Annotated in this window: 203 protein-coding genes, 1 other RNA gene and 2 pseudogenes (1 of these 206 only partly in view); 97 read left to right on the forward strand and 109 right to left on the reverse strand. The window is 64.1% G+C overall.

Annotated elements, in window-relative coordinates; translation table 11 throughout:
• The first annotated feature begins 4 nt into the window (after positions 1–4).
• From BCV67_RS01015 to BCV67_RS01040, 6 genes are all read left to right on the forward strand, one after another.
• Entirely contained in the window at positions 5–904 is a 900-nt protein-coding gene (locus BCV67_RS01015; protein ID WP_062166081.1) for an RNA polymerase sigma-70 factor, read from the forward strand.
• A gap of 33 nt (positions 905–937) precedes the next feature.
• Positions 938–1,387, forward strand: a complete 450-nt coding sequence (locus BCV67_RS01020; protein ID WP_062171305.1) for a carboxymuconolactone decarboxylase family protein — start codon at positions 938–940, stop codon at positions 1,385–1,387.
• 77 nt (positions 1,388–1,464) lie between these two features.
• Positions 1,465–2,109, forward strand: coding sequence for a trimeric intracellular cation channel family protein (locus BCV67_RS01025; protein WP_062166083.1), 645 nt, complete (start codon positions 1,465–1,467; stop codon positions 2,107–2,109).
• Between the two features lie 186 nt (positions 2,110–2,295).
• Positions 2,296–2,613 carry a BON domain-containing protein gene (locus BCV67_RS01030; RefSeq protein WP_062166085.1) on the forward strand — a complete coding sequence of 106 codons (318 nt, stop codon included), beginning with the start codon at positions 2,296–2,298 and terminating at the stop codon, positions 2,611–2,613.
• 69 nt (positions 2,614–2,682) lie between these two features.
• Positions 2,683–4,548: an ABC transporter ATP-binding protein gene (locus tag BCV67_RS01035; protein ID WP_062166087.1), complete on the forward strand. Its 1,866-nt coding sequence runs from the start codon at positions 2,683–2,685 to the stop codon at positions 4,546–4,548.
• A 146-nt stretch (positions 4,549–4,694) separates the two neighbouring features.
• Positions 4,695–5,477: a ferredoxin--NADP reductase gene (locus BCV67_RS01040; RefSeq protein WP_062166088.1), complete on the forward strand. Its 783-nt coding sequence runs from the start codon at positions 4,695–4,697 to the stop codon at positions 5,475–5,477.
• Between the two features lie 40 nt (positions 5,478–5,517).
• Here the strand turns inward: BCV67_RS01040 and BCV67_RS01045 are convergent, their stop codons facing one another.
• Positions 5,518–5,997: a glutathione peroxidase gene (locus BCV67_RS01045; protein ID WP_062171307.1), complete on the reverse strand. Its 480-nt coding sequence runs from the start codon at positions 5,995–5,997 to the stop codon at positions 5,518–5,520.
• Between the two features lie 153 nt (positions 5,998–6,150).
• On the opposite strand from BCV67_RS01045, the gene BCV67_RS01050 reads away from it, so the two are divergent.
• The gene (locus BCV67_RS01050) at positions 6,151–8,322 is read left to right on the forward strand and encodes a M3 family metallopeptidase (RefSeq protein WP_062166089.1); all 2,172 of its coding nucleotides are present in this window, start codon (positions 6,151–6,153) and stop codon (positions 8,320–8,322) included.
• 354 nt (positions 8,323–8,676) lie between these two features.
• Here BCV67_RS01050 and BCV67_RS01055 read toward each other — a convergent pair whose 3' ends face one another.
• The 7 genes from BCV67_RS01055 to BCV67_RS01085 all read right to left on the reverse strand — a co-directional run bounded on the left by BCV67_RS01055 (position 8,677) and on the right by BCV67_RS01085 (position 14,929).
• Positions 8,677–9,678, reverse strand: a complete 1,002-nt coding sequence (locus BCV67_RS01055) for a biotin/lipoyl-binding protein (protein WP_062166090.1) — start codon at positions 9,676–9,678, stop codon at positions 8,677–8,679.
• A 9-nt stretch (positions 9,679–9,687) separates the two neighbouring features.
• On the reverse strand, positions 9,688–9,885 hold the full coding sequence (locus BCV67_RS01060; protein ID WP_062166091.1) for a DUF1656 domain-containing protein: 198 nt from the start codon (positions 9,883–9,885) through the stop codon (positions 9,688–9,690).
• A complete protein-coding gene (locus BCV67_RS01065; protein WP_082746447.1) occupies positions 9,875–12,025 on the reverse strand; it encodes an FUSC family protein in 2,151 nt (716 codons plus the stop codon). Before BCV67_RS01065 ends, BCV67_RS01060 begins: the two co-directional genes overlap by 11 nt.
• 7 nt (positions 12,026–12,032) lie before the next feature.
• On the reverse strand, positions 12,033–12,527 hold the full coding sequence (locus BCV67_RS01070; RefSeq protein WP_062166093.1) for a MarR family winged helix-turn-helix transcriptional regulator: 495 nt from the start codon (positions 12,525–12,527) through the stop codon (positions 12,033–12,035).
• 88 nt (positions 12,528–12,615) lie between these two features.
• Positions 12,616–13,731, reverse strand: a complete 1,116-nt coding sequence (cfa, locus tag BCV67_RS01075; protein ID WP_062166094.1) for a cyclopropane fatty acyl phospholipid synthase — start codon at positions 13,729–13,731, stop codon at positions 12,616–12,618.
• Positions 13,732–13,748: 17 nt separating this feature from the next.
• The gene (locus BCV67_RS01080) at positions 13,749–14,576 is read right to left on the reverse strand and encodes a DUF3298 and DUF4163 domain-containing protein (RefSeq protein ID WP_062166095.1); all 828 of its coding nucleotides are present in this window, start codon (positions 14,574–14,576) and stop codon (positions 13,749–13,751) included.
• A 62-nt stretch (positions 14,577–14,638) separates the two neighbouring features.
• On the reverse strand, positions 14,639–14,929 hold the full coding sequence (locus BCV67_RS01085; protein ID WP_062166096.1) for a GNAT family N-acetyltransferase: 291 nt from the start codon (positions 14,927–14,929) through the stop codon (positions 14,639–14,641).
• Positions 14,930–15,125: 196 nt separating this feature from the next.
• Here BCV67_RS01085 and BCV67_RS20310 point away from each other — a divergent pair, with 196 nt between their 5' ends.
• Positions 15,126–15,290: a hypothetical protein gene (locus BCV67_RS20310; protein WP_172837709.1), complete on the forward strand. Its 165-nt coding sequence runs from the start codon at positions 15,126–15,128 to the stop codon at positions 15,288–15,290.
• A 118-nt stretch (positions 15,291–15,408) separates the two neighbouring features.
• On the opposite strand, the gene BCV67_RS01090 is transcribed toward BCV67_RS20310, so the two are convergent.
• Positions 15,409–16,020, reverse strand: a complete 612-nt coding sequence (locus tag BCV67_RS01090; RefSeq protein WP_156455940.1) for a rhomboid family intramembrane serine protease — start codon at positions 16,018–16,020, stop codon at positions 15,409–15,411.
• An 11-nt stretch (positions 16,021–16,031) separates the two neighbouring features.
• The gene (locus BCV67_RS01095) at positions 16,032–17,600 is read right to left on the reverse strand and encodes an oligopeptide:H+ symporter (protein WP_062166098.1); all 1,569 of its coding nucleotides are present in this window, start codon (positions 17,598–17,600) and stop codon (positions 16,032–16,034) included.
• 180 nt (positions 17,601–17,780) lie between these two features.
• Between BCV67_RS01095 and BCV67_RS01100 the strand changes: the two genes are divergently transcribed.
• Positions 17,781–18,593: an endonuclease/exonuclease/phosphatase family protein gene (locus BCV67_RS01100; protein ID WP_062166099.1), complete on the forward strand. Its 813-nt coding sequence runs from the start codon at positions 17,781–17,783 to the stop codon at positions 18,591–18,593.
• A gap of 578 nt (positions 18,594–19,171) precedes the next feature.
• On the opposite strand, the gene BCV67_RS01105 is transcribed toward BCV67_RS01100, so the two are convergent.
• On the reverse strand, positions 19,172–19,783 hold the full coding sequence (locus BCV67_RS01105) for a superoxide dismutase (protein ID WP_057628305.1): 612 nt from the start codon (positions 19,781–19,783) through the stop codon (positions 19,172–19,174).
• Positions 19,784–20,062: 279 nt separating this feature from the next.
• On the opposite strand from BCV67_RS01105, the gene BCV67_RS01110 reads away from it, so the two are divergent.
• Positions 20,063–20,536, forward strand: coding sequence for a ribonuclease domain-containing protein (locus tag BCV67_RS01110; RefSeq protein WP_062166100.1), 474 nt, complete (start codon positions 20,063–20,065; stop codon positions 20,534–20,536).
• The gene (locus BCV67_RS01115; protein WP_062166101.1) at positions 20,533–20,982 is read left to right on the forward strand and encodes a barstar family protein; all 450 of its coding nucleotides are present in this window, start codon (positions 20,533–20,535) and stop codon (positions 20,980–20,982) included. Before BCV67_RS01110 ends, BCV67_RS01115 begins: the two co-directional genes overlap by 4 nt.
• Positions 20,983–21,500: 518 nt before the next feature.
• Here BCV67_RS01115 and BCV67_RS01120 read toward each other — a convergent pair.
• The 3 genes from BCV67_RS01120 to BCV67_RS01130 all read right to left on the reverse strand — a co-directional run bounded on the left by BCV67_RS01120 (position 21,501) and on the right by BCV67_RS01130 (position 24,842).
• The gene (locus BCV67_RS01120; RefSeq protein ID WP_062166102.1) at positions 21,501–21,929 is read right to left on the reverse strand and encodes a VOC family protein; all 429 of its coding nucleotides are present in this window, start codon (positions 21,927–21,929) and stop codon (positions 21,501–21,503) included.
• Positions 21,930–22,012: 83 nt separating this feature from the next.
• Positions 22,013–23,902: an ATP-binding cassette domain-containing protein gene (locus BCV67_RS01125; RefSeq protein WP_062166103.1), complete on the reverse strand. Its 1,890-nt coding sequence runs from the start codon at positions 23,900–23,902 to the stop codon at positions 22,013–22,015.
• Positions 23,903–23,936: 34 nt separating this feature from the next.
• Positions 23,937–24,842 (reverse strand): LysR family transcriptional regulator, encoded by a 906-nt coding sequence (locus tag BCV67_RS01130; RefSeq protein WP_062166104.1) that lies wholly within the window; start codon positions 24,840–24,842, stop codon positions 23,937–23,939.
• Positions 24,843–24,939: 97 nt separating this feature from the next.
• Between BCV67_RS01130 and BCV67_RS01135 the strand changes: the two genes are divergently transcribed.
• Entirely contained in the window at positions 24,940–25,995 is a 1,056-nt protein-coding gene (locus BCV67_RS01135; protein WP_062166105.1) for a YeiH family protein, read from the forward strand.
• Between the two features lie 315 nt (positions 25,996–26,310).
• Here BCV67_RS01135 and lysS read toward each other — a convergent pair whose 3' ends face one another.
• Both lysS and prfB read right to left on the reverse strand, forming a co-directional pair.
• Positions 26,311–27,831, reverse strand: coding sequence for a lysine--tRNA ligase (lysS, locus tag BCV67_RS01140; RefSeq protein ID WP_062166106.1), 1,521 nt, complete (start codon positions 27,829–27,831; stop codon positions 26,311–26,313).
• A gap of 98 nt (positions 27,832–27,929) precedes the next feature.
• Positions 27,930–29,055, reverse strand: a protein-coding gene (prfB, locus tag BCV67_RS01145) for a peptide chain release factor 2 (protein WP_156455715.1) whose coding sequence is annotated in 2 segments (ribosomal slippage) — positions 27,930–28,979 and positions 28,981–29,055 — 1,125 coding nt in all. Because the reading frame shifts where the segments join, the coding sequence is not laid out codon by codon here.
• A 158-nt stretch (positions 29,056–29,213) separates the two neighbouring features.
• Here prfB and BCV67_RS01150 point away from each other — a divergent pair.
• Complete coding sequence (locus BCV67_RS01150; protein WP_062166107.1) at positions 29,214–30,386, forward strand: hypothetical protein; 1,173 nt, start codon at positions 29,214–29,216, stop codon at positions 30,384–30,386.
• A 109-nt stretch (positions 30,387–30,495) separates the two neighbouring features.
• Complete coding sequence (locus tag BCV67_RS01155) at positions 30,496–31,842, forward strand: hypothetical protein (RefSeq protein ID WP_062166108.1); 1,347 nt, start codon at positions 30,496–30,498, stop codon at positions 31,840–31,842.
• 188 nt (positions 31,843–32,030) lie between these two features.
• On the opposite strand, the gene BCV67_RS01160 is transcribed toward BCV67_RS01155, so the two are convergent.
• Positions 32,031–34,892 (reverse strand): VIT domain-containing protein, encoded by a 2,862-nt coding sequence (locus BCV67_RS01160; RefSeq protein WP_062166109.1) that lies wholly within the window; start codon positions 34,890–34,892, stop codon positions 32,031–32,033.
• 184 nt (positions 34,893–35,076) lie between these two features.
• Positions 35,077–35,979 carry a LytTR family DNA-binding domain-containing protein gene (locus BCV67_RS01165; protein WP_062166110.1) on the reverse strand — a complete coding sequence of 301 codons (903 nt, stop codon included), beginning with the start codon at positions 35,977–35,979 and terminating at the stop codon, positions 35,077–35,079.
• A gap of 157 nt (positions 35,980–36,136) precedes the next feature.
• Between BCV67_RS01165 and BCV67_RS01170 the strand changes: the two genes are divergently transcribed.
• Positions 36,137–37,354, forward strand: a complete 1,218-nt coding sequence (locus BCV67_RS01170) for an acyltransferase family protein (protein ID WP_062166111.1) — start codon at positions 36,137–36,139, stop codon at positions 37,352–37,354.
• 54 nt (positions 37,355–37,408) lie between these two features.
• Here BCV67_RS01170 and BCV67_RS01175 read toward each other — a convergent pair whose 3' ends face one another.
• Both BCV67_RS01175 and BCV67_RS01180 read right to left on the reverse strand, forming a co-directional pair.
• Positions 37,409–38,536: a fatty acid desaturase family protein gene (locus BCV67_RS01175; RefSeq protein WP_062166112.1), complete on the reverse strand. Its 1,128-nt coding sequence runs from the start codon at positions 38,534–38,536 to the stop codon at positions 37,409–37,411.
• 3 nt (positions 38,537–38,539) lie between these two features.
• Entirely contained in the window at positions 38,540–39,601 is a 1,062-nt protein-coding gene (locus tag BCV67_RS01180) for a ferredoxin reductase (protein WP_062166113.1), read from the reverse strand.
• A gap of 92 nt (positions 39,602–39,693) precedes the next feature.
• Here BCV67_RS01180 and fabR point away from each other — a divergent pair, with 92 nt between their 5' ends.
• Positions 39,694–40,356, forward strand: a complete 663-nt coding sequence (gene fabR, locus BCV67_RS01185) for an HTH-type transcriptional repressor FabR (RefSeq protein ID WP_062166114.1) — start codon at positions 39,694–39,696, stop codon at positions 40,354–40,356.
• A gap of 205 nt (positions 40,357–40,561) precedes the next feature.
• Here fabR and BCV67_RS01190 read toward each other — a convergent pair whose 3' ends face one another.
• Entirely contained in the window at positions 40,562–41,668 is a 1,107-nt protein-coding gene (locus BCV67_RS01190; RefSeq protein ID WP_428999494.1) for a DUF1615 domain-containing protein, read from the reverse strand.
• A 125-nt stretch (positions 41,669–41,793) separates the two neighbouring features.
• Between BCV67_RS01190 and BCV67_RS01195 the strand changes: the two genes are divergently transcribed.
• The 4 genes from BCV67_RS01195 to BCV67_RS01205 all read left to right on the forward strand — a co-directional run bounded on the left by BCV67_RS01195 (position 41,794) and on the right by BCV67_RS01205 (position 44,152).
• Entirely contained in the window at positions 41,794–42,759 is a 966-nt protein-coding gene (locus BCV67_RS01195) for a hypothetical protein (protein ID WP_156455716.1), read from the forward strand.
• Positions 42,756–42,896 (forward strand): hypothetical protein, encoded by a 141-nt coding sequence (locus BCV67_RS20400; RefSeq protein WP_156455717.1) that lies wholly within the window; start codon positions 42,756–42,758, stop codon positions 42,894–42,896. Before BCV67_RS01195 ends, BCV67_RS20400 begins: the two co-directional genes overlap by 4 nt.
• Before the next feature lie 109 nt (positions 42,897–43,005).
• The gene (locus BCV67_RS01200; RefSeq protein ID WP_062166117.1) at positions 43,006–43,782 is read left to right on the forward strand and encodes a HipA family kinase; all 777 of its coding nucleotides are present in this window, start codon (positions 43,006–43,008) and stop codon (positions 43,780–43,782) included.
• Positions 43,760–44,152 carry a DUF3037 domain-containing protein gene (locus BCV67_RS01205; RefSeq protein WP_062166118.1) on the forward strand — a complete coding sequence of 131 codons (393 nt, stop codon included), beginning with the start codon at positions 43,760–43,762 and terminating at the stop codon, positions 44,150–44,152. The genes BCV67_RS01200 and BCV67_RS01205 overlap by 23 nt, the downstream gene beginning before the upstream one ends.
• Before the next feature lie 191 nt (positions 44,153–44,343).
• Here the strand turns inward: BCV67_RS01205 and BCV67_RS01210 are convergent, their stop codons facing one another.
• From BCV67_RS01210 to rpsF, 13 genes are all read right to left on the reverse strand, one after another.
• Complete coding sequence (locus tag BCV67_RS01210; RefSeq protein WP_062166119.1) at positions 44,344–44,730, reverse strand: energy transducer TonB; 387 nt, start codon at positions 44,728–44,730, stop codon at positions 44,344–44,346.
• A gap of 119 nt (positions 44,731–44,849) precedes the next feature.
• The gene (locus BCV67_RS01215) at positions 44,850–46,469 is read right to left on the reverse strand and encodes an acyl-CoA synthetase (protein ID WP_062166120.1); all 1,620 of its coding nucleotides are present in this window, start codon (positions 46,467–46,469) and stop codon (positions 44,850–44,852) included.
• 337 nt (positions 46,470–46,806) lie between these two features.
• Positions 46,807–49,509 (reverse strand): DNA gyrase subunit A, encoded by a 2,703-nt coding sequence (gyrA, locus tag BCV67_RS01220; protein WP_062166121.1) that lies wholly within the window; start codon positions 49,507–49,509, stop codon positions 46,807–46,809.
• A gap of 657 nt (positions 49,510–50,166) precedes the next feature.
• Positions 50,167–51,228: an S-methyl-5-thioribose-1-phosphate isomerase gene (mtnA, locus tag BCV67_RS01225; protein ID WP_062166122.1), complete on the reverse strand. Its 1,062-nt coding sequence runs from the start codon at positions 51,226–51,228 to the stop codon at positions 50,167–50,169.
• A 46-nt stretch (positions 51,229–51,274) separates the two neighbouring features.
• The gene (locus BCV67_RS01230; RefSeq protein WP_062166123.1) at positions 51,275–51,958 is read right to left on the reverse strand and encodes a DUF3011 domain-containing protein; all 684 of its coding nucleotides are present in this window, start codon (positions 51,956–51,958) and stop codon (positions 51,275–51,277) included.
• Between the two features lie 133 nt (positions 51,959–52,091).
• The gene (epmA, locus tag BCV67_RS01235; protein ID WP_062166124.1) at positions 52,092–53,039 is read right to left on the reverse strand and encodes an EF-P lysine aminoacylase EpmA; all 948 of its coding nucleotides are present in this window, start codon (positions 53,037–53,039) and stop codon (positions 52,092–52,094) included.
• Positions 53,036–53,512 carry a GNAT family N-acetyltransferase gene (locus tag BCV67_RS01240; RefSeq protein ID WP_062166125.1) on the reverse strand — a complete coding sequence of 159 codons (477 nt, stop codon included), beginning with the start codon at positions 53,510–53,512 and terminating at the stop codon, positions 53,036–53,038. Before BCV67_RS01240 ends, epmA begins: the two co-directional genes overlap by 4 nt.
• Entirely contained in the window at positions 53,509–55,986 is a 2,478-nt protein-coding gene (gene ligA, locus BCV67_RS01245) for an NAD-dependent DNA ligase LigA (RefSeq protein WP_062166126.1), read from the reverse strand. The genes BCV67_RS01240 and ligA overlap by 4 nt, the downstream gene beginning before the upstream one ends.
• A 186-nt stretch (positions 55,987–56,172) precedes the next feature.
• Positions 56,173–56,907: a cell division protein ZipA gene (gene zipA / locus BCV67_RS01250; RefSeq protein ID WP_062166127.1), complete on the reverse strand. Its 735-nt coding sequence runs from the start codon at positions 56,905–56,907 to the stop codon at positions 56,173–56,175.
• Between the two features lie 48 nt (positions 56,908–56,955).
• A complete protein-coding gene (smc, locus tag BCV67_RS01255) occupies positions 56,956–60,465 on the reverse strand; it encodes a chromosome segregation protein SMC (RefSeq protein WP_062166128.1) in 3,510 nt (1,169 codons plus the stop codon).
• Between the two features lie 228 nt (positions 60,466–60,693).
• A complete protein-coding gene (gene rplI / locus BCV67_RS01260; RefSeq protein WP_057628742.1) occupies positions 60,694–61,143 on the reverse strand; it encodes a 50S ribosomal protein L9 in 450 nt (149 codons plus the stop codon).
• Between the two features lie 171 nt (positions 61,144–61,314).
• Positions 61,315–61,545 (reverse strand): 30S ribosomal protein S18, encoded by a 231-nt coding sequence (gene rpsR / locus BCV67_RS01265; protein ID WP_002804494.1) that lies wholly within the window; start codon positions 61,543–61,545, stop codon positions 61,315–61,317.
• Positions 61,546–61,556: 11 nt separating this feature from the next.
• Positions 61,557–61,988 (reverse strand): 30S ribosomal protein S6, encoded by a 432-nt coding sequence (rpsF, locus tag BCV67_RS01270; protein WP_057628743.1) that lies wholly within the window; start codon positions 61,986–61,988, stop codon positions 61,557–61,559.
• Positions 61,989–62,238: 250 nt separating this feature from the next.
• Here rpsF and BCV67_RS01275 point away from each other — a divergent pair, with 250 nt between their 5' ends.
• Positions 62,239–63,453, forward strand: a complete 1,215-nt coding sequence (locus BCV67_RS01275; RefSeq protein WP_062166129.1) for an MFS transporter — start codon at positions 62,239–62,241, stop codon at positions 63,451–63,453.
• Between the two features lie 404 nt (positions 63,454–63,857).
• Here BCV67_RS01275 and BCV67_RS01280 read toward each other — a convergent pair whose 3' ends face one another.
• Positions 63,858–64,196 (reverse strand): HesB/IscA family protein, encoded by a 339-nt coding sequence (locus BCV67_RS01280; RefSeq protein ID WP_062166130.1) that lies wholly within the window; start codon positions 64,194–64,196, stop codon positions 63,858–63,860.
• 150 nt (positions 64,197–64,346) lie between these two features.
• Between BCV67_RS01280 and asnS the strand changes: the two genes are divergently transcribed.
• The 5 genes from asnS (at position 64,347) to can (ending at position 67,789) form a co-directional block, all read left to right on the forward strand.
• Positions 64,347–65,741: an asparagine--tRNA ligase gene (gene asnS / locus BCV67_RS01285; RefSeq protein WP_062166131.1), complete on the forward strand. Its 1,395-nt coding sequence runs from the start codon at positions 64,347–64,349 to the stop codon at positions 65,739–65,741.
• 38 nt (positions 65,742–65,779) lie between these two features.
• Positions 65,780–66,085 (forward strand): hypothetical protein, encoded by a 306-nt coding sequence (locus BCV67_RS01290; RefSeq protein ID WP_057628761.1) that lies wholly within the window; start codon positions 65,780–65,782, stop codon positions 66,083–66,085.
• A complete protein-coding gene (locus BCV67_RS01295) occupies positions 66,082–66,393 on the forward strand; it encodes a hypothetical protein (protein WP_057628747.1) in 312 nt (103 codons plus the stop codon). The genes BCV67_RS01290 and BCV67_RS01295 overlap by 4 nt, the downstream gene beginning before the upstream one ends.
• A 7-nt stretch (positions 66,394–66,400) precedes the next feature.
• On the forward strand, positions 66,401–67,045 hold the full coding sequence (locus BCV67_RS01300; RefSeq protein WP_062166132.1) for an FMN-binding negative transcriptional regulator: 645 nt from the start codon (positions 66,401–66,403) through the stop codon (positions 67,043–67,045).
• 81 nt (positions 67,046–67,126) lie between these two features.
• Positions 67,127–67,789, forward strand: a complete 663-nt coding sequence (gene can, locus BCV67_RS01305; RefSeq protein ID WP_057628749.1) for a carbonate dehydratase — start codon at positions 67,127–67,129, stop codon at positions 67,787–67,789.
• 229 nt (positions 67,790–68,018) lie between these two features.
• On the opposite strand, the gene BCV67_RS01310 is transcribed toward can, so the two are convergent.
• The gene (locus tag BCV67_RS01310; RefSeq protein ID WP_156455718.1) at positions 68,019–68,213 is read right to left on the reverse strand and encodes a hypothetical protein; all 195 of its coding nucleotides are present in this window, start codon (positions 68,211–68,213) and stop codon (positions 68,019–68,021) included.
• Between BCV67_RS01310 and BCV67_RS01315 the strand changes: the two genes are divergently transcribed.
• The 7 genes from BCV67_RS01315 (at position 68,212) to BCV67_RS01345 (ending at position 74,694) form a co-directional block, all read left to right on the forward strand.
• Positions 68,212–68,739: a 3-hydroxyanthranilate 3,4-dioxygenase gene (locus BCV67_RS01315; protein WP_062166134.1), complete on the forward strand. Its 528-nt coding sequence runs from the start codon at positions 68,212–68,214 to the stop codon at positions 68,737–68,739. The genes BCV67_RS01310 and BCV67_RS01315 overlap by 2 nt on opposite strands.
• A gap of 50 nt (positions 68,740–68,789) precedes the next feature.
• Positions 68,790–70,064, forward strand: a complete 1,275-nt coding sequence (kynU, locus tag BCV67_RS01320; protein ID WP_062166135.1) for a kynureninase — start codon at positions 68,790–68,792, stop codon at positions 70,062–70,064.
• Positions 70,065–70,082: 18 nt separating this feature from the next.
• A complete protein-coding gene (locus tag BCV67_RS01325) occupies positions 70,083–71,453 on the forward strand; it encodes an FAD-dependent oxidoreductase (RefSeq protein WP_062166136.1) in 1,371 nt (456 codons plus the stop codon).
• Complete coding sequence (gene sbcB, locus BCV67_RS01330) at positions 71,453–72,892, forward strand: exodeoxyribonuclease I (protein WP_062166137.1); 1,440 nt, start codon at positions 71,453–71,455, stop codon at positions 72,890–72,892. The genes BCV67_RS01325 and sbcB overlap by 1 nt, the downstream gene beginning before the upstream one ends.
• Positions 72,889–73,575, forward strand: a complete 687-nt coding sequence (locus BCV67_RS01335) for a DUF2461 domain-containing protein (RefSeq protein ID WP_062166138.1) — start codon at positions 72,889–72,891, stop codon at positions 73,573–73,575. Before sbcB ends, BCV67_RS01335 begins: the two co-directional genes overlap by 4 nt.
• Positions 73,576–73,646: 71 nt before the next feature.
• A complete protein-coding gene (locus tag BCV67_RS01340) occupies positions 73,647–74,120 on the forward strand; it encodes a hypothetical protein (protein WP_062166139.1) in 474 nt (157 codons plus the stop codon).
• A gap of 19 nt (positions 74,121–74,139) precedes the next feature.
• Entirely contained in the window at positions 74,140–74,694 is a 555-nt protein-coding gene (locus BCV67_RS01345) for a DUF2939 domain-containing protein (protein ID WP_062166140.1), read from the forward strand.
• 15 nt (positions 74,695–74,709) lie between these two features.
• Here the strand turns inward: BCV67_RS01345 and BCV67_RS01350 are convergent, their stop codons facing one another.
• From BCV67_RS01350 to BCV67_RS01365, 4 genes are all read right to left on the reverse strand, one after another.
• The gene (locus BCV67_RS01350; RefSeq protein WP_062166141.1) at positions 74,710–76,083 is read right to left on the reverse strand and encodes an NAD(P)-binding domain-containing protein; all 1,374 of its coding nucleotides are present in this window, start codon (positions 76,081–76,083) and stop codon (positions 74,710–74,712) included.
• Between the two features lie 472 nt (positions 76,084–76,555).
• Positions 76,556–77,500: a 5'-nucleotidase gene (locus BCV67_RS01355; protein WP_062166142.1), complete on the reverse strand. Its 945-nt coding sequence runs from the start codon at positions 77,498–77,500 to the stop codon at positions 76,556–76,558.
• Positions 77,501–77,599: 99 nt separating this feature from the next.
• Positions 77,600–78,364 (reverse strand): NAD kinase, encoded by a 765-nt coding sequence (locus BCV67_RS01360; RefSeq protein WP_062166143.1) that lies wholly within the window; start codon positions 78,362–78,364, stop codon positions 77,600–77,602.
• 348 nt (positions 78,365–78,712) lie between these two features.
• On the reverse strand, positions 78,713–83,695 hold the full coding sequence (locus BCV67_RS01365) for an NAD-glutamate dehydrogenase (RefSeq protein WP_062166144.1): 4,983 nt from the start codon (positions 83,693–83,695) through the stop codon (positions 78,713–78,715).
• Positions 83,696–83,941: 246 nt separating this feature from the next.
• Between BCV67_RS01365 and BCV67_RS01370 the strand changes: the two genes are divergently transcribed.
• The 3 genes and pseudogenes from BCV67_RS01370 to BCV67_RS01380 all read left to right on the forward strand — a co-directional run bounded on the left by BCV67_RS01370 (position 83,942) and on the right by BCV67_RS01380 (position 88,962).
• Positions 83,942–84,604 (forward strand): TetR/AcrR family transcriptional regulator, encoded by a 663-nt coding sequence (locus BCV67_RS01370; protein ID WP_062166145.1) that lies wholly within the window; start codon positions 83,942–83,944, stop codon positions 84,602–84,604.
• Positions 84,604–85,773 (forward strand): annotated as a pseudogene (locus tag BCV67_RS01375) (efflux RND transporter periplasmic adaptor subunit); the annotation flags it as partial. The gene BCV67_RS01370 and the pseudogene BCV67_RS01375, both read left to right, overlap by 1 nt.
• Before the next feature lie 24 nt (positions 85,774–85,797).
• On the forward strand, positions 85,798–88,962 hold the full coding sequence (locus BCV67_RS01380) for an efflux RND transporter permease subunit (protein WP_062166147.1): 3,165 nt from the start codon (positions 85,798–85,800) through the stop codon (positions 88,960–88,962).
• A 199-nt stretch (positions 88,963–89,161) separates the two neighbouring features.
• On the opposite strand, the gene BCV67_RS01385 is transcribed toward BCV67_RS01380, so the two are convergent.
• Positions 89,162–90,334 carry an acyl-CoA dehydrogenase family protein gene (locus BCV67_RS01385; protein WP_428999495.1) on the reverse strand — a complete coding sequence of 391 codons (1,173 nt, stop codon included), beginning with the start codon at positions 90,332–90,334 and terminating at the stop codon, positions 89,162–89,164.
• Between the two features lie 103 nt (positions 90,335–90,437).
• Here BCV67_RS01385 and BCV67_RS01390 point away from each other — a divergent pair, with 103 nt between their 5' ends.
• From BCV67_RS01390 to BCV67_RS01410, 5 genes are all read left to right on the forward strand, one after another.
• Positions 90,438–91,367: an ArsR/SmtB family transcription factor gene (locus BCV67_RS01390; RefSeq protein ID WP_062166149.1), complete on the forward strand. Its 930-nt coding sequence runs from the start codon at positions 90,438–90,440 to the stop codon at positions 91,365–91,367.
• 21 nt (positions 91,368–91,388) lie between these two features.
• Positions 91,389–92,468 (forward strand): homocysteine S-methyltransferase family protein, encoded by a 1,080-nt coding sequence (locus BCV67_RS01395; protein ID WP_062166150.1) that lies wholly within the window; start codon positions 91,389–91,391, stop codon positions 92,466–92,468.
• 10 nt (positions 92,469–92,478) lie between these two features.
• Entirely contained in the window at positions 92,479–93,081 is a 603-nt protein-coding gene (locus BCV67_RS01400; protein ID WP_062166151.1) for a short chain dehydrogenase, read from the forward strand.
• Positions 93,081–95,915 (forward strand): methionine synthase, encoded by a 2,835-nt coding sequence (gene metH, locus BCV67_RS01405; protein ID WP_062166152.1) that lies wholly within the window; start codon positions 93,081–93,083, stop codon positions 95,913–95,915. The genes BCV67_RS01400 and metH overlap by 1 nt, the downstream gene beginning before the upstream one ends.
• Before the next feature lie 73 nt (positions 95,916–95,988).
• Entirely contained in the window at positions 95,989–96,672 is a 684-nt protein-coding gene (locus BCV67_RS01410; RefSeq protein WP_062166153.1) for a hypothetical protein, read from the forward strand.
• 12 nt (positions 96,673–96,684) lie between these two features.
• Here the strand turns inward: BCV67_RS01410 and BCV67_RS01415 are convergent, their stop codons facing one another.
• The gene (locus BCV67_RS01415; RefSeq protein ID WP_062166154.1) at positions 96,685–97,569 is read right to left on the reverse strand and encodes a LysR substrate-binding domain-containing protein; all 885 of its coding nucleotides are present in this window, start codon (positions 97,567–97,569) and stop codon (positions 96,685–96,687) included.
• Positions 97,570–97,739: 170 nt separating this feature from the next.
• On the opposite strand from BCV67_RS01415, the gene BCV67_RS01420 reads away from it, so the two are divergent.
• Both BCV67_RS01420 and BCV67_RS01425 read left to right on the forward strand, forming a co-directional pair.
• Positions 97,740–99,167 (forward strand): amidohydrolase family protein, encoded by a 1,428-nt coding sequence (locus tag BCV67_RS01420; RefSeq protein ID WP_428999533.1) that lies wholly within the window; start codon positions 97,740–97,742, stop codon positions 99,165–99,167.
• Between the two features lie 255 nt (positions 99,168–99,422).
• Entirely contained in the window at positions 99,423–100,598 is a 1,176-nt protein-coding gene (locus tag BCV67_RS01425; RefSeq protein WP_062166156.1) for an MFS transporter, read from the forward strand.
• Between the two features lie 214 nt (positions 100,599–100,812).
• Here the strand turns inward: BCV67_RS01425 and BCV67_RS01430 are convergent, their stop codons facing one another.
• The 6 genes from BCV67_RS01430 to BCV67_RS01455 all read right to left on the reverse strand — a co-directional run bounded on the left by BCV67_RS01430 (position 100,813) and on the right by BCV67_RS01455 (position 106,843).
• Complete coding sequence (locus BCV67_RS01430) at positions 100,813–102,876, reverse strand: acyltransferase family protein (protein ID WP_062166157.1); 2,064 nt, start codon at positions 102,874–102,876, stop codon at positions 100,813–100,815.
• A 62-nt stretch (positions 102,877–102,938) separates the two neighbouring features.
• Positions 102,939–103,613 carry a DUF2058 domain-containing protein gene (locus tag BCV67_RS01435; RefSeq protein WP_062166158.1) on the reverse strand — a complete coding sequence of 225 codons (675 nt, stop codon included), beginning with the start codon at positions 103,611–103,613 and terminating at the stop codon, positions 102,939–102,941.
• Between the two features lie 8 nt (positions 103,614–103,621).
• Positions 103,622–103,861, reverse strand: a complete 240-nt coding sequence (locus BCV67_RS01440) for a SlyX family protein (RefSeq protein WP_062166159.1) — start codon at positions 103,859–103,861, stop codon at positions 103,622–103,624.
• Positions 103,854–105,203 (reverse strand): UDP-glucose dehydrogenase family protein, encoded by a 1,350-nt coding sequence (locus tag BCV67_RS01445; protein WP_062166160.1) that lies wholly within the window; start codon positions 105,201–105,203, stop codon positions 103,854–103,856. Before BCV67_RS01445 ends, BCV67_RS01440 begins: the two co-directional genes overlap by 8 nt.
• A 25-nt stretch (positions 105,204–105,228) precedes the next feature.
• Entirely contained in the window at positions 105,229–106,209 is a 981-nt protein-coding gene (locus BCV67_RS01450) for an FKBP-type peptidyl-prolyl cis-trans isomerase N-terminal domain-containing protein (RefSeq protein WP_057628540.1), read from the reverse strand.
• Positions 106,210–106,294: 85 nt separating this feature from the next.
• Positions 106,295–106,843 (reverse strand): glutathione peroxidase, encoded by a 549-nt coding sequence (locus BCV67_RS01455; RefSeq protein ID WP_062166161.1) that lies wholly within the window; start codon positions 106,841–106,843, stop codon positions 106,295–106,297.
• Between the two features lie 146 nt (positions 106,844–106,989).
• On the opposite strand from BCV67_RS01455, the gene BCV67_RS19900 reads away from it, so the two are divergent.
• The 7 genes from BCV67_RS19900 to BCV67_RS01485 are packed head-to-tail and all read left to right on the forward strand — an operon-like array spanning position 106,990 to position 111,394.
• Positions 106,990–107,232, forward strand: a complete 243-nt coding sequence (locus BCV67_RS19900; protein ID WP_156455719.1) for a hypothetical protein — start codon at positions 106,990–106,992, stop codon at positions 107,230–107,232.
• Positions 107,233–107,235: 3 nt separating this feature from the next.
• Positions 107,236–107,598 carry a GntR family transcriptional regulator gene (locus BCV67_RS01460; protein ID WP_062166162.1) on the forward strand — a complete coding sequence of 121 codons (363 nt, stop codon included), beginning with the start codon at positions 107,236–107,238 and terminating at the stop codon, positions 107,596–107,598.
• Positions 107,595–108,467 (forward strand): ABC transporter ATP-binding protein, encoded by an 873-nt coding sequence (locus BCV67_RS01465; RefSeq protein ID WP_062166163.1) that lies wholly within the window; start codon positions 107,595–107,597, stop codon positions 108,465–108,467. Before BCV67_RS01460 ends, BCV67_RS01465 begins: the two co-directional genes overlap by 4 nt.
• Positions 108,464–109,447 (forward strand): ABC transporter permease, encoded by a 984-nt coding sequence (locus BCV67_RS01470; RefSeq protein ID WP_062166164.1) that lies wholly within the window; start codon positions 108,464–108,466, stop codon positions 109,445–109,447. Before BCV67_RS01465 ends, BCV67_RS01470 begins: the two co-directional genes overlap by 4 nt.
• A 21-nt stretch (positions 109,448–109,468) precedes the next feature.
• On the forward strand, positions 109,469–110,293 hold the full coding sequence (locus tag BCV67_RS01475) for a DUF4097 family beta strand repeat-containing protein (protein ID WP_062171311.1): 825 nt from the start codon (positions 109,469–109,471) through the stop codon (positions 110,291–110,293).
• Positions 110,294–110,323: 30 nt separating this feature from the next.
• The gene (locus BCV67_RS01480) at positions 110,324–110,908 is read left to right on the forward strand and encodes a DUF2884 family protein (RefSeq protein WP_062166165.1); all 585 of its coding nucleotides are present in this window, start codon (positions 110,324–110,326) and stop codon (positions 110,906–110,908) included.
• A gap of 57 nt (positions 110,909–110,965) precedes the next feature.
• On the forward strand, positions 110,966–111,394 hold the full coding sequence (locus BCV67_RS01485) for a hypothetical protein (protein ID WP_062166166.1): 429 nt from the start codon (positions 110,966–110,968) through the stop codon (positions 111,392–111,394).
• Positions 111,395–111,568: 174 nt separating this feature from the next.
• Here the strand turns inward: BCV67_RS01485 and BCV67_RS01490 are convergent, their stop codons facing one another.
• Entirely contained in the window at positions 111,569–112,978 is a 1,410-nt protein-coding gene (locus tag BCV67_RS01490) for a class II fumarate hydratase (protein WP_062171312.1), read from the reverse strand.
• Between the two features lie 203 nt (positions 112,979–113,181).
• Between BCV67_RS01490 and purB the strand changes: the two genes are divergently transcribed.
• From purB to BCV67_RS01525, 7 genes are all read left to right on the forward strand, one after another.
• Entirely contained in the window at positions 113,182–114,564 is a 1,383-nt protein-coding gene (gene purB / locus BCV67_RS01495) for an adenylosuccinate lyase (RefSeq protein WP_062166167.1), read from the forward strand.
• Positions 114,565–114,957: 393 nt separating this feature from the next.
• The gene (locus BCV67_RS01500) at positions 114,958–116,433 is read left to right on the forward strand and encodes a cupin domain-containing protein (RefSeq protein ID WP_062166168.1); all 1,476 of its coding nucleotides are present in this window, start codon (positions 114,958–114,960) and stop codon (positions 116,431–116,433) included.
• 11 nt (positions 116,434–116,444) lie between these two features.
• Positions 116,445–117,335 carry a GNAT family N-acetyltransferase gene (locus BCV67_RS01505; RefSeq protein WP_428999534.1) on the forward strand — a complete coding sequence of 297 codons (891 nt, stop codon included), beginning with the start codon at positions 116,445–116,447 and terminating at the stop codon, positions 117,333–117,335.
• A 175-nt stretch (positions 117,336–117,510) separates the two neighbouring features.
• Positions 117,511–120,342 (forward strand): 2-oxoglutarate dehydrogenase E1 component, encoded by a 2,832-nt coding sequence (locus BCV67_RS01510; RefSeq protein WP_062166170.1) that lies wholly within the window; start codon positions 117,511–117,513, stop codon positions 120,340–120,342.
• A 42-nt stretch (positions 120,343–120,384) separates the two neighbouring features.
• The gene (gene sucB / locus BCV67_RS01515) at positions 120,385–121,596 is read left to right on the forward strand and encodes a dihydrolipoyllysine-residue succinyltransferase (protein WP_062166171.1); all 1,212 of its coding nucleotides are present in this window, start codon (positions 120,385–120,387) and stop codon (positions 121,594–121,596) included.
• 126 nt (positions 121,597–121,722) lie between these two features.
• Positions 121,723–123,147 (forward strand): dihydrolipoyl dehydrogenase, encoded by a 1,425-nt coding sequence (gene lpdA, locus BCV67_RS01520; RefSeq protein ID WP_062166172.1) that lies wholly within the window; start codon positions 121,723–121,725, stop codon positions 123,145–123,147.
• 125 nt (positions 123,148–123,272) lie between these two features.
• Positions 123,273–123,866 (forward strand): TIGR00730 family Rossman fold protein, encoded by a 594-nt coding sequence (locus tag BCV67_RS01525; RefSeq protein ID WP_062166173.1) that lies wholly within the window; start codon positions 123,273–123,275, stop codon positions 123,864–123,866.
• A 312-nt stretch (positions 123,867–124,178) separates the two neighbouring features.
• On the opposite strand, the gene BCV67_RS01530 is transcribed toward BCV67_RS01525, so the two are convergent.
• A complete protein-coding gene (locus tag BCV67_RS01530) occupies positions 124,179–127,079 on the reverse strand; it encodes an EAL domain-containing protein (RefSeq protein ID WP_082746452.1) in 2,901 nt (966 codons plus the stop codon).
• 181 nt (positions 127,080–127,260) lie between these two features.
• Between BCV67_RS01530 and BCV67_RS01535 the strand changes: the two genes are divergently transcribed.
• From BCV67_RS01535 to BCV67_RS01555, 5 genes are all read left to right on the forward strand, one after another.
• Positions 127,261–127,818, forward strand: coding sequence for an RNA polymerase sigma factor (locus BCV67_RS01535; protein ID WP_062166174.1), 558 nt, complete (start codon positions 127,261–127,263; stop codon positions 127,816–127,818).
• Positions 127,815–128,897, forward strand: a complete 1,083-nt coding sequence (locus BCV67_RS01540) for a hypothetical protein (RefSeq protein ID WP_062166175.1) — start codon at positions 127,815–127,817, stop codon at positions 128,895–128,897. Before BCV67_RS01535 ends, BCV67_RS01540 begins: the two co-directional genes overlap by 4 nt.
• A 46-nt stretch (positions 128,898–128,943) precedes the next feature.
• On the forward strand, positions 128,944–129,540 hold the full coding sequence (locus tag BCV67_RS01545) for an IMPACT family protein (RefSeq protein ID WP_062166176.1): 597 nt from the start codon (positions 128,944–128,946) through the stop codon (positions 129,538–129,540).
• On the forward strand, positions 129,533–131,299 hold the full coding sequence (locus tag BCV67_RS01550) for an ABC transporter transmembrane domain-containing protein (RefSeq protein WP_062166177.1): 1,767 nt from the start codon (positions 129,533–129,535) through the stop codon (positions 131,297–131,299). The genes BCV67_RS01545 and BCV67_RS01550 overlap by 8 nt, the downstream gene beginning before the upstream one ends.
• 302 nt (positions 131,300–131,601) lie before the next feature.
• Positions 131,602–131,817: a hypothetical protein gene (locus tag BCV67_RS01555; RefSeq protein ID WP_062166178.1), complete on the forward strand. Its 216-nt coding sequence runs from the start codon at positions 131,602–131,604 to the stop codon at positions 131,815–131,817.
• Between the two features lie 553 nt (positions 131,818–132,370).
• On the opposite strand, the gene BCV67_RS01560 is transcribed toward BCV67_RS01555, so the two are convergent.
• From BCV67_RS01560 to grpE, 5 genes are all read right to left on the reverse strand, one after another.
• Positions 132,371–133,486, reverse strand: coding sequence for a prephenate dehydrogenase (locus BCV67_RS01560; protein ID WP_062166179.1), 1,116 nt, complete (start codon positions 133,484–133,486; stop codon positions 132,371–132,373).
• On the reverse strand, positions 133,483–134,391 hold the full coding sequence (gene pdxY / locus BCV67_RS01565) for a pyridoxal kinase (protein WP_062166180.1): 909 nt from the start codon (positions 134,389–134,391) through the stop codon (positions 133,483–133,485). The genes BCV67_RS01560 and pdxY overlap by 4 nt, the downstream gene beginning before the upstream one ends.
• Before the next feature lie 231 nt (positions 134,392–134,622).
• On the reverse strand, positions 134,623–135,747 hold the full coding sequence (gene dnaJ, locus BCV67_RS01570) for a molecular chaperone DnaJ (RefSeq protein WP_062166181.1): 1,125 nt from the start codon (positions 135,745–135,747) through the stop codon (positions 134,623–134,625).
• A gap of 132 nt (positions 135,748–135,879) precedes the next feature.
• Entirely contained in the window at positions 135,880–137,799 is a 1,920-nt protein-coding gene (gene dnaK / locus BCV67_RS01575; RefSeq protein WP_062166182.1) for a molecular chaperone DnaK, read from the reverse strand.
• A gap of 145 nt (positions 137,800–137,944) precedes the next feature.
• The gene (gene grpE, locus BCV67_RS01580) at positions 137,945–138,460 is read right to left on the reverse strand and encodes a nucleotide exchange factor GrpE (RefSeq protein WP_062166183.1); all 516 of its coding nucleotides are present in this window, start codon (positions 138,458–138,460) and stop codon (positions 137,945–137,947) included.
• 185 nt (positions 138,461–138,645) lie between these two features.
• Here grpE and recN point away from each other — a divergent pair, with 185 nt between their 5' ends.
• Positions 138,646–140,313, forward strand: coding sequence for a DNA repair protein RecN (gene recN, locus BCV67_RS01585; protein ID WP_062166184.1), 1,668 nt, complete (start codon positions 138,646–138,648; stop codon positions 140,311–140,313).
• Positions 140,314–140,720: 407 nt separating this feature from the next.
• Here recN and fur read toward each other — a convergent pair whose 3' ends face one another.
• On the reverse strand, positions 140,721–141,131 hold the full coding sequence (gene fur, locus BCV67_RS01590; protein WP_057629813.1) for a ferric iron uptake transcriptional regulator: 411 nt from the start codon (positions 141,129–141,131) through the stop codon (positions 140,721–140,723).
• A 104-nt stretch (positions 141,132–141,235) separates the two neighbouring features.
• Here fur and BCV67_RS01595 point away from each other — a divergent pair, with 104 nt between their 5' ends.
• Positions 141,236–141,625, forward strand: coding sequence for an outer membrane protein assembly factor BamE (locus tag BCV67_RS01595; RefSeq protein WP_057629809.1), 390 nt, complete (start codon positions 141,236–141,238; stop codon positions 141,623–141,625).
• Positions 141,626–141,646: 21 nt separating this feature from the next.
• Here BCV67_RS01595 and BCV67_RS01600 read toward each other — a convergent pair whose 3' ends face one another.
• Together BCV67_RS01600 and BCV67_RS01605 are read right to left on the reverse strand one after the other, a co-directional pair.
• A complete protein-coding gene (locus BCV67_RS01600) occupies positions 141,647–141,907 on the reverse strand; it encodes an RnfH family protein (protein ID WP_082746453.1) in 261 nt (86 codons plus the stop codon).
• Positions 141,908–142,336 carry a type II toxin-antitoxin system RatA family toxin gene (locus BCV67_RS01605; RefSeq protein ID WP_062166185.1) on the reverse strand — a complete coding sequence of 143 codons (429 nt, stop codon included), beginning with the start codon at positions 142,334–142,336 and terminating at the stop codon, positions 141,908–141,910.
• A 50-nt stretch (positions 142,337–142,386) separates the two neighbouring features.
• Here BCV67_RS01605 and smpB point away from each other — a divergent pair, with 50 nt between their 5' ends.
• Together smpB and BCV67_RS01615 are read left to right on the forward strand one after the other, a co-directional pair.
• Positions 142,387–142,890, forward strand: a complete 504-nt coding sequence (gene smpB / locus BCV67_RS01610; protein ID WP_062166186.1) for an SsrA-binding protein SmpB — start codon at positions 142,387–142,389, stop codon at positions 142,888–142,890.
• Positions 142,890–143,312, forward strand: a complete 423-nt coding sequence (locus tag BCV67_RS01615) for a GNAT family N-acetyltransferase (RefSeq protein ID WP_062166187.1) — start codon at positions 142,890–142,892, stop codon at positions 143,310–143,312. Before smpB ends, BCV67_RS01615 begins: the two co-directional genes overlap by 1 nt.
• Here the strand turns inward: BCV67_RS01615 and BCV67_RS01620 are convergent.
• The gene (locus BCV67_RS01620; RefSeq protein ID WP_062166188.1) at positions 143,309–143,905 is read right to left on the reverse strand and encodes a hypothetical protein; all 597 of its coding nucleotides are present in this window, start codon (positions 143,903–143,905) and stop codon (positions 143,309–143,311) included. The genes BCV67_RS01615 and BCV67_RS01620 overlap by 4 nt on opposite strands.
• Positions 143,906–144,441: 536 nt before the next feature.
• Here BCV67_RS01620 and BCV67_RS01625 point away from each other — a divergent pair.
• Complete coding sequence (locus BCV67_RS01625; protein WP_065868002.1) at positions 144,442–144,708, forward strand: hypothetical protein; 267 nt, start codon at positions 144,442–144,444, stop codon at positions 144,706–144,708.
• Between the two features lie 118 nt (positions 144,709–144,826).
• Entirely contained in the window at positions 144,827–145,087 is a 261-nt protein-coding gene (locus tag BCV67_RS01630) for a hypothetical protein (protein ID WP_062166190.1), read from the forward strand.
• 372 nt (positions 145,088–145,459) lie between these two features.
• Here BCV67_RS01630 and BCV67_RS19395 read toward each other — a convergent pair.
• A pseudogene (locus BCV67_RS19395) lies at positions 145,460–146,227 on the reverse strand (integrase core domain-containing protein).
• Positions 146,228–146,674: 447 nt separating this feature from the next.
• Here BCV67_RS19395 and BCV67_RS01645 point away from each other — a divergent pair.
• A complete protein-coding gene (locus tag BCV67_RS01645) occupies positions 146,675–147,445 on the forward strand; it encodes a hypothetical protein (RefSeq protein WP_062166192.1) in 771 nt (256 codons plus the stop codon).
• A gap of 505 nt (positions 147,446–147,950) precedes the next feature.
• On the opposite strand, the gene BCV67_RS01650 is transcribed toward BCV67_RS01645, so the two are convergent.
• A complete protein-coding gene (locus BCV67_RS01650; protein ID WP_062166193.1) occupies positions 147,951–148,340 on the reverse strand; it encodes a hypothetical protein in 390 nt (129 codons plus the stop codon).
• Between the two features lie 73 nt (positions 148,341–148,413).
• Positions 148,414–149,241 (reverse strand): PLxRFG domain-containing protein, encoded by an 828-nt coding sequence (locus tag BCV67_RS01655; protein ID WP_082746454.1) that lies wholly within the window; start codon positions 149,239–149,241, stop codon positions 148,414–148,416.
• Here BCV67_RS01655 and BCV67_RS19400 point away from each other — a divergent pair.
• Entirely contained in the window at positions 149,234–149,437 is a 204-nt protein-coding gene (locus tag BCV67_RS19400; protein WP_231732433.1) for an excisionase, read from the forward strand. The two genes, BCV67_RS01655 and BCV67_RS19400, sit on opposite strands and share 8 nt — an antisense overlap.
• Positions 149,377–150,537, forward strand: coding sequence for an Arm DNA-binding domain-containing protein (locus BCV67_RS01660; protein WP_231732434.1), 1,161 nt, complete (start codon positions 149,377–149,379; stop codon positions 150,535–150,537). The genes BCV67_RS19400 and BCV67_RS01660 overlap by 61 nt, the downstream gene beginning before the upstream one ends.
• Before the next feature lie 23 nt (positions 150,538–150,560).
• On the opposite strand, the gene BCV67_RS01665 is transcribed toward BCV67_RS01660, so the two are convergent.
• Positions 150,561–151,241, reverse strand: a complete 681-nt coding sequence (locus BCV67_RS01665; protein ID WP_156455720.1) for a HEPN domain-containing protein — start codon at positions 151,239–151,241, stop codon at positions 150,561–150,563.
• A 74-nt stretch (positions 151,242–151,315) separates the two neighbouring features.
• Entirely contained in the window at positions 151,316–151,825 is a 510-nt protein-coding gene (locus BCV67_RS01670) for a hypothetical protein (protein WP_156455721.1), read from the reverse strand.
• 193 nt (positions 151,826–152,018) lie between these two features.
• Here BCV67_RS01670 and ssrA point away from each other — a divergent pair.
• The 9 genes from ssrA (at position 152,019) to BCV67_RS01720 (ending at position 160,495) form a co-directional block, all read left to right on the forward strand.
• Positions 152,019–152,372: a transfer-messenger RNA gene (gene ssrA / locus BCV67_RS01675) on the forward strand.
• 605 nt (positions 152,373–152,977) lie between these two features.
• A complete protein-coding gene (locus BCV67_RS19905; RefSeq protein WP_156455722.1) occupies positions 152,978–153,415 on the forward strand; it encodes a hypothetical protein in 438 nt (145 codons plus the stop codon).
• Positions 153,416–153,707: 292 nt separating this feature from the next.
• Positions 153,708–154,130 carry a GNAT family N-acetyltransferase gene (locus BCV67_RS01690; protein ID WP_062166197.1) on the forward strand — a complete coding sequence of 141 codons (423 nt, stop codon included), beginning with the start codon at positions 153,708–153,710 and terminating at the stop codon, positions 154,128–154,130.
• A gap of 137 nt (positions 154,131–154,267) precedes the next feature.
• Positions 154,268–154,555, forward strand: coding sequence for a hypothetical protein (locus BCV67_RS01695; RefSeq protein ID WP_062166198.1), 288 nt, complete (start codon positions 154,268–154,270; stop codon positions 154,553–154,555).
• Positions 154,556–154,798: 243 nt separating this feature from the next.
• Complete coding sequence (locus BCV67_RS01700) at positions 154,799–155,743, forward strand: C13 family peptidase (RefSeq protein ID WP_062166199.1); 945 nt, start codon at positions 154,799–154,801, stop codon at positions 155,741–155,743.
• A gap of 88 nt (positions 155,744–155,831) precedes the next feature.
• Positions 155,832–157,208 (forward strand): ATP-dependent RNA helicase DbpA, encoded by a 1,377-nt coding sequence (gene dbpA, locus BCV67_RS01705; RefSeq protein ID WP_062166200.1) that lies wholly within the window; start codon positions 155,832–155,834, stop codon positions 157,206–157,208.
• 36 nt (positions 157,209–157,244) lie between these two features.
• On the forward strand, positions 157,245–158,336 hold the full coding sequence (locus BCV67_RS01710; protein WP_062166201.1) for a sensor histidine kinase: 1,092 nt from the start codon (positions 157,245–157,247) through the stop codon (positions 158,334–158,336).
• Entirely contained in the window at positions 158,333–159,043 is a 711-nt protein-coding gene (locus tag BCV67_RS01715) for a LytR/AlgR family response regulator transcription factor (RefSeq protein WP_062166202.1), read from the forward strand. The genes BCV67_RS01710 and BCV67_RS01715 overlap by 4 nt, the downstream gene beginning before the upstream one ends.
• A 114-nt stretch (positions 159,044–159,157) precedes the next feature.
• A complete protein-coding gene (locus tag BCV67_RS01720) occupies positions 159,158–160,495 on the forward strand; it encodes an acyl-CoA thioesterase/bile acid-CoA:amino acid N-acyltransferase family protein (RefSeq protein WP_062166203.1) in 1,338 nt (445 codons plus the stop codon).
• Between the two features lie 14 nt (positions 160,496–160,509).
• Here the strand turns inward: BCV67_RS01720 and BCV67_RS01725 are convergent, their stop codons facing one another.
• The 6 genes from BCV67_RS01725 to BCV67_RS01750 all read right to left on the reverse strand — a co-directional run bounded on the left by BCV67_RS01725 (position 160,510) and on the right by BCV67_RS01750 (position 164,905).
• Positions 160,510–160,836 (reverse strand): hypothetical protein, encoded by a 327-nt coding sequence (locus tag BCV67_RS01725; RefSeq protein ID WP_062166204.1) that lies wholly within the window; start codon positions 160,834–160,836, stop codon positions 160,510–160,512.
• Complete coding sequence (locus BCV67_RS01730; protein ID WP_062166205.1) at positions 160,836–161,618, reverse strand: thioesterase family protein; 783 nt, start codon at positions 161,616–161,618, stop codon at positions 160,836–160,838. Before BCV67_RS01730 ends, BCV67_RS01725 begins: the two co-directional genes overlap by 1 nt.
• Positions 161,619–161,651: 33 nt before the next feature.
• Positions 161,652–162,194 carry an adenine phosphoribosyltransferase gene (locus tag BCV67_RS01735; protein WP_156455724.1) on the reverse strand — a complete coding sequence of 181 codons (543 nt, stop codon included), beginning with the start codon at positions 162,192–162,194 and terminating at the stop codon, positions 161,652–161,654.
• Positions 162,195–162,209: 15 nt separating this feature from the next.
• Positions 162,210–163,772 (reverse strand): protein adenylyltransferase SelO, encoded by a 1,563-nt coding sequence (locus tag BCV67_RS01740; RefSeq protein ID WP_062166207.1) that lies wholly within the window; start codon positions 163,770–163,772, stop codon positions 162,210–162,212.
• Between the two features lie 50 nt (positions 163,773–163,822).
• On the reverse strand, positions 163,823–164,515 hold the full coding sequence (locus tag BCV67_RS01745) for a glutathione S-transferase family protein (protein WP_062171320.1): 693 nt from the start codon (positions 164,513–164,515) through the stop codon (positions 163,823–163,825).
• Positions 164,516–164,695: 180 nt separating this feature from the next.
• A complete protein-coding gene (locus BCV67_RS01750; RefSeq protein ID WP_054659637.1) occupies positions 164,696–164,905 on the reverse strand; it encodes a cold-shock protein in 210 nt (69 codons plus the stop codon).
• A gap of 309 nt (positions 164,906–165,214) precedes the next feature.
• On the opposite strand from BCV67_RS01750, the gene BCV67_RS01755 reads away from it, so the two are divergent.
• Positions 165,215–165,688: a YaiI/YqxD family protein gene (locus tag BCV67_RS01755; protein WP_062166208.1), complete on the forward strand. Its 474-nt coding sequence runs from the start codon at positions 165,215–165,217 to the stop codon at positions 165,686–165,688.
• Between the two features lie 3 nt (positions 165,689–165,691).
• On the opposite strand, the gene BCV67_RS01760 is transcribed toward BCV67_RS01755, so the two are convergent.
• Positions 165,692–166,561, reverse strand: a complete 870-nt coding sequence (locus BCV67_RS01760; RefSeq protein ID WP_062166209.1) for a pseudouridine synthase — start codon at positions 166,559–166,561, stop codon at positions 165,692–165,694.
• Positions 166,562–166,624: 63 nt separating this feature from the next.
• Here BCV67_RS01760 and BCV67_RS01765 point away from each other — a divergent pair, with 63 nt between their 5' ends.
• The 3 genes from BCV67_RS01765 to BCV67_RS01775 all read left to right on the forward strand — a co-directional run bounded on the left by BCV67_RS01765 (position 166,625) and on the right by BCV67_RS01775 (position 170,633).
• The gene (locus tag BCV67_RS01765) at positions 166,625–167,173 is read left to right on the forward strand and encodes a YaeQ family protein (protein WP_057629788.1); all 549 of its coding nucleotides are present in this window, start codon (positions 166,625–166,627) and stop codon (positions 167,171–167,173) included.
• A 6-nt stretch (positions 167,174–167,179) separates the two neighbouring features.
• A complete protein-coding gene (locus BCV67_RS01770; protein WP_062166210.1) occupies positions 167,180–168,370 on the forward strand; it encodes an NAD(P)/FAD-dependent oxidoreductase in 1,191 nt (396 codons plus the stop codon).
• A 193-nt stretch (positions 168,371–168,563) separates the two neighbouring features.
• Positions 168,564–170,633, forward strand: a complete 2,070-nt coding sequence (locus BCV67_RS01775; RefSeq protein ID WP_062166211.1) for an EAL domain-containing response regulator — start codon at positions 168,564–168,566, stop codon at positions 170,631–170,633.
• A 344-nt stretch (positions 170,634–170,977) separates the two neighbouring features.
• Here the strand turns inward: BCV67_RS01775 and fabV are convergent, their stop codons facing one another.
• The 10 genes from fabV to BCV67_RS01825 all read right to left on the reverse strand — a co-directional run bounded on the left by fabV (position 170,978) and on the right by BCV67_RS01825 (position 182,504).
• Positions 170,978–172,237 carry an enoyl-ACP reductase FabV gene (fabV, locus tag BCV67_RS01780; RefSeq protein WP_062166212.1) on the reverse strand — a complete coding sequence of 420 codons (1,260 nt, stop codon included), beginning with the start codon at positions 172,235–172,237 and terminating at the stop codon, positions 170,978–170,980.
• 189 nt (positions 172,238–172,426) lie between these two features.
• Entirely contained in the window at positions 172,427–173,395 is a 969-nt protein-coding gene (secF, locus tag BCV67_RS01785; RefSeq protein ID WP_062166213.1) for a protein translocase subunit SecF, read from the reverse strand.
• A gap of 61 nt (positions 173,396–173,456) precedes the next feature.
• Positions 173,457–175,301, reverse strand: a complete 1,845-nt coding sequence (secD, locus tag BCV67_RS01790) for a protein translocase subunit SecD (protein ID WP_062166214.1) — start codon at positions 175,299–175,301, stop codon at positions 173,457–173,459.
• Positions 175,302–175,358: 57 nt separating this feature from the next.
• Positions 175,359–175,688 carry a preprotein translocase subunit YajC gene (gene yajC / locus BCV67_RS01795; RefSeq protein ID WP_057629810.1) on the reverse strand — a complete coding sequence of 110 codons (330 nt, stop codon included), beginning with the start codon at positions 175,686–175,688 and terminating at the stop codon, positions 175,359–175,361.
• A 128-nt stretch (positions 175,689–175,816) separates the two neighbouring features.
• Positions 175,817–176,956, reverse strand: coding sequence for a tRNA guanosine(34) transglycosylase Tgt (tgt, locus tag BCV67_RS01800; RefSeq protein WP_062166215.1), 1,140 nt, complete (start codon positions 176,954–176,956; stop codon positions 175,817–175,819).
• Positions 176,957–177,030: 74 nt separating this feature from the next.
• Positions 177,031–178,032 carry an ABC transporter ATP-binding protein gene (locus BCV67_RS01805; protein ID WP_065868006.1) on the reverse strand — a complete coding sequence of 334 codons (1,002 nt, stop codon included), beginning with the start codon at positions 178,030–178,032 and terminating at the stop codon, positions 177,031–177,033.
• Entirely contained in the window at positions 178,022–179,674 is a 1,653-nt protein-coding gene (locus BCV67_RS01810; protein ID WP_062166216.1) for an ABC transporter permease, read from the reverse strand. The genes BCV67_RS01805 and BCV67_RS01810 overlap by 11 nt, the downstream gene beginning before the upstream one ends.
• A gap of 72 nt (positions 179,675–179,746) precedes the next feature.
• A complete protein-coding gene (locus BCV67_RS01815) occupies positions 179,747–180,820 on the reverse strand; it encodes a Fe(3+) ABC transporter substrate-binding protein (protein WP_062166217.1) in 1,074 nt (357 codons plus the stop codon).
• Positions 180,821–180,913: 93 nt separating this feature from the next.
• A complete protein-coding gene (queA, locus tag BCV67_RS01820; protein WP_062166218.1) occupies positions 180,914–181,957 on the reverse strand; it encodes a tRNA preQ1(34) S-adenosylmethionine ribosyltransferase-isomerase QueA in 1,044 nt (347 codons plus the stop codon).
• A gap of 115 nt (positions 181,958–182,072) precedes the next feature.
• On the reverse strand, positions 182,073–182,504 hold the full coding sequence (locus BCV67_RS01825) for an Lrp/AsnC family transcriptional regulator (RefSeq protein ID WP_057630013.1): 432 nt from the start codon (positions 182,502–182,504) through the stop codon (positions 182,073–182,075).
• Between the two features lie 118 nt (positions 182,505–182,622).
• Between BCV67_RS01825 and BCV67_RS01830 the strand changes: the two genes are divergently transcribed.
• Entirely contained in the window at positions 182,623–184,119 is a 1,497-nt protein-coding gene (locus BCV67_RS01830) for an aminotransferase class III-fold pyridoxal phosphate-dependent enzyme (protein ID WP_062171322.1), read from the forward strand.
• Between the two features lie 273 nt (positions 184,120–184,392).
• Here the strand turns inward: BCV67_RS01830 and BCV67_RS01835 are convergent, their stop codons facing one another.
• From BCV67_RS01835 to BCV67_RS01850, 4 genes are all read right to left on the reverse strand, one after another.
• Positions 184,393–185,826, reverse strand: coding sequence for an efflux transporter outer membrane subunit (locus BCV67_RS01835; protein WP_062166219.1), 1,434 nt, complete (start codon positions 185,824–185,826; stop codon positions 184,393–184,395).
• Positions 185,820–186,557, reverse strand: a complete 738-nt coding sequence (locus BCV67_RS01840; RefSeq protein WP_062166220.1) for an SDR family oxidoreductase — start codon at positions 186,555–186,557, stop codon at positions 185,820–185,822. The genes BCV67_RS01835 and BCV67_RS01840 overlap by 7 nt, the downstream gene beginning before the upstream one ends.
• Before the next feature lie 126 nt (positions 186,558–186,683).
• Entirely contained in the window at positions 186,684–189,854 is a 3,171-nt protein-coding gene (locus BCV67_RS01845; RefSeq protein WP_062166221.1) for an efflux RND transporter permease subunit, read from the reverse strand.
• 108 nt (positions 189,855–189,962) lie between these two features.
• Positions 189,963–191,117 (reverse strand): efflux RND transporter periplasmic adaptor subunit, encoded by a 1,155-nt coding sequence (locus tag BCV67_RS01850; protein WP_172837766.1) that lies wholly within the window; start codon positions 191,115–191,117, stop codon positions 189,963–189,965.
• A gap of 554 nt (positions 191,118–191,671) precedes the next feature.
• On the opposite strand from BCV67_RS01850, the gene BCV67_RS01855 reads away from it, so the two are divergent.
• The gene (locus tag BCV67_RS01855; protein ID WP_062166223.1) at positions 191,672–192,694 is read left to right on the forward strand and encodes a LysR family transcriptional regulator; all 1,023 of its coding nucleotides are present in this window, start codon (positions 191,672–191,674) and stop codon (positions 192,692–192,694) included.
• Positions 192,695–192,794: 100 nt separating this feature from the next.
• On the opposite strand, the gene BCV67_RS01860 is transcribed toward BCV67_RS01855, so the two are convergent.
• The 6 genes from BCV67_RS01860 to BCV67_RS01885 form a co-directional block, all read right to left on the reverse strand.
• Positions 192,795–193,283 (reverse strand): hypothetical protein, encoded by a 489-nt coding sequence (locus BCV67_RS01860; RefSeq protein ID WP_065868007.1) that lies wholly within the window; start codon positions 193,281–193,283, stop codon positions 192,795–192,797.
• 193 nt (positions 193,284–193,476) lie between these two features.
• Complete coding sequence (locus BCV67_RS01865; RefSeq protein WP_156455725.1) at positions 193,477–194,088, reverse strand: inorganic diphosphatase; 612 nt, start codon at positions 194,086–194,088, stop codon at positions 193,477–193,479.
• 4 nt (positions 194,089–194,092) lie between these two features.
• Positions 194,093–195,466, reverse strand: a complete 1,374-nt coding sequence (locus tag BCV67_RS01870) for an FN3 domain-containing metallophosphoesterase family protein (RefSeq protein ID WP_062166226.1) — start codon at positions 195,464–195,466, stop codon at positions 194,093–194,095.
• The gene (locus BCV67_RS01875; protein ID WP_062166227.1) at positions 195,463–196,545 is read right to left on the reverse strand and encodes a phytase; all 1,083 of its coding nucleotides are present in this window, start codon (positions 196,543–196,545) and stop codon (positions 195,463–195,465) included. Before BCV67_RS01875 ends, BCV67_RS01870 begins: the two co-directional genes overlap by 4 nt.
• 23 nt (positions 196,546–196,568) lie before the next feature.
• Positions 196,569–199,085, reverse strand: a complete 2,517-nt coding sequence (locus BCV67_RS01880; RefSeq protein WP_062171324.1) for a TonB-dependent receptor — start codon at positions 199,083–199,085, stop codon at positions 196,569–196,571.
• Between the two features lie 210 nt (positions 199,086–199,295).
• Complete coding sequence (locus BCV67_RS01885) at positions 199,296–199,775, reverse strand: hypothetical protein (protein ID WP_156455726.1); 480 nt, start codon at positions 199,773–199,775, stop codon at positions 199,296–199,298.
• Positions 199,776–200,095: 320 nt separating this feature from the next.
• On the opposite strand from BCV67_RS01885, the gene upp reads away from it, so the two are divergent.
• Complete coding sequence (gene upp / locus BCV67_RS01890; protein ID WP_062166229.1) at positions 200,096–200,728, forward strand: uracil phosphoribosyltransferase; 633 nt, start codon at positions 200,096–200,098, stop codon at positions 200,726–200,728.
• 332 nt (positions 200,729–201,060) lie between these two features.
• Here upp and BCV67_RS01895 read toward each other — a convergent pair whose 3' ends face one another.
• The 6 genes from BCV67_RS01895 to rsmD form a co-directional block, all read right to left on the reverse strand.
• Positions 201,061–201,951, reverse strand: a complete 891-nt coding sequence (locus tag BCV67_RS01895; protein WP_062166230.1) for an MBL fold metallo-hydrolase — start codon at positions 201,949–201,951, stop codon at positions 201,061–201,063.
• 284 nt (positions 201,952–202,235) lie between these two features.
• Positions 202,236–203,978 carry a gamma-glutamyltransferase gene (gene ggt, locus BCV67_RS01900; RefSeq protein ID WP_062166231.1) on the reverse strand — a complete coding sequence of 581 codons (1,743 nt, stop codon included), beginning with the start codon at positions 203,976–203,978 and terminating at the stop codon, positions 202,236–202,238.
• Positions 203,979–203,992: 14 nt separating this feature from the next.
• On the reverse strand, positions 203,993–204,259 hold the full coding sequence (locus BCV67_RS01905) for a YfhL family 4Fe-4S dicluster ferredoxin (protein WP_062166232.1): 267 nt from the start codon (positions 204,257–204,259) through the stop codon (positions 203,993–203,995).
• Positions 204,260–204,567: 308 nt separating this feature from the next.
• A complete protein-coding gene (locus BCV67_RS01910) occupies positions 204,568–205,056 on the reverse strand; it encodes a hypothetical protein (RefSeq protein ID WP_062166233.1) in 489 nt (162 codons plus the stop codon).
• A 39-nt stretch (positions 205,057–205,095) separates the two neighbouring features.
• Positions 205,096–205,599, reverse strand: a complete 504-nt coding sequence (gene coaD / locus BCV67_RS01915; protein ID WP_062166234.1) for a pantetheine-phosphate adenylyltransferase — start codon at positions 205,597–205,599, stop codon at positions 205,096–205,098.
• Positions 205,596–206,216: a 16S rRNA (guanine(966)-N(2))-methyltransferase RsmD gene (gene rsmD / locus BCV67_RS01920; RefSeq protein WP_062166235.1), complete on the reverse strand. Its 621-nt coding sequence runs from the start codon at positions 206,214–206,216 to the stop codon at positions 205,596–205,598. The genes coaD and rsmD overlap by 4 nt, the downstream gene beginning before the upstream one ends.
• Positions 206,217–206,416: 200 nt before the next feature.
• Here rsmD and htpG point away from each other — a divergent pair, with 200 nt between their 5' ends.
• The 4 genes from htpG (at position 206,417) to BCV67_RS01940 (ending at position 211,589) form a co-directional block, all read left to right on the forward strand.
• The gene (htpG, locus tag BCV67_RS01925) at positions 206,417–208,321 is read left to right on the forward strand and encodes a molecular chaperone HtpG (RefSeq protein WP_062166236.1); all 1,905 of its coding nucleotides are present in this window, start codon (positions 206,417–206,419) and stop codon (positions 208,319–208,321) included.
• 285 nt (positions 208,322–208,606) lie between these two features.
• The gene (gene ftsY, locus BCV67_RS01930) at positions 208,607–210,088 is read left to right on the forward strand and encodes a signal recognition particle-docking protein FtsY (protein WP_082746458.1); all 1,482 of its coding nucleotides are present in this window, start codon (positions 208,607–208,609) and stop codon (positions 210,086–210,088) included.
• Positions 210,089–210,240: 152 nt separating this feature from the next.
• Positions 210,241–211,296 (forward strand): A/G-specific adenine glycosylase, encoded by a 1,056-nt coding sequence (mutY, locus tag BCV67_RS01935; RefSeq protein ID WP_062166237.1) that lies wholly within the window; start codon positions 210,241–210,243, stop codon positions 211,294–211,296.
• A 17-nt stretch (positions 211,297–211,313) separates the two neighbouring features.
• On the forward strand, positions 211,314–211,589 hold the full coding sequence (locus tag BCV67_RS01940) for an oxidative damage protection protein (protein WP_062166238.1): 276 nt from the start codon (positions 211,314–211,316) through the stop codon (positions 211,587–211,589).
• Positions 211,590–211,674: 85 nt separating this feature from the next.
• Here BCV67_RS01940 and BCV67_RS01945 read toward each other — a convergent pair whose 3' ends face one another.
• The 10 genes from BCV67_RS01945 to BCV67_RS19405 all read right to left on the reverse strand — a co-directional run bounded on the left by BCV67_RS01945 (position 211,675) and on the right by BCV67_RS19405 (position 218,767).
• Complete coding sequence (locus BCV67_RS01945; RefSeq protein ID WP_062166239.1) at positions 211,675–212,136, reverse strand: DUF6491 family protein; 462 nt, start codon at positions 212,134–212,136, stop codon at positions 211,675–211,677.
• A 112-nt stretch (positions 212,137–212,248) separates the two neighbouring features.
• Positions 212,249–212,959: a lipoprotein-releasing ABC transporter ATP-binding protein LolD gene (lolD, locus tag BCV67_RS01950; protein WP_062166240.1), complete on the reverse strand. Its 711-nt coding sequence runs from the start codon at positions 212,957–212,959 to the stop codon at positions 212,249–212,251.
• Positions 212,952–214,193: a lipoprotein-releasing ABC transporter permease subunit gene (locus BCV67_RS01955; RefSeq protein WP_062166241.1), complete on the reverse strand. Its 1,242-nt coding sequence runs from the start codon at positions 214,191–214,193 to the stop codon at positions 212,952–212,954. The genes lolD and BCV67_RS01955 overlap by 8 nt, the downstream gene beginning before the upstream one ends.
• 24 nt (positions 214,194–214,217) lie before the next feature.
• Positions 214,218–214,577 (reverse strand): hypothetical protein, encoded by a 360-nt coding sequence (locus tag BCV67_RS01960; RefSeq protein ID WP_231732435.1) that lies wholly within the window; start codon positions 214,575–214,577, stop codon positions 214,218–214,220.
• Positions 214,578–214,617: 40 nt separating this feature from the next.
• Positions 214,618–214,872 (reverse strand): succinate dehydrogenase assembly factor 2, encoded by a 255-nt coding sequence (locus BCV67_RS01965; RefSeq protein ID WP_062166243.1) that lies wholly within the window; start codon positions 214,870–214,872, stop codon positions 214,618–214,620.
• 296 nt (positions 214,873–215,168) lie between these two features.
• On the reverse strand, positions 215,169–215,954 hold the full coding sequence (locus BCV67_RS01970; RefSeq protein ID WP_054657940.1) for a succinate dehydrogenase iron-sulfur subunit: 786 nt from the start codon (positions 215,952–215,954) through the stop codon (positions 215,169–215,171).
• An 18-nt stretch (positions 215,955–215,972) separates the two neighbouring features.
• Positions 215,973–217,763, reverse strand: coding sequence for a succinate dehydrogenase flavoprotein subunit (sdhA, locus tag BCV67_RS01975; protein ID WP_062166244.1), 1,791 nt, complete (start codon positions 217,761–217,763; stop codon positions 215,973–215,975).
• A 3-nt stretch (positions 217,764–217,766) separates the two neighbouring features.
• Positions 217,767–218,150, reverse strand: a complete 384-nt coding sequence (gene sdhD / locus BCV67_RS01980) for a succinate dehydrogenase, hydrophobic membrane anchor protein (RefSeq protein ID WP_062166245.1) — start codon at positions 218,148–218,150, stop codon at positions 217,767–217,769.
• Positions 218,147–218,539, reverse strand: a complete 393-nt coding sequence (gene sdhC, locus BCV67_RS01985) for a succinate dehydrogenase, cytochrome b556 subunit (protein ID WP_062166246.1) — start codon at positions 218,537–218,539, stop codon at positions 218,147–218,149. Before sdhC ends, sdhD begins: the two co-directional genes overlap by 4 nt.
• 54 nt (positions 218,540–218,593) lie before the next feature.
• Positions 218,594–218,767, reverse strand: a complete 174-nt coding sequence (locus tag BCV67_RS19405; protein ID WP_082746459.1) for a DUF1674 domain-containing protein — start codon at positions 218,765–218,767, stop codon at positions 218,594–218,596.
• A 39-nt stretch (positions 218,768–218,806) separates the two neighbouring features.
• Here BCV67_RS19405 and BCV67_RS01990 point away from each other — a divergent pair, with 39 nt between their 5' ends.
• Complete coding sequence (locus BCV67_RS01990) at positions 218,807–219,664, forward strand: YgfZ/GcvT domain-containing protein (RefSeq protein WP_062166247.1); 858 nt, start codon at positions 218,807–218,809, stop codon at positions 219,662–219,664.
• 285 nt (positions 219,665–219,949) lie between these two features.
• Here BCV67_RS01990 and BCV67_RS01995 read toward each other — a convergent pair whose 3' ends face one another.
• Complete coding sequence (locus BCV67_RS01995; protein ID WP_062166248.1) at positions 219,950–221,065, reverse strand: ABC transporter ATP-binding protein; 1,116 nt, start codon at positions 221,063–221,065, stop codon at positions 219,950–219,952.
• A gap of 185 nt (positions 221,066–221,250) precedes the next feature.
• On the opposite strand from BCV67_RS01995, the gene zwf reads away from it, so the two are divergent.
• The 5 genes from zwf (at position 221,251) to eda (ending at position 227,297) form a co-directional block, all read left to right on the forward strand.
• A complete protein-coding gene (gene zwf, locus BCV67_RS02000) occupies positions 221,251–222,822 on the forward strand; it encodes a glucose-6-phosphate dehydrogenase (protein WP_172837710.1) in 1,572 nt (523 codons plus the stop codon).
• Positions 222,819–223,826 (forward strand): glucokinase, encoded by a 1,008-nt coding sequence (gene glk, locus BCV67_RS02005; protein WP_062166250.1) that lies wholly within the window; start codon positions 222,819–222,821, stop codon positions 223,824–223,826. Before zwf ends, glk begins: the two co-directional genes overlap by 4 nt.
• Positions 223,823–224,542 carry a 6-phosphogluconolactonase gene (gene pgl / locus BCV67_RS02010; protein WP_062166251.1) on the forward strand — a complete coding sequence of 240 codons (720 nt, stop codon included), beginning with the start codon at positions 223,823–223,825 and terminating at the stop codon, positions 224,540–224,542. Before glk ends, pgl begins: the two co-directional genes overlap by 4 nt.
• A 146-nt stretch (positions 224,543–224,688) precedes the next feature.
• Complete coding sequence (gene edd, locus BCV67_RS02015) at positions 224,689–226,599, forward strand: phosphogluconate dehydratase (RefSeq protein WP_062166252.1); 1,911 nt, start codon at positions 224,689–224,691, stop codon at positions 226,597–226,599.
• A 38-nt stretch (positions 226,600–226,637) separates the two neighbouring features.
• A complete protein-coding gene (gene eda / locus BCV67_RS02020) occupies positions 226,638–227,297 on the forward strand; it encodes a bifunctional 4-hydroxy-2-oxoglutarate aldolase/2-dehydro-3-deoxy-phosphogluconate aldolase (protein WP_062166253.1) in 660 nt (219 codons plus the stop codon).
• A gap of 388 nt (positions 227,298–227,685) precedes the next feature.
• Here eda and BCV67_RS02025 read toward each other — a convergent pair whose 3' ends face one another.
• Positions 227,686–230,686, reverse strand: partial view of a discoidin domain-containing protein gene (locus BCV67_RS02025; protein WP_062171328.1) — the 3' portion only. The gene runs 107 nt beyond the window's last position; the window shows 3,001 of its 3,108 coding nt (coding positions 108–3,108); its start codon lies beyond the right edge, outside the window; its stop codon occupies positions 227,686–227,688.

Raw genomic sequence — 230,686 nt, forward strand, 5'->3', positions numbered from 1 at the left:
TCATATGAACGCCGAAACCATCTTCCAGAACCATCGCCCGCGCCTGCTCGCCCTGGCCTATCGCCTGCTGGGCAGCCGCGTGGATGCCGAGGACATCGTCCAGGACGCCTGGCTGCGCTGGGCCAACGCCGACATCAGCACCATCCGCGATGCCGAAGCCTGGCTGGTCACCGCCACCACCCGGCTGGGCCTGGACCGCCTGCGTGCGGCCAAGCGTGAGCGCCAGCACTATGTCGGGCCGTGGCTGCCCGAGCCCTGGCAGGTCAACCTGGAGGGCGACGCCTCCGCCGATCCCGCCCAGGCACATGCCGTCGCCGACGAAGTGTCGATGGCCTTCCTCACCCTGTTGGAGCAACTGGGGCCGGAGGAGCGCGCCGCCTTTGTGCTGAAGGAAGCGTTTGACCACGATTACCGGCAGATCGGCGACCTGCTTGGCCATAGCGAAGCCAACTGCCGGCAGCTGGTGCGTCGGGCAAAGCAGCGCCTGCAGACCGGCGCGCCACGCTTCAACGCTGCACCGGCGCAGCACCAGCAACTGCTGCAACGCTTCATGGAGGCTGCGCAGCGTGGCGACAGCCCCGCCATCCAGGCGCTGTTGCATGCCAACGCCGTCGCGCTCTCCGATGGCGGCGGTGTGGTCACTGCGGCAATCCGGCCGCTGCACGGCGCCGAACGCATTGGCCGGCTGTACTGGGCCATTGCCCGTCGCGGCGGCGCCCTGCCTGCGCGGCTGGGCTACGTCAACGGCGAGCCTGCCATCCTGCGTTTTGCCGACGGCAAGCTGGCTTCGTTCACCACCATCGAGGTGGTGGATGGGCGCATCGCGGCGATGTACAGCGTGCTCAATCCAGAAAAACTGCCAGCGCTTGTCACGCGCAGCGGCGCTGCCACGTCCTTGCTGTGAAAGATGGCCATTCCGGCCTTCTGGAGCCCACTGATGTCCAACACCACCTTCCCCCGCGTTCCCTATACCCGCCTGGCCGCCGATGCCTTCAAGGGCCTGCTGGCCACCAGCAAGGCCGTGCATGACAGCAGCATCGACCACGAACTGCAGGAGCTGGTGTTCCTGCGCGTCTCGCAGATCAATGGCTGCGGCTACTGCATGGACATGCACGGCACCGCGCTGCGCAAGGCCGGTATCGAGCCGCGCAAGCTGGACACGCTGCCGGCCTGGCATGAAAGCCGTTACTTCGATGCGCGCGAACGCGCCGCGCTGGGCTGGGCTGAAGCCATGACCCGGTTGCCGGATGGCGCACCTTCGCAGGACGCATTCGACGCATTGACGCCACATTTCGATGACAAGGGCATCAGCGACCTGAGCATGGCGGTAGCCGTGATCAACGCCTGGAACCGCCTCGGCGCCAGCCTGTTGCCGCCACTGCCCTGATCGCCCGTAACAGCGCCGGCCATCATTCCAGAACGGGCTGATGGCCGCCGCCGGCGCGACACCGCACAATACCGCGCATGGGAACCCTCGTACTGATCCTCGACCTCATCGGCACCTTCGTCTTCGCCCTGTCCGGGGCAACGATGGGTGTGCGCCGGCGTCTGGATATCTTCGGCGTGCTGGTGCTGTCGTTCGCGGCCGCATTGGCCGGCGGCATCACCCGCGACCTGCTGATCGGTGCCACCCCGGTGGCGGCGATCAGCGACTGGCGCTACCCGGCGATCACCCTGGCCGCGGGCATCGTCACCTTCTTCTGGGCACCACTGATCGAGCGCATGCAATACCCGGTGCGGATGTTCGACGCGATGGGCTTGGCACTGTTTGCGGTAGCCGGTACGCAGAAGGCCTTGGCCTACGGCATCGATCCACCGATGGCTGCGGCGCTGGGCATGCTGACCGGCATCGGCGGCGGCATCGCCCGTGACGTATTGCTGGCGCAGGTGCCGCTGGTGCTGCAGGCCGAGTTGTATGCCGTCGCAGCACTGGCCGGTGCGGCGGTTGTCGCCGTGGGTTACTGGCTGGGCCTGCCGCCCTTGCCCTGTGCGCTGGTCGGCGCCGGCTTGTGTTTTGGCCTGCGGATGATGGCGATGCATTTCGGCTGGCACCTGCCCGTGGCGCTGCAATCGTCGGAACCGCCACCGCCGGAAGGGCCGCGCAGCTGAGGCGCTTCCCGCCTGCGCCGGAATGACGGTGCAAGCAAAGAAGCAAAAGCAACAGCAAGAACAAGGGCACCCCTCCCCGGCCCTCCCCTTGCCTGCGGCAAAGGGAGGGAGCAAAGCCCCCCAAGTAACACCAAGCTCACACCGCATCGGCCATGGTGGATCCTCCCGTTACCAAAGGATCCCACCATGGCCGTAGAACGCCCCGACTCCCTGATAGGCGATGAAGTCGTCCGCACCCTCGGCAAGCAGGCGCAGTCATCGCAGGTGCTGGCACAGGTGAAGGATGGCCAGGTGACGCTGTCCGGCGATGTGCCCAGCAGCGAGGCCAAGCACCAGGTGGAAGCCGTCGTGGCCGCCATTGAAGGCGTGCGCAAGGTGGTCAGCCACCTTCATGTGGACAGCGGCAAGCGCTCTTTCGGCGCACCGGGTGAAGCGATACGCGACAACCCGGACGGCCGCGATGATGCGCAGATGGGCGATATCGATCTGGGCAAGGACGGTTGAACGCGGCAGCAGCTACGGGCCGCGCCTTTGCGGGTAACCTGAAGTGGCACCTCGCCGCCTGAGTCACCCATGCCCCACCCCGCCGCCGCGCCAGCATCCACCCAGAAACCCAGCTTCCGCGAGCGCGTGAATGCCATGCGCAACCTGCCGCCGTTCCTGCGGCAGGTATGGCAGACCAGCCGCTGGCTGACCATGACCAGCCTTGGCCTGCGCCTGATCCGCGCGCTGATGCCGGTGGCGATGCTGTATGTGGGCAAGTTGATCATCGACGAGGCGGTACGCCTGGCCGGTGCCGGTGCCATGCCCCCGCTGGCCGAGGCGTTCTCCAGCGGTTACCTCAACACCCTGCTTGAGCTGCTGTTGCTGGAACTGGCCATCGCGATCAGCTCGGACCTGCTCGGCCGGCTGATCAACTACGCCGATTCGCTGCTGTCCGAGCTGTTCACCAACGCCACCAGCGTGCGCCTGATGGAGCACGCCGCCGAGCTGGACCTGGAAGACTTCGAAGACCCGGACCTGCAGGACAAGCTGGACCGCGCCCGGCGCCAGACAATGGGCCGCATGAGCCTGATGAGCCAGCTGTTCGGCCAGGTGCAGGACAGCATCACCGTGATCAGTTTTGCCGCCGGCCTGATCGTCTATGCGCCGTGGTTGATCGTGCTGCTGGCGATCGCCCTGGTGCCGGCCTTCATCGGCGAATCGCACTTCAACACCTTGGGCTACTCGCTCAATTTCAGCTGGACGCCGGAGCGCCGCCAGCTCGATTACCTGCGCCAGGTAGGCGCCAGCGTGGAAACGGCCAAGGAGGTGAAGATCTTCAACCTCAACCGTTTCCTGATTGACCGCTACAAGCTGCTGGCCGAACGTTTCTACAAGGCCAACCGCGCGCTGGCGCGCAAGCGGGCGATCTGGGGCACCCTGCTGGCGGCCCTGGGCACGCTGGGGTATTACACCGCCTACGCCTATATCGCCTGGCGCACCATCCGCGGCGATTTCAGCATCGGCGACCTGACCTTCCTGTCCGGCAGCTTCCTGCGCCTGCGGCAATTGCTGGAAGGCCTGCTGACCGGCTTCTCGCAGGTGGCGGGGCAGGCGCTGTACCTGGACGACCTGTTCTCGTTCTTCGCCATCGAACCGGAAATCCGCTCGCGCCCGGACGCCGTGGCGATACCGCGCCCGATCCGCGAAGGCTTCGTGTTCGACAACGTCGGCTTCCGCTACCCCGATGCCGAGCGCTGGGCCGTGCGCAATCTGAGCTTCCAACTGCAGGCCGGTGAAGTCATCGCCCTGGTTGGCGAGAACGGCGCCGGCAAGACCACCCTGGTCAAGCTGCTGGCCCGCCTGTACGACCCGGATGAGGGCCGCATCCTGCTGGACGGCCGCGATCTGCGCGAGTACGACCTGGATGACCTGCGCGCCAACATGGGGGTGATCTTCCAGGACTTCGTGCGCTACCACCTGTCTGCCGGCGAGAACATCGGTGTCGGCCTGGTCGAAGCCATGGGCGACAGCACACGGATCCGCGACGCCGCCCACCGCGCGCTTGCCGATGAGGTGATCGACGCCCTGCCCGCCGGTTACGACCAGCTGATCGGCCGCCGCTTCAAGACCGGCGTGGACCTGTCCGGCGGCCAGTGGCAGAAGATCGCCATCGCCCGCGCCTATATGCGCGATGCGCAGGTGATGATCCTCGACGAGCCGACCGCCGCCTTGGATGCACGCGCCGAGTTCGAAGTGTTCCAGCGTTTCAAGGAACTGTCGGACAACCGTACCGCGGTATTGATCTCGCACCGCTTTTCGTCGGTACGCATGGCCGACCGCATCCTGGTGCTGGCCGACGGCCGCATCGAGGCCAGTGGCACCCATGAGGAGCTGATGATCGAAGGCGGCCGCTACGCCGAACTGTTCGAGCTGCAAGCCGCCGGCTACAGATAAGGCATAACTTGTAGTGCCGAGCCATGCTCGGCACTACAGGGTTCTGGAATGCCGGCCCCACCCTGACAATGCCGTTCAAATGAGATTTATTCTTATTTGAACGAAGTCGGCTAGAATACGCAGGTCTCCCATCTACGAATCACGGCATGTCTTCCGCTTTTGGCGCCGAAACGGTGCTTGAAGTCCGTCATTGGACGGACGCCTACTTCAGCTTCTCCACCACCCGCGACAGCGGCTTCCGCTTCGAGAATGGCCAGTTCGTGATGATCGGGCTGGAAAACGAAGGCGCCCGCCCGCTGATGCGTGCCTATTCCATCGCCAGCGCCAACTGGGAAGAGCAGCTTCACTTCTTCAGCATCAAGGTGCAGGACGGCGCGTTGACCTCGCGCCTGCAGCACCTCAAGCCCGGCGACAAGGTGCTGGTCGGCAAGAAGCCCACCGGCACCTTGCTGATCAGCGATCTGCATCCGGGCAAGCATCTTTATCTGCTGGGTACCGGCACCGGCCTTGCGCCGTGGCTGAGCGTGGCCAAGGACCCGGAAACCTATGAGCGTTTCGAGAAGGTCATCGTCTGCCACGGCGTGCGCTTCGAGAGCGACCTGGCCTACCGCGAGTACTTCGAGGAAGAACTGCCGAACGATGAAATCCTCGGCGACATCGTCCGCGACAAGCTGCTGTACTACCCGGCCGTCACCCGCGAGCCCTTCCCCAACCAGGGCCGGCTGACCTCACTGATGGAAAGCGGGCAGATGCAGGAAAGCCTGGGGCTGCCCCCGTTGGACCCGGCCAACGACCGCTTCATGATCTGCGGCAGCCCGCACATGCTGGCCGACCTGCGCAGCGTGCTCGATGCCCGTGGCTTCCAGGCCTCAACCCGTATCGGCACTGCCGGCCATTACGTGTTCGAACGCGCCTTCGTCGAGAAGTAAGCAACACCGTGGGAGCGGCTTGCGCCGCTGCCACAACGCGTTACAACGCCGCCCGGATATCGGCTTCAAGCGCTTCCGGGCGCGCGGTGGGGGCGTAGCGGGCGGCCACCTGGCCGTTGCGGCCTATCAGGAACTTGGTGAAGTTCCATTTGATCGCGGCGATGCCCAGGGCACCGCGCTTCTGCCGCTGCAGCCACTGCCATAGCGGATCAGCGTCGGCTCCGTTGACCTTGAGCTTGGCCGACATCGGGAAGCTGACACCGTAATTGAGGCTGCAGAAGGCCTGGATGTCCTCGGCATCACCCGGCTCCTGATGGCCGAACTGGTCGCACGGGCAGCCCAGCACTACCAGACCCTGCGGCCCGAGCGTCTGCCACAGCTGCTCCAGCCCCTGGTATTGCGGGGTGAAACCGCATTTGGAAGCGGTGTTGACGATCAGCAGCACCTTGCCGTCAAACCTTGCCAGCGGCAGGGGACTGCCATCCAGCGCGGGCAGCTCGAAATCAAATGCATTGGGCATGGCGCAGCTCCAGTCAAGGCGGCCAGCGTACGCCATCACGGCGCCAACGGCATGCAAGATGTGGCCTTTCAGCGCAACCCTGCCATTCGACACACCCACGCGGCGGCGCCGGCAGGTACTCTGGAAGATCAGTCTTTTATCGGAGTTTCCGCCTTGAACACCCGTCTCGCCCTCGCCCTTGCCGCGACCCTGGGCCTTGCCCTGCCGGCCTACAGCCTGACCGCGAACGCGGCGACCACCCAGTCGGCGCAGCAGGCCAACCCGTTCTTCGCTGAAAGCCCGCTGCCACTGCACTACCCGCAGTTCGACAAGATCAAGGACGCCGATTTCGCGCCTGCCTTCGACGCCGGCATGGCGCAGCAGCTGCAGGAAGTGGAGGCGATTGCCAACAACCCGGCCGCGCCCACCTTTGAAAACACCCTGATCGCGCTGGAAAACAGCGGCGCCGTGCTTGACCGCGCCACCACCGTGTTCTTCTCGCTGATCGGCGCCGACACCAACGATGCGCGCAAGAAGCTGCAGGGCGACTACTCGGCCAAGTTCGCCGCACACAGCGACGCCATCAACCTCAACGGCAAGCTGTTCGCACGCATCGAAACCCTCTACAACAACCGCGCCAAGCTGGGCCTGGATGCCGAGAGCCTGCGCCTGGTTGAAAAGTACTACGACAACTTCGTGCGCGCCGGCGCCAAGCTGGGCGACGCCGACAAGGCCAAGCTCAAGGCGATGAACGCCGAGCTGGCCAACCTGGGCACCAAGTTCAGCCAGAACGTGCTGGCCGAGGTCAACGCCTCCTTCATCGTGGTTGACGACGTCAAGCAGCTGGACGGCCTGTCGGCCGAGCAGATCGCTGCCGCCGCTGAAGCCGCCAAGGCCCGCAAGCTGGACGGCAAGTACGTCATCGCTCTGCTCAACACCACCGGCCAGCCGCCGCTGACCAACCTGGCCAACCGCGAACTGCGCCAGAAGATCTACGAAGCCTCCATCTCGCGTGGCAGCAAGGGTGGCGAGTACGACAACACCGCCCTGGTCTCGCGCATCATGACCCTGCGCGCCGAGAAGGCCGCGCTGATGGGCTTCCCGAACTTCGCCAGCTACTCGCTGGGCAACCAGACCGCCAAGACCCCGGAAGCGGTCAACGCCATGCTGGGCCAGTTGGCCCCGGCCGCGGTGACCAACGCCAAGCGCGAAGCCGCCGACCTGCAGGCGATGATCGACAGCGAGCAGAAGGCTGCCGGCAAGCCGACGTTCGAGCTGCAGCCGTGGGACTGGGCGTTCTATAGCGAGAAGGTGCGCCAGGCCAAGTACAACTTCGACGAATCGCAGCTCAAGCCCTACTTCGAGCTGAAGAACGTGCTGGAGAACGGCGTGTTCTTCGCCGCCGGCAAGGAGTTCGGCCTGAGCTTCAAGCAGCGCACCGACCTGCCGGTCTACCACGATGACGTCACAGTCTATGACGTGTTCGACGCCGACGGCAGCCAGCTGGCGATCTTCATCTTCGACCCGTACGCACGCGAGTCCAAGCGTGGCGGTGCGTGGATGAACGCCTATGTCTCGCAGTCGGGCCTGACCGGTGACAAGCCGGTGGTGGCCAACCACCTCAACATCCCCAAGCCGCCGGCCGGCAAGCCGACCCTGCTGACCTGGGATGAAGTGACCACCACCTTCCACGAATTCGGCCATGCGCTGCACGGCATGTTCTCGGACGTGAAGTACCCGTACTTCGCCGGCACCGCCGTGCCGCGTGACTTCGTCGAGTTCCCCTCGCAGGTGAACGAGATGTGGTCCGACGAGCCGACCATCCTGGCCAACTACGCCAAGCATTACCAGAACGGTTCGGCGATGCCGCAGGCACTGCTGGACAAGGTGATTGCCGCTTCCAAGTTCAACCAGGGCTTTGCCACCACCGAATACCTGGGCGCGGCGATGCTGGACCAGAACTGGCACCAGATTGGCGTTGGCCAGATCCCGGCACCGAAGGACGTGATGAAGTTCGAGCACGAAGCACTGGTCAAGGACGGCATCTATTACGCGCCGGTCCCGCCGCGCTACAAGACCCCGTACTTCAGCCACATCATGGGCGGCTACTCGGCCGGCTACTACGCCTACATCTGGTCGGAAGTGCTGGACGCCAACACCCAGAAGTGGTTCCGCGAGAATGGCGGCCTGTCGCGCGCCAACGGCGACCATTTCCGCAAGACCCTGCTGTCCAAGGGCGGCAGCGTTGACGCGATGGAGCTGTTCCGCAACTTCGCCGGCCATGAGCCGCAGATCGAGCCGTTGCTGGAGAAGCGCGGCCTGACCACCGGTGCTGCTGCCAAGTAAGTCGCTACTGGTTTTGATGGAATGAAAACGCCCGGCTTTGCCGGGCGTTTTCTTTGCTGGGTGGGGTTAAGTCAAAAGCCCGCCCTCATCCGCCCTTCGGGCACCTTCTCCCGCAAGCGGGAGGAGGGAGCTGTCCAACATCATGAGGAGCTGACGCATTGCGTGCGCTCAAGCATTGCGCGGCAAACCAACAGCACACGGAGAGCCAGCCTCCCCTTCTCCCGCTCGCGGGAGAAGGTGCCCGAAGGGCGGATGAGGGGGCTCCGTGTCTTGGCTCTGTGCCTTGGCTTTGTGCCTCGGCTCTACGCTTCAGCCGCTCGACCGCCCCACATCAGCAACCGATTCAACCAACCCTTACCGCCCGGCCTCCACAATCACCGTCGCGGTCATGCCATTGGCCAGCACCACATTTTTTGCCAGCGATCCCGCATCCAGCTTGATCCGCACCGGAATACGCTGCGCCAGGCGCACCCAGTTGTAGGTCGGGTTGACGTTGGCCAGCAGATCACTGCCGGTCGGGCTGTCCGCATCGGTGATGCCGTGCGCGATGCTCTCGATATGACCGTGCAGCTCCTGCCCGCTCATCAGCTGCACGCGCGTGCCGTCACCGACATGCAGGTTTGCCAGCTTGGTCTCTTCAAAATAGCCATAGACCCAGAACGAATCGGTATCGATCACCGCCAGCTTGGCCGCACCGGCCGTCGCGTAGTCACCCTGGCGCACTTCCAGATTGGTGACGTAGCCATCCACCGGTGCGCGCACCTGGGTGCGCTCCAGATTCAACGCTGCCGTATCCAGCGCCGCCTGTGCCTGCTCCACCGCCGCCAACGCCTGCTGCTGCGAGGCGCTGGCCTGTTGGCGGCTGGCCTGCGCCTGCGCCACACCGGCGCGCGCTGCCTGCGCCGCACTGAGCGCATCGGTGCGCGATTCTTCGGAGATCAAGCTGCCGGTGATGCGCTGGCGGCGTTCGTACTGCTGCTCGTAACGGCTGGCGTTCGCGCTCTGCTGCGCTGCGCCGGCAGCCGCGACCTGGATGCTGGCGCCGGCCGCGCGCGCCGACGCCTGTGCGGCGGCCAGATTGCCGCGCGCCTGGTTCAAGGCATTCCGGTAGCGCGCCGGGTCGATCTGGTAGAGCACATCGCCGCGCTTGACCAACTGGTTGTCGCGCACCGCAACCGTAGTGACCGGGCCGGAGACGTCCGGCGCCACCCGCACCACCTCGGCACGCAGGCGTCCTTCGCGGGTCCACGGCGAATACATGTAATGGCGCCACATCGCCATTGCGATCAGAGCGGCGATGACCACCACCACGGCGGTGATGGAGAAACGAAGAAGGGATTGGACTTTGGGGGACATGGGAGATTCTCAGAAGAGCAGCAGGCCGAAGCCACCAAACAGGCAGATGAAGATCGCGGTGCGGAACAAGGCCGGGTGCCAGACACCGCGGTACCAGCCGCGACGGCCGGCAATCGTGTCCAGGGCCCACACCAGTACGCAGACAAGCAGGAACAACAGCAGCAGACCGGGAAACAGTGTTCCTGCGAATGCAATTTCAATGGGCATGGACAGGGCTCTCCTTGGTCGGTTCGGACGCAGTGATATAGGCCGCCATGACCGAGCGGTCATCCACCATCGCCAGGCGAACCAGGCGCAGATGCAGCAGCACGCGCGCCGCCACACCGCGCTCTCCGGCCTGTTCGCGGGCCAATGCCACCGCCGCTTCCAGCGCCCGGTCAGCCCGCTGCCACCCATCCACGCTTGGCAGGGTGAAGAATGCGGACAGGGCCTGCACCACCGCGTCCACCCGCTGGTGCAGCAGGGTGAATGCCGGCTCATGCGCCACGTCGTGACGCAGATGGATCAATGCCCGGCCGGTCTCGTTGACCGCCAAGGCCCAGGCCAGCTGCTCGCTGGATTCGCTGCTGCCCGGCGCGGTGTGCATGACGATCTGGTGCAGCAGGTCGCTGTTGCTGCTTTCAAAACGCTGCTGGAGGCCGCGCAACGGTGCCTGCGCGGCCAAGCGTACCTGCGCACGCAGGCCGGCCATCTGTCGCCGCCGCAGCCAGGCGGTTCCCACCAATGGCGGCATCAGCGCAAAACTCAGCACGGCTGCGCCCATCGCGAACATGTGCGAGGTGCCTTCGTTGAAAAAACGCAGCGGGTCGAAGCTATGCACGCCGCTGATGGCCAGCATGTTGACCAGCCCCAGCGTATAGCCCAGACCAAATACCGTCAGCTTGGGACGACTGACCAGGTACGGCCCGATCAGGAAGAACGGCAGCAGGCCGGCAACCAGCAGCGTATAGCCCTCCATCCTGGTCAATACCGCGTAATCGCACACATAGGCCGCAAGCACACCGACCAGATAGCCCCAGGCGACCTTGCCGGTCATCCGCGCCGCACTGGGAACCGTGGCGAACAGGCCGGAAAAGATGGTTGCCAGCAGCATCACGTTGACCGCCATCGCCCAGCCACTGGCAGCCCACAACGCGCCCAGCAGCAGCATGGTGATGGCGGTGCGGATGAAGGCCACCGCGGCGCCCAGATAGTCATTGCCGCGCACGAAATGCGCACGCGCATCTTCCTGGGTTGGCGCAACCTGCAACGTCAGCTGGCCGCGCGCAAGCACGTATTGCTCCAGTTCCTTGACGAAGCGGCGCAGCAACTCGGCACCCACGGCAAAATCCTCAATCCTTGCCGCATCGGCCAACACCGTACGCAGCTGTGCTGCGTGCGCCGGGAGCCCTCTGCGCACTGCATGGATCTGCGCGGCAAGCTGCTCGGGCTGCTGCGGATCGCCAGCCTGCAACGCTGCACCCAACGGCTGATACAGGGTCTGCAGTGCCCGCCCTACCGCCGGGTCCGGCTGGCGCAGCAGGCGGTTGATCAGGTGATGCAATGACTGAAAACTGGTGGACGCGGCCATGAAGCGTTGGTTGAAACGCTGCAGGTGGGCGCTGCGTGCCCGCGCCTCGGGGTCTTCGAAAATCACTGAACTGCGCAGGTCTTCCAATGTCACCGCATCACGCACCACGCGCAGGTGGGCCTGTTCCATCTGCCCGCGCGCCGTCTCGCCAAGCAGGGCGCCGCGCGTGAAATCAAGAAAGCTGCCGTACTGGCTGGACACCGCCGCGCGCAGGGTATCGCGCAGGCGCACCGGGAATATCGTGTCGCTGATCACCGCGGTTACCAGCAGGCCAAGCAGCACCTCGCTGATACGCGCCACCGCCGAATCAAAGATCTGGCCCGGATGGGTGGAGATGACGGGCAAGGCAATGATCGCAGCGGTATAACCGGCCAGCACGAAGGCATAGGACTTGAAGTTGCGGTGCAAGGTGGCGCCGGCGGTACAGCCGGCGATCCACAGTGCCATCAACACCAGGAAGGGCTCACGCTGCTGCGGGAACAGCCCCACGATCAGCAATGCGGCGGCCGCGCCGACCAAGGTGCCCAGCACCCGGTAGAACGCCTTTGCCAGGACCATGCCGCTCTGCCGGTGCATCACGATGACGGTGGTCATCATCGCCGTGCCCGGCTGTGGCAATTGCAGGCGCATTGCCAGCCAACCGGTGAGAAAGAACGCCACCGTGGTCCGCAATACGAACAGCCAGGTATCTCCCTCGCCTTTCAGGAACCCGGCCATTCCCGCATGCCAGGGCGTTGCCGTGGCCTGCGTGTTTACTGTCGTGGAAGTAGCGGCCATGGCGTGCTCAGTTGGCCTCGACGCCGGCCAGCATCTTCTTCAACAGCACCTCGAGCTGCTGTTGTTCGCCCGCGTCCAGGCCCTGTACCTGCATGACCAGCAGCTCGCCCATCTTCGGCAACAGGCTCTGGATGCAGGCCACGCCGTCACTGGTCAGGTGCAGGCCGAGCTTGCGCCTGTCGCTGCTGTCGGGAATACGCTCCAGCAGGCCCTTGTTGCACAGCTGATCGGTGAGCCGGGTGATGTTGGCTGACTTTTCGGTGGCCGCACCGGCCAGCTCCGACGGGGTCAGCGGGCGCCCCGGCGTGCCATACAGCATCATCAGGATGTTGTATTCGGCATGGCTCAGGTCGAACTCGCGCAGTACCCCGTTGGCACGGTCATGGACCGCCTTGTAGACCCCCTTTATCAGCCGCACCAGCACCGCCGGCTCGCGCGGGAAGCCGGGCCACCGCTTGCAGGTGGCATCAATCCGGCTTTCGGTCACGTTAAAACTGCTCATGGTCGTCGGCTCATCCAGGGTCGAGCCGAATAATACACAACTGAAATATAAACTTCTAAAACACTTTTGCGGTTACAGCGTTCCGGATTCAGCGCGGTGCCAGATACCCTGCCCGCACCCCGCGCGGGGACAGCACCAGTTGCCACAGCTGCGAATGCCGGGTGCGGAAGGTCGCCATCGAGGCGGCCAGGTAGAAGCGCCACATGCGCCGGAAGCGTTCGTCGTAGCGTGGGTCCAAACGATCCCAGGCGGCTTCGACGTTATCGCGCCAGGCCTGCAGGGTGCGGTCGTAGTCGGTGCCGAAGTTTTGCCAGTCCTCCAGCACGAACAGCCCTTCCATGGCGTGGGTGATCTGTGCTGCCGAAGGCAGCATCGAGTTGGGGAAGATGTATTTGGCGATCCAGGGGTCGGTGCGGTCGCGGCTGATGTTGGTGCCGATGCTGTGCAGCAGGAACAGGCCTTCCTCGCCGAGGCAGCGGCGCGCCACTTCAAAGTAGCTGCGGTAGTTCTTGACCCCGACGTGCTCGAACATGCCCACCGACAGGATGGCGTCGAAGGGTTCATCCAGCTCACGGTAATCCTGCAGGCGGATCTCCACCGGCAGGCCGGCGCACAGCTGCCGGGCAAACCCGGCCTGCTCCTGCGAAATGGTCACGCCCACGCCCTGTACGCCGTAGCGCTCGGCCGCGTACTTGAGCGCCTCGCCCCAGCCACAACCGATATCCAGCACGCGCATGCCCGGGCGCAGGTCAAGCTTGCGGCAGATCAACTCCAGCTTGGCTTCCTGTGCCTCGTCCAGGCTGCTGGCGTTGCGCCAGTAACCGCAGCTGTAGACCAGGCGTTTACCCAGCATGGCATGGTAGAGGTCATTGCCCAGGTCGTAATGGCGCTTGCCTACCTCGTAGCTGCCCTGCCCGCTCTGCAGATTGAACAGCTTGGCCTTGAGCGCATCCCAGACCTCGCCACCGCCGTGCACGCGCTCGTCCAGGCGAGCGTCCAGCAGATGAGTGAGCAGGCCATCGAGCGAATGGGCCTGCCACCAGCCTTCCATGTAACTCTCGCCCAACCCCAGTGAGCCATCGGCCAGCACCCGCGCGTAAAAGCGCGGGTCGAGGATGTCCAGGTCCTGCGGCCGATCCCCACCGGGGGTGATGTCGGCCTCCTGCAGCAATGCTTCCACACGACGTTGCAGCCCCGCATCCATCACTGACCTCCTGTGGTTCAGGGGTGTGCGAACAGCCCCCGGTAATCCGCCGCCACATGCGGCAACAACACCGCAGCCGGGACATCCACGGTCTGCGTGCCATCGGAATACGGCCCCACCTGGTACGGCGGGAACACGAAACGCAATGCGGAAATCTTGCCTGCCGCATCCATCACCGGCTGGAACTGGCTGAAGTTGGTGGCGTCGGCCGCAGTGCCTTCATCGATCATCTTGGACAGGTTGCGGACCTGGGCCTGCTGCTCCTCCGGCGACATGTCTTCGCCCTGCGCGCGCACCGTTGCCTGCTCCAGCAGTTTGTCTTCGGTGAAGTCGCTGATCGCCTGCCAGCCCTTGGCACTGGCCACAAGATCCTCCGCCTTGAGCAGGCGCTGCTGCTCGGGCAGCCACACGAAGCGGGCCACCAACGGTTGCCCATGCGCGCCGCCGGTATAGCTGCTGCCATCGGCGGATACCGCGACCACTGCGGGCGTCTCGACCAGCATGTCAAAGGCAAGCGACAACTCATACGGCGCGGTGGGCTTGTCGTTGCCCAGCTCGGACACCGACTTCAACAGGTCTGCCTTGGCGTGGCCGGCATACTCGCTCAATGCAGCCGCCAGCCCCGGATACTTCGCGGCGGCCGGCGGGTAGCTGATGCCGATGACGTAGCTGGGGGTGTTTTCAATCACATCGCTCAGCTCGGCGGCCGCTGGCGCAGCCGCTACCGGCGCCTGCACCGGTTCGGCGGCCGGCGTGGCCGGCACCGCCTGCTCATCCTGCTTGCACCCCGCCAACGCCAGCAGCAATACCGCTGCAGCAGACGATCCCCATACCAACCTGTTCATGCCCTGTCATCCCTTGAAGGTTTTGTGCGGCCGCCCGGTCGGGCTTGGCCATGCCAGCACGATTATCCCAGCAGGTCCGCATATTCGCCATGACGTTGCAGGAAGGTCGCCGCATAACTGCAGGCAGGCACCACCTTCCAGCCCGCAGCGCGTGCATGCTCCAGCGCGAACCGGGTCAACTGCGCGGCGATGCCACGGCCACCGATGGCTTCGGGCACCACGGTGTGGGTGATGACCATCACCCCGTCGCGCCGTTCGTAGTCCAGTACTGCAAGCGTGCCATCCACCACGGTCTGGAACCGCTGCGCGGCGGCGTCGTGTTCGATGTTTGCTGATGATGGGTTGTTGGTCATGGCTGCTCCTGCAGGCGAAGGATGGAGTGAAGACGGGGTGATGACGCGCAGGACCGGACAGGAACGCCGCTGTACGTCACTTTTCGACATCGTCTCCGACCACGCCCGCGCAATCAAACCCTGAACTGCGTCTCAAAAGCTGGCACGGCTTTTGCTGTGTACACCTGTAAACAACAGACAGCAGTCGAGGTGCCCCATGTTCGACAACGACAACACCGTCCAGATCCCGTCCAACGACCATGACGCCACCCTGCTGGAGGGCCTGTTCCAACTGACCGTCGCCGGCGATACGAACGGCTGGGAATTCAAGAAGATCGACAGCGAGGTCTATTCGCGCCTGCTCGACAGCTACGCGGCCTGAGCCAGCCCGAGGTTCCCGTGCAGCGTCGGCCCAGCTTGCCAGTGCGGTGAGCAATACAGCGCCGGCCAGGCTGGCCGGCGTTTCCGCATACGGAACGCCGCCCGTTCCATCCCACCGATCAGAAGCGGAAGGTGGGGTTCATCAGACTCTGCAGGAAATGCTGCAGCAGCTCCGGCTCCATGATCAGCATGAACATCACGCCGAAAGCGGCACCGGCCAGGTGCGCGCTGTGGTTGACGTTGTCGCCGCCCTTCTTGTCCATCCAGATGCTGTAGCCGACGTAGAAGGCGGCATAGATGATGGCCGGCGCCGGGATGAACATCACCAGGATCAACTTCCAGGGTGCGACCAGGATGTAGGCGAACAACACCGCCGAGACCGCACCTGACGCGCCCAGGCTCAGGTAGTTGGGGTTCTTCTGGTTCTTCAGGTAAGTGGGCAGGATCGAGACCACCAATGCCGCCAGGTAGAACAGCGGATATACCCACCATTGCCCGGTGATGCCGAGCATGATGACCTCGATCGAACGGCCGAAGAAGTACAGGGTGACCATGTTGAACAACAGGTGCCCGAAGTCGGCATGGATGAACCCGTAGGTCACCAGCCGGTCGTACTGCTTGTGCTTGTCGATGGCCGGCGGCCACAGGATCAGCCGGTCCGCCAGCTTGCGGTTGTTGAACGCCATCCACGACACCAGCGCGGTGATGGCGATCAGGATCAGAGTGATGATTCCTTGCATGTTCAAACAGCCCGGTAGTTGTCGACCATCTTGTAACGGCGCGCATAGATGCCAAATGCCAACGCCGCGATGAACGCAAAGCCGGCAAAGAAGAACATCAGGAAAGCCGTCTCGCTCAAGCCGGTGCTGGCGATGCGGTCGGTCACTGCATGGTTGCGCACCGCTGCGTTGGACAGCAGCACCCACAGGTTACCGATGGTGGTGGTCAGGTTCCAGAAGCTCATCACCACGCCCTTCATCGAGGGCGGCGCCTGGCTGTAGGCGAACTCAAGGCCGGTGGCCGACACCAGCACCTCACCGAAGGTGAGCAGCGCATACGGCAGGATCTGCCAGAAGATCGACATGGCGTCGCCGCCGTCCATCACCATCTGGATGCAACCCACCACGATCCAGGCAAGGCCGCTGAAGGCGATGCCGGCGGTCATCCGCCGCAGTGCGGTCGGCTCGAAGCCGAAGCGGCGCAGCGCCGGGTACAACACCAGGTTGTTGAACGGGATGAGGATCATCACCAGCAGCGGGTTGAGCGCCTGCATCTGCGAGGCGGTGAACCAGCTCGGCATGCTCATCTGCTGGCCCTGCAGCACCCAGGTCGACGCCTTCTGGTCGAACAAGGAGAAGAACGGCGTGGTCAGGGCGAAGATCACCAGCACCTTGAGCACCGAGCGTACGCCTTCCACGGCCGCCTCCGGGTGCACGACCCGGGCGCGGTCCAGCTGCAGCATGGTGCCGCCACCGATACCGGCCAGCACCGCCACCAGCGCCAGGCACAGGCTGATCACGATGCCTAGGCTCGGCACCAGCGCGAACGAAGCCAGTGCCAGCACCACGCCCAGCACCGCCACCACCAGACCCATGCGGCCCTGGCCCGGCGCCTGCGCCAGCAGCGCGGTGCGCACCACGTTGGCGAAGGAATGCGGATCCTTGGGCGGCAGCGGCACCAGTACATAGCGCTTGCGGCCCAGCCAGAATACGAAGGTGGCCACGAACATCAGGATGCCGGGAATGCCGAACGCCCACTGCGGGCCCAGGTTCTTCAGTGCCAGCGGGATCAGCAGCGAGGCGAACAGCGAACCGAAGTTGATGATCCAGTAGAAGGCGTCGAATACCACCTTGGCCAGGTGCTTGTTGCCCTGGTCGAACTGGTCGCCCATGAACGAGGCCACCAGCGGCTTGATGCCACCGGCACCCAGCGCGATCAGCCCCAGGCCGAGGAAGAAGCCCTGCCGGCTGTCCTCGAACAACGCCAAGCATAGATGGCCGACGCAGTAGATCAGGCTGAACCAGAGAATGGTGTGGTATTTGCCGAAAAAGCGGTCAGCCAGCCAGCCACCGAGCAGCGGGAAGAAATACACGCCGATCATGAAGCTGTGCATGATGTCCTTGGCCTCACCTGCACGGCCTTCGGAAGTGATCTCCTGCAACAGCAGCGAGGTGATCAGGAACTGCACCAGGATGTTGCGCATCCCGTAGAAGCTGAAGCGTTCGCACGCTTCGTTACCGATGATGTAGCCGATCTGGCGCGGCATCTTTGCCTTGGGGTCCGGGGCTGCTGCCACGTGATTGGTCGTCATCTCAGGGCGATCCGTGAATACAAAGGTTGCAAGCGTAACGCATCAGGCCCCGAAACCAGAGCAGCCGCCAGCCGGTAAAACGCCTACCGCCCGTACAGGTAAAGCCTTATTCCAAAGGCCTGCACAACCCCTCTACACACAAGGTATTAGCATGAAAATCCCTCATCTTGAGGCGTTGCAATGCTGCGCTGGGGCTGTTTTGGACTGCTTGTCCTGTCATTTGGCGTACTGGCCGAGCCGGTAATGCCGGTCATCAAGGTCGCCAATCTGCGTCTACCCGACAGCGGCGAGAGCTGGGCCGGCCAACGGGAGCGGATCGCCCAGCTGATGGAAGCGCTGCATCCGGACGTGATCGTCGTGCAGGACGTGCGCCAACGGGGGCCGGCCGCCAATAATCCGGCCTGCTGGCTCGGCAGCCGGCTCAAGTACAGCTGCGACTTCGTCAGCGCCGACCGCCCCAGCCAGCCCGAACGCCGCGGCAACGCGGTGTTGACCCGGCTCACCGCGCAGCAGGACGGTATCACCCTGCTGCATGGCGATGACATGCCGACCGCCGCCGGGATGCAGCGGCTGCAACTGCAGCAGGCGTTGCTGAACATTTACACGGCCAGCATGTGCCCGACCGACAACACCCCGGTGGCGCGCGGCCATCAGGCAGCCGACCTGCGCTCGTGGATGGATGCCACCCATGAGGGTCTGCCGTCACTGATCATCGGCGACTTCGCCGCTCCCACCGATGAGCTGGTGCGGCAGTTGCCCGGCTACCAACCGGCGCGGCGGAATCCCTCCAACCAGCGCGGCGATGCCAGCCCGACGGCCGGCGCCCGCCATGGCATGGACGTGCTCTACCAGGTGCGCAGCTTTGCCGACATCACCCAGCAGCCAATCCAACTACCTGCCAGCGACGCGCAGCCAACGCCCGAGCCGCTGGGCATGATGGCGACGCTGCGTATCACCCGGATTCCCGCGAGCGTTGAAGCCGAGCAGCCCTGAAGCGGCAACGGGCCCGCAGCTGTGTAGGAGCGGCGTAAGCCGCGAGACTGGCATTACAGAAACCTTTGGCATCTGCGCCATCTGATGATGTGTCTGCTTCGCGGCTTACGCCGCTCCTACAAATGGGCTGCTGGGCTGCCCCACAAACGGGCTTCCTGAAACGACAAAGGGCGGGCAATGCCCGGCCTTTGTCGTGCTCTGGCTGTGGGAGCGGCGTAAGCCGCGAAGCTGGCCTTGCACAAACCCTTGGCATCTGCGCCATCTGATGATGTGTCTGCTTCGCGGCTTACGCCGCTCCTACAAATGGGCTGCTGGGCTGCCCGACAAATGGGCTTCCTGAAACGACAACACTCGGGCTTTGTAGTGCTCTGGCTGTGGGAGCGGCGTCAGCCGCGAAGCTGGCTTTGCACAAACCCTCGGCACCTGTGCCATCTGATGATGGGTCTGCTTCGCGGCTTACGCCGCTCCCACAAACCCGGCTGGCCACAACCAGCTGTTTCTGAAACAACAAAGGCCGGGCAATGCCCGGCCTTTGTTGCGATGGCGATTACCTTTGCCACCCCTTCAGATCATTGCGATCAGGCAATTGCTTCCTGGTAACGACGCTCCACTTCCTTCCAGTTGATCAGGCTGTAGAAGGTTTCGATGAACTCGGCGCGGCGGTTCTGGAACTTCAGGTAGTAGGCGTGCTCCCACACGTCGATGGTCAGCACCGGGGTGCGGCCTTCCATCAGCGGGCTTTCCTGGTTAGAGCTCTTCTCCACCAGCAGCTTCTTGTCAGCGCCGACGCTCAGCCACGCCCAGCCAGAGCCGAACTGGGTCAACGCCGCCTTGGTGAAAGCTTCCTTAAACTTGTCGAAGCCACCAAGCTGCTCGTCGATGGCCTTGGCCAGCGCACCGCTCGGGGTGCCACCGGCGTTCGGGCCGATCACGTCCCAGAACAGCGAATGGTTGCCATGGCCGCCGCCCTGGTTGCGCACGCCCTGCTGCAGGTTTTCCGGCAGGGTCTTGACCTTCCGCAGCAGCTCATCGATCGGCAGATCGGCGTACTCGGTGCCTTCAACCAGCGCATTGAGGTTGTTGACGTAGGTCTGGTGGTGCTTGGAGTAATGGATCTCGACCGTGGCCGCATCCATGTACGGTTCCAGCGCGTCGTAAGCGTAAGGCAGCTTGGGCAGGGTATAGGCCATCACGGATCTCCTTGGGTATATGCCTGGGGTCTGTGCCCGGAAAGCCCGGGCAATGCAGATACAGCACTGAATGGTAGGCAGGAACGCGTAACTTACCAAGACCGATGTAAAGGAAACTTTGTCCCGCCATCGGGATCATGCTGTTTTGGGCACTGCGCCGGGGCATTGTTATCAGCCTGTGAACCGCTGCACAGGAAACAGTGCATGAACCAGCCGTTCAACAAAAACAGACATACAGCGTGATAATCATTGCCCTTTCCTGATTGATCGCCTGCCCTGATGCGCAAGCCCTATCTTCTGGTTGTTGCCGTGGTCCTGCTTGTCGCCGGCCTGTGGGGCATGCGTGTTGCGCAACAGCCACCGCCGCCGCAGTTCGCGCCTGCGCTGGGTACGGGCAGCGCCGGGGACGCGCTTCCCCAGGCAGCGGAACCGGCACCGTCCAGTACGGCCAAATACCGCGATCCATTGCCGGCTTTCCTGCCAGCCGAAGCACGCGCGACCATCGAGCTGATCCAGCGCGGCGGCCCCTACCCGCATCGCCAGGACGGCAGCACCTTCAGCAACCGTGAGCGCCAGCTGCCGCAACGGCCACGTGGCTATTACCGCGAATACACGGTGGATACGCCGGGGCTGAACCATCGTGGCGCCAAGCGCATCGTGACCGGAGGCGACCCGCCGGATGCCTGGTATTACACCGACGATCATTACGAGAGCTTCCGCAGCTTCGAAGTCCCCGCCAGGAGTACGCCATGAGTGACAGCGGTTTCGACATGGGTCTGGAAGACGTCAGCCAGGCCGGTGTCTACGGCGTGGGCGATGGCGATCTCGGCGGGCTGGCAGCGGTGGCGCGTGACGCCGGCCTGCGCGTCTGCCGCATCGACCTGGAAGGCTGTAGCGACAAGCGCACCTTGCTGATGCGGATTGGTACGCAGCTGGATTTCCCAGCTGGTTGGAGCCGCAACTGGGATGCGCTGTCCGACGGCCTGCGTGACCTGTCGTGGCTGCCGGCCAACGGCTATGCGTTGCTTTTCAGCGATGCCGATGACCTGCGCCAAGGCAGTTCGGCGGATTTCGACACCTTGCTGGATGTGCTTTCCGAAGCATCCGCGCGCTGGGCAGAAGACAATGTTGCGTTCTGGGCGTTTCTGGAACTGCCCGGTGGTGGCGAGGAAGCGGTGAGCGACGACGAGGAAGAATAACGCTTAGCGCTCCCCCTTCCCTTTGGCAACGCCAAGGGGAGGGTTGGGAGGGGTGCTGTTGATCTTCGCGCTGGATTCGCTACCTACGTAGCGGCTGATCTACAGCGAAAAGCACCCCTCCCCAGCCCTCCCCTGCACCTGCGGTGCAAGGGAGGGAGCAAAGCACTGCATGCCCTCGACGTTTTGAGCCCTCCCTTTGGCAACGCCAAGGGGAGGGTTGCGAGGGGTGCTGTTGATCTTCGCGCTGGATTCGCTACCTACGTAGCGGCTGATCTACGGCGAAAAGCACCCCTCCCCAGCCCTCCCCTGCACCTGCGGTGCAAGGGAGGGGGCAAAGCACTGCATGCCCTCGACGTTTTGAGCCCTCCCTTTGGCGAAGCCAAGGGGAGAGTTGGGAGGGGTGCTGTTGATCTTCGCGGTGGATTCGCTACCTACGTAACGGCAGATCTACAGCGAAAAGCACCCCTCCCCAGCCCTCCCCTGCACCTGCGGTGCAAGGGAGGGGGCAAAGCCGTTCGTCAGCTAGCCGCCGACGCCGGGCCTTTCAATTCAATGGTGTTTCCATCAGGGTCGCGGAAATACAGCGACAGCCCATCTCCCTCGGCACCGAAGTTGACCTCGGCGGCTGCCAGTGGCGTTGCGCCATGCGCCGACAGAAATGCAACCAAGGCCGCTTCATCGAAGGGCTCGATGCGCAGGCAGAGATGATCGAGGTTGCGCGCTTCCAGCCCCGGCCCTGGGCCACCGCGTGCGCCCAGGCTGCCATCAAGACTGATCAGGTCGATCATCGACGCACCCGCGCGCAGATGCACCAGGCCCAGGTGATCGCGACGGCGCACCACTTCGCAACCCAGCACGCTTGAATAAAACGCGATGCTGCGCTCCAGGTCGCGGACCCGGAACACCACATGATCGATACGCTCAACCTCGAACGGTCTTTTCATCATCGCCTCACAGCATCCATGGACACCATCCTGCCGTCCTCACTGAGGACGGCAGGTGAAGCAACACGCAGACCGTCAGAACCGGCTCAGGCGTCCAGTTCCTGCCAGCGTGCGTAGGCGGCATCCAGCTCGGCCTGCACCTTGGTCAGCTGCTGCGTGTGCGCGGTGACTTCGGCACTGGAACGGGTATAGAACGAGGGATCGTTCATCGCCGAAGTCAGGCCTTCCACGTCCAGCTCCAGCTTTTCGATCTTGGCCGGCAGCTGCTCCAGCTCGCGCGCGTCCTTGAAACTGAGCTTGCGCTTGGGCGCGGCCTCGGCAACCGGGGCCGCCGGCGCTGCAGCAGGAGCCGCCGTCGCCGAAGCCTTGGCCACCGCCATTGCGGTCTGGGTCGGGGCCGGGCGCTGGCGCAGCGAGTCGCTGTAGCCACCAATGTAGTCGCCTACCTTGCCCTCGCCTTCCAGCACCAGCGTGGAGGTCACCACGTTGTCGAGGAAGTCACGGTCATGGCTGACCAACAACAAGGTACCGGTGTAGTCACCCAGCAGCTCTTCCAGCAGCTCCAAGGTTTCCACGTCCAGATCGTTGGTCGGTTCATCCATCACCAGCAGGTTGGACGGCTGCGCGAACAGCTTGGCCAGCAGCAGGCGGTTGCGCTCACCACCGGACAGGCGGGTAATGGGCGCACGCGCACGTTCCGGGGTGAACAGGAAGTCCTGCAGGTAGGCATGCACATGCTTGCGCTTGCCATTGATATCGATGAAGTCCGCGCCTTCGGCGACGTTCTCGATCGCACTCCAATCCTCGCGCAGGGTGGCGCGGTACTGGTCGAAATAGGCGATCTGCAGATTGGTGCCCTGGCGCACTTCACCGCTGTCCGGCTGCAGTTCGCCCAACAGCAGCTTGAGCAAGGTGGTCTTGCCGCTGCCGTTGGGGCCGATCAGGCCAATGCGGTCACCGCGCAGGATGACGGTCTCGAAATCCTTGATCATCACCCGCTCGCCAAAGGCGAAGTTGATGTTCTTGATGTCGATGACCTTCTTGCCGGAGTTCTCCGCACCGGAGGCTTCCAGCTTGACGTTGCCACTGAGCTCACGGCGCTGCACGCGCTCGTTGCGCATCGCCTTGAGGCGGCGCACACGGCCTTCGTCGCGGGTACGGCGGGCCTTGATGCCCTGCCGGATCCACACTTCTTCCTGTGCCAGCAGCTTGTCGAAGCGAGCGTTTTCCTGCGCCTGCGCGTTGAGGCGCTCCTCGCGGCGACGCTCGTAGTTTTCCCAGTCGCCCGGCCAGCTGGTGACCTGGCCGCGATCAATTTCAACGATGCGGGTAGCCAGCGCACGCAGGAAGCGGCGGTCATGGGTGACGAACACCACGCAGCCGTTCCAGCCCTTGAGGAAGGTTTCCAGCCAATCGATGGCTTCGATATCCAGATGGTTGGTCGGCTCGTCGAGCAGCAGCACGTCCGGCCCGGCGACCAGCGCACGCGCCAGCAGCACGCGGCGCTTCATGCCGCCGGACAGGCGGCCGAACTCGGCATCGCCATCCAGGTCGAGCTTGGTCAGGGTTTCCTCGACGCGCTGGTCCAGGCCCCAACCATCGGCGGCATCGATCTTGGCCTGCACGTTGCCCATGGCCTCGCCATCGAACACCTCGGCGTGGCTCAGGCGATGGAATTCGGCCAGCCAATGGCCGAGTTCGCCAAGGCCATCGGCGACCACGTCGAACACACTGCCGGCAGCGCCATGCGGCACTTCCTGCTCGAGCCGGGTGACGCGCACGCCCTGCTGCACGCGCACCTCGCCGTCATCGGGCTTGAGCTCGCCAGCCATCAGCTTCATGAGAGTGGATTTGCCGGCGCCGTTGCGGCCGATCAGGGCGATACGCTCGCCAGTCTCGATCGACAGTTCGGCTTTTTCCAGCAACAACGGGCCGCCGACGCTGTAGTCGACGTTCTGCAAGGTAATCAAAGGCATGGGCGTATTGTACGGGCTATGGCAGCAGCCGCGCTCAATCGTCGCTAAACACATCCGCCGGCAGGCCCAGCAACTGCCGCAGACTGGCCGGAATCCGCTTGCCGGGGTGGCGCACCACCCACAGCTGGCGCTGCAGCGGCGGCAGTGGCGTTGCCAGTACGCGCAGCTTGCCCAGGGTCACCAGATCGGCCACCGCATGCCGCGACAGGCAGGCCAGGCCCAGTCCTGCCACCGCGCCTTGCTTTATCGCCTCGGTGCCGCCCAGCTGCAGCACCTCGGCAAAACCATGCAGATGCGGCAGCAAGGCCTGCTCGGCGGCTTCACGGGTGCCCGACCCGGGTTCGCGCAACAGCCAGCGGGCCTGCCGCAGCATCGCCAGGTCCGCTCCGTGGCTGAACTTTGATGCCAGCGGGTGGCGCTCGCCGAATACGATCACCAGCTCATCCTGCCGCCACTGCGCGACCTCCAGGCCCGGCTCATGGCTGGGGCCTTCGATCAGCCCCACATCCACTTCCAGCCTTTGCACGGCAGTGGTGACCTCGCGGGTGTTGCCGATGACCAGTTCGACCTGGGCGTGCGGATTCAGCTCCTGCAGGTCGGCAATCCGCGCCGGCATCAGGTAGTTGCCGATGGTGGTACTGGCGCCCACCTGCCAGCGCACCGCCGCGCCGGTGGGGCTGTCGGCCCGGAACCGGCGCTCGATGTCGGTCACTCCCGCCAGCAGGGCACGGGCCTGCGGCAACAGGGCGCGGCCATGGCCATTGATTACCAGCCGGCGGCCGATACGGTCGAACAGCGCCAGCCCCAGCAGGCTTTCCAGCTCGCCCAGCGCCGCACTCACGGCCGATTGCGACAAACCCAGCAGCTCGCCTGCCGCCGTGGTCGTGCCGGCCTCGGCGATCCCCGAGAAAATCTGTAGTTGGCGCAGCGATAGATGCATGACCTATCCAATAAATTGATTGAATCAACCAATATTATCCGTTTTACAGGTAATAACCTGAGGTGCAGCATGGGCTATCTTCTGATAACCGCACGTTATGAACACCTCTACCCAAGGGCTGACTCCACTGACCCTCACCCGCCTTCCCGGCCTGTTGCTGACTGCCGCCATCGCCGGCCTGGCCATCTGGCTCGGCACCTTGCCGTGGATGCAGAACCACGGCATCAGCGCGCTGACCCTGGCCATCGTCATCGGCATCGTGCTCGGCAATACCGTCTACCGCAGCATGGCTGCACACGCCGATGCCGGGGTCGGTTTCTCCAAGGCCACCCTGCTGCGCGTCGGCATCATTCTCTACGGCATGCGCCTGACCTTGCAGGATATCGGCCAGGTTGGCGTCGCCGGTGTGCTGATTGACGCGCTGGTGCTGTGTTCGACGTTTGCCCTGGCCTGGTGGCTGGGCACCCGATTGCTGGGCATGGACCGTAATGCGGCCCTGCTGATCGGTGCGGGCAGCTCGATCTGCGGCGCCGCGGCGGTGATGGCAGCCGAGCCCGTGGTCAAGGGCCGGGCCGAACAGGTGGCGGTCGCCGTGGCAACGGTCGTCGTGTTCGGCACCGTGGCAATGTTCCTGTATCCCCTGCTTTACCAGTGGGGCGTGTCCGCCGGCTGGATGCCACTGGATGAGACGGCGTTCGGCGTGTTCACCGGCTCCACCGTGCATGAAGTCGCCCAGGTGGTCGCCGCCGGCCGCGCGATCAGCGAGCCCGCTGCCGATGCCGCAGTCATCGCCAAGATGGTGCGGGTGATGATGCTGGCCCCGTTCCTGGTGGGCCTGTCCGCACTGCTGGCTCGCGGCGACAACCGCAGCGGCGGCGAGCGCGCCAAGATCAGCATTCCTTGGTTTGCCTTCGGCTTCATCGCCATGGTCGGCTTCAACTCGCTGCAGCTGCTGCCGGCCGAGGTGGTCAAGGTGCTGGTGGACCTGGATACCGTGCTGCTGGCGATGGCGATGGCGGCGCTGGGCCTGACCACCCATGCTTCGGCACTGCGTCAAGCCGGCGCCAAGCCGATGCTGCTGGCCCTGCTGCTGTTCGTCTGGCTGCTGGGCGGCGGCATGCTGATCAACCTGGGTGTGCGGGCAGTGTTGTAACGGCGCTATCGGGAAGGCTTCTGCCGAGCATGGCTCGGCACTACACGCCCCTCTCCCGCGTGCGGGGGGAGCGAGACCGCTTGCGAACCATTGGTTCGCGGTCGACCGAGCGCCTTTGCGCCAGCGCAAAGGCCGGGACGCGGAGCGGGGGTTGGGGTGAGGGCAGCTTTTCGCTAGTAAAGCCGCTGCCGAGCATGGCTCGGCACTACACGGCTTCTGCCGAGCGTGGCTCGGCACTACAGTTCGCAAAGCAAAAGGCCTTCCCGGTTACGGGAAGGCCTTTTTTCTTTCTGCCTGCAGTGCAATCTTGCTGGATCAGGCTTCCGGGCGCATGTACGGGAACAGCAGCACGTCGCGGATCGAGGCGCGGCCGGTCAGCATCATGACCAGACGGTCGATGCCGATGCCCAGGCCGCCGGTCGGTGCCATGCCGTATTCCAGCGCGCGGATGTAGTCGGCGTCGTAATGCATGGCTTCGTCATCACCACCGTCCTTGGCCTCCACCTGTGCCTGGAAACGTGCGGCCTGGTCTTCCGGGTCGTTCAACTCGGAGAAGCCGTTGGCCAGCTCCTTGCCGTTGACGAACAGCTCGAAGCGATCGGTGTAACCGGCGTCGTTATCGCTGGCGCGGGCCAGCGGCGAGACCTCGACCGGGTGATCGGTGATGAAGGTCGGCTGGATCAAGGTGTGCTCGACCGTGGCCTCGAAGATTTCCAGCAGCAGCTTGCCCCAGCCGTAGCTCGGCTTGACGCGGATCTTCAGGCGCTCGCAATGCCGCAGCAGCGCATCACGGTCGGTGCAGTCGGCGGCAGTGATTTCCGGGTTGTGGTGACGCACGGCTTCGTCCATGCGCCAGCGGCGGAAGGCCGGGGCCAGGTCGATCTGCACGCCGTCCCATTCCACCTGGGTGGTGCCCAGCACGCTCTGCGCCACATCGCGGATCACGCCTTCGGTCAGGTCCATCACTTCGTTGTACGTGGCGTAGGCCTCGTACAGCTCCATCATGGTGAATTCCGGATTGTGGCGGGTGCTGACGCCTTCGTTGCGGAAGTTGCGGTTGATTTCGTAGACGCGTTCCAGGCCGCCAACCACCAGGCGCTTGAGGTAAAGCTCCGGCGCCACGCGCAGGTACAGCTGCATGTCCAGCGCGTTGTGGTGGGTGGTGAACGGCTTGGCCGTGGCGCCGCCGGGGATGTAATGCATCATCGGCGTTTCGACTTCGAGGAAATCGCGGTTGTCCAGCCATGCGCGCATGGCGCGAATGATCTTGGAGCGCTTGATGAAGACCTCGCGCGATTCCGGGGTGACGATCAGGTCGACGTAGCGCTGGCGATAACGCTGCTCCACATCGGCCAGGCCGTGCCACTTGTCCGGCAGCGGGCGCAGCGACTTGGTCAGCAGGCGGATGCTGGTCGCCTTGACCGACAATTCACCGGTCTTGGTACGGGTCAGTCCGCCTTCGACGGCGATGATGTCGCCCACGTCCCAGCCCTTGAACGCGGCATAGATGTCGCCCAGCGCGGTGGCCTGCAGGAACAGCTGGATGCGGCCGCTCTCGTCCTGGATCTGGGCGAAGCTGGCCTTGCCCATGATGCGCTTGGCCATCAACCGGCCAGCCATCTTCACCGTGCGGCCGGTGGCTTCCAGCGCTTCGCTGGTCCACACCTCGGCGTCGGCGTATTCGTCCTGCAGCTTGCCGGCGAAGTCTTCGCGACGGAAGTCGTTCGGGTAGGCAACGCCCTGCCCGCGCAGCGCCGTGAGTTTCGCGCGGCGCTCGGCGATGAGGCTGTTCTCGTCGACGGGGGGCTGCTGCGTTTCAGGGGTCTGGTCGGTCATGGCTTTCATTCGATTTGGGGGAGATGACAAGGCGCGGCCACATTGGCTTGCAACCGCACCGTACAACAAGGGAATGGCCCGTGCAGGGCCATTCCGGATCAAGCGTCGATGCGCTTGGCGCCGGCCTGCAGGCCGGACTTGAGGCTGGCCTCGATGAACTCGTCGAGGTCGCCGTCCAGCACTTTCTGCGTGTCGGTACGTTCAACGCCGGTGCGCAGGTCTTTGATACGGCTCTGGTCGAGCACGTAGTTGCGGATCTGGCTGCCCCAGCCGATGTCGGACTTGGTCGCTTCCAGCGCGTCACGCTCGGTGTTGCGCTTCTGCACTTCCAGCTCATAGAGCTTGGCGGCCAGCATCTTCATCGCGGTGTCGCGGTTCTGGTGCTGGCTGCGGCCGATCTGGCAGGCAACCACGGTATTGGTCGGGATGTGGGTGATACGCACCGCCGACTCGGTCTTGTTGACGTGCTGACCACCGGCACCGGAGGAACGGTACACGTCGGTGCGCAGGTCGGCCGGGTTGATGTCGATTTCGATGTTGTCATCGACTTCCGGCGACACGAATACCGAGGTGAAGCTGGTGTGGCGGCGGTTGTCCGAGTCGAACGGCGACTTGCGCACCAGCCGGTGCACGCCGATCTCGGTCTTCAGCCAGCCATAGGCGAACTCGCCTTCGACACGGAAGGTGGCCGATTTGATGCCGGCAACGTCGCCGCCGGACACTTCCATCAGCTCGGTCTTCCAGCCACGCGCTTCACACCAGCGCAGGTACATGCGCAGCATCATTTCCGCCCAATCCTGGGCTTCGGTACCACCGGCACCGGCCTGGATGTCGACGAAGGCGTTGCAGCTGTCCATTTCACCGGAGAACATCCGCTGGAACTCGAGTTTCTCGATGTGCGACTGGAACTTGTCCAGGTCGGCTACCACCGCCAGCGCGGTGTCCTCGTCCTGCTCGCTTTCGGCAAGCTCAAGCAGTTCGGTGGCTTCGGACAGGCCGTCCAGTACATCGGCAATGCCGGTGACGGTCTTGTCCAGCAGCGAGCGTTCACGGCCCAGTGTTTGGGCGTACTCGGGGTTGTTCCAGATGTCCGGGTTTTCGAGTTCGCGGGTTACTTCTTCCAGACGTTCTTTCTTGACGTCGTAGTCAAAGATACCCCCTGAGCGATACCACACGATCAGTCAGATCGGCGATTCGCTGGCGGATGGGATTGAGTTCGATCATGGTCGGTCTAATAAGGCAGACAAGCCGCCAATTCTAGCATCCAGCCGGGGCCGGGGTCGGCAATCCGGGGCCTGAATCCGTTCTCGCTGAATAGACACAACTTAACGTTAGAATCGCACCCTGACCCGCCAAGACGGGAAAAGGAGACTTTCCAGACCATGAAGGACCTAAGCTTGAAACCTAGCCACGCCCGCCTTTTTGCCGCCATCGCGATGACCTTGGCACTCACCGCCTGCCAGAAGCTGGGGGGCATTGCTGCCACCGGCGGGGACAAGGCCCCCAACTTGACGGTGGGTGAAACGGTCTCCGGTGAAATCACCTCCACCAGCACCCTGAACTACAACGACGGCAGCCGTCACCAGGGTTACAAAGTGACCATGAAGAGCGGCGAAGCCATCTCGCTGGAACTGGGCGGCTCGCTCAGCGGCCAGCTGGCGGTATTCGACGGCCAGAACATGATTGCCAACGCCTCGTCCTCGGGCATGAGCGAAGGCGATTCCACCAGCAGCTCCTCGGTGAACCTGGCCTTCCGTGCTCCCAAGGACGGCAGCTACCTGGTGGCGGTCAACAGCGCCAGCGCCGACGCCTTCGGCCCGTTCAAGCTCAAGACCGCCAAGGTGGTGCCGTACGACGGCAAGCCGCTGGGCGCCGACAGCGAGGCCACCGACTGGCTGATGGGTGACAAGCAGGAATACAAGCTCAAGATCGACAAGGCTGGCCTGTACGCCATCACCCTGGAATCCAGCGCGTTCGACTCCTATCTGCGCCTGAACGGCCGTAACGTCGAGCTGGAAGACGACGACAACGGTGGCAACCTCAATGCCCGCATCCGTACCTACCTGGAGCCGGGCGAGTACACCATCGCCGCCTCCTCGGTGAACGGCAACACCGGCTCGTTCAAGCTCAGCGTCAAGCTGACCCCGACCGAGAATGGCCTGGTCACCCGTGATGGCACCGCCCTGACCATCGGCCAGACCGCACAGGCGATGATGGACTCGCGTGGCCGCCGCACCTTCGTGCTCAACCTCGACGCGCCCAAGCACATCCAGTTCGACGCCATCGCCGATGGCTTCGATTCGGTGCTGAAGATCACCGGCCCCGGCGTTGAAGAGGAAAACGACGATGGCGGCAACGGCACCAATGCACAGCTGACCCTGGACCTGCGCGCAGGCCGTTACATCGTGGCGGTCACCAGCCTGGGCAGCCAGCAGGGCGTGTTCGAGCTGGAGACCACCGATCTGGGTGGTGATGTCGCCGCGCCGGCCAACAGCAACCGCAAGGATGCTGCCGAAGAGGCCGCCGCCGACGCCGCCGCTGCGGTCATCAACTAAGCCACACCGCCCGTCCCGCCGGCTGGCGTGATGGGCCACGGCCACGGTGTCTGCCCCCGCAGTCACCGTGGCCGCTTTTTACCCCTGCTTCCAACATCAAGGAGTTCAAGTGAAGCGAATTGCAACCGGACTGCTGTCCCTTGCCATTGCCGCCGCCGTGCACGCCCCTGCGTATGCCGCCGGCCCCACCCGCGCGCTCGCCATCGATGGCGATGTTGCCGGTGAAATCACCTCTTCCAGCCCGGTCAATTACAGCGACGGCACCCGCAGCCAGCTGTTCTCGTTGCAGATGGGCGCCGGCCAGGCCGTGTCGCTGAAGCTCGATGGCGCGCTCAAGGGCGCATTGGCCGTGTTCAACCAGGACGTACTGGTATCCCGCACCGACGCCAACCGCGAAGGCAGCACCACGCTGAGCATGCGCGCCGACAAGCCCGGCCAGTACCTGGTCGCGGTCAGCGGCGCCGACGCTCGTGCCTTCGGTCCGTTCCAGCTCTCGGCCGAACCCATCGTCGCCTATGACGGCAAGCCACTGACTGCTGGCCGCCGGGTTACCGATTGGCTGCGCAACGGCGACAAGACCTTCGTCCTGCAGGTCGATAAGCCCGGCCTGTACACCATCAACCTGGAATCGAGCGAGTTCGATGCCCGCCTGGAGCTGAGCGGCAACGGCCTCAATCTGGAAGACGATGACGGCGGCAGCAACCTCAACTCGCGCCTGGTCGCGCCGCTGCAGCCGGGCCGTTACACGCTCACGGCCGGCGGCCTGGGTGAGGCCACCGGTGCGTTCTACCTGGGCGTGGAACAGTCCGACTTCCCCGAAGGCCTGGTCTTCAACGACGGCACCAACCTGCCGCTCGAAGGCACGGTCAGCGGCTTCATCGGCGCCGACGATACCCGCAGCTTCGTGCTGAACCTGCCAGAACGTCGCCGTGTGCAGATCGATGCCAGCGGCAAGGACCTGGACACCATGTTGACCGTGCAGGGCGGCGACATCACCCTGAGCGACGATGACGGCGGCGGCGGTGTCAATTCGCGTATCAGCCAGGTGCTGGATGCCGGCGAGTACAACGTGTCGGTGCGTTCGGTGAACAGCCGTGGCGGCGTGTTCCAGCTGGCTACCTCCACCGCAGCCGCGCCCGACGGCCCGACCCGTCCCGAGCTCAAGCTTGGCCGTGAAGTCAGCGGGCAGCTGCGCCCCGGCAACCGCGACCTGTACACCCTGGAGATTCCGCGCAAGGGCAAGTACGTGATCAGCATGACTGCCGGTTCCTCCAGCCTGGACGGTATGATCACCGTGATGCGCAACGGCGAGGAAGTCGCCCAGCAGGACGACAGCGACTCCAGCCTGGACCCGAACCTGGAAATCGAGTTGGACGCCGGCCGTTACATCGTGCTGGCTCACAGCTTCGACTCCAACGCCAGCGGCAGCTACCGCCTGCTCGCCCGCCGCAAGTAAGCGGGTACTACCCAAAGCCCGATGCCATAGATCTGGCATCGGGCTTTTTTTGTAGGAGCGGCGTCAGCCGCGAAACTAGCGCAGTTCCAAATCATGTTGTCAGTGCAATTGCAGGATCTGTCAGCTTCGCGGCTGACGCCGCTCCCACAAACAAAAACAACAAACAGCAGATTGCTACAGCAAAAACCTCAGCGCACTTCGAACTCACCTACCAGCACGGTGTCGGTGGCATCGTGCAGGCGCATGGTTACCGCCTTGTCCTTCTGCTGCGTGCCCCAATGCGTGCTCAGCCGCAGCATCAAGGTGGCCGGGCCGGTGACCAGCTGCTGGCGGCTGCCAAAGTAATTGGCTTCCACCTTGTAGATGCCGGGCTTGGCATCGCGCAGCGAGAACTGCTCAGGGCCATAGCCGCCGGTGAAGTCCTGCGACATCTGCCCACCTTGATGGGTCAGGCGATTGCCGTAGTAGGCGCGCTCACCATTCGGATCGGTCACCCATAGATCCATGTCGCTGTTGTCGACATCCCAGGCCAGCACCACCCGCAGATCCAGCGGCATCGCCTTGCGCAGGCGCGGATCGACCATGCCCGCGTCCAGCGCCGGGCCGCCGCGCGCAAGCAGATTGGTAAGCTCGTCCAGCGCGATCAAGGCAACGCCATCGAAGCGCCCGTCCCATTGCCGCTGCACGACCTGATAGAGCGGATCAACCGCCTGCTGCGGGCGCCCTGCCGCCTCCAGCGCCAGGCCCAGGTCGCGGAAGCTCTGCGGCTCGTCATCGGCCATCGTCAACACCTGCTCGAACACCGGCACCGCCAGCCCCGGCTCCCCGGCCTGCATCAGGCGATAGCCGAGCACCCGCAACAGATGCCGGTTGTCCAGTTCCATTTCTGCGAGGTTGGACAGCACCCGCAATGCCAGTCCGCGCTGGCCGGCAGCCAACAACATGTAGGCCACATCCAGGAAGAACGCACTGCTGTCGGCATTGGCGTCGCGCTCGTCCAGGTACCAGGCATACAACTCACCCGGCGGCGCCTTGCGCAGACGCTGCGCGATGGGCGAGTCCGGCTCCCAGGCGGCCAGTCTGATCTGCACCGCACCGGCGTTGACCGGCTCGTCGGCGGCAGCAGCCGCGACAGCACTGTCGGCGACCCTGAACTGTACTGCGGCCTCGGCCACCATCGCCGCCGCCGGGGCGGGGGCCGATCGTGGTGCCATCGCCATTACCGGCGGCGGGGGCAGCGCACTTGCAGGCGGGGCCGCTTGGTTCGCTGCTTTCTCATCCTTCAACGGCGAATCCTTCGGCCAACGCTTCGACCACCAGCTCTGCCGCTGCTGCCACTGTTCTGCCACCTGATCCAGATGGGTCCGGCGCGCCTGATCGCGGTCGGCGACCTGACGGGCGAAACGGCGGTCATATTCCGCGCGCAACCCGGACGGCGGCCGAATCGCGTAACGCAGGTAGTCCTCGATCGTATCCAGCACCAGCAGGGAACTGCCTTCACTGACCATGCCGAACTGCTGTGACAGCAACTGCATGGCCTCACGATTGCCGCGCGGGTCCGCCGCCAGCTGCTGCAAGCGCGCCTGCGCCCACAGGCCAGCGATCAATGCGCCAAACGCGCCATCGGTATTGGCGGGACCGGCACTCAGCGCCTGCCATTGCCCGCCATTGAGCCGCACCCGCAACGCCACCGGCGCGGCATCAGCCCGCGCATACAACCACAGCCATCCCTCTTCCAGGCTGCGACGATCAACCACCACATCGTGCAGACCGGGAGCGGGTGCAACTTCCACTGTCGGCGGCAGGGCCAACAAGCGACGTGCCGCCGCGTCCACCTGATCGGATTCCAGCTGCACCAGCGCGCCGCCGTTGGCCTCGCTCCAGCCGCGCAGGCGCGCGGTGTCGGCACCGGCAGCAGCACTGCTGATGGCAAACAGGCGTTGTTCTGCCGCCAATGCCGGCAGCGTTGATGGGCCCCAGTTGCCCAGGCCATCACTGAACAACAGGTACTCGCCCAGCTCCGCCTTGGGCGTCCACGCCGCCAGCGCGCTGGCGCCATCGTTGGGCGCCTGTTCCAGCACACGCCGCAACGCGCTCCAATCCCCCTTGCGAATGTTGAAACGACGCTCCGCTTCCGGTTTGTCGCGCAGCACCGTCAGTACGACGCTGCCCTCGCCCATCGCCGCGAAATAGCGGTCCAGCAATGCGAACTCACGCGCCCGGTTGCGCGTGGCCGCCGAGCCCGAGGCGTCCCACAGCAGGCCGATCCGTGACGGCAGGCGGCGCGCGACAGGCGGTGCTACCGGCAGCTGTGCCAGCAGATACTGTTGGCCGTCGTAACGGGCAGCCTGCAGCGACGGCTGCAATTGAGCGGGCAGTTGCCATTGCAGCTGTGCCGGCAATTGCCGTCCGCTGCCCTGCCAATCCAGGCCACCGGCCATCAGCCGGAAAGGCCCCTGCCCCAGCTTGTCGGCACCCGGCGCGCGCAGGCGCAGGCTTACCTCGCCTGCCGCCGACGCGAACTGCAAGGGAAGCCGCCACTGCCAACCCTGAGCGGTCAACGGCATCGCTTCACGAATGGTCAGCTGTACCCGCCGGCTGCCACCTGCCGGCAGCGGATATACGCGCAGCCGGAATTGATTGCCGGCGGTCTGTTCCAGCAGCGCCGGATCCTGACCCTGGCGGGTGATCGCCTCGAATACCTGCCGCCCGCGTTCCTTAGGCACCGGCACCGCGTCCCGCAGTTGCCCGTCGATGTCCAGGGCAAAGCCGCTGATCTGCTGGCCATCGGCCAAAGGAAACTGCAGCTCGCCCTCCATTACCCGCCGGTTGGGATTGTGGAAGACCAGCTCTATCCGGGTCTGGGCAATACCCGCCTGCACCTCGCCATCGATGTTCGCCCGTCGCAGCTCGATTGGCTGCTCGGCCTCGGAGACCGCAATAAGTACCGGTGGGCGGAGGATCTGCCTGCCCTGCTGCGCAAACGCTGGCGCCATCGCGCCCAGCACCATGCCCACCAACCAACACCGCCGCCAGATAACCAGGCTCATCGCAGCACTCCGTCCAAGGGTTGGGACATCAAACGCGCCAACAGCCAAAACGGGGTTGGTGGTACGGCTCCGCAGCCAACCCGCCCCTGTGGTGGCAGTCCGCCTGGCCTAAGCCCCCATCCCCCTGCCCGGCGCATTGTGCCGGGTTTCGATGACGGGCAACGCCAGCTGCGCCGGCGCCTGCTCAGGCCGGCAGCGAGAGCTCCCTGTCCTCGCTCAGGCGCGACTTGAGCACCGGCAGATAGCGTCGGCTGCAGGGCACCTCGCTGCCATCGCTCATATGCAGCAGGGCTTCGCCGCCCTCCAGCGGCTCGATAGAAACCAGATGCGCCAGATTGATCAGCCAACTGCGATGGACACGGACGAAACAGGCGACATCCAGCTTCAGCTCCAGCGCGGCCATGGTGATCCGCAACGGGTAGTCGTGGCCGCGCAGATGCAGATTGACGTAGTTGCCGGCAGCCTGCGCCCATTCGATGTCTGCGGTTGCGATCAGGAAGTCGTGGCCCAACTTGCGCACCAGCAAACGCTCTGGGTGCTCGATCGGCTCCACCGGCGGACCTTCATCGGGCGCAGCCAGCAATTGCGCCTCGCCCTGCAGACGGCGGCGCAGGAACCGATAGCCATCGATGCAGAACAGGATGGCCGCATAGGTGCGTACATCCTTGAGGTACTCGTACAGCAGCTCATCGACCCAGACGCCGACCTGGTAACGCTCGCCCATTGCGGCATAGGCAAGCATTCTCAGCGCGAACATCGCCAGCACATGCAGCAGTGAGATCGGCACACTGGCCAATAGATACCAGGGCAGACGCTGCCGCCAGTTGTCCAGGTGCAGGGGCCAGCGGCGGCTGAACCAGACGATGGCTGGCACCAGCAGCAACCATACCAAGCCGCTGGAGAACTCCCAGACCCAGGGCTCCCACCATTGCATGGACGCCGCGCCGGAGCGATTGGCATCCATCCAGGTGGTGATCGCGTTGCCACTGCAGTTGATCAACACCAGCAGCAACCAGAACAGCAACTCCATGACGCGCCGCCAGCGGGCGGAGCGCATCAACAACGCAGGCGGTGGGGCTTGGCTCATCCGCGCATTCTAGTCGGGCGAGCCCATCTGCCTGCTGCTGGTCATCACCAAATCACCGCCACTCGTCCCTTTACGCCGGCAGATCGACCCTTGCGGCCCCATCACCACGGCGCGGCGGGCTGATATTGCGATCTTCCTTCCCTCGACTGGACACGCAATGCACAGGCGCCACGATCTGGATTGGCTGCGGGTAATCGCTTTTGGCCTGCTGGTGATCTACCACGTCGGCATGTACTACGTGAGCTGGGACTGGCATGTCAAAAGCCCGGCAGCGAGCATCGCGGCGGAGCCATTAATGCTGTTGACCTCGCCGTGGCGGATGTCACTGCTGTTCCTGATTTCGGGCGTTGCTACCGCTTTCATGATTGAACGCCGGCCTGCCGGCCTGCTGCGTCATCGCTCGCGGCAGCTGCTGCTGCCGCTGCTGTTCGGGATGGCGGTGATCGTGCCGCCGCAGGCCTATTACCAGGTAGTCGAACAACTGCCCGGCGGCTACAACGAATCGTACTGGGCGTTCTACGGCAAGTATCTCAGCGGCTACCACGGCTTCTGTGACGGCGATGGTTGCCTGCGCCTGCCCACCTGGAACCACCTCTGGTTCCTGCCGTATCTCTGGACCTATACCGTGCTGGCGTGGCTGCTGTGGCGGCTGCTGCCGGCAACCGCCCTGCAGCGCCTGCGGCAATGGGCCGGCATGGCCCTGCACGGCTGGGGCGCACTGCTTGTGCCGGTGCTGGTTCTGGCGGCCGCGCGCCTGCTGCTGGTCAACCGCTTCGAGCAGACCCATGCCTTGGTTGATGACTGGTACAACCATGCCCAGTACGCCAGCGTCTTTCTGATCGGGTTCCTGGCTGCCTTCAGCACCGGCTTCTGGGAATCCCTGCAGCGCCTGCGCTGGCAGTCACTGGCCTTGGCCGCACTCGGTTACGCCGCACTGATCCATGTCTGGTATTTCGCCGGCTACAACGATGCGCAACCGCCGCCGCTGGAACTGCGGATGGCGCTGCGGGTTGTCTGGGCGGTGGATCAATGGTGCGCGATCGCCGCATTGCTGGGCTTTGCCTACCGGTTGCGCCATGCAGACAGCCCGCTGCTTCGCTATCTCACCCTGGCCGTGTTCCCGCTTTACATCCTGCACCAGAGCGTGATCGTGGTGCTGGCGCACAAACTCAAGCCGTTGCAGCTTGAACCCGGCATCGAGGCGGTGATCCTGATCGCGGCCACCTTCGTCCTGTGCCTGGTCGCGTTCGAACTGATCCGGCGCTGCGCGCCGCTGCGCCCGCTGTTCGGGCTACCGGCAGCCGCTGCAGTACCCTCGATCCGGCCAGTGTCACAACATGCAGGCGACCAGCCGACGACGTGCAACGATCGGTAGTTCCCGCTTGGCGCTATCGCCCCGGCCGCGTGATACGCGCCGGGGCTAGGCGCCTCAGCCCGCCTCGGCCTGCGGCGTGGCCACCAGCGGCCGTTCCGGCGCCGGCTTGCTGGGGAAGGCATGACGCAGGATGCGCCACATCACCTGGCCGAACTGGCGCGGCAACGAACCGGTGTTGTAGTGCTGGCCGTAGCGCGCGCAGATGGCCTTAACTTCCACTGCCATCGCCGCGTAGCGGTTGGCCGGGATATCCGGGTAGAAGTGGTGTTCGATCTGATGGCTGAGGTTGCCGGTCATCACGTCCATCCACTTGCCGCCGGTCAGGTTGGACGAGCCGCGCAGCTGACGCAGGTACCAATGGCCACGGCCTTCATTGCGGACACATTCCTTGGGGAAGGTCTCGGCATCGGCAGTGAAGTGGCCACAGAAGATCACCACGTAGGTCCACACATTGCGCATGACATTGGCCGCCACATTGCCCAGCAGCACCGGCAGGAAGAACGGGCCTGCCAGTGCCGGGAACAGCACGTAGTCCTTCAATATCTGCAGCGAGGCCTTGCGGCCCACCGGACGCGCCTGCTTCCACAGCTGGCGCAGGGTCATCTTGCCGACCAACACCCGGCCGATACGCAGATCCTGTATGGCGATACCCCACTCGAACAGCAGCGCGAACACCACCGCGACGAAGGGCTGGGCCAGGAAGAACGGGTGCCAGCGCTGCTCGGGGAAGATCCGCAACAGGCCGTAGCCAATGTCGTCATCCAGGCCCCGCACATTGGTATAGGTGTGGTGACGGAAGTTGTGGGTCTTGCGCCAGTTCTCCGAGGTACCGGCGATATCCCATTCGTAGGTCTTGCCCTGCAGCTGCGGGTCACCCATCCAGTCGTACTGGCCATGGATGATGTTGTGCGCCAGCTCCATGTTCTCCAGGATCTTGGACAAGCCCAGCAGCAGCACACCGGCGATCCACGCTGGCACCAGCACGCTGTGCACGAACGCACCCAGGAACAGTAGCGCCCGTCCGGCAACGCCGGTCCAGCGCACCGCCGCTACGATCCGCCGGATGTAGCGGGCATCACTGGCACCCAGCAAGGCCTGGTGTTTTGCGCGTACGCCATCGAGTTCATCGCCAAAGGCCTGCAGTTCGGCGGGTGACAGCACGCGGTTATGCACGGAAGACATGACTTACAGCTCCAGGGTCAGATCGGTACTGGCGCTGTTGACGCACAGTTTGAGCGGAACGGAAGGCTCGCTGGCGTAATCGCCGGTCAGCGTATGCCGGGTGATACCCGAGGTTTTGCCACAGACACAGGTATTGCAGATGCCCATGCGGCAACCGCTGGCCGGCTGGATGCCGGCCGCTTCCAGCGCCGGCAACAAGGCCACGCCGCGCGCTATGGTCAGGGTGCGTCCGCTCTTGAGCAGCTGCACCTGCACACTGCCCTGCTCCACCTCGGCCAGCTGCGGCGTGCTGAATGCCTCGCTGTCGAACTGCGCAACCTGCGACTGCAGGCGCGTACGCGCCGCATCGACAAAGCCGCCCGGGCCGCACGCCAGTACATGCGCGCCGGCCAGTTCGCCGATATCGGCAAGGTCGTAGCTGTCTATCCGCACGGCCGGCGCAACGGCATCACCGGTCACGGCCAGATGCAGTCGGAACCCAGGATGCTGCGCCGCAATGGTGTGGAACTCGTCGACAAAGCACAGCTGCTCGCGCTGGCGCGCCCAGTAGATCAGATCGACCTGGCCGGGCATGCCCTGATCAGCAAGCTGGCGCAACAAGGCGCGCATCGGGGTAATGCCACTGCCTGCGGCCAATAGCAGCAGTCTCGGCACGGGCTTGGGCGGCAACAGCATCTGCCCAAAGGCCTGCCCCAGCCCGAACACATCGCCCACCGCGGCATCGTCGGCCAGATGCTGACTGAGCTTGCCGCCGGCGATGCGCTTGATGGTGATTGCCAGGCGGCCGTCTTCAAGCACGGTCGGGCTGTAGCTGCGGGTGGTGGCGCGCCCATCCAGCTCGACCGACACATTCACGTGTTGCCCGGCCTGCAACCCCCGGAAATGTCGGTTGGGCTGCAGCTCAAGGGTTACCGCATCGGCGCTGGCGTTATATCGGGCCACCAATCGCGCCAGCGGCCGCCGCAGCGTCCACAGCGGGTGCACCCGGGTAGACCAGAAATCAAAGAAACCTTCGCTCAGCCACGGGATCGGCGGCGGCGTGATATTGCGGTAGACGGCACTCATGGCTGCACTATACGGCCGAGCATACAGCTGTGTATACAGTTGTATATTCGCAGTACAGGCTATGATTCACAGACCTGACCGGCCAGAGCCCCATGACAGCACGCGACCAGCCCCTGCCCGCACCTGACGACCTGCACCCTGCGCGCAAGGCCTCGATCTCGCGTGACGACCTGCTGGCCGCTGCGTTGTCGCTGATTGGCCCGCACCGCAGCGTGTCTACGCTCAGTCTGCGTGAGGTCGCGCGCGAGGCCGGCATCGCGCCCAATTCGTTCTATCGCCAGTTCCGTGACATGGACGAGCTGACGGTGGCACTGATCGATCTGGCCGGGCGGTCACTGCGCACCATCATCGGCCAGGCGCGGCTGCGCGCGGCCGACAGCAACCGCGGGGTGATTCGCCTGTCGGTGGAAACCTTCATGGAACAGTTGCGCGCAGACGACCGCCTGATGCACGTGCTGCTGCGCGAAGGCACCGCTGGCTCCGATGCGTTCAAGCAGGCGGTGGACCGCGAGCTGGAGTATTTCGAAGAAGAACTGAAGGCCGACCTGGTGCGCCTGGCCGCACTGGACGGCGCCACCCTGCACGAACCTGCGCTGGCCGCCAAGGCCATTACCCGCCTGGTGTTCGCCATGGGCGGCAGCGCCATCGACCTGCCCGAAGAACGCGACCCGGAGCTGATCGAGCAGATGTCGCAAATGATCCGCATGATCATCACCGGCGCGCGCGCGCTGGCACGGCATCCGGTCACCGACTGAAAGCGGCGCGAATGCTGCCGGCTGTAGGAGCGGCATCAACCGCGAAGCCGGTTGTCGACCAGGTCACCCACATTGGCGTAGTTTCGCCATGCTATGTGCACTGCTTTCTGTAGAGCGGAGCCATGCTCCGCTGGGGCTCTACCGATAAGACCTCTGCCGAGCATGGCTCGGCACTACAAAGGCCTCAGCCGGGCATGGAACGGCACTACCGTTGCAGGCATTGGCGGTAGCGTGTGTCCACGCGGTTGGCGAACCATTCGGTGGTCAGCTCGCGGGTGATCTTGGGGCTGTCCAGGTGGATGCCCGGTATCACTGCGCGCGGCAACGTGGTGCCAGTCCGCGCATCGGCCAGCGCGAACACCTGCGAATGCAGTGCGCTGTCACTGAATTCCAACCTGTCAGCCTGCGCAAGCGCGCGGCGGATCTGACGTTCATCCATACCCAACTGCGGAGCCAGGCTGCGCAACGCACGCTCGGTCTGCCCAGGCTTTTCCATTGGCGCATCCGGCAGCAGCAGATCGCCATCCAGCGCCAACGGCTGCCCGGTCAGCCGGCTCAGCGCACTCTGGAACGCGGCGTTGCGGCTGGCATAGCGGCCCGCGTTGTAATCGGCAAAACGATGCACCTTCTGCGTGTACGGCGTCTGGTAGCCAAGCAGATGGGCGGTCCCGAAATACACACCACCGCGGCGGGTAAATACTTCATCACGAATGCTGCCCGTCACCGGATATGGATAGCCCTGCGCATTGGCCTGCGCAAAAGCGATGCTGACCTGCATCGCACCACCGGTCTGCACGGGATTCTTGCCGGCAAACAGGCGCTGCCCCATCGGCACCCGCCCAATGATCTCCTCATAAAGCTCACTGAGATCCCGCTCGCTGCGTACCTGCGCCAACTGTTGCGCGTAACTGCGGCCGTCGCTGGCCTTGACCTTCAAACCCGCTTCCACAAGCAGCGAGGGAACATGCAGCGCGGCCGCGCGGCGATCTATTTCAGCCCTGGCGATGCGCGGCAGGCCCGGCACCTCGGGATTGGCGCGGTAGCCGGACTCCTGCTCGATCACCGCCAGCACCGCGCAGATGTTTTCCGCGTTTGCCGGCAGCTGCTGCGCAGCCAGCGCCGTCTGGATATCGGCCGCCCAGCCGGCGCGGTCCTCCACCCGGGCCGGAATGCGACGCGCGATATCCGTGCGAACCACATCCGCAGAAGGGCCGGCCGGTGCCGCGGGCATGCTGCTGCAGCCGACCAGCAGTGCCAAGCCCGCGGCTGTCATCAGCAGACGCGGCCACACCATCACTCCCGTACCACGCATGCCCGTACCCCGCGCTTCTCATCAATGCGCGACCCTAGCGCGTCCGCACCTGCCACGAAAGCACGGCGGTCGTTCAGCGTGGCACACTTGCGCGCAGGAACACCCGGAGCTGCAACGGAATGCCAATGCCCCGCCCTCGCCGTCATAGGCTGCTGAGCTGCCTCGTCGCCTTCCTGTTATTGACGGCCTGCGGCGAGAAGACCGAACAACAACAGCTGGACGCTCTGCGCGACAGCTTCACCTACAAGCGCTATCGGCAGGTCTCGCACAAGGGATTGCCCGCCGCCTATGCTACCTGGGCGCTGAGCAGCCAATTGACCAATGGGAAGCCGGTACCACCACTCACCGAGGGTAACGAGTGCCTGGTGCACGCCCTGCTCGGCTACAGCGCACTGACCGCGAACCGCGGCACCCTGGCCATTGCCGAGGCCGACATCGTCGATGCCCTGCCGGCCTGCAAAGACCTGGATCAGATCAGTGCGGCACTACGCTCGGTGGCCTTCCAGCGCCTTGAGTGGCCGCAGCTGGCGCGCGCGCAAAGTGAACTGGCAACCTACGGCGGCCCGCGCAGCAGTGTCGTCAATGCCGAGCAGGCGCTGGTGCAGGCCCTCGTCATCCATGCCGTGCTTGGCTATGCCGCGCTGGCAGACAAGGACGCTGCGCGCGCCCAGGTACACGTGGAAGCCATCGCGCTGATTCTGGAGCTGCCGTGGCTGATCGAGCTGGGCAACGCCGGGCTGGCAATCCAGCAGGGCGATCTGCGGCAGGGTCTGGTGGCACTGAAGCGGCTGTCCAATGATCCGCACGTCCCGGCCGAGGTGCGCGACTATCTGCAGCAGGTAATCGGCGAGATCGAAGCCGAGACCGGCAGCGTCGATTCTTCACTTTGGACTGCGCGCGTGTTCGCGATGATCGTGTGGCGCGAAGCACGCCTGCATGGCCCGCAGGGCATGCGCAGTCTTATCGGCTTCGTCGACCAGCAGAACGGCAAGCTGGGGCAGATGACCGAAGAGGGCAAGGGTATGCTCGCCGGTTGGTGGGACAGCGCACGCGAGCTGCTGCGCAGCGACAATCCAGGCAACAGCGATTGAACCTTGCCACCCGTGGCGGCAGTTTCGACTGCAGCTTCGGTGGTGGCTTGCATGCCAGCGCGGCCAAGGTGCGCACCGAAACCTCCGCTGCGGCAAGCGGCTTGAACAACGCTTGGCGCCTGTCATTCGGCCGATAGGCTACTGTGCCGCGCCAACGCAGCGCTCAACAGCCAATGACCAGCGCGCCGGCGCCAAGGTCTGGCTTTGGGTTAGGCTGGCGCTCCTGCCCACCCCGGTTCCATGCACTTGAGAACGGTACACGCCACCCGCTACATCACCCCGCTGCGCGAAGGCGGTTCACTGCCAGCGGTGATCGAGGCCGATGACGATGGCATGTATGTCATCAAGTTCCGCGGCGCAGGCCAAGGCCCCAAGCCCTTGATCGCCGAACTGGTGGCCGGCCGGCTTGCCCAGGTGCTTGGGCTGCCGATGCCGGACATCGCATTGGTGGAACTGGATCGGGAGTTTGCCCGCACCGAACCGGACCCTGAGATCCAGGATCTGATCCGCGCCAGCGAGGGCATCAACCTGGGCAGCGACTACCTGCCCGGTGCGCTCAATTACGACCCGGCCGCGATGCAGCCCGATGCCGAGCTGGCCTCGCGCATCGTCTGGTTTGATGCCTACACCAGCAATGTCGACCGCACCGCCCGCAACCCCAACCTGATGGTCTGGCACCGCAAGCTCTACCTGATCGATCATGGCGCCGCGCTGTACTTTCACCACGACTGGGAGAACGCCGGCGAAGCCTGCGGCAAACCTTTCGTCTTGATCCGTGACCATGTGCTGCTGCCATTTGCCAGCCGCATCGCCGAGGCCGACGCAACTCTGGCCCCCTTGCTGACCGACGCGGTCATTGACGGCATCGTCGCGCAGATTCCGGACAGCTGGCTGCAGAGCGAGCCCAGCTTTGCCGATGCCGATGCCTATCGTTCGGCGTATGCCAGCTATCTGAAGCGCCGCCTGCAATTGCGCGACGCCTTTGTACAGGAGGCCATCCGTGCCCACGCTGCATACCTATGACTACGCGGTCATCCGCGTGGTACCGCGGGTAGAGCGTGAGGAATTCATCAACGTTGGCGTCATCATCTCCTGCCCCAGCGCAGCCTATCTGCAGGCCGCCATCGAGGTTGATGTCGCGCGGCTGCGGGCGTTTGCCCCGCAGCTGGACCAGGCCGCCGTGCAACCCTGGCTGGATGCCATCGTCGCAATCTGCCAGGGAGCGCCCGGCGCGGGCCCCATCGCCCAGCTGCCGCCGCGCGCACGCTTCCACTTCCTCACCGCCAAGCGCAGCTCGGTGGTACAGACCTCGGTGACCCACGTCGGCCGCACCAGCAACCCGGCCGGGCTTGTCGAGCATCTGCTCGAGCGCATGGTGCGCACACCGCGCTGAGTCGTCGCCAGCCAGTCAACAGCCGTAGAGCGGAGCATGCTCCGCTGCGGCCTTACCAGTAGTGCCGAGCCATGCTCGGCAGAGGCGTTCCCGGTAGAGCCTCTGCCGAGCATGGCTCGGCACTACAGAGATGCGCACGACAGAACAAAGCCGGGCAACGCCCGGTTTTATTCATCCTTTCGGTGCGAGATCTAGCGCGCCGAACCGTCCCAATGCGTCAACAACTGACTACGAACCGGTTGCCGCGTCGAGTTGCTCTCGGTGGGATCAAAACGCATAGCCCTCACTGCATTGAGCGCCCATTCGGAGCTGGCACCAGCCGGTTTCACCTCTATCACCTCGACATCCTTGGTTCGACCACGCTTGGTTACCGTGTAGGCAACGGTAACTTCTTCCGCAAACGCTACCTTGCCAGGCTTTGGCGGCATTCGGGGATGGAACTCCCCTCCACTGGGAGTCCAGAACTTCAGGGCTTCGGCGGGAGCGAGCTGCAACGGCTCAGCATTCCCTGCAATGACCGACGGACTGACAGTAACCGCGGCAACAAGCAACATCAAACCCATCATCTTTGAGAGCATGATCTTCCCTGAATGAGCATAAGGTCATCGCACTCTAGGAGCGAGCGCAGGCTGCTGCAAGCTGCGCCGCCACATGCCAGCGCCAGCTGATTCATCAGCCTGCCAGAGCGGCGGCAGTATCAGTCCAGGTCGGCCAATTCCTTCGCCGCATCACGCAAGGTGAACTTCTGTACCTTGCCCGTTGCCGTGCGCGGCAAGGGGCCGAACACGAAGCGCCGCGGCACCTTGAAACCGGCCAGATGCTGACGGCAATGGGCGAGCGCATCTTCGCTGGCCAGTTCCAGGGTTTCCTTCAACTCGATGAAGGCGCATGGCGTTTCGCCCCACTTCGGATCCGGCTTGGCCACCACCGCCGCCGCCAGCACGGCGGGATGGCGGCACAGCACATCCTCCAGCTCCAGCGAGGAGATGTTTTCGCCGCCGGAAATGATCACGTCCTTGGAACGGTCACGGATCTTGACCGCGCCATTGGCATAGACCACGGCCAAGTCACCGGTATGAAACCAGCCGCCGGCAAACGCTTCGGCCGTTGCCCGCGGGTTTTTCAGGTAACCCTGCATGGTGATGTTGCCGCGGAACATGATCTCGCCAACGCTGAGGCCATCCCAAGGTACCGGCTGCAATGTCTCCGGATCCAACACCTGCATGTCTTCCTGCAGCAGACAGGCCACGCCTTGGCGGCTGTTGAGCTCCGCCCGCTCGGCGATGGGCAGCTGCGCCCATTCGGCCTGCGGCTGGCAGATCGAAGCCGGGCCATAGACTTCGGTCAGCCCATAAACATGGGTGATTTCCACGCCCATGCGCTCCATTTCCTCGAGCACGGCAGCCGGCGGCGCGGCGCCGGCAACCTGGCCCTTGACCCCGACCAGGCCCTGCTTGCTGTGCTCGGGTGCGGCGGCAAGTGCCGCATGAATGACCGGCGCGCCACAGTAGTGGCTGACCGCGTGCTCACGCATCAACTCCAGTACCTGCTTGCGATCAAAGCGGCGCAGGCAGACCTGGGTGCCGGCTACTGCCGCCATCGTCCACGGAAAACACCAGCCATTGCAGTGAAACATCGGCAGCGTCCACAGATACACAGGGTGCTGCGGCATGCCCCAGTCGATGATGTTGGCCACCGCATTCAAGTAGGCACCGCGGTGATGGTAGACCACGCCTTTCGGATCACCGGTGGTGCCGGAGGTGTAGTTCAGAGTGATCGCGTCCCATTCGTCAGCCGGCAACTCGAATGCGAATTCCGGGTCGCCAGATGCCAGCAAGGCTTCGTACTCGATCTGGCCGAGAAGCGCGCCCTCCTCGATCTCCGCATCATCGACATCGATGACCTGCGGCGGACGCTCGCACAGCGCCAGCGCCCGCTTCATCAAGGGCGCGAACTCGCGATCACTGAATACGATTCTGGCTTCGCCGTGATCGAGCATGAAGGCCAGGGTCTGCGCATCCAGCCGGGTGTTGAGCGCATTCAACACCGCACCTAGCATGGCCGGGCCGTAGTGCAGCTCGATCATGGCCGGCGTGTTGGGCAACAGTACGGCGACGGTATCGCCCTTGCCCACTCCCATGCGCTGCAATGCCGAGGCCAGCCTGCGGCACCGCTGGTAGACCTGCGCCCAATCCAGGCGGCGCTCACCGTGGATGACGGCCAACCGCTGCGGGTGCACGGTGGCTGCCTTGCGCAGAAAGCTCAATGGCGACAATGCGGTGTAATTGGCCTGGTTGCGGCCAAGATCCTGGTACATCGGGGGCCTCTCCCTCTCCAAGGATGTTACCGGTAGAGAGTCGGTCAGCCGGGGCGGAATGTCGCTGCGACATTAGTCGCAGGGGAGCGTTGGCGTGGGTTTGCTTGGCTTGGGTTTGCTCCCTTGGTTTTGCTCGCCAGGAGCTTCCCCTCACCCCAACCCCTCTCCCGCGAGCGGGAGAGGGGCTAATGCACTGCGAGCCCATGCGATCCGAGCCCCTCTCCCGCTTGCGGGAGAGGGGCTGGGGTGAGGGCAAGCTTTCAGCTTATGAACCCGAAAACCAGACAAAAAAAGCGCCGGCATGCCGGCGCTTTTCATGATTCAAACCCTGAAGAAATCAGGCCTCCGGTGCTGCCGGGGGCTGCACTTCCGCAGTACCGGTCACATCGCCTTCCAGTACCTCGTCTTCCGCCTCGAGCGATGCATCCAGGCGTTCAACTGCCTGCAGCTTCTCCCCCTTGGACAGACGGATCAGGGTAACGCCTTGGGTGTTGCGACCGACGCGGGAGATTTCCGAACCACGCGTACGCACCAGGGTGCCGCCGTCGGAGATCAACAGCACTTCATCGCCAGTACCCAACAGCACCGCGCTGACCAGCTTGCCATTGCGCTCACTGGTCTGGATGCCGATCACGCCCTGCGTGCCACGCCCCTTGCGCGGATAGTCCGCCAACGGGGTGCGCTTGCCATAGCCGTTCTCGGTCGCGGTGAGGATGTACTGCACGCCAGCATCGTCGGCAACATCGATGATCTCGCCGCTGTCCGCTGCCACTTCCTCGACGACCGTGTTTTCGTCTTCGTTCTCGTCTTCTACGCCACCGGCACTTTCGGCAACGATCAGGCTGACAACCTGCTCACCCTTGGGCATCTTGATGCCGCGCACGCCGGTAGCGGTACGGCCCATCGAGCGGACCTTGTCTTCGCCGAAGCGCACCGTCTTGCCGTTGGATGCGAACAGCACGATGTCGCGCTCACCATCGGTCAGGCCAACGCCAACCAGCGCGTCACCGTCATCCAGGTTGATGGCGATCTTGCCGCGTGCCAGACGGAACGCGAACTCGCTCAGCGGCGTCTTCTTGACCGTACCGTTGCGGGTGGCAAAGAACACGAAGTGGTTCTCGTCGTACTCGCGTACCGGCAGCACAGCCTGCACACGCTCACCGTTTTCCAGCGCGATCCAGTTGATGATCGGCCGGCCGCGTGCGTTGGAGCCTGCTTCCGGCAGCTGATGCACCGGCAACCAGAACACCTTGCCCGAGCTGGTGAAGGTCAACAAGGTGTCATGCGTGTTGACCAGCCACAGCTGCTCGATGAAATCCTCGTCCTTGGTCGCGGCGGCGCTGCGGCCACGGCCACCACGACGCTGCGCACGGTAGGCACTGACCGGCTGACGCTTGACGTAACCGGCGCGCGACAGCGTCACCACCACGTCTTCCGGGGCGATCAGGTCGAGGATGTCCAGATCTTCTTCGCTGTGACGGATTTCGGTACGACGGTTGTCGCCGAACTCGGCACGCACGCTTTCCAGTTCTTCGCGGATGACCTGCAGCAGCACATCCGGGTTTTCCAGGATACGGATCAGGCCGGCGATGACTTCCAGCAACTGACGGTATTCTTCGGTCAGCTTGTCCTGCTCCAACCCGGTCAGGCGGTGCAGGCGCATTTCCAGAATCTGCGTGGCCTGGACTTCGCTGAGCTGGTAGTTGCCGTTGACCAGGCCAATGCTCTTGGGCAGGTCTTCCGGACGCGAAGCCTCGGCGCCTGCGGCACCCAGCAGCGCACCCACCAGACCCGGTTCCCACACCTTGGAGAGCATGCGCTCCTTGGCTTCGGCCGGGTTGGACGAGGTCTTGATCAGCTCGATCATCTCGTCGATGTTGGCCAGCGCAACCGTCAGGCCTTCCAACACATGCGCACGCGCACGCGCCTTGCGCAGTTCAAAGATGGTGCGGCGGGTGACCACCTCACGCCGATGGCGGACAAACGCCTCCAGCATCTCCTTGAGGTTCATCAACTTCGGGCGGCCATCGACCAGCGCCACCATGTTGATGCCGAACACCGACTCCATCTGGGTCTGCTGGTACAGGTTGTTGAGCACAACCTCGGCCGACTCGCCACGCTTTATTTCGATGTAGATGCGCATGCCGTCCTTGTCGGACTCATCGCGCAGCTCGCTGATGCCTTCGAGCTTCTTTTCCTTGACCAGCTCGGCGATCTTTTCGATCAACCGCGCCTTGTTCACCTGGTACGGAATTTCGGTGACGATGATCGATTCACGACCATTGTCGGCCACTTCGATATCCGCCTTGGCACGGATGCGCACACGGCCACGGCCGGTGCGGTAGCCGGCGATGATGCCGGCGGTGCCATTGATGATGCCGGCGGTGGGGAAATCCGGGCCCGGAATGTATTCCATCAAGCCGTCGACATCGATCGACGGCTCGTCGATCAGCGCGATGCAGGCGTTGATGCATTCGGTGAGGTTGTGCGGCGGGATGTTCGTTGCCATGCCCACCGCGATACCGGCCGAACCATTGACCAGCAGGTTCGGGAACCGGGTCGGCATGACCGTCGGCTCCAGTTCCTTTTCGTCATAGTTGGGCTGGAAATCGACGGTTTCCTTGTCGATGTCGGCCATCAGCTCATGCGTCAGGCGCGACATGCGCGCCTCGGTGTAACGCATTGCCGCGGCCGAGTCGCCGTCGACCGAACCGAAGTTACCCTGCCCGTCCACCAGCATGTAACGCAGCGAGAACGGCTGTGCCATGCGCACCAGCGTGTCGTAGACCGACTGATCGCCGTGCGGGTGGTACTTACCGATCACGTCACCGACGATACGCGCCGACTTGTAGTACGGCTTGTTGCTGTGCGCGCCGAGCTCATTCATCGCGAACAGGACGCGGCGATGTACAGGCTTGAGGCCATCGCGGGCATCGGGGAGTGCGCGGCCGACGATCACGCTCATCGCGTAATCGAGGTAGCTCTTGCGCATCTCGTCTTCCAGGTTGACCTGGATGATTTCCTTGGCGGTTTCTGCCATTCGGGTTCCGTTTTCAGGTAGCGATCCTGTCCGGCGACGACTCCTTGACGGGGCGCCTTGCCGGGATCGGGGATCAACCTGCGGAGTTTATCACAAAGGGCGGTTTTTCGGCGCCATTTACGGGGCTTTTACCGGAAGAAATCAGGAACTTAGGGCGGGCCGCCGGGTAGCGCCGCGGCATGCCTGCCCGGGGTGTCATCCGGAACGCCCCTGCCGAGCCTGGCTCGGCACTACGCCCCATCTGTAGAGCGCAGCCATGCTGCGCTGGGGATTGCCGAAGGGCCTGTAGGAGCGGCGTCAGCCGCGAAGCCACCGCGCCATCAGATCCCGGCGAACCTGCTATCCAAGCACCACCAGCTTCGCGGCTGACGCCGCTCCTACAAACAGCCGCTGCGGTCGGATGCGTTACTGGGAAGGCCCCTGCCGAGCATGGCTCGGCACTACGCCACAGCTGTGGAGCCCAACCATGCTGTGTTCGGGACGGCCCAATGGGCCTTGTGGGAGTGGCGTCAGCCGCGAAGCCACCTAGCCCTCAGATCCAGGCAAACCGGCACTTCAAGCTCCATCAGTTTCGCGGCTTACGCCGCTCCTACAAACAGCCGCCGCGGTCCGGTGCGGTGCTGGGAAAGCCCCTGCCGAGCATGGCTCGGCACTACATCAGGTGAAGGCGTCTGCCATGTTGGCCAGGTCCGGTTTGAGGATCACGCCGCGCTCGGTGACGATGGCATCGATCAGCTCGCCCGGCGTTACGTCGAACACCGGGTTCCAGGCGGCAATGCCCTCGGCCACGGTGCGCACGCCGCCTACGCCGAACAGCTCGCCCGGGTCACGCTGTTCGATCTCGATCTCGTCGCCATGGGCCGTGCCCATGTCCACCGTCGAGGACGGCGCCACCACCATGAACTTGACCCCATGATGGCGGGCGGCAATAGCCAGCTGGTAAGTGCCGATCTTGTTGGCGGTATCACCATTGGCGCAAATGCGATCAGCACCGACGATCACCCATTGCACCGCACCGGTCTTCATCAGGTGCGAGGCGGCCGAGTCGGCGACCAGGGTCGCAGCGATGCCATCCTGCTGCAGCTCCCACACGGTCAGGCGCGCGCCCTGCAGCCAAGGCCGGGTTTCGCCGGCAAATACGCGGCCGATCCGCTCCTGCGCCACGCCGGCGCGTATCACGCCCAGTGCGGTGCCGAAGCCAGCGGTCGCCAGCGAACCAGTATTGCAATGGGTCAGCACACCGCTGCCCGTCGCGATCAAGCCAGCCCCCAGGGCGCCCATGTGGCGGTTGGCGGCCAGGTCCTCGTCGGCGATGGCCTGAGCTTCCAGCGCCGCCACCTGCTTCCAGTCCGCACCTGCCACGGCCAACGCGCGGCGCATCCGCGCCAGCGCCCACGCCAGGTTGACCGCGGTAGGACGCGAGGCATTGAGCCGCTCCAGCGCTGGCGCCAGCAGCTCAAGTGCCGCGGCACCGTCGGCAGCCTGCAGCTCGCGCGCGGCCAGCACCACGCCCCACGCCGCCGCGATACCGATGGCCGGCGCGCCGCGCACGGTCAAGGCATGGATGGCCTCGGCAACCGCATCGCTGTCGTGGCACAGCACGTGCTCTACGATAAACGGCAGCTTGCGCTGATCCAGCAGTTCCAGGGCGTCGCCGGTCCAGCGGATCGGGCGGATATGGTCGTAGCGGGCGTAATCAATGGCGGGAGTATCATTCATGGCCCCATTGTAATCGGCACCGCAAAGCCGGCACCAACCGCCTGCATCAATCGGCGGAAAATTCGCCGCGGCAGCCTTTGTCCACCCAGATGCCGTTGCGGTCCCAGCCCCAGCTGTCGCCTTCGCGGCAGGCAGCACTGGACAGCTGCTCGACCAGTGTGACCCGGCGGGTGACGCTGACTCCGCATTCGCGGCGCAGACCGCCCTTGGACTCGCAGGTCACCTTGCGCGGAATGTCGACGAAGCCCGAGCCATCCTCAGCGCCCACCTCGAACTGGCCCTGGCAACCGCGGCTGACCCAGATTTCCCTGTTGCTATAGCCCCAGCTGCGCCCTTCCCTGCACGGCAGCACCGACTGCTGCCGCAACAGGCGCACCGGCGCGCCACGCAGTACCACCGGGCATACCTCCATCCGTCCCTTGGACTCACAGCGCACAACCCGCCGGGTTGTACGGGAAGCACGCTGCGGACGGGCGAATTCGGCGCGACAGCCGTGGCTGACCCACACTGCCCCTTCCTCCGTGCCCCAGCTGGTCTCACGGATGCAGTCACGTTTGGAAAGTTGCCTGACCAGCTGAACCCCGCCACTGGTATCCATCGGACAAAACGCCCGCTGCTGATCTTCCGATTCGCAGCGCACCACCTGACTGCCCGCAGCGGTCCCGGCAGATTCCTGCGCCGACAGCAGCGCCGGCGCCAGCAACAACAGCAAGCCGCAAACCCCCTTCATCAGACACACCCCGCTTGAGTCATGATGGCTTCTGGTAGTCAACACACTGCCTGATCCGCTGTTAGCAACGCATCATCATCGTCAACCCGATCCTACAGGTCCATCATCAGATCGGGGGAAGCAGCGATGGGAATCAGGCGTTGGCGAAATCGAATGCCAGCACGTCGGCGATGCGCATGGTTCCCAGCAAGGCCATCAGCAGGCGGTCCACGCCTACCGCCACGCCGGCACAGGCCGGCAACGAGGGCAGCGCCGCCAGCAATGCCTCGTCCAGCGGCGGCTGTTCAGCACCGCGTGCCGCGCGCACGGCCAGATCACGCTCGAAGCGCTGGCGCTGCTCCTGCGCGTCGTTCAGCTCGTGATAACCGTTGGCCAGCTCAACCGGGCCAAGGTAAAGCTCGAAGCGTTCAGCCAGCGGCGGCGTGCCGGGGCGGATTTTTGCCAAGGCTGCCTGGCTGGCCGGCCAGTCGTGGATCACGGTGATGGTGCCGGTATCAAACTGGGCCTGGATGTGGTGGGTCATCAGCAGGTCCAGCCAGTCGTCGCGGGTCAAGCCATCCGGCGCGATGCCGACATCGCCCAAACCCGCACGCAACTGTGCTTCATCGGCCTGGAACGGGTCCAGCGCAACGGCCTGGATGAACAGGTCGCGGTAGCTGACGATGCGCACCGCGGCAGGCGGGCGCTGCACCAGCGCCAACGCGGCCTGCACCAGTGCGATGGTTTCATCGATCAGGCGATGATGATCCCAGCCTACCCGGTACCACTCCAGCATCGTGAACTCGGGATTGTGGCGGCCACCGGCCTCGCCGTTGCGGAATACCCGGCCGAGTTCGTAGCAGTCGCCCACGCCGGCGGCCAGCAGCCGCTTGAGCGGATATTCCGGCGAAGTACGCAGCCAGCGCAGCGCCGGGCCGGCATCGACATGACCGCTGAAGCGGGTATGGAAACCTTCGATGTTCGGCTCGGTGTTGCCCGCCGCCGACATGATCGGTGTCTCCACCTCCAGCACATCACGCTCGGCGAAAAACTGCCGGATCAGGGCATTCAGGCGTGCGCGCCGCCGCAGGGCTTCAATCACGAGTGCAGGCGCCCGGCAGGCACGTTCAACGACAGGGTCAGGATGTCGCGCTCATCGTCGCGATAACCCGCTGAAAGGTATAGGGCCTTGGCCTTGGCATTGTGGTGATTCACTTCCAGACGGATCACCGCCGCGCCCTGTCCCGCTGCCCAGTCGCGGGCCAGCGCCAAGGCCTGCCGGCCCCAGCCGCGGCCGCGTGCAGCCGGGCCAAGATACAGCTCGTCCAACAGCACGAAGCGACCACCCTGCTCGACGCTGAAGCACCAGCCCAGGGTGATGTAGCCCACCACCTGATCATCGGCCTGCAGCAACAACGCAGCGCCACAGCCTGGCTCTTCCAGCAAGGTATTGAGCCCCGGCTCAACCCGTTCGGCGATATAGGGAATCTGATCTTCCACGTAGAAATCGCGCACCATCGCGATCAACTGCGGGAAGTCCGCCGGCTGCGCAACGCGCACATTGATTTCACTCATACCTGTTCTCCATTGTCGGCGAGGAAGGCCAGCAGGCGCGCTTCGTCCCAGACCTCCACACCGAGCTCATTTGCCTTGTCCAACTTGGAACCGGCCTCGGTGCCGGCCACAACGAAACTGGTTTTCTTCGACACGCTACCTGAAACCTTGGCGCCCAACGCCTCCAGCCTGGCCTTGGCCTCGTCGCGGCTCATCTGCGCCAAAGTGCCGGTCAGCACCACGGTCTTGCCATCAAGCACACCAGCGGCCTGTTGCTGCTGCAATGGCGTGATCGCCAGCAGGCGCTCCAATGCCGCACCGGCTTCGCTGAACAACTGCGCGTTGGCATCGTCGTTCAGCCAAGCGACCAGGGCGTTGGCCGTTTCCGCCGGCAGGCCGGCGGTCATGAAGTTGTGCGCTTCCTCATCAAGAATTGCCGCAGTCGAGCGGAACGCTTCAGCCAGCTGACGCGCGCGCACCGGCGTGACCTTGGGGATTTCCAGGTCAGCCAACAGCGTTGCCAGATTCAGATCCGTGCGCAGCTTGGCGTTGGGCGCATGCGTATCGCTGATCTGCACGCCACGGGCCAGCAATGCGTCGATGGCCTGCTGGTTGCCCGGCTGGGCCATGAAGTGGCCAATCGAACGAGCCACTTCGCCGCCGATGTCCGGCACGCGCTTGAACAGCGGCCAGGGCAGATGGCGGATCAACTCGAGGTCACCAAACCATGCCGACAAGGCCTTGGCGGTGCTTTCACCCACATGCTCGATGCCCAGCGCGAACAGCAACCGCTCCAGGGTGGTGTTGCGGCTGGCAGCAATCGCGGCGATCAGGTTGTCGGCCCACTTGGTGGCAATCTTCTTGCTGTTCCACTGGAAGCTGGCCGGTACCGACAAGGCCTGTGCACGCCACGCGGCGTCATTCGCATCCAGCTTGAGGATACGATTCAGCGTGTCGCCACTGCCTTCCGGCTGCAGGTGCAGGCCGAGCTGCGAGGCCAAGCCTTCCGGTGAATCGGCGTCCAAGGCCAACTTCAACACCAGCAACTGATCGCGGTTGAGTGCGTACAGATCGGCGACGCCACGCACGATGCCCGCATCCACCAGCACTTCGATGTACTTGTCGCCCAGCCCGTCGATATCCATCGCCTTGCGCGAAGCGAAGTGGGCGATGGCTTCCTTGCGCTGCGCCGGGCAGCTCAGTTCGCCGGAGCAGCGCCAGGCCGCCTCGCCTTCCTCGCGCACGATCTCCGAACCACACACCGGGCAGGTGCGCGGCATCTGCCACGGCGTCGTCCCTTCAGGGCGGCGCTCGACAATGACGCTCACCACTTCCGGAATCACGTCACCGGCGCGGCGCACGATCACCTCATCGCCCACGCGCACGTCCAGCCGCGCGATCTGATCGGCATTGTGCAGGGTGGCGTTGGTGACCACCACGCCGGCCACATGCACCGGCTTCAGCCGTGCAACCGGGGTGGCCGCACCGGTGCGGCCGATCTGGATCTCGATCGCCTCGACCGTGGTGGTCTGCTCCTGCGCCGGGAATTTATGTGCGATCGCCCAGCGCGGCGCGCGCGCGACGAAGCCCATTTCCTGCTGGCCTTCGCGGTCGTCGAGCTTGTAGACCACGCCGTCGATGTCATAGGCCAGGCTGTCGCGGCGTTCGCCGATATCGCGGTAATACGCCAACAGGCCTTCAGCGCCCTGTACCACCTTGCACAGGTCGCTGACCGGAAAACCCCATTGCGCCAGCTGGGCGAGCGTTGCCGAATGCGTTTCGGGCAGATCGCCACCGGCAACCTCGCCCAGACCGTAGGCATAGAAACTCAGGGGCCGTTGCGCGCTGATCTTCGGATCGAGCTGGCGGAGCGAACCGGCCGCGCCATTGCGCGGATTAGCCAGCACCTTGCCGCCATGCAGGCGTGCCTGCTCGTTGTAACGTTCGAAATCCGCACGCGGCATATAGACCTCGCCACGCACTTCCAGCACTTCAGGCCAGCCCTGGCCCTGCAGCTGCTGCGGAATGACCTTGATCTGGCGCAGGTTGGCACTGACATCCTCGCCGGTGGCGCCATCGCCGCGGGTCGCGCCCTGCACGAACACGCCATTTTCATAGCGCAGATTGATGGCCAGGCCATCGAGCTTGGGTTCGGCGGAGAAGAACAGTTCGCGGCGTCGCAGGCGCTCATCGATGCGACGCACGAAGTCGTGCACCTCGGCATCGCTGAAGGCATTGCCCAGCGACAGCATCGGCACCGCGTGCACCACTTCGGGAAAGCGCGAGGAAGGCTTGCCGCCGACCTGATGGCTGGGCGAGTCGGCGCTGTCCAGTTCCGGATGCGCCGCTTCCAGCGCCTCAAGCTCACGCATCAACCGGTCGTACTCGGCGTCCGGGATGATCTGTTCGTCGTGCTCGTGGTAAGCGCGCGAGGCGGCGGCCAGCTGGCGGCGGAGTTCGCTGATGCGCTGGGTGACGTCGGTGTTCTGATTCATGCGGTGATTTTACCCGCGCGAGGTGTTGGCGCGATAAAGCCCTGTGCTGCCGGGAGCTTGGATCTACTGCGAACTGCACCCCTCCCCGGCCCTCCCCTTGCCTACGGCAAAGGGAGGGGGCGACGCTCTGCCCCCTCCCTTGCGCGCAGCGTAGGGGAGGGTTGGGGAGGGGTAGCGTTTAGAGCCTTACCAACGCGGCGACTTGGTCAGCGGCGGCGCCTGGTGCTGGCGGTCATAGGCGCGCAGGTCGTCGCGGATATGCGCGATACGCTGGCGGCCCAAGGCGTTGCGGCTGTCATCGAGCACCACGCCGTCCAGCAGTTCGCCCATGCGCTGCACGGTCGGCAGCATCTTTTCCCAGGCGTCGAGCGCGGTCATCGGCGCCGGCAGGGTCAGGAAGAAGGCGATGGCCGGCGTTTCCATGTCGCGGATGTTGGCCATGTCGAAGCTGCCCGGCTTCATGATGCTGGCCATCGAGAAGATCGGGCCGCGCTCGGAATGCCCTTCCACCAGACGGTGGAACACATTCATGTAGCCGAACACCAGACCGGTCTTCTCCGCCGCCACCACGATGTCCTCGCCGCGCAGCACCTGCCCGGAACGGGCGGCCACGTACAGCGAGACGATCTTGTCGAAATCCTGGCTTGGGCGCTTGCCCAGTTCGCTGAGGTTGCCTGCATCCACGTCCGGCAGGCCGAGCTCGGGTTGGCTTACCGTTTCGCCGGCAGCCGCGCCCTCGCCCGTCTCGGCAACGCCGTCGGCCGCACCCAGGACCGGCTCACGTCGCGGACGCTCGGCATCGGCCGGCTCCTTGCGCTTGCCCTGTGCCAGCCGCTTGGGCCGGCTGAAAAAGAAAATGGCTGCGACCAGCAAAACGCCGGCCACCAGAATGCCGATACGCAACAGTGCCATGTCAGACATGCGTTGCAGTCTCCGGGTTAATCGTTCAGGTGGTTAAAGGATGGCACGTCAGGCGGCGCCCGCCAATCGGGCAGCCTCTTCCAGATCCACGCTGACCAGCCGGCTGACGCCCGGCTCGCGCATGGTAACGCCCGACAACTGGTGCGCAGCCTCCATCGTCGCCTTGTTGTGGCTGACGAACAGGAACTGCACTTTCTCACTCATTTCCTTGACCATATTGGCCAGGCGGCCGACGTTGGCCTCATCCAGCGGCGCATCCACCTCATCCAGCAGGCAGAACGGGGCCGGGTTGAGCTGGAAGATGGCGAACACCAGCGCCACTGCGGTCATCGCCTTCTCGCCACCGGACAGCAGCGAGATATTGGACACGCGCTTGCCCGGCGGACGCGCCATGATGGTCACGCCGGTGTCGAGCAGGTCTTCGCCGGTCAGTTCCAGATAGGCGTGGCCACCGCCGAACAGGCGCGGATACAGGGCCTGCACACCGGCGTTGACCCGGTCGAAGGTATCCTTGAAGCGGCCACGGGTTTCGCGGTCGATCTTGCGGATGGCGTCTTCCAGGGTTTCCAGCGCGGTATTCAAATCGGTGTTCTGCGCCTCCAGATACTCCGAGCGCTGCGAGGCCTCGCCGTATTCGTGGATCGCCGCCAGGTTGACCGGCTCCAAACGACGCATGCGGCCGTCGATCTGGTGCACCGCCGATTCCCAATCCGACAGGCGGGCGTCCTCGGGCAAGGTATTGATCACGTCCTGCAGCACGAAGCCCGCCTTTTCCACTGCAGCGGACAACTGCTCGGCACTGAGCACCAGCGCCTGCTGGTCCAGCTTGCGCTGGGAAATGCGTTCGCGCTGCGCCAAGGCCTGCTCGTCGCGCTGGTGGCGGGTCTGTTCCAGGCCACGCAGCTCGTGATCAATGCCATCCAGCAAGGTGCGCGCTTCGGCCAGCACGCGATCCACGCGTACGCGCTCAGCCAATGCGTTCTGATGCTCCGCTTCCAGCGTATGCACCGGTGTATCGCCTTCGTCCAGCTGCGAGTGCAACTCGCCCAGCCGTGAATCAAGCTGGCCGCGCTGGCTGCCCATGCGCTCCAGCGCGTGGCTCAGCGAGCTGATCTGGGTACGCTGCGATTCCAGCGTCAGCGCCAGCGCATGCATGCTGTCGCGCACATTGCGCGCGGCATCGCGGGCCAGATCGCGGGCGTCGGTCATCTGCCTGCGTTCGTTTTCCAGCGCATGCCTGGCCGATTCCAGATCGCCCATGCTGGACACCGCCTCATCCAGCCGCAGGCGCGCCTCGGTGGCCTGCTCGCGACTGATCTCCAGCGTCTCCAGCAACTGCGCCAGCTCGGTTTCGATACGCTCGATGCGGGTGCGCGTGGATTCCAGCTTGCCTTGATGACTCTGCAACTGCCCCGCCAGCTCGGATGCGCCGCGGTGCGCCTGGTACAACGAGCGCTGCACGTCTTCGCGCTGCTGCTCGGCCGCCAGCAATTGATCGCGGAGCCCGGCAAGCTGGTTTTCCAGCGTGCTTTCGCGCTCCTGCAGGGTCTCGATCTGCGCACGCAGGGTGACGATCTCGCGCTCGCGCAGCAATGCGCCCTGCTCGGCCGCACCGGAACGCGAAAAGCGCACCCAGCCCTGTCCCAGGCGTTCGCCGCTGCGGGTGATAACCGACTCGCCGTCGCCCAGCGTGCGCTGCAGTTGCTGCGCCTGGAGCAGATCCTCGGCACCATGCAGATGCGCCAGCAGGCGACGGATGGCCAACGGCCCCTGCACCTTCGCCGCCAGCGAGGTCGGCGCGAAATCCGCCTTGCCCTCGGCATCGGCATCGGCAACCAGTGCGATGCGCCCTTCACCCAACTCACCGAGTGCATCGACCAGGGCTTCCGGTGCATCCACCAGCACGCCTTCGATCAATTGCCCCAGCGCGCTTTCGACAGCGTTTTCCCAGCCACCTTCAACGGTGATGCGCTCACCGACGCGCGCAGCCGAATCCAGGCCACGTGCCTTCAACCATGCGGCGGCGGCACCCTGCTCCTGACCGAGCGCCGCCTGCTGCAGCGTCTCCAACGAGGAAAGCCGGCCACGCGCGGACTGCGCCTGCTTGCGCACCTCGGCAAGCTCGGTCTGCCCGGCGCGCTGCTGTTCCTGCAATGCAGCCACCGACTGCTTGCGCACTTCGACCTGTGCATTCAAGGTCTCCAGCGCGGTCTTCTGGGTTTCGTGCTCCAGCTGCAACTGCTCGAAGGCCTCGGCCAGCGCGTCCAGATCCAGCCCGGCGCGCTCGGCCTGCAGGGCCTCGCGACGGCGGTCGGCTTCCAGAATCTGCTTGTCCAGGTAATCCACGCGGGTGCGTTCAACCTCGCCCGAACGTGTCGCCTCGGAGGTGTTGCGGTTGTGCGCTTCCCAACGCTGCTGCCAATCAGCCAGCTTGGCCTCGGCCTCGCGCAGCGCTTCCTGGCGGATTTCATTGTCTTCCTGCAGCTGTTCCAGCTGCGGCTCGGCGTTTTCGACCGACTCGCGCAGCACGATCAACTTCGCTTCATCACCACTGATGTGCTGGCCAAGTTCGGACAGCGCCTGGCGGGTTTCATCGCGCGCCTTGTGCAGGCGCTGCGCCAGTTCCCGCTGGTGGTGGATCTGCTGCTCAAGCCGGGCCAGGGTGCTACCCACCTGGTAGACATCGGCCTGCGCCTTGTTGAGGTTCTCGGCAGCTTCTTCGCGGCGAACGCGGCCGGTTTCAATACGGGTTTCGGCATCGCGCTGTTCGGCGATCAGCTGCTGCAGCTTGGTTTCCTCCCGCGCCAGCGCTTCGCGCAGGCCGCTCAGGCGCCCGTCCAGGCCGCGGTATTCCAGCGCCTTCCACTCCGCATCCTTGACCCGGCGCTCTTCCTGCAGCGCCTGGTACTGCTCGGCCTGCCGCGCTTGGCGCTTGAGGTGTTCAAGCTGCTTGCCGATCTCCTCGCGCAGGTCGTTGAGCCGGTCCAGATTCTCGCGGGTGTGGCGGATGCGGGTTTCGGTTTCCTTGCGGCGCTCCTTGTACTTGGAGATGCCGGCGGCCTCTTCCAGGTACACGCGCAGGTCTTCCGGGCGCGCCTCGATGATCTGGCTGATCATGCCCTGCTCGATGATCGAGTAGCTGCGCGGGCCAAGCCCGGTGCCGAGGAACAGATCGGTGATATCGCGGCGGCGGCACTTGGTACCGTTCAGGTAATAGTTGCTGCTGCCGTCACGGCTGACCGTGCGCTTGACCGAAATCTCGTTGAACGAGGCGTACTCGCCGGAGATGGTGTGGTCGCTATTGTCGAAGATCAGCTCAACCGTGGCCTGCGACACCGGCTTGCGACCGGCAGAGCCGGAGAAGATCACGTCGGTCAGCGAATCGCCACGCAGGCGGCTGGCCGAGCTTTCGCCCATGACCCAGCGCACCGCATCGATGATGTTGGACTTGCCACAGCCATTCGGACCGACGACGCCGGTCATATTGGTCGGCAGGTGCAACGTCGTGGGATCGACGAACGACTTGAAACCGGAGAGCTTGATCGTGGATAGACGCATGGAATCTGGCTGTTGGCGGATATCGGCAGCCACTGCCGACACCCGGAATGAGGTTCCGGAGGTTTCGCCCCCGAACTCAAGTCATTGATATTCCGAGGAATTCAAAAGACCAAGCACGGCACTGGCACCCGAGTATAGCGACACCCATGGCCACCAGCGCCCACCACCGGCCGGGCAAAAGAAACGGGCGCCTTGCGGCGCCCGTTCTTTACAGCCAGTCCGGCAGAATCAAGCGTCGGACTCGACGATGACCTTGACGGTGGCTTCCACGTCGGCGTGCAGCTTGACGATGACGTCGAACTCGCCAACGTTGCGGAAAGCGCCTTCGCCCATGATCACTTCGCTCTTGTTCAGCTCCAGGCCGGCAGCGGTGAAGGCTTCAGCGATATCACGCGGGCCAACCGAGCCGTACAGCTTGCCTTCGGTCGAAGCGTGCGCAGCGATGGTGACGCTGGCGCCTTCGAACTTGGCAGCGCGGGCTTCGGCACCGTTGTGCGAGGCCTGGGCCTTGGCTTCGTACTCAGCGCGCTTGGCTTCGAACTCGGCGATGTTGGTCTCGGTGGCCGGCACGGCCTTGCCCTGCGGCACGAGGAAGTTACGGCCGTAGCCCGGCTTCACATCAACCAGGTCGCCCAGGCCGCCGAGGTTGGTCACTTTCTGGATAAGAATCAGCTTCATTGTGCAGCTCCGTTATTCGTTAGCGGCGCCGATGGCACCGCAACGCTTGCTGTCCGAATAGGACGGTTTAAGACAGGAACGAGAGGACAGGAACCAGAAACCAGTGAAGGCGAACCCTCTACTACGTTTCTGGTTCCTACGCGGCAAAGCCGCTACTCGTTCCTGGACGTATCAGACGTCGTGGTTGTCCGTGTACGGGATCAGGGCCAGGAAACGGGCGCGCTTGACGGCCGTTGCCAGCTGGCGCTGGTACTTGGACTTGGTGCCGGTCACGCGGCTCGGAACGATCTTGCCGTTCTCGGTCAGGTACTGACGCAGGGTGTTGAGATCCTTGTAATCGATCTCTTTCACGCCTTCAGCGGTGAACTTGCAGAACTTACGACGGCGGAAGAACTTGGACATGAAAGTGCTCCTTATTCAGCAGAAGCGGCGTCATCGCCGGCTTCGTCATTGGTGGAAGTGGCACCTTCTTCGTCGTCACGACGACGGCGCTCGCCACGCTCGGGCTTGTCACCCTTCTCGTCCTTGCTCTTCATGATCAACGACTGCTCGGTGTCAGCCTCGTCACGCTTGATGACCAGGTTGCGCAGCACGGCGTCGTTGAAACGGAAGCTCTCGGTCAGTTCGTTCAGAACTGCCTGGTCGGCTTCGATGTTCAGCAGAACATAGTGAGCCTTGACCAGATTCTGGATCGGGTAAGCCAGCTGACGACGGCCCCAATCTTCCAGACGGTGGATGGTGCCGTTACCGGCTTCGACCAGCGCCTTGTAGCGCTCGATCATGGCGGGGACCTGTTCGCTCTGATCCGGGTGGACCAGGAACACGACTTCGTAATGACGACTCATGTTTTTATACCTTTCGGATATAGCCCTGACGGGCTGGACAGCCCCCCGCAGTGAACGCAGTGGGGCAAGGGCTCCTGCACGCAGAGCGCAGGAAGCCGGGCATTATCCACCGCAAAGGGGCCGGAAGCAAGCCAGACCTCCGCAGCGTGCAACACAGCGTCCGCAACTGCGCCGACATTGACCCGGGGATTTGCTGCGACGCAACAGTACACTATTTAACCGCTTCCACGCCCCGCCGCCCGGACCCGACGTGAATTCCACAGACTCATTGGCAGCCCTGCTGTCGCCACGCCAACGCACCTTGATCCTGCTCGCGCTCTCCCTGGGCGGCTTCGCCATCGGCACCAGCGAGTTCGCCAGCATGGGCCTGATGCTGGAAATAAGCCGCGGCCTGGCCATCACCGAAGCCCAGGTCGGCCACCTGATCAGCGCCTATGCCATCGGCGTGGTAGTAGGCGCCCCGCTGCTGGCCTTTGCCGGCTCCAGCCTGCGGCGACGCACCCTGCTGCTTTGGCTGATGGGCTTCTACGCCATCGGCAACCTTGCCAGCGCGCTGGCGCCCGACTACCACAGCATGCTGCTGGCCCGTTTCGTCGCCGGCCTGCCCCACGGCGCCTACTTCGGCGTGGCGATGCTGGTTGCCGCCTCGATCAGCCCGCCGGAACAGCGCGGCGCTGCGGTTTCCAAGGTGCTGCTAGGGCTGTCGATCGCCATCCTGCTGGGCAACCCGCTGACCACCTGGCTCGGCCAGCAATTCAACTGGCGCAGCGCCTTTGTGCTGGTCAGCGCGTTGGCGCTGGCAACTGTGACGATGGTGGCGCGGCAGCTGCCCGCTGACCCGAACGAGGTCCGAACCTCGCCAATGCGTGAACTGCGCGCCTTCAACACCCCGCAGGTATGGCTGGCCCTGGCGATCGGCGCGATCGGTTTTGCCGGCATGTTCTGCGTGTTCACCTACCTGGCCCCCACCCTGGTCAATGTGACCGGCATCAATGAACGCTGGATGCCGGTGGCCGTCGGCCTGTTCGGCGTGGGCGCGATCATCGGCAACATCGCCGGCGGCAAACTGGTGGACCGGCTGCAGTTCCGCGCCGCTGGCGTGTTGTTGGCCTGGTCGATCGTGGTGTTGTTGCTGTTCCCGCTGGCCGCCCACTCGGCCTGGGCGATGGTGCCGGCGATCATCGCCGTAGGCACCATGGGTGCACTGGCCGTGGCCCTGCAGACCCGGCTGATGGACGCCGCGGGCGAGGCGCAGACCTTGGCCGCCGCCTCCAATCATGCTGCCTTCAATACCGCCAATGCGCTGGGCCCGTGGCTGGGCGGCATGGCCATCGGTGCCGGCTTTGGTCACGCCTCGACCGGTTACGTGGGCGCGGCAACGGCGGCAGTTGGACTGTTGCTGTGGGGAATTGCGGTGCTGCTGCAGCGCCGCCAGGACGCATCAGAACCGCTGATCGCCGACTGACAGGTTGCTCGGCAGGGGCCTCTGCCATGCAAATCCCGCGCTGTAGTGCCGAGCCATGCTCGGCAGAGGCCTTATGCACAATCCAGGTCATCGCCGGGGTAACGCCCCAGCCGAGCATGGCTCAGCCCTACAGGGGACGGCTCTCCGCGATCCCGGCTTGCCTCGCCTCTACCCCGGCGCGCTACGTGACTTGCCTCAGCGATGCATATCGATCGGGAACTGACAGGTAGTGCCGAGCCATGCTCGGCAGGAGCCTTATGCACAATCCCGGGTATCGCCGGTAACGCCCCAGCCGAGCATGGCTCGGCTCTACAAGGGGACGCGCGCCCCGATCCCGGCTTTTCTGGCCCCGACGTACGGCGCGCTCCGAGGCATACGCCGCTCCTACAGGCCCCCGGCTTGCCTCAGCGGTGCATATCGTCGGTGGTGAAGCTCTCGCCACAGCCGCATTCGGCCGCTGCGTTGGGATTTTTAAAGGTAAACGTCTCGCTCAGGCCCTGCTTGCCGTAGTCGATCTGGGTGCCATCCACCAGCGGCAGGCTCTGGGCGTCCACATAGATGCGTACGCCGTCCTGTTCGAACACCGTATCGCCCTCACGCTGATCCTTGGCCAGGTCGGTGATGTGGCCCCAGCCCGAGCAGCCGGTACGGGTCACGCCAAAACGCAGGCCCAACGCGCCCGGGGTGCTGCTGACAAAGCGCTGCACGCGGGAATGGGCGATGGGGGTCAGATGAACAGCCATGGTGGGGCGACTCCAGCAGAATTACGGTCCAATTATAGATGTGGGCGGCCCGCCGGACTGCAAGCGTTGATAAATGCCTCGCCTGCCCGGGTCTTGAACCGCTAAAATCTCGCATTCACAGATCGAGTCGATCAACAGAGGATTCAAGTCATGACGGTGGTCAGCGTTGCACACGCCCTTGCCGGGAAGTTCCCGGAAGGCGGAGAAGTCACAGTCCGCGGGTGGGTCCGCACAGTGCGCGGCTCGGCTGGACTGGCCTTCGTCAACGTCAGCGATGGCTCGGGCTTTGCCCCGATCCAGGTCGTGGCCACCGAAGCGCTGTCCAATTTCGAAGACATCAAGAAGCTGACCCCGAGCTGCTCGGTGATCGCCACCGGCACCCTGGTCAAGTCGCAGGGCAAGGGCCAGAGCTTCGAGATCCAGGCCCAGAACCTTGAAATCGTCGGTTGGGTCGAAGACCCGCTGACCTACCCGATCCAGCCCAAGCCGATGTCGCCGGAGTTCCTGCGTGAAGTGGCGCACCTGCGCCCGCGCACCAACCTGTTCGGCGCTGTCACCCGTATCCGCGACTGCCTGTCCAAGGCCGTGCACCGTTATTTCCACGAGAACGGTTTCTATTGGATCAGCACCCCGATCGTCACCACCTCCGATGCCGAAGGCGCCGGCCAGATGTTCCGCGTCTCGACGCTGGACATGGCCAACCTGCCGCGCACCGGCAATGGCGAGATCGATTTCAGCCGCGACTTCTTCGGCAAGGAAACCTTCCTGACCGTGTCCGGCCAGCTCAATGTCGAGGCCTACTGCCTGGCACTGAGCAAGGTCTACACCTTCGGCCCGACCTTCCGCGCCGAGAACAGCCACACCACCCGCCACCTGGCCGAGTTCTGGATGGTGGAGCCGGAAATCGCCTTCGCCGACCTGGACGAAGACGCACGTGTGGCCGAGGAGTTCCTGAAGTACCTGTTCCGCGCCGTGCTCGATGAGCGCGCCGACGACATGGCCTTCATCGCCGAGCGCGTGCAGAAGGATGCCATCACCCGCCTGGAATCCTTTGTCAACGCCCCGTTCGAGCGCATCGAGTACAGCGATGCGATCACCCTGCTGCAGAAATCCGGCAAGAAGTTCGACTACCCGGTCGAATGGGGTCTGGACCTGCAGACCGAACACGAGCGCTGGTTGACCGAGGAACACGTCGGCCGCCCGGTGGTGGTGACCAACTACCCCGAGCACATCAAGGCCTTCTACATGCGTCTGAACGACGACGGCAAGACCGTCGCGGCGATGGACGTGCTGGCCCCGGGCATCGGCGAGATCATCGGCGGCAGCCAGCGCGAAGAGCGCCTGGATGTGCTGGACGCGCGCATGGCCCAGTTCGGTCTGGATCGCGAGCACTACCAGTGGTACCGCGACTTCCGTCGTTATGGCTCGGTGCCGCACGCCGGTTTCGGCCTGGGCTTCGAGCGCCTGGTGGTCTACGTCTGCGGCCTGTCCAACATCCGCGACGCCATTCCGTACCCGCGCGCACCGGGTTCGGCGGAATTCTGATCCAGGTGATTTGATCCAGCTACAGGGAGGCAGTGCAGTTGACCTTGTTCTTCGCTCTTTGCTTCGTCGGCGTGGCCATTGCAGGCCTCAGTGCCTTCCTGATTTTCTGGCCGTTGACGCTGGTGCATATCCGCGACCGGCATCCGGCGCTGGCGGCCGAGTTCGGCGCCGGCGCCTTTCTCAAGCCGGAAAGCCTGCGCTGGTTGCTGGGGCGCGGCTTCAACGGCATCGCCGACCGCTCGCTGTCGGGCCTGGCCACGCCAGCACGCATCGCTTTGCTGGTGACGTTTGGCGGGCTGGGCATGGCACTGCTGTTGTGGCTTTTTTCGCAGGTAATGAAATGACTGATTTCGACAACATCCCCGACCAGTGGTGGCTGGCACAGCTGGGCGGCACCTTGATCTGGGCACGCCTGCGGGTTCGCCCGGGCGGCACCGCCGAAGTGCTGGACAGCGACGGCAATACGCTGAGCTATGACAGCGAAGACACCGCCCGCGCGCAGCTGTTCGACGCCGAGTTTGTCGCCTTTGACGGCCTTGACGAAGAAGACGCCTTGCATCGTGGTTTCTCGTTGCACGAAGTAACGCCGCCGCAGGGCGACGACGATGCGTTGCGCGGGCGCATGGTGCAGTTGCTCGGCACAAGGGTTTAACAGCCCAGTGTTCGCCCAGCGCGTCTTCGTCGAGAACGACCTGCTCTGGCTGGATCGCCTGCTCGCACGCGACCCGTTCGTCACCCTGTTGACCACCGGTAGCGATGGTCTGCCCGAACTGACCCGACTGCCGGTGCTGTACCGGCGCCAGGGCGAGCAGATCGAACTGATCGGCCATTGGGCCCGAGCCAATCCGCAGTCACGCCATCGTGGCCGCGCCAAAGTACTGATTGACGGGCCACAGGGCTACGTGTCGGCAAGCTGGTATCCGGACAAGGAAAGCGCCGCGCGCGTCCCCACCTGGAACTACGCCGCTGCCGAGCTGGTCGGCGAACTGCAGGCCTTCGGTGATGCGCCGGCATTGGCGCAGCTGCTGTCGGATACCAGCGCCCACTTTGAAGCCAGCGTCGGCCAGGATTGGGTTTTTGACGCGAGCCTGGACGATCACGGCCCCTCACTGCGCGCCATCGTAGGCTTCCGCCTGCAAGTGCAGCAGATCCAGATCAAACTGAAACTGAGCCAGAACCACCCAGCGGCAAACCAGCTGGCGGTGATCGGGGCCTTGCTGGCCCTGGACACGCCCGATGCCCGTGAACTGGCGCAGTGGATGCAGCTATATCGCAGTGAGCACGGCGGCCAGCACGATGACTGAGCCGTGCCCCGTTTCCCGCGACGCTGCCGTGCACACGCATGCCAGCGCCCTCCCCCTCCAGATCGCAAGGGAAGCTTCACCATGAAAGACATCCATAACCTGTTGCAGAAGAACCGCGAATGGGCGGACCGGATCGAGAAGGAAGATCCCGAGTTCTTCCATCAGCTGGCCAAGCAGCAGAACCCGGAATACCTGTGGATCGGCTGCTCCGATTCCCGCGTACCGGCCAACCAGATCATCGGCATGGCACCGGGCGAAATCTTCGTGCACCGCAACGTTGCCAACGTGGTGGTGCACACCGACCTGAACTGCCTGAGCGTCATCCAGTACGCGGTGGACCAGCTCAAGATCAAGCACATCCTGATCGTCGGCCACTACGGTTGCGGCGGCGTGCACGCGGCGCTGAACCACGTACGCGTCGGCCTGGCCGACAACTGGCTGCGCCACGTCGGTGACGTCGCACAGAAGCATGACGACATCCTGTCGCAGATCGACGACCCGGACCTGCGCCATGCACGCCTGTGCGAGTTGAACGTGATCGAGCAGGTGGTCAACGCCTGCCGCTCGACCATCGTCCAGGACGCTTGGGCCCGCGGCCAGAAGCTGATGGTGCACGGCTGGGTCTACAGCCTGCGCGACGGCCGCGTCAGCGAGATGGGCATTGATGTGGGCGCACCGGAAGAGCTGCAGCCTGCGTATGAGAAGGCGTTGTCATTCGTGCCGCGGAAGGGCAAAAGGCACTGAGCTTGAAAGCCCCTGCCGAAGCCAAGCCTCCCCAATCTGGGCCGAACCTAGGCCTCCTCAATCTGGGCCGAAGCTAGGCTTCCTCCCCTCTCCCGCTTGCGGGAGAGGGGCTGGGGGTGAGGGCCTACCGCCCCAGCCAAGTCAAAAACCTGCCCTCATCCGCCCTCCGGGCACCTTCTCCCGCCAGCGGGAGAAGGGACAAGACAAAAGCTGAAGCCCAAGCAAGAGCTCAAGCAAGAGCAAAAGCGCGAGCAAAAGCCGAAGCCGAAGCCGAAGCCAAAGCCAAAAGCGAAGCAAGAGCAAATGCAACGGCAAGCGCAACAGCGACAGCAACAGCAACAGCAACAGCAACAGCAAACGCAACAGCAGCACCCCACCGAACACCCAGCAACACCCCAGCCCCGTTACCCAACAGGCCCCACATGCTCCCCCTACCCCTGAACCTGCACGGCTGGATCGAGGAACATCGCCATCTCCTGAAGCCGCCGGTCGGCAACAAGATGATCGAGAACGGTGAGTTCATCGTAATGGTGGTTGCCGGCCCCAACAGCCGCAGCGACTACCACTGGGATGAAGGCCCCGAGTGGTTCTATCAGCTCGAAGGCGAAATGGTGCTGCGCGTACAGGAAGATGGGGCCGTGCGCGACATCCCGATCCGGGCCGGCGAGATCTTCCTGCTGCCGCCCCGGGTGCCGCATTCACCGCAGCGCATGCCCGGCTCGATCGGCCTGGTGGTCGAACGCAAGCGCCTGGACCATGAGCTTGATGGCTTCATGTGGTTCTGCCAGCAGTGCAATCACAAACTCTACGAAGAGTTCTTCCACCTGAAGAACATCGAAACCGATCTGCCCAAGGTGTTCGACCGGTTCCATACCTCGCTGGCACACCGTACCTGCCAACATTGCGGTGCTGTACACCCACTGCCCAAACCGGCCACGCCGGAAGTCTGAGCGGCCGGGCGCGGTTACACTGCGGATACATCCTCGACGTGTCCGCACCGATGAACGAAACGCTGTCACCCGCCCATGCCACCGCGCTTGATGCTGCCGATCCCTTGCGCCATCTGCGCAGCCAGTTCCTGATCCCGCAACACCAGGGCAGCGATCAGACCTACTTCGTCGGCAACTCGCTGGGCCTGCAACCACGCGGCGCACAAGCCATGGTGCAGGAAGTGATGGATCAATGGGCGCGCATCGCGGTGGAAGGCCACTTCACCGGGCCGACGCAGTGGTTGAGCTATCACCGCCTGGTGCGCGATTCGCTGGCCGGCGTGGTCGGCGCGCTGCCGCATGAAGTGGTGGCGATGAACACGCTGAGCGTGAATCTGCACCTGATGATGGTCAGCTTCTATCGCCCGACCAGCGAGCGCCCGGCGATCCTGATGGAAGCCGGGGCCTTCCCCACCGACCGCCATGCGGTGGAAGCGCAGATCCGCTTCCACGGGTTCAACCCGGCCACCGACCTGATCGAAGTACAACCTGACGAAGCCAACGGCACCATTTCGATGCAGGCCATCGAACGCGCCATCAGCGAGCACGGCAAGCGCGTCGCGCTTGTGCTATGGCCGGGCGTGCAATACCGCACCGGCCAGGTATTCGATCTGGCGGCGATCACCCGCCTGGCCCGCGCACAGGGCGCCAGTATCGGGTTCGACCTCGCCCATTCGGTCGGCAATGTGCCGCTGGCCTTGCATGACATCGCCCCGGATTTCGCGGTGTGGTGCCATTACAAATACCTCAATGCCGGCCCCGGTGCGGTTGCCGGTGCCTTCGTGCACGAGCGCCATGCCAAGGACACCTCATTGCCGCGCTTCGCTGGCTGGTGGGGCCATGAGCAGGCCACCCGATTCCAGATGGCGCCGGAGTTCGTGCCGGAACTGGGCGCCGAAGGCTGGCAGCTGAGCAACCCGCCGGTACTCGGGCTTGCCCCGCTGCGCGCATCACTGGCCTTGTACGACGAGGCCGGCATGGCCGCACTGCGCACCAAATCCCTGAAGATCACCGGCTATCTGGAAACCATGGTGCGTGCGCGCCTGGAACATGTGCTGCAGATCATCACCCCATCCGAACCCGAGCGCCGTGGCTGCCAGCTGTCATTGCGCGTGGCCGGTGGCCGTGCGCAGGGGCGCTCGCTGTTCGAGTACCTGCAATCGGTGGGTGTGCTCGGCGACTGGCGCGAGCCCGACGTGATCCGCATCTCGCCCACGCCCATGTACAACCGCTACAGCGATGTCTACCGCTTCGTCGACGAAGTGGAAACCTGGGCTGGCGTCTGACCAACGGAATCCTGTGACTTGAACACCCCCACCCCACGCAGCCTCACCCTGATCGGCGCCGGCCTGGCCGGCTCCCTGCTCGCCATCCTGCTGTCGCGGCAGGGCTGGAAGATCACCGTCTATGAGCGCCGCGGCGATCCGCGTATCGCCGATTACGAGTCCGGCCGTTCGATCAACCTGGCTCTGGCCGAGCGCGGCCGCAACGCCCTGCGCCAGGCCGGTGTCGAGGACGAGGTGATGGCCAAGGCGGTCATGATGCGCGGACGCATGGTGCACCCACGCGACGGTGCGCCCGATCTGCAGCGCTATGGCCGCGATGACAGCGAAGTGATCTGGTCGGTGCACCGCAAGGATCTCAACACCACCCTGCTGCAATTGGCTGAGCAGGCCGGTGCGAAGATCCATTTCCACCGCCGCCTGCACACCGTGGACTTCGATGCTGGCTACGCCCGTTTCATCGACGACCGCGATGACCAGCCACACGATATCCATTTCAACACGCCGCTGATCGGTGCCGACGGTGCCGGCTCGGCGCTGCGTGCGGCAATGAATCGCAAGCGGCCGCTCGGCGAACGCACCGAATTCCTCGACCATTCCTACAAGGAACTCGAGATTCCGCCAGCTGCCGACGGCAGCTTCCAGATCGAAGCCAATGCGCTGCACATCTGGCCGCGTGGCAACTACATGTGTATTGCCCTGCCCAATGACGAGGGCACGTTCACCGTGACCTTGTTCCTGCCCAACGAAGGCGAACCCAGCTTTGCCACGGTGCGCAATGGCGCCGAAGCCGAGGCTTTGTTCCGGCGCGACTTCGCCGATACCTTGCCGCTGATTCCTGACCTGCGCGCGGATTGGGACCAGCACCCGCCCGGCCTGCTGGGCACGCTGTTCCTGGACCGCTGGCATCAGTGCGGCAAAGCCGTGCTGATCGGCGACGCCGCACACGCGATGGTGCCGTTCCACGGACAAGGCATGAACTGCGCGTTCGAGGACTGCGTGGTATTGGCCCGCTGCCTGGCCGACAACGCCACCACCGAACAGGCCTTCGCCGCGTTTGAAGCCGAGCGCAAGCCCAATGCCGCGGCCATCCAGCAGATGGCCTTGGACAATTACCTGGAAATGCGAGACCGCGTCGCCGACCCGGCTTACCTGCTGCAGCGTGAGCTCGAGCACGAACTGCAGGCACGTTGGCCAACCCGCTTCGTGCCGCATTACACGATGGTGACCTTCCTGCATACGCCCTACGCGGTGGCACTGGAACGCACCCATCTGCAGCAGGCCATTCTGGCAGCTGCCACCGCCGGCCTTGATACGCTGGAGGGCGTTGACTGGACGGCTCTGGAACGGATCGTCCACGCACAGCTGCCGGTACTGGAAGGAGCGCACTGATGGCCGAAAGTTTTCTGTTCTACGACCTGGAAACCTTTGGCCAGGACCCACGCCGCACCCGCATCGCCCAGTTTGCCGCCGTGCGCACCGATGCCGAGCTGAAGGTCATCGAGGAGCCGGTCAGTTTCTACGTCAAGCCGGCCGACGATCTGCTGCCCTCGCCGATCGCAACCCTGATCACCGGCATCACCCCGCAGCATGCACTGGCCGAAGGCGTCAGCGAGGCCGACGCCTTTGCCCGCATCAACGAGCTGATGAGCAAGCCACAGACCTGCACGCTGGGTTACAACACGCTGCGCTTCGATGATGAATTCGTGCGCTACGGCCTGTTCCGCAACTTCCATGATCCCTACGAACGCGAGTGGCGCAGCGGCAACTCGCGCTGGGACCTGCTCGACATGCTGCGGCTGGTGCACGCGCTGCGCCCGGAGGGCATCAACTGGCCGCAACGCGAGGATGGCGCCACCTCGTTCAAGCTCGAACACCTGGCCCTGGCCAACGACGTGCGCGAAGGTGATGCTCACGAGGCCTTGTCCGACGTCTACGCCACCATCGGCATGGCGCGCCACTTCCGACAGGCGCAGCCACGCATGTGGGATTACGCGCTGCGCCTGCGCGACAAACGCTACGTCGGCAGCCTGCTCGACGTGGTGGCAATGACGCCGGTGCTGCACATTTCGATGCGCTACCCGGCCAGCCGCCTGTGCGCGGCACCGGTGCTGCCGCTGGCACGCCACCCGCACATCAACAACCGGGTCATCGTGTTTGATCTTGAGGGCGACATCGAGCCCTTGCTGGAGCTTTCGGTCGAAGAGATCACCGCGCGCCTGTATACCCGCGCCGCCGATCTGCCCGAAGGCCAGCAGCGGATCCCGTTGAAAGAAGTGCACCTCAACAAGGTACCGGCGCTGGTTGCGTGGAATCACCTGCGCGATGCCGATTTCGAACGCCTGCAGATCGATCCTGCGGCAATTGAAGCCAAGGCCGAAAAACTGCGTGCGCTCGGCCCGCAGCTGGCCGAGAAGGCCCGTCAGGTATTCGCCCGCGAACGCGTCAACGAGGGCCCTATCGATGCCGATGCCTCGCTCTACGACGGCTTCCTCGCCGAGGGCGACAAGGGCCTGCTCAGCAAGGTGCGCACCGCGCCGCCGGAGGCACTGGCCGAACTGGAACAGCGCTTCCGCGACCCGCGCCTGCCCGAGCTGCTGTTCCGTTACCGGGCCCGCAACCATCCACAGACGCTGGACGCGACCGCGCGCTCACGCTGGGATGCGTATCGTCAGCAGCGTTTCAGCACCCCCGGTCTGGCCGAGCAGACCTTGCCGGAATATGTCGCGCAGATTGCCGCGTTGCGCGAGGAACACAAGGACAACCCGGCGTCCCTGGCCCTGCTCGACGCACTGGACCAGTGGCGCCATACCCTGCAGGACACACCATGACCCAGTATTTCAGCGACGCCAGCTTCAAGTTCCTGCGCGGGCTGGCCCGCCACAACGACAAGACCTGGTTTGCCGAGCATAAGCAGCAGTACGAAGATCACGTAAGGCAGCCGTTCCTGCGCCTGATCACCGACCTGCAGCCGGACCTCAGCGCGGTCAGCCCGCATTTCCAGGCCGACCCGCGCACCGTCGGTGGCTCGCTGTTCCGCATCTACCGCGACTCGCGCTTCTCCCACGACAAAGCCCCCTACAAGACCTGGCAAGGCGCGCGGCTGTTCCATGAGCGCCGCAAACAGGTACCCGCGCCGTCGTATTACATCCACCTGGCGCCGGGCGAGAGCTTTGTCGGCGCCGGTATCTGGCACCCCGAGCCGGACGTGCAGCGTCGTCTGCGACAGTTCATTCTCGACAATCCGGGCAGCTGGAAGGCCGCCGCGCACGCGCCGGCCACGCGCAAGCGCTACGAGTTCGAGAGCAGCGAGAAGCTGGTGCGGGCGCCGCGTGGCTTCCCCGCCGATTTCGAGTTCATCGACGACCTCAAGCACCGTAACTGGGTGCTGTGGCGCTCGCTGGATGACGACGTGATGACCGGCCCACGCCTGCGCCAGACCCTGGCCAAGGACCTGGCCGCACTCGGCCCGTTCGTTGACTACCTGTGCGCGGCGCTGGACCTGGAATTCTGATTAGCGCTGGCTTCACGCAAACCAACCCGGTTTGCGGCACGCTGGGCGGCAACCTTCGACAGGAAGCCGCCATGACCAGCATCCACCTTCAAGTCTGGATTGATGCACCGCTGGCCACCGTCCATGCCGGTTTGGCCAGCGCCGAGGGGCTGGGCCAATGGTGGATACCCCACCAGCACTCGGTCATTGACGGTGACAACGTGCTCAGCCACAACCCCGGCTCCGGCCATGGCGTGGTCGCCATGAAGGTTCTCGAGAATACGGCCAGGGGCTGCGTGCGCTGGGAAGTCATCAGCCGCCACCCGCCGCAAAGCCCGGCCTCGGCCTGGACTGGCACCGAGATCCGCTTTGATCTCTCGCGCCGTGCCAGCCCCGGTGCATGGCGCGGCCTGCCGCATGAAGGCGAGCCCATGACCGTGCTTGAATTCCATCATCTGGGCTGGAACGGCGACAGCGAATACCTGGGCTTCTGCAGCCAGGCCTGGGCCGAAACCCTGGTAATGCTGCGACGCTGGGCGGAAGCCGGCGGCGCCGACCACGCCTGATACCGAGGACAGCTACGCAATGAAGAAATGGATACTCGCCGCCGTCGTTGCCGTTGCAGTGCTGCTGGCCGCCTATGTGATCGGCGGTCCCTACCTGGCCATCCGTGGCATCAGCCAGGCCATCGAGCAGCGCGATACCGGCAAGCTGGCGCGCCATGTCGACTTCGCCGCGGTGCGGGTCAACATGAAGGCCCAGCTCAACGACTATGTGGTGCGCAGGGCCGGCGCGGACGTGCAGTCCAGTCTGTTCGGCCAGGTAGCGCTGGGCGTGGCAGGCAACCTGGCCGGCGCCGGTGTCGATACCTTCGTCACTCCGCTGGGCATCGCGGCCATCCTGCAGGGCGACAGCCTGTGGAAGCGCGCCATTGGTGACACCGTCGGTGGCGATACCTGGGCACCGCCCTCGCCGGCCAAGCCGCTGGCCAATACCACCGGACACTACGAATCATTCTCGCGCTTCACCGCCACAACCCACCTGGAAGACGGCCGCGAGGTGGTGTTCGTGCTCAGCCGCCAAGGCCTGCGCTGGCGGCTGACCAACATCCTTCTGCCACTGGGACAGGCGCCGGGTTGACCGGCGCCGTACCGATCAGGCAATCCTGCGCGGGCGTTCTTCAAGCGCGCTATCGGCCAGAAAGGCCTCCAGCGAATCATCCATCGCCTGCATCCACGGCGTGTGGTGCGGGGGTGCCAGCGTGCCGGTGAGTACCGAGCGGTAGCTGTAGTTGCGGTAGCCGAGGATGTCGTCCTTCTTGTCGTGCTTCCATTGCTTGAACAGCGTGGCAACGGCCTCGACATTGAAGTCCGGGTAGTCGGTGGCGTCGAGCAGATCGCGCACGTATTCGGTCTGGAAATCGATGTCCTGTTCGGCCGAAGTCGTTGCTTCCTCGCGTGCCAGCCAGGCAGCGCTGTCGGCCCGCATCGCATCACCCGAAGGCAGGGCGATCTTGCCCAGAATCACATCACGCGCGTACCAGGCCTGCGCATCGAACATGTTGAAGGTGTAGTACTGGTCCTGCATGCCCAGGTAGATCAGCTTGGGGTTGTCGATCCAGAACACGCCCTTGTACAGATCACCCGGATACAGACGGTTGCGGGTGCGCAGCGTCAACGCATCGGGCAGGAACGGGAAATGGTGCTGGTAGCCGGTGCACAGCACGATCGCATCCACCTGCTTTGAACTGCCGTCGATGAAGTGCGCGGTGGTACCTTCCACGCGCTGCAACAGCGGTTTTTCCTCGAACGCGGCTGGCCAGTCATAGCCGGTCGGCGCGCTGCGGTAACTGAAGGTCACCGATTTTGCGCCGTACTTGTAGCACTGCGTGCCGATGTCCTCGGCCGAATAACTGGCGCCGACCAGCAGCAGATCCTTGTCGGTGAACTCGCAGGCATCGCGGAAATCATGTGCGTGCAGCACGCGGCCCGGGAACCGATCCACGCCTTCAAAGAACGGCGCGTTCGGCGTGGAGAAATGCCCGGTGGCAACGATCACGTGATCGAATTCCTCGCTGATCAGTTCATCCTTTTTCAGATCACGCACGGTGACCGTGAAGCGCTCGGTCTCTTCCGAATAGTCGACCCACTGCACGGCCATGTTGAAACGGATCTGATCGCGCACGCCGCTCTTTTCGATGCGGCCCATGATGTAGTCGCGCAGCACGGCGCGCGGCGGATACGAGGCGATCGGGCGGCCAAAATGCTCTTCGAAACTGTAGTCGGCAAACTCCAGCGCTTCCTTCGGGCCGTTCGACCAGAGGTAGCGGTACATGCTGCCGTGTACCGGTTCACCGTAAGCATCCAGCCCGGTACGCCATGTGTAGTTCCACATCCCGCCGAGATCGGATTGCTTTTCGTAGCAGACGATCTCAGGCACTTCTGCACCGCCTCGACGGGCGGATTCAAAGGCACGAAGTTGCGCCAGGCCACTGGGGCCGGCTCCAAGAATGGCGATACGCATGGTCATACGGGTTGTTTCTCCTGTGTAGCTGCCAACGCGCGAACGCGACGGCACTGCGCAAGGGCGCGTGATGCACCGTGCAGGAGAGACAATGCGTCCAGTCCCGCGCGGCGCGCGAAACACCCGGCCGCCACGCAGGGCAGCGTTGAAGGGAATGGCAGGTACGTGACGCTACCGGTCGGGGAACAGGCCCCGCCCCTGGATCACCGGGTGGGTGCAGTGCGGGAGGGATCTGCTGCATTCGTGCAGATCAGGGCGCGGCAGGATTGCCGCTGGTTCAGGCAAGAACCCGCGAAAGCGTCTTCATCCTAACATGCGTTGGATGCATGGCTGCAAGCCAGCGGCTTTTGTAGGAGCGGCTTCAGCCGCGAAGCTCGTGAAAAGACCAGATACACGTTGTGCGCAATTGCAGACAACCGCGCGCCGGAAATGTCAGTGGTTTCGCGGCTGACGCCGCTCCTACAAAAAGCGGGTTGGCTCAATCCGGATTCGCTACACCATGCGGCACATGCCCTGCCGCTACATGCTGCCGTGCGCTGTCGATGTTGTGCTGTGAATCGTCGAAGAAAATATCGGCACCGAATGCTTCCAGGAACGGCCCCTTGTGGCGCCCGCCCAGGAACAAGGCTTCGTCAAGACGAACGCCCCATTCACGCAATGTGCGGATCACCCGTTCATGCGCCGGTGCGGAACGGGCCGTCACCAGTGCCGTGCGGATCGGCGCGGCTTCGCCGGCCGGGAACGCCGCCTGCAAGGCATGGAGTGCGGACAGGAAGTTGCGGAACGGGCCACCACTGAGTGGCTCATGCGCACGCTCACGTTCGTGTCGGCCAAAGGCTTCGACGCCCTGCTCACGCGAGATGCGCTCGCTTTCGTCACCGAAGATCACCGCATCACCGTCGAAGGCGATGCGCAGCTGGGTCTTGGAGCGGCCGGTGTCAGTGGCAGCCGCCGATGCAGCGGCAACTTCCTGCGCACTCTGCGGCAGGATAGTGGCCGCGGCGATGCCGTTGACCAGGGCGCGCCGCACCGAATCCGGGTTGGCCGACAGGAACAGGTCCGTGCCAAACGGTTTGACGTAAGGCCAGGTTGGCTCACCGGCGGTGAAGGTGGCACGCACGATATCCAGCTTGTAATGCTGGATGGAATTGAAAATACGCAGGCCGGTGTCGGCCGAGTTGCGCGACAGCAGGATCACTTCCACGCGCGGGGTTTCCACCGGTGCCCCGTCGTTGAGAGCCAGCAGCTTGCGCACCACCGGAAAGGCAACGCCGGGCTTGAGCACATCGTCTTCGTGCGCCCGCTGGTAGGCGGCGTAGGCCTCAAGACCTTCCCGTTCGAACAGCGCGTGGCCTTCTTCAAGGTCGAACAATGCGCGCGAGGTAACCGCGACGGTGAGAAGGCGGGGAGTGTTGTCACCCATGGACGATGAACCCAATGCGATCAAGGAACGGGACCCAGTCTACCCGCAAGCGCCGCCGCTGCACCCAAACGGCGCATTGCCGATCACACTGCCCTGCCCTCACACCATGAACTGCTCGCTGAGAATGCGTTCTTCCAGGTTGTGCTCGGGGTCGAACAGCAAGGTGACCTGGCGCTCGCGCGACTCGCGGATGGTCACTTCGACCACGTCGCGGGTTTCGTGCGAATCGGCGGTGACACTGACCGGGCGCTTATAGGGATCGAGCACGCGGAAACGCACTTCGGTCTCGGCCTTGAGGATGGCACCACGCCAGCGGCGCGGGCGGTAGGGCGCCAAGGGCGTCAGGGCGATGGTATTGGAGCCCAGCGGCAGGATCGGCCCGTGCGCCGAATAGTTGTAGGCGGTACTGCCCGCAGGCGTGGACACCAGCACGCCATCGCAGATCAGCTCTTCCACACGCTGCTGGCCATTGAGATCGATGCCGATATGCGCAGCCTGGCGGGTCTGCCGCAGCATCGACACATCGTTGTAGGCCAGCGAGCCGGTGGTGGTACCCGACTCGGTCAGCGCGATCATTTCCAGCGGGCGCAGATGTGCCGGTTCGGCCAGGGCAAGGCGCTGGATCAGGTCATCTTCGCGATGATGGTTCATCAGGAAGCCGACGGTGCCCAGTTTCATGCCGAATACCGGCTTGCCCTTGCTGCCATGGCGATGCAGGGTCTGCAGCATGAAGCCATCGCCGCCCAGGGGGCAGATGACGTCCGCCTTTTCCGGATTGTGGTCGCCGTAACGGGCAGCCAGGGCGGCACGAGCCTGCTGGGCGGACTCGACGGTGCTGGCGAGGAATGCGATTCGGGGGGACACGGGCGCGTCTTCGGTTCGGCTTGGAGGGCGAGGATAACCTGCTGGTGGTAAAGCGACAGCCCCCTCTCCCCAACCCCTCTCCCGCAAGGGGAGAGGGGCTTGTAGTGCCGAGCTATGCTCGGCAGAGGCTTTACCGGTAGTGTCTAAAAGCCCCCCTCTCCCCAACCCCTCTCCCGCAAGGGGAGAGGGGCTAGCAATCTTCGAGCGCAAGCTTTGCCGGCAATTGCAGCCTTGGCCCCTCTCCCCTTGCGGGAGAGGGGTTGGGGAGAGGGGTAGCTCTTGATTTCACCCAAAACAAAAAAAAACGGGCCCAAAAGGGCCCGTTCTCCAAAACAAAAACCTAACTCCTTAAGCGCCGTGCGCAGCCAGCTGGCCCAAACGCTGCACCGCAACCGAAACGGTCGGGTAATCCAGCGTCTTCTGCTCGGCCAACTCAGCCAGCATCGCCAGGGTGAAGCGCAGGCCGCTGTCATCACGGCCCAACCACGCGGCCACCTTGGCCTCGGCGGTCGCACCCTTCATCGACAGCACCTGGCCGGCCAACGCACGCTGATGTGCAGCCAGCTCGTCGCGCAGCACGCCACGGGCAACCGCATGCCAACGGCCGTTGACCTCCAGCGCATCGATCTGCTCGAACAGCCACGGCATCTGCAGCGCTTCGCCCAGGCGGAAGTGGACCTTGGATACGTCCACCGGCTTGAGCTTGCGCGGACGCGCCAGTTCAATGATGTCGAACGCCGGTTCCAGGAACTGCAGCTCGGACAACTGCTGTGCCAATGCCGCCGGCAAGCCCTTCTCCTTCCATGCCACAACGCTGGCCTCGTAGGCCGGACGCTGCGAATCCGGCAGCACGCCCGAGGCGACACGGATGTCGTTGAACGGACCCTGGTAACGCTCCACCGCGGCGGTGATGCCCGGCATCGTGCCCGGACGGGTCAACAGCCAGCGCACGAACGAACGCTGCAGCTTCCAGATCACTTCCAGTGCATCCACCTGCACCGCTTCCGGCAAGGTGCCATCCAGGGCATCGATCTGCGTCCACAGTGCGCGTGCGTCCAGCGTTTCACGGCTTATGGTATAGGCCTTGGCGACCTCGGCCACAGTGCGGCCGGTGTCTTCCTGCATGCGCATGAGGAAGGTGGCGCCCATGCGGTTGATGGTCTGGTTGGTCACGGCCGTGGCGATGATTTCGCGCTTCAGACGGTGGCGCTCCATCGCATCGGCGTACTTCTTCTGCAGCGGCTGCGGGAAATAACGCAGCAGCTCCTTGGACAGGTACGGATCTTCCGGAATGTCGGATTCCAGCAGCTGCTGGAAGGCGACGATCTTGGAGTACGACAGCAGTACCGCCAGCTCCGGACGGGTCAGGCCCTGGCCGCGCAGCTTGCGTGCCGACAGCTCGGCGTCGGATGGCAGGAACTCGATCTGGCGATCCAGCAGGCCCTGCTTCTCCAGCGTGCGGATGAAGTGCTGCTTGGAGCCCAGACGCTTGCTACTCATCCGCTCCATCAGGCTCAGCGCCTGGTTCTGACGGTAGTTGTCCATCAGCACCAGCTCGCCGACTTCGTCGGTCATCGAGGCCAGCAGCTTGTTGCGCTGGTCGACGGTGAGCTTCTTGGCGCGCACCACGTCGTTGAGCAGGATCTTGATGTTGACTTCGTGGTCGGACGTATCCACACCGGCCGAGTTGTCGATGAAGTCAGTGTTGAGCAGCACGCCCACCTGCGCGGCCTCGATGCGGCCCAGCTGGGTCATGCCCAGGTTGCCGCCCTCGCCCACGATCTTGCAGCGCAGCTCGCCACCATTGACGCGCAGCGCGTTGTTGGCGCGGTCGCCGACATCGGCATTGGTCTCGCTGGCCGACTTGACGTAAGTGCCGATGCCGCCATTCCACAGCAGGTCAACCGGTGCCTTCAGCGCGGCATTGATCAGGTCGGTCGGGTTCATCGCCTTGATGCCGGCGTCGATGCCCAGTGCGTCTCGCACTTCCGGGGTAATCTCGATCGACTTGAGCGAACGCGGATAGATGCCGCCGCCCTTGCTGATCAGCTTGCTGTCGTAATCGGCCCAGCTCGAACGCGGAACCTTGAACATGCGCGCGCGTTCCTTGAACGAGCTGGCAGCTACCGGGTTCGGGTCGAGGAAGATGTGGCGGTGGTCGAAGGCGCAAACCAGGCGGATCTTCTCGGACAGCAACATGCCGTTGCCGAACACGTCGCCGGACATGTCGCCGACACCGACCACGGTGAAGTCCTGCTTCTGGCAGTCACGGCCCAGCGCACGGAAGTGGCGCTTGACCGACTCCCACGCACCACGCGCGGTGATGCCCATGCCCTTGTGGTCGTAACCGACCGAACCACCGGAAGCGAACGCGTCGTCCAGCCAGAAGCCGTGCGCACGGGCGATGCCGTTGGCGGTATCGGAGAACGTGGCGGTGCCCTTGTCGGCAGCCACGACCAGGTACGGATCGTCCATGTCATGACGCACCACGCCCTGCGGCGGCACGATCTTGTTGTTGACGATGTTGTCGGTGATGTCGAGCAGGCCGTTGATGAAGCGCTTGTAGCAGGCCACACCTTCGGCGAACCACGCATCACGGTCCACCGACGGGTCCGGCAGCTGCTTGGCGAAGAAACCGCCCTTGGAGCCGACCGGCACGATCACGGTGTTCTTCACCATCTGTGCCTTGACCAGGCCCAGTACCTCGGTGCGGAAGTCTTCGCGACGGTCCGACCAGCGCAGGCCACCACGGGCGACCGGGCCGAAGCGCAGGTGGGTACCTTCCACGCGCGGGCCGCACACGAAGATTTCGCGGTACGGACGCGGCTTGGGCAGGTCCGGCACCTTGGCGGCGTCGAACTTGAAGCTGATGTAGTCGGCCGGGCCGCCATCAGCACGCACGCCATCCTTGCGCACCATGTAATAGCTGGTACGCAGGGTGGCTTCGATCACGCCGATGAAGCTGCGCAGGATGCGGTCTTCGTCCAGGCTGGAAACGCCGTCGAGCAGCTTGACCAGCACTTCGTGGACCAGCGCCATGCGCGCTGCACGGTCACTCTTGCGCGCCTTGACCACGCCATCGAGCAGCTTGAGGGTGGCGGCATCGTCACCGGCCAGCTGCTTGAACTGGGCCAGCTGCGCGTCCAGCACCGCCTTGTCGGCCGACGGGGTCGGCTCGAAGCGGGCTTCGAACAGTTCCACGATCAGGCGCGCCAGCAGCGGGTAGCGGTTGAACGTGCCTTCCACATAGGCCTGTGAGAACGGCACGCCGATCTGCAGCAGGTACTTGCAGTAGCCGCGCAGCATCGCCACCTGGCGCCAATCCAGACCGGCACCGAGTACCAGGCGGTTGAAACCGTCATTCTCGGCATCGCCGTGCCAGACGCGGGCGAATGCTTCGCCGAACGCGGCGTTCGCACTGACCGGATCGATCGCACCGATGGTGGATTCGACCTCGAAGTCCTGCACGTAGACCGGCGCTTCATCGACCATCAGCTTGTACGGGCGCTCGGCGATCACGCGCAGGCCCATGTTCTCCATCATCGGCAGCACGTCCGACAACGGAATGTCTTCCAGCTGGCGGTACAGCTTCAGACGCAGGCCATCGACGCCTTCGCGACGGATGGCCTGCAGGCTCAGACGCAGATCGTCCGGGCCGGTCAGTGCGTCCAGCTGGGCGACGTCGGCCGCAGCGATTTCAGCGCTGGAGTCTTCGATGTAACCGGCCGGCAACGCCTTGCCGATACGCGAAGCAATACGCAGGCCTTCGCCTTCGCCATGGCTGTTGACCAGCGCTTCGCGCAGGTCGTCCTGCCAGTTGCGCAGCACGTGGGCCAGACGCTTCTCCATGCCTTCGACATCTAGTTCCAGGCTCTGCCCGGCCTTGGGCCGCACGATCAGGTGCACCTGGGCCAGCGGCGAGTCGCCCAGCACTACGCTGGAATCGACGTATTCGCCCTGCAATGCATCCTTGAGCATGCTCTCAACGCGCAGGCGCACGTCGGTGTTGAAGCGCTCGCGCGGCAGGAACACCAGCGCCGAGATGAAACGGCTGAACTTGTCGCGGCGCAGGAACAGGCGGCTACGCACGCGCTCCTGCAAGCCGAGCACGCCCATCGCAGTGCGGAACAGTTCGTCCTCGCTGGACTGGAACAGTTCTTCGCGCGGCAGCGACTCCAGGATATGACGCAGCGCCTTGCCGCTGTGGCTGGACAGGCTCAGGCCCGAACGTGCCATCACGTTTTCATAGCGCTGGCGCACCAGCGGGATTTCCCACGGGCGGCGGTTGTAAGCGCTGGAGGTGAACAGGCCGAGGAAGCGCTGCTCGCCGATGATCTTGCCCTTGGCGTCGAATTCCAGCACGCCGATGTAGTCCATGTAGCCACCGCGATGGATATGCGAGCGGGCATTGGTCTTGGTCAGGATCAGCGCGTCATGCAGGCTGCTGGTAGCGTTCAGGCCTTCCGCCGCCAGACCCTTGACCGGGCGCGCGACCATGGTGTCCTTGCCGCGCATCAGGCCCAAGCCGGTGCCGTTCTGCGCGACCAGCACTTCTTCCTTGCCCTTCTTCTCGACCTTGTATTCGCGATAGCCGAAGAAGGTGAAATGGTTGTCGGCGGCCCAGCGCAGGAACTCCTGCGCCTCGGCACGCGACGCCTTGGTCACCGGCAAGGTGCGCTTGCCCAGGTCCTCGGCCAGCGCCAGCGCCTTGTCGGTCATCGGCTGCCAATCGTTGACGATGGCGCGTACGTCGTCCAATGCGGCGGTGACACGCTTGGCCACCGCGTCCAGCGCGTCGGCCGGCTGGCGATCAATCTCCAGCAGCATCACCGACTCCAGCGCGCCGTTGCCAACGCTACTGAGCTTGCCGGCCTTGTCGCGCGCGATGCTGATCACCGGATGGCCCAGCACGTGCACGCCAATGCCCTGCTCGGCCAGTGCCAGCGTCACCGTGTCCACCAGGAACGGCATGTCGTCGTTGACGATCTGCAGCACGGTATGTGCCGATTCCCACCCATCCGCCTTCAGCGTCGGGTTGAAGGCACGTACGTTGGCCTTGCCCGGCTTGCGCGTGCGGGCGAACTCGAGCATGCCAGCGGCGAGCACCGCCCAATCATCGGCCGAGTGCAGCTTGAACTCGTCGGCCTCCATGCGCTTGTAGAACGCCGTAGCAAAAGCCACTGCCTGCGCCTGTGCGGCTGCAGCGGGATAACGCTTCCGCAAGGCTGCAAATACCGGTTCTAGCGAGAGGCCGGCGTCGGCGATGTTCTGCTTTACAACCGGTTTGGATTTCGTCTTTACGGACTTGGCAGCACTGTTTTGCGATTTCATGGCAGAGCTTTGGGTGTTGCTCGGTTGGAGAAACCGCGATTGTATCGCTGGTAACAAAAAGAACCTTGCTGCAGGGCCGCATTATCTGCGGTGCAAATTTTCGTGCAGACAGTGGCGATAGCCTTGTCTGCGGAGATATCGGCTGCCGCAACAATGTCCGCCACCTGAATCTCGCTTGCTCACCACCACAGCGAAACACGAATTACGTTGCGGCGTTTCTGAACTGGACGGTATAGTCCACCGCTTATGCCAAACCCTTCTACCAGCCCCGCGCCTGTCGACGCGCGTGATGAGCGCGTGTTTGAAGCAGTGCGGGAACTGTTGGCGACCCAAGGCATACGCTTGAGTATGGATGCAGTGGCCGCTGCCGCAGGGTGTTCCAAGCAGACGCTGTACAGCCGCTACGGCTGCAAACGCGAGCTGCTGCGCCAGGCCATGCAGCTGCATGTGAACACCACCACCGCTGCACTGGTGGTGGACGAAGACAAGCCGTTGCGCGAAATCCTGCTCGATTTCGCCATCGGCTACCTCGAACACCGCAACAAACCCAATGCCCGCCGTACCGCCCAGCTGATCGGCGCCAGCGCGCATGAGTTCCGTGACGAAGCGCAGTACATGTACCAGGGCAGCAGCGAGGCCTTGCGCAACCACGTAGCTGAATGGATGCACACCGAAACCCGGCGCCGACGCCTCAACCATGACGACCCGCATTTCATGGCCGAGCTGTTAATAAGCATGATTGCTGGCCAGGATTTTGAACGACAGCGTTTCCACGCCCCCCACCGCGACGATCCACTGCACCGTCGCCGCTGGGCCGAATTTGCCATCGATGGTTTCCTGCGCGCGTTCGCGCCAGCACAGGAAGCTCCCACGGCCTCAAATAAAAACAACACCCGGAGTTTCTCCTGATGACCGCCTCACTCCGTATCCTCGCTCTCACCTGTGCAGCGACATTGAGCCTTGCCGCCTGTAAAAAGCCGCAGGAGCAAGCCGCTCCGCCTCCGCCAGAGGTCGGCGTGGTCGAGGCCAAGCCACAGACCCTGCCCCTGCAGCGCGAACTGGTGGGCCGGTTGTCTCCGTTCCGCTCGGCGGACGTCCGCGCCCGCGTGGCCGGCGTGCTGCAGAAGCGCGTCTACGAAGAAGGCAGCACGGTCAAGGAAGGCCAGGTGCTGTTCCTGATCGACCCGGCACCGCTGCAGGCCTCGCTGGCCTCTGCCGAAGGTGCGCTGGCCTCCGCCCGTGCCTCCTACGTCAACGCCCGCGCCACCGCCAGCCGGGCGCGCTCGCTGGCGCCGCAGAGCTACGTATCCAAGTCCGACCTGGACAACGCCGAAGCCGCCGAACGCTCTGCGGCCGCCGCCGTGCAGCAGGCCGAAGCCGCCGTCACCAGCGCTCGCATCAACCTGGGCTATGCACGGGTCACCGCCCCCATCGCCGGCCAGGCCGGCAAGCAGCAGGTCACCGAAGGCGCGCTGGTGGGCCAGGGTGATGTGACCCTGCTGACCACCGTCGACCAGATCGACCCGCTGTATGTGAACTTCTCGATGACCGCCGACGAACTGAGCCTGCTGCGCGCAGCCCAGGACAAGGGTGCGGTGGCACTGGCTGGCGACGGCAAGACCACCGTGCAGGTCAACCTGCCAGACGGCAGCGCCTATGGCCATGAAGGCAGCCTGGACTTCTCCTCGACCACGGTCGACCCGGCCACCGGCACGGTTTCGCTGCGTGCGCAGCTGCCCAACCCGGACCACATCCTGTTGCCGGGTTCGTTCGTCAGCTTCAAGGCCAACCTGGGCGAGCGCCACAATGCGTTCCTGGTGCCGCAGCAGGCCGTGCAGCGTGACACCCAGGGCGGCTACGTGCTGATCGTGGGCAAGGACGGCAAGGTCGCCCGCAAGAACATCATTCTGGACAACCAGCAGGGCAGCAACTGGCTGGTGTCTTCCGGCCTGGCGGCCGGCGACCAGGTAATTGTCTCCGGCGTACAGAAGGTCAAGGAGGGTGCCCCGGCCGCTGCCAAACCGTGGCAGCCCGACGCCGCCAAGCCCGCTGCTGGCGCGCCGGCAGCGGCCCCGGCAAAGAAAGAATAACGGGACTCCACCATGCCTAAATTTTTCATCGAGCATCCCGTCTTCGCCTGGGTGGTGGCGATCCTGATCTCGCTTGGCGGCGTGATCTCGATCCTCAACCTGGGTATCGAGTCCTACCCCAGCGTGGCGCCACCGCAGGTGACTGTCACCGCCAACTACCCGGGCGCGAGCGCGTCCACCGCGGAAAAATCTGTCACCCAGGTGATCGAGCAACAGCTGACCGGCATCGACAACCTGATGTATTTCAGCTCGTCGTCGGCATCGAACGGGCGGACCACCATCACCCTGACCTTCGACAGCGGCACCAACGCTGACATCGCCCAGGTGCAGGTACAGAACAAGGTATCGCTGGCAACCCCGCGACTGCCTTCGGAAGTGACCAAGCAGGGTGTGGTGGTGGCCAAGGCCAACGCCGGCTTCCTGATGGCCGTTGGCGTGCGCTCGGATGATGGCAACGTCGACCGTGACGCCCTGAACGACATCGTCGGTGCACGCGTGCTGGAGCAGATCTCGCGCGTTCCAGGCGTCGGCAGCACCCAGCAGTTCGGCTCCGAGTACGCCATGCGTGTATGGCTGAACCCGGAAAAGCTGCAGGGCTACCACCTGTCGGCGACCGACGTGTACAACGCCATCGGCACCCAGAACCTGCAGTTCGCCGCCGGCTCGCTGGGTGGCGATCCGGCCCCCAATGGCCAGGCCTTCACCGCAACCGTCGCCGCCGAAGGCCGCTACAGTTCGCCGGAAGAGTTCGAGAACACCATCCTGCGGGCCAATAGCGACGGCAGCCTGGTCAGGCTCAAGGATGTGGCCAAGGTTTCCTTCGGTGCTACCAACTACGGCTATGACACCAAGTACAACGGCAAGCCGGTGGCGGTGTTCGCCATCCAGCTGCTGCCCGGCGCCAACGCACTGGACGTGTCCGAGGCGGTGCGCGCCAAGATGGACGAGCTGGCACCGAGCTTCCCGCCCGGCGTGAGCTGGTTCACCCCGTATGACAGCACCACCTTCGTCACCATCTCCATCGAAGAAGTGATCCACACCCTGGTCGAGGCCATCGTGCTGGTGTTCCTGGTGATGTTGATCTTCCTGCAGAACTTCCGCGCGACGATCATCCCCACCCTGGTCATCCCGGTGGCCCTGCTCGGCACCTTCATGGGCATGCTGGCGATCGGCTTCACCATCAACCAGCTGACCCTGTTCGCGATGGTGCTGGCGATCGGCATCGTGGTCGATGACGCCATCGTCGTCATCGAAAACGTCGAACGCATCATGAGCGAGGAGAAGCTCGGCCCGAAGCCGGCCACGCAGAAGGCCATGAGCCAGATCACCGGTGCGGTGGTCGCCATCACCGTGGTTCTGGCAGCGGTGTTCATTCCGTCTGCCCTGCAGCCGGGCGCCTCCGGCGAGATCTACAAGCAGTTCGCGCTGACCATCGCCATGGCGATGGGCTTCTCGGCGCTGCTGGCACTGACCTTCACCCCGGCGCTGTGTGCGGCCTTCCTCAAGCCCACCCACAACGAGCGCCCGAACTGGGTCTACCGCACCTTCAACAAGTATTACGGCAAGCTGGAAAAGAGCTACGTCGGCACTGTTGGCGGCGTCATCAAGCACACCCCGCGCTGGTTGATGGTGTTTGCGTTGCTGCTGGTGCTGTGCGGCTTCCTGTTCACCCGCCTGCCGGGCAGCTTCCTGCCGGAAGAAGATCAGGGCTATGCACTGGCCATCGTGCAGTTGCCGCCGGGTGCTACCAAGACCCGTACCACCGCCGTATTCGACCAGCTGCTGGGCACCTTGCAGAAGGAAGATGCGTTTGAAGGCCTGATGCAGATCACCGGCTTCAGCTTCATCGGTTCCGGCGAAAACGTCGGCATGGCCTTCGTCCGCCTGAAGGATTGGAGCGAACGCAACGAAACCGCGCCTGAGTTCATCCAGAAAATGAACCAAAAGGCCTACGGCATCAAGGACGCGCAGATCTTCTTCGTCAACCTGCCAACCGTGCAGGGCCTGGGTCAGTTCGGTGGTTTCGACATGTGGCTGCAGGACCGTACCGGCGCCGGCCAGGAGGCGTTGATGAACGCCCGCAACACCTTGCTCGGTGCTGCGGGGCAGGACAAGTCGCTGGTCGGCGTGCGTCCCAACACGCTGGAAAACGCACCGCAGCTGCAGCTGAAGGTGGATCGCGTGCAGGCCCAGGCCATGGGCGTGTCGGCCAATGACGTCTATACCGCCATCCAGATGATGCTGGCACCGGTCTACGTCAACGACTTCTTCTATGGCGGCCGCGTCAAGCGCGTCAACATGCAGGCCGATGCGGCCTACCGCACTGGCCCGGAATCGCTCAACAGCTATTTCGTGCCCAGCTCACTGAGCAAGGACGCCACCGGTCAGCCGGCGATGATCCCGCTCAGCGCGGTGGTCAAGTCAGAGTGGATCTATGCCCCACCGGCATTGAACCGCTACAACGGCTACTCGGCGGTCAACATCGTCGGCGCGCCGGCCCCGGGCAACAGCTCCGGCCAGGCCATGAGCACCATGGAACGGCTGGTGCGTGACGACCTGCCGGTCGGCTTTGGCTATGACTGGTCGGGCATGTCCTACCAGGAAATCATCGCCGGCAACGCGGCGACGCTGCTGATGGTGTTGTCGATCGTGGTGGTGTTCCTGTGCCTTGCCGCGCTGTATGAAAGCTGGTCGATCCCCGTCTCGGTGCTGCTGGTGGTGCCGATCGGTATTCTCGGCGCGGTGGTGTTCTCGCTGCTGCGTGGCCTGCCGAACGATCTGTATTTCAAGATCGGCATGGTGACGGTGATTGGTCTGGCGGCGAAGAACGCGATCCTGATCGTGGAGTTCGCAGTCGAGCAGCGTGCTGCCGGCAAGACCCTGCGCGAGGCCACCATCGAAGCGGCGCATCTGCGCTTCCGCCCGATCCTGATGACCTCGTTTGCGTTCATCCTCGGCGTGCTGCCGATGGCCATCTCCACCGGTGCCGGCGCCAACGCCCGTCATTCGCTGGGTACGGGCGTGATCGGCGGCATGTTGTTCGCCACCGTGATCGGCGTGCTGCTGATCCCGCTGTTCTTCGTCAGCGTGCGACGCATGCTCGGTGACAAGCTGGACGAACAGTCCAAGGAGTACATCGAACAGCACAAGGTACGCGCGGTGCAGGAAGACCGCTGATACGAAAAGCCCCGGCAATGCCGGGGCTTTTTTTGCTTGTTTGGGGGGGCTTCCCCCTCTCCCCAACCCCTCTCCCGCGAGGGGAGAGGGGCTTTAAAGCTGCAGTTGCAATTTATGCCTGCACTCGCGGGGCCATAGCCCCTCTCCCCTCGCGGGAGAGGGGTTGGGGAGAGGGGGAAAGTTGGACGAAGGGAAACCCTCAGCGCACTCCAGTCTCGTTGCGCGCAATCACCAAACGCTGGATCTCCGACGTACCCTCATAGATCTCGGTGATCTTGGCATCACGGAAGTAGCGCTCCAGCGGCATTTCCTTGGAATAGCCCATGCCGCCGTGGATCTGAACCGCCTGGTGGGCAATCCACATCGCCGCCTCCGAAGCGGTCAACTTGGCTACCGCGGCTTCGGTTGAAAAGCGCTTGCCCTGCGACTTGGTCCACGCTGCGCGCAGAGTCAGCAGCATCGCTGCGTCCAGCTTGCACTTCATGTCGGCGATCTTGGCCTGGATCATCTGGAAGCTGCCAATCGGCGCACCAAACGATTTGCGGTCCTTGACGTAGGCAAGCGAGGCTTCATAGGCGGCACGGGCAATGCCCACTGCCTGCGACGCAATGCCGATGCGGCCCGAATCCAGCAGGCTCATCGCGATCTTGAAGCCCTCGCCTTCGTTGCCGATCACGTCTTCGGCAGCGGCAACGTAGTCCTGGAACTCGATCTCGCAAGTTGCCGAAGCGCGCACGCCCAGCTTGGGCTCGGTCTTGCCACGGCCGAAGCCGGGCTTATGGGTGTCGATCATGAACGCGGTGATGCCGCGCGAGCGCTTGTCCGGGTCGGTCATCGCGAACAACACGATGTAGCGGGCCACCGGGCCCGAGGTGATCCAGCTCTTCTGGCCGTTGATCACAAACGAACCATCAGCCTGCTTGACCGCGCAGCAACGCATGGCGGTGGCGTCCGAACCGGACTGGGACTCCGTCAACGCGAAGGCGCCGATCTCGGCACCTTCAGCAATCGCACGCACATAGGTCTGCTTCTGCGCTTCGGTGCCGTAACCCAACACCGCGTTGCAGAACAGCGAATTGTTGACCGACATGATGGTGGCATGGGCCGCATCAGCCGCCGAGACCTCGATGATCGCCAGCACGCTGGAGATGGGATCCATGCCGGAGCCGCCGTATTCCACCGGCACCTCGATACCCATCAGGCCGTTCTCGCCGAGCAGGCGGATGTTCTCCAGCGGGTACTCACCAGTGGCATCGAAGTGCTCGGCACTGGGGGCGATCTTTTCTTTGGCGATACGGCGTGCGACGTCCTGCAGCATCAGCTGCTCGTCGGAAAAACTGAAGTCCACTACACCCCTCCCAGGGTTTATCAAGTTGCGATTGTAACCATCGCGACCCCATTCAGCCTACGCAGGATCTTGACCGGAACTGGCAATACAACGAAAATATCTCTATATCGCGATAGGTAGATATTTAATGGATCTGGAAGACTGGTCGACCCGTCTGAAAGTGTTCGCCGATGCGACGCGCGTGCGTCTGTTGACGCTGCTTGAGCAGGAAGAACTGACCGTGGCCGAACTGTCGGCCATCACCACGCTGGCACAGCCACGCGTGTCCACCCATCTGGCCCGGCTCAAGGAAGCCGGCCTGGTGCGCGACCGCCGTGCCGGTGTCTCGGCGTATTACCGCTTTGACGAAGCCGCACTGGATTCGGCGCAGCGCGCATTGTGGCATGCCCTCAGCAGTGGCAGCGACGATCCGCTGCTGCGCCAGGACGCCGAGCGCGTGCCGGCGGTGCTGGCGATGCGCGCGGCCGACCAGAACTGGGCCGACAGCGTCGCCGGCGACATGGAGCGCCATTACTCGCCCGGCCGTACCTGGGAAGCCATGGCGCGCAGCGCCCTGCCGTTGCTGGAAACCGGTGACGTGCTGGACATCGCCTCCGGCGACGGCGTGCTGGCCGAGCTGCTGGCCCCGCATGCAAAGCGCTATGTCTGCATCGACACCAGTGCCCGCGTCGTGGCCGCCGCCAGCGAGCGCCTGCGCAAGCTGCCGAATGTCGAGGTGCTGGAAGGCGACATGCACAAGTTGCCGTTCGCCGATGCCAGCTTCGACCTGGTGGTGCTGATGCACGCCCTGACTTACTCCAGCCAACCGGCCAAGGCCGTGGCCGAATGCGCGCGCGTGCTGCGCCCGCAAGGCCGGCTGATGCTGTGCAGCCTGGCCCGCCATGAGCACAAGGCCGCAGTGGAAGCCTACGGCCACGTCAATCTCGGTTTCACCGGCAAGGAGCTGCGCAAGTTCGTGGAAAAGGCCGGGCTGGAAGTATCCAGTCTGGAGACCGTCACCCGCGAAAAGCGCCCGCCGCACTTCGAAGTGATCTCGCTGATCGCGCACCAATCCTGACACAAGCACCCGGCCCGCCCTATGCAAGCCCTCCCCTGGCTCCACCCCGATCGCGTCCGCAAGCTGCTGGATGCCCTGGCCCAGCGCATCCTGATCATCGATGGTGCGATGGGGACGATGATCCAGCGTCACCGTCTGGAGGAAGACGATTATCGCGGTACGCGCTTTGCCGAGGGTTTCGACAGCCAGCATGTCCACGGTGCCGGTTGCGGGCACGACCTGAAGGGCAACAACGATCTCCTGCTGCTGACCAAGCCTGAGGTGATCGCCGGCATCCACACCGCCTACCTTGAAGCCGGCGCGGACCTGCTGGAAACCAACACCTTCAACGCCACCTCGGTCAGCCAGGCCGACTATCACCTGGAACACCTGGTGTATGAGTTGAACAAGGCCGGTGCCCAGGTTGCACGCCAGTGCTGTGATGCCATCGAAGCCAGCAACCCGGCAAAGCCGCGCTTCGTGATCGGCGTGCTCGGCCCGACCAGCCGCACCGCCTCGATCAGCCCCGACGTCAACGACCCCGGCTTCCGCAACACCAGTTTCGACGAACTGCGCGCAACCTACCGCGAGGCCATCGAAGGCCTGATCGACGGCGGCGCCGACACGCTGATGGTGGAAACCATCTTCGACACGCTCAATGCCAAGGCGGCGCTGTTTGCCATCGAGGAAGTATTCGATACGCGCGGTGGGCGCCTGCCGATCATGATCTCCGGCACCATCACCGATGCCTCCGGCCGCACCCTGTCCGGGCAGACTGCCGAAGCCTTCTACGCCTCGGTCTCACACGGCCAGCCGCTGTCGATCGGCTTCAACTGTGCACTGGGTGCCACCGACATGCGCCCGCATGTGGAAACGCTGGCGCGGATTTCCAGTGGCTATGTCAGCGCGCATCCGAATGCCGGCCTGCCCAATGCCTTCGGCGAGTACGACGAGACGCCCGAGGAAATGGCCACCACGCTCAAAGAGTTTGCCCAGTCCGGCCTGCTGAACCTGGTGGGCGGTTGCTGCGGCACCTCGCCCGAGCATATCCGCGCCATCGCCGAAGCGGTCGCCGGGTTGCCGCCACGGGCGCTGCCGCAGGCTGCGGACAAGGCCGCATGAGGACTCCGCGATGAAGAAGATCCTGCTGGTCGGTGCCAGCGGCACCCTGGGTTCGGCGGTTGCGCAGCATCTGCAGCAACAGCATCAGCTCATCACCGCGTCGCGCTCGGACCCGCTGCACAGCGTCGATCTTGGCAGCGACGACAGCGTGAGCGCGCTGCTGCAGGCCGTCGGCCCACTCGATGCCATCGTCGCCACCACCGGCAGTGTCCACTTCGGGCCGTTGTCGGAAATGAGCCCGGCACAGTTCGCCCAGGGCCTGCACGACAAACTGCTGGGCCAGATTCGGCTGGCCTTGTTGGGCCAGCAGCATCTGCGTGACGGCGGCAGCATCACCTTGACCACCGGCATCCTGACCGAACAGCCGATCGCGCAGGGCGCCAGCGCCACCAGCGTCAACGCCGCTATCGAAGGCTTCGTACGCGCTGCTGCACTAGAACTGCCGCGTGGCCTGCGCATCAACGCGGTAAGCCCTAGCGTGCTCAGCGAAGCGCTGGATGCCTACGGTGATTTCTTCCCCGGCTTTGAACCGGTCTCCGCCGCCCGCGCCGCACTTGCCTACCAGCGCAGCATCGATGGCATCGCCAATGGACAGGTTTTCAAGGTCTGGTAATGAGCAACGACACCGCAACCCACTACACCCGTCTGTCCGGCCTGGAACCACTGGTCATCACCCCGGACCTGTTGTTCATCAACGTCGGTGAGCGCACCAACGTCACCGGCAGCGCGCAGTTCCGCAAGCTGGTCAAGGAAGAACGTTACGAAGAAGCCGTCGAGGTCGCCCGCCAGCAGGTTGCCAGCGGCGCGCAGATCCTCGACGTCAACATGGATGAGGGCCTGATCGACTCCGAGAAGGCGATGACCCGCTTCCTCAACCTGATCATGTCCGAGCCGGATATCGCCCGCATCCCGGTGATGGTGGATTCGTCCAAGTGGAGCGTGATCGAAGCCGGCCTGAAGTGCCTGCAGGGCAAGAGCGTGGTCAATTCGATCTCGCTGAAGGAAGGCGAAGCCGCGTTCCTGGAACATGCGCGGTTGGTACGCCGCTATGGTGCCGCCGCGGTGGTGATGGCCTTCGACGAAGTCGGCCAGGCCGACACCTGCGAGCGCAAGGTGGAAATCTGCACGCGCGCCTACCGCATCCTCACCGAAGAAGTGGGCTTCCCCCCGGAAGACATCATCTTCGACCCCAACATCTTTGCCGTCGCAACCGGCATCGAGGAACATGACAACTACGCGGTGGACTTCATTGAAGCCACCCGCATCATCAAACGCACCCTGCCGCATTGCCATGTATCCGGCGGCGTGTCGAACGTTTCGTTCTCGTTCCGCGGCAATGAAACCGTGCGCCAGGCGATCCACTCGGTGTTCCTGTACCACGCCATCAAGGCCGGCATGGACATGGGCATCGTCAATGCCGGCGCCATGCCGATCTACGACCAGCTCGATCCGGAACTGCGCGAGCGCGTGGAGGACGTGATCCTCAACCGCCGCCGCGATGGCACCGAGCGTCTGCTGGAAATCGCCGAACGCTACAAGGGCAAGAAGGGCGAGCAGAAGGTCGAGGATCTCGCCTGGCGCGAACGCCCGGTCCGTGACCGCCTGGCACACGCGCTGGTGCAAGGGCTGGATGCCTGGGTTGAAGAAGACACCGAAGAAGCGCGGCAGCAGTCCAGCCGCCCGCTCGACGTGATCGAAGGCCCGCTGATGGACGGCATGAACGTGGTCGGCGATCTGTTCGGTGCCGGCAAGATGTTCCTGCCGCAGGTGGTCAAGTCCGCCCGCGTGATGAAGAAAGCCGTGGCCTACCTGCTGCCTTTCATCGAAGAAGAAAAGCTGCGCACCGGCGAAGTCGGCAAGACCAACGGCAAGATCATCATGGCCACGGTCAAGGGCGACGTGCACGACATCGGCAAGAACATCGTCGGCGTGGTGCTTGCCTGCAACAACTTCGAGGTGGTCGACCTCGGCGTGATGGTGCCGGCACAGAAGATCCTCGACGCGGCGCGTGCCGAGAACGCCGACATCATCGGCCTGTCGGGCCTGATCACGCCCTCGCTGGAGGAAATGAGCCACGTCGCCAAGGAAATGCAGCGGCAGGGCTTCGACATGCCGCTGATGATCGGCGGCGCGACCACTTCGCGCGCGCACACCGCACTGAAGATTGATCCATTCTATGACGCCCCGACGGTATGGGTGAAGGACGCATCGCGCGCAGTTGGCGTGGCGCAGTCGCTGATCTCCCGCGACCTGCGCGAAAGCTTCGTCGCCGCCAACGATGCCGACTACGCCGATATCCGTCAGCGCCACCGCAACCGTGGCGACGCCAAGCGCCTGGTCTCGCTGGAACATGCGCGCGGCCAGCGTTTCAACTGCGACTGGAGCCAGTACACGCCGCCGACACCGAACCAGCCCGGCGTACATGTATTCGACGACTACCCGCTGCAGGATCTGATTCCGGTCATCGACTGGACTCCGTTCTTCCAGGCCTGGGAACTGGCCGGCAAGTACCCGGCGATTCTGACCGACGAGATCGTAGGCCCGCAGGCCAGTGATCTGTTCGCCGATGCGCAGGCGATGCTCAAGCGCATCGTTGACGAGAAATGGCTGACCGCGCGAGCGGTGTTCGGCCTGTGGCCGGCGAACAGCAGCGGAGACGATGTCGTGCTCTCCGTGCTCCCGCTCGCGGGAGACAGTGCCGCTTCTTCCCTTCTCCCGCCTGCGGGAGAAGGTGCCCGAAGGGCGGATGAGGTCAAGCTCTCAGCTTCTTCGCTTGTGCCAAGCACCCTCACCCCAACCCCTCTCCCGCAGGGAGAGGGGCTAGATCAACAGCGCACCCTGCACTTCCTCCGCCAGCAGGTCGACAAGCCGGCCGAGCGCCCGGACTTCTGCCTGGCCGACTTCATCGCACCGGCAGACAGCGGCAAGCAGGACTGGATCGGCGCGTTCGCGGTGACCGCAGGCATCGGCATCGACGCCCACGTCGCGCGCTATGAAGCCGACCACGACGACTACAACGCCATCCTGCTCAAGGCCTTGGCCGACCGCCTGGCCGAAGCCATGGCCGAACGCCTGCACCAGCGCGTGCGTACCGAGTTCTGGGGTTACGCCAGCGGTGAGCAGCTCGACAACGAGGCACTGATCGCCGAGAAGTACAGCGGCATCCGCCCCGCCCCGGGCTACCCGGCCTGCCCCGAGCACAGCGAGAAACAGGCGCTGTTCGAACTGCTGGGCGCTGAGGGCATCGGCATGTCGCTGACCGAGAGCTTCGCCATGCTGCCTACCGCGGCCGTCTCGGGTTATTACTTCAGTCATCCGCAGAGCCAGTACTTCGTGGTCGGCCGCGTGTCGCGCGAACAGGTCAACGACTACGCCAGGCGTAAGGGCGTGGACCGCGCCCAGGTCGAACGCTGGCTGGCCTCCAACCTCGATTACGATCCGGAATGATCCTGCCCCTGCCAGCGGCGACAAGGCCGCTGGCAGCCACTATCCTGCACGCTGCATTCCTGGCCGCCCTCCCATGCCTAGCCGCAACGCCGAGCTGATCCGCAAGCATGCCGCCCCCGGCCGCATCGGCCTGTGCGGCACCGACGACTGGATAGGCAAGGCCATCCGCAAGGCGCAGGCGCCGTTGACCCAGGACGGACACCGCAGCCTGTGGTCGCATGCGTTCCTGTTCAGCGAACAACGCCTGGACGGGCACTGGTGGGTGCTGGAATCGGACCTGGACCTGCGCAATCGGCAACTGCGTCTGGGCGCCCAGGAAAACCGCGCGGATCGCTACTTCGACGACGAGGCCTTCCCCAACCTGGCCATCCTCGATTTCGGCCTGGACGCAGCGCAAACCCACAAGGTGCAGATCGCCGCGCTGGACCTGCTGTCCGGCCTGTCCAGTTATTCGCTCAGCGAACTGGTCGGCACCCTGTTCGCCATGCACAGCACCCGCCTGCGCCGCCGCAGCAACCTGCTGTCCAAGGAAGGCGCCTTGTACTGCTCGGCGATGGTGCAGCACTGCTATGCGGCGGCCGGCATTGACCTGATGCCCGGCGTGCACGGCAAGAACGTCGCGCCGCAGGACATCTACAACTCGGCGCTGGGGCATACCACCCACTCGCTGATCCGTGACCTGGGCATCTCCAGCCTGCGCCGCTTCACCCACAGCGCCAAAGAGCTGCTGGACACGCCGGTCGAAGACCTGTTCTGAGCGCGGCCCGGCTCACGCCATTTCCTGCTCCAGCATGCGTAGCAGCAAGCCAGCCAGCACCCTGGCTTCCGGTTCCAACGCGGCACGGTGCAGCAACGCCAGTTCAATGCTGTCGATCAGCGGCAGGCCGGTTTCCGGCCCCAGTACCTTGTGCCCAGCCGTCACCGCGCGCGCTGGCAACAGGCTGATACCCAGACCATCGGCCACCGCCGACTGGATGCCGCCCAGGCTGGAGCTGGTGAAACTGATGTGCCAGCGCCGGCCCAGGGCCTCGACCGCATCGATCATGTCCTCGCGATACATGCCTCGCGGCGGAAACGCCACCAGCGGCACCGGGCTAAGAAGCAACGACGGCGCGCTGAAGCTGTCCACCCAGCACATCGGTTCGGGCCAGCACGCCACCGCCTCGCGGCTGCCGCGCCGTTGCTTGACCAGGATCAGATCCAGCTCGCCGCGGTCATATGCTTCGGTCAACGCTCGGCTCAAGCCGCTGCTGACCTCCAGCTTGACCTGCGGATGGGTGCGGCTGAACTCGGCCAGCATGCCGGTGGTGCGCCCGGCCGCGAAATCCTCCGGCACGCCCAGGCGTATCACCGTCGCCGCGCCCGCACCGGCCAGCACTTCGCCCAGCTGTTCGTTCAAAGCCAGCATGCGCCGCGCGTAGCCCAGCACGGTTTCGCCGATGTCGGTGGGCCTTACGTCGCGCACGCCGCGGTCGAGCAGGCGATGTCCCGCCAGCTCTTCAAGCCGACGCAGCTTCTGGCTGACGGTGGATTGGGTGGAATGCAGGCGCGTCGCCGCCACGGTGAAACTGCCGCAATCAGCCACCGTCACAAGCGCCCGCAACAGATCCAGTTCGTAATGCACCCTATTTGATTTTCCACTGATCCTTACCATTACATTTAATTTCTAGATGCAGAGCTGTGCTTGTAGCATCGCTGCAGAGATCAGGCCAATCCCCCGAGCGCTGCCAGCGCCCTCAGCGCGGCGCTCCAACAAGGCATGCAGTGAACATGAACACGCCGCACACCACTGGAAACCCCATGAACAAAACCCTCTGCCTGCTGATGTCGGCCATGCTCGCCGCCAGTACACCGGCGCTTGCTGCCCCTTCCCGCGCTGACCTGTTGATCCGCCACGCCACCGTCATCGATGTGGAACAGGGGCGCGCACTGTCCGGGCAGACGGTGGCCATCCGTGGCACCGACATCCTTGCCGTCGGCGCGGATGCAGAACTGGCCAAGCAATGGACGGCCACCGAGACCATCGATGCAGGAAACAGGTATCTGATCCCCGGTCTGTGGGACATGCATGTGCATTTCGGCGGCGGCCCGGCGCTGATCGAGGAAAACAAGGCGTTGTTGCCCCTGTACGTGGCGCATGGCATCACCACCGTCCGCGACGCCTCGGGCGACCTCGCCGAGCAGGTGTTGTCCTGGCGCGGACAGATCGCCAGCGGCCAGTTGTTCGGCCCGCAGCTGTTCACCTCCGGCGCCAAGATCGAAGGTATTGCCCCGGTCTGGAAGGGCACCCTGGAAGCAGGTGACAAGGCCGGCGTGGATGCCGCGCTGGACCGCGAGCAACGCGACCAGGTCGACTTCGTCAAGATCACCGACAGCACGCTGTCGCCGGAGCTGTTTCTTTATGCCGTGGGCCAGGCCAAGCAGCGCGGCCTGCGCACTTCCGGGCATATCCCGATGGCGCTAACGGTGAGCCAGGCCGTCGACGCCGGCATCAGCTCGATCGAGCACCTGGACTATGCCTACAAGGCCGGAGTCAAGGATGAAGCCGCCATTGCCGCCGATTTCGCCGCCGGCCGCATCGACCGCGCCGAAGCCAACCGGCGCCTGCGCAGCGGCTTTGACCGCGCCACCGCGATGCAGGCCTACGAGCGATTCGCCAAGGCCGGTGTCGCGGTGACGCCCACCCTGGACGGTGGCCGCATCATCGCTTTCCTCGATGTCGAGCCGCGTGACCAGGATCCCTATCTGGCCTATATCGGCCCCGGCCTGCGCGCCACCTATGCCTGGCGTGTGGAGCGCGCCGCCAAGGCCACACCCGAGCAAATCCAGGCTCGTCACGCGCACTACACCGAAGTAGCCGCGGTGCTGCCGATGCTGCAGCAGGCCGGTGTGCAGATCATGGCCGGCACCGATGCAGGCTTTCTGAACTCCTATAATTTCCCCGGCATCGGCCTGCACAACGAGCTGGCGCTGTATGTGCGCGAAGGCCTGACGCCGCTGCAGGCGCTGCAGTCGGCAACCCGTGCCGGCCCGGCCTGGTTCGGCAAACTCGACCGCTATGGTGCAGTGAGCGCGGGCAAGGCTGCCGATCTGGTACTGCTGGAGCGCAACCCGCTGGAGGACATCGCCGCTACCCGCGCAATCACCACCGTGGTGATGCGCGGCAAGGTTTACGACCGCGCCGCACTGGACCGGATGCTGTCCGACAGCAAGGCCCAGGTTGCCGAGTGGAATGCGCAGGCCACCCGCTAACGACGGCGCTGATCTGCACGGTAGCCCGGGTAAGCGCAGCGCACCCGGGGCTGTTCGCGCCATGCCAAGGCGACCTATTGACTGCCACTTCCCGGGTGCGCTGCGCTTACCCGGGCTACAGGCGCTACATCGGGGGCATGAGCAGTTTTCAAATCGCTGATCCGCGAACTGCCATCAAAGGCCAGCAAAAGGCACAATAGCGGCGGCGGCAAACGCCGCGCCCCCTCTGTTGCCCAGCGCCCCCAGCGCCCATCCATGACGTCCCCTGCCCTGCCATCCCGGACCGTGCCCACCGCGCGGCTGTCCAGTTTCTATTTCTTCTACTATGCCGCGCTGGGTGCGTTCACTCCGTACTGGAGCCTGTACCTGCAATCGCGTGGCATGACCATCACCGCGATCAGCGTGATGATGAGCCTGTGGTATGCCACCCGCGTGGTTGCGCCCAGCACCTGGACCTCGCTGGCGGCGGTATCGCCCCATCCAATACGCTGGCTGCGCATCGGCTGCGTGCTGACCATTGCCTGCTTTGCCGGCTTCCTGGTGCCTGCGCCGCAATGGACGCTGTACGCGGTGATGATCGCGTTCTGCTTCTTCTACAACGCGGTGATGCCGCAATTCGAGTCGATCACGCTCACCCATCTGGGTACGGACAGTCATCGCTACGGCATGATCCGGGTATGGGGCTCGCTGGGCTTCATCCTGGTGGTCACGCTGTTTGGCTGGCTGATCGAGAAACATGGCGCCAGCAAGCTGCCGTGGTTGATGCTGCCATTGTTCGTATTGATGACCGGCTCAGCCTTCCTCAACCGTTATGCCCGCAACATCGGCGCGCACAGCCAGTCTGCCGGCGGCTTCTGGAGCATCGTGCGGCAGAAGCCGGTGATGGCGTTCTTCATTGCCGCCTTTCTCGAACAGCTCTCGTTCGGCCCGTACTACACGTTCTTTTCGGTCTACATGGACCAGCACGGCTACAGCACCTCGCTGCTGGGCCTGATGTGGACGGTAGGCGTGGTGTTCGAGGTTGCGGTGTTCTTCCTGATCGCCCGCTTCTTCCGCCGCTGGGATGCCAGCTGGCTGCTGATCATTTCCATGGCCAGTGCGGTGCTGCGCTGGTGGGCAACCGCGCTATGGCCGGACAACCTGCCGGTGATGCTGGTCGCGCAGACCACCCACTGCCTAGGCTTTTCAGCCTTCTTCGCCTCGGCCATGCAGCTGTTGGCACGCTATTTCCCAGGCAACCTCAACGGTCACGGCCAGGGCCTGTTCTATGGCTTCTCGTCAGGTCTCGGCGGCGTGCTTGGCGCCTTGATCGCCGGCCAGCTGTGGCAGTTCGGCGACGGCAAGGTCGCCTTCCTGGTCGGCGGCTGCTTCGCCCTGCTGGGCACCTTAATCGCCTGGTACTGGGTGCCGCCTTCACGCAAAAATCGCTGACACGCGCCCAGTTGTCACCGGCCAGTCCCGCAACGCCGGCAGCAACAGTGACAGCACGAAGGGATTGATAGTTGCCCTTGAAGGAATGCAGGGCCCGCGTAGCGATGCGCCTGACCCATGACCCGACGAACTCGCCGCCCCATGCACCGCACATTCGGAACAGGACGCCGCCGGACGGCTCTTGCAAGCCGTGTCCTGCGATTGACATCAAGCGTTATCGACTCAACGTTGTCTGGTGGGCGCGGAAGGAAGGCAGCAACATCCGATTGCCGTGACCACTGAGGTGATCGCCGTCGAAGAACAATGGTTTTCCGCCATCATCAGGAAGACATTCCGGCCCCGGGCACAGCACAGGCAAGGGATCCCAGACACTAGCGCCCGGCAAGGCCTGCGCCACCTGCTGCAGGCTGGACAGTGCCGGTGCGCGCAGTGCCTCCATTTGTTCGCGCGACACCGTCATTCCGTGTACACAGATCGGATTGTGCCGATTGAATGCATCTGAACAACGGAAAGGCGGCGCTCCCAATACCGGCTTGGGCGCCTCCAGCACAATACGCACGCCACGCTCGGCCAAGGGCTTCAACTCGGCGATGGCTGCTTCGACGTCAGCCTTTCGCTGCGCGACAGATGCATCACTGTTTACCCTGAAAAACGCCTGCTCACGATCAAACAGGCTGTATTGTTCAACCAGCCGCGGCACACGCAGACCAGGCAACAACAGCACATCGCCTGCTTGCGCATGTGCAGTGACGTCCGCCAGTGTATTACGCACATACGCATCGCAGGCGGAATCGGCTTGTCGGCGCCCCTGCAGGTCGATGAAGGCGCAACCTGCGCTGGCGTACAGTCGCGCCTGCCCACCGTCGAGCAGAACCAACCGCCGGAGCATCTCCCCGTAAGCCAGTGCATGCGAATCCCCGGCAACGAACAGGCGCTGAGTAGTCCCCTTGCCATCCGCGCACTGGCCTCGTTCGAACTGCTGCACCTGGCCGCCGGCAACCGGCAGGCGCGAGAAAACCAGCTCACAGTCGGGGAATTCCTTCTTCAAGCCCTTTGAATATGGATACCAATCCAGCGGGTGCCGGCTGACGGTGCTCAGCGAGACGTATTTGGCTGCACGTTCCACTTGCTTCTGCAGCCCCATACCCAACAACAACACCAGTGCACCACCGGCTACCAAACGCAGATCCGAGCCACGCCAGCGTCGGCCGAAGCGCGCAGGCTGTTCTACACAGCGCCAGGATGCCCAAGCTAAAAGTGCGGTGCACAGCAGCGCCAACGTACCAGTAAGCAGCGACCCCAAACCCACGGTCCAGCGGAACAGAACGAACACTGGCCAATGCCAGAGGTACAACGAGTACGACATACGCCCAACCACAACCATGGACCGCAGCGACAAGCAGCTGCCAATCCAGCCCGACGCGGAACGTTGCAGCAGTGCCAGCAAGCCCAGCGTACCCAATACCGGCCATAAGCCATCGATCCAAGGTGAATGGCCAGGCCGTGCAGCCCACAAGCCGTACCCAAGCACAGCAGCGCAAGCGCCCAGCAGTAGTGAATGCCAAACCCCCGGTTGCCCATCAGCGGCATTCAATCGCCCTCTCATGGACAGAAGTTGGAACAACAACACACCCACGCCCAATTGCCAGAACCGCGTCGTCGTCTGATAGAAGGATTGAATCTCGTAACCGCCCTGCAGCGCGCGACTGATGGCAAAAGCCAGCGACCCGGCCGTTGCCAAGGCGAACAGCAGCATGGACAGCCCGCGTCCCTTCCCTCCTTTTTCCCAGCCCAGAAACAGCAACGGGAACAGCAGATAGAACTGCTCCTCAACACCCAGCGACCAGGTATGGGTGTAAGGATTAAACTCGCTGCGCGGCGAAAAATAGTCATTGCCGGTGCCGGCCAACACCCAGTTGCTCAAGCCGACAAAGGCCATGCGGCCGGTTTTGCCACTGGTTTCGCTGAGCCAGGATTCGGGAATGAAAAACGTGCTCAACAGCCCCGTTGCAAGCAGGCAGACGAGCAGCGCCGGCATGATCCGGCGCATGCGTCGCGCATAGAAACCGAGCACACCCTTCCAGCCTTCCAGACGGGAAGACCGTGCTACCGACGCACTGACGACAAAACCGGATATGACGAAGAACACGTCCACACCAGTGAAGCCACCCGGCAACCAATTAGGATTGAGGTGGTAGAAAATGACGGCAAGCACGGCAACAGCGCGCAGACCGTCGATATGAGGGAAGTAGCCTTCCTGCTTCAGATGTCCCTGCATTGCATTCCCTTTCATGACAACGGGCGCCACTGGCGCCCGTTGTCTGCATCAAATCGAATCGGTTACCAGACCAGATCGTCCGGCACCTGGTACTGCGGATCGGCATACGGGTCGGCATCGGCCGGCGCATTCGGATCAACCTTCAGCGCCACCGCCTGTGCGAACACCTGTTCGGCCTCGGCCAGCAGCTGCGCCGTCACCAGCAGGTAGCGGCCGTTCTGCTGCAGCACGCCCAACTCGCCGGCGTTGAGCGCCTTGAGCTGTTCGGCATTGACGTAGATGCGCTTGATCTTGCCGCCATACGGGAAGTGACGGGCGATGTCGGCGTTGGGATCGTTCAACCCCTTGTCCTTGATCAGCTCGTCGAGCTTGGCACGGGCCTCGCGGCGCAGGCGTGCTTCTTCCTGCTTGAGCCGCTCCGCTTCCATGCGCTCGTCCTTTTCCTTCTGCGCACGGATCGCATAGGCCTTGGCAAGGTCGATGTCTTCCTGCGAGCGCGGCTTGCGCGGGCCTTGCGCGGGCCGGCCCTGACTTGGCCTGCCAGGATGTGCGGGCTTGCCGGCGTGGCCAGGCTTGTTGCTGCCTGCATGTGCCGGTTTGTTGCTGCCCGCCTGAGGCCGGCCTTGGCCGGGCGTGCCCTGCGGGCGCCCATCGCGGCGCGCCTCGGGCTTGCGTTCCGGCTTTGGAGCAGCTTTGAAACCCAGCCCAAGCAGCTGGTCGCGAATATTGTCACTCATAGGAAATATCAGTAGTGCGGGGGCGGTGGTTCATCGGCGGCATCGGCGTACAACGCCGTGCGTACCTTGCCCAGATCGTCAAGGAGATGGCGCAGCAGATCGGCATTGCGCGACCCCTGCATGCGGGCGTCGGCCAATGCCTCGCTCATCTCCGCCAAAGCCTGTTCCTGGAAGGAGACTCGCATCTCCAACTCGACCAGACGGGCTTCCAGCGCCTGTTCGCGCTGCTCGGAAGGTGACTCATGCATGTACAGAACGTCCTCGCCCAATGCCGTAATACGCCAGCCCTGCAGCTTCAATCTCTACCGGGTCGTACAGGTTACGGCCGTCAAATACCACCGCATCTCCCAGGGCCTCGCGCATGCGCGCGAAATCCGGGCTGCGGAACTGCTTCCACTCGGTGATCACCACCAGCGCATCGGCATCATGCAAGGCTGCAAACGCCGAGTCGCAGAAAACCAGATCCTCGCGCTCGCCAAAAATGCGCCGCGCCTCGGCCATGGCTTCCGGATCAAACACCTGCACCTTGGCGCCAGCCTCCCACAACTGCGCCAATACCCGGCGGCTCGGCGCCTCGCGCATGTCGTCGGTGTTCGGCTTGAATGCCAAGCCCCACACCGCGAAGGTCTTGCCACGCACGCCTTCGTCCTCGCCGCGATCGTAATGACGCTGGATCAGCTCGAACAGATGGCCCTTCTGCGCCGCGTTGACCGCTTCAACTGCATTGAGCAGTTGTGGCGTGTGGCCATGCTGGGCCGCCGTGCGCGCCAGGGCCTGTACGTCCTTGGGGAAACAGGAACCGCCGTAGCCAGCGCCGGGGTAGATGAAGTGCCAGCCAATGCGCGGATCCGAACCGATGCCTTGCCGCACCCGTTCGATATCGGCGCCCACACGCTCGGCGATATTGGCAATTTCATTCATGAAACTGATCTTGGTCGCCAGCATCGCGTTGGCGGCGTACTTGGTCAGCTCGGCCGAACGCACATCCATTTCCACCACGCGGTCGCGGTTGCGGTTGAACGGCGCGTACAGGCGACGCAGGACCGTCACCGCGTGCGCGCTGCTGGCGCCGATGACAATGCGATCCGGGCGCATGCAGTCAGCGACTGCATCGCCTTCTTTCAGGAATTCGGGATTGGAAACCACATCGAAGGCGATTTCCTGGCCGCGCGCCGCCAGCTCTTCGGCAATGGCGGTGCGGACCTTGTCGGCGGTACCCACCGGTACCGTCGACTTGTTGACCACCACCGTCGGCCGCGCCAGATGGCGGCCAATGGTGCGCGCCACCGCCAGCACATATTGCAGGTCGGCGCTGCCGTCTTCATCGGGCGGTGTACCCACCGCGATGAAGATGACTTCGCCATGGGCGATGGCCTGCGCAGCGTCGGTGGTGAAGGCCAGCCGCCCGGAGGCGTGGTTGGCCTTCACCATCGGTTCCAGGCCGGGCTCGTAGATCGGGATGATGCCCCGCTCCAAGCCGTCGACCTTGGACTGGTCGATATCGACGCAGACCACATCGTGCCCTACTTCCGCCAGGCAGGTCCCGGTGACGAGACCCACATAGCCAGTGCCGAAAATAGCTACACGCATGGTTGCGCCTACTCCGTACCCAGCCTTACGGCATGATGCCCAGCAACTCGACGTCGAAGGTCAGCGTTGCGTTCGGGCCGATCGGGCCGCCCTGGGTGCCGGCTTCGCCGTAGGCCAGTTCGCCCGGAATCCAGAAGCGGTACTTGGAGCCGACCGGCATCAGAGCAACGCCTTCGGTCCAGCCCTTGATGACCTGGTCCAGACCGAAATCAACCGGCTGACCGCGGGTATAGCTGCTGTCGAACACTTCGCCGTTGAGCAGCTTGCCTTCGTAGTTGACGCGCACGCGGCTGCTGGCAACCGGGCGCTCGCCGCTGCCGGCGCGGATCACCTGGTACTGCAGGCCCGACGGGGTGGTCACCACGCCCGGCACGGTCTTGTTCTTGGCAAGGAAGGCATTGCCTTCTTCACGGTTGGTCTGGGCGGCCTTGCCGGCCTCGGCCTTCATTTCCGCTTCCTTGGTGCTGCTGAAGGCCTGGAGCACGGCCTGCGCCTGCTCGTGGTTCATCAGCGGGGTGCCCTTGGAGAACACGGTGGTGACCGCCTGGAACACCGAATCCAGATCGATGTCCTTCTGGATGCGTGCCAGCGACGGGCCCACCGCGAAGCTGCCCAGCATCAGGCCGACCTTTTCGCGGTCAACCGACGGCGGCTGGCTGCCCGGCGCCATGCCCGGCACCTGCTGGCCCGAACGGACCATCATCAAGGTGCGCAATGCCTGGTCGGTCTTCTGAGCTTCTTCCTGCGACAGCAGCGGCTGGCCGCCAGCGAACGCGTTTTCCACGCCGCGGCGCAATGCAGCCACGTCTACTTCCGAGGCAATCGGCTCAAACGAGCTGGCCACGTCGATACCGATAGCGTAACCAATCTTTTCACGATCCGAGGTCAAAACAGACTTCTCCTTGGTCGCCGCCGCAGCGGCAGGTTGTTGCGAAAAAACGACCCCTGGGGCCGCCATCGCCAAAATCAGAAGCGACGCAACCGCGCCACGCTTTCCCATCTTCATTCGCTGCATTCCTGGAAGTGAACAAACGCCACCGGCGGCGCGAGGGGCGACATTGTCGCATGCGCGCCGCAGATGTCGAGGCGCGTCAGCGCTGTGGTGCCGCTGCGGCCAGCGCGCGGTCGATTGCCGCACGCAGTTCCGGGTCATCCGGCTTCACCTTGCTGGGGAACTGGGCCAGCACCCGCCCATCGCGGGAGATCAGATACTTGTGGAAGTTCCAGCCCGGCGCCACGCCACTGAGACGGGTCAGGTCCTGGTACAGCGGCGTCGCTTCCGGACCGACCACGTGCACTTTTTCGAACATGGGGAACTTCACCCCATAGGTAAGCGTGCAGAACTCCTGGATCTGCGCCTCGGTGCCCGGTTCCTGGCCCCTGAAATCATTGGACGGAAAGCCCAACACGGCAAATCCACGGGGCGCCAGTTCCTGCTGCAATGCTTCCAGACCTTCGTACTGTGGGGTGAACCCGCATTTTGAGGCGGTATTCACCACCAGCAGCACCTTGCCGCCATATGCACGATTCAGGTTCACCTCCTCTTTCCCGGCCAGGGAACGGTAGCTGCGGTCCAGCAATGGGCCGGCCACCGCATCCAGCGCGCCACCTGCAGAAGCAATAAATGCAATTGAAATCAATACATTACGAATATTCACCAGCGTCTCCTGAGTGCGGCAAGCCGTTTGAGATGGCATAGGCCATCAGTTGGGGCAGAACCAGTTGCATCCCGGCGTGTCGGTGTTATAGTTGCATACAACACCAGCCACCCTACACAGGGGCCTTCATGAACACCAAGCACGGCAGACACGCTCTCCACGCACTGATGGTCACAGGCACCTTGCTGTTGCTGGGTTGCTCGACCTCGCTCGGCAATGGTCTCGCCGTTGCCAGCGATTATGCAGCCCAGGTGGGCGGTGATGGACAGGACGCCGACGATACCCCCAAAGCGAAACGACCGGCTCGACGGATGCGGACCAGCCTTTCGATGCCTTACTTTTCTTTCGCACAGCTGAATTCGCGGAGCTGACCCATGAGCGATATCCAGTGGAGCGATGGCGCTCCCATTTACCGCCAGCTGAAGGATCGCGTGATTGCGATGATGCTGGACGGAATCCTGAAGCCGGGCGACGCCCTGCCCTCGGTGCGCCAGGTTGCGGCCGAATACCAATTGAACCCGATCACCGTCTCGCGCGCCTACCAGGAGTTGGCCGACGAGAACCTGGTCGAGAAGCGCCGTGGCCTTGGCATGTTCATGACCGAGGAAGCTGCGCAGAAACTGCGCGGGAACGAGCGCGACCGCTTTCTCAATGACGAATGGCCGGCCGTGCTGGAGCGGATCCAGCGGCTGGGCCTGACAATGAAAGATTTGCTGCCACCGGGGACCACTCTATGAACGCCGCCGTCGAAGCCGTCGTTTCCGCCAAGGGCCTGCGCAAGGCCTACAAGCAGAAGCCAGCGCTGGACAACACCAGCTTTTCCATTGAACCGGGCCGCATCGTCGGTCTGATCGGCCCCAACGGTGCCGGCAAGACCACGGCGTTGAAAGCCGTGCTCGGGCTGACCTCGTTCGACGGCGAGCTGAAGGTCCTGGGGATGGACCCACGCAGCCAGCGCGACGAGTTGATGAATGATGTCTGCTTCATCGCCGACGTGGCGGTGCTGCCACGCTGGCTGCGGGTGAAGGAGGCGATCGACTTCGTCGCCGGCGTGCATCCGCGCTTCGACCGCGCCCGCTGCGAGCGCTTCCTGGCCAATACCAAGCTCAGCCCAAAGCAGCGCGTGCGCGAGATGTCCAAGGGCATGGTGGTACAGCTGCACCTTGCCCTGGTGATGGCCATCGACGCCAAGGTCCTGGTGCTGGACGAGCCCACCCTGGGCTTGGACATCATGTACCGCAAGGAGTTCTACCAGCGTCTGCTGGAGGATTACTTCGACGAGCAGAAGACCATCATCATCACCACCCACCAGGTGGAAGAAGTCGAGCACATCCTCACCGACGTGCTGTTCATCCGCGATGGCAGGATCGTTTTGTCCTCGGACATGGAAAGCCTGGCGGACCGCTACACCGAACTGCTGACCTCGGCCGACACGGTGCATGCCGCGCGCGCACTGGCACCGATCGACGAGCGTGCCCTGCCCTTTGGCAAGACCGTGCTGCTGTTTGATGGCGCGGACCGCAACCAACTCGCCGGCATGGGCGAAATCCGCACCCCCGGCCTGGCCGACCTGTTCGTGGCCACCATGAAGGGAACCTACGCATGAACGCCACCCACCACAACATCACCCCGCTGGGCAAATTCAAGTGGCTGCTCAAGCGTGAGTACTGGGAAAACCGCGGCGGCTTCGTCTGGGCCCAGGTCATCACCGGCGGCATCGCCATCCTGTTCGCCATCATCGGCGCCCTGATCGGTGCGTTCGCCGCGCGTAATTCGGACGGCATCAACGAGATCGGCGATGTCAGCGAATACCTGAAGGTCATGGGCGCGTTCGGCGATGGCCTGCTGCTGGCGGGCATCTTCCTGGCCTCGCTGATACTGGCCTTCGTGGTGTTCTTCTACGCGCTTGGCAGCCTCTACGACGACCGCCGCGACCGCAGCGTGCTGTTCTGGAAATCGTTGCCGGTTTCCGACACCCAGACCGTGCTGTCCAAGGCCCTGTGGGCACTGGTATTGGCACCGTTGATCGCGATGGCGATCGGCCTGATCGTCGGCCTGGTGCTCTGGGTGGTTGCCATGATTGGTGCGGCCGCCGCCGGTGCCACCAGCCCCTGGGCCATTGCCACACACTCGCACCCGTTCCGGATCCTGGGCCTGGTCCTGAGCACCTTGCCGGTAAGCCTGCTGTGGGCACTGCCGACCGTCGGCTGGCTGATGTTCTGCTCGGCGCTGGTACGTTCCAAGCCCTTCCTGTGGGCGGTGCTGCTGCCACTGATGGCCTGCACGATGATCAGCATCCTCGGCGCCATGCCAGGCGTGAAACTGCCTCTGGGCTTGATCTGGTACACCGTGGCCTACCGCGGCCTGCTCAGCGTGTTCCCGTCCTCTTGGTTGCCGCGCGGGCTGACCGACACCAATATCGGCAACGATGACATCCAGAGCCCTGCCGACCTGGTGCAGTGGCTGCTGCAGCACCACAGCCTCAGCAAGGTACTGGCCGATCCCGACATCTGGATTGGCGCAGTGATAGGTATCGCCCTTATCGTTGGAGCGGTTTATCTGCGCCGCCGTCGCGACGACATCTGACACTCGATCAGGAGAATGTTCATGTACAAGACGTTTCTACTGGCCGCGTTGCTGGCGGCACCCGGCGCCGCCTTCGCCGCCCAGCCCTGCGCGATAACCGCACCAAAGTCGCTGAATCTGGACCTGGCCGGCAGCAAGATCGTGGTTTTCGAGGTCAACAGCCATGACCTGCGCCTGCAGGCCAGCCCCGGTGCCAAGGCCGCCCTCAGCGGACGTGCCTGCGCCTCGACCCAGGAACTGCTCGACCAGCTTTCGCTGAGCCAGCGCAAGGAGGGCGACAAACTGGTGGTGACGCTGGAGCGCAGGAACCAGGGCCTGCATTTCAACTTCGGCAGCAACTACGCCTACCTGGACCTGACCGGCAGCCTGCCTGATGACGTGCTGGTACAGCTCAAGGTCGGCTCCGGCGACGCCTCGCTGGCCGGCGCGCAGAGCATGAGCGCCGATGTCGGCTCGGGCGATGTCAGTGCCCGCGACATCAAGGGCCTGGCTACCGCCGCAGTGGGCTCGGGCGATGTCGAATTCAACAATATCGGCTCGCTGTACGTGTTGTCGGTGGGCTCGGGCGACGTCAAGGCCAATGGTGTGCGCGGCAATGCCCGCGTCGGCACCGTGGGCTCCGGCGATGTCGAGCTGCACGGCGTGCAGGGCGCGGTAAGCATCGAGAGCATCGGCTCGGGTGATGTGGACATCCGTGACAGCCGCGGCGCTGTGAGCCTGGGCGCGCTGGGCTCGGGTGACCTGGACGTGCGCGGTGCCGCCAGCCTGAAGGTGGAACGTGTCGGCAGCGGCTCGGTCAACCATTCCGGCATCACCGGCGCAGTCGATCTGCCAAAAAAACGCTGATTTCCCTCTGGACGCAACGGAACGCACATCATGAAGATCCTCAAAGCCCCCCTGCTCGCCCTGGCCCTCGTGCTCCCTCTGACTGCCTGCGGTGAAAAACAGGCCGCCAGTACGCCGTCCGCCGAGAGCACCATCGGCGCAAAGGTCCGCGAGGCCACCGACCAGGCCCGCAAGGAAATGGCGGCAGGCAACGTCAGCATCGGTCACGATGGTGCCAACGTGGAGCTCACGCCCAGCGGCGACCTGCTGATCAACGGCACCTCCATTCCGCTCAACGACAGCCAGCGCGCCATCACCCTGCGCTATCGCGCGCAGATGCTCAGCATCGCCGAAGCCGGCATCGATATCGGCGTGCAGGGCGCCAACCTCGGCGCCAAGGCAGCCGGTGAAGCGATCAAGGGCATTTTCTCCGGCAACTCGGAGAAGATCGAAGAGCGCATCAATGCCGAAGCGGACAAGATCAAGGCCAGTGCGACCAAGCTGTGTGACCAGCTGCCAGCCTTGATGGTCACCCAGCAGCAGCTGGCTGAGGCGGTACCTGCGTTCAAGCCGTACGCGAAGATGGACCAGGGCGACATCGACGACTGCCGCAACGGCAACTCGCAGTCGTTCTGACCTGCACAGGCGGGGGCGGTAGAATGGCCGCCCCCGCCGTTGTTGTTACCTGCCGCCATGAACAAACTGCTGTTGCTGATCCTCGTTGCCGTCGCCACCCTGGCCACCGGCTGTGATCGCGAAAAGTACGCTGAGCACCGCAGCGAGCGCAGCAAGCCCAAGACCGAAGTCACCCTGGAGCGCATCGCCATCCGCCGCGCGCCCTACCCGAACCTGGACATCCTGCCGGACGGCCGGTTGCGTGTGGATGACATCGTCATTCCCTTGAATGCCGAACAGCAGGCGCTGCTGCAGACCAGCTACGTCAAGCTGCAGATCCTGCGCCAGAACACCCTGGTGGACGCCGACCCGGCGTTGGCACAGGAACGTTCGCTGCCACTGCAGATCCCGGAAGGCCAGTCGCCATTCCCGCCGGACCTGGCCAAGCAGATCCCCGAGTTCGAAAAGTACGGCGAAGCCCTGGCCAACCTGCGCGCGCTGCGCTGAGCCCGTAGTGCCGAGCCATGCTCGGCAGAAGCCTTACCAAAGATCCAAATGTAGTGCCGAGCCATGCTCGGCAAAGGCCTTACCGGCCAAACCTGCCCTCACCCCAACCCCTCTCCCGCACGCAGAAGAGGGACTCAAGCCATGGTGTCGACCAGGGGGGCGGCACTGCGCTCCTCAATGATCGTGAATACCACCCAGCGTCAACGCCGCCGGATCCAGCAAACGCTTCAACTCGGCCTCAGACAACCCACTGTCCTCCAGCGCCACGTCCAGCACTGGCCGCTGTTCCTTGTAGGCACGCTTGGCAATCGCCGCCGCCTTCTCGTAACCGATGATCGGGTTCAGCGCGGTCACCAGGATGGGATTGCGCGCCAGTGCCTCACGCACACGTTCCTGCTTGACCAACAGCCCGACAAACACCTTGTCGGCCAGCAGGTTCATCACATTGGACAGCAGCTGGATCGAGTCCAGCAGGTTGGCCGCGATCAGCGGCAGTGCCACGTTCAACTGGAAATTGCCGGTCTGCCCGGCCACGGTGATCGCGGTGTGGTGACCGATCACCTGCGCGGCCACCATCACCGTCGCTTCGGGGATCACCGGATTGACCTTGCCCGGCATGATCGAACTACCCGGCTGCAACGCCGGCAGCTCCAGTTCGCCCAGCCCAGCCAAGGGCCCGGAATTCATCCAGCGCAGATCGTTGGCGATCTTGATCAAGGCCACCGCCAGCGCATTGAGCTGGCCGGACAACTCGACCGCATCGTCCTGTGCAGCCAGGCCCTCAAACTTGTTGGCCGCGCTCTCGAACTTGACCCCGGTAGTGGCCGACAGCGCCCGCGCCACCTTGCCACCAAAGCGCGGATCGGCATTGATGCCGGTACCAATGGCGGTGCCGCCCAGCGGCAGCCGGCGCAGTCGCTTGAGCGCGTCTTCAATGCGGCCCTCAGCCGAGGCCAACTGTGCCGACCACGCGCCGAATTCTTGGGCGAAGGTCAGCGGCATGGCGTCCATCAGATGGGTGCGGCCGGTCTTGACCACCTTGCCCAGGGTGCGGGCGCGCTTGTCGATGGTCTTGCGCAGGTGTTTGAGGGCGGGCAGCAGCGATTCCACCACCTCGAGCTGGGCCGAGACGCGGATGGCGGTCGGGATCACGTCATTGGAGCTCTGCCCCAGATTGACGTGGTCATTGGGGTGCACGGCGGTCTTGCCGGCCTTGCCGCCGTTGTTGGCCAAGGTGGCGATGACCTCGTTGGCGTTCATGTTGGACGAGGTGCCCGAACCGGTCTGATACACATCAATCGGGAACTGGCTGTCATGGGCACCGATGGCCACCTCGGTGGCCGCCGACTGGATTGCCTTGCCCACGCCCTTGGGCAACAACCCAAGGCCGGTGTTGACCTCGGCCGCTGCGCCCTTGATCAGGCCCAGCGCACGGATGAAGGCGCGCGGCATGCGCTGCCCGGATACCGGGAAGTTCTCTACCGCACGCTGGGTCTGCGCGCCCCACAGGGCCTCGGCAGGCACCTGCAGTTCGCCCATGCTGTCGTGTTCTGTCCGAAAACCACTATTGGAAACCTTGCTCATCATCAACTCCGCACAATCTCATTGTTGGGGAAGGGAAAGCTGCGGCTGGCGGTGGGCAGACTTCCCGGCTGGCGTCTTGCACCACCATACCCGCCCGCCCCTGCAAAGACATCCGCGGCCGATGGGATACAACGGCCCAGCAACGGCAACGCCCCCGGCAGCGTAGAATATGCGCCCCCGCCACTGCCCAACTGCCTGCCGCCATGACGGATACATCCCGCCAAGAAGCCGCCCTGCTTGCCCTGTCCCCGCTTGATGGCCGTTATGCCGGCAAGGTCGACGCATTGCGCCCGATCTTCTCCGAATATGGCCTGATCAAGGCCCGCGTGAAGGTCGAGATTGAATGGCTGCTGGCACTGGGCGCCGAGCCGGGCATCACCGAGCTGGCCGACTTCTCGGCCGCCGGCAAGGCCAAGCTGCGCGCACTGGCGGACGATTTCTCGGTCGGCAACGCCGCCCGCGTCAAGGAAATCGAGCGCACCACCAACCACGACGTCAAAGCCGTGGAGTACTTCATCAAGGAACAGCTCAAGGACGACGCCGAGCTGGCGCCGGCCCTGGAGTTCGTGCATTTCGCCTGCACCAGCGAGGACATCAACAACCTGTCCTACGGCCTGATGCTGGCAGAAGCGCGTGAAAAGGTGATCCTGCCAGGCTATGCCGGCATCGCCGCCACGCTGCGCACGCTGGCCCACGCCCAGGCCGCCCAGCCGATGCTGTCGCGTACCCATGGCCAGACCGCCTCGCCGACCACGCTTGGCAAGGAACTGGCCAACGTCGTCGCCCGCCTGGAACGGCAGATCCGCCAGATCGGCGCGGTCGAGCTGACCGGCAAGATCAACGGCGCGGTCGGCAACTACAACGCTCACGTCGTGTCCTACCCGGATGTGGACTGGCCGGCCTTCGCCGAGCGCTTCGTCACCTCGCTGGGCCTGGTGTTCAACCCCTATACCACCCAGATCGAGCCGCACGACAACGTCGCCGAAATCGGCGACGCCGCGCGCCGCGCCAACACCATCCTGATCGACCTGGCCCGGGACATCTGGGGCTATATCTCGCTGGGCTATTTCAAGCAGAAGCTCAAGGAAGGCGAAGTCGGCTCCTCGACCATGCCGCACAAGGTCAACCCGATCGATTTCGAGAATGCCGAAGGCAATTTCGGCATCGGCAATGCCTTGTTCGAGCACTTCAGCGCGAAGCTGCCGATCAGCCGCTGGCAGCGCGACCTGACCGACTCCACCGTGCTGCGCGCCGTGGGCACCGCCTTCGGCCACAGCCAGGTCGGCCTGGAATCGCTGGCCAAGGGCCTGGGCAAGCTGACCGTGAACCCGGAGCGCCTGGACGCCGACCTGGATGCGGCCTGGGAAGTGCTGGCCGAAGCCGTGCAGACGGTGATGCGCCGCCATGGCCTGCCCAATCCGTACGAGCAGCTCAAGGCGCTGACCCGTGGCCACGGCATCACCGCCGATTCCATGCGCGCTTTCATTGAAACCCTGGAACTGCCGGCCGATGCCAAGCAGCGCCTGCGCGAGCTGACCCCGGGTGGCTATGCCGGCCTGGCAGCCGAGCTGGCGAAGGCGATCTGAGCGCCGAAGCCCAGAAATCCGAGAGCCCCTCTCCCGCCTGCGGGAGAGGGGTTGGGGTGAGGGCAAGCTTCTGGATGTAGTGCCGAGCCATGCTCGGCATGGGCTTTCCTGGTAGAGCCTGTTGCCGAGCATGGCTCGGCACTACAGTGCATTGCTGGTACAGCCCCTTGCCGAGCACGGCTCGGCACTACAGTGCATTGCTGGTACGACCCCTTGCCGAGCATGGCGCGGCACTACGGTGCATTGCTGGTACGGCCCCTGCCGAGCATGGCTCGGCATTACATTTGATTCAGATCAGTCGCATGCCGTGCGCATTGCCGCCAACAAGGGGACAATGGGGGCCTGTGCGCTACGCGCACCCCTGTTCGACCTCCGTTGCAAAGGATTTCCCCCATGGCTGCACGCAAGCAAAAGACCTATCCGATCGAAGTACAGGCCCGCGCCGGCCTGCCGCTGGGCATGGCCCCGGCCACCTTCCTGCGCGACTACTGGCAGAAGCGTCCGCTGCTGATCCGCGCCGCTTTCCCTGACTTTGAAACCCCGGTGCTGCCCGAAGACCTGGCCGGCCTGGCCTGTGAAGAAGGTGCGCTGGCGCGCATCGTCAGCCATGACCGCGCCACCGATGGCTGGGAGCTGCGTACCGGCCCGTTCCAGGAAGAAGACTTCCCCGGCATGCCCGACCACGACTGGACCCTGCTGGTGCAGGACGTGGACAAGTGGGACCCGGAAGTGCGCGCCCTGACCTCGTACTTCAACTTCCTGCCGCGCTGGCGCATGGATGACGTGATGATCAGCTTTGCCGCCACCGGCGGTTCGGTTGGCGCCCACGTCGACCAGTACGACGTATTCCTGCTGCAGGCCCATGGCCAGCGCCGCTGGCAGATCGACGCCAGCGAGTCGACCAAGGGCAAACGCCCGTCGCTGGAGTTCCGCCCCGACGTGGAACTGAAGCTGCTGAAGAAGTTCAAGGCGACCCACGATTGGGTGCTGGGCCCGGGTGACATGCTGTACCTGCCGCCGAATGTGCCGCACAACGGCGTTGCCGTGAACCCCTGCCTGACCTTCTCCTTCGGCATGCGTGCGCCGTCCTCGGCCGAGCTGATCAGCGATTATCTGGACGATCTGGTCGCCGATGCCGACGAATCCATCCGCTTCCAGGACCCGGACCTGAAGCTGCCGGAAGACCCGAACGAGATCGACGCAGCCGCCATGAAGCGCGTCGTCGCCGCGCTCAACGCCCTGCGCATGAACGACCCCGACCGCCTCGGCAACTGGTTCGGCCGCTTCATCACCACCTACCGCGCCGCTGGCGACATCCTGCCCTCGCAGGCCCCGCCGTCGCCGGAAGAAGTGACCGCCGAGCTGGAAAACGGCGGCGTGCTTGAGCGCCACCCCTGGGCCCGCCTGGCCTGGCGCCGCGCCACCCGTGGCGCCTCGCTGTACTGCTCCGGGCTGGCCTTCCAGCTGTCGATCAAGGACGCGCAGACCCTGGCCGGCGCCGAGCAGATCGATATCGCCCTGTTCAACAAGCTCGGCAACAAGGGCCGTGACGCCCTGATGGAGCTGATCACCGGCGGCCATTACCAGCTGCTCGACGTTGAAACCATTGCCGCCATGCTCGCCGAGCAGGATGCACTGGAAGTGCTGGAAGACGCCGAGCAGGACTTCGACGACGAAGAATTCGATGACGAGGCCGATGCCCCGGAAGTGGAAATCGAAGTCATCGAGTACAGCGAAGCCGGTGACGGCGAGCCTTCCAGCGCCAGCATCGAGACCGTGCTGGTCAGCGAGGAAGGCGTCGAGGTCGTGGTGATCTGCGACGACGGTGATGAAGAAGACGAAGACGACGCGGAAACGCCGTCGGCATGAGTCAAACCGCGATCTTTCACGTAGAGATCGCCGACTACGCCGTGCAGCAGGCATTGCTGCACGGCGTGCGTCATACGGTGTTCGTAAGCGAACAGAACGTTCCGGCCGAACTTGAGATCGATGCCCTGGATCCGCTCAGCGACCACGCCTTGGCGCTGGACGCGGACGGCCAGGCCATCGGTGCCGCCCGCCTCACCCCGGACCAGCGCATCGGCCGCATGGCGGTACTGTCCGCCTGGCGCGGCAAAGGCGTGGGCCAGGCCTTGTTGAACGCCCTGCTGGCCACTGCCCGTACTCGCGGCTGGGGCGAGGTCAGCCTGCATGCCCAGTTGCATGCCCGCGACTTCTACGCCTGCAACGGCTTTCTGCCGGAAGGCGCTGAATTTGAAGAGGCCGGCATCGGCCACCAGAGCATGCGCCGTCGCCTGGACGGCGCCATGCGCGTGCAGGACCCGGCGCAGGCCCGCGCCGCAACCGCGGCGGTGATCCACGCTGCACGTCGCCGCCTCTGCCTGCAACTGCGCGGCAATGACACCCTGCTCGCCCAGCCACTTGTAGTGGACGCCTTGCGCCGTTTTGCCACCGCCCGCCACGACAAGCAGGCGCAGCTGCTGCTGCACGAAGCCGACCTGCCCGCCCTGCCTGCGGCCTTCCTGGCCCTGGTGCAGCGCCTGCCCAGCGTGTTCCAGCTACGCGAACCGGTGGATCCGGCGGATTGCCAAGTGGCGTCGGCCGCCATCAGCAATGACCGTGGCGACTGCTACTTTCGTCCAATAGGCGCCCGCATCGAAGGCGAGCTGTGGCTGGATGCACCCGCCCGCGCGCAGCAGCAGGAAGCGCAGTTCAAGCGCATCTGGGAGCGTTCACGCGTTTGCAACGGGCTTCGCGTATTGGGTGTGTGAGCGCTGACCCGGCCAGGACAAGGCCCAGTCAGGTATTAATGCGCGGGACAGTGTGCATGCCCCTTCCTGTCCACTGAGGGGTATAATTCAGTGGTTAGAACACGCCCGCGCGGGACGCTGAAGCAAGGTCCGCCGGTTCCCAGAACTACCCCACAAGTGAATCCGACTCTCCATCGTGGACAATCTACTGAAGCAGTTTGCGCAATCATCGCAGCTCGCCGGCGGCAACGCCTCCTATGTCGAGGACCTGTACGAACAGTACCTCGTCTCCCCGGACAGTGTGGACCCCAAGTGGAAGTCCTACTTTGACGGCTTCAAAGGCCGCGAAGCGGGCGATGTGCCGCACTCTGCCGCCATCGCTCACATCACCGAAGCCGCCAGGAATGCCGGCAAGGTCGGTGGCAATGCCGGTTCCGGCGATGAGCGCGAGCGCAATGTCGGCCGCCTGATCACCGCCTACCGTTCGCGCGGCCATCTGGGTGCCAATCTTGATCCGCTGGGCCTGACCCCGCCGGTCAACCCGCCAGACCTGGGCCTGCCCTTCCATCACCTCAGCGATGCCGACCTCAACGACGAGTTCAGCACCGGTGGTGTGGGCGGCCAGCCGCGGATGAAGCTGCGCGATCTGGTTGCGCGCCTGAAGGCGACGTATACCGGCTCGATCGGCGCGGAATTCATGTATATCGCCGAAGTCGAGCAGCGCCAGTGGCTTTACCAGCGCCTCGAAACCGCCGGTGGCAACTACAACCTGGATGCCGACACCAAGCGCCGCACCCTGGAGCGCCTGACCGCGGCCGAAGGCCTTGAGCGTTACCTGCACACCAAGTACGTCGGCCAGAAGCGCTTCTCGCTGGAAGGCGGCGACTCGCTGATCCCGATGATGGATACCATCATCCGTGACGCCGGCAAGGAAGGCGTCAAGGACGTGATCATCGGCATGGCCCACCGCGGCCGCCTGAACGTGCTGGTCAATACCCTCGGCAAGAACCCGCGCAAGCTGTTCGACGAGTTCGAAGGCAAGTTCGAGCACGACGACCGCGCCGTGGCCGGTGACGTGAAGTACCACATGGGCTTCTCGGCCGACGTTGCCAGCGATGGCGGCCCGGTGCACCTGGCCCTGGCGTTCAACCCATCCCACCTCGAAATCGCCGATCCGGTGGTTGTCGGCTCGGTGCGCTCGCGCCAGGAACGCCGCAACGACACCGCGCGCAAGCAGGTGATGCCGGTCCTGATCCACGGCGACGCCGCATTCGCCGGCCAGGGCGTGGTGATGGAACTTTTCCAGATGTCGCAGGCGCGTGGTTTCACCGTCGGCGGCACCGTGCACATCGTCATCAACAACCAGGTGGGCTTCACCACCTCCAACCGCGACGACTCGCGCTCGACCCTGTACTGCACCGACATCGCCAAGATGGTCGCTGCCCCGGTCCTGCACGTGAACGGCGACGATCCCGAAGCCGTGGTGTTCGCGGCCAAGCTGGCCTATGACTTCCGCCAGCAGTTCAACAAGGACGTCGTGATCGACCTGGTCTGCTACCGCCGCTGGGGCCACAACGAAGCCGATGAACCGGCGATCACCCAGCCGCTGATGTATCAGGTGATCCGCAAGCACAAGACCACCCGCGAGCTCTACGCCGAGCAGCTGGAAGCCGCAGGCGTCATCGCTGCCGGCGCCGGCAAGGAGATGGTCGACGCTTACCGCAACAAGCTGGACTCGGGCGAAGTCACCACCGAGCTGGCCAAGGTCGAAAAGACCCCGGCCACCAGCAAGATGTACGTGGATTGGTCCAAGTACCTGTCGGGCAAGCTGTCCGACCCGGTCAGCACCAAGGTCGACATGGGCAAGCTGACCCAGCTGGCCACCCTGATCAACACCATTCCGGAAGGCGTGGAAGTGCATTCGCGCGTTGCCAAGGTGTACGACGACCGTCGCAAGATGGCCGCCGGTGAAATCCTGGGCGACTGGGGCTTTGCCGAAAACCTGGCCTATGCAACGCTGCTGGACGAAGGTAATGCGCTGCGCCTGGTTGGCCAGGACGTCGGCCGCGGCACCTTCACCCACCGCCACGCGATCCTGCACGACCAGAAGACCGACAACTACTACCTGCCGCTGCGGCAGCTGGTCGAGTCGCCGGAACAGGCCACCATCATCGATTCGCTGCTCAGCGAAGAAGCCGTGATGGCGTTTGAATACGGCTTCTCCACCACCGATCCGAACACCCTGTGCATCTGGGAAGGCCAGTTCGGCGACTTCGCCAACGGCGCCCAGGTGGTGATCGACCAGTTCATCGCCTCCGGCGAAGCAAAGTGGGGCCGTATCTCCGGCCTGACCCTGCTGCTGCCGCACGGCTATGAAGGCCAGGGCCCGGAGCACAGCTCGGCGCGCCTTGAGCGCTTCCTGCAGCTGTGCGCGCTGGAGAACATGCTGGTCTGCGTGCCGTCGACCCCGGCGCAGGCATTCCACATGCTGCGTCGCCAGATGCGCATGGACACCCGCAAGCCGCTGGTGGTGATGTCGCCCAAGTCGCTGCTGCGTCACAAGCTGGCCGTGTCCAGCATGGACGAAATGGCCAACGGCGAGTTCCAGCATCTGATTGGTGATGCCAAGGCCGATGCGAAGAAGGTGAAGCGTGTTGTGGTCTGTTCGGGCAAGGTCTATTACGACCTACTGGAAGACGTGACCAAGCGCGGCCAGGACGATGTTGCGCTGGTCCGCGTCGAACAGCTCTATCCGTTCCCGCGCCCGGCGCTGGCCGCCGAACTGAAGAAGTACGGCAAGGCCACCGACGTCGTGTGGTGTCAGGAAGAGCCGATGAACCAGGGTGCGTGGTACCAGATCAAGCATCACCTGCAGGCATGCGTGGCCGATGGCCAGGCGCTGCACTATGCCGGTCGTCCGCGTTCTCCGTCGCCTGCTGTTGGCCACATGTCCGATCACCTGCGCGAACTCGCACAGCTGCTCGCCGACGCGCTGGTCAACAAGATCGACGACAACTACGCCGAATAAGCCCCCTTTTCCACAAGAAAACGAAACCAGGAAATCAGCCAAATGGCCACCGAAGTCAAAGTACCGGTACTGCCCGAATCCGTCTCCGACGCCACCATCGCCACCTGGCACAAGAAGGCTGGCGAGGCCGTCAAGCGTGATGAGAACCTGCTCGACCTGGAAACCGACAAGGTCGTGTTGGAAGTACCGGCGCCGGTTGATGGCGTGCTGAAGGAAATCAAGTTCCAGGAAGGCGACACCGTCACCTCCAGCCAGATCCTGGCCATCATCGAGGAAGGCGCGGTTGCCGCTGCCGCCCCGGCCGCTGCTGCCGAAGCGCCGAAGGCCGCTGCCCCGGCACCTGCCGCTCCGGCCGCAGCCCCGGCTGCCGCTGCTGCACCGGCCCCGGCTGCCAAGTCGGCTGCCGACAGCCTGCCCCCGGGCGCCCGCTTCTCGGCCATCACCGAAGGCGTGAACCCGGCTGACGTGTCCGGCACCGGCCGCCACGGCGCGGTGACCAAGGAAGACATCGTCAACTTCGCCCGCAACGGCGGCGTCGGCAAGGCCGGCGGTGCACGTCCGGAAGAACGCGTGCCGATGACCCGCATGCGCAAGCGCATTGCCGAGCGCCTGATGCAGTCGAAGAACTCGACCGCCATGCTGACCACCTTCAACGAAGTCAACCTGTCCAAGGTCTCGGCTGCGCGCAAGGAACTGCAGGAAGAGTTCGTCAAGGCCCACGGCATCAAGCTGGGCTTCATGAGCTTCTTCGTGAAGGCTGCCGCCAACGCACTGCAGCGCTTCCCGCTGGTCAATGCCTCGATCGATGGTGACGACATCATCTATCACGGCTACTCGGACATCTCGATCGCCGTGTCCACCGAAAAGGGTCTGGTGACCCCGGTGCTGCGCAACGTCGAGCGCATGTCGTTCGCCGACATCGAAAAGGCAATTGCCGACTACGCCAAGAAGGCCCGTGACGGCAAGCTGTCGCTGGAAGAACTGCAGGGCGGCACCTTCACCGTGACCAACGGTGGCACCTTCGGTTCGCTGATGTCGACCCCTATCGTCAACCCGCCGCAGAGCGCCATCCTCGGCATGCACGCCATCAAGGACCGTCCGATCGCCGAGAACGGCCAGGTCGTGATCGCGCCGATGATGTACCTGGCCATGTCCTATGACCACCGCATCATCGACGGCAAGGATTCGGTGCAGTTCCTGGTGGACATCAAGAACCAGCTGGAAAACCCGGGCCGCATGCTGTTCGGCCTGTAAGAGCTCTGAGCCCCTCTCCTCCGGGAGAGGGGTTGGGGTGAGGGCCACGGCCCTCCCGCACCCTCATCCGGCGCTACGCGCCACCTTCTCCCGCAGGGAGAAGGGATTGGTACCAAGGAATCTCAAATGGCTGAACAATTCGACGTAGTCGTCATCGGTGCCGGCCCGGCCGGTTACCACGCGGCCATCCGCGCCGCACAGCTGGGCCTGAAGACCGCCTGCATCGATGCAGCGCTGGGCAAGGACGGCAAGCCTGCCCTGGGCGGCACCTGCCTGCGCGTGGGCTGCATCCCGTCCAAGGCGCTGCTGGACTCCTCGCGCCAGTACTGGAACATGGGCCACATCTTCGATCAGCACGGCATCAGCTTCAACGACGCCAAGATCGACGTGAGCAAGATGGTCGGCCGCAAGGACGCCATCGTGAAGCAGTTCACCGGCGGCATCGCCCAGCTGTTCAAGGCCAACAAGGTTGCCACCTACTACGGCTTCGGCCAGCTGCAGGCCGGCAACGTGGTCAAGGTCAAGCAGCACGACGGTTCGGAAGTCGAGCTCAAGGGCACCAACGTCATCATCGCCGCCGGCTCCGATTCGATCGAGCTGCCGTTCGCCAAGTTTGATGGCAACCTCATCGTCGACAATGTTGGCGCGCTGGACTTCACCGAAGTGCCCAAGCGCCTGGCCGTGATCGGCGCTGGCGTGATCGGCCTGGAACTGGGCAGCGTGTGGAAGCGCCTGGGTTCGGAAGTGGTGATCCTGGAAGCACTGCCGGAGTTCCTGGCCGTGGCCGATGCCGAAGTGGCCAAGGTTGCCGCCAAGGAATTCAAGAAGCAGGGCCTGGACATCCGCCTCAACGCCAAGGTCTCCAAGACCGAGATCAAGGGCAACGAAGTCATCGTCAGCTTCACCGATGCCGAGGGCGACAAGACCCTGACCGTCGACAAGCTGCTGGTCGCCGTTGGCCGTCGCGCCGCCAGCAAGGGCCTGCTGGCCGAAGGCACCGGCGTGCAGCTCAATGAGCGTGGCCAGATCGTGGTCGACGACCATTGCCACACCGGCGTCGACGGCGTCTGGGCGGTGGGTGACTGCGTGCGCGGCCCGATGCTGGCCCATAAGGGCTTTGAAGAAGGCGTCGCCGTGGCCGAACTGATTGCTGGCCTGCCGGGCCACGTCAATTTCGACACCATTCCGTGGGTGATCTACACCGAGCCGGAACTGGCATGGGTCGGCAAGACCGAAGCCCAGCTCAAGGCCGAAGGCATCCCGTACAAGGCCGGCAGCTTCCCGTTCGCCGCCAACGGCCGCGCCGTCGCCATGGTCGAGCCGGCTGGCTTCGTCAAGGTGCTGGCACACGCCGAAACCGACCGCGTGCTGGGCATGCACCTGGTTGGCGCCAATGTCTCCGAGCTGGTGCACGAAGGTGTACTGACCATGGAGTTCAGCGGCTCGTCCGATGACCTGGCCCGCATCTGCCACGCCCACCCGTCGCTGTCCGAGGCAGTACACGACGCGGCCATGGCGGTCAGCAAGCGCGCCATCCACAAGGCCAACTAAGCTCCACGGCCTGTGACCTGAAGGCTCCGCTCCGGCGGAGCCTTCTTGCTTTTGTATTCCCCGGTCTGCGCGCCTGTTCAGCGGCCACAGAACGACCACCTCTTCCCATTCACCAGGAACAACACATGAAGTCCATCTGCGTCTACTGCGGCTCCAACCCCGGCGCCAAGCCCCTCTATGTCGAACGCGCCACCGAACTGGGCAAGCGCATCGCCAACGAAGGCCTGCGCCTGGTCTACGGCGGCGGCCGTACCGGCCTGATGGGCGCGGTGGCCGATGGCGTGCTGGCAGCCGGCGGCGAAGTCACCGGCGTGATCCCGCAGCACCTGGTGGACATGGAAGTGGCGCACAAGGGCGTTACTTCGCTGGAGATCGTCGGCTCGATGCATGAGCGCAAGTCGCGCATGTTCGACCTGTCCGATGCCTTCGTTGCCCTGCCCGGCGGCTTCGGCACCGCCGAGGAAATCTTCGAGATGCTGACATGGCGCCAGCTCGGCATCGGCCACAAGCCCTGTGCCTTCCTCGACATCGACGGCTTCTACCAGCCGCTGATCAACATGATCGACACCATGGTCAGCGAGCGCTTCCTGCACCCGGAACAGCGCGAAGACCTGTGGTACGGCGACGACGCCACGCAGATGCTGGAATGGATGCGCAACTACTCGCCGGCCCAGGCCGACAAGTGGTTCGACGAGAAGAAGCGCAACGCACTGCGCTGAGGCACCAGCGAGCCTTTGCCTTTGTAGGAGCGGCGTAAGCCGCGAGGCCGGCGCACTCGCCGCGTCGATGAAGCCGCAACTGCAACAGCCCACAGCACCCCTCCCCAACCCTCCCCTTTGCTACGCAAAAGGGAGGGAGTAGAAGCTGTAGGAGCGGCATAAGCGGCGAAGCTCGTACCCTGCACAGACCTCAGGGCTTTGAGGCAGGCAACAGCAACCACCACCCTGCATCGTGCAATTGCAGCTGACGCGCGGCGGCAACAGTTCCAGCTTCGCGGCTAACGCCGCTCCCACAAGGAAAAAAGCCAGCGATTACGCGCGCAGCAGGGTTTCTTCGCGTGGTGCCGGATAACCAAGAAGATAGCCTTGGCCAAAATTGCAGCCCAGGTCCTTCAAGGTCTGCAGTTGGCGCTCGTCTTCGATGCCCTCGCCGATGGTTTCGATGCCCAGCGTACGCGCCAGTGACAGCACCCCTTCAACCAGGGCCAGCGTGCTGTTGCTGCCCTCGTCGTACAGGCCGGCCACAAAGCTGCGGTCCACTTTCAGTGCACTGATCGGGAAGCGGTGCAGGTAGGAAAGCGCCGAATAACCCGTGCCGAAATCATCCAACTGCACAACCACGCCGCGCTCACGCAGTTGATGCAGGGCGCGCAGCGTGCGCGGCTCATCCTCCAGCAACGCCATTTCGGTGATCTCCACGCGCAGGCGTTCCGGGTCGGCGCCGGCCGCATCCAGCATCCCCAGCAAACGCGGGGCGAACTCGGCCGAACGGAAATGCCGCGGCGACACATTCACCGAGATATAGCCAACCGCCGAGGTCGCCATATCCGCCACCACCTGCTCATAGATCTGCCAGTCCACCTGCTCGATCAGGCCACTCTCCTCGCCCAGTGACAGGAACTGCCCCGGCAGCAGCACGCCGCGCCGTTCGTGCCGCCAGCGCAGCAATGCTTCGTGGCCAACCACCGTTCCATCCGCCAGTGACACGATGGGCTGGTAGTACGGCAGGAAATCGCACTTCTTGATCGCCCGGCGCAGGTCCGCTTCCAGCTCCAGGCTGCGCATGGCTTCATCGTGCATCGCGCCGTCGAACATCACGCAGCGGTCCTGGCCCTTGAGCTTGGCCCGATACATGGCCGCGTCGGCATCGCGCAACAGATCCGCACCAGAGGTGTAGCGCGCATCCCACACGGCAATACCGATGCTTCCGGAAGGGAACAGCTCGCGCCCGTCCACCCACATCGGGGCTTCCAATGCCTTGAGCAGCCGCCGCCCCAGTTCCATCGCCGCGTTCGAACCACGTTCGCACGGCACCAGCAACGCAAATTCGTCACCGCCCAGGCGCGCAACCACATCCTCGCCACGCACCAGGCCGACCAGCCGCCGCGCCACTTCCACCAGCATCTGGTCACCGGCCGCGTGGCCGATACTGTCGTTGACCCATTTGAAGCGGTCCAGGTCGAGAAACAGCAATGCAAAATGTGGGGCGATACCGAGCTCTGCGTTCTCGATGGCGCGTTCCAGGCGGTCCTGCAGGTGCAGGCGATTGGGAAGGCCGGTCAGCACGTCATGCATCGCCAGGTGGGTCAGGCGCTGCTCGGCGCGCATGCGCTCGCCAATCTGCCCCAGCAACTTCTGGTTGACCTCGCCCAGCTCGCGGGTACGCTCGCTCACGCGCAGCTCCAGCTCGGCATGGGCCTGCACAAGGCGCTGCTGGTCACGCTGGCGGGCCAGGCTGTTGCCGATGGTGCGGGCCACGAATACCAGCAGCCGCTGATCGTCCGCGGTGAAGACAACCTGTGGGTTGTAGCTCTGTACCGCGATGACGCCGACCACTTCGTCGTCGCTGAACAAGGGCACGCCCAGCCAGCATTGCGACTTTGCACCGAACTCCTGCAACGCCCCGGCCGCGATCAGCAGATCGATATCGGCGCGCGTCAGCAGCACCGGCTCGCGCCGCTGCAGCGCGTACTCGGTCAACCCATCACTGAAGGCACGCGAGGCGCGTTCGCGATTGAAGCGGTCAACCGAATAGACGAACTCGATGCCGCCCGCGTCCTCGGTCACCATTGCCACATAGAAATTGCTGGCGTCGAGCAAGCGGCCGATGATCTCGTGCACCTGCGCATAGAACTCGCCGGCTGCCTTGCCGCTCATCGCCAGTTCGGAGATGTTGAACAGCGCCGCCTGCAGCAGTTCCGCACGCCGGCGCTCGATGATCTCGCCCTGCAGATGGCCGTTGATGTGCTCCAGGTCCTGGGTGCGCTGCCACACCCGCTGTTCCAGCTGCGCGTGTGCCTGGTGCCGGTCCATTGCGGTAAGAATATGCTTGGCGACGAAATTCAGCAGCGCCCGCTCTTCCTCGCCATAGCAGGCATCGGCGACATAGCTCTGCACCACGATGGCACCGCAGACGCGGTTGTCGCGCCACATCGGCACGCCCAGCCAGTCGGTGCTTTCAACCCCTTCCACCACGTCGTACTCTTGCTCCAGGAACTTGAGCAGCTCGCGCGAAGGCCCACTCATCGCCCTGCCATTGCGCAGCACCGCGAAGGTCAGGCTGGCCGGCATTTCCTCGTAGCGGTAACTGCGGCCAGGATCGGGCCGGTAATTGTCCTGGGTGTCGACGAAATACAGGAACTTGAGGCTCTGCTGGTTCTCATCGCACTCCACCATGTAGCAGTTCTCGGCGTACATGAGCGAACCAAGAATGCGATGGAAGTGCGCCATCATCTCGGCCATCGCCAGGTCGGCGCCGGCCAGATCGGCGATCTCGAACAATGCCTTCTGCAATTGTTTGGAACGCTGCAGTTCTTCTATCTGCAATCGCTGTCGCATCAGCTCCATGGCCGAGCCGATCAGTACCCGCGCAGTGCCCTGCCAGGCTTCGCGGCGCACCATCGACATGCTTTCTTCACTGTCTATCAGCACCACGCACTCGGCACCGAGCTCGTGGTTCCAGGCCAGCGCATGCACCGTGGGCGGCAGATCAGCCGCTGTCCCGGCCAGGCATTCGCGCGCCAATCGGCACAAGCGCTCGCCTGGTTCCGGGTAACTGCAGCTGCCTTTGCCCAGCACGCTGTCGCGCCACGCCAGCGCAACACTGCTGGTGCGGGGCAACAAGCCCTGCAATGTCGCCAGCACCTTGGTGACCGGCGAAAACGTATCGGCGCGCGTGGAATCGGCCCGCGCCTCAAGCTCGCTATACGACATCTATCCGTTCTCTCTGGGTTCCGGTAACCCGGAACTCCCCCCTGATCCCGAAGCATACCTTTCGCAGAGGTCAAGGGCAGTGGGTCGCAGAAAAAAGATTATTTTTCACAACTCTGAATAAGCGCCGCCTGCATGATCGCCCCAGCTAGGCAGAATCCGACCCAGCCACTACGCTTGGCAGGTGGATACCGCTGTCCAGACCCCTACCGACGAAGTGTTGATGTTGGCGTATGCCGAGGGCGACAGCGATGCGTTCTCCGAGCTGTATGCCCGGCATCGGGCGCGCCTGTTCCATTACCTGCTGGGCCAGCTGCGCGACCGGCCGCTGGCCGAAGAGCTGTTCCAGGACGTCTGGCAGAAAATGATCAATGCCCGGACCGGCTGGAAGCCCGATGCGGCCTTCGCCACCTGGTTGTTCCGCATCGCCCACAACCGGCTCAACGACCATTGGCGCGCTGCTCGCCACCGGCCCGCGGCGCCGGCCGATGCCGACGAACGCACTGCCAGCCTGGCCGATACCTGCACCCCCGAATTACTGGCGGACGAACACGCCCAGCGCCTGCAACTGCGCCAGGCCTTGGCCGAGCTGCCAGCCGAACAACAGGAAGTCGTGATCCTGCGACTGGAACAGGAACTGAGCCTGGAGGAGATCGGGCAGATCACCGGCGTTGGCCGGGAAACCGTCAAGTCGCGGCTGCGCTATGCGATGGACAAGCTGCGCGCGAGGTTGAGCGAATGAAGACCGCAGACATGCTGACCCCCGAAGAGCGCGAGCTGGCCCGCCTGCTGGGCCGCCCTGGCAGCGCCGCCGCTGCGCCCAGCGCCCAGCTCGACGCGCGGATCATCGCCCTGTCCAAGGCGCCACCGGCGCCGAGCACCACCGCCGCTGCCCAGCCCAACGACCAGGGCGCGGCCCAGGCTCACGCCAGCTCCCCCACTGCCTTGCCGCCGTCGGCGGCACGCGGGCGCGGCTGGGGCCGTCGTCGTGGCCTGGTGTCCTCACTGGCGGTGGCTGCATCGCTGGTGCTGGTGGTTGGCCTGGCCTGGCAGCTGCGGCCACTGGATGCGCCGCCGTCCGCGCCAGCCTCGGCCGAAGCCCCTGCACCCGTTGCTGCCGATGCTTCCTCGAGCGGCGCAGCGCCGGCGCAAAGCCCGGAACCTGCTGCCGCGCCCATGCTGGAGCAGCCGACCGACCCAGCCACCGCATCAGCGCCCGTCGCCGCCGCGCCGGCGAAGCAAGCAGCAGCCAAAGAACGGCAGGCAGCGACGTCTGAGCCTGCGCCTGCCCGTGCATCACGCAAGGCCGAAGCCAGCGTCGCCGAGTCCGCCGCCAGCATGACGGCGGACGAGCCCGCCCCGCGCGCGTTCTCGGCAGCTCCTGCAAGCGCGCCTCCCGCGCCGCCGGCCCCACCGGCACCGGTAACCATGCCGGCGCCCATCGCGGCACCGGCTTACACCGAGCAGGCAAACAGCGCCGATGCCGCGCAGAACCAGCTCTATCGCAGCCAAAGCCCACCGGCACGCACGGCGCCACCGCGCCCAGCGTTCACCGGGCCCGCACCGATTCCGCATGCCGGCGCCAAGGCCGTCACAAAGGCAGCCGAAGCGCGGCGCCAGCGTGCCGCAGCCATCGCTGCAGACAGCACTGCAGACATCGAAGCCGATGCCATGCTGTCGCGACGCCAATGGCTCAAGCGCATCCGCGAGCGGCAGGAGGCCGGTGATATTCCCACCGCCAAGGCAAGCCTGCGCCGCTTTGCCCATGACTACCCGGAAGCACGCATTCCGCATGACCTCAGACCGCTGCTCGAGGATTGAGCCGCATCCGCTACCGCGTTGCAGTGCTGCCACTAGAATGACAGCAATGCTCGACACCCTTGCCGCCCCCGCCAGCCACGAGCTGGACATCAAACACAGCCGCTTCCTCGCCAGGGCGGCGCCCATCAGTGGCGCCGACCAGGCAATGGCGTTCATCGCCTCGGTGTCGGTTACCGACGCCACCCACAACTGCTGGGCCTACCGGCACGGCAACGAATACCGTTCCAGCGATGACGGCGAACCCGCAGGCACCGCCGGCCGTCCGATCCTGGCCGCCATCGATGGCCAAGGCTACGACCGCATCGCGGTGGTGGTGACCCGCTGGTACGGCGGCATAAAGCTGGGCGCCGGCGGCCTGGTCCGTGCCTATGGCGGCACCGCAGCCGAATGCCTGCGGCTTGCCCAGCGCAGCCCGCTGGTGCCAATGACCGAGCGCATCCTGCAATGCGGCTTCGAGGACATGGGCATCGTGCACACCCTGCTGGGCAGCGCCGGTGCCGAGAAGCTTGAAGAACAATTCCTGCCCGAAGGCCTGCGCCTGCATGTACGCCTGCCGGCAGACCAGATCGATGCGCTGGCATTGCGCCTGCGCGACGCCACCCGCGACCGCCTACGCCTGAGCGAACCTGTCGACCATGACTGATACCCCGTCCCCCGCACCGCGCAAGCTGCAGAAACTCGGCAGCCTGAAAACCCTGTGGCCGTTCGTCCGCCGCCATGCCGGGCTGTTCAGCGCCTGGCTGGTCGCGCTGGCCATTTCTTCCACGGCGACGTTGAGCCTGCCGATGGCGGTTAAGCAGATGATCGACCACGGATTCTCCGGCGGTGGCGAGATCAACCGCGCCTTCATGCTGCTCTTCATCGTCGCGGTGGTGTTGGCCTTGGCCACCGCCGCGCGCTTCTTCTTTGTGTCCCTGCTGGGCGAAAAAGTGGTCGCGGACCTGCGCGCCAAGCTGTACACCCACCTGATCGGACTGGATGCCGGCTTCCACGACCGCACCCGAAGCGGTGAGCTGGTCTCGCGGCTCACCGCAGACAGTGAACTGCTGCGCAGCGTGATTGGTTCGACCATGTCGGTTGCCCTGCGCAGCAGCGTCACTGTAGTCGGCGCGATGGTGATGCTGTTCGTCACCAGCCCGCGGCTGGCGGTGTATTCGCTGATCGGCATTCCATTGGCCGTGCTACCGATCGTGCTCGGCGCGCGCCAGCTGCAGAAAATCTCCCGCGCCAGCCAGGACCGTGTCGCCGATGCCAATGCCCTGGCTGCGGAAACCCTGGGCGCGGTACGTACGGTGCAGGCGCATGCGCGCGAGCCTTACGAGCGCGGCCGCTTCGAGGCCGCGCTGGCGGTGTCAGTGGCCACCGCAAAACGCCGCATCCGCACCCAGTCCTTCGTCACTGCCATCGCCATCGTGCTGGTGTTCGGGGCGATCGTCGCGGTGTTGTGGTCCGGCGCGCATGACGTGGTGGATGGCCGCATGAGCGCCGGCACGCTGGGGCAGTTCGTGCTGTACGCCCTGATCGGCGGCGGCTCGGTGGGCGCCTTGGCCGAGGTATGGAACGAACTGCAGCGCGCTTCCGGCGGCATGGGCAGGATCGGCGAACTGCTGGCCGAAACCCCGCAGATCACCTCGCCAGCGCAGCCGCATCCCTTGCCCACGCCCGTTCGCGGCGAAATCCGTTTCGAACATGTTTCCTTCCACTACCCGCAGCGCCCCGATCATCCGGCGCTGGATGATTTCAGCCTAACCGTGGCACCGGGCGAAACCGTGGCGTTGGTCGGGCCTTCCGGTGCCGGCAAAAGCACGGTGCTGTCATTGCTGCTGCGTTTCCATGACCCCGATGCAGGCAGCCTACGGCTCGATGGCATCGACCTGCGCGAACTGGACCCGGCGCAGCTGCGCCAGAGCATCGCCCTGGTGCCACAGCAACCGGCCCTGTTTGCCGCCAGCGCCGCCGACAACATCCGCTATGGCCGTCTGGAAGCCAGCGACGAGGAAGTGCGCGCAGCTGCCCGTTCGGCCGAAGCCGACGACTTCCTGATGCAGCTGCCCGAGGGCTATGACAGTGACCTGGGCGAGCGCGGTGCACGCCTCTCTGGCGGCCAGCAGCAGCGCGTGGCCATTGCCCGCGCTCTGCTCAAGGATGCACCGGTACTGTTGCTGGACGAAGCTACCAGCGCGCTCGATGCGCAGAGCGAACGCGCCGTGCAGCAGGCACTGGAACGCTTGATGGCGGGCCGCACCACGCTGGTCATCGCGCATCGCCTGGCGACCGTGCTCAAGGCCGACCGTATCGTCGTGATGGACCACGGCCGCATCGTCGCCCAAGGCACCCACGCCGAACTGCTGGCACAGGATGGCCTCTACGCCGAGTTGGCGCGCCTGCAGTTCATTGACTGAACGCGCTCGAATCACGCCGGCACCGCAGGGCGAGCCGGCGTGCTTCACAGCCTGTGTTTGCGTGCCAGGCAAGGGACAGCGGATGCTGATCTTGCAGCAAGCACTGCCTGTGCTGGCTGGACGGTGAAGCCGGGCTTGCGCCACCGCATGCATGCACAACGCCTGCGAAGTGTGACCACCAAGGCCACTTCTCTCACCCGCCTAACGCTGCGCTGACGCATGCCTAACAGCACCGTCGGCAAGCTCGGTACGTGGTCGTAGTGGATGCAGTGCGGCCACCTTTCTAGCCCAGGAGGCGAGCGATGGCGTTCCGACAATTTCCGGCAACCACCCGCGATGGCGAAAGCTGCATCGTCATCGAGTTCCTCGACGAACCCGGCAGCAGCCAGGACAGCACCAGCCCTCAGACACCGCGTTACGAACTTGCCGATGGCCGCCCATTGTTGCGGCGTGGCAGCACGCTGTTCAGTGCTGATGGCGAAGTCAACCTATCGATGAACCAGCCCTACCGGGCCTGATGGCTTGTTCCGCAGCGCGCCGTGACCCATCCCGGCGCGCTATTGGGCGCTCGCGCTGCGGCGTGATCCGGTAATTCTGAATACGCTTTGCCGATTCGGCCTGCGGCTGATCAAATTTTCACCAACCATCTTGACACCCTTGTGCCCCAAGGAATGCCAGCGATTATCCACATGCTTGCGCACACTCCGCTGTGGATTAAGTCGCAGCCTGTGAGACGCGGATGGGGTTGACTCCTCCCTCTACACAGGCTGGGGCGCTGACTGCAGTGGCTTTTGTTGGAGCGGCGTAAACCGCGAAGCTGATAACCCCGGACGCGCAGACCACCCCAGCGATTGCAATGCGCTATCGGCTTCGGCCAGTGATGTGGCTTCGCGGCTTACGCCGCTCCCACAAAAAAACCCGAAGCCTTGTAGGAGCGGCGTAAGCCGCGAAGCTGACAACCCCAGACGCGCAGAGCACCCCGGCAATTGCAATGCGCTATCGGCTTCGGCCAATGATGTGGCTTCGCGGCTTACGCCGCTCCTACAGGCTTACGCCGCTCCCACAAATGCTTTAGCGCTCCAGCACGCGGCCAATACCGCTGCTGTTGATTTCCCCGGCCGCCGCTTGCAGCACGTCGGCGGCATAGGCCTGCACGAAACCCATGCGGAAATGCACTTCACCACTGGGCGTACGCGAGGAATGGATCGACGCCAGGCTGATGCCGTGGCGCTCGAATACATGCAGCAGTTCACGCAAGGAACCGGCGCGATCTTCCGGTAGATGCACGCTCATCGCGCGCGTGTCGGTCAGATCGGCCAGCAGGTAGCCGACGCGCTCGAAACTGTAATTGCCATCGCGCAGGGTCTGCTCATCCACGGCCGCCTTGTTGTCGGCCAGGTACTGCTTGCGGAATACCGCACGCGCGGCGTCATCGCCCTGCCCCACCAGCCCACGCAACTGCTGCAGCTGCTGCAACAGGTGGTCGAGCACTTCGCCAGCGTGTGGATTGCCGAACTGTATGTCTTCGTAGATGGCCGGGTTCAACGACAGGATGCGTGAGATCACTGCCGCATCCAGCTCGAAGGCGGCCGAACGGTAAGGCATCAACTCGGCGAGCGAACCCAGCATCGGCGCGTACTCACGCAGCACGCCGGCCTGGGCCAGATGGGTGGCGTGCACCATCGCCTGCACCAGCGCCATCACCCGGTCGTGATGTTCTGCGCTGCCGCGCACGCATTCGGCCTGCAGGGCGATGCACAGTTCGTCCAGCCATACCTGCCAACGCGCATCCAGGCGCGCCTCGCAGACCACCATCACCCTGCCCTTCAAGGTCGGCGCCTTGGGCGGTGCGGTCATCGGGTGCAGGCCGGCCACCGAGGCCTGCGATTCCAGCATCGCAGCGACCGGCTCGGCCTTGATCGAGGTGACATCCAGCCACAGCTTGCCGCGCTCGCGCCCAGCCGATTGCTGGATGTACTGACGGATCAATGCCGGCGTATGCCGGATCGGTGCGGAGAACAGCAGCACATCGGCCTGTTCCAACAACTGTTCTGGCGTCTGCGAGGCAGGATCGATCGGATCATGGCCGATCACCTGCAGACCCATCCGCGATTCGAAGAAGCCGCGCAGCCAACGCCCGAAGGCACCGCCGCTGCCGACGATGCCGATGACCGGGCGCAGACTCACGCCAGTCGCTCGGCGCGGAACCGATACGGCGTACCCAGGGCAGCCGGTGCGGCCGCCAGCACGTCGAACTCTTCCACGCCGGTGGCCAGGGTTGCCTCCAACGCCGCATGCACGCCGGCGATGGCGCGGCTTACCGCATCCTCGAAGCTATGGCCCTTGAGCAAGAACGCGACCAGCAACGACATCAACACGTCACCGGTACCGGCCACGTCCACTGGCAGATGCGGTGAGGTCCAGCGCCAGATCTGTTCGCGACCGATGGCCAGGGTCACCAGCTCGCCGGGGTCGCCGGACACCGAATGCGCGATCACCCATTCCGGGCCGCGCTCCAACAACTTGCGCGAGGCCGCGATGGCGTCGTCCTGTTCCAACGCCGGCATGCCGGTCAGGCGGCCCAGCTCGAAGGCATTGGGCGTGACCAGCCAGGCGTGCGGCAGCAGTCGTTCAATGAAGATTTTTTCCAGCCCGGGCTCGACATAGGGGCCGGTATGGGTATCGCCGATCACCGGATCGAGGCAGTAGCGCAGCTGCGGCGATTGCGGCAGAACCTCATCCAGCCAATCGGCGAAAGCGGCACCGTTGGCGACACTGCCGAAGTAGCCGGACACCAAGGCCCCGGCGCGTTGCGGCAGACCGCGCTCGGTGGCGCCCTGCAATAGCTCGGCAAACCAGTCGGCTGGCAACACGCGCCCGCGCAATGTCGCGTAGAACGGCGCATTGCTCAGCAGCGTGGTGGGAATTTCGGCAACGCGCAGGCCTAGCGCCCGCAACGGCGGCACCGCCGCGCTATTGCCTGCATGGCCGTAAACCAGTTGGGATTGCACGGAGATCACGTCCACCGGCGACGGCCCATCCGGGCGTTGCCGACGACCGTGCACGAGATGGCTGTGGTCGACTTCGTTCATCGCCCTATTCTACGTCCGCAGCACAAGACGCGAGTGCATACGCTTGCGCGCGCAACCAATCGCCGATGCCATAACGACAAAAGCCGCAGCAAGCTGCGGCTTTTGAATCATGTAGTGCCGAGCCATGCTCGGCAGGGGCATTACAAGCAATCCCCGTAGTGCCGAGCCATGCTCGGCAGGGGCTCTATCGGTAAAGCCATTGCCGAGCATGGCTCGGCACTACAGTGAGGCTCAGGACTTCATGCGTTCCCAGAAGCCTTTCACGCCGTCGATGAAGGTGGCCGACTTCGGCGAATGCTTGCGCGCATCTTCACCGCTGAACGTGGATTCAAACTGCTCCAGCAGCTTGCGCTGCTCGGCGGTCAGGTTGACCGGGGTCTCCACCACGACGCGGCAGTACAGATCGCCTTCGGTGCGGCTGCGCACCGATTTGACGCCCTTGCCACGCAGGCGGAACAGCTTGCCGGTCTGGGTCTCGGCGGGGATGCGGATTTCCGCCTCGCCGCCCAGCGTTGCTACGCGGATCGAATCGCCCAGCGCTGCCTGCGAGATGCGCACCGGCACTTCGCAGTGCAAGTCGTCACCGTCACGGGTGAAGATCGCATGCTCACGCACGCGCACTTCCACATACAGGTCACCGGCCGGTGCACCCGCCGGGCCGGCTTCGCCTTCGCCCTGCAGGCGGATACGGTCACCGGTGTCCACGCCTGCCGGCACCTTGACCGACAACACCTTGTCTTCCTCGACACGGCCATTGCCGTGGCAGGTCTTACACGGCTTGCTGATGATCTGGCCACGACCATCGCAGTTATGGCAGGCCTGCTGCATGGCAAAAATGCCACGCTGCACGCGCACCTGGCCGCGACCACCGCAGACATTGCAGGTCTCGACCTTGCGGTCTTCCGAGCCACTGCCGTCGCAATCACCGCATTCGGCCAGGGTCGGGATCTCGATGCGGCGTTCAACACCGGCCACGGCTTCTTCCAGGTCCAGCTCCATCACGTAGCCGATATCGGCCCCGCGACGCGGCTGGCGCGGGCCACCGCCACCTCCGCCAAAAATATTGCCGAAGATGTCACCGAAAATATCGTTCATGTCCGGGCCGCCGGGACCACCGCCGCCGCCCATGCCGTGCTCGAACGCGGCGTGGCCGTGGGCGTCGTACATGCGCCGCTTATTGCCGTCGGACAGGGTTTCGTACGCCTCCTTGCATTCCTTGAAGGCAGCTTCGGCGGCGGCATCGCCCGGGTTGCGGTCCGGGTGGTGCTTCATCGCGCAACGGCGATAGGCCTTCTTCAGCTCTTCATCGGTTGCGGTGCGGGCTACGCCCAGTACTTCGTAATAATCGCGTTTCATCGGCACATGAGGTTCTGGAATCGGGGTTGGAAATCAGGACAGAAAGCTGGGGATTGCAGATACCGGAAGGGGACCCGGGAGCCGGAGCATCAGCTCCGTATCCCGAATCCCCAGGCACAACTCCGGCCTTGCTTACTTCTTATCGTCCTTGACTTCGGTGAACTCGGCGTCCACCACATCGTCATTGGACTGGGCGCCAGCGTCGCCGCCCGGAGCCGGGCCAGCCTGCTCACCGGCCGAAGCGGCGGCAAACAAGGCCTGGCCGGCTTCTTCCAGCGACTTCGACTTGGCTTCAATCTGCGCCTTGTCGTCGCCCTTCATTGCCGTTTCCAGGTCGGCCAGCGCGGCCTCGACCTTGCCGATGACGTCGCCGCCAACCTTGCTGCCATGCTCGGTGATGGCGCTACGGGTGGCGTGGATCAGGCCATCAGCCTGGTTGCGGGTCTGCACCAGCTCGTGGAACTTCTTGTCTTCTTCGCGGTTGGCTTCCGCGTCGGCGACCATGCGTGCGATCTCGTCCTCGGACAGACCCGAACCGGCCTTGATCTCGACCTTCTGTTCCTTGTTGGTCTTCTTGTCCTTGGCCGACACGTGCAGGATGCCGTTGGCGTCGATGTCGAAGGACACCTCTACCTGCGGCATGCCACGCGGGGCCGGCTCGATGCCGGACAGGTCGAACTTGGCCAGCGACTTGTTGAAGCGGGCCTGCTCGCGCTCACCCTGCAGCACGTGCACGGTCACGGCCGACTGGTTGTCCTCGGCGGTCGAGAAGGTCTGCGAGGCCTTGGTCGGGATGGTGGTGTTCTTTTCGATGATCTTGGTGAACACGCCACCCATGGTCTCGATACCCAGCGACAGCGGGGTCACGTCCAGCAGCAGCACGTCCTTGACGTCGCCGCCCAGCACGCCGCCCTGGATCGCAGCACCCAGTGCCACGGCTTCGTCCGGGTTGACGTCCTTGCGCGGTTCCTTGCCGAAGAACTCGGTCACGGCCTGCTGCACCTTCGGCATGCGGGTCTGACCACCGACCAGGATCACTTCGCTGATGTCGCTCGAACGCAGGCCGGCGTCATTCAACGCAACGCGGCACGGCTCGATCGACTTCTTGATCAGCTCTTCGACCAGGCTTTCCAGCTTGGCGCGGGTCAGCTTGATGTTCAGGTGCTTCGGACCGGAAGCGTCTGCGGTGACGTACGGCAGGTTGACTTCGGTCTGCTGCGCGGACGACAGCTCGATCTTGGCGCGCTCAGCGGCGTCCTTCAGGCGCTGCAGGGCCAACGGATCCTTGCGCAGGTCGATGCCCTGGTCCTTCTGGAACTCTTCAACCAGGTACTCGATGACGCGGTTGTCGAAATCTTCGCCGCCCAGGAAGGTGTCACCATTGGTGGCCAGCACTTCGAACTGCTTCTCGCCGTCAACGTTGGCGATCTCGATGATCGACACGTCGAAGGTGCCGCCGCCCAGATCGTAGACAACGATCTTGCGGTCCTTGTTGTCACCCTTGTCCAGGCCATAGGCCAGGGCAGCGGCGGTCGGCTCGTTGATGATGCGCTTGACGTCCAGACCGGCAATGCGGCCTGCGTCCTTGGTTGCCTGGCGCTGGCTGTCGTTGAAGTAGGCCGGCACGGTGATGACCGCTTCGGTGACCTTTTCACCGAGGAAGTCTTCGGCGGTCTTCTTCATCTTTTCCAGCACGCGCGCGGAAATTTCCTGCGGTGCCATCTTCTTGCCATCGCTGGTCTGTACCCAGGCATCGCCGTTGTCATGCGCCAGGATGCCGTACGGCACGTGGGCGATGTCCTTCTGCACTTCGGCGTCGGTGAACTTGCGGCCGATAAGGCGCTTCACCGCGTAGAAGGTGTTCTTCGGGTTGGTGACAGCCTGGCGCTTGGCCGAGGCACCCACCAGTACTTCGCCGTCCTTGGTGTAGGCGACGATGGAGGGCGTGGTGCGGTCGCCTTCCGAGTTTTCAATGACGCGGGCCTTGCCGCCGTCCATGATCGCCACGCACGAGTTGGTGGTGCCGAGGTCGATACCAATGATCTTGCCCATGGGGGACTCCTGAGGATTCGTTTGCCGGCAGCCGCCGGGGATGAATGGGATATGGGGAAGGACCTGATGACATTCAAGTCATCCCCGGAACACTGTTTGCCGGCGGCCGCGCCGGTTTAGGCGGCGGCCAGCCAGCGGGGGCCGGTCAATCGGCCTGGGCCACCACCACCAGCGCCGGCCGCAGCAGGCGCTCGTTGAGCAGGTAGCCCTTCTGGAACACGGTCACTACCGCGCCCGGGGCCACACCAGCCGGCGCCGGCACCTGGCTGATGGCCTGGTGATGCTCCGGATTGAAGGCCTGGCCGGCCGGGTCCAGCAGGACCAGACCGTTGTCAGCAGCCACCTTGAGCAGCTGCTTGTAGGTCAGCTCCATACCTTCGCGCAGCGGGTTGGGCTCGCCGCCAGCGGCGGTCAAGCCCGCATCGAGGCTGTCGAACACCGGCAGCAGGTCGCCGAGCAGCTTCTCGTTGGCGAACTTGCGGGCCTGCTCGATGTCGCGGGCCACACGCTTGCGCTGGTTATCCAGATCGGCGCGTTCGCGCAGCGATTCGGCCTTGACCTGTTCCAGCTCGGCGCGCAGCGCCTCGATCTGGTCGTGGTGCGCGTCGTCACCGCCGGTGGCGGCGTTTTCGGGGTCGAATTCAGTGTGCTCTTGGTTCATTTCCGGTTTCCCTGACGGATGATCTGCCGTCTACCACGCCCCGTATGTGGGCTGTACTGGAAGTTTCAAGGCTCCGACTCACTCTGTGAGACGCATTGTTCCTAATTTGGGCAGGCCATCGCCTCGCCTACATTGACCTGCCCGGCACGCGTGCTAGTTTTGCGCGGCCCCTAGACCTGCCAGCCATGCTCAGACATCTATCGATCAAGGATTTTGCCGTTGTGCGCGCCACCGAACTGGAGTTCGGCCCAGGCATGACTGTCGTTTCCGGCGAGACCGGTGCCGGCAAGTCATTGATGGTGGACGCTTTAGGCTTTCTGTCCGGCCTGCGCGCCGACTCCGGCGTGGTCCGCCACGGCGCCAGCCGCGCCGAGCTGTCGGCCGAATTCAGCCTGGAAGACGACGCCCCGGCACGCGGCTGGCTGCGCGACAACGAGCTCGACGACGAGGAGCAATGCCAGCTGCGACGGGTGATCCGCGCCGACGGCGGCTCCCGCGCCTTCATCAACGGCCGCCCGGTACCGGTATCGCAACTGTCCGAGCTGGCCAGCTTCCTGGTCGAGATCCATGGCCAGCACGACCAGCAGGCGCTGCTGTCGCGCCCCAGCCAGCTGGCCCTGCTTGATGCCTTCGCCCGCAACGAGGCCGAGCGTGCCGCCGTGCGTGGCGCCGCCAGCCAATGGCAGGCGCTACTGGACGAGCGCGATGCGCTGTCCCAGCAAGGGGATGTTTCCGACCGGATCGGCTTTCTAGAACACCAGCTCGGCGAGCTGCAGCGCGAGGAACTGGAGCCAGCAGCGATAGTCGCGCTTGGCACCAGCCATCGCCGCCAGGCCCATTCAACCGCCCTGATCGAGGCCTGCCAGCGCGCCGGCGGCCTGCTCAATGGCGACGAGGACGGCCCCTCCCTGCTGTCCCTGCTGCAACAGGTGCGGCACGAGCTGGGCCGGGTCAGCCAGCACGACGCCCGCCTTGGCGACGTCGACGCCATGCTCGATGCCGCCGGCATCCAGCTGCACGAAGCGCTTGCCCAGCTGGACCGGGTCCAGGACGACCTGGACAGCGACCCGGACGCCTTTGAAGACATCGAACGCCGGCTCAGCCGGCTGCACGACCTGGCCCGCAAGCACCGCGTACCCATGGAAGAGCTTGCCGCCACCCGTGACCGCCTGGAAACCGAGCTGGAACAGCTGCGCGGCGCCGACGAGCGCCTGGCCAAGCTGGCCGGCGAGATCGACAAGGCCGCCGCCCGCTGGCAGGCCGTGGCTGCGATGCTTTCCAACAGCCGCCAAACCGCGGCGAGTTCTCTTTCAGACACCACCACCGCGCTGATCGGCGAGCTGGGCATGGGCGGCGGCCAGTTCCGCATTGAATTGGAGCCACAGGCACAGCTGCGCCCGGATCCGAATGGCGCCGAGCGGGTCGAATTCCTGGTCGCCGCCAACGCCGGCCAGCCCGCCCGCGCCCTGCGCAAGGTGGCCTCGGGCGGCGAGTTGTCGCGCATCTCTCTGGCGATCGAAGTAGCCGCCCTGGGCCTGGATGCGGTGCCGACCATGGTTTTCGACGAAGTGGACTCAGGCATCGGCGGTGCCATTGCCGACATCGTCGGCAAAAAGCTGCGTGCCCTGGGTGAGCGCCGCCAGGTGCTCTGCGTCACCCACCTGCCGCAGGTCGCCTCCAAGGGCCACGCCCACTACCGGGTAAGCAAGGCCCCGGTGGAAGGCATGACCCAGAGCGCGGTGGAGCTGCTGGACAGCAAGGGCCGAGAAGAAGAACTGGCGCGGATGCTGGGCGGCGCTGAGGTCAGTAAAGAAGCCCGGGCGGCCGCGCGCAAGCTGTTGACTGAGGCCTGAGGACGGTAAAGCAGGCTTGGCTTTGGCTCTAGCTTGAGCTTTAAAGCCCCTCTCCCGCCTGCGGGAGAGGGGTTGGGGTGAGGGCAGCTCCTGGCTCTTCAAGCTTGGCACCCAAGGCCCCTGCCGAGCATGGCTCGGCACTACAACGGCCCTGACGGTGGCTCGGGAAAGCCCCTGCCGAGCATGGCTCGGCACTACAGCGGCCCTGACAGTGACTCGGGAAAGCCCCTGCCGAGCATGGCTCGGCACTACAGCGGCCCTGACAGTGACTCGGGAAAGCCCCTTGCCGAGCATAGCTCGGCACTACCGCCCCCCAGGCCTTCCGCGCGGGGACAAACAAAAACACCGGCCTTTGGCCGGTGTTTTTGCTTCAACGGCAACAGCCCAAGGGCCGTGCCGCAACTGCCCTACTTACGCTTTTTGCGCACGTACAACACCAGCGAGTGTTCTTCCAGCTCAAAACCATGCTCCGCAGCGATCTTCCGCTGCAGCTCCTCGATTTCCGGGCTTTCAAACTCGATGATCTTGCCCGAGTCCACGTCCACCATATGGTCGTGGTGGCCGCCGCGGTCCAGCTCATAAACCGCCTGGCCGCCTTCAAAGTTGTGTTTGAGTACCAAGCCCGCCGCTTCGAACTGGGTCAGCACACGGTAAACCGTGGCCAGCCCGATCTCATCACCGCAATCAAGCAGCTTGCGGTAGATGTCTTCGGCGGTGAGGTGGTGCTGATGGGGGGTGTTCTGCTCGAGCAAAGCAAGGATGCGCATCCGCGGATGCGTTACCTTCAAGCCGACTTTGCGCAGGTCATTGGATTCCATGGCCATCGTGTTCATTGGCGGTTTAACGCCAGTTATCTCCGGTCAGATCGCGCTGGGTGCCGGGGAGTGTATCATCGACCTGATTTCCTCAACCGCCCTACCCAATGCGCAACCTCCTGTTGATCGCCGTTGTCGCCCTGTCCACTACTGGCTGCGGCATCATCTACAAGCAGCCCATCTATCAGGGCAACCTGATCCGCGAACAGTCCGTGGCGCAGTTGCAGGTCGGCCAAAGCAAGCAGCAGGTGAATGCGCTGCTGGGCACGCCGTCCATCGCTGACCCGTTCCACGCACAACGCTGGGATTACACCGCCAGCCAGCGTGTGAACCGCCTGGGCAAGACCGAGGTGAAAAATTTCACCGTGTTCTTCGACAACGACCAGGTCACCCGCTGGGAAGGCGACTACTTCCCGACGCAGGATGCTGACCTGGCCCGCAACAGCGTGCGTCAGTTCGGCCGCAACCTGGCCAAGGACAAGAAAAAGGGCCGCTGATCCAGCGCCCCTGCCGCAGAATCAATCGCCGCCGCGCGCCCGCCGGCGGCGATTTTCTTTGGGGTCGGCGAGCAACGGGCGCAGCAGCTCGATCCTGTCACCTTCCCGCAGCAGCTGCTGCGGCGGTGCAAGCACGCCATGCACCGCCATCGCCACGGCCTCGGCAGCGCCCTCCAGCGCCGCTGCGGCTACCGCGTCGGCAACCGTGCAACCTTCGGCCAGTTCAAGCTGACGCTGCTGGTAACGGTCCGGCCAGGCCAGCACCACTTCCACACGTATCACTCAAGGCTCCTGGTCAGCCACGCGCACGAAGTCGTTGACCATGCGGTCAGCCAGGCCCTGGAAACCCAGCGCCAAGGCCGGCCCGAGCAGGCGCGAGGTCGGCTCGAACTCCAGTTCCAGCGTCACCTTGCAGGCGCTTTCAGACAGGGCATGGAACTCCCAGCGGCCATGCAGCCGCTTGAACGGACCATCGCGCAGCTTCATATCGATGCTGTGCGGGCGTTCCAAGGTGTTTTCGGTCATGAACCAGGTACGGAACGAACCCAGCCCGAGATCGAGCCGGGCAACCAGCCGCTGCTCACCCTGCTCCAGGATCTCCGCCTTGTCACACCAGCGGAACCGGCCCGGGTAGGCGGCAACATCATTGACCAGGTTGAACATGCGATCGGCGGAGTGTTCGACCAGCGCGCTGCGACGAATGGTAGTCATGGCTATACAGAAAGTGTTCGGGGAGCCCCCGAATCGGAGACAATACGGAAATGAGCACGAAACAAAGCAAGGATAAAGCAAAGAACGGGACGGCCGACAAAACCATCTCGTTGAACAAGCGCGCGCGCCACGAGTACCACCTGGAAGATCGGGTGGAAGCCGGTCTGGTGCTGCAGGGCTGGGAGGTCAAGGCCATCCGCGCCGGTCGCGGCAACATGACCGACGCCTACGCCTATGTGAAGGATGGCGAGATCTACCTGATCGGCGCGCAGATCACGCCGTTGATCCAGGCCTCCACCCACACCGTTCCGGAAGACCGCCGCCAGCGCAAGCTGCTGCTGCACCGGCGCGAGATCGACAAGCTGATCGGCCGCGTCGAGCGTGACGGCTACACGCTGGTACCCACCGCGATGTACTGGAAAAAGAACAAGATCAAGATCGAGATCGCGCTGGCCAAGGGCAAGCAGAATCACGACAAGCGCGATACCGCCAAGGAGCGCGACTGGGACCGCGAGAAGCAACGCGCAATGCGCGCCCACAACCGCAACGCCTGATGTCGGCGCAGCTTCCTGCAGTGCAGGCCGCAAGCCCGCAGGAAGTACAGGCGCTGTGCGCACGGCTGCTGGCCTTCAACCGCAAGGCCAGCGGCAACAGTTTCGACGAACTGCCGCTGCAGCTGGCCAGCCACAGCGACGATGGAGCCCTCTGCGCCGGGCTGCTCGGCGATATCTGTGCCGGCTGGCTGGCGATCCATGTGCTGTGGGTTGACCCACAACTGCGCGGCCAGGGCGTGGGCAGCCAGCTGCTGCGGCAGGCCGAGCAACACGCCAGGGCCGCAGGCGCGCACAGCGTGGTACTGGATACCTTCGACTGGCAGGCGGAAGGCTTTTACCTGCGTCATGGTTACGAGGTTTTTGGCCGGCTGGCCGATTTCCCACCCGGCCATGCACGCATCTATCTGCGCAAAACGCTCTAACCCGGCAACACCCGGCGCAGGCGCCGACGCTGCACAGCGGGCGACTGCAAGTTCGCGTACAGCACGCTCAGGCTGACGACCTCGGCCAGTTCAAGCGCCCTGCAGTCATCGCCCGCCAGCCATTGCCGCGCAGCTTCCACAGCATCCGGCGGCAGCAAGGCGAGGATGGCCGCATCGTCCATTTCGCCTGCTTGGAGCTGCAATGCCCGCGCGAGCCGTAGCAGCCGCACGGTGTAGATCAGAACCTGCGCCAAAGCCAGGGCCATCGCCATCAGCGCGACCCGCTGCACGCCCGCCGGCTGCAAGCCCGACCAAGGCGACTGCAACAGCAGCAACAGCGCCACCGCGGACAGGTAGATGCCCAGCCAGCGCCGCCGCACCGAGCGCATGCGCCCCACCATTACGCCGCAAAGCAACAGCACGAAAGGCGCCAATTGTGGCCAATGGCTGCGCCCGGCCATGGCCGAGATCACCACCATCGCGGCCAACAGCAGATAGAACAGCATGGGTGCCAGCGTCCGCCGCCGGAAACCAGCCCCAACGCCACCCGCCAACAATTGCAGGCTGCGCGTGCCGCGCTGCTGCATGGTCATCCTCGCCTTCACAAAACCAGGGCGACATGGTCAAAGAGCAGACGTCGCAGAAAGGTCGGCGGGAGGTTAAGCCCAGCGCGCGTCCGCGATCATGGCAATGGCGCCGAGGCATCCCACGTTGAGGAAGGCAAAGTGCATGAGCGGCGCGGGCAGCCGACCGGGGGTGGCATGCCAGCTATCAAAAACAGGACCTTGGCAACACGCTCACTTTGCGCATGCCTACCTCTCTGGCCGGGGCGCTGGCCAATTGAAGCTGAACCCCGCGCACGGGGCATTTCCTGCCCGTTGCGCATCCGCCGACAACATCTGCCCGGACAGACCAAGGTTGACCATGGGCGCGCTGAGTCATACCAGACCGCTGCCGTGATCAAGCGCCGCGCAACGGATCACCTCATCGCGTTCGCCCCTTGCAGCTCGACCGCTTCCCATTGTGAACACGATGGGCCAGCACGGTTGGCCGAGGGACTGCGCCCCTATCATCTACCAGCGCTGCGTGCAGCGCCCCATCGTCGTACGTGCTTTCCAAGAGGTGTTGATTGAGTGCAGTAAACAAATCCAAAGACCTGATGACCCGGATCACCTACCAGTTGCGACCACCGCAGATGACCACCATGGCGCCCTGCCGTGTCTGCGCAAGGCCGAGCCCTGGTGGACAGCCCTGCTCGGAATGCCTGTGCCTCGAGTTGGCAGACCTGATCAACAACAAAGGTGCGGTCATGCGATGGGCAAGCTCGATGAAGGCGGCTATTCAGGACCAGGCCACCATTCTCTTCTATGCCGAGAAGCGCCCAGAGCCGCATTGACAGCCCCGCCCTGACCGGAACGCGCTGCTGCGCACCCTCGGGCTGCATCCTCACATCTGGCCACAGATAAGCGTCTATGGTGTAAGGATTGAGCGCGCTCCGTGCTCGGGATGAAACCATGAACTACGAAGAAGCAAGAGCCGACCTCGACGATCTCGTAGTTGAACTGGCCAAGCCCGCCAATTCATCAAATTATTCCCAGCGCTGCAACACGCTCCGCACCTTGGCCATCATCTCCCGGCGCGCCCTCCGCGCCACAGCCGGGATCGAAAACGAGGCCGAGCATCGCAACGAGATAGAAGCGGTGCTGGACAGGATCAAGAGCATGCTCGCAACCACCGAGCAACTCGAGAAACTGAAAGAAATCTACCGCCACTGAGCTTGATCCAGCAGTGCAGCGCGCCTGGATCCTGATAGTTGTGCAGGAACCGGAATGTTGCGCGGAGTGCTGTAGTGAGGCGCTGTTTCCGCCGGAACCGCGCAGGATTTTTTGGCTTTCCAATTGCCCTTGAGTTGGCTGTAGCCAGCAGCCAATAGTTCACTGCCCGCCTGCCAGGCGCTTTGAACGACAAACGCACGGCGACGGCCCATGCGTCATCCAGCGGCACGGCCTGCCTGGACTTGGCAGCCTCCCTGCAATGCCCTGTTTCTGTCGTCGACCTCCATATGATGGCGCTGGGCGAGACTGCTGCGCAGCTGGCTGCTTCCGCGCCCGCTGCGAGCTCGGGTTTTCCTGTCGACTCCCCGTATTTCAATGCCAGGCTAAATTAGAGGTTTCCGGTTCGTGGTACTGGCGGAATTCGGCGGGCGTCAGCCCGCCGAGGCTGTCGTGAGGTATCTCGGTGTTGTAATTGGCCAGCCACTGCTCCGCCTGTTCGCGTACTTCTCCGAGATTGCGGAAGACGTGCATATTCAGCACGCCACGTCGGAAGCTGCCATTGAAGCGCTCGATGAAGCCGTTCTGCATCGGCCGTCCTGGCTCGATGAAATCCAGCGCGATGTTCACGCCAAACACGCTTGTGATTCCAGACCAAACCGCGGCGACGAATCAGTTGAAATGGCTTGCCGAAGCCGCGCTCCGGAAAGCGCTCAGAGAGCGCGGCCAGTAACGCGATCACCTCTTCGTCCCGATCCGGCCGATGGCGGTAGCGTGCCGTTGACCGAGGCATCCCAATCGCCGCACAGGCCCGGCGTTCGCTCCAGCCATGGCGGTCCTGCAGCCAGGCCAAGAGCGGGCGCTTGTGCGCCGGGTCTAAAGCTTTTTTGCAATCAGATCCTTCAACGCATGATTCTCCATCGCCAGTTCGGCATACATCCGCTTGAGCTTTGCGTGCTCGGCTTCAACGTCGCGCAACCGCTGCACGTCCGAAGCTTCCATGCCGCCGAACTTGGACTCCCAGACGTAGTAAGTCGCATCGGAAATGCCAAGCTCACGGCAGACATCCTTGACCTGCCTTCCAGCCTCAACTTGCTTCAACGTGGCAACGATCTGACTCTCGGTAAATTTGCTCTTGCGCATCGGTGGTCTCCTTGGGGCTAGTGTGCCCGGAGACCTCTAAGAATGCCTGGATCAAGTTTACGGGCAGGCGACATAAGCAATTTCGCAAAAGCTACCGGGCGCTTTAGCCAGCCCCGCCCCCTCCAGCGCCAAACTGAAACTAGCGATCGGGCAGATTCGGCAAACATAAATATGTTAATTCAGGATATAAAGAGATTTCTGAACATTCATTCATGATTGAAGAATTGAATCTAAGTGAAATAATCATTAATTAAAAGGATGGATGTGTCCAAAATTTTAACAAGGATCATTCTGAGCTCAGCACTAAGCTTGATTTCGATCGCCGCTTACGCTGAAGAAATGATCCTGTGCGACGACTGTAATCTAGGAAAACGTCAAACCATCTAGCGGGATGGCGGCGAGGGGGATTACTATTTCTGGGATCTGAAGAATCGCCGCCTCTATCACATGAACGTCACCGGCCAGGCGACCCAGATGAGAGCGGTGGGCGGGCAAAAAATTAAAGAAGTTGCACTCACTGCGGACGAACAAAACCTATTCGCCACGGGGATGCGTTTCTATGACGCGAATGGCGGGAACGCGGTATACAAGCACATCCAGCCGCCTGTAACCGTGAGCGTAACACTAGACGGCAACGGCAATCCAACCACTGCAGCAGAGAGCAGGATCGCCGCACGCTCAAACGGGCCGACGCCCTATCCGATGAACGCAATGGATGCCGTCACCACTCCGGCCCTCCGCGCGATCGCAATTCAAAAAACATTTAGCCTCGACAACATGGGGCTCTATTGGTACATGACTGAAAATCTTCGCGTGAATGCTTCATCTCTGACCCATGCGATCAATATCACAAAGTTAAGGACGCCATTTACTGTCATCAATCAAGTTAGCTTCCCCGACGAGTCGTTCTTCAACGTAGAGTGGAATTGGACAATTAGGGACTACTCGTACATACCTGGCTCCGCCCGAGATGCAGTCGGGAACGTAATCCCTGACGCCCAAAAGGACGTGGCAAATGCCGAACAGTCAGTACAGAACTATGTTTTCCCAAACAACTACGTTGGAATGGCAGCCGGGGATGACATGGTGCGCCACCTGAACGACCTCGGAGTACGTTGGAATGGGCCAAATCGCGCCCCGGTCTATACAAATTACCGAATCGGCTGCTCTTATACCCCCAGCGGCGCAATTTGCCAAATCTTGTTTTTGACTCCTTAAGAAGACCACATCTCATGCACGGAAACGGATTGCTTTTCCGCACGTTCTTAGTACTTCTTGTGTCGGCAGGTATCCTACTACCCACTGGACTCTCGATAGGCGCAGGCGCAAAAGGGGCAATCGTTTGGCCCTACATCGGCCTCACGCTGCTCGCCACATTGGGTATTTTCGTATATGCCCAACGAATAAAAAGATCAGGTGATTTCACAAACAAATCCTATGCACTGTTTCTGATGACGATGGCGGGAGTTTCCTGCGTAGCGGGGGCTCTACTGTCGATGAGGCTATTCTGATAAAACCACGCAGTTGACTTAAGAAGGCTGCCGATTGCAGCATCATCGGCAGCCATTCTTAGCTAAAAAAGGATTCAATTGCCCAGCGAATCTCGGCCTTGTCCCCAAAAACGCTAATTATCCCCGCCGGTGCCAAATCACTTCAGGGAGAACTCAGTGCGTGGGCCGCCGAATCCGGCTCTGGCGTGCGTTGCCCGTCAGAGCAATTGATGTCAGTCGAGGTCTGGCAAGCCCAACTCGGCCCGTATCAGACTAGCCACCACGAGCGTGGACCTCACCTGCGCAACCATGTCCTTGGTAATCTGGCCAAACTGCTGCACGACGCCTGGTGTTGGGGTGCCTCGGCTCTTGCGAAACTCAGCGTTCAGAACCCCATGATCGTCGGTGAGGTCTTTCTCCATCGAAGTCTCGGCCGCCGGTTGGCGGATCCCGCCTCCCGATCTGCCGCTGCGAGCGTTCTGATCCGGCCGCAGCGGATGGAAGCCACCCGGCGCAACCTCTTTCCCAAACGAAAGGACCAGGGCACGCTTGCTTTGCTTTTCCTTTTTCAAAACCAACCCCTGTAACAGCGCCGGCGGATTGCCGACGCCTCGAAGTTGCACCTTTTGAAGCGCCTGGCACTGGGGCGCACGAAAGACGCCTTTCTGTGCACACTTTCTACTCAGCCGGCCCAACCTACTCTTTCAGCCGCGCAGCCAGTTTCGGGTTGAGGACGATGCCACCTTCAGCCTTTGCGCTGTATCGCGCCCGGGACTTCATCGATGCACGGATGCTGTCCGACGAAATCGCCACTTCCGGGTTACTCTTGTTGAATGCCCGGATCTTCTCCCTGACCTCAGCACGATCGGCAGCATCGCCATTTCGGATGATCATGGCATAAGCATTCATCAGGCTCTGCCTGCGGCCCGTGATGTGCTCCTCGTAGTTCTTCAGCGCGCGGTTGCGTTCATACCATTCCGCCACCTCGGCTGGACTGAAGCCGGCGCCCTGCAGCAGGACCTGCCACGGGCTGACATCCTCGAGCACCGGATCATCACGCAAGGTATTGACCCCCTGCGTGGCGTAACGCCCGGCCTTGATCATGTCCTTCAAGCCCTTGGGCAACATGGTCTCTACGCCACGCATGGTGTGGCCCTCTCCGACCTGCTGAGTGCCCACAAGGACGTTCTTGAGCACGCCGCCCATCGGGCCTGCTGCCTGCTCGAGCAGATGGTTGAACAGCCCCCGCCCCTCGAGCTCTCGGTCTGCGTCACGGATCCACAGCGAGTCCAGCCCAACACGGCCGGCAATGTTGGCACCGGTGAGCTTGTTGACCTCCCCGCGCAGCAGCACCTCGGCTCCGCTGGGGCCAAGGGCCTCGGCAATGAACGCGCGGAACTCGGTCTCGGCATCCCAAGGCTCATCATCGTCACCGAAGGCCGACTGCAGGGCGTTGAGGGTGCCCATCGCAACGCCCATCATTGGCAAACCAGGACTGCTGAGGCCGCCGCGCTTCGTGACCATCGAAAAGTTCGAAGAGCTCACCGGCTACACCCCCGACGCGACCAGATCCAAGATCAAGCGCGGCGACTGGCTGGAGGGCGCTGTCTACATCAAGGCCCCTGACGGCCGTGTTTTGATCGATATTGAGGGTTACGAATGGTGGGTCCAAAACGGGGCAGCGGTGTCCGCGCAATATCGCCGAGCAGCATCCAAATAGATTTTACGTACCGCGGCGCCAGGTGCCGGGAGCGGATCAAGCTCCCGCCCAACCCCCGCAACATTCGGCTCTGCGAGAACCTGCTGGGCCAGATCCGGATCGAGATCGAGAAGGGCGTTTTCGACTACGCGGCACACTTTCCCACAAGCAAGCGCGCCCGGCAGGTCATCGAGAAACCCGCGACGCTGGACGACATGAAAACAGTCCTGGATCGGTGGCTGGCGAGCAAGGAAAACGAGCTCGAGCACAGCACCATCATCGGCTACAGCCGAATCGTGAAGAACATCCTGATTCCGCGTATCGGCACCGTCGCCCTGCGGGATTTCGACCGGGCGCAGCTCCGTGACCTGGTTGCCAGCTTCGGGGCTACGGTGACAGCCAAGCGGATCAACAACGTACTTGGGCCGCTTCGGGGCGCCCTTGATGACGCCGTCGACGACGACCTGATCAAAGCCAACCCCATGGACAGCTTCAAAGTGCGGCGCAGAGCGAAGGTCAATGCTCCCGAAGAGGTTGATCCGTTCAGCCCCTCGGAAGTCCTGGCCATCTTGGCGGCCTGCGACGACGCGCAGGTGCGCAACTACTGCCAGTTCAACTTTGCCAGCGGCTTGCGCACCTCGGAAATGATCGGCCTCTGCTGGTCGGACATCGATTGGAACCGCGGCACGGTGAAGATCCGGCGCGCCTGGGTCATGGGCAAGATGAAGGCGCCGAAGACCGACTCGGGCGTACGTGAGGTTTCCCTGGTCGCGCCGGCGCTGGCTGCCCTCAAGGCGCAGCGCGCGCATACGCTGCTGGCCGGCGAGTTTGTTTTCCACAACCCCAAGACCAACGCGCGCTGGGGCTCTGACCAGACTATTCGTGCCGGCAGCTGGCAGCGGACATTGAAGAAGGCCGGGATTCGCTACCGCTACCCGTACCAGATGCGCCACACCTTCGCGAGCCAGGCATTGAGCGCCGGCGAGAACGTGATGTGGGTGGCCAAGCAGATGGGCCACCGAGACTGGACGATAACGGCGAAAAAGTACGCCCGATGGATCCCTTCTATAGTTCCTGACGCAGGTAATAGGCTTACCGCGGTCTGGGAAAACACGCGCTGATACTAAACTCAAACCCTGACTTATCACGGCCCGATCAGTTTTGTCTCATGTTCAATTACACGACCACATATTCTTCGCAGCTGGTTAAGTCGATACTGCTGAGACTCCGCAAGGCGGCTCTGACCCTCATGCACGATTTTTGATCGCACGCGGTAGATTTCCTTGATTGAACTAAGCAATTCACGCCGTTCCACAACCGAGGTTGCAAGCATGTAGGCGCAACGATTTGCCAGGAGGGCTCCGATGCCGACTACGTCGCTTTCAGCCTTATCTCCTAAAAGCGTCTCCAACGCTACCGTCGCCTGAACATAGCTGAGAATCCGATCATTCCCCAGGTAGCTGTCTAGAAGCCATTTCGCCCCAAGGACTAAACCCGCGTGTCGCCTATGACCATTTTCCTTGTCCAGCATCTTTGCTAAGCGAACTACCTCGGCGCGTACCTCAGTTCGATCATCAGGGCGATCCGTTCGCCGCAGAGTGGCCAACCGCATCCCACCCGCAAATCGTCGAGCGAAATCGATGCTGTGACGGCCCTTCATCACGAGACGCTCCGCCCCGTTATTCCGCTCTGTCACAAGAAAACTATGATCTCTCTCAGTCTCAAACAATTGCCCCAATGGTGAGACATGAAGAAGTCGATGCGCCACCAAGCTACCAACAAATGCTTGAGCCTCCTCTAGGGCATCGGCAACTACGGGAGTCATATTGAACCTCGTGGCGTACCCCGTGAGCTCGATGTCCAGCACTACATCCCTTGACGGTCGCCTTGCCGCCTTTACTAGTTCTTGCGCCAGAACTGGGCCTTCCGGGTCAGCTCGACGTTCGCTCTCTCGAATGTGATCCTTAGGGCCAGCGAGCTGGCGAAGAACAATTCTCTCTGCCAATTCCAGGACATCAGAGTGTCTTCAAACAGAAGCCCCAGCTGTGTTGGCATTCTCACCGTCAGCGTGTAAGAGCGCGGAAGACTGGCTAGCGATTCAATCAAGCGAACAGCTGCTGCCTCAGGATCTTCAAAACCGGGGAGCGAGGTAAGCGGCACCTCCTCTTCTGCACTCGAACGTTCTCCAATTTCGCGTTCGATCTGGTCAAAAAGTATCTGCGAGATGGGTTGCTCACCAGCCATAGCGTTGAGCTGGTTCTGAACTTTCTCTGGCGGTATGCGTTCTAGGGCTTGGCATTCTTCATAGAAATCAAAGTCAAGATCTCCATCGGTATCAACCATTGCCTTCGCCAGCATTGGCCGTAGCAGGTCTACCATTCTGGCCTTAGCTTGCTGAGATATTTCCATGGATCCCTTGTCCTTGTCGTTATCCCTATTCATGCTAAGGAAATGCGCGCGCCTGAGGAAGGAGAATCGAAAAGGTAGCGCCGCCGCAAGTGACTGTTCAGGCTTTTCCGTGTAGCATCTACTCCGTCAGCGAGACTTTTGGCAGCTTTTCGTCACGTTTCACCCAAAAGTCGTTACAAATCAACGTTAAACCGGGGGTGCACTGGTTTCGACGGGGGTTGTGAAGTCGCTTGGCGCATGCCGAGGGGGTAGCTTTCCTCGTAAATCCAGCTGCAAAACTCTAGTTGCCAACGACGACAACTACGCTCTCGCCGCTTAAGGCGTAAGCCCCGAACCCACTTGTGCCCGTGCTCGTGGATGTAGGGTCATTATCACGGAACCGGCTGTGACGGCTGCCTGTCAGTCACGGCTTAACCAAAACAGGCTGGTCCTGGGGTGCGCTTTGCACACCGTGCTGCCACAGGGCGAGATCCAACGGTGAGCTAAGCATGTAGTGCCGGGGATGGAGTGCCTTCGGACGGCGGTTCAATTCCGCCCACCTCCACCATTAGCTGGACCGTCAAGGTCCCGATCAGGCCGGAAACCCAATAGATACACGGGTTTCCGGCCTTTTTTGTGTCCGTGTATGTGCGCGATTGAGCTTGAAGGCCCCGGAAGAGCAACGTGGGTTGTTCACAAGCATTTCTGACGGTTGCCCGCGAGCCGTACACATGACATGCACGCCTCGAACTCACCCTCCATCGCATTCTTTCCGGCTACGAAGTCCGGAACCCGGCTATTTACGCCTGCAAACCCCAACTGCAGCCCAAGCTTGCTTGTCACTGACCTTGCTCAAGCTGCTGCCAGAACCGCGATCAAAACGACACTCCGTGCCGCAGCAAGTTGTGGCCGCGATGTCGACGATCCCGTGCCACTGGATTGGACAAGCAACTAATTGTCCTGATCCAAGAATTCAGTTCGCGCCGATCAAACGAACGTCACCATTTGCTGAACTCCGCATCACCGATCCGATTCGTCGCCATCCACCCGCCGTCAATAAGCACCCATGCGTCGCCACGCGGCGCGCATGCAGTCGCTCTCCTCCCATTCATGCCGCGCGGTGAACGAGCGGCATAAGCGCTTTGCAGCGCTGCATGCGCGCAGCAACAACCCGTGACTTCAGCTGCATCAAACCTCGCCACACATGCTTCGCAACGCAACGCGCGAACAACATTGCTCGAAGCTGAATCACTGCTTCATGTATTGACCCTTTCTTCACTTCCCGAAAGAAATTATTCACCTGATCTCCGACCTGGATCGGAGGGGGCCCTAACATCAACATGCGTGGAGCTTTTTGCCATGGGATCAGTTGCGATGTATCTGGAAGGACCAGGTCAACAGCGCCGCTCGGTCAGAATTCTGTCCAGCCAACATAAACGTCTTCAACCCAGTGGGGCTGACGGTATCCGCATCAGACACCGTTCTATCTCCGAGATCGAAGTGAAGACGCTCGTAGACGAGGACGGCAAGATCGCCATCCAGGCGGATTACGAGGGGTTTCGATTCAAATACCCGGATTCAGAGATCCCCTGGAGCCTGGTAGTAGGTTGATCCAAAGCCCGGCCAATGGCCGGGCTTTTTTTAAGGTGTGCGTAGCGGCGTGCTGGCCCATGCAAACTGGCTCGGCCCGCAGTAATGACGAGCGGATTGACCGCCCAGCGCCCACCCACTTTGACGACGCCCACGCAGCACCTCCACCTTTGCGGAGCGCTACGCCTGGCATGCGAACTACGCCACATTAGGTACCGCCGCATAGGCCCCCGGGCAAGCTGCCGGCAGCTGCATTGACTTACGCCGCAACGCAGGCAAAGTGACCAGCATCCGGCAACCCGAAAACCCGCTCATGACGATCACCTACACCACATCCCGCGAGCAGGTTGATTGGCAGCAGCTGGCGCAGCTGCTGACGGTGACCGGCCTGGGCAACCGCTCGGCACAGGAACTGGAACAGACCTTTCGCAACAGCCAGGTAACGGTGTTCGCGCATCACGGCGAGCGGTTGGTAGGCGCGGGCCGTGCACTCAGTGACCACGTGGTGTGGACCGTGGTTTTTGACGTCGCAATCGATCCGAACCTGCAGGGCCAAGGCGTCGGCGCTGCGCTGATCCAGCGCATCCAGGCAGAGGCCGGCACGCCAAATACCATGCTCAAGTCCATGCCCGGCAAGGAGGGTTTCTATTCACGGCTCGGCTACGAGCTGATGCCCAGCGGCATGGAACGTCGCACCCGCCCCGACAGGGATGAACAGGCGACAGCGCCCTGCTGACCGGCGCTTCCAGCGCCCCACAGCTCGAGTGTCAGATAAATCCTATGTCACTTGAGGTGTATCCCTCATTGAGCGACCCATCTTCCCGATAGCACCATTGCACACTCTTGGCTGGCAGCCATCGCACCGGGTGCGGTATGGACTACGAGAAGTTGCGGGATCACTTCGACGTTCTGGCACAGCAGGTGGTGCAGGACGCCACCTCCCTCGGCGAGCATGAGCGCAAGCAGAAACTGCTTGAGATGCACCAACTTGTCGACAGGATCGTGCAGGTGGTCCCCGACCATGACCAGCAGGCCGGGATCCTGTGCAAGCTGGAAGATCTGGTGTACCGCGCAAACAGCGCCATCAACGCTGCCGAGCAGCTTGAGAATCTTCGGAAGAGGTCGGCATTGGCCTACGGCTGGCCCTTGCACACGGACTGAACCCACACGCGCTGACACCGGATACCGATGACCGCAGCGCGCCGGCCATGCCATTGCACGACGGCTTTGGCGCAGTACCCATCCGCTGCTCAACTCCGGCACCATAGCGGCAAGGGCGCCTGGCAGGCGCCCGCCGCATGCTGCAGGGTCGCCCCGACTTTGCCGCCATACCCACCGTCACGGATAACGGCAATGGCAGCCAATCGCACGTTACTGCATTCCCTCCGCAGGCCAATCAGAACCGTGCTGCACGCGCTCGCGCTGGGCTGCGCTGGCTGGGCCTCCACCGTTGGCGCGGCCGAACCGGCGCAGCCGCAGGCCACCACGCCGACACTGGAAGGCCCCCAGCTCAGCATGCTGGACAACGCCTTGGCGGCCATGCCCGCGCAGCGCCCCGGCGTGACCGATATTTATGTCCTCGGCATTGCCGGCGATGCCGATGAAGAGGTGTTCCCCAACGAGGTGGCCTACCTGCAGGAGTTGTCGGCCAAGCGCTGGGGTGCTGAAGGACGGATGATCAGTCTGGTCAATCAGCCTGCGTTGGGCCATGGTGGCGCAACGCCGGTCCAGGCCACCCGTGACAGCATCGGCCACGCGCTCAATGGGCTGGGGCGCAAGCTGGACCCGAAGGAAGATGTGCTGTTCCTGTACCTGAGCAGCCACGGCCTGCATGACAACAGTGTCTACCTGCATACCGGCCGCAATCAGGAAGACTACCTGACACCTGCGCAGTTGACACAGCTGCTGGACCGTGCACAGATCGGCAATGCGGTGATCGTGGTCTCGGCCTGCTTCTCCGGCGCCTTCATACCCGCACTGTGGTCGCCGCAGCGCATGGTGATCACTGCCGCGCGCAAGGACCGCCCGTCGTTTGGCTGCGGCAATTCCGACAGCGCCACCTGGTTCGGGCGGGCGTTCCTGATTGAAGCCTTGAACACCACCAACGATTTCGGCACCGCGTACCGTCAGGCCGCAAGTACCGTGCGCCGCCGCGAAAAAGAGCAAGGCGAGGTCCCTTCCGAACCACAGTTCCATGCCGGCAAAACAGTTGCAGCGGTGCTGGAGCAATGGCGCGCAGGGCTGCCGGAGACCGCCGCCGTACCCTACCCCTTCGTTTACCAGCGCCCATCCGGGGCAAAGACGCTCGCCCCCAAGACCAGGCCGGCCAACAACAACCGTAAGGGCTGAACCCAAGGCGCCGGTGGCCAGATGAAGCCCGGCGGCTTACCCATTCAGCTGGGCAAGCGCCGTGGCCCGGCTTCTGCGAAAATGCGCCATGACTGATTTCTCTACCCTGCCGCTGTCGCCGGCACTCGCTCCTGGCATCGACGCGCTGGGCTATACCTCGATGACCCCGGTACAGGCGCTGGCGCTGCCGCCGATCCTGGAAGGCCGCGACGTGATCGCGCAGGCCCCCACTGGCAGCGGCAAGACCGCCGCCTTCGGCCTGGGCCTGCTCAACCGCCTCGACCTGTCCGTCAGCCGCACCCAGGCACTGGTACTGTGCCCGACCCGCGAACTGGCCGACCAGGTTGGCAAGCAGCTGCGCAAGCTGGCCACCGGCATCCCCAACCTGAAGCTGCTGATCCTCACCGGCGGCATGCCGCTGGGTCCGCAGCTGGCCTCGCTGGAGGCGCATGACCCGCAGGTCGTGGTCGGCACACCCGGTCGCGTGCAGGAACTGGCACGCAAGCGCGCGTTGAACCTGGGCCAGGTACGCACCTTCGTATTGGACGAAGCCGACCGCATGCTCGACATGGGCTTCGAAGAACCCATCCGCGAGATCGCCGGGCGCACCCACAAGGAACGCCAGAGCCTGCTGTTCTCGGCTACTTTCCCGGAGGCAATCCGCGACCTGGCCCGTGCCCTGCTCAACGAGCCGGTCGAAGTGACCATCGATGGCCAGGCCGAAGCACCGGCGATCCAGCAGCTGTTCTTCGAAACCGAGCCGGCCAACCGCCAGAAGGCCCTAGGCGGCCTGTTGCTGAAATACACGCCGGAATCGGCGGTGGTGTTCTGCAATACCCGCAAGGACGTGGACGAAGTAGCCAACTCGCTGCGCCAGTTCGGCTTCTCCGCGCTGGCCCTGCACGGCGACATGGAACAGCGCGACCGCGATGAAGTGCTGATGCAGTTCTCCAACCGCAGCTGCAACGTGCTGGTCGCCAGTGACGTGGCCGCGCGCGGCCTGGACGTGGAAGACCTGGCCGCCGTGGTCAACTACGAGCTGCCCACCGATATCGACACCTACCAGCACCGCGTCGGCCGTACTGGCCGTGCCGGTCGCAATGGCCTGTCGTTGAGCCTGGTTGCCGGCCGCGAGCGCAACCGCGCCGATGCACTGGAAGCACAGCAGGGCAAGCCGCTGAACTGGCAGAAGACCCCGCTGGCAACCGCACGCCCGGCAGAACTGCCACAGGCGGCGATGACCACCCTGCGCATCGATGGCGGCAAGACCGACAAACTGCGTGCCGGCGATATCCTCGGCGCACTGACCGGCGAGGCCGGGCTGTCGGCCAAGGCCATCGGCAAGATCGACATCTTCCCCACCCGCTCCTACGTCGCCATTGCCCGCGAGCAGGTTGGCAAGGCATTGGCGCGGTTGGAGGCAGGCAAGATCAAGGGCAAGCGTTTCCGCGTCCGCAAGATGTAAGCAGGCGCCGGCACAGCCCGGCACTTGAATGCGTACATGTTTTCGCAGACCGACTCCAACACTTCCAGCCCTGCTGGTGACACACATGCCACGGACGTCCCGTGGCATGTGCTGTGTGCTGGTTGGCTGCTGCTCACCCTGGTCACCTTGCCGGCAGTGCAGCTGACCGGGCCTGCTGCCGGCAGCCTGGCTCCCGCTGAGCTGATGCGCTCGCTGCTGTTCCTGCTGGGCATCCACTGCAGTTGGTTGCTGGCAACCCCGTGGCTGTGGCGGCTCTGCACGCGTTGGCCGCTCGGCACCGGAAACGATGCCACGGCGACAGCCAAGCTATTGGCCGCCGGAGCCTGCATCATTCCGCTGCTGTCCTTGACCGGCTGGCTGCTTGGCTACTCGCTGTCGCAGCTGGCAATTCCTCGTACCCTGCCCGACAACTGGCTGCATGCGGTTACCGCCACCAGTCTGTTCGCACTGCCAACCTATATCGCCGTCATCGGCATCGGCCAGGCGCTGGCCTATATCCGCCGCTATCGCCGCCGTGGCGAACTGCTGGCGCAGGCGCGCGAACAAGCCTTGCGGGCACGCCTTAACCACCATTTCCTGTTCAACGCACTCAATGCCATCGGCGCACTGGGTTACCGCGATGCCGAGCGCGCCGATGCGGCATTGGCGCAGCTCGGCGAACTGCTGCGCAACCTGCTGCAGAGCGAACCCTTTGTCGCCCTGCGTGAGGAAGTGGCGCACGCCATGGCCTTCGTCGAATTGCAGCAACTGTTGCAGCAACACCCCGTACAGTTGCAACTGCAGGTCAGCGCCGATGCCTGGGATGCACACGTACCCAGCCTGGTACTGCAGCCATTGATCGAGAACGCCGTCCGCTTCGCCAGTGCTGCAGGTACAGACGACACAACGATCAGCCTGCAGTTCGAATCGCGGGATGACCAGCTTTACCTGCAGATCCGCAACCCGCTTGGCGACGCCGCCCCTGGCATGGGGATTGGCCTGCAAGCCAGCCGCGAACGCCTGCAGGCCATCTACGGAGAGCAGGCCGAAATCCGTGCGCAGCGCGACGGCACGCACTACCAGGTCTGCATCCAGCTGCCACTTGTCAGCAGCGCGCGGGCCGCATGATCCGCACCCTGCTGGTCGAAGACGTGGCGCTGGCACGCGACAAGCTGCGGCATCTGCTTGGCATGCACGCCGATATCCAGATCGTCGGCGAGGCGTCCAGCATCGCCGAGGCCCGCTTGCTGCTGGCTGCAGAACCAATAGAGCTGCTGCTGTTGGATATCCAATTGCCCGATGAAGACGGCCTGCAGTTCGCGCGCAGCCTGCCAACACCTGCGCCGGCCATCATCTTCACCACCGCCCACAGCCAGCACGCACTCGCCTCCTACGAACTGGGGGCAATCGACTATCTGCCCAAGCCGCTGGATGCCAGCCGCCTCGCGCTCGCACTGGAACGTGCACGCCGACACCTGTCACCACCTCAAACCGCCGCGCCGCTGGCATCGTTGTGCATCCGCCATGGCAGCCGCAGCGACTACGTATCGGTCGCCGACATCGACTACATCGACAGCGCGGGTCACTACGCCTGTGTGCATGTCGGCAACCAGGTCCACCTGTTGCGCGAGAGCATCGGCCGGCTCGCCGAGCAACTGGCACCGGCCGGCTTCGTCCAGGTACAGCGCGCGGTGATCGTCAACTGCAGCCGCGTGCGCAGCCTGCTGCCGCGCCGCAACGGCGACGCAACGCTTGAGCTGCTGGATGGCACGCAGCTGCCATTGAGCAGATTGCATCGTGAGGCGTTCGAAGCCTGCATGCGCCAGCGCGGCTGATCGCGCACGGCCCACGCCAACAACTGCACGGCCTGTGCCATTGGCCATCGACAGCACTTCCGCAGCACGTCCGGCCATTGCAACATCGCGGGCCATTCACCGCCCCTGCCGACCATGCTCAAGCACCTGCTGCTTCCGCTGCTGCTCAGCTACAGCTCACTGGCCCTGGCCGCCGAACTCAACGTAACGCCTTTGGATGGTGCCGCCGACAAGCCCGTGCGGATCAGCGTCGACGGCCTGCTGCCGGCCCAGCCGGTCAAGCTGCAGTTGTCCATGCACGACAGTAGTGGCACCCGTTGGCTTGCACAGGCCACCTATCGCGCCGATCAGCACGGCATTGCCGATACCGCCTCGGCCGGCGCCGAAGCTGGCAGCTATGCCGGCATCGATGCGATGGGTTTGTTCTGGTCGATGCGGCCGGAATCGGGCAAGGGCCGGCCTACGCCATTGCCGCTGCGCAACGAGTCCGACGGCCTGCGGTTCGCGCCGGTGACGATGCAGCTGGAGGCTTTCGTCGAAGGCGAACGCATCGGTCAACAAACCCTGCTGCGACGAATCAACAGCGCCGATGTCGTCGCCACGCCCCTGCAGCTACGCGGCGTGGTCGGCAATCTCCACCACCCTGCTGGCGCACTGAACGATGGCCGCCGATATCCGGTAGTGATCACCCTGGGTGGCGCCGAGGGCGGCATCACGACCGCCAACTTGTATGCAGCATGGTTGGCGTCCAACGGTTTTGTCGCGGTCGCGCTCGCCTACTACCGGATGCCCGGTCTTCCCAAGGATCTTGTCCGCGTGCCCATCGACCCGATCAGCGACACGCTGGACTGGCTGCGTACGCAGCCCTTTGCCGGCAGGGTTGGGGTAATGGGCGGTTCCTGGGGCGGCATCGTGGCGATGGCGGCCGCAGCGCATGACCCGCGCCTGCAGGCAGCGGTGTCATGGGTAGGCAGCCCGGCACCATTTCGCGGTATCCGCCGCGATGTACCGCCAGCTGATTTCCGCGCCGTCGACGAACCCGCACTAAGCATCGGCGGCCGCGATCTGGCCTTCCTGCCCTATGTGGAACAGCTCAACTGGAACCAGCCCGGCGTGCATGCCGCAGCGCTGCAGAAGGCGATGTTGCCGATAGAGCGCATCAACGGCCCGCTGTTGCTGGTTGCGGGCGGCGATGACCAGCTTGGCGCGTCGGGTGAAATGGCTGCGTTGGCGATGCAACAGCTGCAACGGCGCAGCGTGCCGCAGCCGGATGCACTGCTCTATTACTCCGACGCTGGCCACCTGATCACGCCGTTCTACCAGCCAACGACGTTCCGCAGCGACACCGGCCCCTACATCCCGGTCGGCGGCACCGCTGAAGGCTATGCCCGCGCCGACCGTGAAAGCGGCCCGGCGGTGCTGGGCTTCCTGCGCCGGGCATTGGCTGAAGGCGAAATCCGCCTGGACCGTTGACGGCAGTACGGCCCTCAGTGCTGGCGTGTAACGGAGCGAAACGCCACAGCGATGACGCCGATACCGGCAACCATCAAAACCGACAGCGCAACGCCCTCAGCCACCCCGCGATGGATCAGCAGCAGGTACAGGCCAATGCAGGCCGCCAATGCAAACAATGGCCAGGCAGCGCGGCGACCCACCCGCCATACCAGCGTCGCGCTGAGCAGCCAGCCACAGGCCCATGCAAGCGGATCCAGGTCAGGCGCGAACTCGTAGACGTTGCAGATCACAAACCACGCGCTCCAGCCCAGCATGGCCAGCAACAGCGCCAGCCCGCCCAGCAGCCGCGCGGCGCGCATCAGGCAAACACCGCCACGCTCTGGCGGCCGCGCATCACCACCCGGCCCTGCACATCGCGGACCTGCATGTCCTGCGACGAATAACCATCGCGCGCATGCTGGCTGAAGGAACGCAGCAGGAACCATTCGCCCTGCGGCGCGGTGTCCAATAGTTCGAAATTCCAGGTGATCGAGCTGATCGGCGCCGCTGCAGTGAAACTGGCAAAAGCAGCCGGCGGCATCGCATCGGCCATCGCAACCAGGGCCACTGCCGGGTCCACCTGCCTGGCATCGAGGTGGCGAACCCAGGTCAACAGCTCCGGCACTTCCGCCCCCGACAACGGCATTGCGCCGCCGGCCGGACGCATCTGGAAGTTGCTGGTGAATGCCGGTGCAAACGGCAGCGCGGCCATGTTGAAGTCGCGGTAGGCATCGGGCCCTTCCACCGGCAACTCGCCGGCGAAATCATGGACGATGGCGCTCTCGCGGGCGCGGCCGAACACCAGTGACAAACGTGCCGCCAACTTATCGTCGGCGTACACGTCCACGGCGATATTCACCACCGATTTGCCTTCACGCAGTACCACCGGCTGGAAACGCAGCAGCCCGGCCGCAGGGCCGATGAAGGTCACCTGTGCCGAACGCAGCGGCGGCAGCGGCCCTGCATGCTGCTGCATCGCCGCCGTCACACCCAGCGCGCTGAGGATGCCGCCATAGGCCGTGCGGCCTTGGCGCCAGCTGTCAGGAAGCAGCAGCCCCTGCCCGACATCAAAGGAAGACAGCAGCTCACTCAGGGTCGGCATTGGCAACTCCACGGACAGGACGGAACAGAATTCTCAGTAGACCAGCGTTGCCGTCAGCGGCAAACCATCGGGCCAGCGTTGACGGCCACCCAGGCCATCGAGTTCAACCAGTACCGCGCCACCCAGCACCTGCGCCTCAAGCTGGGCTGCCAGCTGCAAGGCGGCAAGCAGGGTGCCACCGGTGGCGAGCACGTCATCCACCAGCAGCACGCGCGCGCCGGGCGCGGTTGCACCCACGCTGACCTCGATGCGATCGCTGCCGTATTCCAACGCGTATTCCTGCTTCAAGGTGGGCCCCGGCAGCTTGCCCGGCTTGCGCACCGGCACGAAACCCACGCCAAGCTCCAGCGCCAGCGCGGTGCCAAGGATGAAGCCGCGCGCCTCTACCCCGAGTACCGCCTGCAAGCCGGCATCGCGCCAGGGCTCGGCCATCGCTTTGACCGCAGCGCGGAAACAGGCGCCATCCCCCAATAACGGGGTGATGTCCTTGAACAGGATGCCGGGCTTGGGGAAGTCGGCGACGTCGCGGATCGGACGCGACCATTCGGGATGGGCGGTGGTGGTCATATCAATCATTCGAAGAAGGGGTACTCAGGAGCTGCACGACAGCATCGAGCAGCCGGCGCGATCGCGCGCCCACTCCGGGCGTTTGCCGGCAAATGCCTCGCGCCCGGGCTGTTCGTCGTAAGGATGCCGCATCACCTCGAGCAATTCAGCAATCCCGGCCAGATCGCCTTGTTCGGCACGGTCGATGGCCTGTTGTGCCAGCCAGTTGCGCAGCACGTAGCGGGGATTGGCGGCCTGCATGGCGGCGTGACGCGCCTGCCGCACCTGTCCGCTGGCACGCACCCGCGCCGCATGGCGTTGCAGCCAGTCGGTCAGCGCCGGCAGCACCCGCTCACGGCCGGCCGCCGAGTAGAACGCCTCGTCCAGCACCGCGACCTCCGGTGCACTGGTATCGACCGCAGCCAAGGCCCGGAATGCCAGCGTCATGTCCATCTCACCGTCCTGCAGCAGTTGCCGGAACTGCGCCATCAGTTCGGCATCGCCTTCGCGGAACTCGCCCAGACCGAGCTTGGCAACCAGATCGGCGCGCTCCTGCGCCGCATAGCGGTCGCGGAAGGCATCCAGCCCCGCCTGCAGCGGCGCCACCTCGGCAAACAGGGGCGACAGAGCCTGCGCCAGCCGCACCAGGTTCCAGTACGCCACCTGCATCTGCGTGCCAAACCGGTAACGCCGGCCCTGCGCGTCGGTGGTGTTCGGCGTCCAGTCCGGATCGTAGTCCTCGACCCAGCCGTAGGGGCCGTAGTCCAGGGTCAAGCCGAGGATGGACAGGTTGTCGGTGTTCATTACCCCGTGCACAAAGCCGACCCGCATCCAGTGCGCCACCATCACCGCAGTACGCGTGCACACCTGGGCAAACCATTGCGCGTACAAGGCCTCCCCGCCGCCCTGGAGTTCGGGGTAATCGCGGGCAATGCAGAATTCGACCAGCTGTCGCAGCAACGGCACATCGCCGCGCGCCGAAGGCAACTCGAAGCTGCCAAAGCGAATGAACGAAGGCGCTACCCGGCATACCACCGCGCCCGGCTCGGCCTGCGGATGACCGTCGTAGAACATGTCGCGCACCACCGTTTCGCCGGTACCGATCAGGCTCAACGCGCGGGTGGTCGGCACGCCCAGATGATGCATGGCTTCGGAGCACAGGAATTCACGCAGCGATGAACGCAGTACCGCGCGTCCATCGGCACCGCGCGAATACGGCGTTGGGCCGGCGCCCTTGAGTTGCAGTTCCCAGCGCTGTCCATTGGCCAGCAACTCGCCCAGTGAAATGGCGCGGCCGTCGCCCAGCTGCCCAGCCCAATGTCCGAACTGATGGCCACCATAATTCGCGGCCCAGGGCTGCATGCCTGCATACAGCGCATTGCCCGCGAACACCTCGGCAAATTCATGGCTGGCCAGCGTTGCGGAGTCGAAGCCCAGCAGCTCGGCGACTTCGGCCGAGTACGCCAACAGCTGCGGCGCGGCGACCGGCGTGGGCATCACCGCCGACCACGCGGCACCTGTCACCTCGCGGCGACGGGCGCCGGTTTCGGGGTCGCCGGGCAGCTCGTGCCGGAATCGGTTGTCAAACTGCGGGGGCGTAAGGTTCATCCTCTGAACGTGGGGCCGGGCAGGCCGCGCCGCAAGCGCTTCCGGCCTGCTCAGCGTGAACCAGCCCCCAGATCCAAGGCACCCCCGCGCTGTACTGCGCGCTGGAACGCCGGCCGCTCGGCGATGCGCGCCAGGAACGCCTGCAACTGCGGGTACTCAGCCATTGCACCGGCACGGGCGGCCGCCGCCTGGATCGGGAAACTCATCTGGATGTCCGCTGCGGTAAAGCGCTCGCCAGCGAACCAGGTGGACTGGCGCAGGCTCTGCTCCATCCAGTTCAGGTGCAGGCGCAGCTGCGGGCCGACGAAGGTCTTCATCACCTTGTCGACAATGCCGCGCGCGATCGGTTTGGCGAAAAACGGCATCGGCGACTTGCGTACCCTGGCGAACACCAGGCTCATCAGCAGCGGCGGCATGGCCGAGCCTTCGGCGTAGTGCATCCAGTAGTGGTACTTCAGACGCTCCGGCGCCTCTACCGGCAACGGCTGCGGCGACAGGTTGCGCTGCAGATCGTAACGGTCGGCCAGGTATTCAAGCACCGCCCCGGATTCGGCCAGCACCAGCGCATCGTCCTGCAGCACCGGCGATTTCCCCAGCGGATGCACCTTGCGCAGTTCCTCTGGCGCCTGCCAGGTCTTGGGATCGCGCTTGTAGCTGACCACCTCATAAGGCAGGCCCAGCTCTTCCAGCATCCACAGCACGCGCTGCGAACGCGATTGTTCCAGGTGGTGCACCGTGATCATCGCCGGCTCCATGCAATCGAAACCTCATCCTAACCAAGAGCGGCAACACGCAGCGTCAGCCCCGCGCGAAGCCCAGATGAAGATCGGTGGCAGACCCTGCGGGCAACACACGCATAAACAAAAACGCCGGAAGCTTTCGCTTCCGGCGTTTCAAGCAACCTTACGGTAGCAAGGGGTCGATTAGACCGCCTGCACCTGGTCAGCCTGCATACCCTTCTGGCCCTGCACGGCGACGAAAGTCACCTTCTGGCCTTCCTGCAGCGACTTGAAGCCGTTGCCCTGGATCGCGCGGAAATGCACGAACAGGTCCGGGCCGCTTTCCGGGGTGATGAAGCCGAAGCCCTTGGCATCGTTGAACCACTTGACAGTGCCGGTCTGACGATCAGACATGTACTAACTCCTGAAACATAAGTTGAAATAATCGCAGCCACCGGAGATCGGGGCCGAGACTGAGTTGCAGGCGTTGGTAAAGCGGATCGATGAGCCGATCAAGAAGATCAACTGCATCAGGCCACGATTCACGGTGACCCTTGCAAGCACAGTGGGATGGACGATACGCGGCTTTGTTCCAAAAAGCGATATTTACCGTATTCAGAAATTCAATTTGATTCAGTTCGGCCATTAAGTGGCTGAAATCAGTCAATTTTCTGGCGATAGCTCGCTGCCAGCAAAGTCGGCAAATCCAATAGACTGCGCAGCATGAGCCTTCAAGACGCCGTTTCCGCCACCCGAATCTGGGTTGATGCCGATGCCTGCCCGGTGGTGATCAAGGAAATCCTGTTCCGCGCCGCCGAGCGGGCAAGGATCGACACCGTGCTGGTCGCCAATCAATGGCTGCGCACCCCGCCCTCGCGCTTCATCCGCAGCATGCAGGTCGCCGGCGGGCCGGATGTTGCCGATGACGCCATCGCCGAACGGGTCAGCGCGGGCGATCTGGTAGTTACCCAGGACATCCCGCTGGCCGCGCGGGTGCTGGAAAAGAAGGCCGTGGCGCTCAATCCACGCGGCGAGCTGTATACCGCCAACACCATTGCCGAGCGGCTGTCGGTGCGCAACTTCATGGAAGAACTGCGCGGCGCCGGCGTTCAGACCGGTGGCCCGGCCACCTTGCATGCGCGTGACCGCCAGGCCTTTGCCGCCCAGTTGGACCGCTGGCTGGCGCAGCGCCGCTGAGGCTCAGCCCAGCTCGCGTTCGCTGCGGAACGCACGCGGCTCACCGCTGAGTGGGTCGATGAACGCCAGACGCCGCGCCAGCAATTGCAGGGGCTGACGATAGTCATCCGGCGCGCGTTCGATCACCTGCGGGTAGTAGTCATCGCCGAGGATGGGCGCGCCCAACGCCGCCATATGCACGCGCAGCTGGTGCTTGCGCCCGCTCACCGGCGCCAGCACGTAGCGCCAGACCGCATCACCGCGCTCGATGACGTCGATACGGCTCAGTGCATTGGCCGGGCCAGGCAACTCGGCCATGCGGAAGAACGGCTCGCCGCGGCCGATGCGGCTGTGCCGCTGCAGCGGAAACTCCAGCTCCGGCAGGGCTGGCGCCAACGCCTCGTACGCCTTTTCGATGCGGCGCTCGGCAAACAGTCGCTGGTACGCCGCGCGCGTGGCCGGGTTGCTGGAGAACAGCACCAGCCCTGCGGTACCGCGATCAATCCGGTGCAAAGGCGCCAGCTCGCGGTTGCCGGTAGCGGCCACCAGCCGCGCAAGCAGGGTCTGCTGGACGAACCGGCCGGCCGGGGTCACCGGCAGAAAATGCGGCTTGTCGGCCACCAGCAGGTGATCGTCCTGGTAGAGGATGCGTTCGGCGAAGGGCACCACGGGCTCGTCGACAACCTCGCGGAAGTACTGGATCTCCTGCCCGGCCCGCCAAGGCTGCGCCGGCGACAGCGGCTGGCCGTCCGCGCCCAGCACCCTGCCCCGCGCAAACCGGTCCAGCCATTGCGCCCGCGCCACTGTCGGGAAGCGCGCGCACAGACCCTCCAAAAGGCTGGTCCACGGGCCTGGGGCGAGCTGCAGGCGGCTGGGCAGATCAGGGGCAGGCATGTCGAGTGGGGTCCGATGCAGGGCCAGGCATTATGATGGGCGGTCTTTGTACCCGGTATTCCCATGGCCCTCACCGCCACCATCCGCAAGGCTGAGCTGCAGATCAGCGACATGGACCGCGGTTACTACGCGACCCACAACCTGACCCTGGCCCAGCATCCCTCCGAAACCGACGAGCGCCTGATGGTGCGCCTGCTCGCCTTCGCCCTCAACGCCGAGGACCGCCTGGAGTTCGGCAAGGGCCTGAGCAGCGAGGACGAGCCGGACCTGTGGCAGCTGGACTACACCGGCGATATCGAACAATGGATAGACCTCGGGCATCCGGATGAATCGCGCGTGCGCAAGGCCTGCAACCGCAGCCGCCGCGTGCAGATCGTCAATTACGGCGGCAACGCCTCCGATATCTGGTGGCAGAAGCAGGGCAAGCACCTGACCCGCTTCAACAACCTGTCGGTGGTCGACCTGCCTACCGCCTTTGTCGAACGCTGGGGTGAGCAGGTGCAGCGTGCGATGCGCTGGAGCGTGCTGATCCAGGATGGCGAAGTGCAGATCCTCAATGATCACATCCAGCTGGACGTGATCCCGGTGTGGCGCAAGCGCCCGGCGGAGTAAGCAGCGGTGGCAGACAACGTGATCCGCTGCGACGTACTGGTGATCGGCGCCGGCGCCGCAGGCCTGATGTGTGCGCTAACCGCCGGTCAGCGCGGCCGCGCTGTGCAGGTGATCGACCACGCCAACAAGGTTGGCAAGAAGATCCTGATGTCCGGAGGTGGGCGCTGCAACTTCACCAATACCGGCACCACCGCAGCCAACTTCATTTCGGCAAACCCGCACTTCTGCAAATCGGCGCTGGCCCGCTATACGCCGTCCGATTTCATCGAGATGGTCGAGCGCCACGGCATTGCCTACCACGAGAAGGAACTGGGCCAGCTGTTCTGCGACATCTCCTCCAAGCAGATCGTAAGAATGCTGCTGGACGAATGTGCCGACGCCGGGGTAAAGATCCGCACCGATTGCGGCGTGCAACACATCGAGCGCGGAGCCGATGGTTTCCGCGTGCGCACCGCACAGGGGCTGTTCCACAGTGCCTCGGTGGTGATCGCCACCGGTGGGCTGTCGATTCCCAGCATGGGCGCCACAGGCTTCGGCTACGAGCTGGCGCGCAGCTTCGGCCATGAATTGCTGCCGACCCGCGCAGGGCTGGTGCCGCTGACCCTGAGCGGCACGCACCAGGAACGCTTCGCCGAGCTCAGTGGCGTTGCCTTGCCGGTGGAGGCACGCTGTAACGGCCAGAGCTTCCGCAACTTCATGCTGATCACCCACCGCGGCATCAGCGGGCCGGCAATCCTGCAGATTTCCTCGTACTGGCAGCCCGGCAATGACCTGCGCCTGGACCTGCTGCCCGATCACGACGCGGCCCAATGGCTGCGGCAGATGAAGCGCGAGCGCGGCGCCTCCGAGCTGCGCACGGTGCTGTCCGAGGTGATGCCGCGACGGCTGGCATTGCGGCTGTGCGAGCAATGGCTGAAGGACAAGCCGATGCGCCAGCTCGACGAACCCGAACTCAAGGCCGCCGCCAGCCTGCTGTCCGATTTTCCGTTGGTGGCCAGCGGCACCGAGGGCTACCGCACCGCCGAAGTCACCCTGGGCGGCGTGGATACGCGCAAGGTGTCCTCGGCGACGATGGAGTCGCAGCTGGTACCGGGCCTGCACTTCATCGGCGAGGTGCTGGACGTGACCGGCTGGCTGGGCGGCTACAACTTCCAGTGGGCCTGGGCCTCGGGCCGCGCGGCCGGCATGGCCGCGTAGCCGCAGGCACGCGCATGACGCCCGGCTGCCGTCGCAATCGCCTTGCTGACTGGGCGCGCCCAAGCCCCCACCGCAACTGCATCCGCGCCGGCAACGGCACCGCGCGCAAGGGAATGCGTCACAGGCAAGCGACCTGCGCATAGACGCCACCGCCGTGCATCGTGTATTAAACCCCGTCCCCCGGGAGTCCTGAATGCAGAACGCCAAAGACATCACCTTGCGCTTGCTGATCGTCGACGACAGCGCCGAGAGCGCCGAGGCCATCGTCAGCACCTTGCGCAACAGCGGTATCGCGGTGCGCCCGTCCCGGCCGCAAAGCGCCGACGAGCTGAGCCAGGCCTTGAGCCAGCCCATTGATCTGGTGCTGGCAGCCAACTCCTACGCTATTCCGCAGCTGCTGCTGACCCAGCAGGTTGCCGCCAGCGGCAAGGACATTCCGATGATCCTGCTCAGCGACAGCATCGATGCGCAGATGTTGCTGGACTCGGCCGCCAACGGCATCCGCGCCATTGCCCTGCGCCAGCAACCGGACCATCTGCTGTCGGTGGTGCAGAACGAATGGACCGACCTGCAGGCGCGCCGCGGCCTGCGCCGGATCGAAGCGCAGATGCGCGAGACCGAGCGCCGCTGCGATGCGCTTATCTCGTCCTCGCGCGACCCCATCGCCTACATCCACGAAGGCATGCACATCCGTGCCAACGAAGCCTATCTGGACATGTTCGGCTATGAATCCTTCGACGACGTGGAAGGCATCTCGCTGCTGGACATGGTTGCACCGCAGCATGTGGAGAACTTCAAGCAGCTGCTCAAATCGCTGAGCAAGGGCGAGCCGCCGCCGCCGCAGTACGCGGTAGACGCGCGCAACCAGGACGGCGACACCTTCCCGGCAACGATGGAGTTCACCGCCGCCACCTATGAAGGCGAGAGCTGTTTCCAGATCGTGTTCCGCCGCCGCGAGGAGTTCGACCCCGAACTGGCCCGCGAAGTGGAAGCCTTGCGCCAGCGCGACCAGGTCACCGGCCTGCTCAACCGCCCCACCTTCATGGTGCAGCTGGAGAACGCCGTAGCCCAGGTCGGCCGCAGTGACGGCCAGTACGGCTTCCTGCTGGTCGAGCCGGACCACTACGCGCGGCTGCTGCCCGATATCGGCCTGGACTCGGCCGACGCGCTGATCTCCGCGCTTGGCCGCAAGCTGGCCGAAGCCATCGGCGACGATGCGCAGCTGGCCCGTTTCGGCGAGCATAATTTCGCCCTGCTCACCCATGGCGATTACGCGCACACCGCACAGATGGCCGAGCGCGTGCGCGGCGCATTCGCCTCCTCGGTGTTCAGCATCGGCGAACGCTCGGCGACGGTGACCGTCAGCATCGGTGGCGTGCAAGTGGGCGAGAAGATCGCCAGCGTTGGCCAGGTTCTGAACCGCGCCAATGACTGCGCACGCGCGGCCATCGAACTGGGCGGCAACACGGTCAAGGTCTTCGACCCCGGCGCTGCCGACCGGGTCGAGGAGGAACGCATCCAGAGCTGGGTGCAGCGCCTGCGCGAGGCCATTGCAGGGGATGGCTTCCAGCTGCGCTTCCGCCCGGTGCTGAACCTGATGGGCGAGCCGATCCAGCTGTACGACACCTCGCTGCAGATGGAAAACAACGGCGAGATGGTCGGCCCCGCCACCTTTCTGCCGATTGCCCAAGAGCATGAGTTGCTGGCGCCGATCAACCGCTGGGTGGTGTCCAACGCCATCCGCGCGCTGGGCGAGCGCCGTCGCGCCGGTCACCGCACCCACCTGATGGTGCGCGTCACCCCCGAATCGTTCTCCGATCCCGAGCTGCTGGCCGTCATTCGCAACGGCCTGCAGGCCGAAGGCGTGGACGGCGCGCAGCTGTGGCTGCAGATTCCCGAAGCCAAAGTATTCACCAACCTGCGCAATGCACAGCAGTTCCTCAGCGATGTCACCGCGCTCGGCTGCAAGGTGGGCCTGGAGCAGTTTGGTTCGGGCCTGGATTCCTTCCAGCTGCTGGCCCACTTCCAGCCCGGCTTCCTCAAGCTGGACAGCGCCTTCACCGCCGACCCGACCCTGGCCAAGGAGCAGCTGGAGAAGACCCAGGAAATCACCACCAAGGCGCAGTCCGCAGGCATCCTGACCATCGCCGAGTTCGTGGCTGATGCCTCGACCATGAGCTTGTTGTTCAGCGCTGGCGTTGACTATGTGGAAGGCGATTTCGTCGGGCCGCCGACGGCTGAGATGGATTTTGAGTTTGGTTGATGGGTTGTTGGGTTGCTGCTGGCTGCTTTGTCTGCGCCAAGAGCTGCCCTCACCCCAACCCCTCTCCCGCAGGCGGGAGAGGGGCTCGGATCGCGTCGGCTGCTAGTGCACTGCGAGCGCAGGCATTGCTAGCCCCTCTCCCGCACGCGGGGTGAAAGGAGCAGCTTGCGAACCAACGGTTCGCTGCTCCTTGAACGACCTTGCGCCAGGGCAAGGGCCGGGGCGCGGAGCGGGGGTTGGGGTGAGGGGAAGCTTCTAGCTAAAAATCCCAGACGCTCCTCGAAAAAAGCCCAAAAAAAGGCCGCGCAAAGCGCGGCCTTTTCACAACTACAAAACCAACAAACTCAAACCTCGACAATCCCCGGAATCGCTACTTCCGGATTCACATCGGTGTCGTAATCCACGCCGTCGATGCCAAACCCGAACAGACGCAGGAAGTCAGCCTTGTAACCCGCCAGGTCGCTGATCTCGTACAGATTCTCATTGGTCACCTGCGGCCACAGCTCCAGCACCTTGCTCTGCACTTCCGGTGCCATTTCCTTGTAGTCGGCACGCAGACGGCCTTCACCGTCCACCAGCGCGATCTCACGGCCCTGCGCATCCTGCAGCTGCTGGCGGATATGGTCGGCCGCATTGGCGCCGCCCTGCGGGCCGTTGTAGAGGATGTCGTACAGGGTGTCGAGCTGCTCGATGCAGCCTTCGTGGGTGCCCTGCTCTTTCATCACCTTGAACAGCAGCGACAGATACAGCGGCATGGTCGGGATGGCCGAGCTGGCCTGGGTCACCACTGCCTTGAGCACCGACACGCGCGCATCGCCACCCAGGCTCTGCAGCTTGTCGCGGATCGCCAGCACCTTGTTGTCCAGGTCCTTCTTGGCCGCGCCGATCGAACCGTTCCAGTAGATGGCCTGGGTGATCTCTTCGCCCACATAGGTGAACGCGGTGGTGGTCGCACCCGGTGCCAGCACGCCGGCTTCCAGTAGTGCGTCGATCCACATCTGCCAGTCCTCGCCGCCCATCACCTGCACGGTGCCGGCGATTTCCTCGGCCGTTGCCGGCTGCAGGGTGGTTTCGGTCAGCACTTCCTTGTCGGTATCCAGACCACGCAGGGTGATCGGCGCGCCAATCGGCTTGAGCGTGGAGCTGATGATCTCGCCGGTCCTGGGGTGCTTGCGACGCGGTGCAGCCAGGCTGTAGACCACCTGGTCGACCTGGCCCAGATCGGCCTTGATGATCTCGATGACCTTCTGCTTCACCTCGTCGGAGAACGCATCACCGTTGACGCTGCGCGCATACAGGCCGGCCTGGTGCGCATACTTTTCGAATGCAGCCGTGTTGTACCAGCCCGCCGTGCCCGGCTTGGTTTCCGTACCCGGACGCTCGAAGAACACGCCCAGGGTGGCGGCGTCGCTGCCAAAGGCAGCCTTGATGCGGGCGGCCAGGCCGTAACCGGTGGAGGCACCCAGCACCAGGACCTTCTTCGGTCCGTTGGCCAGCTTGGGCTGCGACTTGATGTAGTCGATCTGTTCCTTGACCGCCGCATCGCAACCAGTCGGATGGGTGGTGACGCAGATGAAGCCGCGCACACGCGGTTTGATGACCATGAAAACCTCGGTTGGCTAAACAGAAGACAGCAGCGCAAGCGGATTGCGCGCTGAACCGGGAGGATCGTAGTGCGCTGCCGCATCGAAAACAACCGACGCCACCGCATGGAACGCCCTGCCCCTGCAGATATCGCGACCAAAAGAAAAGCCGCGCGGGGCGCGGCTTTTCAGCGGAACAATGCGGGCCGGTCAGGGGCGACGGGCCAGCTCTTCCTCGTCCTTGGCCTTGGGCAGCAGATCCTGCTTGGTGACCTTGAACGGGCCGATGCTGAGCAGCGGCACCGCCACGATGATCGAGGAGATGACCACGATCACCGCACCCACCATGTGGGTTTCGGCCAGGCCTTCCATCGACTCACCACCGAACAGGTACAGCGCCAATGCCGACAGGAAGAACAGTACCGCGGTGATCACCGTACGCGACAGCGTCTGGTTGATCGAACGGTTCAGCACTTCCAGCGGCTCCACGCGCAGGCTGCGGAAGTTTTCGCGCACACGGTCGAACACCACGATGATGTCGTTGATGGCAAAACCCATCACCGACAACATACCGGCCAACACGGTCAGGTCGAACTCACGGCCAACCAGCGACATGTAGGCGATGGTCAGGATCAAGTCGAAGAACGCGGTGACGCTGGCGACGATGGCGAACTTCCATTCGAAGCGGGCGGCGATGTAGATCAGGAAGCCGATCACCATGAACAGCGTGGCATAGATGCCGTTCATCGCCAGGTCCTTGCCGACCTGCGGGCCAACGAACTCACCCGGCTGCACGGTGGCGGTGTTGTCCGGTGCAGTCACCGCAGCGCGTACGCGCTCGGCCACCTTCTGCGCGGCATCGGCAGCGTTGTTGTGCTCGCCATCCGGCGGCAGGCGGATCATCAGGTCATTGCCACCGCCCACGCTCTGCACCTGGGCATTGTCGAAGCCGGCCTTGTCCAGACGCTCGCGCACCGTGTCGGCGTCCACACTCTTTTCAAAGTGGGTGCGCACAACCGTACCGCCGGTGAACTCCAGCGCGTAGTTGAAGCCCTTGAAGCCGATGATGGCGAACGAAGCCAGCAGCAACACCACCATGATCGCGAGCACCGGCTTGCGGTGACTCATGAAGTCGATGTTGGTGTCGTTCGGAACGATGTGAAGTGGAAACAGTTTCATGCAAGGAGTTCCTTGGAAAACCCGCACCACTCGGATGCGGGCTTCTGCGAAGAGATTCGCGTCAGATGGCCACGGAGGTCAGCTTCTTGCGCTTGGCGTAGATCAGCGTCGCCAGCGCACGCGATACGGTGATCGCAGTGAACATGGAGGCGAAAATACCGATGATCATGGTCAGCGCGAAACCCTTCAGCGGGCCGGTACCGAATGCGTACAGCGCCACACCGACGATCAGGCCAGTAAGGTTGGCGTCGAGGATGGTGCCCGAGGCGCGCTCGTAACCTTCCGCGATGGCCTTCTTGGCCGGCATGCCCAGTCGCAACTCTTCACGGATACGTTCGTTGATCAGCACGTTGGCGTCGACCGACAAGCCCACCGACAAGGCCAGGCCGGCAAAGCCAGGCAAGGTCATGGTGGCGCCGAACATCGACATCACCGCCACCACTATCAGCAGGTTGAACAGCAGTGCCACCGAGGTGATCACGCCGAACATGCGGTAGTAGATGGCGAAGAACACCAGGGTGAACACGAACGAGAACACCACCGCCTTGACGCCGCGGTCCACGTTCTCCTTACCCAGGCTCGGGCCGATCACGTATTCCTCGACGAAGTCCATCGGCGCAGCCAGCGAACCGGCGCGCAGCAGCTTGGCCAGGCCATCGGCCTCGGTCTTCTCCAGGCCGGTGGTCTGGAACTCCTTGCCGAACACGCCGTTGATGTTGGCCACCGAGATCACTTCTTCCTTGACCCGGAAGCTGCGCTGCTCGACACCGTTGACCATGGTCACCTGCGGAATCCGCTCGGTGTAGACCACCGCCATCGGCTTGCCGACATTGGCGCTGGTGAAATCGAACATGCGCTGGCCGCCGACACTGTTCAGCGTGACGCTGACCGAAGGCAGGCCGTTCTGGTCGGTGGAGGTGCTGGCCTTGACCATCTGGTCGCCGGTGACGATGGTGCGCTTGTTCAGCAACACCGGGCGGCCAGCGCGGTCGCGGTACAGCTTGGCTTCCGGCGGAATGCGGCCGGTGTTGGCGGCATCTTCGGCGTTGCCATCCACCACGGCGCGGTATTCCAGCGTGGCGGTGGCACCGATCATGCGCTTGGCTTCAGCGGTGTCCTGCACACCCGGCAGCTCGACCACGATGCGGTCTTCGCCCTGGCGCTGGATGATCGGCTCGGCCACGCCCAGTTCGTTGACGCGGTTGCGCAGGGTAGTCAGGTTCTGCTCGATCGCGCCGGAGGCGATCTGCTGCATTTCCGTCTGCGGCACGGTCGCGGTGATGCGCTCGCCGTTCACCGAATAGGTGAAGGTCGGCTGCGCCTTGGCCAGCGCGGCACGTGCCTTGTCGGCGTCAGCGGCATTGGCCAGCGAAACCACGATGTCGCTCTCGCCACGGCGCTCGACCGAACGATAGGAGACGCGGTTGTCGCGCAGCGTGGTGCGGACGTCTTCGGTGAACGCTTCAAAACGCTTGTCCACCGCAGCCTTCTGGTCCACCTGCAGGGCGAAGTGCACGCCGCCGACCAGATCAAGGCCCAGCACCATCGGCTTGCCACCGAGGTTGGCCAGCCAGTCAGGTACGGTCGAGGCCAGGTTCAGGGCCACGGTGTAGTTTTCACCGGCCATTTCGCGCACCACCTCATTGGCACGCGACTGCGCATCCAGCGACGTCAGGCGAACGATGAGGTTGTTATCGCCCTCCTTCTCCACCGACTTGGTGGCGACACCGGCCTCGCTCAGCGCCTTGACCACGCGCTCTTCGAGTGCGTCATCGATTTGCCCGCCACGGTTTGCGGTGATCTGAACGGACGGATCCTTCTGGTAGATGTTGGGCAGCGCGTACAGTGCGCTGACCGCCAGAACGATCAGAATCAGGAAGTACTTCCAGCGCGGAAATTCAAGCATTGCAGGATCCTGCGCGACGCCGGGGCGGCGTCACGACGTGACGGAAAGGGGCCAGTCTCAGGCAGCGGACTTCAGCGTGCCCTTGGGCAGGACGTTGCCGACCGAACCCTTCTGTACGCGGATGCGGACGTTGTCGGCCACTTCCACGGTGATGAAGTTGTCGCCGATGTCGGTGACCACGCCAGCGATGCCGCCGGAGGTCAGCACTTCGTCACCCTTGGAGATCTTCTCCAGCATTGCCTTGTGTTCTTTCTGACGCTTCATCTGCGGGCGGATCATCAGGAAGTACATCACTGCGATCAGCGCGATGGGCAGCAGGAAGGTGCCCATGCCCGGTGCGGCCGGTGCGGCCTGGGCGACGGGGAGCAGGATAGCCATGAGAGTCATTTTGTAGTCCTTGATGTTGGGCGGCACCCACCCGGGCCGGATGGCCTGCAGCAGTTACCGCGAAACGGGGGTCAGCCGTGAAGTATGCCACGCGCCCGGGAGCTAGTCCCGGGCCGTGTGAAGCGCCGCTACTCCCCCGACAACGCCGGAACGCTCAGGCCCCGGGCTGCATAGAAGGACTCGCGGAAGGCCAGGAAGGTTCCCGCCTCGATGGCGGCGCGCATGTCGGCCATCAGTTTTTCGTAATAGAACAGGTTGTGCAGGGTGCCCAGCATCGGCGCCAGCATCTCGTTGCAGCGGTCCAGGTGGCGCAGGTAGGAGCGCGTATAACCGCCGGTGCAGGCATGGCAGCCGCAGCCGGGCTCGATCACGTCCATATCGCGCTCATAACGGGCGTTACGGATGCGAACGGTGCCGAACGAGGTGAAATAGTGGCCATTGCGGGCATTACGGGTGGGCATGACGCAGTCAAACATGTCCACGCCACGGGCCACGCCTTCGACCAAGTCTTCCGGGCGCCCAACGCCCATCAGGTAGCGCGGGCGATCGGCCGGCAGGATCGGGTGCATGTGGTCGAGCATGGCGTTGCGCTCATGTTCGGGCTCACCCACCGCCAGCCCGCCGATGGCATAGCCATCGAAGCCGATCTGCTGCAGGCCCTCGGCCGAGCGGCTGCGCAGTTCGGTATGCACCCCGCCCTGGACGATGCCGAACAGCGCCGCATCGTTACCCATGGCGTCATGCGCGTTGCGGCTGCGCTGGGCCCAGCGCAGGCTCAGCTCCATCGACGTGCGCGCGACCTGCTCGGTGGCCGGGTACGGCGTGCATTCGTCGAAGATCATCACGATGTCCGAATCCAGCACCTTCTGGATCTTCATGCTCTCTTCCGGGCCCAGGAAGACCCGGGAACCGTCGGTCGGCGACGCAAACGTGACGCCTTCTTCGGTGATCTTGCGGCGATGCGCCAACGAAAACACCTGGAAACCACCCGAATCGGTCAGGATCGGTCCATTCCACTGGCAGAACCCGTGTAGGCCACCGTGGTCAGCGATCACATCCAGGCCCGGACGCAGGTACAGATGGAAGGTGTTGCCGAGGATGATCTCGGCTCCGAGCGCGCGCACCTGCTCAGGCAGCACGCCCTTCACCGAGCCATAGGTGCCCACCGGCATGAAGGCCGGCGTCTGCACGGTGCCGCGCGGGAAAGAGAGCTGGCCACGGCGGGCGCGGCCATCGGTGTTCTGGAGCTTGAACTGCAATCTGGACATGGAAGCATTGAGGCGTCAGTTGCGGCAATTGTCGCGGATATGGACCGGCAGGGCGAACTTTCAGCCGAAACCGGTCAGTCAGCGAAACGTACCGGCGCAGGATCGTGCCAGGCCAGACCCACCTCGGCGCCGATCTCCGGCAGCGGACCGGGGCCGAAATCCAGTTCCAACCGCTCCCCTTGGGCCAGCCGCACCCAGCCGCTGCTGCCGGGCCCACGGAACACCACAGTCTCGACCCGCGCGCGCAACGCTGCGGCCGGGTCCAACCGCAGGCTGTGCGGCCGCACCAGCACCCGCCCGCCCTGCCCCGCGCCCAGTTGCGCGGCATCGATCACCGTGCCGCGGCCAATGAAACCGGCCACAAAGGGGTCCAGCGGCGCGGCATACAGCGTCTGCGCACTGTCCCACTGCAGCAATCGGCCTTCGTGCATGACCCCGACGCGGTCCGCCATCGCGAACGCCTCGGCCTGGTCGTGGGTCACCATCAATACGGTGGTGCCGGCCGCCTTCAGCATGTCGCGCAATTCGCCGGCGAGCCGCTGGCGGGTATCCACGTCCAGGTTCGAGAACGGCTCGTCCAGCAACAGCAGGTCCGGCGCCGGCGCCAAGGCACGGGCCAACGCCACGCGCTGTTGTTGACCGCCGGACAGTTCATGCGGGTAGCGCCGATCCAGCCCCTGCAATGCGACGTGCTGCAACAAGGCCTGCACCCGCGCCTGGCGTTGTGCACGCGGCAGCCCGCGCAGGCCGAAACCGATGTTGGCGGCCACATCCATATGCGGAAACAACGCGTAGTCCTGGAACATCATGCCAACCCGGCGCTGCTCGGCCGGCAGTCCCTGCTGCGCCGTGGCCAGGCAGCGGCCGGCAAGTTCGATGCGGCCGCGCTGCAGCGGCTCGAAGCCGGCAATGCTGCGCAGCACCGTGGTCTTGCCGCAGCCGGAGGCACCCAGCAGGCAACCGATCTGGCCGCGTTCCAGCCGCAGCGACAAGCCCTGCACCACCTGCTTGAAGCCGCCCGCGCTGGGATAGCCGATCTGCAGACCGTCCAATACCAGTTGCGTCTCAACGTGCATTTTTCACTCCATACGCAGCGCCCGCGCGCGCCAGCAGAATCACTGGCAACAGGCCGCTGATGACGATCAACAAGGCAGCCACCGCGCCTTCCTCGTAGGTGCCGCGCGCGGCTTCGGCATACAACCAGGTAGCCAGGGTTTCAAAATTCATCGGTCGCAACACCAAGGTGGCCGACAGCTCCTTCATGGTGTCGACGAACACCAGCAATGCGGCAGCGGCCAAGGCCGGGCGCAGCAATGGCAGATGCACCCGCCGCAGCATGCCGGCCGGCCGCTCGCCCAGATTGGCAGCAGCCTGATCCAGCGAGAGCGGAATGCGTGCCAGGCCCGATTCAATACCTCCCACCGACACGGCCAGGAAACGCAGCGTATAGGCCAGCACCAGCAGGCTCACCGAGCCCATCAGCAGCATCTGCGGTTGGCCACCGAACACCACCAGCAGCCGGCTGGCGAAGGCATCCACTCCGCCCAGCGGCAGCAACAGCCCGATGGCCAGCACCGTACCCGGGATGGCGTAACCAAGCGCAGCGATGCGACTGCTGGCCGCAGCCAGCCGCTGCCCTCGCCGCGCCTGCGCCAGGCGTAGCGCCCAGGCAACCAGCAGACCCAGCACCATCGCGGCGCACGTTGCCATCAATGCCACCCGCACGGTATTCCACAGCGCGACCAGCAACTGTGGCGAGATGCCGGCCACCTGCAACCGCGCTATCGCTTCCCACAGCAGATAGGCCGCCGGCACCACAAAGCCCAGCAGTACCGGTAACGACACCAGCAGCAGCACCAGTAGTGCGCGACCGCCGCGCAGCGGCTGCGGCTGCAACGGGCGTGGCCGCACCACGCTCGCATAACGCTGACGACGTCGTCCATGGCGTTCCAAAGCCAGCAACAAGGCGACCACCAACAGCATCGCCAATGCGATCTGCGCCGCGCCAGCCAGGTCACCACGACTGACCCAGGTGGTGTAGATGGATACGGTGAGCGTCTGCACGCCGAGGAATTCGGAGGCCCCGATATCGTTGAGGGTTTCCAGCAGGGCCAAGGCCACGCCAACCGCAATTGCCGGCCGCGCCAATGGCAAAGCCACCCGCCAGAACACCTGCAAAGGCGTGGCGCCGAGGCTGCGCGCTGCTTCCAGCAGGCCGGCGGCCTGGGTCATGAACAAGGCGCGGGTGGTCAGGTACACATAGGGATAGAGCACGAAACCCAGCAGCACGATGCAGCCGCCGAGATGGCGGATGTCCGGCAGGCGGAACTGACGCGGACTGTCATAGCCCAATAGGTCGCGGACAAGCCCTTGCACCGGGCCGAGCGGATGCAGGACATCCAGATAGGCAAAGGCAGCGATATAAGTCGGCACGGCCAGCGGCAGTAACAAGGCCCAACTCAGCAGCCTGCGCCCGGGGAATGCAAAAGCGGTCACCAGCCAGGCACTGCCGGTGCCCAGCACGCCGACCAATAAACCAACGCCCAGCAGCAACAGGCCGGTGTTGAGCAAGGCTGTGGGCAGCACATTGGCCCACAGGTGTGACCACAGCCCGGCGCTGCCATCGCTGGCGGCCCAGGCCAGGCCCAGCACCGGTGCCAGCATCAGTGCTGCCACCGCTACCGCACCCAGCAGCCACGGATTCCATCGCCACGTCATCAAGCACTATCCATCACAAAGCAACAGGCCGGCACCGTTGTGGCGGCACCGGCCCGTAGGGAACCGCAAGGTTCAATTATCGAAGCCGACCTTGTCCACCAGCTCACTGGCCAGCTTGCGGTTGGCCACCACCTCGGCCAACGGCAACGGGTCCACCTTCATCGGCCCAAAGCTGGCAACCACGGGATCCAAGGCCACGCCCGGCTTCACCGGATATTCGTAGTTGGCGCGGGCGTACAGGCTCTGCGAGCTGTCGCTGACCAGGTATTCCAGCAGCTTGACCGCGTTGTCGTGATTGGGCGCATGGCGAGCCACTGCGGCGCCGGAAATATTGACGTGGGTGCCGGTATCGGCCGCACTGGCAAACACCGGCCGCACCACCTGGATGGCATCGCCCCAGATGCGCTGTTCGGAGCCTTCCTCGGCATTCTTCATCCGGCCGACGTAATACGCGTTGGCAACGCCGATATCGCAGATACCGGCGAGAATGTCGCGCGCCACGTCACGGTCACCGCCCGCAGCCTTGCGCGCCAGGTTGGCCTTCACACCACGCAACCAGGCCTCGGTTTTCTCCGCGCCATCGTGCGCGATCATCGCTGCGAACAGGCTGGTGTTGTACGGGTGCTGGCCGGAACGGATGCAGACCCGTCCTTTCCACTTCGGGTCGGCCAGGTCTTCGTAGGTGAAGCCGGTCAGATCCAGGTCATTGTCGGCGTAGACCACCCGGTCACGCAGCGACAACGCAAACCACTGGCCTTCCGGCGAGCGCAGGTGCGCAGGGATGGCAGCTTCAAGTACCTGCGATTTCACCGCCTGGGTGTGGCCGGCTTCGACCACGTCGAGCAGCCGCCCGGTGTCGACCGTCATCAGCACGTCGGCCGGTGAACGCTCGCCTTCGGCAGCGAGCCGCTCGGTCAGGCCGTCTTTCAGCAGCACCGTGTTGACCTTGATGCCGGTATCGGCGGTGAAGGCGTCCAGCAGCGGCTGTACCAAGGCGGGTTCGCGTGTGGTGTAGAGGTTGACCTCACCGGCACCCGCCGCCTGCGGCGCGGTCGCAGAGGTATCGCCGGTTTTGGCGCAGGCGCCAAGCAGGACGAGGGAACACAGGGCAGCCAGATGGCCGGCGGCACGCTTCGGATGACGCATGGAATACTCCGGAAGTGGTCGTCGGAACCGACCACCATGGCCGGAAACGGATCAAATGAGAATCTATCTCATTTGATCGATCCCTGCACTGCGTCAATCTGCCGCACCCTCGCCGCCCGGGAACAGCAACATCGCATCGCCATAGCTGAAGAAGCGGTACTTCTGTTCGATGGCGTGCGCATAGGCCTCGAACACCCGTGCCTTGCCGGCAAACGCGCTGATCATCATAAGCAAGGTGCTTTCCGGCAGATGGAAGTTGGTGACCATCGCATCGACGCTGCGGATGCGGTAACCCGGGGTGATGAATATCTGGGTTTCGCCGGCATACGGGTGCAGCTCGCCCTCGCGCATTGCGCTTTCCAGTGCCCGCACCACGGTGGTGCCGACGCCGATCACGCGGCCACCGGCAGCGCGGGTGCGGCGCACCTGCTCCACCAGCTCGGCACCGACATTGAGCCATTCGCGGTGCATCACATGCTGCGACAGGTCATCCACCCGCACCGGCTGGAAGGTGCCGGCACCCACGTGCAGGGTGATATGGCCGAACTGCACGCCACCCTCGCGCAGGCGCGCCAGCAGTGGCTCGTCGAAATGCAGGCCGGCCGTAGGAGCCGCCACCGCGCCGATCTGCTTGGCGAACACAGTCTGGTAACGCTCACGGTCGTCAGCACCGGGCTCGCGATGGATATAGGGCGGCAGCGGCAGCCGGCCTTCGTGCACCAGCCAGGATTCCAGCGACTCGGGGATGTCGAAACGCAGCACGTAGAACTCGCCATCGCGCCCCAGCACTTCGGCTTCGCCACCGGCATCGAGCTGAATACGACTGCCGGGCTTGGGCGACTTGCTGGCACCGATCTGCGCACGTGCCTGCTGACCGCCCAACAGGCGTTCGATCAGGATCTCGACGCGGCCGCCGCTGGCCTTCTGCCCGAACAGGCGCGCCGGAATGACCCGGGTGTCGTTGAACACCAGCAGATCACCGGGCTGCAGCAACGCGGGCAGGTCGCTGACATGGCGGTCGTCGAACGCGCCCGGCGCCGGCGGTACCAGCAACAGACGGCTGGCCGAACGCTCGGCCAAGGGAGCCTGGGCAATCAATTCCTCAGGCAGGTCATAGGTGAAATCGGACTTCTTCAAGGCCGGAACTTCGTACGGGGAGCCGGCTATTGTAGCTCCCGGCGGCCGGCAGCCCGGTGTTTGGCCGGCGGCGCGTTCATGGCCGCCAACAACCACCGCCCACTGCCGCGCCCGCTCAGCGCTCGAACTTGGTCGAAAGAATGATCGCGCTGTTGGTCCGCTCAACCCCATCAATTGCGCCGATCGCGTCGGTCACCACATCCATCTCGCTGACCCCGCCCACCACCACCATCGCGATCAGGTCATGGTTGCCGCTGACCGAGTGCAGCGAGCGCACTTCGGCGATGTCGCGCAACGCCTTGACTACGGCCGGCATCTTTTTCGGCAGCACCGTGATCAGCACGTGCGAACGCACCTGGCCCTGTTCGTAGTCCTCATGCGTGCGCACTGTATAGCCGGCAATCACCCCCAGCTGTTCCAGCCGGTCGATGCGGCTCTGCACCGTGGTCCGCGACAACCCCAGGCGGCGGGCAATCTGCGCGGTGGACGCGCGCGCGTCCTCGCGCAGTACGGACAATAGGCGTTCGTCGGCGGGGGAAATATTCATAGTGCAAACCAGCTTCGTCGATTCGACGAAATTACCCGAAAATATGTCGAGATCATAGCTGCCATATGACCAGAATCTCCACATAATGGGTATATACAAGAAACTTCTGGAGATGAGCATGACCGTACTCGGCCCCCTCGCCCCGCTTCGCGCGCACGCCGGCAGCCGCCTGACCACAGGCCTGGACGACGCCAGCGTTGAACGTCTGGCCGCTGCTCATCCCGACCTGGCCGCCGCCATCCAGGCCGCCGCCAGCGAATACACCCGCATCAAGGCCGAAGCCGCCGATCTGCTGGATCTGGACGAAAAAGACCAGATCGACGCCATGCAAGCTGGCTTCGTCAACTTCTATGCCGACGACGCCATCGTCCCCTATATCGCCCTGGCCGCCAGCGGCCCGTGGGTGATCTCGCTCAAGGGCGCGGTGCTGTACGACGCCGGCGGCTACGGCATGCTCGGCTTCGGCCACACCCCGGCCGATGTGATGGCCGCAGCGGCCAAGCCGCAGGTGATGGCCAACATCATGACCCCCAGCCTGGCCCAGCGCCGCTTCGTGCAGGCCATGCGCAAGGAAATCGGCCACAGCCGTGGTGGCTGCCCGTTCTCACACTTCATGTGTTTGAACTCCGGCTCCGAGGCCGTCGGCCTGGCCGCCCGTATTGCCGATATCAATGCCAAGCTGCAGACCGACCCGGGTGCTCCGCACGCCGGCGCAACCATCAAGCGCGTAGTGATCAAGGGCAGCTTCCACGGCCGTACCGATCGCCCGGCGCTGTATTCGGACTCCAGCCGCAAGGCCTATGACCAGCACCTGGCCAGCTACCGCGGCGAGAACAGCGTCATTACCGTTGCACCCTACGACGAAGCGGCGATGCGCAAGGTATTCGCCGATGCCAAGAGCAACAACTGGTTCATCGAGGCGGTGTTCCTTGAGCCGGTGATGGGCGAAGGCGACCCGGGCCGCGCAGTGCCGGCCAGCTTCTACAAGCTGGTCCGCGAACTGACGCGCGAGCACGGCAGCCTGCTGCTGATCGATTCCATCCAGGCCGCACTGCGTGCACACGGCACGCTGTCCTTCGTCGACTACCCGGGTTACGAAAAGCTGGATCCGCCGGACATGGAAACCTATTCCAAGGCCCTGAACGGCGCGCAGTTCCCGCTGTCGGTACTGGCCGTGACCGAACACGCCGCCAAGCTCTACCGCAAAGGCGTGTACGGCAACACCATGACCACCAACCCGCGTGCACTGGACGTGGCCTGCGCCACCCTCGCCCGGCTGTCGCCGGAAGTGCGCCAGAACATTCGCCTGCGCGGCGAACAGGCCGTGCAGAAACTCGAAGCGCTCAAGGACAAGCTCGGCGGCCTGATCACCAAGGTCCAGGGTACCGGCCTGCTGTTCTCCTGCGAACTGGCCCCGCAGTTCAAGTGCTATGGCGCCGGCTCCACCGAAGAGTGGCTGCGCATGCACGGCGTCAACGTCATCCACGGCGGCGAGAACTCGCTGCGCTTCACCCCGCATTTCGGCATGGATGAAGAAGAGCTGGACATCCTGGTCGACATGGTCGGCCGCGCACTGCGCGAAGGGCCGCGCCGCGAGCAGGCCAACGCCGCCTGATCTGCACACCGATACAAGCAAAAAGGCGGCCACTGGCCGCCTTTTTGTTTTTCAAACAACACCGCGCCAATACGCCAGCATTCAACGTCACGGCACAATGATGGTGTTGCCAATCGGTGCCGGCTTTGCGCATACGCCGCTGGCCTCCAGCCAAACACCAGACCTCACAAAAACATTGTCCGGAAGCCTCCGGACGCGCGCACGCCCGGCGCGCCTGCGGCTGCCTGCCCCGTGATGCCGCAGGCAGCCGCCCTTCACCGCCCAGCGCGGACACTAGCCCTTGGTCGCGCCCACGCTGGCGGTTGCCACTGCAGATGCCGGTCGGCTGTCGCCGCCCAGCGCCTTGTAAATCCCGACCACCCCGACATTGACCGAGGCCTGTGCCTGCGCCAGTGCGTCATCGGCCTGCAGCTTGTTGCGCTGCGCATCCAGCAAGGCCAGGAAATCCTCCGAGCCTTCGCGGTAGCGCAACTCGGCCAGTGCCGCAGCGCGGCCGGCAGCTTCGGCCTGGTCCACCACGATGCGCAGGCGCGCCTGCTCCTTGGCATAACGCGTCAACGCATTCTCGGTGTCCTCCAGCGCCAGCAGCACCGCCTTCTCATACTCGGCGGCGGCGCCGTCGGCCTGCGCCTTGCTGGAGCGCAGTCGCGCACGTACCGTGCCGAAATCAAACGCCGCCCAGCTGATCGACGGGGTCAACGACCACGCTTTGTTGTTGCCGTTGACCAGGCCATTGGCATTGCCACCGAGAAAGCCGACGAAGCCACTCAGGCTGATCCGCGGAAACAGGTCTGCGGTGGCCACGCCCACTCGGGCAGTTGCGGCGGCCAGGCGGCGCTCGGCCATCCGCACGTCGGCACGCTGGCGCAGCAGATCACTGGTATCACCCAAGGGCAAGGCCTTGGCGAATGCAGGGATCTCGCGTGGTTGCAGCAACGCATCCAGCGAGCCCGGACGCTGCCCCAGCAACACCGCAAGCCGATGACGCGACTGCACTTCGGCAACTTCAAGCAGCGGAATGTCCGCTTCGATCGCCTTCAGGCGCGCACGGCTGCTCTGCACATCCAGTTCGCTGCCTGCACCGAGCTCCAGCCGGGTTTCGGTCAAGCGCTGGGTCTCGTGCAGATTGACCAGGGTGTCGCGGGCAACCGCAATCCGTTTCTGCGAGCCGCGCAGCTCGAAGTAATTGCGTGCCACCTCGGCGGCCACCATCACCTGTGCATCCGCCAGGCTGTCACGCTCGGCGCCCAGATCGGCGCGTGCTGCTTCGGCCGCACGCCGTTGCCTGCCGAACAGATCCAGTTCCCAGCCTGCATCGAAGCCGAGCTGGTAGGTTTCGGTAAAGACGCGCTCACCACCGGCCAATGGATCGGGCTGCATGCGTCGATCCTGGCTGCCGCCTGCGGTGACATGCGGCAGCTGGTCCAGGCGCTTCTCCACGAAAACCGCGCGAGCGGCACGCACCCGCGCCAGGCCGATCTGCAGATCCAGATTGTCGCCCAGCGCGTCGTGCACCAGCTGCTCCAATACCGGATCGCCAAATTGAGCCCACCAGGTCGCCACCGGCGTTTCGGCGGAGAACGCGGCGTCGCTTGCGCCGTGCAGGCTTACCGGCTCGACGGGTGGCGCCTTGTAGTCCGGGCCAACCGTCATGCAACCGGCGAGCAGAGCGCTCGCCATCGCGGTTACCAGAATGCGCGTTACCATGGCAGCACCTCACCCAGATAGCTGAAACTTCCGGTCGGGCCATCAGCGCCGATCAGCGCCATGGCGACACTGGTACGTGAACCCTCGGCCACATCGATTTCACCCTGGCCACCGTTCATGTCGGTCTTGACGTAACCCGGGTGCACCGCGTTGACCTTGATCGGGCTGTGGCGCAGCTCATGTGCCAACTGCAGCGTCCATGCATTGAGCGCGCTCTTGGAAGCGTTGTAGGCCGGCGCCAGGAAACCGTAGACCGCCGAGCCCGGCTGCGCGTGCAGGGTCAGCGAGGCCAGGATGCTGGACACATTGACGATGCGGCCGGCCGGCGCCTGGCGCAGCAGTGGCAGCAAGGACACGGTCACTTCAACCACGGCGAACAGGTTGGTATCGAAGGTGCTGCGCCAGACCGCCTGTGACTGCCCGCTGGCGCCTTGCTTCAGGTCATCGACCAACACGCCGGCATTGTTGACCAGGATATCCAGCCGGCCATGCCGCTGCTGCACATGTTCGAATGCCACGGCGATGCTGTCCGGATCATTCACGTCGAGCTGGAGGGCTTCCACCGGCAGGCCTTCGGCCTGCAGTTCCAGCGTGCGTGCGACAGCAGTCTGGTAATTGCGCCCGGCCAGCAGCGTATGCACGCCTGCGCTGGCCAGCTGGCGTACGGTCTCAAGCCCGATACCTCGGGTGGCGCCGGTGACCAGTGCGATTTTTGTGCTTGGGTTGTTCATTGCGTTTCCCTTGGGGAATGAGTTGATGCCGGCGCGGACCTGGTTCGTCCTGCAGCAGCATTCCGGTCGAGGCGGAAAGGCGCGGGAGGCAGACGACTGCCACCTCCCGCTGCCGTTTGTCCGGCCTCAATGATGCAGGGTTGATTCACCGTGCTGGACCAGCTTGCTATGGCCATGGCGCGACATGAACTTGCGCAATGCCACATAGAAAACCGGGGTCAGGAACAGGCCGAACAAGGTCACGCCCAGCATGCCGGCAAACACCGTGATACCCGTCACCGAGCGCACCTCGGCGCCTGCGCCGTGCGAGAAGACCAGCGGCACGGTACCGGCGATGAAGGCGATGGAGGTCATCACGATCGGCCGCAGACGCAGGCGACAGGCTTCAAGTGCCGCCTCGACGATGCCCTTGCCGCCCATCTCCAGTTCGCGGGCGAACTCGACGATCAGGATGGCGTTCTTACATGCCAGACCCATCAGCACCACCAGGCCCACCTGCACGAACACATTGTTGTCACCGCCGGTCAGCCATACGCCGAACAAGGCCGACAGCAGCGTCATCGGTACGATCAGGATCACCGCCAGTGGCAGCGACCAGCTCTCGTACAGCGCCGCCAGCACCAGGAAGGCCAGCAGGATCGACACCGGGAACACAATGAAGGCAGCCTTGCCCTGGGTGGCCTGCTGGTAGCTCAGGTCGGTCCATTCGGTCACCATGCCGGCCGGCAGCACCTGCCCTGCGATTTCGGTGAGCTTGGTCATGGCTTGGGCCGAGGACAGCACGCGCGGATCGGCTTCACCGGCCAGATCGGCCGCCGGGTAACCATTGAAGCGCAGCACAGGGTCCGGGCCGTAGGTTTCCTTGACGGTCACCATCGAGCCGATCGGCACCATCTCGCCACGGTCGTTGCGGGTACGCAGCCTGCCGATGTCTTCCACGCTGTCACGGAACTGGCCATCGGCCTGTGCGATCACCTGCCAGGTGCGCCCGAACTGGTTGAAGTCGTTGATGTACGCCGAACCCAGATAGGTCTGCAGCGTGTCGAACAACTCGGTCAGCTGCACGCCCTGTGCCTTGGCCTTGACGCGGTCCACCTCCGCATCCAGCTGCGGCACGTTGGCCTGGTAGCTGGTGATCGGATAAGCCATGCCCGGGGTCTGCGAAACCGCGCCCTGCATGCCCTGCAAGGCATTCTGCAATGCGCCGTAACCCAGGTTGCCACGGTCCTCGATGAACATCTGGTAGCCGTTGCCGTTGCCCAGGCCCAGGATCGGCGGCGGCATCATCGAGAAGGAGAAGCCCTCCTGCAGGCCGGCGATCTTCTGGTTGATCTCGGCATTGATCTGCGCGGCGGTACGGCCGTGACGTTCACTGAACGGCTTGAGCGGGATGAAGGCCACACCGGTGTTCGGCGTATTGGTGAACTGCAGGGCGTTCAAGCCCGGGAAGGAAATGGTGTGGGCGACACCATCGGTTTCGCGGGCGATCTTCGCTACCTTGCGCAGCATTGCATCGGTACGCGCCACCGAGGAGCCTTCCGGCAGTTTCACACCCGCGATCAGGTACAGCTTGTCCTGGGTGGGAATGAAGCCCGGCGGCACCAGCTTGAAGATCAGCCCGGTACTTACCAGCAACACCGCATAGACCACGAACACTGCACCGCGACGGCCCAGGATGTTCGCCACGCTGCGCTCATACTTCTCCGAACTGGTCTTGAAGAAGCGGTTGAACGGACGGAATATCCAGCCGAACAGCTTGTCGATCACGCGGCTCGGTGCATCCTTGGCCGCACCATGCGGCTTGAGCAGACGTGCTGCCAGCGCCGGCGACAAAGTCAGCGAGTTGATCGCCGAGATCACCGTGGAGATGGCGATGGTCACCGCGAACTGCTTGTAGAACTGGCCGGTGACGCCCGACAGGAAGGCCATCGGCACGAACACCGCACACAGCACCAGCGCGATCGCCACGATCGGGCCGGAAACTTCCTTCATTGCCTGGTGCGCGGCGGCCGTTGGCGACAGGCCTTCCTCGATGTTGCGTTCAACATTTTCCACCACCACGATCGCGTCATCGACCACGATGCCGATCGCGAGCACCAGCCCGAACAGGCTCAGTGTATTGATCGAGAAACCCAGCAGGTACAGCGCCGCGAACGTACCCACCACCGATACCGGCACCGCGATCAACGGAATGATCGACGCGCGCCAGGTCTGCAGGAACAGGATCACCACCAGCACCACCAGCGCGATCGCTTCCAGCAGCGTGCTCACCACGGCCTTGACCGAATCACGCACGAAGATGGTGGTGTCGTACACCGCTTCGTACTTCACATCGGCCGGGAAGCTCTTCTGCAGCTCGTCCATCTGGCCGATCACCGCGTCACGGATATCCAGCGCATTGGCACCCGGCGACTGGAAGATGCCGATGCCGACGGCGTTTTTGCCATCCAGCTGCGAACGCATGGTGTAGTCGCCCGCACCCAGTTCGATGCGCGCCACATCCGACAGCCGCACCACTTCGCCGTCGGCACCGCTCTTGAGCACGATGTCACTGAACTCCTGCTCGTTGCGCAGGCGGCCCTGGGCGTTGATCAGGGTCAGGAACTGACTGTTGGGCATTGGCTCGGCGCCGAGCTGGCCCGCCGATACCTGCACGTTCTGCTCGCGCATCGCCCGCACCACGTCGCTGGCGGTCAAGCCACGCGCGGCCACTTTTTCCGGATCGAGCCAGGCACGCATGGCGTAGTCACCGCCACCGAAGATCTGTGCATCGCCCACGCCGCGAATACGCGCCAGCCCATCCTTGACGTGCAGGCGTGCGTAATTGCGCAGGTACAGGGTGTCGTAGGTGCCCTTTGGCGAAGTCAGGTGCACGACCATCAGGAAGGTCGGCGACTGCTTCTGGGTGGTCACGCCCTGGCGCCGCACGTCCTCGGGCAGACGCGCCAGCGCCTGGGCGACGCGGTTCTGCACCTTCACCGCAGCGTCGTCAGGATCGGTGCCGGGACGGAAGGTGATGGTCATCTGCAGCACGCCATCGGAGCCGGCCACCGACTTGAAGTACATCATGCCTTCGACGCCGTTGATGGCTTCTTCCAGTGGCGTGGCCACGGTCTCGGCGATCACCTTCGGGTTGGCACCCGGGTAGACGGTGCGCACCACCACCGATGGCGGTACCACGTCGGGATACTCGCCGATGGGCAGGAACGGAATACTGACCAGCCCGGCAGCGAAAATCATGATCGACAACACCGCCGCGAAGATCGGCCTGTCGATGAAAAACTTGGAAAAGTCCATGGGGAATTCCTTGGAGAGCCGGCGCCGGGCTGCAGTCGCCCTGCCCGCACCCGCAAGGGGTGCAGACAGCGACGGCCGGCAGCCGCGCCGGCAAACGTGGTTGGCGGCTTAGTTGATGCTGCTCACAGCCTGCGGAGGTGCGGCGGCGGCCCGTTGCATCGGCACCGGCTTGGCCTGCACCGGCATGCCAGGCATGAACACCTTCTGCACGCCATCGATGATGACCTTGTCGCCGGCTGCAAGGCCGTGCTCGATGATGCGCAGGCCATCGGCGTTGCGGCCGAGCTGCACGTCACGCCGTTCCGACTTGCCGTCCTTGTCCAGCACGTAGACGTACTTGCGGTCCTGGTCGGTCAGCACCGCCTTGTCGTCCACCAGCACGGCCTGGAACTGGCCGCTGCCCAGCAGCCGCACACGTGCGAACAGGCCGGGGGTGAACTGACGGTCGCTGTTTTCCAGCAGCGCACGCACGCGGATGGTGCCGGTGCTGCGCGTCACCTGGTTATCGAGGAAGTCGACCTTGCCTTCGTGCGGAAAGCCGTCCTCACCGCTCAAGCCAACCTTTACCGGCAGGGCCTGGTCCCGCTCGCTCGGGCGCTCGCCGTCGCGCGCCATCTGTGCGTAACGCAGGTAGGTGGACTCGTCGGCATCGAAGTAGACGTGCACCGTATCCAGCGACACCAGCGTGGTCAGCACACTGGCAGCATCGCCGGCGGTGACCAGGTTGCCGGCGGTGACCATCGCCCGCCCGGCGCGGCCATCGATCGGCGCGCGCACCTTGGTGAACTCCAGGTTGAGCCGCGCGGCATCCAATGCGGCCTGCGCCGCCTGCACCTGTGCACCGGCCTGATCGGCACTGGCCCGGCGTTGCTCGGCGGTCTCCGTAGCGATGGCCTGCTGTTCGGCCAGGCGACGCGCGCGCTCCGATTCACTGCGGGCCAGCGTGGCCTGGGTGCGTGCGCGGTTCAACTCGGCCTGCGCGCGGTTGAATTCGGCCTGGTAGCTGCGCGCGTCGATGGTGAACAGCACGTCGCCCTTTTTCACTTCTTCGCCTTCGACGTAGTTGACCTTGTCGATGTAGCCGGAGACGCGTGGGCGCAGCTCGACGCTCTGCACCGCTTCGATGCGGCCGCTGAATTCGTCCCACTGCGAGATCTGCTTGACCAGCACCGGCGCGACGCTGACTTCAGGCGGGGGCGGTGCAGCGTTTTCAGCGTGGCCGCCGCTGCAGGCAGCCAGCACCGCGAGGGTCAATGCGGACATGCTGGCAAGCGCGGCACGTCGAAGCGTGGGTGATTGCGAAATACCTTTCATTTCATGCTCCAAGGGGGAGGTAATCAGGGGACAGAAGGACGACGGCGTCAGCTTCGACATCGCAGTGCGGTTGGCAGATCGCGCAGGTATTTGCGCTGCACTGCGGGAACTGGCGAAAACCTTGTTGGGAAAGGGCGCATCACTGTCCCGTCCGCGGAAATTTTTGGACCATCCATGGGACAACGGCACGCAGCAGCCTGCGCATGGTGCCGCCTGCTGTTACCTTCACCGGTGCCGGTGGCAGCCCGCGGGTGACGTCCGACAATGCTTCAAACTGCAATGGATTCAATCGATTGCTCGCCATCCTGGGGCGCAGAACATTGCTGTACCTGGGTTCGCGGCGCGGCGTAGGCAGGGTCAATGGGGAGCGCATACGCATGGCAACTTGTCCGTCGTGAACACAGGCGTACAAGATAGGCCTCAAATCCATACTTGATTAGTACGAATTCAGGGGAATAATCATCCCGTCGCCGGCACAATTCCGCTGCCGCTAGGGTTCTCCCATGGCCAATGATCTCAACGACACCCTGATCTTCGTCAAAGTTGTCGAACAGGGCAGCTTCACTGCCGCCGCGCGCCTGCTCGGCCAGCCCAAGACCACGGTCAGCCGCAAGGTGCAGGAACTGGAAACCCGCCTGGGGGCGCGCCTGCTCCACCGGACCACGCGTCGCCTGGGCCTGACCGAAGCCGGCACCGTCTACTACGAGCATTGCCAACGTATCGCCCGCGAGCTGGACCAGGCCGAGAGTGCCGTCAGCCAGCTGCAATCGGGGCCGCGCGGATGGTTGCGTTTCACCGTTCCATACTCGATCGGGACAAGTTGGATTGCGCCACTGCTGGGCCAGTTCCAGAGTGCCTACCCGGACATCCGCGTGGACATGCACCTGGGCAACGAAGCCATGGACCTGATCAGCGGTGAAGTGGATATGGCGCTGCGGGTGGGGCCCCTGCCCGATTCCAACCTGATCGCGCGCAAGCTGGGCAGCCTGCGCACCCAGGTGTTCGCCAGCCCGGCCTATATCGACCTGCACGGTGAACCGCAGCATCCGAACGAACTGCAGTTCCACCGTACTCTGGCGGTGCGAAAGCCGCACCACGGCCAGAACCATCGCTTCACCTGGACCTTGGCCGAACATGGCGGCGAAATGCGGGAGTTCGCAGTCAATCCCCTGCTGCTGGCCAACGACCCGTCGGCGTTGAATGCGCCCATGGTCGCCGGCGAGGGGCTGGTGATGAGCAGTGACGTGATGGCCAAACCCTTTGTCGAAGCGGGCCTGGTACGGCGCATACTGCCGGGCTGGACCGGCCCGAACTACGACTTCAACGCAGTTTTCGCCGGTGGCCGCCTGGTGTCGCCGAAGGTGCGCGTGTTCATCGACTTTCTGGTCGCCAAACTCAACTTCGACGCCAACTACATGTTGCTGCAATGCCCCAACGCCAAGCGTCTGGCCGACATCGAGCAGGAATACCAGCAGCGTTCCAAGGCCCACCCCAAGCTGCGTATCGTCGAAGCCCTCAGCGCCTGAGCGGGATAGGCATAAACAACAACGGCGCCACTGAAGGGCGCCGTTGTCGTATCTGCATCAATTGATCAGCCCGGTTTGCGGCGATGCCATGCCTGCAAACTCAATAACCGCGGTAATACGGCCACAAAGGCACGATCTGCACTTCCTTGCAGCCGTCATAGCGGCTGCAGCTGCCGAAGTAGCCCGGGCCTGAATAACGTTGGCGGGCATCGCGGTTGTAAGGGCTGTTGTAGAAATCCGGGCGCGAAAAATGGCCGGAGCCAAAGTAGCGATAGGGCGTGGCGCCAATGCTGGATTCACTCTGGAAATTCTGCGCCAGCGCCGGCGTGCCGTCGTTGTCGACATAGCCGTTTTCGTTGTCATAACGGACCAGGCGGTAATACACCGTCTCGCCGCCCTGCTTGCGGCTGTGCAACTGCTCCATGCGCCCGCCGCCAGCGTCGACGTACGCCTTGCCACCTTCGAACAGCACCTCGCTGGGGTTGACGAACTCCTCCTCCAACGGCGGTGCCGCCGTGGCTCCCCCTGCCAATGCCACCAACATGGCCGCTACGGCCACCTTGCTCCAAGCCTTACCCATAATGCGCATGACCACCCTCCTTGATTGGGCACCTGTCGCTGACGACAGCCCGCCGTGATCGCCCAGCCAACCCCGTGGCTGGGCCGTCATTGCTACCAGTTGCCATCACCCGGCATTGCGGCGCGCGCGATGACACATCGGGACAAATCCGTGTTCATTATAGGGGGAAGCCAAAGGCACAGCCGTGAAGCAGGTTCGATACTCAGGGCCCGCCCTGGGCCTGCCGATAGCCTGCCAGCGCCTGGCCGATCACCTGCCGCGCCTGTTCGGCATCGCCCCAGCCGTTGAGCTGGGTGTCTGCCCCACCCGGCAGCTGCTTGTAGCTGCGGAAGAACGCCTCGATGCGCTGGACTTCCATCTCAGGCAGGTCATCCAGATCGCGGACCTTGGCATAGGTCGGGTCCACCGCATCAACCGGCACTCCGACAATCTTCTCATCGGCCTGGCCCTTGTCGCGCATCCGCAGCACCGCCACCGGACGGAATCGCAGCATCGCACCGGCCTGGACCGGAAAGCGGGTCAGCACCAGCGCATCCAGCGGATCACCATCGCCGGCCAGGGTCTGTGGCATCGCCCCATAGTTGGCCGGGTAAGCCACCGGCATCGACAGGAAACGATCCACCCGCAGTTCGCCATGCGCGCCGATCTCGTACTTGATCGCGCCACCGGCGGGGATTTCCACCGCCAGCAGCACTTCCTGCGGTGCGTTCTCCGCTTGCGGCAAGGCAAACGGATGCAGCACCTGCGCGCTGGCCAGCAGCGGCGACGCCGTGGCCAGCAGCATCACACCCACACGCAGCAACACGCGGCTCATCGGTTCATTCCCAGCACCGGTCATCGCGGCCCTTTGGTGAGACTGGCCGTGGGCAATCGCGCTGCGGGATGCGCCCCTCGGTGACTTCGCTGAAACGCTTGCCGCCGTGCGCATCACGGCTGATCTGGAATGCGTCATACAGGCGGCCAGTCGCCGTGCGTGCTTCATAGCGCAGGCCCTTGTCGTCCAGCCGCAGCACCTGGAACAACTGCGTGTCCTCGGCGGTGGGTTTCATCGTCGCACGCGCCTGCGGCGACAGCCGGTACTGCTTGGGGCCGGCCACCGATGAAATGTACTGCGGCAAGCTGGCGCCGTCGTCGGCGCGGCGGCCGTAGGTGTGGTCATGGCCTTGCAGCACCAGATCCACCTTGTGCCGCTGGAGAACCGGACGAATCTCGCTGGTCAGCACCGAGCTGTCGCGTTCGGCACGCAGCGGATACAGCGGCTGGTGCACGACCACGATATTCCACGCCTGCGCACTGTCTTCCAATACTTTCTCCAGCCAGCTGGCCTGCGCCTTCGCGGTGCCCAGATCCAGCGCCGAGGTGCCATCCAGCACCACCACGCGCAACCCTTGATAGTCAAACCAATAGGTCGTGCTGGCGGTGGCGGCGGCGCCGTTGGCCGGCAGTGCGAAGGTCGCCGGCCAATGCTTGCCGAGCACCCGCCGCTCCTGCGGCGTGTCTTCGAATTCCTCGAAGTACTCGTGGTTGCCGGCCGCGGGCGCAATCGCCATGCCCGGCAGCAGCCAGCCACCGGCAGCGAACCATTCGCCCCACTCGTTGTCATCCTCACCGTCGCCGCCGCTGACCAGATCCCCAGCAAACAGGGTCAGCCGCGCGTCCGGCGCGGTCTGCCAGCCCTGGCGGATGACCCGGCTGACATGACTGAGGTTTTTGTTCTGGGTATCGCCGAAGTACAGCACGGTCAGCGGTTCGCCTGCCGCAGCGGCCGTGCGGAAGTGTTGCCACGCGCTCCAGCTGCCCTGCCCCTGCACGCGGTAGGCATACAGGGTATCGGCCTGCAGGCCATCGATGCGGACACGATGATGCTGGCTGTCGCCGTTCTCGGTCTGCAACGTCTGGCTGCTTGCGCGCAGCTGCCGCACCTGGCCCATGTCCGGCGAATCACCGGCCACGGCCAGCTCCAGCACCGGCGGCTGCCCCAGCGGTGCGGTACGCCATGCCACCGCAAAACCGCTGCCTGCATCCTGCGCCGGCGAGGCGACGATGCGGTCCGGGAAGCCACTTGCCGCATAGTGCCGGCTCCCCGCCGGTACCTGCGTATTGGGCTCGGCGGCTGGAGCGGCCCCCACCGCTCCAGCCGCTCCAATCAGGGCCGCCAGTAGCAGCCACTGCCTCACACGTTGGCCCCTCACTTGCCGCAATCCTGCGGCAGCGACAAGGCCGTGGCGATATCACGCCAATCGAAGGCCACCACGCCCTGATCGTCATGCACCGCGTACAAAGCGCCCTGCGGGAAGCGCGCCGAGACCTGCTGGCTGTTCCAGATACCATCGGTATTGGCCACGGTATTGCCGTGGAACGATCCCACCGGCGCCAGCGTCTTGCGATCGAACAGATGGAAGGTGCTGCGCTCCTTGCCTTGCTCGGTGGTGATCCACCAACCGCCATCACCGCAGGTACGCAGCATCACGCCTTCGGCCTGCGCCTTGAACAGGCCGCGGCCGAACGTCTGGCCAGTGAAATCGCCGGCCAGGTTGTAGACCTTGAACTCGCTGGCATAGGTTTCATCTTCCTCGGCAATCAGCAGGCGGTCGTTGGCCGGATCGCCCCAGATCGATTCGACCACGCGCAGCGCGCCCTTGGGCGAGCTGTCGCCGATGCTGCGCACCAGCCTGGCCTGCACCGTGCCGCCCTCGACGTTGACGTGATAACGGCGCACGCGCTCGTTCAAACGCTCAAGCGCCGGCAGGATGTCGTTGCCCGCCGCGTCCTCGCCATCGTCATAGGAATCGGTGACGTACAGGTCATAGCCGCCCTGCACCGGATTCACCCACAGGCCATAGGGCTTGCGCAGATCATTGCCGGCGAACACGCCCAGCGGCTTGAAGTCAGGCAACTGCAGCACCTGCACGCGGTGGTTGTCGCGCTCGACGATGAACACCAGGTCGTCCTGCACGGCGATGCCGTTGGGGCGATCGAACTGGCCCAATGCGGTGCCGGTGCTGCCGATGTCACGCAGGTGCTTGCCGGTCTGGCCGTCATAGACCACCAGCTTGTCGGTGGCCTTGGCGGTGGCTATCAGCCACAGCTGGCCATCCGCGCCGCGCCAGCTGGCCGGCGAGTCGATGTTGTCAGCCGGCGTCATCGGGGTCAGGAAGGCTTCCGCCACCAACTTCGGCGGCGCGGCGGTGGCGCCTTCGGCAAGATCGGCGGCGGTCGGCGGCGTCGCCGAGCGCGGTGCCGGGTGGCAGGCGCTGAGCACCAGCGCCATTGCCGTGCAGAGCAGCGCGGCCCTCACAGTGCCACCTTCACGCCGACGGCGTAGGTGCGGCCGTATTCCTCGTTCTGCAGGGTGCGCGAGCGCACGCCCTGGTACAGCTCCAGCGGCTCATCGAGCAGGTTAGACGCTTCCAGATACAGGCTCACGTTCTTGCTGAGTTTGTAGTCGAAGCTGAAATCAAGCTGGGTGTGCGGGGCGACATAGATATCAAAGGCGCGGCTGTCGCCGATGGTGTCCAGGTATTCGCTGCGATAGACACTGGCCAGGCGCGTGCTCAGGCCGCCCCACTCGTAGCCGATATGCGCGCTGTAGATGTTCTTGGAGGCGCGCGGCAGATTGAAGTCATCACGCTCGCGGCCGGCAATGCCCGGATCAAAATCGGTATCCAGCCAGGTGCCACTGGCGCCGAGCAACAGCCCCGCCCATGCCCCCGGCAGGAAGCTCAGCTGCTGCTGCCAGTTGAATTCGGCACCAAACACCTTGGCCTTGTCGCCATTGATCGAACGGGTAACGTCGAAGCCCGGGTACTGCGGGTCGTTGTCGGTCACCGTCTGCACGATGTAGCCGTCGATGGATTTGTGGAACAAGCCCAGCGAGACGATGCCGCTGTCGCCCAGATAGCGCTCGAACGAGAAATCCAGGTTGGTGGACTCGTACGGGTCCAGGTTCGGGTTGCCGATACGCGCTTCTTCATCGTCGCGGTTGACGGCCAGGCGCGGCGACACATCGCCAAACGCCGGCCGCGCCACGGTCTTGTTGACCGAGCCGCGCAGCACCCAGTTGTTGTTGGTGTCATAACGCAGATGCAGGCCCGGCAGCACACTGCTGTAGCTGCTGTTGGCGATACGCGGGGTGACGCTGACGGTCTTGCCATCGGCAGCGATATCCACGTCGTTGCCGGTGGCATTGAACTGTGTGTTCTCCACACGCACGCCGCCGATCACGCGCAGCGCGCCGATGTCCCAGGTGCCCATCGCATAGGCGGCAAAGATGTCCTCGTTGGCCACATAGTCCTCTTCCAGCGAGGTCATCAGGTTGCCAGCGACATCGCCGGACTTCGCGCTGTACTTGCTGCCGTTGGCGGCCCACCAGGCGCGCATCGCCGCCGAGCTCATGCCCTGGCCAAGGCTGCCGCCACGGTGGTCCAGGGTCTTGCCGTTCCAGCTGGATAGATCAACCGCTGGACCGGTGCGCAGCTCGGCCTCATCGACATTGACGTCACGTTCGCGCCACCGGCCGAGCACGCCGAATTTGTAGCTGGCGTTGTCACCGTCGAAGCGGATGTTGACCTGGGCGCTGCGCTCGCTGTCGTCGATCTGCTTGGGCGAGATCACCACCCGATCGAAGGCGTAGTTGGCGTTGTCCATCCAGGCGCTGTCGCTGAGGCTCAGGCCCGGGATGCCGCTGTTCTGATTGAGCGTGGCCGACAGGTCGTCGCCATCGTAGTCAAAGCGCGCTTCCATTTCATCGTTCACCCGCTCGCGGGTCTTGGTGTAGCCGATGCGGTAATCGAGCACCGCGCCAGTCAAACGATTCTCACCGCCGAGGCTGAGCGCAAAGGTGTTCTCTTCCTTGGTTCGGTAGCGCATGCGCTTGCTGATGGCATCGGCCGGCAGCGCATCCACCTGGTAGCGACCACCACCCAGCGCGGTGATTTCGCCGTCGCCCAGGCCGAAGATGGTGCGCTGGCGGGTTTCGGCATCGTCGAACTGGCTGTACAGGGTGCGCAGGTAATAGCGATTGGCATCGTCCGGGCGCCAGTCCAGGTTCACGTTGGCGCCGGTGCGCTCGCGCTCGATGGTGTACTTGCGGTGCTGCAGGTCGACGGCGACCAGATCATCGTCGGCACCACCATCAAAGTTGTCGTACTCGACTTCGGTGTTGTCCGATTCGAACTTGCGCTTCTGGTAGTTCACACCCAGCGCCACACCGAACGTGCCGCCGAATACTTCGCTGTAATTGAAGGCCGCCTTCGGGCTGGTCTCGCCGGACAGTTCCTGGTGGCTGCCTTCCAGCTTGCCCTTCAAGGAGCGCCCATCACGATCAAAGGCCGAGACCGACTCCACCACCACCGCGCCGCCGATGGCATCACCGGGCATGTCCGGCGTTGCCGACTTGATTACCCGCAGGCGTTCGGTGGACTCGGAGGGAATCACATCCAGCGGCGCAGCGCGTGAGGAATCCTCTGGGGTACCGATGGCGATGCCGTCGATGCTGACGCTGTTCAAGGCCGCGTCCAGACCACGGATCACAACGAAGCGACCTTCACCCTGATCGCGGGTGACACTGACGCCAGGCAGGCGCTGCAGCGACTCGGCGACATTCATGTCCGGGTAGTCGCCCATCGAGTCGGAGGCAAGCGCGTCCTGCACGCCATTGGCATCGCGCTTGAGTTCGACCGCGCGGATCTGCGCTTCGCGCTGGGCGCGTACTTCAATGCGCTCCAGGTCGATGGCTGCCGCAGCACCGCTGGCAACAGTGGATGCAGCATCGGCCGTGGCCTGTTGTGCATATGCAGGCGCGACAGCCATGCAGGCCACCGCGGTCGTCACCGCTACCACCAAGACGCTCTTGCGCACTACCGCCCCCAATCTGTGTAAAGGATGGGTGTGCACGGTATGTCCGTACAGTTACGCGACAGTTACAGTGGCAAAGCGGGAATATTTCAGTCTGTCATGGCATGGATACAGCGCGCAGAAACGCGCCATTGATGGTGCGGCGCCATCAATGAAGACCCTGCTTCAGCGACGCCGCACCCGAACCGTGCCCGACACGCCCTCGACCCGCATCTCGTACTCGTAGCCAGCGTCCCAGCGGGTCAACGTGGCCTTGGGGGAGTACCGGTTTGCTGCCTGCCTGCGCCCATCCACCTGCTGCCAGGTCTGCCCGTTCCCCAGATGGAAAACGCTGGCACCGCTCCAGCCCTCGAAACGCCCCTCGATCCGGCTTTCGATTACCTGCACTGCGGTCGGCGTAGGCAGCTCCTTTCGCGCAGGCACGGTGGCAGGGCCAGGTGCCACCAACTCGACTTCGGGTTCTTGCAGGTATCCAGATTCCGCGTCGTAGCGGACCAGCCGGTAGTACACGGGCACGCCGTTCTGCCGTCGCAGCTGCAGTGGCGCGAGCCGGCCCCGCCCCACGTCCATATAGGGCGCCCCGGCACGAAAGATCACCTCACTTGGATTCACCCGCTCCCGTTCAAGCGGCGGCTGCGCCGACACGGACCCGGCACTGCCGATGCACACAGCGAACAACAAACCCGCACAGACCCGCATCTAATCGACCTCCCCTGCGCCGCCTACGCGGCAGCAGACATCATCTTCGCAAACTCCGTTCTGGGCCACCGGCTGATTGATCACGTTGATCACGCCGGTCTGCGTGAAGGTGCTGGAAGATGACGGCAGGCATCGTCGTCCAGCCTCTTTGCCCGCCTTCCCGAGCTGGTCCTGCCTGACCAGCAGCGCGGCGGTGTGCTGCTACGGCAGAGGCTGCGCGCAGAAGCGCTAAAATGCTGTCCTCCCCTTTCCAGCGCCCTCTCCCCATGAAAATCGTCGAAGTCCGCCACCCCCTGGTCCAGCACAAGATTGGCCTGCTCCGCGATGCGTCCATGAGCACCAAGGACTTCCGCGAGGTGGTCAACGAACTGGGCACCCTGCTCGCCTACGAGGCCACCGCCAACCTGGAAACCGAAAGCCACACCCAGGCCGGCTGGGCCGGACCGGTGCAGGTGCAGCGCATTGCCGGTGCAAAGATCACCGTGGTGCCGATCCTGCGTGCAGGCCTGGGCATGCTGAGTGGAGTGTTGTCGCTGATTCCCGCCGCGCGGGTGAGCGTGGTCGGCCTGCAGCGCGATGAGGAAACCCTGCAGCCCGTGCCCTACTTCGAGCGCCTGACCGGGCGCCTGGAAGAACGCGATGCGTTGATCCTGGACCCGATGCTGGCCACCGGCGGCACCTTGATCGCCACCATCGACATGCTCAAGCGGGCCGGCGCGCGGCGCATCAAGGGCATCTTCCTGGTCGCCGCCCCGGAAGGCCTGAAAGCCCTGGAAGCCGCCCACCCGGACGTGGAGATCTACACCGCCGCCATCGACGAGCGACTCAACGACAAGGGTTACATCATGCCGGGCCTGGGCGATGCCGGCGACCGCATCTTCGGCACGCGATTGGGTTGAGCCCGGCGCGTCGCCGCTCAGAATGCAACAGGTGCCACTGGCACCGGGTTTTTTTGTAGTGCTGAGCCATGCTCGGCTGGAATGATATCGGTGAAGCCTCTGCCGAGCATGGCTCGGCACTACCGGCTTAGCCCGTCTCCCTTCGGGAGAGGGGTTGGGGTGAGGGTGACGTTGGGGCATTACCGGTGAAGCCTCTGCCGAGCATGGCTCGGCACTACCGCCTTAGACCCTCTCCCTTCGGGAGAGGGGTTGGGGTGAGGGTGGCTTTGGAGCAATACCAGGAAAGCCTCTGCCGAGCATGGCTCGGCACTACCGGAGCATTGCTGGCTTGTTCATGCCGCCAACGTACGTGCCTTCAACTCGCTCACTTCGTGGGTGGTGCCAAAGCGGCCCTTGTCGTCGCGCACCACCTGCGCCATCGCGCACTGCGGGTCGTGGGTAAAAAACAGATGCACGTTGCGCGCCAGCTTGTCTTCCAGGAACGCGCGCTTCTCATCGATCAACAATTCGGCATTGCGGTCATAGCCCATGGTGATCGGCACATGCACCCATGAACGTCCTGGTATCAGATCGGCACAGAACACCACGCCACCGCGCGGCTGGCCATTGACCTGCTCCGGCCCGATGATCTCGGCCAGCATCAACCCCGGCGTGTGGCCATCGCTGAAGCTGAAACGCACCGATTCGCCCAGTACCTTCGAGTAAGGACCGCTTACGATCTCCAGGCGCCCGCTGGCTTCCAGCAAACCTGCCAACTCGGGAATGAAGCTGGCCCGGTCACGCGGGTGCGGATGGCGGGCGCGCTCCCAGTGGTCGGCACCGATCACGAACGTGGCATTGGGAAACAGCAACTCGGGTTCACGGCCTTCCGACCACGGCGCCAACAGGCCACCGGCATGGTCGAAATGCAGGTGACTGAGTACCACCACGTCGATGTCTTCATGTTCGAAGCCTGCTTCACGCAGCGAATCGATCAGCACGTGTCGCGGCTCCTGCACGCCGTAACGCTCACGCAGTTTGGGCTCGAAGAACGCGCCGATGCCGGTTTCAAACAGCACCGTCTTGCCGCCCAGCGGGCTGGCCAGCAATGCCCGGCATGCCAGTTCAATGCGATTGGCGTCATCGGCCGGCGCCCACCGTTCCCACAAGGCCTTGGGTGCGTTGCCGAACATTGCACCGCCATCGAGTTTTTGCGAGTTACCGCGGATCGACCATAGTTTCATATGAAAAATTCTACCCGCAGCGCGTTAAATATTCGCAAGTAAATGGCGGCGGATAATTGGCGCGTAACGGTATAGAAAAGCAACGCAGTGTTGCGGATTGCGGTGCAGGCAGAAACTGTGGTCCACGCTTGGGTTTGAGTTGGGTACCCGCCGGCATTGAATCAAGAAAAACGTCAACAACGCTGGCAATGCCGGCTCGGGCAAAGTACCCAACCAGAACCGCGACAACACCCCGGTCCACTCAAAGAAAAACCCCGCCGAAGCGGGGTTTTCATTTCAATTGCTCAATCGGCCTTGCCGATCTTTCGAACCTCGGCACTGCCCACCGGATTGCGTGGATCGCTGCCGCCGCTGAGAACATTGCTGCGCCGGTCCCATTCCACCGTCTGCAGGTTGCCCCAGACATGGCTGGAACCGCGGCCGCCTGCTGCCGAGTCACCCGGCAGTTCAACCTTGTGGCCCATCGCCTGCAACTGCTTGGCTACTTCCGGCGAGAACGCGCCAGACTCGGCCGAGATTTCGTCCGGCAGCCACTGGTGGTGGTAACGCGGCAAGGCAGCGACCTGTTGCGCATCCAGGCCTGCGTCGTAGCCAAGGATACCCAGCAGCACCATGGTGATGATGCGGCTGCCACCCGGCGTGCCGATCACAACCACCTTGTCGTCGTTCTCCATGAACGTCGGCGTCATCGAGCTGAGCATGCGCTTGCCCTTGGCCGGCGCGTTTGCCGCATAGCCCATCACCCCGAACGCATTCGGCGTGCCCGGCTTGAGCGCGAAATCGTCCATCTCGTTGTTCAACAGCACGCCGGTGCCAGCCGGAATCAAGCCCGAGCCATACAACAGGTTCACCGTCTGGGTGCCGCCAACACGATTGCCCTCGCTGTCGATGATCGAGAAGTGGGTGGTCTCGTCGTCTTCCAGTGGCGTCGGGTTGCCCGACAGCAGGTCGCTGGGCGTCGCCTTTTCCGGATGGATGGTGGCGCGCAGGCCCTGTGCGTAATCGCGGCTGGTCAGCACCTTCTGCGGGATGTCGACGAAGTCCGGGTCACCGAGGAAGAAGGTGCGGTCGCGATAGGCGCGGCGCATCGCTTCCACCACCAAGTGGGTGCTGTGTGCCTGGTCCATCTTGTTCAGATCCCAGGGTTCCAGGATCTGCAGCATCGAGGCCAGCGCGATGCCACCGGAAGACGGCGGCGAGGCGGTGGTGATCTTCCAGCCGCGGTAATCGAACACGATCGGCTCGCGGGTCTTGACCGTGTAGCCGGCCAGTTCCTCGGCGGTCCAGCGGCCACCGGCCTGCTTCACGCCAGCCAGCAGCTTGCGCCCGGTCTCACCACGGTAGAACCCATCGAAGCCGTTGGCAGCGAGCAGCTGCAGGGTATGTGCCAGCTCCGGCTGCTTGAAGATGTCACCTTCGGCGATGGGCTTGCCGTTACGCAGGTAGACCTCGCGGGTGCCCGGGTAGCGGTCCATCACCTCACGGCGTGATGCATAGCCACGCGCCATGCGCGCGTAGACCGGGAAGCCTTCGGTGGCCACGCGGATCGCCGGTGCCAGCGAATCGCTGAGCGGCAGCTTGCCGTGCTCGCGCGCCAGCTTCACCAGCGCTGCGGGCAGACCAGGGATGCCGGCCGACCACGGGCCATTGACCGAGCGGTCCCGGTCCAGGTCGCCGTTCTTGTCCAGGAACTGGTCGGGCGTGGCGGATTCGGGCGAGGTCTCGCGCGCGTCCAGCATCACGTCCTTGCCGGTCTTGGCGTCGTGCAGCAGGAAGAAACCGCCGCCACCCAGCCCGGAGCTGATCGGCTCAACCACCGCCAGGGTGGACGACACCGCAACGGCGGCATCGAACGCATTGCCGCCCTTGCCGAGGATTTCCATGCCGGCCTGGGTCGCCAGCGAATGACCACTGGCAATTGCCGCCCCATCGGGGTGCGCGGCGCGGGCCGGTGCGGTATCGGCAGCCCACGCCGCCGGCGCCAGCACCAGTGCGAACAGCAGCAATGAACGAGCAACGAGTTTCATGCCGTTGGTTTCTCCTATTGGTAGAGCTCAGGGTGATCGCGTTGCAGGCCGGCCAGTTTGGCCAGCAGCTGATCTTCGGTTTCGACGATGTCCGGGTCCGGGTCGATGCATTCGACCGGGCACACCACCACGCATTGCGGCTCATCGAAATGACCGACACATTCGGTGCAACGGGCCGGATCGATCACGTAGATCGTCTCGCCCATGGCAATGGCCTGGTTGGGACAGGCCGGCTCGCAGACGTCACAGTTGACGCAGAGCTCATTGATTTTCAGCGACATTGTTGCGGTGTTCCCGTCAGGGCGGGGCTTGCAACCGGCGTATGCCGGTTCATCGGTCCTGCTGTTCATGGCCTGCCAGAGGCAGCGCCGACAGCAAGCTTACCGGATACGGGTTTGGCCGGGGCCGCAGCCGCGGCTGTACCTCTGCTCCACACCGTTCCGCTCATGTAGAGCGCGACATGGGCAGCCTCCAGAAGATGCAGGATCTGCCCAGTCGGCGGCGGACCGGGCCAACGCCAGCGCAACCCCGCCTGTGCGGCAGCCGCGCCGTGAAAACAGCGGGGCCGCAAGGCAGCCCCGCCATTGAATTACTTGGCTTCGACGAAGATGTAGTCGGCGCCGGTCGGCTTGACGATGGTCTGCACGCGGGCGTTGTCGGCAGCTTCGCCGATGAACACCACGCGCACGCCCTTCATCGAATCAGCCTGCACGTCCTTGAAGCCGGTTTCGATCAGGTCAGCCATCTTGGCCGAGTTCGACGAACCGAAGGCCAGCATGTTGCCCGGCTGGATGCCACGGCCGATGGCGGTGGTTGCGCTCTCGACCTGACGGTCGTACTTGGCGGCGAATTCCGGATCCGATGCCGGCGGCAGGTAGTACAGGAACGGGCTGGAGGTGATGTTGCCCATGTTCTGCACGGCAACGGCCTGCAGGTACTTCTTCCAGCCTGCGTCGTCATCCTTGGCCGGGGCGACCAGCGCCTGCTGCGCTTCGACTACCGGCGCTTCTTCTTTCTTGCAGGCGGTTACAGCCAGCACCATCGAGGCGGCAAGCAGCACGCGCATCGTGTTCTTCATGATCGTTCTCCCGTTGAAAGTGGTGTTACTGAAAGAGGTTTACTGCCCGCGTGCTTCGCGGGCCTTGCGCAACGCTTCAAGCACAGTCGCCGGTACGAAGCCGGACACATCCCCGCCCAACCGGGCGATCTCACGCACCAGCGAGGAGGAAATGAAGCTGTGCTGTTCGGAGGGGGTGAGGAACAGGGTTTCCACCTCCGGGATCAGATGGCGGTTCATGCTGGCCATCTGGAATTCGTATTCGAAATCGGACACCGCGCGCAGGCCGCGCAGCAGCACCCCGCCATGCACCGAGCGCACGAAGTGGGCCAGCAGGGTATCGAAGCCCACCACCTCCACATTGTCGTGGTGCTGCAGGGCCTCCACCGCCAGCGCCACGCGCAGATCCAGCGACAGCGTCGGGCCCTTGGCCGGGCTCTGCGCCACGCCCACCACCACCTTCTCGAACAGCGGCGCGGCGCGATTCACCAGATCGATGTGACCGTTGGTGATCGGGTCGAAAGTGCCCGGGTATACAGCGATGCGGCGATTGGCTGAGGTCATGCGGGTTCGGTCGCGTTCATGTCGCCGCGAAGTGTAGCAGCGGCTCGCCGATAGAGGGCATAGGCCACTTCGCGGGTACTGCCCTCGCGCCGCAGCTGCCATTCCGGTGGCAATCGTGGGGCCGCGCCCACCGGCGCTTCCACGTACAGCCATGCGTCCGCAGCCAGATGCCGGGACAGCCGCGAGATCACCTGTTCCCACAGACCGGCGGCAAAAGGCGGGTCCAGGAACACCACATCGGCCTGGGCGGCAGCCGCGCTGTCCAGCCATTGCACCGCGTCGGCGGCAATCACTTCGACCTGTGTAGCCGCATCCAGACGCTCCACAACGCCCCGCAGCGCCGCCACCAACCGCGGGTCGCGCTCCACCAGCTGTGCCAAAGCGGCACCTCGCGACACCGCCTCCAGCCCCAATGCCCCGCTGCCGGCAAACAGATCCAGCACCCGCGCCCCCGGCAATTTCGGCATCAACCAGTTGAACAGGGTTTCGCGGACGCGGTCGCTGGTCGGCCGCAAACCCGGCAATTCAGGAACCTGCAGACGGGTATTGCGCCAGCGCCCACCCACGATGCGCACCTGGCCGCTGCCGGCGGCCGCCTTGCCGTGCGGCGCGCTCATCCGGCCCACACCGGCAAAGCCAATGACAAAACGTGGCAAATCAAATACATCGGCGGCCTACATCGGTTAACTCTGGAGTGCGCAGATGATAGACCAGCACCCCCCGGCTGCGCCCACCTTGAAATCGGCCCATTCACCCTTACCCCAGTTGCAGCCGCCGCGCAGCTGCGCGGCCCCTCTGCAACGGAGCACCCCGACCGATGACTGACCAGAATCACAAGGAAACCCGCGGTTTCCAGACCGAGGTGAAGCAGCTGCTACACCTGATGATCCACTCGCTGTACTCGAACAAGGAAATCTTCCTGCGCGAGCTGGTGTCCAATGCCGCCGACGCCGCCGACAAGCTGCGTTTCGAAGCGCTGACCCAGCCCGAGCTGCTTGAAGGAGGCGCACCGCTGCGCATCCGCATCCAGGCCGACCCGGCCGCACGCACCCTGACCATCGACGACAACGGCATCGGCCTGAGCCGCGACGAGGCCATTGCGCACCTGGGCACCATCGCCAAATCCGGCACCGCCGAGTTCCTGAAGAACCTGTCCGGTGACCAGAAGAAGGACTCCAACCTGATCGGCCAGTTCGGCGTGGGCTTCTATTCGGCCTTCATCGTGGCCGACCAGGTCGACGTCTACAGCCGTCGCGCCGGCCTGCCGGCCAGCGAGGGCGTGCATTGGTCTTCCAGGGGCGAAGGCGAGTTCGAGGTCGAGACCATCGACAAGCCAGAGCGCGGCACCCGCATCGTGCTGCACCTGAAGGAAGGCGAAGACAGCTATACCGATGGCTGGCAGCTGCGCAGCCTGATCAAGAAGTATTCGGACCATATCGGCCTGCCGATCGAGCTGCAGAAGGAACATCACGGCGAAGAAGCCGACAAGCCGGCGACTCCGGAGTGGGAAACCGTCAACCGCGCCAACGCGCTGTGGACCCGCCCCAAGTCCGAGGTCAAGGACGAGGAGTACAAGGAGTTCTACAAGCACATCGCGCATGACCCGACCGACCCGCTGGCCTGGACCCACAACAAGGTCGAAGGCAAGCTCGAGTACACCTCGCTGCTGTACACGCCGGGCCGCGCACCGTTCGACCTGTACCACCGCGACGCACCCAAGGGCCTTAAGCTCTATGTGCAGCGCGTTTTCATCATGGACCAGGCCGAGCAGTTCCTGCCGCTGTACCTGCGCTTCATCAAGGGCGTGGTCGATTCCAACGACCTGCCGCTGAATGTGTCGCGCGAAATCCTGCAGTCCGGCCCGGTGATCGACTCGATGAAGTCGGCGCTGACCAAGCGTTCGCTGGACATGCTGGAGAAGCTGGCCAAGGACAAGCCGGAAGACTACGCAGGCTTCTGGAAGAACTTCGGCCAGGTGCTGAAGGAAGGCCCGGCCGAGGACTACGGCAACCGTGAAAAGGTCGCCGGCCTGCTGCGCTTTGCCTCCACCCACGACGGCAGCGGCGAGCAGAGCGTTGCCTTGGCCGACTACATCGGCCGCATGATCGAAGGTCAGGACAAGATCTATTACCTGACCGGCGAAAGCTACCAGCAGGTCAAGGACAGCCCGCATCTTGAGGTGTTCCGCAAGAAGGGCATCGAAGTGCTGCTGATGACCGACCGCATCGACGAGTGGCTGATGAGCTACCTCACCGAATTCGATGGCAAGTCCTTCGTCGACGTCGCCCGTGGCGACCTGGACCTGGGCAAGCTGGAAAGCGAAGAGGACAAGAAGGCACAGGAAGAAGTCGCCAAGACCAAGGAAGGCCTGGCCACGCGCCTGAAGACCGCCCTGGGTGAAGAAGTGGCCGAGGTGCGCGTCTCGCACCGCCTGACCGATTCCCCGGCGATCCTGGCCATCGGCGAGCAGGACCTGGGCCTGCAGATGCGCCAGATTCTGGAAGCCAGCGGCCAGAAGGTGCCGGACAGCAAGCCGGTATTCGAGTTCAACCCGAGCCATCCGCTGATCGAAAAGCTCGATGCCGAGCCCGACATGGACCGTTTCAACGACCTGGCCCATGTACTGTTCGACCAGGCCGCACTGGCCGCAGGCGACAGCCTGAAGGACCCGGCCGGCTACGTGCGTCGCCTGAACAAGCTGCTGCTGGAGCTGTCGGCCTGACGATCTACCCCCTCCCTTTCGCGCAGCGAAGGGGAGGGTTGGGGAGGGGTGCTCTTGCCCTATGCGGAAAATCAAAAGCCGCCCTCACCCCAACCCCCGCTCCGCGCCCCGGCCCTTGCGCTGGCGCAAGGGCGTTCGAGGGGAAGCGAACCGGTGGTTCGCAAACTTCCCCTCTCACCCCGTGAACGGGAGAGGGGCTTCAAGCGCAACTCGCGCGCACCGTGCAATGCCGGCCACCCAACCGCCGGTGGTAACATAGGCATCTGATTTCAGGCCTTTTCCTTCATGTTCAGCTTTTTTCGCCGCAAAAAGACCGACGACGCCCAACAGCCCGCAAAGCCGTCCACGCTGAGCGTTGAGGAACTGGCCGCCGCCTTCCCGCAGGCGCCGTCGGCGCAATCGCCGCTGCCGGCAGAACCTGAGCCGACCGAAGCCGCGCAAACACCGGTCCAGGCAAACGAGCCCCCCGCAGCAACTGTCGAACCAACGATTGAAGTGGCAACGACGCCTGCGCTGGTTGTGGAACAGGCTGTCGCAGCGGAAACCGTGCCTGCAACCGAGCCGGTCCCAGCTCACCCAGCACCGGCCATCGAAACCCCCTCGCCTGCCACCGACGAAATCGCGGCGCACGCAATAGAACCCGTTGCTGCTCCTGTGTCTGCTGCTCCTGCAGTTGCTGCTCCTGTAGCTACTGTCCCCGCAACTGCTGCTCCTGTAGTTGCGGCTCCGGTTGCAATGCCAACCGCCACTCCGGCACCGGCTCCCGTCGCAACCGAAACCAGCGCACCCACCTCCGCCGATTCCGACGCCGCACTGATCCCCGCCAATGCAGCGCCTGCCGCACAGGCCGGCAAGCTCGGTTGGCGCGACCGTCTGCGCAACAGCACGTTCGCCCGCAGCTTCGGCGGCCTGTTCTCGCGCAACCCCAAGCTCGACGACGACCTGCTCGACGAGATTGAGACGGCACTGATCACTGCCGACGTCGGCATGCCAGCAACCACCGCCCTGGTCGAAGACCTGCGCAAGCGCATGAAGTCGCGCGAGTTCGCCGATGCCAATGCCTTGCTGGCCGCCCTGCGCGCCGACCTGATCGCAATGCTGCAGCCGGTCGCCAAGCCGCTGGTGATCGACACCAATGCCAAGCCGTTCGTGATCCTCACCGTCGGCGTCAACGGCGTCGGCAAGACCACCACCATCGGCAAGCTGGCCAAGCGCTTCAAGGACCAGGGCCATAGCCTGATGCTGGCTGCTGGCGACACCTTCCGCGCCGCCGCCGTCGCCCAGTTGCAGATCTGGGGCGAACGCAACGGCGTGGCCGTGGTTGCACAGGGCCAGAACGCTGACGCCGCTTCGGTGGCGTTCGATGCACTGCAGGCTGGCAAGGCGCGCGGCACCAGCGTGCTGATCGCCGATACCGCTGGCCGCCTGCACACCCAGACCGGCCTGATGAACGAGCTGAGCAAGATCCGCCGCGTACTCGGCAAGATCGATGAAACCGCGCCGCACGAAGTGCTGATGGTCATCGACGGCACCACCGGCCAGAACGCGCTGTCGCAACTGCGCCAGTTCCATGCTGCCGCCGGCGTCACCGGCCTGGTCGTGACCAAACTGGACGGCACTGCAAAGGGCGGCGTGGTGTTCGCGCTGGCCCGCGAGTTCGGCATTCCGATCCGCTTTGCCGGCATCGGCGAACGCCCGGAAGATCTGCGCGTATTTGATGCCGAAGCCTTCGTCGACGCACTGCTGCCGCAGGCGCTGGGCGCTTGATCTGAAGCCCCTCTCCCGTTTACGGGAGAGGGGTTGGGGTGAGGGCAAGCTCTACAAGCAGAATCAAGTGCTCCCCTCATCCGCCCCTTTCGGGGCACCTTCTCCCGCAAGCGGGAGAAGGGAAACGCGCAATCGCAAGCCTTCGCGAGCCCATGCCCAACTTCCCCAGCCAACTCCTTACCTGGTTCGACCAGCACGGCCGTCATGATCTGCCCTGGCAGCATCCGCGCTCGCCGTACCGCGTCTGGCTGTCGGAAATCATGTTGCAGCAGACCCAGGTCGCTACGGTCACCCCATACTTCCAGCGTTTCGTGCAGTCTTTTCCGACGCTTGCGGATCTGGCCGCCACCGACAACGACACGCTGATGGCACATTGGGCCGGGCTGGGCTACTACGCGCGTGCCCGCAACCTGCATGCGGCAGCCAAGCAATGCGTTGAACTGCATGGTGGCGAACTACCGCGTGATTTCGATGCGCTGCTTGCCCTGCCCGGCATCGGCCGCAGCACCGCTGGCGCCATCCTTAGCCAAGCTTGGAACGACCCGTTCGCGATCCTCGATGGCAACGTCAAACGCGTGCTGACGCGTTATCACGGCATTGCCGGCTTCCCCGGCCTGCCGGTCATCGAAAAGCAGCTCTGGGCGCAGGCCGAAACCCATGTCGCGCAGGTGCCTGCCGGTCGCATGGCCGATTACACCCAGGCCCAGATGGATTTCGGCGCAACCTTGTGCACGCGCTCAAAGCCAGCCTGCATCCTGTGCCCGCTGCAGAACAGCTGTACCGCACATGCGCAGGGCCTGGTGGATGCATTGCCAACGCCGAAGCCGAGCAAGGTGCTACCCGAGCGTGAGGCCAGCGCCTTGCTGCTGGAGGACAGCGACGGCCGCATCCTGCTGCTCAAGCGCCCGCCGACCGGCATCTGGGCCTCCCTGTGGACCCTGCCGCAGGCCGACACCGACAGCGCGCTGCGTGACTGGTTTGCCGGCACCATCAAGGGCAACTACGACAACGCCGAAGAACTGCCGCTGATCGTGCATACCTTCAGTCATTACCGCCTGCATCTGCAGCCCTTGCACCTGCGCAAGGTCGCACTCAAGGCCAAGGTCGGTGACAATGCCGATCTACGTTGGGTAGCACGCAGCGAGCTGGCCGCACTTGGCCTGCCCGCGCCTATCCGCAAACTGCTGGACCAGCATCCGGCGCACTGATTCGACAGGATTCCACCATGCCCCGCTCCGTCTTCTGCCAGTACGAACAACGCGAAACCGATGGTCTGGATTTCGTACCCTATCCGGGTGAACTGGGCCAGCGCATTTTCGCCAATATCGGCAAGCCGGCCTGGGCTGCATGGCTGGCGCACCAGACCATGCTGATCAACGAGAACCGCTTGTCGCCGCGCGATCCCAAGCACCGTGCCTTCCTTGAAGAAGAACTGGTGAAGTACCTGTTCTCTGGTGGCGCGGAAAAGCCGGCCGGCTACGTGGCGCCGGAAGCAAACTGACGCCAGACCGTAGTGCCGAGCCATGCTCGGCAGAGGCTTCACCGGTAATACCCCTGCCGAGCATGGCTCGGCACTACAGATTGCTTTAATCCGTTTCCGTGCCCTGGTCTGCGGCGCGCTCGGAAATCTTGGCCTCGCGCAGCTCTTTCTCCGATGCGCGCACTGCCTTTACATCCAGCGGCTGGATGGTGTCGATGCGGCACGGCACATGCGCCATCGGGCCACCACCATGCACGATCACCCGGTCAAAACGGGCAGACACCTGCCCCATCATGTTGGTGATCGAAATGGCCGGCGCGAATGACAGATCCGGGCACGGCCCGCTCAGGTTCAACAGCCAGGCTTCGGCCGGCTTGGTCCATACCGCCAGCGCGCTGTCGCCCAGTTCGGTCCAGCCATTGAGCGAGCCGAAATAACGGAAGCTCTTCACCGGCTCGCCGGCATGCGCGCGGTACAGCGCCAGCCGCTCACCACTGCTCAGCTTCCCGGTCGTTGCACAGCCGCCAATTGCGGCCGCCAGCATCATCGCAACAAGCACTGTTTTCATGGCAGCAATCCTCATTGAAGGGAACAACCTGACTGCGTGACTGCAGCGAAACCATCCGCCTGCGCGCGTTAACCCCTTGTCTGTTTGGAGCTGACGGCTGCCGGCGGCGGGCTTAGACCCGGCTGCCGGCCAATTCGTGGAGCCGACCTTCGCGCAGCTCCAGCACGCGGTCCAGCTTGCGCGCCAGGCTGCGGTCATGGGTGACCAGCACCAGGCTGGTGCGATGCGCGCGGTTCAACTCGAGCATCAGTTCAAAAACGTTGGCCGCGGTCTTGTCGTCAAGATTGCCGGTAGGCTCGTCGCCAAGAATGCAGCCGGGCTTGTTGACCAGGGCACGGGCCACCGCAGTGCGCTGACGCTCGCCACCGGACAGCTCGCCAGGCTTGTGGCCCAGCCGGTGACCCAGGCCGACCGACACCAGCAGCGCCGTCGCCTGCGCGCTGGCGGCCGCCACATCGCGGCCACCGAGCATCACCGGAATCATCACGTTTTCAAGCGCGGTGAACTCGGGCAACAGGTGATGGAACTGATAGACAAAACCCAGCGAGCTGTTGCGCAGGTTGCCGCGCGCCGCATCGGACAAGGCCGACATGCGCTGGCCGGCCACATAAACCTCACCTGCAGTCGGAATATCCAGGCCGCCCAACAGATGCAACAAGGTGCTCTTGCCGGCGCCGGAAGCGCCGACGATGGCGACGGTTTCGCCAGCGGCAACGTTCAAGTCCAGGCCATCGAAAACCGGCGTGTGCATCTTGCCTTCTGCGTAGGTCTTGCCCAGGCCTTCGGCGCGGATTACCGATTCCATCAATGCGTTCTCATTCATAGCGCAGCGCCTCTGCCGGCTGGGTACGGGCGGCGCGCCACGCCGGGTAGATGGTTGCGGCAAAGCTCATCAGCAGCGCCACCACGGTGATCACCACGATGTCGGCGGTCTGCATGTCGGTCGGCAGGCCGGTGATGTAGTAGACGTCTTCCGGCAGCAATTTGATGCTGAAAACCGTCTCGATCAGGCCGAGGATACGTTCGAGATTGAGGGTCAGGGTGATGCCACCCAGCACACCCACAATGGTGCCGAACACGCCTATCAAGGTGCCCTGCACCATGAATACCTGCATCACGCCACCAGGCGTCAGGCCAAGCGTGCGCAGGATGGCGATATCGGCCTGCTTGTCGGTGACCAGCATCACCTGCGAGGACACCAGGTTGAATGCACCCATCGCCACGATCAGCGACAACAGGATGCCCATCACCGTCTTTTCCATGCGCAGCGAGTGATAGAGGTTGGCGTTTTCCTGCGTCCAGTCGCTGACCCGGTAATAGCCGTTTAGGTTGACTGCCAGATCGCGGGCGACGGTGTAGGCCTGGTCCATGTCGTGCATCTTCAGGCGCACGCCAGTGACGCCGTCCATGCGCAGCACGCGCTCCATGTCCTGCATGTTGGTGAAGGCAACGCCGCGGTCCACTTCATTGGAGCCGGCTTCGAAAATGCCGCTGACCTTGAAGCGCTTGACCCGCGGCATCGCGCCCATCGGCGTGCCCTGCACTTCGGCCAGCGTCGCGACAACGCTGTCGCCGACATCCACGCCCAACCAGATCGCCAGTTCCTTGCCGACCACCATGTTGAACTCGCCGGGCTGCAGGCTGTCCAGCTTGCCCTTGGTCATCTTTTCGGCCAGCACCGAGACCTTGGACTCCTGCGCCGGATCAACGCCCTGGATGATCGCGCCCTGCACCCGCAGGCCGCTCAACATGCCTTGGATCTCGATATACGGCGCGGCGCCAGCCACACGCGGGTCCTTGGTCGCCACGTCCACGGCATGCTGCCAATTGGCCATCGGCTCGCCATCGGCGCTGACCGTGGCATGGGCCGACATCTGCAGCAGGCGGTCGCGGATCTCCTTCTGGAAGCCGCTCATCACCGCCAGGGTCGTGATCAGCACCATCACGCCCAGCGCGATGCCGAGGATGGAGGCCATGGAGATGAAGGAAATGAAGCCATTGCGGCGTTTGGCGCGCAGGTAGCGCAATCCGATTGCGACAGGTAAGGGTTTGAACATGCGTGTCTGCCCGGGAACTGATGGCTATGGTGCCACTCCCGGCGGCTGGCGGGAAACGCCATGGGTACGCACGGCCAGTCGCAGTTCACGTCGCTGGGCACGCGGCAAGGTATCCGGCCAGAACAACAGCTGCTGACGGCGCCTGCCCAGCCGCCAGCGCAGCACCAGCAAGGGGCCGCGTTCGAGCAGCTCGATCCGCTGCACAGGTGTGCCGTCCACACACGGTGCGCCCGGCGATTGCGGTATCAGCAGCTCACGCCCCGGCCTGCGCGATTCCGCCCGCGCCTGCAGCAGGCCCAGCGCAAACACGCAGGCAGCCAGCGGCCAGGCAAAGCCCGGTGCCAGATCACAGTTCACCACTGAAATGGCGGCAAGTGCCGCCAAGGCCGACAACGCGCAGGTCAGCCAGCGCGAGGGGCGCCACTCACACCGGAAGGGAGCGGATGTAGCTGATAAGTGCCGCCTGCGACGCATCCGGACAGGCCTCGTAGCCCATGGACCAGCGCCACAATTTATCGTCTTCGGTGTCCAGCAACTGCAGGAAAACCTCGCGCTCGGCGGCAGGTGCATCCAGCCAGCGACGGTCAAGATAGCGACCGAACAGCTGATCCAGCTCACGCATGCCGCGCCGGCAGCGCCAGCGCAGCTTCTTCAACAGGATTTCGTCTTCGGTCTGCATGGCTCTGAGCTTAAGCCCCTCGCCCGTTTACGGGGTGAGAGGGGGAGTTTGCGAACCAACGGTTCGCTTCCCCTCGAACGCCCTTGCGCCAGCGCAAGGGCCGGGGCGCGGAGCGGGGGTTGGGGTGAGGGCCGCCTTTGGAGGAACTCCAGACCGGCACTCGGAATGGAGCAAGGGCAACTTCAAGAGCTGCCCTCATCCGCCCCTGCGGGGCACCTTCTCCCGCAGGCGGGAGAAGGGAAATCAACTGCGAATCAACAGCCGTTGCCCCGGCTCGCACCGGGACAACCATCGCATCAAGCGCGGCGCGCCATCATCAGCTTCTTGATCTCGGCGATTGCCAGTGCCGGGTTCAAGCCCTTCGGGCAGGTGCGTGCGCAGTTCATGATGGTGTGGCAGCGGTACAGCTTGAACGGATCTTCCAGATCGTCCAGGCGTGCGCCGGTATCTTCATCACGCGAGTCGATGATCCAGCGGTAAGCCTGCAGCAGGATCGCCGGGCCCAGGTAACGCTCGCCGTTCCACCAGTAGCTCGGGCAGCTGGTCGAGCAGCAGGCACACAGGATGCATTCGTACAGGCCGTCGAGCTTCTTGCGGTCTTCCGGCGACTGCAGACGCTCGCGGTCCGGCGGTGCCGGGGTCTGCGTGCGGATCCACGGCTTGATCGAGGCGTACTGCGCGTAGAAGTGGGTCAGATCCGGAACCAGATCCTTGACCACGTCCATATGCGGCAACGGATAGATCGGCACTTCGGCCTTGCCGCAATCGGCAATGGCGCGGGTGCAGGCCAGGGTGTTGGTGCCGTCGATGTTCATCGCGCACGAACCACAGATACCTTCGCGGCAGGAGCGGCGGAAGGTCAGGGTCGGATCAATCTCGTTCTTGATCTTGATCAGCGCGTCCAGAACCATCGGGCCGCACGCATCGAGATCGATCTCGTAGGTGTCGGTACGCGGATTCTGGTCGTCGTCCGGGCTCCAGCGGTAGATCTTGAAGGTACGCGTGTTCTTCGCACCGCTCTTGGCGGGGAAGTGCTTGCCCTTGGTCAGCCGGGAGTTCTTCGGGAGTGCAAATTCAGCCATGTTCGTAAGTTCCCCGGATCAGTAGACGCGCGGCTTCGGCGGCACCACGGACACGTCATCGCTGAGCGTGTACATGTGCACCGGACGGTAATCGAAGCTGCACTTGCCCTTGTCGTCGACGGTGACCAGCGTGTGCTTCTGCCAGTTGACGTCGTCGCGGTCCGGGAAGTCCTCGTGCGCGTGGGCCCCGCGGCTTTCCTTACGCTGCTCGGCCGAGTTGATGGTCGCCACTGCATTGAGCAGCAGGTTGTTCAGCTCGTAGGTCTCGATCAGGTCCGAGTTCCAGACCAGCGAACGGTCGGAAACCTTGACGTCCTGGAACGAATCGAACACCTGCGCCATCTTCTGGCAGCCTTCTTCCAGCGTCTTGCTGGTGCGGAACACGGCCGCGTCAGCCTGCATCGTGCGCTGCATGTTGTCGCGGATGACCGAGGTCGGCGTATCGCCATTGGCGTGACGCAGCTTGTCGAGCAGGCCCAGCGCCTTGTCGCAGGCATCGGACGGCAGGGTCTTGTGCGATGCACCCGGCTTGATCGTCTCGGCGCAGCGGTTGGCCACGGCACGGCCGAACACCACCAGGTCGAGCAGCGAGTTGGAGCCCAGACGGTTGGCACCGTGCACGGACACGCAGGCGGCTTCGCCGATGGCGTACAGGCCCGGCACGACTGCATCGGGGTTGTCGCCGACCTTGCGTACCACTTCACCGTGGTAGTTGGTCGGGATGCCGCCCATGTTGTAATGCACGGTCGGGATGACCGGGATCGGCTGCTTGTGCACGTCCACGCCCGCGAAGATGCGCGCGCTTTCGGCAATACCCGGCAGCTTGTCGTCGATCACGCCCGGGCCGAGGTGGGTCAGGTCGAGCAGGATGTGATCCTTGTGCTCGCCGACGCCGCGGCCTTCGCGGATTTCGATGGTCATCGAACGCGACACCACGTCACGCGATGCCAGATCCTTGTAATGCGGCGCGTAGCGTTCCATGAAACGCTCGCCACTGCTGTTGCGCAGGATGCCGCCCTCGCCTCGCACACCTTCGGTGATCAGGCAGCCGGCGCCATAGATGCCGGTCGGGTGGAACTGCACGAACTCCATGTCCTGCAGCGGCAGGCCGGCACGGGCCACCAGACCACCGCCGTCACCGGTACAGGTGTGCGCCGAGGTGGCGCTGAAGTAGGCACGGCCGTAGCCGCCGGTTGCCAGCACCACGCCCTGCGAACGGAACAGGTGCAGGGTGCCTTCGGCCATGTCCAGGGCGAGCACGCCGCGGCAGACGCCTTCGTCGTCGAAGATCAGGTCGAGTGCGAAGTACTCGATCATGAACTGCGCGTTGTGCGCCAGCGACTGCTGGTACAGGGTGTGCAGGATGGCGTGGCCGGTACGGTCGGCGGCGGCGCAGGTACGCTGCGCGGACGGGCCTTCACCGTACTTGGTGGTCATGCCACCGAACGGACGCTGGTAGATCTTGCCTTCTTCGGTGCGCGAGAACGGAACGCCGTAGTGTTCCAGCTCGATGATGGCCGGGATGGCCTCACGGCACATGTATTCGATGGCGTCCTGGTCACCCAGCCAATCCGAACCCTTGATGGTGTCGTAGAAGTGGTAACGCCAATCGTCTTCGCCCATGTTGGCGAGCGCGGCGGAGATGCCGCCCTGCGCTGCCACGGTGTGCGAGCGGGTCGGGAAGACCTTGGTGATGCAGACGGTCTGCAGGCCCTTCTGGGCCAGACCAAAGGTCGCACGCAGGCCAGCGCCACCGGCGCCGACGACCACCATGTCGACCTTGTGTTCAGTGATGTTGTAAGCGGACATGTATCAGTTCCCAAACACGATGCGGGCAACCGCAAAGATGCTGACGATGGCGCCGAGCACGGCGATGAACTTGACCGTGGTCTGCAGGGCCAGGGCCATCAGCGAATTGTGGATGTAGTCCTCAAGGACCACCTGCAGGCCAAGCTGGGCGTGCCAGAACATGGCAACCAGGAAGCCCACCAGCAGGATCGCGTTCCACGGCTTGGAGACGGTTTCGACCGCGGTCACATAGTCGGCGCCGATCAGGCTCAGCACCAGGCACAGGAACCAGATGGTCAGTGCGACCAGCGCGGTGGCGGTCAGCCGCTGATGGATGAAGTGCTCGGTGCCGGACTTGGAGCTGCCCAGGCCGCGTGCATTCTTGAGCGGGGTACGGAACTTGCTCATGCGGTCGCTCCCATGCAGACGTAAGCCCAGATCAGCGCGGTCAGCACCAGCGAGGCGATCACCGACATCCAGCTGCTGCGGATGAACGTGGCCTTGGCGTAGCCGATGGCGAAATCCTGCACGATGTGGCGGATGCCGTTGCACAGGTGGTAGGCGAAGCACCAGGTCCAACCGAACAGGATCACCTTGCCGTACCAGGCGCCGGCGTGGGTGGTGAAGCAGTTCCAGGACTCAGGGCCCATCATCAGGGCGAGCAAACCGCCCGCGATGATCAGGGAACCGACAGTCAGAATGATGCCGGTTACTCGATGCAGGATCGAGGTGGCCATCTGGATCTGCCAGCGATACACCTGCAGGTGCGGAGAAAGGGGGCGGGGTCTGTTCGCCATTCGCTGACTCGTATCTCGGCTGGGCGGCTCAATGCCGCGTTGGCTCAACGCTGCTCAGAAATCGATGCAGCGCCCGTTTTTCTCCCAATCGCCATACCGCACCGGATCAAGTCCGCCGCGGCCACCTATTTCCTGCGGCACCGGTGCTGCCTCGGGAAGCGGCTGCTTCTCGGGGACCAACGGGGCTTCAGCTTCGGGCTCGGGAGTGGGGGTTGTTTGGCCTATCATTAGTGGTCTCGCAACGCACAAATTTTAGTCCTCAGTCACGTGTCTGACAACCTCGCCCCTGCTTTCACCGGTTTCCGCACACTTCCCAAGGCTGAAATACTGAGCCTTGCCGGAGCCGATGCGGTCGCTTTCGCCCAAGCCCAGTTCGCCAACGATGTGCCCTCGCTGGCCGATGGTCACTGGCAATGGAATGCCTGGCTGACCGCCAAGGGCCGTGTGCTGTCTATCTTTCAGCTGTTGCGGGTGGATCCGCAGACGCTGCTGCTGGTCTGCCACGACGGCGGCGCCGAGGCCATGGCCGAGCAGCTGCGGCGCTTCGTATTCCGTCGCAAGGTGGTGATCACGCATGCCAGCGAGCTGGCGGTGAATGCCGCGCTGGAAGCGCCCAACGCCGCACATTGCGCGGAATTGGCGCAACTGGACGACGCGGTGATCGAACTGGATGTGGGCGGCCCTGCCCTGCCACGCACCCTTCGGATCGGCAAAAGGGCCAGCGCCACCGACAGCGCTGCTGAATTGGCATGGCGCCAAACCGACCTGCGCTACGGCCTGCCCCGCCTGGATGAGGCACAGCGCGAGCAATGGACGCCACAACAGTTGGGGCTGGACCGGCTGAACGCCTACAGCGTCAAGAAAGGCTGCTACCCCGGCCAGGAAATCGTGGCCCGCACACATTTCCTGGGCAAGGCCAAGCGCTCGCTGGCGCTGTTGGAATGTGCCTCATTCGCCAACCCGGGCGATCCCGTGCAGCAGGCCGAGGCCAGCATAGGCACTGTCGCCTGCGCCGCAGGCACGCTGGCTCTTGCGGTACTGCCACTGGAGCTGCCGGAAGGTCTACTGCAGGTAAATGGCGGCATCGCCAACATCCAGCCACTGCTGGACGGCCTGGCCCGCTGACCTGGCTCCCCTGTAGTGCCGAGCCATGCTCGGCGGGGGCTTTACCGGTAAGGCCACTGCCGAGCATGGCTCGGCACTACGACGGCGCGGCGTCGGTGACGAAGCCAGGACTGCAGCAATCAGCGAAGAACTTACCCCTCCCCAACCCTCCCCTTGCCTGCGGCAACGGGAGGGGCAGAAACATCTTGCCTGCGGCAAAGAGAAGCGTCATGTAGTGCCGAGCCATGCTCGGCAGGGACTTCACCGGTAAGGCCTCTGCCGAGCATGGCTCGGCACTACAGCAGCTCAGCCTTCAGCTCCGTCCTCGATACGCTCACCACTGCCTGCATCAAAGAAATGCAACGCAGCCGGCGTGACTTCCACCGATATCTCCTGCCCTACCGACGGTAGCTGCCGTGGCGCGACCCGCATGATCAGCGCCTGCTGGCCATAACGCAGGTTGACGAATATTTCGTTGCCTACCGGCTCCAGGCCTTCGATACGCGCTTTGAACGATGCCTCGCCATCGCCAGGCTGCAGATGCTCAGGGCGCACACCAACCACCAGCGGCTTGCCAAACCACTCTGCAGCCAGCGATACAGCGCCCAGCACTACTTCGGCAGCCCCGCCCTGACCTGGCTCATCCAGCTGCAACACGGCCATACCGTCCGCATCACGGCGCAATTGGCCGCGCAGCATGTTCATCGCCGGGCTGCCAAGGAAGCCTGCGACAAACAGATTGACCGGCTTGTCGTACAGCGCCATCGGCGTGTCTATCTGCTGGATCACGCCTTCGTTGAGCACCACGATGCGCTGGCCAAGCGTCATCGCCTCGACCTGATCATGGGTGACATAGATCATCGTCGTACCTAGCTTGCGATGCAGCTGGGCGATCTCGGTGCGCACCGAATGACGCAGCTTCGCGTCCAGGTTGGACAGCGGCTCATCCAGCAGGAACACCTCCGGCTCTCGCACCAGCGCCCTGCCCAGTGCCACGCGCTGGCGCTGCCCGCCCGACATCGCACGCGGCAACTTGTCCAGCATCGTCGTCAACCCCAAGGCCTCGGCCGCGTCCTGCACGCGGCGCTGCACTTCTGCCTTGTCGTGGCCACGCAGCTTCAGACCAAAGCCCAGGTTCTCGGCCACGGTCATGTGCGGGTAAAGCGCGTAGTTCTGGAACACCATGGCAATGTCGCGGTCCTTGGGCGCCACGTCATTGACCACGCGCTCGCCGATCCACAGCTTGCCGGCGCTGATCTCTTCCAGCCCCGCCACCATTCGCAGCAGTGTGGACTTGCCGCAACCCGAAGGCCCCACCAACACCATCAGCTCGCCATCGGCGATATCGAAACTGGCCCCGGCAACGGCGACCTGCCCGTTGTCATACACCTTGCGCACACTGTCGAATTGAACCTTGGCCATCACCACCTCGTTGCGAGTCGAAACCTGGAGCAGCGGAACACTTGCGCCACAACAAGAGAACAGTTTCCTGCAATCGTATACATCCGAAACATTGTGCACGGTAAGCATATTCATATGGCACCATCGCTACTGCCCTTACATGGCACCTGCGCTGCGCTGCACGGACCTGCTTCCGCCCTCGCGACATGCTGCAATGCACAAGCCCAGGTTGCTCACGCCCGCCCCCTCGCGCCGATGGACGCGGGCGTCCCCATCGCGGCGCAGGCCTTGAAGACGAACAATTGACAACGATGTCATCAGCACCCGAAACTCGCGCAATGCACGACACCCTTTTCCTGTTCGGTGCCACAGGCGACCTGGCCCAGCGTTATCTGTTCCCCTCCCTGTTACGCCTGCTCGGTGACGGCCTGCTTCCGGAGGATTTCCGGGTGCGTGCGCTGGCCCTGTCGCCGCATGACACCGAGAAATTCCGTGACATCCTGCGCCCGCGCCTGGAAGCAGCAATGCCCCACGCCAGCCAGGAGGACATCGGCAACCTGCTCAGCCGCATCGACTACCGTTCAGTGGACCTGCGCAATGCCGAGTCGGTGGCCGAATCGGTCAAGGATCTGGTGCACCGCACCTGTGTCAGCTACCTGGCCATTCCGCCGGGCCTGTACATCTCCACCTGCGAAGGCCTGGCCCTGGGCGGCGCATTGGCCGCACCGCACCGGCTGATGCTGGAAAAGCCGATCGGCTCGGACAGCGACAGCGCCGAGGAAATCCTGCAGTCGATCGGCAAATTGATCGACGAAGACCGCGTGTTCCGCCTGGATCACTACCTAGGCAAGGCCGCCGTCCAGAACCTGATGGCACTGCGCTTCGGCAACACCCTGCTCGAGGCGGTCTGGAACCGTAACTACATCGCATCAGTACACATCCTGGTCGCTGAAAGCGATGGCGTGGATGGCCGCGACTCCTATTACTCGCGTTCCGGCGCACTGCGCGACATGGTCCAGAGCCATATCCTGCAGCTGCTGTGCCTGGTGGCGATGGAACCACCGGCATCGCTGGAAGCGGACCGCATCCGCGACGAGAAGGTCAAGGTGCTGCGCGCCCTGCGCCCGCTCGATGCCAAGCATGCAGCCAAGGACAGCGTGCGCGGCCGTTACACCGCCGGCACCATCAATGGCCAGCCGGCGCAGGCCTACCAGCCGCCGGAAGGCAGCGAAGCGGAAACCTTTGTCGGCGTCACCGCGCATATCGACAACTGGCGTTGGGCCGGCGTGCCGTTCCACCTGGTCACCGGCAAGCGTCTGCCTGAGCGCACCACCCGCATCGAGGTCAACCTCAAGCCGGTGACGCACTGGTTGTTCGAACGCCCGGACCGCAAGAGCGCCACGCCCAATCGCCTGACCTTCCAGTTGCAGCCGCAGGAGAACATCCAGCTCGGCCTGATGAGCTCCCTGGCCGGTCCGGAATGGGGCGCACTGGAACTGCAGCCGCTGGAACTGGAACTGTCGGTACCCACCGGCCTGCATCGCCGCATCGCCTACGAACGCCTGTTCCTGGATGCCTTCAACGGCAACCACGCGCTGTTCGTGCGCGATGACGAAGTGCGCGCCGCCTGGGCCTGGATCGACAGCATCAGCGATGCCTGGAAGGCTGCCGATCTGCCGATGGAGCCCTACCCGGCCGGTGGCTGGGGCCCGCAGCTGGCGCGTGATTTCCTGCCCGAATCCATTGCCGCCGACGCAGGCCCGGAGCAGGGGCTGTGAGCCCCAGCGCGGACCTGGTACTGGTAGCGGACATCGGTGGCACCAACGCACGCTTCGCGCTGGCCGACTGTTCCACCAGCAGCCCGTTGGATCAAACCAGCATCGACGAATATCCGGTGGCGCAGTTCGCGTCACTGGCCGATGCCGCCGCGCATTACCTGCAGCAGCGCGGTGCCAGTGCCGGCAGTGGCGTATTTGCGGTAGCCGGCCGGGTCGACGGCGACGAGGCACGCATCACCAATCATCCGTGGGTGATCTCACGCTCGCGCACCGCCGAACAACTCGGCTTCGCGCAGCTCTACCTGATCAACGATTTCGTCGCCCAGGCCATGTCAATTGCCCTGCTCGGCGTTGATGACGTGGTGCAGGTCGGCGGTGCCGGCTGGCAACCCGCTCCCGCAGGCGAGCCGCGCAACTACTGCGTGCTCGGCCCCGGCACTGGCTTGGGCGTAGGTGGGCTGGTGGTCCGTGATGGCCGCAACTACCCGCTGGCCACCGAAGGCGGCCACGCCGGTTTTGCCCCGAATTCGCCCGAGCAGATCCGCATCCTGGAGATCCTCTCGGCGCAGTTCGGCCGCGTTTCCAACGAACGTCTGGTCTGCGGACCCGGCCTGGTCAACATCCACCGCGCCGTGTGCGAAATCGCCGGCACCGATCCGGGCCTGCTGCAGCCGGCCGATGTCAGTGCCCGCGCCGCCGAAGGCGATGTGCTGGCAAGCCGTGCGGTCGAAGTCTTTCTCGAGATCTTCGGCGCTGTCGCCGGCGACGCGGTGCTGGTGCAGGGCGCGTGGGACGGCGTATTCCTCACCGGCGGGCTGGTCCCGCGCCTACTGCAACAGTTGCAGCACTCCGGCTTCCGCCAGCGTTTTGAAAGCAAGGGCCGCTTCGCCGCGACCATGTCGCAGATCCCTTCGATGGCCATTACCCATCCCTGCCCCGGCCTGCTCGGTGCCGCCGCCTATGCGGTGGACATGCAGCGCGCCAACTCTGGAGTCACCGCATGAACGCCGCTGTTTCCGACCGCATCACCCTTGTCCGGCATGCCGACGAAGAGGCATGGACCGAAGGTGTCGCCAAGGAAATGGCAGCGCTGTTGAGTGCGGAAATCGCCCAGCGCGGGCGCGCCCGCATGTTGCTGTCCGGCGGCACCACGCCGGCACCGGTCTACGAACTATTGTCCGACCAGGGCCTGGAATGGGCACGGGTTGAAGTCGGCCTGGCCGACGAGCGCTGGCTGTCGCCGCAGGACAAGGACAGCAATGCCTGGCTGGTGCGCGACAGTTTCCTGCGCCATGCCGAAGGTGCGCACTTTGATCCGCTGGTGCGGGTTGGCCTGCCGATCGCCGAGTGCGTGCATACCGCAAATCTGCTCGCTACCCATACGCAGCCGGCCTGCCTGGTGGTGCTGGGCATGGGCAATGACGGCCATACCGCCTCGCTGTTCCCGGGCTCGGCCGATCTGCCGCAGGCACTGCAGAGCAAACACCCGTACGCCGCGCTGGACGCCACCGGCTGCCCGGTCGCCAAGAACTGGCCGCTGCGCATCACCCTGACCCCACATGGTCTGGCTCTGGCTGGCCAGCGCCTGTTGCTGCTGCGCGGGCCGCAGAAACTGGACGTGCTCAACGCCGCGCTGGCTTCCGGCGACGTGCATGCCTATCCGGTCCTGGCTGCGATCAATGCACCCGGCAACCCGCTGCGGGTGCATTGGTGCCCGTGACCAGGCCCGCGTAAACAGGGAACAGAATACCCCGCGCAACTGCCAAGGGTCTGCAGGCCGAACCACCCGCAACAGCAGAACCTGCCGCACGCACGCACGCACTCAATCAGTCTTGCCGCTTCCCACCCTCTTCCAGCCATAAAGCCATGCATCCGAAAATCCACGCCATCACCGAACGCATCCGCCAGCGCAGCGCCCCGTCGCGCGCGGCCTACCTGGCGGGTATCGATGCCGCATTGCGCGAAGGCCCGTTCCGCTCGCGCCTGAGCTGCGGCAACCTGGCCCATGCTTTTGCCGCGTGTGGCCCGACCGACAAGGGCCGCCTGCGCAGCGACGTGACGCCCAACCTGGGTATCGTCACCTCGTACAACGACATGCTCTCGGCCCACCAGCCGTTCGAGCACTACCCGGAACTGATCCGCAACGCCGCGCGCGAGCTGGGCGCCACCGCCCAGGTTGCCGGTGCGGTGCCGGCCATGTGCGATGGCGTCACCCAGGGCCGTGGCGGCATGGAACTGTCGCTGTTCTCGCGCGACATCATTGCCCAGGCCACCGCGATCGGCCTGAGCCATGACATGTTCGATGCCACCATCTACCTGGGTGTGTGCGACAAGATCGTGCCGGGTCTGCTGATCGGTGCGTTGGCCTTTGGCCATCTGCCGGCGGTATTCGTGCCGGCCGGGCCGATGACGCCGGGTATTCCGAACAAGAAGAAGGCCGAGGTCCGCGAGCGCTACGCCGCCGGCGAAGCCACCCGCGAAGAACTGCTGGAAGCCGAATCCGCGTCCTATCACGGGCCTGGCACCTGCACGTTCTATGGCACCGCCAATTCCAACCAGGTATTGCTGGAAGCGATGGGCGTGCAGCTGCCAGGCGCCTCATTCGTCAACCCGGAGCTGCCGCTGCGTGACGCATTGACCCGCGCCGCCACCGCGCGGGCGCTGGAAATCACCGCCCTGGGCAACGACTTCCGCCCACTCGGCCGACTGATCGACGAACGCGCCATCGTCAATGCCGTGGTCGCCTTGATGGCTACCGGCGGCTCCACCAACCACACCATCCACTGGATCGCGGTGGCGCGTGCGGCCGGCGTCGTATTGACCTGGGATGACATGGACGAGCTGTCGCAGATCGTGCCGCTGCTGGCGCGCGTCTATCCCAATGGCGAGGCCGACGTGAACCGGTTTGCCGCCGCCGGCGGCCCCGGCTTCGTGTTCCGCGAACTGATGGATGCCGGACTGATGCACGCCGATGCCACCACCATTGCCGAGGGCGGCATGCGCGCCTTTGCGCAGGAGCCGCGCCTCACCGACGGCAACGTCAGCTATGTGCCGGCCGCTGCGGTCAGCGGCGATGAGGAAGTGGTACGCCCGGCCTCCAACCCGTTCGAGGCGCAAGGTGGCCTGCGCCTGCTGCGCGGCAATATCGGCCGCTCGCTGATCAAGCTGTCGGCAGTCAAGCCGCAGTACCGCAGCATCGAAGCGCCAGCGGTGGTGGTCGATGCACCGCAGATCCTGAACAAGCTGCATGCCGCCGGTGCGTTGCCGCAGGATTTCGTCGCGGTGGTCCGCTACCAGGGCCCCCGCTCCAATGGCATGCCGGAACTGCACTCGCTGGCGCCGCTGCTGGGCCTGCTGCAGAACCAGGGCCGACGCGTTGCACTGGTGACCGACGGCCGCCTGTCCGGCGCTTCCGGCAAGATCCCGGCCGCCATCCACGTCACCCCGGAAGCGGCGCGTGGCGGCCCCATCGCGCGCATCCGCGAAGGCGACATCATCCGTCTGGACGGCGAAGCCGGCACACTGGAAGTGTTGGTTGACGCCGCCGAATGGGCAGCCCGTGGCATTGCCGCCAACACCGCACCGGCCGGCTCGGACATGGGCCGCAACCTGTTCGCGATGAACCGCCGCATTGTTGGGCCGGCCGATCAGGGTGCCATCTCGATCTCCTGTGGCCCGGCACGACCGGACGGTAGCCTGTGGGAATACGACGCCGAGTACGAACTTGGCCATGACCATGCCGCAGCCGCCGCACCGCACGAAGCCAAGGACGCCTGAGGCGCCTGCACCCGCAACAGATCATTGATGAGGACACCATGAGCATTAGCCAATATCAGGACCGCGCCGAGCAGCTGTTGACTGCCGCCGGCATCCTGCCGGTAGTTACCGTGCACACTCTGGAACAGGCGCGCGCCGTCAGCGCAGCGCTGCTCGAAGGCGGCTTGCCGGCGATAGAGCTGACCCTGCGCACGCCGGTGGCGATGGAAGCGCTGGCCATGCTCAAGCGCGAACTGCCGGATGTGGTGGTGGGTGCCGGCACCGTGCTGACTGTCGAGCAGATGCAGCGCTCGATCGATGCCGGTGCCGACTTCATTGTTACCCCGGGCACGCCGGCGCATATGGCCGATGCCCTGGCTGCCGCACCGTTGCCGGTGGTTCCGGGCGCCGCTTCACCGACCGAACTGCTGGAACTGGTTGCCCGCGGCTTCCGCATCTGCAAGTTGTTCCCAGCCACCGCCGTTGGCGGCTTGGCGATGATCAAGGGCGTTGCCGGCCCCATCCCGGAGCTCAAGCTCTGCCCCACCGGCGGCATCACCGAGGCCACCGCAGGCGACTACCTGGCGCAGAAGAACGTGGTCTGCATTGGTGGCTCGTGGATGGTGCAGGACAGCTGGATCCGCAACGGCCAGTGGGACGAAGTGAAGAAGTCCGCTGCGGCCGCCGCGGCCATCGTCAAGCAGGCCCGCGCCGGCTGACCTATCGCGCTTTTTTTGTGGGAGCGGCGTAAGCCGCGAAGCCGGCAACAACCAAACCACCTCCATCCGCTTGCCAAGGCAGCGATGTGGAAGTTGGTGCTGGTGATGCGTAGCCCGCGCCCACCATCAGCTTCGCGGCTAACGCTGCTCCTACAACTGCGTTCTGCACGCTAGTACGAGCGGCGTCAGCTGCGAAGCCGACAGCGACAAAACCACCTGTCTCTGTCGAGCACGGCCTTGCCTTGCCGCGGCTGCAGCATCATCAGCTTCGCGGCTTACGCCGCTCCCACAACCTGGTATCCCGTTTTTTTCAGATCCGACGGAAGCTCTTCCTCTCCCTCTCGTCGACTGGCCTGCGCCTCGGTATTCGAGGCGCAGTTTTTATCACTCAGCGCTTGCCGCGCTCGCTGCGGCGCAGCTCGGCTGGAATCTCGATCTCCACTTTCGCCGGCAAGCTGCTGATGTGCAGCTCATTGCCCAGCCATTGCGCAGGCTCGCCATTGATGGTCGCCTCACCCGGCGTGCCCTCGTAAGGCCAGGGCAACAGCAGCCCGGCCGCTGGCAGTTGCAGCCCCTCCGACACCTGCAGGGTGAGCTGCTTGTCACTGCGTTGCAGCGAGTAACTCAGCTTGCCATGCGAGGTGTTCAAGTCCTCGATGGCAATGCCCTTGCCGGTCAGCCAGGCACTGGGCACACCCGCGGCCAGCACGAGCGGCCCATCCACGTCGCGCTCGTAGGCAAACATGTCCAGCGCCGAGCGGACGAAATCCGACGCCACCCACGCATGCGGCAGGTCACCGACAAAGAACGGCTGCCGCGGTGTCGATGAGACAACCTCGGCCCATTGGTTCCAGGCCGGCGGCGCCCGGTCCTTGAAGAAGAACCCGGTGGCCTCCCAGGCCCGCGCGCGCCAGCCCAGGCGCACGAATGCGCTGACGTTGCGCCACTCGTACGGCGTGTAATCCTTCCATTGGCGCTTGCCGTCGCGCCGCTCCACGAAGTTCTGCCAGTAGCGCTCGAAGGTGTTGTCCAACGCCGGCTGCGGCAACCGGGCCTGCTCGCCACCGGGCGCCAGCGCGATGGTGGTGGAGGTGGCGTCGAAGTCACCCAGCTCCACCGAGCCAGGCAGGTAATCGATACCGTGCGCAGCCATCGCTGCGCGTAGCGAATCATCCAGGTCCTGGCGGAACTGATCGCGCGATGCCGCCATGCTCGCCGCTTCGGCCTCCAGCCCCAGGGCGGCGGCCATGTCGGCGGCATCCTTGTAGCCACGCAGCGCCCAGAAGTTGTCCCAGTACGAATGCACCGGCTTGGCCGAATAGCCTTCGTGGCTGATCGAGGCCGGCATCATGCCGTAGAAGCCGGCATGGCGCGCCCGGTTTTCCTCGGTGCGTTCGCTCAGCCGCAGTTGTTCCATATAGCTCCAGGCCTTCTGCACATGCGGCCACATCTGCTGCAGGAACGCGCTGTCACCGGTGTGCCGCCAGTATTCGGCGATGGTGTAGATCAGCTCGCCGTGGCTGTCGTTCTCCGGCACCGGATCGCTGCCACGCGCATCCACGCAGCACGGCACCATGCCGCTTTCGAACTGGTACGGCGCATACCAATCCACGTACTGGCGCACCGCATCGGCCCGGCCCATCCGCAGCAGGCCTTCGGAGATCATCGCGCCATCGCGGATCCAGCTGCGCGCATAGGAACGCGTGCCCGGTTGCAGACTCGGCCCCACCCGCGAAATCAACATATGCGCCAATGCGGTACGCAGCGTATTGGCCAGGGGCTGGCCCGCTTCCGGCACCCGCAGCTTGAGCTGGTCCAGCTTCTGCCGCCACATCGCGGCGACCTGCTGCTGCGCCTTGTCGGCGTCGAACTTGGCCGGCATCTGCCAGTTGCCGGTCTGCGGCAAAACCAGCACCACCTCGCGGCGCTGGCCCGGTTCCAGCTTCCAGGTGTAGACCAGCGCACCGGAGGCCAGACCGGTGACGTCGCGGACTTCCTGCATGCCCGGCAAGGTCTTGTCGGCCAAGTGGGTGACGTCCAGCTTGCTGTCGAAGCTGCTGGCGAAAACCGCATCGGCCGGCGCCGTTGCATACACGCGTGGCTGGCCGTTGACGCTGACCTGCGCCGGCTGCACGGCCAGGTTGTCGATGCGGCTGACACCGCCGACAGTATTGAGGAACTGGCTGGGCGGGTTGACCTGGAACGGCCGCACCGCCAGCGCCAAGCGGTACTCATGCGCAACCTTGTCGGTATTGCGCAGCTCGTAGCGCGCCACCAGCTGCGCCTGCTCCGGCCGGCCCTGCACGAAGCCGCCGACATTCAAGCCGAAGCGCTCGTGTTGCCAGCCCACCGTCGGCATCGGCAGATAGCCGTCGAGCAGGGTCTGGGTGGTTTTCACCTCGGCCCAGCCGATCACCTTGCCGTCGAGCACCACGAACGGCTCGATGCTGAAACCGCCCTTCGCCGCTTCCAGTGCGCCGTCCTCGCTGATCAGGCCCTGCTCGCGGCCACCATCCAGGCCCAGGATCGTCCAGTACGGCTGCTCGCCGCTGAAGCCACGCGGCAAGCTGCCGCGCGGCAGGTCTGCGGCAACCGAGCGGATGAAATCATTCGGCGTGGTCGCGAATGACAGCGGCTTGAGGCTGATGTCGCGGATGCCATAACGCCAGTTGGGTCCGTCGACCAGGTCAAAGCGCAGATAGCGCGCCTCGGTCTCCGGCAACGCCAGCCAGTCCTTGCCGCCAGCGCCGCTGCTGACTTCGCGCAGGGTCTTCCAGTCACGGCCATCGATGGACGAACGCACCACGTAGCGGCTGGCTTCCAGGCCTGGCGCCCACTGCACCACGGCGCCGCCAAATTCACGCACCTTGCCCAGATCCAGGCTCACGGTCTGCTGCTTCACCCCGCCGCTGATCCACAAGGTATCCGGCTTGCCATCGGCAATACGCTGCTGCAGCGCGGGCGCGGTATCGGCGATCACCGTGGTGGTCAGCGCCGAGTTGTCCTCCTTGGGCAGGGGCTGCAGGGTCAGCTGGTCGAAGCACACCGTGCCGCGGCCGCCCACCTTGCTGTAGATGGTAAATTCCACCGCCGCGCTGCGACGCAGGGTCTTGTCCTGGTCCGGCCCCCAGGCCTTTTCGATATGCCGCTTGCGGTAGCTGATGCGGGTCCAGTTCTTGGGGAAATTGAAACCCGGGCGGTTGACCCACCAGACATTGTCGCCGCTGGCATCAACCAGCTTGAACTGCAGATCATTGGCCGGCGAATCACCGCGCAGGTCGAAGGACAGCTGGTAGTTCTCGGGCCAGGTCACGTCCAGCGGGCGGCGGATACCGACATAGCCGGACACTTCGTGGAAGTCGTAGTCCAGACACAGCGCGCGGCCAGTG

The organism is Stenotrophomonas nitritireducens (genome assembly GCF_001700965.1).
GTDB lineage: Bacteria > Pseudomonadota > Gammaproteobacteria > Xanthomonadales > Xanthomonadaceae > Stenotrophomonas > Stenotrophomonas nitritireducens_A.

Coding starts and splice junctions, on each gene's coding strand:
- BCV67_RS01015 (WP_062166081.1), top strand. CDS start 5: ATGAACGCCGAAACCATCTTCCAGAACCATCGCCCGCGCCTGCTCGCC.
- BCV67_RS01020 (WP_062171305.1), top strand. CDS start 938: ATGTCCAACACCACCTTCCCCCGCGTTCCCTATACCCGCCTGGCCGCC.
- BCV67_RS01025 (WP_062166083.1), top strand. CDS start 1,465: ATGGGAACCCTCGTACTGATCCTCGACCTCATCGGCACCTTCGTCTTC.
- BCV67_RS01030 (WP_062166085.1), top strand. CDS start 2,296: ATGGCCGTAGAACGCCCCGACTCCCTGATAGGCGATGAAGTCGTCCGC.
- BCV67_RS01035 (WP_062166087.1), top strand. CDS start 2,683: ATGCCCCACCCCGCCGCCGCGCCAGCATCCACCCAGAAACCCAGCTTC.
- BCV67_RS01040 (WP_062166088.1), top strand. CDS start 4,695: ATGTCTTCCGCTTTTGGCGCCGAAACGGTGCTTGAAGTCCGTCATTGG.
- BCV67_RS01045 (WP_062171307.1), bottom strand. CDS start 5,997: ATGCCCAATGCATTTGATTTCGAGCTGCCCGCGCTGGATGGCAGTCCC.
- BCV67_RS01055 (WP_062166090.1), bottom strand. CDS start 9,678: ATGTCCCCCAAAGTCCAATCCCTTCTTCGTTTCTCCATCACCGCCGTG.
- BCV67_RS01060 (WP_062166091.1), bottom strand. CDS start 9,885: ATGCCCATTGAAATTGCATTCGCAGGAACACTGTTTCCCGGTCTGCTG.
- BCV67_RS01065 (WP_082746447.1), bottom strand. CDS start 12,025: ATGGCCGCTACTTCCACGACAGTAAACACGCAGGCCACGGCAACGCCC.
- BCV67_RS01070 (WP_062166093.1), bottom strand. CDS start 12,527: ATGAGCAGTTTTAACGTGACCGAAAGCCGGATTGATGCCACCTGCAAG.
- cfa (WP_062166094.1), bottom strand. CDS start 13,731: ATGGATGCGGGGCTGCAACGTCGTGTGGAAGCATTGCTGCAGGAGGCC.
- BCV67_RS01080 (WP_062166095.1), bottom strand. CDS start 14,576: ATGAACAGGTTGGTATGGGGATCGTCTGCTGCAGCGGTATTGCTGCTG.
- BCV67_RS01085 (WP_062166096.1), bottom strand. CDS start 14,929: ATGACCAACAACCCATCATCAGCAAACATCGAACACGACGCCGCCGCG.
- BCV67_RS20310 (WP_172837709.1), top strand. CDS start 15,126: ATGTTCGACAACGACAACACCGTCCAGATCCCGTCCAACGACCATGAC.
- BCV67_RS01095 (WP_062166098.1), bottom strand. CDS start 17,600: ATGACGACCAATCACGTGGCAGCAGCCCCGGACCCCAAGGCAAAGATG.
- BCV67_RS01100 (WP_062166099.1), top strand. CDS start 17,781: ATGCTGCGCTGGGGCTGTTTTGGACTGCTTGTCCTGTCATTTGGCGTA.
- BCV67_RS01105 (WP_057628305.1), bottom strand. CDS start 19,783: ATGGCCTATACCCTGCCCAAGCTGCCTTACGCTTACGACGCGCTGGAA.
- BCV67_RS01110 (WP_062166100.1), top strand. CDS start 20,063: ATGCGCAAGCCCTATCTTCTGGTTGTTGCCGTGGTCCTGCTTGTCGCC.
- BCV67_RS01115 (WP_062166101.1), top strand. CDS start 20,533: ATGAGTGACAGCGGTTTCGACATGGGTCTGGAAGACGTCAGCCAGGCC.
- BCV67_RS01120 (WP_062166102.1), bottom strand. CDS start 21,929: ATGATGAAAAGACCGTTCGAGGTTGAGCGTATCGATCATGTGGTGTTC.
- BCV67_RS01125 (WP_062166103.1), bottom strand. CDS start 23,902: ATGCCTTTGATTACCTTGCAGAACGTCGACTACAGCGTCGGCGGCCCG.
- BCV67_RS01130 (WP_062166104.1), bottom strand. CDS start 24,842: ATGCATCTATCGCTGCGCCAACTACAGATTTTCTCGGGGATCGCCGAG.
- BCV67_RS01135 (WP_062166105.1), top strand. CDS start 24,940: ATGAACACCTCTACCCAAGGGCTGACTCCACTGACCCTCACCCGCCTT.
- lysS (WP_062166106.1), bottom strand. CDS start 27,831: ATGACCGACCAGACCCCTGAAACGCAGCAGCCCCCCGTCGACGAGAAC.
- BCV67_RS01150 (WP_062166107.1), top strand. CDS start 29,214: ATGAAGGACCTAAGCTTGAAACCTAGCCACGCCCGCCTTTTTGCCGCC.
- BCV67_RS01160 (WP_062166109.1), bottom strand. CDS start 34,892: ATGAGCCTGGTTATCTGGCGGCGGTGTTGGTTGGTGGGCATGGTGCTG.
- BCV67_RS01165 (WP_062166110.1), bottom strand. CDS start 35,979: ATGAGCCAAGCCCCACCGCCTGCGTTGTTGATGCGCTCCGCCCGCTGG.
- BCV67_RS01170 (WP_062166111.1), top strand. CDS start 36,137: ATGCACAGGCGCCACGATCTGGATTGGCTGCGGGTAATCGCTTTTGGC.
- BCV67_RS01175 (WP_062166112.1), bottom strand. CDS start 38,536: ATGTCTTCCGTGCATAACCGCGTGCTGTCACCCGCCGAACTGCAGGCC.
- BCV67_RS01180 (WP_062166113.1), bottom strand. CDS start 39,601: ATGAGTGCCGTCTACCGCAATATCACGCCGCCGCCGATCCCGTGGCTG.
- fabR (WP_062166114.1), top strand. CDS start 39,694: ATGACAGCACGCGACCAGCCCCTGCCCGCACCTGACGACCTGCACCCT.
- BCV67_RS01190 (WP_428999494.1), bottom strand. CDS start 41,668: ATGCGTGGTACGGGAGTGATGGTGTGGCCGCGTCTGCTGATGACAGCC.
- BCV67_RS01195 (WP_156455716.1), top strand. CDS start 41,794: ATGCCCCGCCCTCGCCGTCATAGGCTGCTGAGCTGCCTCGTCGCCTTC.
- BCV67_RS01210 (WP_062166119.1), bottom strand. CDS start 44,730: ATGCTCTCAAAGATGATGGGTTTGATGTTGCTTGTTGCCGCGGTTACT.
- BCV67_RS01215 (WP_062166120.1), bottom strand. CDS start 46,469: ATGTACCAGGATCTTGGCCGCAACCAGGCCAATTACACCGCATTGTCG.
- gyrA (WP_062166121.1), bottom strand. CDS start 49,509: ATGGCAGAAACCGCCAAGGAAATCATCCAGGTCAACCTGGAAGACGAG.
- mtnA (WP_062166122.1), bottom strand. CDS start 51,228: ATGAATGATACTCCCGCCATTGATTACGCCCGCTACGACCATATCCGC.
- BCV67_RS01230 (WP_062166123.1), bottom strand. CDS start 51,958: ATGAAGGGGGTTTGCGGCTTGCTGTTGTTGCTGGCGCCGGCGCTGCTG.
- BCV67_RS01240 (WP_062166125.1), bottom strand. CDS start 53,512: ATGAGTGAAATCAATGTGCGCGTTGCGCAGCCGGCGGACTTCCCGCAG.
- ligA (WP_062166126.1), bottom strand. CDS start 55,986: ATGAATCAGAACACCGACGTCACCCAGCGCATCAGCGAACTCCGCCGC.
- zipA (WP_062166127.1), bottom strand. CDS start 56,907: ATGTCTGACATGGCACTGTTGCGTATCGGCATTCTGGTGGCCGGCGTT.
- smc (WP_062166128.1), bottom strand. CDS start 60,465: ATGCGTCTATCCACGATCAAGCTCTCCGGTTTCAAGTCGTTCGTCGAT.
- rplI (WP_057628742.1), bottom strand. CDS start 61,143: ATGAAGCTGATTCTTATCCAGAAAGTGACCAACCTCGGCGGCCTGGGC.
- rpsR (WP_002804494.1), bottom strand. CDS start 61,545: ATGTCCAAGTTCTTCCGCCGTCGTAAGTTCTGCAAGTTCACCGCTGAA.
- rpsF (WP_057628743.1), bottom strand. CDS start 61,988: ATGAGTCGTCATTACGAAGTCGTGTTCCTGGTCCACCCGGATCAGAGC.
- BCV67_RS01280 (WP_062166130.1), bottom strand. CDS start 64,196: ATGGCTGTTCATCTGACCCCCATCGCCCATTCCCGCGTGCAGCGCTTT.
- asnS (WP_062166131.1), top strand. CDS start 64,347: ATGACGGTGGTCAGCGTTGCACACGCCCTTGCCGGGAAGTTCCCGGAA.
- BCV67_RS01295 (WP_057628747.1), top strand. CDS start 66,082: ATGACTGATTTCGACAACATCCCCGACCAGTGGTGGCTGGCACAGCTG.
- can (WP_057628749.1), top strand. CDS start 67,127: ATGAAAGACATCCATAACCTGTTGCAGAAGAACCGCGAATGGGCGGAC.
- BCV67_RS01315 (WP_062166134.1), top strand. CDS start 68,212: ATGCTCCCCCTACCCCTGAACCTGCACGGCTGGATCGAGGAACATCGC.
- BCV67_RS01310 (WP_156455718.1), bottom strand. CDS start 68,213: ATGTGGGGCCTGTTGGGTAACGGGGCTGGGGTGTTGCTGGGTGTTCGG.
- kynU (WP_062166135.1), top strand. CDS start 68,790: ATGAACGAAACGCTGTCACCCGCCCATGCCACCGCGCTTGATGCTGCC.
- sbcB (WP_062166137.1), top strand. CDS start 71,453: ATGGCCGAAAGTTTTCTGTTCTACGACCTGGAAACCTTTGGCCAGGAC.
- BCV67_RS01335 (WP_062166138.1), top strand. CDS start 72,889: ATGACCCAGTATTTCAGCGACGCCAGCTTCAAGTTCCTGCGCGGGCTG.
- BCV67_RS01340 (WP_062166139.1), top strand. CDS start 73,647: ATGACCAGCATCCACCTTCAAGTCTGGATTGATGCACCGCTGGCCACC.
- BCV67_RS01345 (WP_062166140.1), top strand. CDS start 74,140: ATGAAGAAATGGATACTCGCCGCCGTCGTTGCCGTTGCAGTGCTGCTG.
- BCV67_RS01350 (WP_062166141.1), bottom strand. CDS start 76,083: ATGACCATGCGTATCGCCATTCTTGGAGCCGGCCCCAGTGGCCTGGCG.
- BCV67_RS01355 (WP_062166142.1), bottom strand. CDS start 77,500: ATGGGTGACAACACTCCCCGCCTTCTCACCGTCGCGGTTACCTCGCGC.
- BCV67_RS01365 (WP_062166144.1), bottom strand. CDS start 83,695: ATGAAATCGCAAAACAGTGCTGCCAAGTCCGTAAAGACGAAATCCAAA.
- BCV67_RS01370 (WP_062166145.1), top strand. CDS start 83,942: ATGCCAAACCCTTCTACCAGCCCCGCGCCTGTCGACGCGCGTGATGAG.
- BCV67_RS01380 (WP_062166147.1), top strand. CDS start 85,798: ATGCCTAAATTTTTCATCGAGCATCCCGTCTTCGCCTGGGTGGTGGCG.
- BCV67_RS01390 (WP_062166149.1), top strand. CDS start 90,438: ATGGATCTGGAAGACTGGTCGACCCGTCTGAAAGTGTTCGCCGATGCG.
- BCV67_RS01395 (WP_062166150.1), top strand. CDS start 91,389: ATGCAAGCCCTCCCCTGGCTCCACCCCGATCGCGTCCGCAAGCTGCTG.
- BCV67_RS01400 (WP_062166151.1), top strand. CDS start 92,479: ATGAAGAAGATCCTGCTGGTCGGTGCCAGCGGCACCCTGGGTTCGGCG.
- metH (WP_062166152.1), top strand. CDS start 93,081: ATGAGCAACGACACCGCAACCCACTACACCCGTCTGTCCGGCCTGGAA.
- BCV67_RS01410 (WP_062166153.1), top strand. CDS start 95,989: ATGCCTAGCCGCAACGCCGAGCTGATCCGCAAGCATGCCGCCCCCGGC.
- BCV67_RS01415 (WP_062166154.1), bottom strand. CDS start 97,569: ATGGTAAGGATCAGTGGAAAATCAAATAGGGTGCATTACGAACTGGAT.
- BCV67_RS01420 (WP_428999533.1), top strand. CDS start 97,740: ATGTCGGCCATGCTCGCCGCCAGTACACCGGCGCTTGCTGCCCCTTCC.
- BCV67_RS01425 (WP_062166156.1), top strand. CDS start 99,423: ATGACGTCCCCTGCCCTGCCATCCCGGACCGTGCCCACCGCGCGGCTG.
- BCV67_RS01430 (WP_062166157.1), bottom strand. CDS start 102,876: ATGCAGGGACATCTGAAGCAGGAAGGCTACTTCCCTCATATCGACGGT.
- BCV67_RS01435 (WP_062166158.1), bottom strand. CDS start 103,613: ATGAGTGACAATATTCGCGACCAGCTGCTTGGGCTGGGTTTCAAAGCT.
- BCV67_RS01440 (WP_062166159.1), bottom strand. CDS start 103,861: ATGCATGAGTCACCTTCCGAGCAGCGCGAACAGGCGCTGGAAGCCCGT.
- BCV67_RS01445 (WP_062166160.1), bottom strand. CDS start 105,203: ATGCGTGTAGCTATTTTCGGCACTGGCTATGTGGGTCTCGTCACCGGG.
- BCV67_RS01450 (WP_057628540.1), bottom strand. CDS start 106,209: ATGAAGATGGGAAAGCGTGGCGCGGTTGCGTCGCTTCTGATTTTGGCG.
- BCV67_RS19900 (WP_156455719.1), top strand. CDS start 106,990: ATGAACACCAAGCACGGCAGACACGCTCTCCACGCACTGATGGTCACA.
- BCV67_RS01460 (WP_062166162.1), top strand. CDS start 107,236: ATGAGCGATATCCAGTGGAGCGATGGCGCTCCCATTTACCGCCAGCTG.
- BCV67_RS01465 (WP_062166163.1), top strand. CDS start 107,595: ATGAACGCCGCCGTCGAAGCCGTCGTTTCCGCCAAGGGCCTGCGCAAG.
- BCV67_RS01470 (WP_062166164.1), top strand. CDS start 108,464: ATGAACGCCACCCACCACAACATCACCCCGCTGGGCAAATTCAAGTGG.
- BCV67_RS01475 (WP_062171311.1), top strand. CDS start 109,469: ATGTACAAGACGTTTCTACTGGCCGCGTTGCTGGCGGCACCCGGCGCC.
- BCV67_RS01480 (WP_062166165.1), top strand. CDS start 110,324: ATGAAGATCCTCAAAGCCCCCCTGCTCGCCCTGGCCCTCGTGCTCCCT.
- BCV67_RS01485 (WP_062166166.1), top strand. CDS start 110,966: ATGAACAAACTGCTGTTGCTGATCCTCGTTGCCGTCGCCACCCTGGCC.
- BCV67_RS01490 (WP_062171312.1), bottom strand. CDS start 112,978: ATGAGCAAGGTTTCCAATAGTGGTTTTCGGACAGAACACGACAGCATG.
- purB (WP_062166167.1), top strand. CDS start 113,182: ATGACGGATACATCCCGCCAAGAAGCCGCCCTGCTTGCCCTGTCCCCG.
- BCV67_RS01500 (WP_062166168.1), top strand. CDS start 114,958: ATGGCTGCACGCAAGCAAAAGACCTATCCGATCGAAGTACAGGCCCGC.
- sucB (WP_062166171.1), top strand. CDS start 120,385: ATGGCCACCGAAGTCAAAGTACCGGTACTGCCCGAATCCGTCTCCGAC.
- lpdA (WP_062166172.1), top strand. CDS start 121,723: ATGGCTGAACAATTCGACGTAGTCGTCATCGGTGCCGGCCCGGCCGGT.
- BCV67_RS01525 (WP_062166173.1), top strand. CDS start 123,273: ATGAAGTCCATCTGCGTCTACTGCGGCTCCAACCCCGGCGCCAAGCCC.
- BCV67_RS01530 (WP_082746452.1), bottom strand. CDS start 127,079: ATGTCGTATAGCGAGCTTGAGGCGCGGGCCGATTCCACGCGCGCCGAT.
- BCV67_RS01540 (WP_062166175.1), top strand. CDS start 127,815: ATGAAGACCGCAGACATGCTGACCCCCGAAGAGCGCGAGCTGGCCCGC.
- BCV67_RS01545 (WP_062166176.1), top strand. CDS start 128,944: ATGCTCGACACCCTTGCCGCCCCCGCCAGCCACGAGCTGGACATCAAA.
- BCV67_RS01550 (WP_062166177.1), top strand. CDS start 129,533: ATGACTGATACCCCGTCCCCCGCACCGCGCAAGCTGCAGAAACTCGGC.
- BCV67_RS01555 (WP_062166178.1), top strand. CDS start 131,602: ATGGCGTTCCGACAATTTCCGGCAACCACCCGCGATGGCGAAAGCTGC.
- pdxY (WP_062166180.1), bottom strand. CDS start 134,391: ATGAACGAAGTCGACCACAGCCATCTCGTGCACGGTCGTCGGCAACGC.
- dnaJ (WP_062166181.1), bottom strand. CDS start 135,747: ATGAAACGCGATTATTACGAAGTACTGGGCGTAGCCCGCACCGCAACC.
- dnaK (WP_062166182.1), bottom strand. CDS start 137,799: ATGGGCAAGATCATTGGTATCGACCTCGGCACCACCAACTCGTGCGTG.
- grpE (WP_062166183.1), bottom strand. CDS start 138,460: ATGAACCAAGAGCACACTGAATTCGACCCCGAAAACGCCGCCACCGGC.
- recN (WP_062166184.1), top strand. CDS start 138,646: ATGCTCAGACATCTATCGATCAAGGATTTTGCCGTTGTGCGCGCCACC.
- fur (WP_057629813.1), bottom strand. CDS start 141,131: ATGGAATCCAATGACCTGCGCAAAGTCGGCTTGAAGGTAACGCATCCG.
- BCV67_RS01595 (WP_057629809.1), top strand. CDS start 141,236: ATGCGCAACCTCCTGTTGATCGCCGTTGTCGCCCTGTCCACTACTGGC.
- BCV67_RS01605 (WP_062166185.1), bottom strand. CDS start 142,336: ATGACTACCATTCGTCGCAGCGCGCTGGTCGAACACTCCGCCGATCGC.
- smpB (WP_062166186.1), top strand. CDS start 142,387: ATGAGCACGAAACAAAGCAAGGATAAAGCAAAGAACGGGACGGCCGAC.
- BCV67_RS01615 (WP_062166187.1), top strand. CDS start 142,890: ATGTCGGCGCAGCTTCCTGCAGTGCAGGCCGCAAGCCCGCAGGAAGTA.
- BCV67_RS01620 (WP_062166188.1), bottom strand. CDS start 143,905: ATGACCATGCAGCAGCGCGGCACGCGCAGCCTGCAATTGTTGGCGGGT.
- BCV67_RS01630 (WP_062166190.1), top strand. CDS start 144,827: ATGAACTACGAAGAAGCAAGAGCCGACCTCGACGATCTCGTAGTTGAA.
- BCV67_RS01645 (WP_062166192.1), top strand. CDS start 146,675: ATGAACGTCACCGGCCAGGCGACCCAGATGAGAGCGGTGGGCGGGCAA.
- BCV67_RS01655 (WP_082746454.1), bottom strand. CDS start 149,241: ATGGTCACGAAGCGCGGCGGCCTCAGCAGTCCTGGTTTGCCAATGATG.
- BCV67_RS01660 (WP_231732434.1), top strand. CDS start 149,377: ATGGTGGGTCCAAAACGGGGCAGCGGTGTCCGCGCAATATCGCCGAGC.
- BCV67_RS01665 (WP_156455720.1), bottom strand. CDS start 151,241: ATGACTCCCGTAGTTGCCGATGCCCTAGAGGAGGCTCAAGCATTTGTT.
- BCV67_RS01670 (WP_156455721.1), bottom strand. CDS start 151,825: ATGGAAATATCTCAGCAAGCTAAGGCCAGAATGGTAGACCTGCTACGG.
- BCV67_RS01690 (WP_062166197.1), top strand. CDS start 153,708: ATGACGATCACCTACACCACATCCCGCGAGCAGGTTGATTGGCAGCAG.
- BCV67_RS01695 (WP_062166198.1), top strand. CDS start 154,268: ATGGACTACGAGAAGTTGCGGGATCACTTCGACGTTCTGGCACAGCAG.
- dbpA (WP_062166200.1), top strand. CDS start 155,832: ATGACTGATTTCTCTACCCTGCCGCTGTCGCCGGCACTCGCTCCTGGC.
- BCV67_RS01710 (WP_062166201.1), top strand. CDS start 157,245: ATGTTTTCGCAGACCGACTCCAACACTTCCAGCCCTGCTGGTGACACA.
- BCV67_RS01715 (WP_062166202.1), top strand. CDS start 158,333: ATGATCCGCACCCTGCTGGTCGAAGACGTGGCGCTGGCACGCGACAAG.
- BCV67_RS01720 (WP_062166203.1), top strand. CDS start 159,158: ATGCTCAAGCACCTGCTGCTTCCGCTGCTGCTCAGCTACAGCTCACTG.
- BCV67_RS01725 (WP_062166204.1), bottom strand. CDS start 160,836: ATGCGCGCCGCGCGGCTGCTGGGCGGGCTGGCGCTGTTGCTGGCCATG.
- BCV67_RS01730 (WP_062166205.1), bottom strand. CDS start 161,618: ATGCCGACCCTGAGTGAGCTGCTGTCTTCCTTTGATGTCGGGCAGGGG.
- BCV67_RS01735 (WP_156455724.1), bottom strand. CDS start 162,194: ATGATTGATATGACCACCACCGCCCATCCCGAATGGTCGCGTCCGATC.
- BCV67_RS01740 (WP_062166207.1), bottom strand. CDS start 163,772: ATGAACCTTACGCCCCCGCAGTTTGACAACCGATTCCGGCACGAGCTG.
- BCV67_RS01745 (WP_062171320.1), bottom strand. CDS start 164,515: ATGATCACGGTGCACCACCTGGAACAATCGCGTTCGCAGCGCGTGCTG.
- BCV67_RS01750 (WP_054659637.1), bottom strand. CDS start 164,905: ATGTCTGATCGTCAGACCGGCACTGTCAAGTGGTTCAACGATGCCAAG.
- BCV67_RS01755 (WP_062166208.1), top strand. CDS start 165,215: ATGAGCCTTCAAGACGCCGTTTCCGCCACCCGAATCTGGGTTGATGCC.
- BCV67_RS01760 (WP_062166209.1), bottom strand. CDS start 166,561: ATGCCTGCCCCTGATCTGCCCAGCCGCCTGCAGCTCGCCCCAGGCCCG.
- BCV67_RS01765 (WP_057629788.1), top strand. CDS start 166,625: ATGGCCCTCACCGCCACCATCCGCAAGGCTGAGCTGCAGATCAGCGAC.
- BCV67_RS01775 (WP_062166211.1), top strand. CDS start 168,564: ATGCAGAACGCCAAAGACATCACCTTGCGCTTGCTGATCGTCGACGAC.
- fabV (WP_062166212.1), bottom strand. CDS start 172,237: ATGGTCATCAAACCGCGTGTGCGCGGCTTCATCTGCGTCACCACCCAT.
- secF (WP_062166213.1), bottom strand. CDS start 173,395: ATGAAACTGTTTCCACTTCACATCGTTCCGAACGACACCAACATCGAC.
- secD (WP_062166214.1), bottom strand. CDS start 175,301: ATGCTTGAATTTCCGCGCTGGAAGTACTTCCTGATTCTGATCGTTCTG.
- yajC (WP_057629810.1), bottom strand. CDS start 175,688: ATGACTCTCATGGCTATCCTGCTCCCCGTCGCCCAGGCCGCACCGGCC.
- tgt (WP_062166215.1), bottom strand. CDS start 176,956: ATGTCCAGATTGCAGTTCAAGCTCCAGAACACCGATGGCCGCGCCCGC.
- BCV67_RS01805 (WP_065868006.1), bottom strand. CDS start 178,032: ATGCACGTTGAGACGCAACTGGTATTGGACGGTCTGCAGATCGGCTAT.
- BCV67_RS01810 (WP_062166216.1), bottom strand. CDS start 179,674: ATGACGTGGCGATGGAATCCGTGGCTGCTGGGTGCGGTAGCGGTGGCA.
- BCV67_RS01815 (WP_062166217.1), bottom strand. CDS start 180,820: ATGCGTCATCCGAAGCGTGCCGCCGGCCATCTGGCTGCCCTGTGTTCC.
- BCV67_RS01825 (WP_057630013.1), bottom strand. CDS start 182,504: ATGAATATTTCCCCCGCCGACGAACGCCTATTGTCCGTACTGCGCGAG.
- BCV67_RS01830 (WP_062171322.1), top strand. CDS start 182,623: ATGACCGTACTCGGCCCCCTCGCCCCGCTTCGCGCGCACGCCGGCAGC.
- BCV67_RS01835 (WP_062166219.1), bottom strand. CDS start 185,826: ATGGTAACGCGCATTCTGGTAACCGCGATGGCGAGCGCTCTGCTCGCC.
- BCV67_RS01840 (WP_062166220.1), bottom strand. CDS start 186,557: ATGAACAACCCAAGCACAAAAATCGCACTGGTCACCGGCGCCACCCGA.
- BCV67_RS01845 (WP_062166221.1), bottom strand. CDS start 189,854: ATGGACTTTTCCAAGTTTTTCATCGACAGGCCGATCTTCGCGGCGGTG.
- BCV67_RS01850 (WP_172837766.1), bottom strand. CDS start 191,117: ATGTCCGCATTGACCCTCGCGGTGCTGGCTGCCTGCAGCGGCGGCCAC.
- BCV67_RS01855 (WP_062166223.1), top strand. CDS start 191,672: ATGGCCAATGATCTCAACGACACCCTGATCTTCGTCAAAGTTGTCGAA.
- BCV67_RS01860 (WP_065868007.1), bottom strand. CDS start 193,283: ATGCGCATTATGGGTAAGGCTTGGAGCAAGGTGGCCGTAGCGGCCATG.
- BCV67_RS01865 (WP_156455725.1), bottom strand. CDS start 194,088: ATGAGCCGCGTGTTGCTGCGTGTGGGTGTGATGCTGCTGGCCACGGCG.
- BCV67_RS01875 (WP_062166227.1), bottom strand. CDS start 196,545: ATGGCGCTGGTGCTCAGCGCCTGCCACCCGGCACCGCGCTCGGCGACG.
- BCV67_RS01880 (WP_062171324.1), bottom strand. CDS start 199,085: ATGGCTGTCGCGCCTGCATATGCACAACAGGCCACGGCCGATGCTGCA.
- upp (WP_062166229.1), top strand. CDS start 200,096: ATGAAAATCGTCGAAGTCCGCCACCCCCTGGTCCAGCACAAGATTGGC.
- BCV67_RS01895 (WP_062166230.1), bottom strand. CDS start 201,951: ATGAAACTATGGTCGATCCGCGGTAACTCGCAAAAACTCGATGGCGGT.
- ggt (WP_062166231.1), bottom strand. CDS start 203,978: ATGAAACTCGTTGCTCGTTCATTGCTGCTGTTCGCACTGGTGCTGGCG.
- BCV67_RS01905 (WP_062166232.1), bottom strand. CDS start 204,259: ATGTCGCTGAAAATCAATGAGCTCTGCGTCAACTGTGACGTCTGCGAG.
- BCV67_RS01910 (WP_062166233.1), bottom strand. CDS start 205,056: ATGAAGAACACGATGCGCGTGCTGCTTGCCGCCTCGATGGTGCTGGCT.
- coaD (WP_062166234.1), bottom strand. CDS start 205,599: ATGACCTCAGCCAATCGCCGCATCGCTGTATACCCGGGCACTTTCGAC.
- rsmD (WP_062166235.1), bottom strand. CDS start 206,216: ATGAGCGCGCCGCACGGCAAGGCGGCCGCCGGCAGCGGCCAGGTGCGC.
- htpG (WP_062166236.1), top strand. CDS start 206,417: ATGACTGACCAGAATCACAAGGAAACCCGCGGTTTCCAGACCGAGGTG.
- ftsY (WP_082746458.1), top strand. CDS start 208,607: ATGTTCAGCTTTTTTCGCCGCAAAAAGACCGACGACGCCCAACAGCCC.
- mutY (WP_062166237.1), top strand. CDS start 210,241: ATGCCCAACTTCCCCAGCCAACTCCTTACCTGGTTCGACCAGCACGGC.
- BCV67_RS01940 (WP_062166238.1), top strand. CDS start 211,314: ATGCCCCGCTCCGTCTTCTGCCAGTACGAACAACGCGAAACCGATGGT.
- BCV67_RS01945 (WP_062166239.1), bottom strand. CDS start 212,136: ATGAAAACAGTGCTTGTTGCGATGATGCTGGCGGCCGCAATTGGCGGC.
- lolD (WP_062166240.1), bottom strand. CDS start 212,959: ATGAATGAGAACGCATTGATGGAATCGGTAATCCGCGCCGAAGGCCTG.
- BCV67_RS01955 (WP_062166241.1), bottom strand. CDS start 214,193: ATGTTCAAACCCTTACCTGTCGCAATCGGATTGCGCTACCTGCGCGCC.
- BCV67_RS01965 (WP_062166243.1), bottom strand. CDS start 214,872: ATGCAGACCGAAGACGAAATCCTGTTGAAGAAGCTGCGCTGGCGCTGC.
- BCV67_RS01970 (WP_054657940.1), bottom strand. CDS start 215,954: ATGGCTGAATTTGCACTCCCGAAGAACTCCCGGCTGACCAAGGGCAAG.
- sdhA (WP_062166244.1), bottom strand. CDS start 217,763: ATGTCCGCTTACAACATCACTGAACACAAGGTCGACATGGTGGTCGTC.
- sdhD (WP_062166245.1), bottom strand. CDS start 218,150: ATGAGCAAGTTCCGTACCCCGCTCAAGAATGCACGCGGCCTGGGCAGC.
- sdhC (WP_062166246.1), bottom strand. CDS start 218,539: ATGGCGAACAGACCCCGCCCCCTTTCTCCGCACCTGCAGGTGTATCGC.
- BCV67_RS19405 (WP_082746459.1), bottom strand. CDS start 218,767: ATGATAGGCCAAACAACCCCCACTCCCGAGCCCGAAGCTGAAGCCCCG.
- BCV67_RS01995 (WP_062166248.1), bottom strand. CDS start 221,065: ATGGCCAAGGTTCAATTCGACAGTGTGCGCAAGGTGTATGACAACGGG.
- zwf (WP_172837710.1), top strand. CDS start 221,251: ATGCTGCAATGCACAAGCCCAGGTTGCTCACGCCCGCCCCCTCGCGCC.
- pgl (WP_062166251.1), top strand. CDS start 223,823: ATGAACGCCGCTGTTTCCGACCGCATCACCCTTGTCCGGCATGCCGAC.
- edd (WP_062166252.1), top strand. CDS start 224,689: ATGCATCCGAAAATCCACGCCATCACCGAACGCATCCGCCAGCGCAGC.
- eda (WP_062166253.1), top strand. CDS start 226,638: ATGAGCATTAGCCAATATCAGGACCGCGCCGAGCAGCTGTTGACTGCC.